The following is a 201,482-nucleotide window of genomic DNA, read 5'->3' on the forward strand; positions in this document are numbered from 1 at the left end:
TCTCGAGAGCCGTTTGTTCGGGAGCGGGTTTCTTCAACATGTCCCAGTGAATCACAAACCCCTGGATGTGGCCAGGGGTTTGTCAGCAGTCTGACCTCCACCTTTGGTGGAGGTCATGACTTTTGTCACGTCAGATTGTCTGTCGCCCTATTTTCAACGTCGCCGGTCGGGCCACCAGCCGCGGGCGTGAAAAAAGCAGGCGATGGCGAAAGCGAACCAGGCGCCGAGCAGAAATCCCGCCGTTGAATCCGAGGGGTAGTGCGCGCCGACGAAAACCCGCGTCGAGGCGAGCCCAACACCCAGGCAAATCCAGATCAGCCAATAGCGCGGATAGAGAATGGCGAGCGCGGTGAAGAAGGCGCCGGCGGTGGTTCCATGGCCGGAGGGAAAGCCCTGATAGAAGAACTGCATCTCGAACGGCCTAAAGGCGAAGGGGCCGCCTTCGGAAAAAAGCGCGGGTCTCGCCCGGCCGATGGCGTTCTTGAGAAGCGTGGCGGTAAGGCCGGAGGTTGCGACGCTGACGAAAACGAACGCCGCAGCCGAGGTGAGGCGACGGGTGAAATCCCTCACCGCGCCGCCATCCATGTCGCGATAGCTGACATAGACGGTCACGATCAACGCCGCGCTCGACCAGAGTATCCAGCCGGATTTGGCGTAATCGGTCATCATCCGGCTCGGATGGCTGAGCCAGACCGGCCAGCGGCCCATCTGGCCGCCGGCCCAGGCGTCGAGCTGCAGCCCCATGATGACAGCGGCCGCAAAAATAAGCGGCAGCGCGACATGGGGCCGCAACAGCCCCGTCGCCCTGAGTTCCGCCAGTGAAAAGCCTATCCGGGGCGTCGTCGTCATGGTCATGCAGCAGTAAACTCCCTCGGGGTCTTACGCCGCGAGGGTGAGATACTCCTCGAGGATCGCGTCGCCCATTTCCACGGTGCCGACCTTCTTGCAGCCCTCGGCCATGATGTCGCCGGTGCGGATACCCTTCTCCAGCACATTGGCGATGGCCTTTTCGAGCGCGTCGGCTTCCTTGATCATAGCGAAGGAATATCTCAGGCACATGGCGAAGGAGGCGATCATGGCGATCGGATTGGCGATGCCCTGGCCGGCGATATCGGGCGCGGAGCCGTGCACGGGCTCATACATCGCCTTGCGCTTGCCGGTCTTCGGATCCGGCGCGCCGAGCGATGCGGACGGCAGCATGCCCAGCGAACCTGTGAGCATCGAGGCGATATCCGAGAGCATGTCGCCGAACAGGTTGTCGGTGACGATGACGTCGAACTGCTTCGGCCAACGGACGAGTTGCATGCCGCCGGCGTCGGCCAGCATATGCTCGAGCGTCACGTCGGAGTATTTCGCCTTATGCGTGGCGGTCACGACTTCGTTCCAGAGCACGCCCGACTTCATGACGTTGCGCTTTTCCATCGAGCAGACCTTGTTGCCGCGGGTGCGGGCGAGCTCGAAGGCGACAGACGAAATGCGTTCGATTTCGAACGTGTCATAGACCTGGGTGTCGATGCCGCGCTTCTGGCCATTGCCGAGATCGATGATTTCCTTGGGGCTGCCGAAATAGACGCCGCCGGTCAATTCGCGGACGATCAGGATGTCGAGGCCTTCGACGATCTCCGGCTTCAGCGAAGAGGCGTTGGCGAGCGCCGGATAGCAGATCGCCGGACGCAGATTGGCAAATAGCGCGAGATCCTTGCGCAGGCGCAGCAGGCCGGCTTCCGGGCGCACGTCATAGGGAACGGAATCCCACTTGGGGCCGCCGACCGCGCCGAACAGCACAGCGTCCGCAGCCTGGGCCTTTTCCATGTCTTCTTCGGAAATCGCCGCGCCATGGGCGTCATAGGCCGATCCGCCGACCAGGCCTTCGTCTGTGACGAAACCGGCATTGAACTTTTCGTTCATCGCCGTGATGAACTTGCGGACTTCCGCCATGGTTTCCTGGCCGATGCCATCGCCGGGGAGAAGGAAAAGCTTGCGTTCGGACATGTGCCGCCACTTTCGGTTCTGAGTTGAAACTGCGGCCTGCATATCCCCGCATTTGCGGCTTTTCAAGCCGTTCCAGCAGCCTTGCGGTTCGCCCGCCAAACCCATATAGTTGCGCCATGCAACTAAATGGGTTTCTGATGAGCAATGAGATAGAGGCAATTCGGCGCGCGTCGCGTCGGCTGGTCCGGGAACTTGGTTTTCTTGGTCACGGACTGGCGGGCACGACGCTGGCGCCGTCTGCGGTGCATGCGCTGGTGGAGATGGCCCGCGCCGAGCTTTCCGGCAAAGAGATCGCCCAGCTTCTGCTGCTCGACAAATCGAGCGTCAGCCGTCTCCTGGCCAAACTGTCGGAGGATGGCTTGCTGCGGGAGGAAAGCGACGCGACGGACGGACGCAAGAAGAAGTTGGCGTTGACCCGAAAGGGCACTGATCTCGCCGCTTCAATCGACAGCTATGCTGATGGCCAGGTGGCGCGGGCGCTGGCCAAACTCGACGCTCAGAACCGGACGCTGGTTCGGCGGGGATTGGAAGCCTATTCTGCGGGGCTCGAAAGCGCACGGCTTGATAGCCCCGCCGCTCGCCCAGAACTGGAAATCGTCTCGGGATACCGGCCCGGCGCGATTGCGGCGATTGTCGGCCTTCATGCGCGCTACTATGCCCGCCAATGGCGTTTCGGCGCTGTGTTCGAGGCGAAAGTCGCTGCGGGACTGGCTGACTTCGTCGAACGCCTTGGCAGGCAGAGCAATGAAATATGGCTGGCGGTGATGGGCGAGGATATTGTCGGATCAGTCGCTGTCGATGGTGAGGATCTCGGGGACGGACGCGCCCATCTTCGCTGGGTCATCGTCGACGAGGCCATGCAGGGACGGGGTCTCGGACGCCAACTGCTGAAAAAGGCCCTTGCCTTCGCGGATGAGCGTGCATTCGGTGAGACTCACCTCTGGACCTTTGCCGGGCTCGACGCCGCGCGCGCTCTTTATGAAAGATCGGGGTTTTCGCTCAGGGAGGAATGGCGAGGAAATCAATGGGGAACAGATGTCTTGGAGCAGCGTTTTGTCCGGTCTCGTCCGGATTCTGCAATATGACGCTGCAAGCTTGTCAGTCGGTCAAACTCGAATTACATAGGTAACCGCTCTAACGGGGTGCTGCGATCGGCAACGATCGTCGGCTGAGAGGTCTTGTGACCAACCCGAAGAACCTGATCCGGTTAGCACCGGCGGAGGGATTAGACGGCACGATATCTCAGCGCCCTATTCCCGTTTGTTGAAACATGAAGGAGGCGCTGATGCGCAACGTGACCCTGTATCCTCTGGCGGCCCTCGCCGCTCTTTCCCTCGCTTATCCCGTTCTTTCGGCTGAGAAGACGCTGACGATCTACACCTATGAGAGCTTCACGTCGGAATGGGGTCCCGGCCCCAAGGTGAAGGCGGCGTTCGAGAAGACCTGCGCCTGCAAGGTGGATTATGTCAGCCTCGGCGACGGCGTGGCGCTCCTGACGCGCCTGAAGACCGAAGGCGAGGCGACCAAGGCCGATATCGTGCTCGGCCTCGACAACAATCTTGTGCAGGAAGCGCGCGACACCGGCTTGTTTTCCGAACATGGCGTCGACACTTCTGGCGTCTCGATCCCCGGCGGCTTCAGCGATGCTGTTTTCGTGCCCTATGACTACGGCCATTTCGCCGTGATCTACGACACTGAAATGATGAAGACCCCGCCCAAGAGCCTGAAGGAACTGGTCGAGGGCAATCCCGAGGACAAGATCGTCATCGAGGATCCCCGCACCTCCACGCCCGGTCTTGGCCTCCTGGTGTGGATAAAGGCCGTCTATGGCGACAAGGCCGGCGAAGCTTGGAGTAAGTTCAAGGGCCGTGTGCTGACCGTGACGCCCGGCTGGTCTGAAGCCTATGGCCTGTTCACCAAGGGTGAAGCGCCGATGGTGCTGTCCTACACCACCTCGCCCGCCTATCACATGATCGCCGAAAGCCAGAGCCGCTATCAGGCTGCCGCCTTTTCCGAAGGTCACCCGATCCAGGTCGAGGTTGCCGGCATGGTCAAGACCACCAAGGACAAGGATCTCGCCCAGTCCTTCCTGCGCTTCATGATCTCCCCCGCCTTCCAGGACATCATTCCGGAAAACAACTGGATGATGCCGGCGGCCAAGACGTCCGCCCCGCTCAACCCGGTGTTCGGGAAACTCGTCAATCCCGAGAAGACGCTGGTGATCGCGCCGGAAGAGGTCGCTGCCGAGCGCAAGGCTTGGATCGACGAATGGCTGGCTGCCATGAGCATGAAGTAAGCCGGCTCATGATCCGGTCGCGTGAGGACAGAGTGTGGATTTCGGCCGGCTTTCTCAGCCTGGCCGGCATCCTGCTGTTCGTTGCGCTGGCGGTGGCCGCTCTGCTGGCCGCCGCGCCCGAGGCGTCCTATCCTCCCCTGCCCTATCTCGCGCATCTCACGGCGTTCACGCTCTGGCAGGCATTTCTGTCGACGCTATTGTCTGTGGCGGTCGCTGTTCCGGTTGCGCTAGCGCTGGCGCGCCGAGGCGCCTTTCCTGGTCGTGGCATCGTTGCGGCCCTGCTCGTGCTACCGCTCGGGCTGCCGGTGCTGCCGGCGGTCTTCGGGCTGATCGAGATCTGGGGGCGGCAGGGGCTGGCCAATGACATTCTTGTCTGGTTCGGAGCGCCCCGCCTGTCGATCTACGGTCTCGCGGGCATTCTCATCGCGCATGTGTTTTTCAACCTGCCGCTCGCCGTGCGCTTTTTGTTGACCGGTCTCGACGCCGTGCCGAGGGATGAATGGCGGCTGGCCGCCAGCCTTGGCTTTTCGCGCCTCTCCCTTTTCCGCTTCGTCGAGGGGCCGGCGCTTCTTCGCGCCCTGCCGGGGGCGGCCGGATTGATCTTCATGCTGTGCATGACGAGTTTCACCATCATTCTGACGCTCGGCGGCGGGCCGGCGACCTCGACGCTGGAAGTGGCGATCTATCAGGCGCTGAAATTCGATTTCGATCCCGCGCGCGCCCTGGCGCTCACTCTGTTGCAGATCGCGCTGACGGGATTGGTGTTCCAGGCGCTTCGCCTTGCGCCTGATGTCGAGGAAGCAGGATCGACGCTTTCCTCCCGGCCGTTTCGGCCAGACGCCGTAGGATTGATTGCGACGTTAAGCGATGGCGCGATCATCCTCCTGTTCACGATTTTTGTGGCAGCGCCGCTTGCCGCCGCCACATTCGCAGGTCTGAATGCGGATCTCTTGCATTTGATCTCTGATCCTCTCTTTCACCGCGCGCTGGCGATCAGCCTCGGCATCGCCATTGCCGCCGGACTTTTCTCCACACTGCTCGGCTATACGCTGCTTGAGGCGCGGCGGCGGTTTGCCTCGGGGTCGCTGGCGCGACGGAGCCTGGGTCTTACCGATTTCATTCTGCTTCTGCCGCCGCTGGCGCTCGGGGCCGGCTGGTTCGTGCTGCAGTTGCGGCTGGTATGGCTGGGCGCCGGCGCCCCCTTTGCGGTGATCGTCATCAACGCGCTGATGGCGATGCCGTTCGTTGCCCGCGCGCTGGGGCCCGCCCTCGACAGCCACGCCCTGCGCACGGAGCGGCTGGCGCTCAGCCTTGGCGTAACCGGCTGGAACCGGCTGCGGTTGATCGACTGGCCAGCGCTCAAGACGCCATTTCTCACCGCGCTCGCTTTCGCCATGGCGCTGTCGCTCGGCGATCTCGGCGCCATCGCTTTGTTCGGCGATCAGAATTTCATCACCCTGCCGGCGCTGCTTTACGCCAAGCTCGGCAGCTATCGCGGCACGGACGCAGCCGGCCTTTCCCTCATTCTCGGCCTGGTCTGCCTGGCCCTGATGGCTCCGGCGCTCCGGGCCTATTCTTCGGGAGGCACCAGCCGTGCCTGACCTTGACGCCAAACCGCTCGATCTCGTGGTCGACGATCTCGCCATTTCATTCGGTCAACGGGATTTCCGCTATCGACTGCATCTCGACGGACCCGGACTGATCGCGGTCACGGGTCCGTCGGGGGCGGGTAAGTCGACGCTGTTTCACCTGCTGGCGGGCTTCGAAACGCCGAAAAATGGCAGGATCCTGCTTAGCGGACGCGATATCACCCAGGAACCGCCGGGGCGGCGATCCCTGACCTATGTGTTTCAGGAGCACAATCTCTTCGCCCATCTCAGCCTGTTCGACAATGTCGCGCTCGGGATCAGCCCCGCATTGCGTCTGGACGCGGAGGAGCGTCGTCGGGTGTCGAAGGCGCTCGAGAATGTCGGTCTCGGCGGGTTCGACCAGCGCAAGCCCGCCGATCTCTCCGGTGGGGAAAAGCAACGTGTCGCCTTTGCCCGCGCGCTTCTCAGACGGCGGCCGCTGCTGCTTCTTGACGAGCCCTTTGCGAGCCTCGATGAAGCGCTTCGCCGGGACATGGGTGAACTCGTGCGGTCTATGCAACGATCCGCTTCAGCAATCGTTATGATGATCACACATGACCGGAGCGAGATCATGCGCATCGCGGATCGGGTGGTGGAGGTGAAGAGCGGCATGGTGAATTTCGCAGGGCCGACAGCGGAGTGGCCATAGACCGCCGAAATCGCGGTCAAAGCGGCTTTCAGCCTCAAAATCGACTGAATTCGTTAAGAATTTGACGGCGCCGGCATATCAGTTTGTGCTATGCAACACGCCGTGAAATCGGCTAAAGGTGCCCCGTCCGGTTGAATACGGGCAAGATGAGGACAGCGCTCTGACAGTCGGAAGAAGGAGATTGAGCGGCGATCTGGAGCCTGGCGGACGCATTTGGCGTTGTCGCCGGGACAAGCTGTTGCGCGCTATCGCCTTGACCGGCGCGTGCCTTCTCGCGTCTGGCTGCCAATCCATTCTGGAACAGAGTTACGAGCCCAATATCGCGCCGTCGACATCGCCGCAGATCGTCGATGAAGTCCAGAAAAACGATCCGAGGGCTGAACTCGGGGCTCGCGAACATCCCCGTATCGTCGCCTCCTATGGCGGCGAATATCATGATCTGAAGACCGAACAGTTGGTCGCGCGCATCACCGGCGCGCTGACGGTGGTGTCGGAAAATCCGGCCCAGTCCTATCGCATCACCATTCTCAATTCTCCGGCGATCAATGCCTTCGCTCTGCCCGGCGGCTATGTCTATGTGACGCGCGGGCTTCTGGCGCTGGCGACCGACGCGTCGGAAGTCGCAGCCGTACTCAGCCATGAGATGGCGCATGTGACCGCCAATCACGGCATCGAGCGCCAGCAGCGCGAAGAGGCGGCCGTGATTGCCAGCCGGGTGGTCAGCGAAGTCCTGTCATCGGAGATCGCCGGCAAGCAGGCGCTGGCGCGCTCAAAACTCAGGCTCGCCGCCTTTTCGCGCAATCAGGAGCTTCAGGCGGATGTCATAGGCGTGCGCATGCTCGGCGAAGCGGGTTATGACCCTTACGCCGCCGCACGGTTCCTTGATGCGATGGGTGCGTTTCAGAAATTCAACGCCGGCGCGGATGGCGCGGGCTCCGGCCTCGACTTCCTGTCGAGCCATCCCTCGACGCCGCAGCGCGTGGAACTGGCGCGGATGCATGCCCGTCAGTTCGGCATGGAGGGCAAAGCCGGCGATCGTGGTCGCGACTATTTCCTCGCTGGCATCGACGGACTTCTTTATGGCGACAGCCCGCAGGAAGGCTATGTCCGCGGCCAGTCCTTCCTGCATGGCAATCTCGGCATCCGTTTCGACACGCCGCCGGGCTTCCGCATCGACAACAAGGTTGACGCCGTCATGGCGACCGGGCCGGGCGATGTGGCGATCCGGTTCGATCTGGTGGATGACAGTTCCGGCGGTAGCCTCGCGGCCTATATCTCAAGCGGTTGGGTGACCGGTCTGCTGCCTGAGACTGTGCGCGCTGCGACCGTCAACGGCATGCCGGCTGCGGTGGCCAGGGCCTCGGCGGAGCGCTGGGATTTCGACGTGACCGTGGTGCGCAACGGTCCGAAGATCTATCGCTTCCTGACCGCCGTGCCCAAGGGCCAGGACGCGCTGCTGAAGTCGACAGCCGAAAAGCTGCGCGCGACATTCCGCCGCATGAGCCCGTCGGAGATCGCGTCGCTGAAGCCTCTGCGCATTCGGGTGATCGAAGCGAAGGTCGGCGACACGGCTGCGTCGATCTCCCAGCGGATGCTGGGGACGGATCGTAAGCTGGATTTGTTCCTGCTTCTGAACGGCCTGACACCGCAGGCGCGGGTCGCGCCCGGCGACAAGTTGAAAATCGTCGCTGAATAGCCGACGCGACGATACTTCTGGTTCTGCAAAGCCCAAAAATGCAAAACCCGGAGTTTGCGGCTCCGGGTTTGGCAAAAATCGACGATGTGATGGAATCAGGCTGCTTCTTCCTGCTCGTCTTCTTCAGTGATCTTGCCGGACCGGCGCGGGCTCTTGGCGAGATTGGTCTCGACCAGGCGAACGGCTTCGGTTTCGGACATCTTGTTGACAGCGGCGATTTCGCGGGCCATGCGGTCCAGCGCCTGCTCATAGAGCTGCCGCTCGGAATAGGACTGTTCCGGCTGGTTTTCGGCGCGATAGAGGTCGCGCACCACTTCGGCGATGGAAATAAGGTCGCCCGAATTGATCTTGGCGTCATATTCCTGAGCACGGCGCGACCACATGGTCCGCTTCACCCGCGCCTTACCCTGCACGACCTTGAGCGCGCGATCAACGAAATCGGTCTCCGACAGCTTGCGCATGCCGATGCTCACAGCCTTGGCGACCGGAACTTTCAGACGCATCTTGTCTTTTTCGAAATCGATCACAAAGAGCTCGAGCTTCATGCCGGCGACTTCTTGCTCTTCGATCGTGACAATCTGACCGACGCCATGCGCGGGATAAACGATCGACTCGCCCGTCTTGAAACCGTGGCGGGCTGAAGTCTTCTTGATCTGGGTTGTCATGCTTTTCACAAACTCCCTAAAATGCTTCCGGTTGCCCGGGTGCGGCCCAGGGGCCGGGGGAGGCGACGCTTCGCCTGATAGTCTGACCGCCACATGTAAATTGCAGGCAAGCCCTTTTTGCGGAGCAAATGAAATCATTTCACCAGATGGTGCAGGATTCAAGAGCGCCGCATTAAGGGATCGTAGCTTTCGTGATGTTGGGCAAGTTACGCCCTTCGGGATCAGTGGAAGAGTGTCTATCACAAAAAACGGTGGAAATCAATAATTTGCTTTGACCTGCCGCAAGGACGCTCCACGGTGCTTCGCATCGTGGTTAAATAGGGAATCAACGTCTGGAGGCGGAACCCGATGAACGCCTTCCGTGAAAGCGGGCCGCCCTGATATTGACGACCGCCGCCGGGCAAGTCCCGGCCAGCGGTCGCGCCTTCCATTCGTCAGTCGCCCGAGCCGGGCTTCTCCGAGAAGTACTTTTCGAGCTTACCTTCGACGCCGTCCATTTCCTTCGCTTCGGGAAGAGGATCGCGCTTCTGGGTGATGTTCGGCCAGACGGTGGCAAAATCGGCGTTCAATTTCAACCACTTATCCAAACCGCTTTCGGTATCGGGCTTGATTGCCTCGGCAGGACATTCCGGTTCGCAGACGCCGCAGTCGATGCATTCGTCGGGATGGATGACCAGGAAATTTTCACCCTCGTAGAAACAGTCGACCGGACACACTTCCACGCAATCCGTGTACTTGCACTTGATGCAGTTGTCGGTCACGACATAGGTCATTCCAAGGCTCCAGAAAAGGACTCGTCAAGGGGCACGGCGGATCCCGCAAATCGCTTGTCACCTAGCGGCTTTGCCCCTCCTTTGCAAGGAGAAGGCTAGGCAAACGAGGCCTGCGGGAAACGCATATCTGCCTTGCGCGCCGTATCCGAAACCGGCGTCACTCGGTGAAATCGTAGCGCGCCTTCAGACGTTCCATCTGGCGACGCTCTTTCTTTTCGGGCCGGCCGGTTCCGGCTTCGCGCGTCGCCTGCTCATAACGCGATGTTTTTTCGCGAGGCGGCGTTTCATCGGAGTAGAGAAGCCTGGCTTCCTCAAACGGACCGCGACGATCGCCCGGAGCTTTGACCACGACGATCACATGTTTGTCATGCGTCGCCACTTCCAGCCGGTCGCCGATCTTCACATCGGCGCTCGGGCGGCGGACCTTGTCGCCGTTGACAGCGACATGGCCGGCCTCGATCCAGCCTTGCGCCAGCGTGCGCGACTTGGCGATCCTGGTGAAGAAAAGCCATTTGTCGATGCGCTGGCGTTGGCTGGCCGAGGCGTCGCTCATACCTTACTTCTTCAGTTGTTCCTTCAGCGCAGCGAGCTTGGCGAAAGGAGAATCCGGATCGATCGGCTTTTCCTTGCGGGGCTTCGCTTCAAAGCGCTGCGGCTGGCCGCGATTGCCCTTGTCCTGACGCGGAGCCGCGTCCTGACGCTCGCCCCGATCCTGCCGGTCCTGACGCGGACGATCATTGCGTGGCGGCCGATCGCCCTGCTGGTCCTTGCGGTCCCGGCGGCCTTCGCCGCGGTTCTGGGTGTTTTGCGGGCGGCGATCGTCGCCCTGGCGTTCGGGCCTACGAGCCCCTTCGCGCGGCGCCTGGTCACGGCGAGGCCCCGAGGCGCGTTGCGGCGCGTCGTTGCGACCGCCTGGCCGCCAAAGCAGGACGCGCTTTTCTTCCTGCGGTTCTTCGGGCGCCGGCTCCTGGGCTGCAGTCGGGTCGGCCTGGACTTCTTCGGTCGCGGCGGCGGGGGCTTCTTCGGTCTCGGCGGTTTCAACCGTCTCAGCCGACGCCTCGGCGTTTTCAGCCTTCGGCTCCTCGGCGGCGTCTTCCCCGGCAACAACGACCGGCTTGGCCGGAGCAGACGAGGCGAGATAGCCGGTGGCTTCTTCCGATGTCACGCTATCGGCGCGATAGCCAAGACCCTTCAGGATTTCTTCGATATCGTCGGTGGTGGCTCCGAGGATCGACAACATGGCCGGCGTTGTCAGGAACCGACGGCCGTCATAGGCGCCGTCCGGACGGGTCGGAGAACCTGGCTTCCATTGCAGAAGCGGACGGATGAGATCGGCCAGACGCTCAAGAATATCGATGCGCACGGCGCGCTTGCCGAGGAACCGGAAGCCCGCGAGGCGGTAGAAATTGCGCTCGAAACTATGATCGGTAACGATCGAGGTGCGGCCGGCCGCCAGCGCCGGAATTAAATCGCCATAGCCCGGCAGGCCGAGCGCGTCGTTCTTCAGCGCCCAGAGCAAAGTGATGAGTTCGGCGGGCGCCGGCTTCAACAGCGCCGGCATGAACACGTGATAGGCGCCGAAGCGGATGCCGTATTTCCGAAGCGAGGCGCGACCATCCTGGTCGAGAGCCTTGACGTCGTCCGCGACATCGCGGCGGAACAGCACGCCGAGGCTCTCGGCCAATTGATAGGCGATGCCCTTGGCGATGCCCTGCAGATCCTCGGCGCGGATCAAATCGTCCAGCGGCTTCAGAACCGTGGCGATGTGGTGGTTGACGAAACGCTCGATACGAGCCTGGACGTGGTCGCGGGCATGGCCCTGCAGCAGTTCGTCGGCGAGCAGCACGACACGTGGGCGCAGGACGTGGTCCGATGCCGTCAGCCGCGCCACGGGCTCGCCGAGCCAGCGCAAGAGGCCGTCATTGGCGATCGCCAGATCGTTGTTGCCGGCGGCGTGGAGCCGGGCGGCCCGCGCCTCGAATTCCAATCCGAGCGCCTTGCCGACCGCACTCTCGACAGCCTTTAGGTCCTGGCCATCCGTTCCGCTCGCAAGCGTAAAGCGGAAACCCGACAACTGCCCCACATGATGCCCTTCCACGAAGACATCGCCATTCACACTGATTTCCGCTTCGAGCATAGCATTCTCTCTTAACCGCTTCATGAGCACAGATGTCCTGCGGTCTACGAAGCGTTTGGTCAACCTTTCATGCAGCGCGTCCGAGAGACGATCTTCGATTTCGCGCGTTTTTTCCTGCCAGTGCGCCGGATCGGCCAGCCAGCCGGGTCGATTGGACACATAGGTCCAAGTCCTGATTTGCGCAATACGGGCGGAGAGCGTGTCAATCTCGCCATCCGTCCTGTCCGCCCGGCGCACCTGTTCCGCTATGAAATCTTCCTTCACCGCGCCGAGCCGGACGATGTCCTTGTAGATGGCGGCGACGAGATCGGAATGTTGCAGCGAGGTGATCCGCCTGTAGTCAGGCAGGGCGCAAATCTCCCAGAGCTTTTCCACCCTTTCCCGCGATGTGGCAAGCTCCAAAATATCAGGATATCGCGCCAGATGTTCGAGCGCCTGCATGTCGACGGATGGCAACGCCTTGGTCAGGCCCTGCAAGCGAGGCGCCGTGTCCAGGCTTTTGCGCAGATGATCGACGGAGGAGAAATCGAAGCCCTTGGTGCGCCATTGCATGACCTTGACGGGGTCGAATTCGTGGCTCTCGATCCGTTGCACCATCTCGTCGTCAAGCGGGCGGGTCTGGCCGGTGACGCCAAATGTCCCGTCGCGCATGTGCCGTCCGGCGCGCCCGGCAATCTGGCCCATCTCGCCGGGCGTCAGGTTGCGATATTGAAAACCGTCATATTTGCGGTCCTGGGCGAAAGCGACATGGTCGACATCGAGATTGAGGCCCATGCCGATGGCGTCGGTCGCGACGATATATTCGACATCGCCTTCCTGGTAGAGCGCCACTTGCGCATTACGAGTGCGGGGGCTGAGCGCTCCGATCACCACCGCCGCGCCGCCGCGTTGCCGCTTGACCAGTTCGGCGATCGCATAGACTTCGTCGGCCGAGAAGGCGACGATGGCGGATCGGCGCGGCAGGCGGGTGATCTTTTTCTGGCCGGCGTAGAACAATTGCGACAGGCGCGGCCGCTCGACCACGGTTAGGCCCGGCAGGATCTGGGTCAGAATCGGCTTCATGGTAGCTGCGCCCAGCAGCAGCGTTTCCTCCCTGCCGCGCAAATGCAGAATTCGGTCGGTGAAGACATGGCCGCGTTCGAGATCGGCGGCGAGCTGAACTTCATCGATGGCCACGAAGGACGCCCTGGTTTCGCTGGGCATGGCCTCGACGGTGCAGACGGAATAACGCGCGCCGGGTGGCGAGATCTTTTCCTCGCCCGTTATCAGCGCCACATTGGCGACACCCACCTTTTCGGCGACGCGCCCATAGACTTCACGGGCAAGCAAGCGGAGCGGCAGCCCGATCACGCCTGAGGCATGCGCCACCATTCGCTCGATCGCGTAATGGGTCTTGCCGGTGTTTGTGGGGCCGAGAACCGCGGTGACGCCGCGGCCGCTCAAAGTCAGGGGATCGGAAGTCAATGTGTCCAGTCCAGATGAAGGAGTCGGCATGCAGCCGGCGGCATTCCTTGCCCGCTAAAAGCGGCAAATGCAAGAACTAGGGCGCATAAAGCAAATTTCGACGCTCAGGCGCGGCGATGCGCAAGCTTCGGAACAGCTTGGGAACGAATCGGAGACGAATCGCAGACTCGGCGCCGTGCATGTTATGTTCTCTACTAGATATTGAAGATTCTCGCTTGTGGTCTCGATAGATTGAATCCAACGGGGAATCGCGAGAGTTGCAGTCGTTGCCGATGATATTTGCGGCATCGATCCGTCAATGAGTTGATAAAAATATGGTTAATCAAATGCTTCCCGATAGGCGTCCGCCGTCTTGGAATAACACAGGAAAACACCTGAACTAACCCGGTACGAATCGCTGACGAATCAGGCGTTGCAATTTGTTGCCACAGTGTTCTCTACCACATTTTGTAGGTTAACCCCATCGAAACCATGCCTGGAAGGTGTCCTTCGGCGACCGTTTTCTCGGCGACTTTCGTCCGCGACGTCCGGAACAAACTGGCTCATCGTCCGTTCAATCCGTCAGTTCGATTGCGCAAAAGGGGTTGCGACATGCTTGGAACCATTCTTCTCATAATTCTAGTCCTGCTTCTCATCGGGTCAGTGCCCAACTGGGCTCACAGCAGGGGATGGGGATACGGGCCTTCCGGCGGAATCGGGCTGGTTCTCATCATAGTCCTCATACTCGTCCTGATGGGACGGGTGTGACCACACGGAGAAGGAGCGTAGCGATGAAGAAGGTTATTCTGTCCATAGCGATGATCGGCGCCTTGGCGTCTTGCACAGCCACTGAACGCGGCGCTGGCATCGGCGCGGCGACCGGCGCCGTCGTCGGTGGCGTCGCCACCGGAGATGTCGGCGGCGCAGCTGTCGGAGCGGTGGTTGGCGGCGCGGCTGGCGCATTGATTGGTCATGCGAGCCGCGACGGCTACTGTATCTATCGCGACCGCCACGGCCGTCGCTACGAAGCGCGTTGCTAACGCGCCTGCGGCGCCTGAACGGGTTCGGAACGAATCACCGACGAATCACGTTTGCCTGGACGTTCCTGGTACGTTCGCCGCAATATGTTGTATTTTATGATTTATTTAACCATGGAGGCCGCCGCTATGCGGCCTCCAATCTTTTCATCGTCAGATCATATATTGGCCGCCATTGGCGGTAATGGTGGAGCCGGTGATGAAGCCTGCATCGTCGGAGGCAAGGAACACCACGCAGCGGGCGATTTCCTCCGGTTCGCCGAGGCGACCGACCGGGATCTGTGGGATGATCCGCTCGTTCAGCACCTTTTCCGGCACAGCGCGCACCATTTCCGTGCCGATATAGCCGGGGCAGATCACATTGACGGTGATTCCCTTGGCCGCGCCTTCCTGGGCCAGCGCCTTGGTGAAGCCGATATCGCCGGCCTTGGCGGCGGAGTAATTGGCTTGACCCATCTGGCCCTTCTGGCCGTTGATCGAGGAAATGCTGACGATGCGGCCGAAGGAACGGTCGCGCATACCCGACCAGACCGGATGGGTCATGTTGAACAGGCCGGAGAGATTGGTGGAGATCACTGCATTCCACTGTTCCGGCGTCATCTTGTGGAACATGGCGTCGCGGGTGATGCCGGCATTGTTCACCAGGATTTCGACTGGCCCCAGTTCCGCTTCGACCTGGGCGATGCCTGCTGCGCAGGCTTCGTAGCTCGACACGTCCCATTTGAAGGCGGGGATGCCGGTCTCGGCGGTGAAGGCCTTGGCGGCCTCGTCATTGCCGGCATAATTGGCGGCGACTTTGTAGCCGGCGTTTTTCAGCGCTACGGAAATGGCGGCCCCGATGCCGCGTGTTCCACCGGTAACGAGTGCGACTCTGCTCATCAATATCCCTCCCTGGATAACAGTCTTCTGGATTATTTTGGAGGAAAGCCGCCGGATCCGCAGCGGCTTTCCGACCGAGATCACATGGCTTCGAAGCACATGGCGATGCCCATGCCGCCGCCGATGCAAAGCGTGGCAAGGCCCTTCTTGGCCGAGCGGCGCTTCATTTCGAACAACAGCGTGTTGAGCACGCGCGCGCCGGAAGCGCCGATCGGATGACCGATGGCGATCGCGCCGCCATTGACGTTGACGATCGAGGGATCCCAGCCGAGATCTTTGTTGACCGCGCAGGCTTGCGCCGCGAAGGCTTCGTTGGCTTCGACCAGATCGAGATCGCCGACCGACCAGCCGGCCTTTTCGAGCGCCTTGCGAGAGGCCGGGATCGGGCCGGTGCCCATGATCTTGGGATCGACGCCGGCGGTGGCCCAGGACACGATGCGGGCGAGGGGCGTGATGCCGCGACGCACAGCTTCTTCTTCGGTCATCAGCAGGGCGGCGGCAGCGCCGTCATTCAGACCGGAGGCGTTGCCGGCGGTCACGGTGCCTTCCTTGTCGAAAGCCGGGCGGAGCTTGGCGAGCGCGTCCATCGTCGCGCCGGCGCGGATATATTCGTCGGCGTCGACGATCGTGTCGCCCTTGCGGCCCTTGATAACGAAGGGCACGATTTCATCCTTGAACTTGCCAGCCGTCTGGGCGGCTTCCGCCTTGTTCTGCGATGCGACGGCGAAAGCGTCCTGCTCGTCGCGGGAGAGTTGCCATTGGCGCGCCACGTTTTCTGCAGTGATGCCCATGTGATAGCCATGGAAGGCGTCCGTCAGCCCGTCCTTGATCATCGTGTCGATCAGCTTGACGTCCCCCATCTTCACGCCCGCGCGAAGATATTGGCAATGCGGCGCCATGGACATCGATTCCATGCCGCCCGCAACGATGATCGAGGCGTCGCCCGCAGCGATCTGTTGCATGCCAAGGGCGACGGCGCGAAGGCCAGAGCCGCAGAGCTGGTTGACGCCGAGCGCCGTGGCTTCGATGGGGACGCCGGCCTTGATCGCCGCCTGGCGGGCCGGGTTCTGGCCTTCGCCGGCCGGAAGGACCTGGCCCAGAATCACTTCATTGACGTCCGAAGCCTCGACGCCGGCGCGTTCGAGCACGCTCTTGATGACAGTCAAGCCCAATTCATGGGCCGGGACATTGGCGAAACTGCCGTTGAAAGAGCCGACAGCGGTGCGCGCTGCGCTTGCGATGACGATCGAAGGGCTGCTCATGATTGTTTCCTCCTTGATAGGTTGTCCCGACACTCGCAAACACACAGGAGGCTGTCAATGACGCTAAAGACCAACATGCCGCAACGCGGCGTATTGTTTTCATTCCCGTCCTGGTTGCTTCCGAGGCGCTTCGACGTTCCCGCTGTTTCCAGTCTCTGCGGTATAGGCCTCCGCTCACGCCGCAACGCACAAAACCATTGTGCCCACAGGGCTTTTCAGCTTAGACTGATCGAAAGCGCCCGAGAAATCGAGTGGAGGAGGCGTTTTTTGCGAAAGAAAAGACGGTCAGGAGGAACGAATGGCCAAAAATGATGGGCAGATCGTCATCAAGAAATACGCGAACCGGCGGCTCTACAATACCGGCACCAGCACCTATGTGACGCTCGACGATCTGGCGCAGATGGTCAAGAAGGGGGAGGACTTCAACGTCCAGGACGCCAAGAGCGGCGATGACATCACGCATTCGGTGCTGACGCAGATCATCTTCGAGCAGGAATCCAAGAACGGCAACACGTTGCTGCCGATTTCATTCCTTCGACAGCTTATCTCCTATTATGGCGACCAGATGCAGATGTTCGTGCCGTCCTATCTCGAACAGTCCATGCATGCCTTCAGCAGCCAGCAGAGCCAGATCCGCGAACATCTTTCGAAGTCGCTGGGCGATACGCCCCTCGCCAAGAATCTGCAGATTCCGATTCAGTTGATGGAAGAGCAGGTGAAGCGCAATACCGAAATTTTCCGCCAGGCGATGGAGGTGTTCACTCCCTTTGCCCCGCAAGCCCAGGCCAAGGCCGAGCCCAAGGGCAAGGCCGACGTCAAGGATATCGAAGATCTCAAGGAGCAGCTTCGCGCTCTTCAGACCAAGATCGAGAATATGTGAGCTCAGCCTGCCGGGCGGCGTGTTTTACCGCCCGGCAGCGGTCTTTAAAGACCGATCGACACATCCCGGCCCGCCGATGTGATCGAAATCGTGAAACCTGCCGCCACATCGATGAAGCAGATCGCCATCAGCAGGAAAAACACATGGGTTGCGGCGGCTGGCGCCAGCAGAAACTCCACCAGGAACACCACGAACAGCAGCATGGACAGAAGATGATCCATGACAGCGGATCTGCGCCGCGTCGCCTTGATGATCTCGAAGAACAGCACGAACAGCGCCACGAGCAGCAGGAGATCGCCCAGGCTCATGCTCCAGGTCGCGCCCGACATCATGTCCAGGCTGAAGATCGAGGTGTCCAGCGCGCCCACGCCACCCGAACCCAAGGCGCCGAACATGGCGAGATTGTAGAGAATAAATGGAATGATCATCAGGGGGATGACGGCCATATCGCGCTCCTCTTGTTTGTCGGCGCGACACTAGAGGCTTTTCGGGCGAAACGGAATCCGGGAAAAGCGTCAGGTCTCCGATTTCGACCGACCATGTCGACCGCCGCTGGAAAATCGGGCGGACGCGATCACAAAAGCAAAGGGCCAGCTTTCGCCGGCCCCTGGAAATTTTAGCGGAAGAGCGCCTGAAATCAGGCGTTTTCCTTCGGCGTCAGAACCTGGCGACCGCGATACATGCCGGTCTTCAGGTCGATGTGGTGCGGGCGGCGAAGCTCGCCGGAGTTCTTGTCTTCCACATAGGTGGACGCCTTCAGGCCGTCAGCTGAACGGCGCATACCGCGGCGGGACGGGCTGGTTTTTCTCTTAGGAACTGCCATTTTCTTAACTCCAATCTCACCCGGACATCGTTTCGTTCAGCCAGGAAGGCTGCGCGCATCAGCGATCTTTTCCGGAAAATTTGGCGGGCTTATACATGCGCGAAGGGCCTTTGACCAGTCCCCCCAGTTATTTTTTCTCAACCTGGCCGATTCTTTCGGTCAGGCTTCGTCCTCGGCCACGATCCATGTTTCAACCGCTGCGCCCGCCGCCCATTCCTGAAAAGCGGGATGATCGGCGACAGATTGCATATAGGCGCGCGATTGCGGTTTTTCGGTGAGCATATAGGCGTCGAAGCGATTGACGACGGGCGCATACATCGCGTCTGCGGCGCTGAATTCGCCAAACAAGAAGGGACCGCCGCTCCTGCCGAGCGCGTCCGACCATATCCGTTCGATGCGCGCGACATCGGCGCGCACATCGTCACCGACCGGCAGCGCCTTGCGGGGCCGACGGAGATTCATCGGACAGGCGTTGCGCAGCGCCCTGAAGCCGGTCGCCATTTCGAGACTATAGGCGCGGGCGAGGGCGCGGTCGCGCATGTCGTCGGGCCAGACGCGTTTGTCGGGGAAGAGTTCGGCCACATAGTCGATGATCGCCAGCGATTCCCAAAGCCGGAAATCGCCATGAACAAGAAGCGGCACCCGCCCCACCTCCGACACGGCCTTGATGGCAGGGTTGCCTCCAGCAAAATCGAAGGGGATCACCTCGTCTTCGAAGTCAATGCCGGCAGCCTTCATGGCGAGCCAGGGCCGCAGCGACCAGGATGAATAATTCTTGTTGCCGACATAGAGTTTGAGCTGAGCCATTATGGTCCTCCAATGAAGCGAGATTAGCGGTTTGGCGCTAAGGCAACCAATGAATTCAAGACGGATCAGTCATAAAGGCATTTGATATAATCACCCGAGCCCTTGGCGCGTCTTTCGATGAGAGAGGCGAGGCGCTTCATGCCTCGACCGGGCTTTGAGGCGTTGCGTGTGATGGGATTGGGCAGCGCCACGGCAAGCAGCGCCGCCTGCCGGCGCGACAGTTTGCTGGCGGAGGTCTTGAAATGGTGCTGGGCCGCCGCCTCGACGCCGTAGATGCCGGGACCCCATTCGGCGATGTTGAGATAGATCTCCATCAGCCGGCGCTTCGACCAGACGAAATCCGCACCCAGCGCGAGAGGCAATTCCAGGCCCTTGCGGATGAAGGAGCGTCCGTTCCACAGAAACAGGTTCTTGGCGGTCTGCATGGGTATGGTCGAGGCGCCGCGGGTCTGCTGACCGGCGAGCGCGTCATCGATGACGCCGTTCATCTGCACCCAATCGACGCCAGCATGGCTGCAATACTGGCCATCCTCGGACATCATCACCGATTGCACCAGCACCGGCGCGATGTCTTCGAATTCGATCCAGCGACGGTCATATCCCTGAAAGCTCGCAAGATCCCACAGCATCAGCGTCGACACCGGTCTGACCAGATCAATCTTGTAGAAAAGGATCAGCAGATAGGGAAAAAGCAGGAGGCCGAGAAGCGCAAGTCCAGCCTTTCGAAGATGAGTTCGCATCGGCCTTTCTTTCCCATCGCCCAGAAGGGCCGGCGTCACTGGCGGCGCCAGCTCCGCGTCCACAGCCGCATTCGCCTCCGTCATGGCGTCCAAGATCGTTCGCGTCCTTCTTGCCCATCGCCAAGCCTACATAAACCGGGCAGCGGCGGCTGACCAGACCAATGGCGCCGCTTTGTCGCGCCATCCCCGGCAACTGCGCGGTTGCAAGCCTCGCGCCGGCATGCGAAAGAGCCGGCATGCAGGACGATCATTTCTTGACCACTCTTCAAGATCACGCACGCGACGTCGAGACGTTGCTGGGCGCGCTTCTGTCTTCGGAGGCGTTGCCGGGAGAAGTCGCCCGGCCGGAGCGGCTGTTCGCCGCCATGCGCCATGGCGTTCTTGCCGGCGGCAAGCGCATGCGTCCGGCGCTGGTGATCGAGAGCGCGCGACTATTTGACGGCGACCGACTTGCGGCGCTGCGGGTGGCCGCTGCGCTGGAATGCGTCCACTGTTATTCACTGATCCATGACGATCTGCCCGCCATGGACGACGACGATCTTCGCCGCGGCCAACCGACGGTGCACAAGGCTTTTGATGAAGCCGCAGCGATCCTGGCGGGCGACAGTCTGCTGACCTACGCTTTCGACGTCCTTGCTGCGCCCGAGACTGTTCTTTCCGCCACCATCAAGATGGATCTGGTGCTGCGTCTGGCGCGTGCGGCGGGCCCGGGCGGCATGGCTGGCGGCCAGGCGCTCGATCTCGAAGCCGAGACCAAAACGCTGAATGGGGATGAGATTCGCCAGTTGCAGGCGATGAAGACGGGCGCGCTCATTCGTTTTGCCTGCGAGGCCGGCGCGGTCCTGTCTGGCGCGCCCACTGAGGATATCGACAGGCTGGCGCATTTCGGCCGCGTAATCGGCCTGGCTTTTCAGCTTCGGGACGACGTGCTGGATCTGGTGTCCGACAGCGCTACGCTCGGCAAGGCCGCCGGCAAGGACGCCGCGCGCGGCAAGGGCACGCTGCCGGCGCTTCACGGCGTCGACTGGACGGAAACCACGCTGAAAACACTCGTCGAAGAGGCGCATGCCGCGCTTTCGCCCTATGGCGCGCGGGCAGATATGCTGAAGCGCCTCGCCACCTATGTCGCCACGCGGGAAAAGTAAGTCATGAGCAAATTCTGGTCGCCTCTGGTCGCCGGTCTCAAGCCCTATGTCGCAGGCGAGCAGCCGCGCATCGCCAATCTCATCAAGCTCAACACCAATGAAAATCCCTATGGTCCTTCGCCCAAGGCTCTCGCCGCCATAAAGGCAGCCGCCGACGACCGCATGCGGCTGTACCCCGATCCGTCCTCGCTCATGCTTCGCCAGGCGATCGCGGCTCGGCATGGCGTCGAGGTCGACGAAGTGTTTGTCGGCAACGGTTCGGATGAAGTGCTGGCGCATGTGTTTCAGGCGTTGCTCAAGCATGACGCGCCGCTGCTTTTCCCCGATATCAGCTACAGCTTTTATCCGGTCTATGCGGGATTGTTCGGCATTGATACGGTTCAGGTTCCGCTCGACGAGGCGTTTCGCATTCGCGTCGCCGATTACGACCGGGTCTGTGGCGCGATTATCATTCCCAATCCCAACGCTCCGACGGGCATTGCTCTGTCGCTCGAGGAGATCGAGGCTCTTGCCCGGTCGCATCCCGACCAGCCGGTGGTGATCGATGAGGCGTATGTGGATTTCGGCGCCGACAGCGCCATTGGTCTGACCCGCCGCTATCCCAATCTCCTCGTCGTGCACACGCTGTCCAAGTCGCGCTCGCTGGCCGGCCTTCGCGTCGGCTTCGCCATCGGCCAGCGGCCGCTGATCGAAGCGCTGGAGCGCGTGAAGGACTCGTTCAACTCCTATCCGATCGACCGGTTGGCGGAAGTCGGCGCGACAGCCGCGATCGAGGACGAGGCCTGGTTCAATGAAACCCGGCTGAAGGTGATCGCGTCGCGCGAAAGAGTGACGGAAGCGCTCGCCGCTCGCGGCTTTGATATTCTGCCTTCCGCCGCCAATTTCGTCTTCGCCCGTCATCCCGATCATGATGGCGCTGGTCTGGCTGCGGGCCTGCGGTCAAAAGCCGTGCTCGTGCGTCATTTCGCCAAGCCGCGTATTTCCGATTTCCTGCGTATCAGCATTGGCGCGGATGCGGAATGCGACAGGCTGATCGAGGCGATAGATAGCCTGCTGGCAACCTGACGACGCTTGCGTCGGGCGGCCTCAGGGCCGGATGACGCAGACGCCGTTTTCCATCGAGCATTCATTGCCGCCGGGCAGCAGGTCCACATCGATCATCAGCGGTTCAGGCCGAACATCCGTGGCGTCGATATAGCGCACGGATCCGACAGAACCGCGCGACCAGGATCCGACGCCCGGAATGGAGAGGATGTCGACGTCGCCCGAATAACGGTTGAATTCGCCCCATTCGCGGCTGTGATGATGCACATCTCCGCGATGGCGCAACTCCGAGCGGTTGCCGGCGAAACTCGGGATGGAGATGGCGGCCAAGGCCGCGGCGAGAAAGATTGGACGCAACACGAGAGCAAACCTTTCGGAAGACGGCGCGAAACGCGCCGGTTAACGAAAGGTTAACATTGTCGCCTTGCTGAAATCAACGCTGAGGCGGGTGAATCTTCGTCCGCAGAGACAAAGGCTTAATATTAATCCGGCAGTGTTCGATCCGCGTAAAAAGCAATAATCGATTAAAACGGAAATTGGCCTTTGGCAGGGCTTGCGGCGTTGTCATGACGGGACTAAACACGATTTTGACGCATTGCACACAGGCCTATGTGCAACACAAACCCTTGTGCGCCCCGGCTCCGGCGCATTTCGATTGCCCTCCCAGGAGGTTTCCATGGCGAATACGGTGAAAAACCGTCCCCTCTCCCCGCATTTGCAGGTCTACAAACTAATTCCAACGATGATGGCGTCGATCTCGCACCGAATCACCGGCGGCGCGCTGTTCTTCGGAACATTGCTGGTCGCCTGGTGGCTGGTGGCCGCAGCGTCCGGTGAAGAATATTTCAACCAGGTGTCGTGGGTCTTCGGCTCGATCATCGGCCAGTTGGTGCTGTTCGGCTATACCTTGGCGCTGGTTCATCACCTGCTCGGCGGCCTCAAGCACATCATGTGGGATCTCGGACACGGTTTCGAGAAGCATTTCTCCACCCGTCTCGCCATCGCACACTTCATCGCCTCGCCGGTTATCACGGTCCTGCTGTGGATCGTCGGCTATGCGGTTCGCTGAAAGGAGTTGACATCATGGATATGCGCACCCCTCTCGGCAAGGTCCGCGGTCTTGGTTCCGCCAAGGAAGGAACCGAACATTTCTGGACGCAGCGCCTGACGGCCGTGGCCAATGTGCCGCTGGTCTTGTTCTTCGTCGGTTTCGTCATCACCCATTCTGCGTCGTCCTATGCGGAATTGCGGGCTTCACTCGCTCATCCCGTCGTTGCGGTGCTGATGGGCCTGTTCATCATCTCCTCGCTCTCCCACATGCGCTTGGGCATGCAGGTGGTCATTGAGGATTATGTGCATGGCGAAGTGGCCAAGATGGCGCTTCTGATGCTCAACACCTTTTTCACGGTCCTGGTCGGCGGTCTCTGTCTTTTCGCCGTGCTCAAGATCGGATTTGCAGGATAAAAACAATGGCTGCATCTTCCTCTCCCGCACTCGGCGGCAAGGCCTATGAATATGTTGACCACGCCTATGACGTCGTGGTCGTCGGCGCCGGCGGCGCGGGCCTCCGCGCGACGCTTGGCATGGCCGAACAGGGCTTCAAGACCGCCTGCATCACCAAGGTCTTTCCGACCCGTTCGCATACGGTCGCAGCGCAGGGCGGCATCGCCGCTTCGCTGCAGAACATGACGCCGGACAGTTGGCAGTGGCACCTATTCGACACCGTCAAGGGTTCGGACTGGCTCGGCGACGTCGACGCCATGCAGTATCTCGCCATGGAAGCCCCCAAGGCGGTCTATGAGCTCGAGCATTACGGCGTGCCGTTCTCGCGCACCGAAGATGGCCGCATCTATCAGCGTCCGTTCGGCGGCCATATGCAGAATTACGGCGAAGGCCCGCCGGTGCAGCGCACTTGCGCCGCCGCCGACCGCACCGGCCACGCCATCCTGCATACGCTCTATGGTCAGTCGCTCAAGCACAACGCCGAATTCTTCGTCGAATATTTCGCGCTCGACCTGATCATGGAAGCTGACGGCCGCTGCACCGGCGTCGTCGCCTGGAACCTCGACGACGGCACGATCCATCGCTTCGCCGCCAAGATGGTGGTGCTGGCGACCGGCGGTTATGGCCGCGCCTATTTCTCGGCCACCTCGGCGCATACCTGCACCGGCGACGGCGGCGGCATGATCGCCCGCGCCGGCCTGCCGCTGCAGGACATGGAATTCGTGCAGTTCCATCCCACCGGCATCTACGGCGCTGGCTGCCTCATCACCGAAGGCGCGCGCGGCGAAGGCGGTTATCTCGTCAATTCCGAAGGCGAGCGCTTCATGGAGCGTTATGCCCCGACCGCCAAGGATCTAGCGTCGCGCGACGTCGTCTCGCGCTGCATGACGATGGAAATCCGTGAAGGCCGCGGCGTCGGCAAGGGCAAGGATCACATCTTCCTGCATCTGGATCACCTCGATCCAGCCGTTCTCGGCGAACGCCTGCCGGGCATCTCCGAATCGGCCAAAATCTTCGCTGGCGTCGACGTGACGCGCGAACCGATCCCGGTGCTGCCGACCGTCCACTACAATATGGGCGGCGTGCCGACCAATTACTGGGGCGAAGTGCTGAACGCCGACAGCGACAATCCGGAACGCATCGCGCCAGGCCTGATGGCCGTGGGCGAAGCGGGTTGCGCCTCGGTGCATGGCGCCAATCGTCTCGGCTCAAACTCGCTGATCGACCTCGTGGTGTTCGGCCGCGCCGCCGCCATCCGCGCCGGCCAGGTCATCGATCGCGCCTCGCCGATCCCGGCGGTCAACAAGGCGGCCTGCGACAAGATCATGGCCCGCTTTGACAAGACGCGCTATGCGTCCGGCTCGACGCCGACCGCCGTGTTGCGCGAAAAGATGCAGCGCGCCATGCAGGAAGACGCCGCCGTGTTCCGCACCCAGGAATCGCTCGAAAGCGGCTGCCGCCGCATGAGCGAAATCTGGAAGGAACTGCCAGACGTCAAGGTCACCGACCGTTCGCTGATCTGGAACTCGGATCTCGTCGAAACGCTCGAACTCGACAACCTCATGGCCAACGCCATTGTAACCGTCTATGGCGCGGAAGCCCGCAAGGAAAGCCGCGGCGCCCATGCCCGCGAGGATTTCTCGAGCCGCGACGACGTCAACTGGCGCAAGCACACGCTGGCCTGGCTCAGCGAGGCTGGCGATGTCAAGCTCGACTACCGGCCGGTGCATACCGACCTGATCGCCGAGGGCATCGATCTCGCCAAGATCGCGCCCAAGGCGCGCGTGTACTAATCGATGAAGATCACAGGCGAACAGTATTTTGAACTCGCCGTCGAAACGGAAACCGCTCGACAAGGCAAGAACGGTCTGTTCGCCTGCCCCTGTTGTGAACGCTACTCGTTTGCGGAGGCAGGAGGCTATGAAATTTGCGGCGCTTGCGGTTGGGAAGACGATCCGGTGCAGGAAGCGAAACCCGATCTCGCAGGCGGCGCCAATAAAGTAAGCCTTCTTCAAGCCCGAGCGAATTATCGTACGCATGGTTTTTCAGATCCGGCGCGGATAGCCCGGCTGCGAAAGTTGCCATAGGAACGGACAAGAAAAATGGTTGAACTCGCTCTCCCCAAGAATTCGCAGATGACGGAAGGCAAGGTCTGGCCGAAGCCGGCTGGAGCCAAGAATGTTCGTGAATATCGCGTCTATCGTTGGTCTCCCGATGACGGCAAGAATCCGTCGGTCGACACTTATTATGTCGATATCGACGATTGCGGCCCGATGGTCCTCGATGCGCTGCTCTACATCAAGAACAAGATCGACCCGACGCTGACCTTCCGCCGCTCCTGTCGCGAAGGGATTTGCGGCTCCTGTGCGATGAATATCGACGGAACCAACACGCTGGCCTGCACCAAGGGCACGGACGACATCAAGGGGACGGTGAAGATCTATCCGCTGCCGCATATGCCGGTGGTGAAGGATCTGGTGCCGGATCTGAGCAACTTCTACGCTCAGCACCGCTCCATCGAGCCCTGGCTGAAGACGGTGTCGCCGACGCCGGCCAAGGAATGGAAGCAGAGCCATGACGACCGTCAGAAGCTCGACGGTCTCTACGAGTGCATTCTCTGCGCCTGCTGCTCGACGTCCTGTCCGAGCTACTGGTGGAACGGCGACCGCTATCTTGGTCCGGCTGTTCTGCTGCAGGCCTATCGCTGGTTGATCGACTCTCGCGACGAGGCCAAGGGCGAGCGGCTTGACGATCTTGAGGATCCGTTCCGTCTCTATCGCTGCCACACGATCATGAATTGCGCCCAGGCCTGCCCGAAGGGGCTGAACCCGGCCAAGGCGATCGCCGAAATCAAGAAGATGATGGTTGAGCGTCGCAGCTGACGGCGCTCAGAAACGCCGGGCTTCGCCCGGCGCTTTTTACAGGTCATGAATGGAACTTCCGGTGTTTTCGGCAGTTTGGCGGCAAAGGCGCGCAAGCAGGGAAAAATTTTCGCCCCACGACCTTAGCGCTTGATTAACCATGACGTCCTACGGTAATTCCGCCACATTTCACGCATGGTCATACAAGACGGTTTCTAGGAGTCTGGGATGCGAATTACACCCGTCGTCGGCATGATGGTTTCCATGGCGCTGCTTGCCGGTTGCGCAAGCGACAGGATGGACGACATCGACACCGGCGTCCGCCCGCAACCTCTGGAGGCCCAGCCGATTGGCCAGGTCCAGTCCGGACAGTTGCCGGACCCGACGACAGACACGTCGCAATTCCCGGAGAAGCCGACGGTTGATCCCGCTTTGCAGGGACAGCAGATGGCGTCCGCCAACCCCGCCGGCGCCGCTGCGCCCGCCACCGCGATGGATATCAAGAAGGACGCCATGGTCGGCGGCTGGAAGGTCAACGCCGCCGGGGCTGGTTGCGACATGTTCCTGACTTTGACCAATCTCGGCTCTGGATCGCGCGGCGGCACACGCGGCTGCGTCGGCCCGCTCGCCGCAATGGGATCCTGGGAAGTCTCCGGCAAGCAGGTCATGCTGCGCGATCGCACCGGAAACACGATCGCCACCCTCTATAAGTCGGCTGAAAACCGCTATGACGGATCGCTGAGTTCTGGCCAGCCGGTCAGCCTGAGCCGCTGAGGTTTCTTGATCGATGAAAGCGCCTCCGGATTACACCGCCAGCGTCGCCGAACGTCTGGAGGCGATGGCTGCCGCCGGTGAGATCACCCGTGACGCGCAGCAGCTCGTTATCGCCCGCCGCATGGACGGCATTCTCGAAGCGCTGAAATCGCAGAAGCCGGCCGCCAAGAGTTCGGCGCTCGGCTGGCTGTTTGCGTCCAAGCGCCGCTCTCAGGACCCCGTGCGGGGTCTCTATGTGCATGGCAGCGTCGGCCGCGGCAAAACCATGATGATGGACCTGATGTTTTCGCTTGCGCCGATCGAGCGGAAGCGCCGCGCCCATTTCCATGAATTCATGGCGGATGCGCATGCACGTATTCACGAGCACCGGCAAAAGCTGAAGCGGGGCGAAACCAAGCAGGCGGACCCGGTGCCGCCGGTCGCTGAAGCGATCGCCAAGGAAGCAATCCTGTTCTGCTTTGACGAATTCACCGTCACCGATATCGCCGACGCGATGATCCTTTCACGGCTGTTCACCGAACTTTTCGCCCGCGGTTGCGTGCTGGTGGCGACCTCGAATGTCGAGCCGGACAATCTCTACAAGGACGGGCTGAACCGTCAACTCTTCATGCCCTTCGTCGAGCTTCTCAAGCGCTATGTTGATATCGTTTCGCTGGATACGCCGACTGATTACCGTATGGAGAAGAATCGCAGCATGCCAGTCTGGCTGACGCCGTTTGGCGACGAGACCGACGCCCGCATCGAATCCGCATGGCGGACGATGACGGATGGCGCCAGGTGCAGGCCGGAGGCCATCGAGCGGCCGGGTCGGGAGATCCACGTGCCGCAAGCGGCGGGCGAGGCCGCGCGGTTCAGTTTCGCCAATCTCTGCGAGGCGCCGCTCGGCGCGGCCGATTATCTGGCGATCGTCGAGCGCTACAAGACGGTGTTCGTCGAACGGATTCCTGTGCTTACCGTCGAAAAACAGAATGAGGCCAAGCGCTTCATCAATCTGGTCGATACGCTCTACGACAACCATGTTCGGCTTGTCGCTTCAGCCGCAGTCATGCCTGAAGAGCTTCTGCCAGTCAGACGTGGTACGGTCGGATTCGAATTCGACCGCACCGTGTCCCGTCTGTTTGAGATGCGCAGCCGCGATTATTTAGACGCGTGCGAACACTAAGCGCTTTTTGATTTCAGACATAAGACAAACTTTGACGTTTACGTAAGAAAATATAGTTCTAACCGATTGAATTTGCTTGTGTCAAAATAATGTGTTGATATTTTAACCTTTTGGGTTTACTCCGATGCGCCATCCAGGGCCCTGATTGCGAAGCGCCCTGCGTCCAACAACCTGAAGGAAAGATTTCCCATGGCGCGTAAGAAAATCGCACTCATCGGTTCTGGCATGATCGGCGGCACGCTGGCGCATCTCGCGGGCATGAAAGAGCTCGGCGACGTCGTGCTGTTTGACATTGCCGACGGCATTCCGCAGGGCAAGGGTCTCGACATTGCCGAGTCCTCGCCGGTGGACGGCTTCGACGCGCATTACTCCGGCGCGAGCGACTATTCCGCCATCGAAGGCGCCGATGTCTGCATCGTCACCGCCGGCGTGCCGCGCAAGCCGGGCATGAGCCGCGACGATCTTCTCGGCATCAACCTCAAGGTCATGGAACAGGTCGGCGCCGGCATCAAGAAGTATGCCCCGAACGCTTTCGTGATCTGCATCACCAATCCGCTCGACGCCATGGTTTGGGCGCTGCAGAAGTTCTCCGGCCTGCCGAAGAACATGGTGGTCGGCATGGCTGGCGTGCTCGATTCCGCCCGCTTCCGCTACTTCCTGGCTCAGGAATTCAACGTCTCGGTCGAAGACGTGACCGGCTTCGTGCTTGGCGGCCATGGCGACACGATGGTGCCGCTCGCCCGTTACTCCACTGTCGGCGGCATTCCGCTTCCCGACCTCGTCAGCATGGGCTGGGTCTCCAAGGAACGCCTCGAAGAAATCATCCAGCGCACCCGTGACGGCGGCGCCGAGATCGTCGGCCTGCTCAAGACCGGTTCGGCCTTCTACGCTCCGGCTGCTTCGGCCATCATGATGGCGGAGTCCTACCTCAAGGACAAGAAGCGCGTCCTGCCCTGCGCCGCCTATCTCAACGGCCAGTATGGCGTGAAGGACATGTATGTCGGCGTCCCCACCATCATCGGCCAGGGCGGCATCGAGCGCATCATCGAGATCGAGTTGAACGGCGCCGAACAGGCCGCCTTCGACAAGTCGGTCAGCGCCGTCGCCAGCCTCTGCGAAGCCTGCGTCAACATCGCTCCGTCGCTGAAATAATCCGTTTCCTGACAGGATTTCCCAATGAACATTCATGAATATCAGGCAAAAGCCCTACTGAAGGGTTTTGGCGCGCCGGTCGCTCAGGGCGTGGCGATCCATTCGGCCGACGAGGCCGAAGCCGCCGCCAAGCAGCTTCCCGGCCCGCTTTACGTGGTCAAGAGCCAGATCCATGCTGGCGGCCGCGGCAAGGGCAAGTTCAAGGAACTCGGCCCCGACGCCAAGGGCGGCGTTCGCCTCGCCAAATCGATCGAGGAAGCCGTTTCCCACGCCAAGGACATGCTCGGCAACACGCTGGTGACCGCCCAGACGGGCGAAGCCGGCAAGCAGGTCAACCGTCTCTATATCGAAGACGGCGCCGACATCGCCCGCGAACTCTATTGCTCACTGCTCGTCGACCGTTCGGTCGGCCGCGTGGCCTTCGTCGTCTCCACCGAAGGCGGCATGGATATCGAGGCGGTCGCCCATGACACGCCCGAGAAGATCCACACGATCGCTATCGATCCGGAAACCGGCGTCACCGCCGACGACATCGCCAAGATCGTTTCCGCGCTCGAACTCGACGGCGCAGCCGCCGAAGACGCCAAGTCGCTGTTGCCGATCCTCTACAAGGCCTTCAGTGAGAAGGACATGTCGCTGCTCGAGATCAACCCGCTGATCGTCATGACCGATGGCCATCTACGCGTTCTCGACGCCAAGGTGTCCTTCGACGGCAATGCGCTGTTCCGCCATGATGACGTCAAGGCGCTGCGCGACGAGACCGAGGAAGACGCCAAGGAAATCGAAGCGTCGAAGTGGGATCTCGCTTACGTCGCTCTCGACGGCAATATCGGCTGCATGGTCAACGGCGCTGGTCTCGCCATGGCGACCATGGACATCATCAAGCTCTACGGCAAGGAGCCGGCGAACTTCTGCGACGTCGGCGGCGGCGCCGGCAAGGAGAAGGTGGCGGCGGCCTTCAAGATCATTACCGCTGACCCCAAGGTCGAGGGCATCCTCGTCAACATCTTCGGCGGCATCATGAAGTGCGACGTCATCGCCGAAGGCGTCGTCGCGGCCGTGCAGGAAGTGGGCCTCAAGGTTCCGCTCGTTGTGCGTCTCGAAGGCACCAATGTCGAGCTTGGCAAGAAGATCCTGAACGAATCGGGCCTGGCGATCACCGCTGCCGACGATCTGGACGACGCCGCCAAGAAGATCGTCGCGGCGATCAACGGCTAATCGGAAGGACCGGAACACTATGTCGATTCTCGTCAACAAGAACACCAAGGTCCTGGTTCAGGGCCTGACCGGCAAGACCGGCACCTTCCACACCGAACAGGCGCTTGCCTATTACGGCACGCAGATGGTCGGCGGCATTCATCCCAAGAAGGGCGGCGAAACCTGGACCGGCTCCAAGGGCGAAAGCTTGCCGATCTTCGCCTCCGTCGCCGAAGGCCGCGACAAGACCGGCGCCGATGCGACCGTGATCTATGTCCCCCCGGCTGGCGCCGCGGACGCGATCATCGAAGCGATCGACGCCGAAATCCCGTTCATCACCTGCATCACCGAGGGCATCCCGGTCATGGACATGGTGCGGGTCAAGGCCAAGCTCGACAAATCCAAGTCGCGTCTGCTCGGCCCCAACTGCCCGGGCATCCTGACGCCGGAAGAATGCAAGATCGGCATCATGCCGGGCTCGATCTTCCGCAAGGGTTCGGTCGGCATCGTGTCGCGCTCGGGAACGCTGACCTATGAAGCGGTGTTCCAGACCTCGAACGAAGGTCTCGGCCAGACGACCGCCGTCGGCATCGGCGGCGACCCGGTCAAGGGCACCGAATTCATCGACGTGCTGGAAATGTTCCTCGCCGACGACGCGACGACCTCGATCATCATGATCGGCGAAATCGGCGGCTCCGCCGAAGAAGACGCCGCGCAGTTCCTGATCGACGAAGCCAAGAAGGGCCGCAAGAAGCCGATGGCCGGCTTCATCGCGGGCCGCACTGCGCCGAAGGGCCGCACCATGGGCCATGCCGGCGCCGTGGTTTCCGGCGGCAAGGGCGACGCAGAATCCAAGATCGCCGCGATGGAAGCGGCCGGCATCAAGGTGTCGCCTTCGCCGGCGCGCCTTGGAAAAACCTTGGTCGAAGTGCTCAAGGGCTGATGACAAGAAGGCGGAGGTCAATCCTCCGCCTTTGCAAACCGGGCCGGTGAGCCGGCCCCGACGAAATATCAGGAGGCGGAGTCCGCTCCGCATTGGAAACATGGCAAGGCAAGAGGCCAATCAGAATTTCCTGGCGACATCCTTTCTGGACGGCGCCAACGCCCACTATATCGAGCAGCTCTACGCCCGCTACCAGGAAAACCCTGATTCGGTGACGCCCGAATGGCAGGAATTCTTCCGCGCGCTTCAGGATAATCCGGGCGATGTTTCCAAGGCCGCCAAGGGCGCGTCCTGGCAGAAGAAAAACTGGCCGCTGAGCGCCAATGGCGACCTGGTCAACGCGCTCGACGGCGACTGGCCGGCGGTCGAGAAGGCCGTGACCAAGAAGATCGAGGCGAAGGCCGCCGCGACCCCGGGCGCAGCTCCGGCGAACCCCATCGATATCGAGCGCGCCGCCCGTGATTCGGTCCGCGCCATCATGATGATTCGCGCCTATCGCATGCGCGGCCATCTGCACGCCAAGCTTGATCCGCTCGGCATCGCCGCCCCTGTCGAAGACTTCAACGAGTTGTCGCCGTCCAATTACGGCTTCGGCCCCGAGGATATGGATCGCAAGATCTTTATCGACAATGTGCTCGGCCTCGAATACGCGACCGTGCGCCAGATGATCGATATCCTTGAGCGCACCTATTGCTCGACGCTCGGCGTTGAATTCATGCATATCTCCGATCCCGAGGCCAAGTCCTGGATCCAGGAGCGCATCGAAGGGCCCGACAAGGGCTTCGACTTCACGCCAACAGGCAAAAAGGCCATCCTGTCCAAGCTGATCGAAGCCGAGGGTTTCGAGCAGTTCATCGACGTCAAGTACAAGGGCACCAAGCGCTTCGGACTTGATGGCGGCGAATCGCTGATCCCGGCGCTTGAGCAGATCATCAAGCGTGGCGGCCAGATCGGCCTCAAGGAAGTCGTGCTCGGAATGGCTCATCGCGGCCGTCTGAACGTGCTGACCAATGTGATGCACAAGCCGCATCGCGCCGTGTTCCACGAATTCAAGGGCGGCTCCTATGCGCCTGACGACGTGGAAGGCTCGGGCGACGTCAAATACCATCTCGGCGCCTCCTCCGATCGCGAATTCGACGGCAACAAGGTCCACCTTTCGTTGACCGCCAATCCGTCGCATCTGGAAATCGTCGACCCTGTAGTGATGGGCAAGGCCCGCGCCAAGCAGGACCAGCTGGCCCAGACCTGGGATGGCGACATCATACCGCTCAAGGAGCGCGCGCAGGTTCTGCCGCTGCTGCTGCATGGCGACGCGGCTTTCGCCGGCCAGGGCGTCATCGCCGAAATCCTCGGCCTCTCCGGTCTGCGCGGCCACCGCGTCGCCGGCACCATGCATTTCATCATCAACAACCAGATCGGGTTTACCACCAATCCGGCCTTTTCGCGCTCGTCGCCCTATCCGTCCGACGTCGCCAAGATGATTGAAGCGCCGATCTTCCACGTCAATGGCGACGATCCGGAAGCCGTGGTTTATGCCGCCAAGGTGGCGACCGAATTCCGGATGAAGTTCCACAAGCCTGTTGTCATCGACATGTTCTGCTATCGTCGCTTCGGCCATAACGAAGGCGACGAGCCGTCCTTCACCCAGCCGAAGATGTACAAGGTCATTCGCGGCCACAAGACTGTCGTGCAGGTCTATGCCGATCGTCTGATCGCTGAGGGACTGATCACCCAGGGCGAACTTGAGAAGATGCGGGCCGACTGGCGCGCCCATCTTGAGCAGGAATTTGAAGCCGGCCAGGCCTACAAGCCGAACAAGGCCGATTGGCTCGATGGTCTCTGGTCCGGTTTGCGCACCGCCGACAATGCGGATGAGCAGCGTCGCGGCAAGACCGCCGTGCCGATGAAGTCGCTCAAGGAAATCGGCAAGAAGCTGTCGACCGTTCCGGACGGTTTCAAGGCGCACAAGACCATCCAGCGCTTCATGGACAATCGCGCGACGATGATCGAGACGGGCGAGGGGATCGACTGGGCGATGGGCGAAGCGCTGGCCTTCGGTTCGCTTTGCCTCGACGGTCACAAAATCCGGCTTTCCGGTCAAGATTGCGAGCGCGGCACCTTCTCGCAGCGCCATACCGTGCTCTACGATCAGGAGTCGGAAGAGCGCTATATTCCGCTCGCTAACCTGTCGCCGAGCCAGGCCAAGTATGAAGTGATCAACTCTATGCTGTCGGAAGAGGCTGTTCTCGGCTTCGAATACGGCTATTCACTGGCCCGTCCGAATGCGCTGACCTTGTGGGAAGCGCAGTTCGGCGACTTCGCCAATGGCGCCCAGGTGGTGTTCGACCAGTTCATCTCCTCAGGCGAACGCAAGTGGCTGCGCATGTCCGGTCTGGTCTGCCTTCTGCCGCATGGCTATGAAGGTCAGGGTCCGGAGCATTCGTCGGCCCGTCTCGAGCGCTTCCTCCAGCTCTGCGCCGAAGACAATATGCAGGTCGCCAACGTTACCACGCCGGCTAACTATTTCCACATCCTGCGCCGTCAGATGAAGCGCGACTTCCGCAAGCCGCTGATTCTGATGACGCCGAAGTCACTGCTGCGCCACAAGCGCGCCGTGTCGTCGCTGTCGGAAATGGCGGGTGAAAGCTCCTTCCATCGCCTTCTCTGGGACGACGCCGAGGTCATCAAGGACGGCCCGATCAAGCTGCAGAAGGACGCCAAGATCCGCCGCGTGGTGATGTGCACCGGCAAGGTCTATTTCGACCTTCTGGAAGAGCGCGAAAAGCGCGGCATCGACGACATCTATCTCCTGCGCGTCGAGCAGCTCTATCCGTTCCCGGCCAAGGCGCTGATCAACGAACTTTCGCGCTTCCGTCACGCCGAAATGGTCTGGTGCCAGGAAGAGCCGAAGAATATGGGCGCCTGGGCGTTCATCGACCCCTATCTGGAATGGGTGCTGGCCCATATCGACGCCAAGTATCAGCGCGTGCGCTATACCGGTCGTCCGGCCGCAGCCTCTCCGGCGACGGGCCTGATGTCCAAGCATCTCGCCCAGCTTGCCGCCTTCCTCGAAGACGCGCTCGGAAGCTGATATCAAGCTTCCGCCTCGCGCCCACACGACATTCGATCCTTGACGATCACATAAACGGAAAAACGACATGGCCACTGAAATCCGCGTCCCGACACTCGGCGAATCCGTCAGCGAAGCCACAATCGGCACCTGGTTCAAGAAGGTCGGCGACGCCGTCGCCGCCGATGAAATCCTCTGTGAGCTCGAAACCGACAAGGTGACGGTGGAAGTGCCGGCCCCGGCTGCCGGCGTTCTGTCGGAAATCACGGCGCAGGCGGGTGAAACTGTCGCCCCGGGTGGATTGCTCGGCCAGATCGCGGCTGGCGCCGGCGCAGCGGCGCCCGTCGCGACCGCTGCTCCGGCCGCTGCTCCTGTTCCGGCCGCAACACCGGTCGTCGCAGCGCCCGCCTCCAGCATGCCGCCAGCTCCGGCCGCCGCCAAGCTGATGGCCGACAACAATGTCGCCGCAGGCTCCGTCGATGGCTCCGGCAAGCGCGGTCAGGTGCTGAAGGAAGACGTGCTGGCGGCGATCGCCAAGCCCGCCGCCGCCGCGCCGACTCCGGTTCCGGTCGCCGCCCGCGCGCCGTCCTCGGCCAATGACCAGGTTCGCGAAGAGCGCGTCAAGATGACCCGTCTTCGCCAGACCATCGCCAAGCGCCTCAAGGACGCCCAGAACAACGCCGCCATGCTGACCACCTATAACGAGGTGGACATGACTGCGGTGATGAGTCTGCGCAACAAATACAAGGACATCTTCGAGAAGAAGCATGGCGTGAAGCTGGGCTTCATGGGCTTCTTCACCAAGGCCGTGACGCATGCGCTCAAGGAAATCCCGGCCGTCAACGCCGAGATCGACGGGACCGACATCGTCTATAAGAACTACTGCCATGTCGGCGTCGCCGTCGGCACGGACAAGGGCTTGGTTGTGCCGGTGGTGCGCGACGCCGACCAGATGTCGATCGCCGAGATCGAGAAGGATATCGGCCGGCTTGGCAAGGCGGCCCGCGATGGCCAGTTGTCGATGGCCGATATGCAGGGCGGCACCTTCACCATCTCGAACGGCGGCGTTTACGGTTCGCTGATGTCCTCGCCGATCCTGAACGCGCCGCAGTCGGGCATTCTCGGCATGCACAAGATCCAGGAGCGTCCGATGGCGATCGGCGGCCAGGTCGTCATCCGCCCGATGATGTATCTCGCGCTGTCCTACGACCACCGCATTGTCGACGGCAAGGAAGCCGTCACCTTCCTGGTGCGCGTCAAGGAAAGCCTGGAAGATCCGGAACGTCTGGTTCTCGACCTTTAATCTGATGTCGCCGGGCGCGGGTTTACCGCGCGCCCGGCCGCTCTTCGGAGACAGCCCGCATGGAAAACCTGACTTTCGTGTCCTTCCCGGCGCTCGTCGCGTTCAGCGTCGTGCTTCTGGTTTTCCATATCATGCTCCAGGGAAATCTCGCCACGCGGGAACTCGGATCGCAATGGAACGCCAGCCCGCGCGATGACAACAAATCTCCGAAGGGCGTATTCGCAGGCCGCGCCGAACGCGCATCGCGCAATTTCCAGGAAACCTTTCCGGCCTTTCTTGGTCTTGCTCTGGCGCTAGCCGTCGCAGAGCCGCAATCGGGGCTCGGCCAGATCGGGGCTCTTGTCTGGTTTGCCGGGCGCCTGGTCTATATCCCGCTCTATCTATTCGGCGTATCCTATATTCGCTCGATGGCCTGGGTTGTGTCCATGGCCGGGCTCGGCTGCATGGCGATCGCGCTGCTGTTCTAATCGGAGACGCCTGAGAATGTCGCATTATCTCATCGAACTCCTGTCGCTGATGGCGATTTTCTCCTTCGCGATCGTTTCGCCGGGCGCCGATCTCGCCATGGTCATCCGTCAGTCGGTCATGCATGGGCGCAGCGCCGCAATCGTCACCAGTTTCGGCATCGGCGTGTCGCTGATGTTTCACGTGACCTATACGATCCTCGGCCTCGGGTTGGTGATTTCCCAGTCGATCCTGCTGTTCAACATTATCAAATGGTGCGGCGTCGCTTATCTCATCTATATCGGCGTGCAGTCGCTGAGAGCGGGCGCAAGCGAGATTGGTCCGGGTCCGTCCGCCGCTGGCGGCGAGGTTCGCGGGCAATCCGCTGTCAAAGCCTTCGGCCTTGGTTTCATGGCCAATGCGCTTAATCCCAAGCCGGTGTTTTTCTTCCTGTCAGTGTTCTCTGCCGTCGTTCATCATGACACGCCGTCCTTGGTGAAGTTCGGCTACGGATTGGTCATGGCCTCCTGCCTGATCGCCTGGTTCGTTGGCGTCTCCTATTTCATGACGACGCCAGCGATGCGCGCCGCCTTCGGTCGGATGAGCAAATGGATCAACCGCGCGAGCGGCGTCGTCTTCATCGGCTTTGGGGTGAAGCTCGCCACCGAGAAGGCAGGGTGAGATGCGCGGGGCGCTCGCCGTAGTTTCCGCTTTCCTGTGCGCTGGGCCTGCGCTGGCGTCTTCAGGCGCATGTTCTCAGGAGAACGCCATCTATTCCGACGCCGACAAGATTTATGAGCTCCGGTTTCTTCCCGTCGACAGTCAGGCGGCGTCGGCCACGCATCGTTTCGAAATCACCCGCCCTGGCAAGCGCCCCGCGCTCAATGGCTATGTGATGGCCACAGAGCCGGTGATGCGCTCAAGCGGCATGGTGTTCAACCAATGCCCCGAGGGCGACGTGACCGGTGAAGACTTGGCCAAATGCACCGTCTGGGAAGGCGTGATCTATGGCGAAGCGGCTGGCCGTCTGAACCTCTTGCCAACGCCGGGCCAGCCGGCGGCAGGAGAAATCTTGCTGTCCGGTTTCGGGCCGGCGCTTGTGCAATCTTCCGCCTGGGACAATGACAAGGACAGGGTTGCGCCCTGGGACGTCTTCACCCTCAAGGGATGCGGCGCATGAGCGAAAAACCCGTTCTCCTCGTTACCGGCGGTAGCCGCGGCATCGGCGCCGCCATCTGCCGCAAGGCTGCAGCCCAGGGCTGGGCGGTGATGATCAATTACGCCAGCAATGAAACGGCGGCGCGCTCACTCGCCGACGAGATCGAGGCGCAAGGCGGCGAGGCGCGGATCGTGAAGGGCGACACTTCAACGGAAGAGGGCGTCGTCGCGATCTTTTCGGCGGTGGATCGCGACTTCGGCCGGCTCGACGGTCTGGTCAACAATGCCGGCGTCGTGGATATCCCGCAGAACGTGGTCGATTACAGCCGCGCCCGGCTCGACCGAATGTTTGCGATCAATGTCATCGGCAAGATCCGCTGCGCAAGCGAAGCGGTCAAGCGGATGTCGACGGCGCATGGCGGTCGCGGAGGCTCGATCGTCAACATATCCTCCATGGCGGCCATTCTCGGCAGCGCCGGTCAATATGTCGATTACGCCGCCTCCAAGGCCGCGATCGACACGTTCACGCTCGGACTCGCGCGCGAAGTCGCGACCGAGGGCATCCGCGTCAACGCCATCCGGCCCGGCGTCATCGACACGGACATCCACGCCTCTGGCGGGTTGCCCGATCGCGCCGCGCAGATGGCCTCTGTTATTCCCATGCAGCGCGCCGGCACCGCCGATGAAGTGGCGGACGCCGCGCTCTATCTTTTGTCCGAACAGGCGTCCTATGTCACGGGCGCCATGCTGAATGTCAGCGGCGGCCGCTGACCGCCCCATAGAAGGAAAAGACCATGTCCTATGATGTCATCGTGATCGGCACCGGCCCCGGCGGCTATGTCTGCGCGGTCAAGGCCGCCCAGCTCGGCCTGAAGACGGCCGTCATCGAAAAGCGCGCCACCTATGGCGGCACCTGCCTCAATATCGGCTGCATCCCTTCCAAGGCGTTGCTGCACGCGTCCGAACAGTTCGCCCATGTCTCGCATGGCATGGACAGCTTGGGCATCGAAATCGCCGGCGCCTCGCTCAACCTGCCGAAGATGATGGGCCACAAGGACGGTGTGGTGAAGGCCAATGTCGATGGCGTCGCTTACCTGTTCAAGAAGAACAAGATCGACGCTTTCCAGGGAACCGGCAAGATCGTCGGCGCCGGCAAGGTCTCGGTCACCAATGACGCCGGCGAGACGCAGGTGTTGGACGCCAAGAACATCGTCATCGCCACCGGCTCTGATGTCGCGGGCATTCCGGGCGTCGCCGTCGAGATCGACGAAACAGTGATCGTCTCTTCGACCGGCGCGATCGCGCTCGAAAAAGTGCCGGAAAAGCTCGTGGTGGTCGGCGGCGGCGTGATCGGCCTCGAACTCGGCTCGGTCTGGGGTCGCCTCGGCGCCAAGGTGACCGTCGTCGAATATCTCGACACGATCCTCGGCGGCATGGATGGCGAAGTCTCCAAGCAGTTCCAGCGCATTCTGGCCAAGCAGGGCTTCGACTTCAAGCTCGGCGCCAAGGTCACCGGGGTTTCCCGCACCGAGACCGGCGCCCAGGTGACCTTCTCCCCGGTCAAAGGCGGCGACGCTGAAACCATTGACGCCGACGTGGTGTTGATCGCCACAGGCCGCAAGCCCTACACCGCCGGTCTCGGCCTTGAAGACGCCGGCGTGGCGCTCGACAATCGCGGACGCATCGAGATCGATGGCCATTACCGCACCAATGTCGCCGGCATCTACGCCATCGGCGACGTGGTCAAGGGCCCGATGCTCGCCCATAAGGCGGAAGACGAGGGCGTGGCGCTTGCCGAAATTCTTGCCGGCCAGCATGGTCATGTAAATTACGACGTCATCCCTGGCGTCGTCTACACCCAGCCGGAAGTCGCCTCCGTCGGCAAGACCGAGGAAGAGTTGAAGGCCCAGGGCGTCGCTTACAAGGTCGGCAAGTTCCCCTTCACGGCAAACGGCCGCGCCCGCGCCATGGAAGCCACGGAAGGTTTCGTGAAGTTCCTGGCCGATGCGCAGACCGATCGCGTGCTTGGCTGCCACATTGTCGGCTTCGGCGCCGGCGAAATGATCCACGAGGCGGCTGTGCTGATGGAATTCGGCGGCTCGTCGGAAGATCTCGGCCGCACCTGCCATGCGCATCCGACGATGTCGGAAGCCGTCAAAGAAGCCGCGTTGGCCACATTCTTCAAGCCGATCCATATGTAAGCCGGCCATCGAAGTAAAGTTTCGTTAACTTTGCGATTGCGCCTTGCGAAAGCGGGCGCAATCTGCGTTTTTAGGGCGCATCTACCCATTATCTAATTGATAAAAGGCAAGAAAATGAAGCCCTTGAGCTATAGCGTTCCCCAGCGCGCCCTTCACTGGCTAACCGTGCTGTTGATCTTCTTCAATCTTCTTCTGCCAGGCCAGATCGAAAGAGTGACTGACCTGCTCGGCGGCGGCAAGACCCCGACGCCGGAGGAATGGACCTCCGCCAACCTCCATATCTATAGCGGCTTCGCCATCCTCGCGTTCACCGCCCTTCGCCTCATCCTGCGCTTCGTTCAAGGTGTTCCGGCAGCGCCGGCCGAGGAACCCGCCTTTTTCCAGTTGGTCGCCAAACTGGCGCATGCCGTGCTTTATGTGCTGCTGATCGCCATGCCCCTCGCCGGCATCGCCAAATTCTACGGCCATATCGGCATTGCCGGCTTCATCCATGGCGGCCCCATGAAGCTTGCGATGTGGATCCTCGTCATCGGCCATATCGGCGCGGTGTTCGTGCATAAATTCTACTGGAAGACCAATATACTCGACCGCATGACCAAGGGCGTCTAAGGACCTCGCATCCGCGTCGATCCGTCCCATGGCGGCAAACCCGCAGCCATGGGATATCTACTCCCAATTGAGGGAGTGTGTTATGGAGCAACTCACGCAAACAGATCCCTTGCCGGGCGCAGATTGGCGGGACCGGTTTGAAGCGGCCATTCCTAGCGCCGACATTCGCCCGCTTGAGGCGGCGCGACAGATGCTCGACCATCCGCCGCTTTGGGTGAGTAGGCTGATGGGACTCCGCAATCAAATTGTGAAGCGTCTGGGCCTCCGGCCAGTCTCGATGGTCGCTGGAGCGCGCGCCGGCGGTTTTCCGGTAATCGAAGACGGACCGAATCGCGCCGTGCTAGGCTTTGATGATCGTCATCTCGATTTCAGGATTGTCGTCGATATCGCTCGGTCTGATCATGGCGGGGTGCTCGGGGTCACCACGTTGGTCAAGCGAAACAATCTCCTCGGTTACGTCTATCTTGCCGCCGTCTCGCCGTTTCATCGGCGCATTGTGCCTGTCACGATGGCGGCCATCGGACGCGATCCAAAGCGCGTAGTGTGAGAGGCGGTTTCGGTAGAAATCAGAAGATCGGCGTCGCCGTATAGCCCTTCTCGCGCAGCAGTTCGACCAGTCCTTCGTCGCCGATCAGGTGCAGGGCGCCGACCGCCATGAACACATTGCCCTTGTCGAGGATCGGCGCGCCGCGATCGGCCATGTGGTGATTGCGGATGGTGATCAGCTTTTCCTCGAAGGCAGCCATGTCGCGGGCGTCGGATGGGTTCTTTTCTGGCGCAAAATAGATCGACACCCGCAAGACCAAACCCATGCGGCCGGTCAGATAGAGATTGATGGTCGTCTCCATGACATCGGCGGTGTATTCGGGATAGCGCGCCGTCGACACCAGCGAGCGGACATGAAAGTCGTTGGGCAGGCTGGCCATGGCCTCGATCTGCTCGGCGAGCGTTTCGACACCCTTTACCGCCTTGCCGGCGGCCTTGGCCTCCTGGGCGAGTTTCATGTCGAGAAACGGCTTGCCCGATGATTTGCGCGCCAGTTCGCAAGGCGACAGCGCCACCATCGAGGTGAGGATATAGGGCTTCATCTTGACGACGGCGGCGAGAGGAATGCCGCGGGTCTTCAGCCCGGCCTCCAGCACCTTCTCGTCCTCGGGCGTCAGATAATCCTTGATGCTCTGTTTGCCGGAATACATCATCAGGTCGGGCTTGGCCATCAGGGCCGCCGCAGCGCGTTGCTGATCGAGTATTTCGTCGGATTCGACGATCAGCGTGGCGGCGTTGTCGAAAGCGCTGCGCGCCTGATCGGGAAGCTCCGTCACCCGGGGGTCTGTCAAATGCATGGTGCCCAGCAGCCAGTTGGGCTGCTGGCCCGCCTTTTCGAGCTTCCAGAAGCGCGACGAGCCGTTCTTTACCTTCTCGCCCTGCATGAGCAGTTGGGCATAGGCGGCGGGATTGCTGCTCTCAAGGCCTGCAAGCAGATCCTTGCCTCCGCAGGCCTCGTCCCCAGCATGGGCGGGCAGGGCCGTCAGCAACGCAACAATCAGGCTTGCCAGTAGCAGGAAAGGAAAGAGGGCCAGGCCGACTGCAATACGGCGCGTGAGGCGATCCTCCGCCGGAGATGGCGCATCGGTTTCGAGCAAAGGGGCGTTCAGCATGGCAATCCTTGGGTCCAAGATCGAACGGAGATTAGGCGCAGCCGCTCACCATGGACTTAATTGATATGGTTAACCGGCGCGGGGATGAGCGCGATCGAAGACATCGAGCAGACGGGCTGCGTCGACGCCGGTATAGATCTGCGTGGTCGACAGGCTCGCATGCCCCAGCAATTCCTGGATAGCCCTGAGATCGCCGCCGGCGGATAAAAGATGGGTGGCGAAGGAGTGGCGCAGCTTGTGCGGTGTGGCCGTCTCCGGCAGGCCGAGCGCCGAGCGCATCTTGCGCACTTCCTTCTGGATAATGCCTTGCTGCAGCGGCCCGCCGCGCGCGCCGAGAAAGATCAGGCTCTCTGCGCCGATCGCATAGGGGCAAAGCTTCAGATAGGCCTCCACGGCCTCGCGCGTGGCTGAGAGCAGCGGTGTGATGCGCGTCTTGCCGCCTTTGCCGTTGATGCGCAGCGTCTGTACGCCGCTCGCGAAATCACCGCGCTTCAGCGACAGCGCTTCCGAGATGCGCAAACCCGAGCCGTAGAGGAGACTCAGCACGGCGGCGTTGCGCGCCGCGATCCAGGGCTCGTCGGCCAGCTGTCCGTCGTCCGAGCTGACCAGCAGCGCCTGTTCGGCCGACAAGGGCTTGGGAAGGCTCTTGCCCTGCTTCGGCGCGCGGACGGCGCGGGCGCCGGCGGCGTTGACCAGACCCTTCTTTTCGAGATGACGCAGCAGCGAGCGAAGGCCTGCGAGATTGCGGCCGAGCGAACGGGCGCCGGTCCCATCCTTGCGGCGGGCGGCGAGAAAGGCGCGGAAATCGGTGGGCCGGAGATCGGCGATGTCCTTGAGACGTGCGGGGCCGCCGCGATGACGGGCGAGAAACAGCAGGAACTGCCTGGTGTCGCGCTCATAGGCTTCCACCGTCAGTGCAGACAGCCGCCGTTCCTCCGCAAGTGCGGAAAGCCAGGCCGCGCGCTCGGCCAGCAATGTCTCGTCCGCCATGATCAGGATGTCGTTCACCTGAGCCTCCTTGAAGAGGTCAGTTGTGCGGCGAAATGGTTAGCGGATCATGAAAATCGCCAGACCGTGGTCTTCTTCACTTCGGAATCTTCCAAAGCTCGCGTCACTGGCACCTCATAGGTGGCTAAAGCCTGCATTCTCTCGCGCGGGCAATAGGCGCGGCCGGGATCTCCGACGATCACCTCTGTTCCCTGTTGTCGCAGTGTTTCGAACCAGGGGATGAGCGCCTCGGCGAAACTCTTGTCATAGAAGACGTCGCCGGCGAGCAGGACATCGGCGTCGACAGGCTGGCCGATGATATTGTTGCCGGAAAATTCGATTTCGACCGCGTTGAGATCGCAGTTGAGCGCGATCGCGGTCTGCGTCCAGGGGTCGATATCGACAGCCGTGACGACGCTCGCGCCCGCTTTCGCAGCGGCAATGGCCACGAGGCCGGAGCCTGAGGCGAAATCGACCACGCGTTTACCCGCCACGCAATCGGGGTGATCGAACACATAACGCGCCAGGCCCTGGCCGCCAGCCCAGGCGAAAGCCCAGAAAGGCGGCGGCAGGCCGATTGCTTCCAGTTCTTCCTCGGTCTTCAGCCAGAGATCATGCGCCTCATCGGCCAGCCGCAGCCGGATTTCAGGCGTATGCGGCGGCGACATCACGCCGGTATTGGCGAGAATGAAGGCGCGCGGCTCGGTTTTCATGGCGAGAGCGGCGGATTGTCCAGGCCGCCCATGCGGCAGACCAGCCGATATTCCTCTTCGGTGACCGGCTGAACCGACAGGCGCGACAGTTTCACCAGCGCCATATTGGCGAGCTCCGGCGTGTTCTTGACCTTTTCCAGCGTCACCGGAATGGGCATGTCGCAGACGGAGCGCACGTCGACGCATTCCCAAGTCGGCACGTCGGCGGTGGAATCGGGATGCGCCAAGGCCGAAACCTCGCAAATGCCGACCACGGCAAGGCCTTCATTGGAATGATAGAAGAAGCCTTTGTCGCCCAGTTTCATCGCCCGCATATTGTTGCGGGCGGCGTAATTGCGCACGCCGTCCCATTCCTGCCCCTTGTCGCCGATGGCTTTCAGATTGTCCCAGGAAAACTTGAACGGCTCGGACTTGAACAGCCAATAGGCCATGATCAGGCCTCCGGATTGTTGAAGACCCAGTTCCACGGCCGGATGTCGACCGAAGCGAAGAGGCCCGCCTTGGCATAGGGGTCGGCGGCGGAAATCGCTTGCGCTTCTTCCAGAGTTTCAGCCTTGACCACGACCAGGCTTCCATTCGGCTTGTTGTCACCGTCCAGGAAAGGGCCGGCGAAGGTCAGCACGCCGGCGGCGTTGATCTCGTTCAGCCAGGCGACATGTTCCGGACGGGTATCCATGCGCAGTTGCAGCGCGCCGGGCTTGTCCTGGCAGAGAAAGGCGAAGAGCATGGGTTTATCCTTTCATTCGGTGGTGATCGGGCGCGTCATCAGCGCATTCATGGCCGATGCGACGTCGAGATTGCCTTCTATGATCGAAGCGACTGCATTTGTCACCGGCATATCGACACCGCGCTCAGTGGCGAGCCGGGCGGCCACGGCTGCCGCGGCGGCGCCTTCCACCAGTTCGCCCGAGGGAAGCACGGCGCGGCCGCTGCGACCCGTCTCGATGCCGAAGCGCAGATTGCGCGATTGATGCGAGGTGGCGGTCAGCACGAGGTCGCCCAGGCCGGACAGGCCGCGCACCGTGTGAGCGTCGCCGCCGAAGGCCGCCGCAAAGCGCGACATTTCAGCAAGCCCGCGCGAGATCAGCGCGGCCCGCGCCGAATCGCCGAGGCCGGCGCCCTCGATGATCCCGCAGGCGATGGCCAGCACATTTTTGAGCGCGCCGCCCAGTTGCACGCCAATGCGATCCGCCGAAGCATAGAGCCGGAATGTCGGGCCTGAAATCAGTCGCGCATGCGCGTCCGCCTCTTCGAGCGTCGCAGACGCCAAGACCATGGCGGTCGGCAGACCCCTGGCGATGTCGGCAGCGAAACCCGGGCCGGAAAGCACCGAAATCCGCCGGCCCGGCAATTCCCGTTCAAGCAAGTTGGTCAGTAATTCGCCCGTCTCGCGATCGATGCCCTTGGCGCAGGTGATCACCGCCATGTTGGGACGCAAATGATCCCCCAGCGCACGCGCCGCCGCCCGCTGCGCCTGGCTCGGCATCACGAAGAGCGCAACGTCCGCCAACTCAAGGCATGAGGCGTCGGAAGAGAAGGAGAGGTCGTCTGGCAGACGCAGCCCGGGCAGATTGCGGGAGTTGACGCCTGTTTTGCGCATGTCTTCACATTGCGCTTCGTCGCGGCAGAGCAGGATGACGTCGGCATTGCCCGAATGGGTCGAGGCCGCGGCGAGCGCTGTGCCGAATGCGCCGGAGCCGACGACGACGAGCCGCTTGCTCATGCCTTGGCGCCTCGTTTGCCGGAGCCGAGCTTGCTTGCCGCATTCTCATCAAGCGGCCAGCGGGAGCGGGGTGAAACGGTGACGGAATCAGCGGGTAGATCGAGCGCCATGCGCTCCAGACCCGCCCAGGCGATCATGGCGGCATTGTCGGTGCACAGGCTGAGCGGCGGCGCGATGAAGCGGAAGCCGTTCTGGTCGGAAATCTCGGTCAGCACGGATCGCAGCGCTTTGTTGGCCGCCACGCCGCCGGCCACCACCAGCGCCGGCGCAATTGCTTCGCCGGCGAAACGTTCCCTGAAGCGCTTCAGGCCTCGACCGATGCGATCGCGCATGGTGCGGCACACGGCGTTCTGGAACGACGCGCAAATATCGGCGACATCCTGGTCGGTGACTGGCTGGGCGGCCTGCGCGGCCTGGCGCACGGCCGTCTTGAGGCCCGAAAAGGAAAAGTCCAGCCGCGCCTCGCCAACCAGCGGACGCGGGAAGGCGAAGCGTTGCGCGTCGCCGGTCTGCGCAGCCTTTTCGACCGCCGGGCCGCCAGGATAGGGCAGGCCGAGCAGTTTTGCGGTCTTGTCGAAGGCTTCGCCCAGCGCATCGTCGATCGTCGTGCCCCAGCGCTCGTAGTCGCCGACGCCCTTGACCAGAATGAGTTGGGTGTGGCCGCCAGACACCAGTAACAGCAGATAGGGAAAAGCGAGCCCGTCGGTCAACCGCGCCGTCAGCGCGTGGCCTTCCAGATGATTGACGGCGTAAAGCGGCTTGCCGGTCGCCATCGATATCGCCTTGCCGGTCATCAGCCCGACAATCAGCCCGCCGATCAACCCGGGGCCAGCCGTGGCCGCCACGGCGTCGATGTCGGACAGCGACATATTGCTGCGGGCGAGCGCTTCGAGGATCAGGCTGTCGAGCGCCTCGACATGGGCGCGGGCGGCGATCTCGGGCACGACGCCGCCATAGGCTGCGTGTTCGTCGAGCTGGGACAGCACCACATCAGCGAGAATCCGACCCGAACCGTCTTGCCCGCGCTCGACCACGGAGGCTGCGGTTTCATCGCAGCTTGTCTCGATGCCGAGAACGCGGAGCACAGCCATCATGGACCCTAAGAATGATTGCGGATGCGGTGAAAGATGATTACTTGGGAGCCGATTACAAGGAAATGCCGCAAATGCAAACAAAAGCTTTCAGGATCGGCACCCGCGGCAGCCCATTGGCGCTTGCCCAGGCGCATGAAACCCGCGACCGGCTGATGTCAGCCCATGGACTGGCGGAAAGCGATTTCGAGATCGTCGTGCTCTCCACCAAAGGCGACCGCGTCACCGACCGGCCGCTGTCGGAAATCGGCGGCAAGGGTCTGTTCACCGCCGAGCTCGAGGAGCAGTTGTCGCGCGGCGAGCTGGATTTCGCGGTGCATTCCTCCAAGGACATGGCGACAAAACTGCCCGAAGGCCTGGCAATCGCCGCCTATCTGCCGCGCGAAGACGTGCGCGATGCTTTTGTGGGGCGCGCAGCGGCCAAGCTGATGGATCTTCCCGAAGGCGCGATGGTCGGCACGGCGTCGCTGCGTCGCCAAGCGCTGGTGCGCATGCTCAGGCCCGACCTCCAGGTCAAGATTTTCCGAGGCCTCGTCGACACGCGGCTCAGAAAACTCGCAGAGGGCGACGCCGACGCCACGCTTTTGGCTTATGCCGGCCTCAAGCGGCTTGGCAAACCCGAGGTCGTCACCGAGCTTCTCGATCCCTCCCTGTTTCCGCCGGCCCCGGCCCAGGGGGCGATCTGTATCGAAGCGCGCGCCGGCGACCGGCGGATTTCCGAATTGTTGGCGCCGATCAATGATCGCGCCACATTCGCCGCGGTCACCTGCGAGCGCGCCTTTCTCGAAGTGCTCGATGGTTCCTGTCGCACTCCGATCGCGGGATTGGCGAGTGTGGATGACGAAAGATTGTCCTTTTCTGGCATGATTCTCACGCCGGATGGCGGGCGTCACCATCGCATTGAGGTCAAAGGTTCTGTCGAAGACTTCGCGGAACTCGGTCGCAAGGCGGGCGTGGAGATTGTCGCCGAAGCCGGTCCAGATTTCTTCGCTTCGTGGAGCTGAGCCATGCGCGTTCTCGTTATCCGTCCAAGGGAACAGGGAGCGGCGACCGCCGAGAAGATCGCCGAGCTCGGACATGAGGCCGTTGTCTTGCCCTTGTTCGAGCCGTTTCACGATCTTGACGCCGCTGTCCAGGCGCTGACCGAGCCGCATGACGTGATCGCGATCACGTCAGCAGAAGCTCTGCGTTGTCTCGCCAAGCTGGGACAGGCGATCGAACATCATTTGGACACGCCTTTGTTCGCCGTCGGCAAGACCACGGCGCGGCATGCGCGAGAACTCGGTTTTACCAAGGTCACCGCGACCCAGGGCGGCGGGGCGGCGCTGGCGGCGGAAATTGCCGGTCGTTTCGTCACTCAGGACGCGTCGGTGCTCTATCTCAGCGCCATCAAGCGCTCTCCGGATTTCGAGGCGACGCTTCAAGAGCACGGTTTCGCCTGCCGCACGGCGGAAGTCTACGGTATGAGCCCAATCGACTATTCGCTGACCGATCAGCAGAAATTGCTGGTGAACAATCCGGTCGACGCGGCATTCCTGTTTTCGAAAGACAATGCCCGCGCTTTTTTCGATCTGGAGGTTTTTCGGCAGAGCAAGGAATCGTTAAGAAAAACGCTGTTCTTCTGCCTCAGCCGCAATATCGCCGCGGCGGTGCCGGAGGAATTCGTAAACAGCGTCGTGGTCAGTCTCAGCCCTGACGAGGACGAATTAATCGATCTTCTCTAGCGTCTTGCCGCGCTGTCTATCGCTTAGGGGCTTGCGGCGCCCGCCTCCGCCGCTAAGGTCAGGAAAAAGGATTGAAGGAAAACGCCATGGAAACGGACAAGCCTCGCCATTCCAGGACCACTGTCGATCCCAAGACGATCGATCTGACCGCCGAATCCGTTCAAGAGGCCGACGGCGCGCCGAAAGCCGAACATGCCGGTGAACCGGCCGGCGCCGCCGCCGCCGTGACCCCGGAAGAGTCCAAGCCCGTCGAGGAAATCTCTACACCCAAGGATGAGCCCCATGCTGCCGCGGCCTCCCGGCCGGCGCCCGGCGGCGCGAGCGGAATTTCCTTGATTGCGGCGAGCCTGATCGGCGGCGTCGTGGCGCTGGCCGGCGCAGCGGGCCTGCAATATTGGGGCGTGCTCGCAGCCTTGGGCGGCAATGAAAAGATCGAGCAGTCGGTCAATCTGGTGTCGTCCGATGTCGAGGCGCTTAAATCCTCCGTGGCTGCCCTGGCGAGCGCCAAGCCGGAGGTCGATCTCACCCCCGTCACCGACAAGATCGCCGCGATCGAGACGCGGCTTCAGGACGTGCCCAAAGCCAACGGCCTGTCGGTGGACGCGGATCAGCGCATTTCTGCACTGTCCCAGCAGATCGCCGCGTTGAAGACCGGTTTTGACGAGGCCCGGAAAGCCGATGACGTGGCCCGCGCGGAGTTGGTCATGCGCCTTGAGGCGTTGGAGAAGAAAGCAGCCGAACCGGGCGACGATGTGGCCGTCGCCGTGGCTATCGCTTCTGCTGGTCTGAAGGCGGCGATCGACCGTGGCGGGCCGTTTTCGACCGAACTCGACACGCTGGCCGCGGTGGCGCCCGACATGCCGGCGCTTGCCGCGCTGCGTCCTTTCGCCGACACCGGCGCCCCGGCGCGCTCCAAGCTGATCGCGTCCTTCCCGGCGACCGCCGATCTGGTGATGGAGGCCTTGAAACCCGAAGATCCCAATCAGAGCATTACCGACCGGCTGCTGGAAAGCGCGTTTTCGGCCATCAAGGTGCGGCCTGTCGGCGATGTCCAGGGCGACCAGCCCGCCGATATTCTGGCGCGAATCGAGGATCGCCTGACCAATGGCGATCTCAAGGCCGCCGCCGCCGAATGGGACAAGCTGCCCGAAGAGGGCCAGAAGGCCGGGGCCTCCTTCCGTCAGGCGCTCGACGCCCGCGTCAAGGTCGAAGACTTGGTGGCGCAGACGCTGACCAATGCGGTGCGCAACACCGATATCAAGGGCTGAAGGAAGGTTTTGAGATGATTCGTATCCTTGTCTTCATCGCTTTTGTCCTCGCTGTCGGTTACGGCTTCTCCTGGCTTGCTGATCGTCCCGGAGATCTGTTCATCATCTGGCAGGGCCAGCGCATCGAGATGACGCTGATGACGGCGGCCGTGCTGGTGTCGGTTCTGATCGCGTCGGTGATGCTGGTGTGGTGGGTGATCCGGGCAATCTGGACCTCACCGCATTCCGTGACGCGCTATTTTCGCGCCCGCAAGCGCGACCGCGGCTATCAGGCGCTGTCGACGGGTCTGATCGCGGTTGGCTCGGGCGACGCGCCGCTGGCGCGCCGCATGCTCGACCGCACCAAGGGTCTTATCCGCGCCGACAGCGAACCGCTCATTCATCTTCTCGAAGCGCAGGCCCTGCTGATCGAAGGCAAGACGGAGGACGCGCGCAAGAAATTCGAGGCCATGGCTGAAGATCCCGAGACGCGCGAACTTGGACTGCGCGGCCTCTATCTCGAAGCCCAGCGTCTCGGCGCGCATGAGGCGGCGCGTCATTACGCCGAAAAGGCGGTCGAAAAGGCGCCGCATCTGCCGTGGGCGGCGGAGGCGACGCTGGAATATCGCACTCAGGCCGGCCGCTTCGACGACGCCATCCGGCTGCTGGAAACGCAGCGGGTGCTGAACGGCATGGACCGCAAGACCCATGACCGGAAGAAAGCCGTGCTGCTTGCCGGCCGGGCGCTATCGCGTCTCGACGGCGATCCCAAGGGCGCGCGGGAAGATGCGGTGCATGCACTGAAACTGTCGCCGGATCTCGTGGCGGCGAGCCTCGTCGCCGCAAAAGCCTATCTGCGCGAAGACAACCAGCGCAAGGCGCTCAGTGTGCTCGAACAGGCCTGGAAGCTCACGCCGCATGCGCAGGTGGCCAGCGCCTATGTGGACGCCGGCGGAGGGTCTGCCGCCGACAAGCTCCGCCGGGCGCAACGCCTGGAAGGCATGCAGTCACATGCTTACGAATCGCTCTACGCCGTCGCCTCTGCCGCGCTCGGCGCGCGTGAATTTGCGTTGGCCCGGGCCAAGGCGGAAGCAGCGGCGCGGATCGACGACCGCGAAAGCGCCTTCCTGCTGATGGCTGACATCGAGGAAGCTGAAACCGGCGATCAGGGCCGTGTACGGCATTGGCTGGCCCAAGCTCTCCGGGCCCCGCGCGATCCGGAATGGGTGGCGGATGGCCAGGCGTCCGATGTCTGGCTGCCATTGTCGCCGGTCAGCGGCAAGCTTGACGCCTATGAGTGGAAAAGCCTTCAACGCGCCCGGCCTGGCGCCATCGAAGACGGCAACCGCGCCGCCGAAGCCTTCAGCCGCCTGCCGGATCGCAGCGAGTCCGTAGTCCGGACGCCTGAGCCTGCACCGGTTGCTCCGCCTGAGCCAGTCGTCGTCGCGGCGGCAGAGCCGGCAGCCGCTTCCGTTGCGCCTGTTTCCCCGCCTCCCGCGCCGGCGCCAGCACAGTCCGCGCCGCGCAAGGCTTCTCAGCCAGCCGAGGAGCCGGTTCAGCCATTCTTCGGGCGTCCGCCTGACGATCCCGGCGTGAAGCAACCGAAAGCCGCTGACGGCGCGCGGCTGTTCTGACCACCCTGGAGTATGCTGGATGTTCGAGAAACTGATGGGGTTCCTCAATGCGCTGGGCGGCGAGACGCCGAAGGTGGAGCCTGACAGTCCCGCCGTGGCGGTGATCGCGCTGGCGCTTAGCGTCATCCATGCCGATGGCGTGGTCAAAACCGCCGAAGAGCAGATGCTCGAAAAAGTGATCCGCGATTATTTCAATCTCAGTGGTCCGGAATTTCGCGACCTGCTTGCCGCCGCCCGCCAGCAGGAAGAGGAAGCGGTGGACTTCTTCCGCTTCACCTCAAGGATCAACAAGGCGCTGGACGAGCGCCAGAAGCTGGAATTCATCGGCATGCTCTGGCAGATTGTCCATGCCGATCACGAGCGTAATGAACTTGAGGATCACCTGATCTGGCGGATCGCCGAATTGATCGGCGTGTCCGGCCGCGACAGGGTCACCAAGCGCATGGAGGTCGAGCGTGGTCTCGACGATCACGAGGAGATGTCCTGAAGGCATGTTGCGTCAGCCAACCCAGACCAAGAAGGTCGATGACCGCCCGGTTCTGATCGTTTTGCATCAAGAGCGTTCGACGCCCGGACGCGCCGGACAGATGCTGGAAGCGAAAGGCTACCGGCTCGATATTCGCCGCCCGGCGCTCGGCCAGAAGTTACCCGACACGTTGCGCAATCACGCCGGGGCCGTGGTGTTCGGCGGTCCTCAAAGCGCCAATGACGATCTCGATTACGTGAAGGCCGAGATCGACTGGATCAAGGTGCCGCTATCGGAAAACAAGCCCTATCTCGGCATCTGCCTGGGCGCGCAAATGCTGGTCAAGCATCTCGGCGGCAGGGTGGAAAGTCACACGGAGGGCAAGACGGAGATCGGCTGGTATCCGATTTCCGCCACCGGCGACGGCGCAAAACTGATGGACTGGCCGTCGATGGTTTATCACTTCCATCGCGAAGGTTTCGACCTGCCGTCTGGAGCGGTGCGGCTGGCGCAAGGCGACACCTATGAAAACCAGGCCATCCGTTATGGTGAAAACGCCTGGGGTGTGCAGTTTCACGGCGAGTTGACGCGCATGATGATGCATCGCTGGGTGGTGCATGGCGCGCATCGCTTCGAATTGCCAAACGCCCAGACGGGTGACAAGCATCTCGAAGGCCGCTTCCTGCATGATCAAGCGCTGAAGATGTGGATGTCGAACATGCTCGATCTGGTCTTCGGTCATCGCCTGATCGGCTCGCAGAGCGCGGGCGGCTGATCAGTCCCGAACCGGCGCGTCCAGCGTGTCGATCTTGCGCAATTGCGGAAACAGCCAGGCCCAGCCGACCGACACCATAAGTGCGCCGACGCCGCCGATCACCACGGCCGGCACGGCGCCGAAGCCCCAGGCCATGACGCCGGCGCGGGCTTCGCCCAATTCGTTGGAAGCGCCGATGAACACCGAATTGACGGCGTTGACGCGGCCGCGCACCTCGTCCGGGGTCCACAGCGCCAGAAGCGTTTCGCGCACATAGACCGAGATCATGTCGCCCGCGCCCATGACCACCAGCGCCGCAATCGACAGCCATGCGGTCTGAGACAGGCCGAACACCAGCGTTCCCAGGCCAAACACCGCAACCCCGATGAACATGGTGACCCCGGCGCTCTTCTTGATGGGGAAGCTCGCGAGATAGATCGCCATGACGATCGCGCCGATGCCCGGGGCTGCGCGCAGGAGGCCGAGGCCGAACGGGCCGAGAACGAGAATGTCGGAGGCGAAGACCGGCATCAGCGCCACCGCGCCGCCGAGCAGTACGACGAAGAGATCGAGCGAGATCGCGCCCAGAACCACCTTTTCATGGCGGATGAAGCCGAAGCCGGCGACGATATAGGCCCAGCTCTTGTCCTCAGAAACCGTCTTCTGGCTGGGCTTGGGCACGAGAAAGATCATGATCGCGCCGGCCGCCATGAAGACGAAGGCGACGCTGTAGGCGATGACGGGGCCTATGCCGTAGAGCAGGCCGCCTGCCATCGGGCCGACGATCGACGCGGTCTGCCAGGACGAGGCGTTCCAGGCAAATGAGTTGGCCAGATCCTTTTCCGGAACCAGGTTCGGGGCGAGCGATTGCACCGCCGGGCCCATGAAGGCGCGTTCGATGCCGAAGATGGTGAGGATGGCGAAGACCAGAGCCGGCGCGAAGGCGTCGGCGACCGTGAGCGCGAGCAACGCTGCGGCGCAGGCGGCGCTGATCGCCAGGCAGATCGCCACGATGGCGCGTCGGTTGTAGCGGTCGGCGACCGAGCCGGTGACCAGGATCAGCAGAAGCGAGGGTAGAAACTGCACCAGCCCGATCAGTCCGAGAAACAGCGTGCTCTTGGTGACCTCATACATCTGCCAGCCAACGGCCACGGAAATGATCTGGATGGCGAAGGCGGCGAGGAAACGGGCGAAAAAGAACAGGGTGTAGGACCGATGCCGGAAGGCGGCAAAGCGGTCTTCCGCTGCGGCAAGTGACATTGGGAATATTTCCTCGATTGATCCGGCCTCTGAAATGCGGGCCATTAAGCATGAAAGAGGCGGCGCGCAAGCTCGCCCTTGCCCGATAAAGACCGGTTCATTACATGTCTGTCAACGTTTAATCGGAGCAGACCATGCTGGCCATTCTCAATACGATCCTGTTCGCGCTGAACCTCTATATCTGGATCCTCATCGCCTCGGCGATCTTCTCCTGGCTCTATGCCTTCAACGTCATCAATTCGCGCAACCAGTTCGTCGGCATGATTGGGCAGGCGCTGTCCGCCTTGACCGAGCCGGTGCTGCGACCCATCCGCCGCTTCATGCCCAATCTCGGCGGCGTCGACATTTCGCCGATCGTGGTCTTCATCCTGATCTACTTCCTGCAGCAGGTCATCATCCTCTATCTCTATCCGATGGCGGCCGGTTACTAAGTGGCGCCTGCGCCTTTTCTGCGTCTCGCCGTGCGGCTGACGCCAAACGGCGGGCGCGACGTTGTCGAAGGCTTCGAGACAGATGCGGCTGGCGAACGCTGGCTCAAGGCGCGCGTGCGCGCCGTCCCCGAAGACGGCAAGGCCAACAAGGCGCTGATCGAGCTTCTGGCCAAGACTCTCAAACTGCCGAAATCGGCGATATCCTTCATATCAGGCGAAACATCGCGCAAAAAAATCCTCCGGATCGACGCCGACCCGGAGGATGTGATGACGAAACTCGGCAGCTCCTGAGGCTTACTTGGCCTTTTCGGCCTTGGCGCGCTCGATGGCTTCAACGATCAGTTCCTTGGCGCGGGCAGCGCCTTCCCAACCGAACAGCTTGACCCATTTGCCGGGCTCGAGATCCTTGTAGTGCTGGAAGAAGTGCTCGATCTGCTTGACGGAGATTTCCGGCAGGTCAGTGTATTCGTGCACCTTTTCATAGCGCAGCGTCAGCTTGGGCGAGGGGACGGCGATGATCTTCTCGTCCTTGCCGGAATTGTCTTCCATCATCAGCACGCCGATCGGGCGGACATTGATGACACAACCCGGCACCAGCGGACGGGTCGAGGCGATAAGCACGTCGATCGGGTCGCCGTCTTCCGACAGCGTGTGCGGCACGAAGCCGTAATTGCCCGGATAGGTCATCGGCGTGTAGAGGAAGCGGTCGACCACCAGCGTTCCGGCCTCCTTATCCATCTCATACTTGATCGGATGACCGCCGACTGGCACTTCCACGATCACATTGATGTCTTCGGGGGGATTGTTGCCGATGGATACTGCGTCGATGCGCATAAGTGCCTCCGCTGTGTGAAAAATTCCGCATTGCGATAGACGAAAAACCGGGGGAAGACAACAAGACCATTGGACAAAAGCGTCTATGCTTTTCGCTCTGGCGCCGCCTGTTGCATGATGTACCATGGGCGGGCGCCGATTGCTCAACGGGGAATGACTGCAAACGGGAGAAGATGATGAGGATGGGTTCCACAGGCAAGATGTATCGGCTCATCTGTGCGTTCCTGATCGGGCTTCTGGCAGGGCCGGCGCTTGGGCAGGAAAGCGTCTATACCGATCTCGACCTCGACGCCTGCACATCCATCAATCCGTCGTCCGAGGACGAACCTGGCGGCTTCGCCTCGCTGCGTTGCAAGGGATTGGGAGGTCTTCCGGTCTATTTCAAGGAGTTCGACCTGCGTCAGAGCGCCTATTTCGGATCTGTCTCGCCACGGATAATCGACGAGGCGGGGGAGACGTTCTCAACCTTCAACCATATCGGCAACAAGGTCGAATGGCGGCTCGGCGCTGACGGACGTCCCTATGCCGCCATCCTACGCTGGTTCATCGAAAACAGCGATCCCGGCACGGGCATGCCCGACAAGGCCTTCTGGGGTCAGGTTCTGGTCGTGTCGAAAGTCGCCGCCGATCAGGACGGCATGGGCTGTGTGGCGGGCTATGTCGATGCGCTCGCCAATCCGGAGCCAAATCTTCTGGCGCGCCAGGTGGCCGATGACGTTGCTCGCGGTTTTAGCTGCGGCGTCGATCGAGCGACCTATCACGGAGAGCGTGGCGAAAAGGCCGGTGAGCCGTCCTACAGCTTTCCAACGCCCTGATTGTTCACGGCGAGTGAATTCAATTCGGCCAGATGAAGCCCAGCTTCCTGAGCGCGGCGTCGCCAAAATCTTCCATGCCCTCGGCGACGTCGAGGCCGCCGCTGGCGCGGAAGAAGGTGACCGCGTGCTCGCTGTCCTCAAGGCACCAGGCGGCAAGTCCGCGCATGCCCAGACCCTTCAGTATCGCCCTGGCCTCGCGGAACATATAACTGCCCAGGCCCGTTCCCTGGAATTCCGGCAGGATGTAGAGTTCATAGATCTCGCCGTCCTGCTTCAGCGCGGGCGCCCTGTTGACGCCAATCGTCGTATAGCCGGCGATGGTTCCGCCGATGTCGAGCAAAAGCAGCGTCGACGGGCCTTGCGCGGCGCGGCGCCACCAGTCTTCCTTACGGCGTTCGAGCATCTGCAGCAGCGCCCGGTGAGGAATGAGACCGCTATAGGCGTGCATCCAGGATTGCCGATGGGTCTCGGCCACGGCGCGCGCATCGGAAGCATCCGCCCGCCGCAATTCGATCGACAACGTCTTCATAACGCTACACCCATATGCCGGCCCCGGATCATCCGGACCTACTCCAAATACCACCCGCGCGCCCAGCGACGCAGAGCGTGAAAGTTAACGCGGAATTAAGCTGCGCCGCAAGTCGTGTTTGGTCGTTGCCCATAGAAAAGCCCGGCCGCTTGGAAGCGGCCGGGCCAAATGGTTAATGCGGAACGCCCGTATATCAGGCAGCGCCGATGCTTTTCGCCATGCGCTTGCGGTCATTGGCGTCGAGATACATCTTGCGAAGGCGGATCGACTTCGGAGTGACTTCCATCAGTTCGTCGTCCTGGATCCAGGACAGAGCGCGGTCGAGCGTCATGCGGATCGGCGGGGTCAGCTTGACGGCCTCATCCTTGCCGGCGGCGCGGATGTTGGTCAGCTGCTTGCCCTTGAGGACGTTGACTTCGAGATCGTTGTCACGGGTGTGGATGCCGATGATCATACCGGCATAGACCTTTTCACCCGGCTCGATGATCATCGGGCCGCGATCTTCGAGGTTGAACATGGCGTAGGCCACGGCTTCGCCGGAACCATTCGACAACAGGACGCCGTTGATGCGGCCGGCGATCTGGCCCTTATAGGGCTGATAGTCGTGGAACAGCCGGTTCATGATCGCGGTGCCGCGTGTGTCGGTCAGCAGTTCCGACTGGTAGCCGATCAGGCCGCGGGTCGGGGCCAGGAACTTCAGACGAATACGATTGCCGCCCGAAGGACGCAGTTCGGTCATTTCGGCCTTGCGCTCGGACATTTTCTGCACAACGACGCCGGAATGTTCTTCATCGACGTCGATGACGACTTCTTCGATCGGCTCGAGAAGCGCGCCGCTCTCATCCTTGTGCATGACGACGCGCGGACGCGACACGGCAAGTTCGAAGCCTTCGCGGCGCATGGTTTCGATGAGCACGGCCAGCTGAAGTTCGCCGCGGCCGGACACGAAGAACGAATCCTTGCCTTCGGCTTCTTCGATCTTCAGCGCGACATTGCCTTCCGCTTCCTTGAACAGGCGGTCGCGGATGACGCGGCTGGTGACCTTGTCGCCTTCGGTGCCGGCGAGCGGGCTGTCATTGACGATGAAGGACATGGTGACGGTCGGCGGATCGATCGGCTGGGCGGTCAGCGCTTCGGTGACCGAGGGGTCGCAGAAGGTGTCGGCGACGGTGCCCTTGGAGAGGCCGGCGATGGCGACGATGTCGCCCGCATGGGCTTCGTCCAGCGTCGTGCGCTCAATGCCGCGGAAGGCCAGGATCTTGGTGATGCGGCCGGTTTCGATGGTCTTGCCGTCCTGGCCGAGAACCTTCACCGCCTGGTTCGGCTTGATCGAGCCGGAATGGATGCGGCCGGTGATGATGCGGCCCAAGAAGGGGTTGGCTTCGAGAATGGTGCCGATCATGCGGAAGGCGCCATCTTCATCGCCGACGCTGGGCTCGGGGACGTGCTTGAGCACGAGATCGAGCAGCGGCGCCAGACCGTCTTCCTTCGGGCCTTCCGGATTGACGTTCATCCAGCCATCGCGGCCGGAACCGTAAAGGATCGGGAAGTCGAGCTGTTCGTCGGTGGCGTCGAGATTGGCGAACAGGTCGAAGACTTCGTTGATGACTTCCTCATGGCGGCCATCGGGACGGTCGATCTTGTTGATCGCCACGATCGGGCGAAGGCCGACCTTCAGCGCCTTGGAGACCACGAATTTGGTCTGCGGCATCGGACCTTCCGAGGAGTCGACCAGAACGATGGCGCCGTCCACCATCGACAGGATGCGTTCGACTTCGCCGCCGAAGTCGGCGTGGCCTGGGGTGTCGACGATGTTGATGCGCACGCCCTTCCACTCGATCGACGTGGCCTTGGCGAGAATGGTGATGCCGCGCTCTTTTTCGAGATCGTTGGAGTCCATCATGCGCTCGACCGTGCGCTGGTTGTCGCGGAACGAGCCGGACTGCTTCAGAAGTTCGTCGACAAGCGTCGTCTTCCCATGGTCAACGTGTGCGATAATCGCGATATTACGCATTTTCATGATGTGGATCTCTGAGTTCGGGGGCGCGGCAAAGGAAGCGGCGCCAATTGTTTGGCGGCCTCATACCCTTTTTTTTGCAAATGCGAAAGGGGGAGGCTTGATAAAGTCTAAACGCGGTGAATCCCGCCGCTTCCTCAACAACAACGAGGCTCCCCGCGCGGGACGCGGAGAGCCGGCGATATCCAGGCGCAGATCTCAGGCGAAGCGCGTGGGATCGAGCGTGATCTTCCAGAGTTCCTTGTCGGCGCGGTCCATCAGCCGCACAGTCAGCTGTTCCGTCTGGCCGTCGATGTCGACCAGGCCGAAGAACTGCATGCCTGCTGACGGCGGCAGATTCTGGCCTTGCTCCGCCGTCGGCGCGGAGACGAATTTCACTTCAGGACCGAAGGTCATGTCGAGATCGTTCGGACCGAAAGTGCCGGCATGAAGCGGACCCGAGACGAATTCCCAGAAGGGGTCGAATTCCTTGAAGGCGGCGCGCGACGGGTCGTAGTGATGGGCGGCGGTGTAATGGACATCCGCGGTCAGCCAGACGGTGTTGGTCACGCCGGCGCTCTTGATGAAGCGCAGCAGTTCGGCGAATTCCAGTTCGCGGCCGAGAGGAGCGCCGTTGTCGGCGTTGGCAACGGCTTCCTGGCCCTTCTTTTCCTTGAAGTTATCCCAGACGACGAGGCCGATCGGCATGTCGCAGGCAAGAACCTTCCAGGTGGCGTTGGAGGCGGCGAGTTCCCGCTTCAGCCATGCCATCTGCTCGGCGCCGATGATGCGCGCTTTGTCCGACAGCGTGGTTTCCTTGTCGTCGCCATTCGGGCCGCGATAGGAGCGCAGGTCGATGAAGAACACGTCGAGCAGCGGACCATAGGCGATCTTGCGATAGACGCGGCCGGGCTCCGCCGGCGTATAGCGGATCGGCGTCATTTCATGGAAAGCGCGTGCGGCGCGGGCGGCCAGCACATGCACCGATTTTTCGGTGTAGCGGTCGTCGCCCATGAGATTTTTGGAATCCGACCAGTTGTTGACCACTTCATGGTCGTCCCACTGGAAGAAGGTCGGACAGACGGCGTTCAATGTCCGGACATGCTCGTCCATCATATTGTATTTCCACTGACCACGATATTCGGCCAGCGTTTCGGCGACCTTGCGCTTTTCGTCGATGACGATTTTGTTAACCCATTTCGGCGCGCCCTTCACCTCGACATCATCCTTCAACGGGCCATCGGCATAGATCGTGTCGCCGGAATGGATGAAGAAGTCGGGCGTGTGCTTGGCCATGGCGGCGTAGGTCAGCATGCCCGTTTCATCGATGCCCCAACCCTGACCCACAGTATCGCCCGACCAGGCGAAGCGGATATTGCGGCGGGAGGTGGGAGCGGTGCGGAAGCGGCCGATGAGCGGCTCAGACGTCAGGTTGATGTCCTGCAGGTCGGCGGCGACGAAGCGGTAGAAAATGTCCTGATCGGACGGCAGGTTCTCGATCAGGCGCTTGGCGGTGAAATCGCCTTCGGGGCCGACATCGAGCGGAGCCAGACGACGCGCGTCCTTGAAGCTCTCGACGGTCGAGACGTCCATCTGGATGCGGCTCGGACGATCCGTGCGGGTCCAGATCATGCCGGAATTTGTGTCGACATCGCCGGACTGGACGCCATGGGTGAAGACGGGGCGCTGGGCGGCGCGGACATAGGCGGGCAAAGCAAGGCCGGAAGCCGCGACCAGACCGGTCGCGCCGACGCCGCGCATCAGCGTGCGGCGGGTGACGGATTTCAAAATGCCTGACATTGATCTCTCCTGTTTGAAATTTGGCGCGGGACGCCGGGCGTCCAGCGCGCAACACAAACAGGTTTTGATGTCAGCGGGGCAAAGCCCCGATGACGTTTCTCTGACAGTGCGCCATGCGCCGCCGGATCAGGCGGCGAGACCCTTCTTGCGCAGCATCGCCTCCGGGCTCGGCAGCTTGCCGCGGAACTCGATATAGGCGACCTCGGGATCAACAGAGCCGCCCGAGGCGTAGATGTGATCGCGAAGCTTGGCCGCTGTCTTGGGATCGAAGGCGTCGCCGGTTTCCTCGAAAGCCTCGAACGCGTCGGCGTCGAGCACTTCCGACCACATGTAGGAATAGTAGCCGGCCGAATAGCCGTCACCGGAGAAGACATGCTGGAAATGCGGCGTGCGGTGGCGCATGACGATGGAGGAGGGCATGCCGATCTCCGCCAGCACTTCCCGTTCCACCGCCATGGGATCCTCCGCGGGCGGGCGGGTGTGGAACGCCATGTCCACCAGCGCCGAGGAGGTGAATTCGACGGTGGCGAAGCCGGCGTTGAAGGTGCGGGCGGCCAAGACCTTGTCGAGCAGCGTCTGCGGCATCGGCTCGCCTGTCTCGTAATGCACCGCATAGGTCTTGAGGATGTCGGGAACGATCAGCCAATGCTCATAGAGTTGCGAGGGCAATTCGACGAAATCGCGCGACACGCCGGTGCCTGAGACGGAGGGGTAGGTCACATTGGACAGCATGCCATGCAAAGCGTGCCCGAATTCGTGGAACAGCGTGCGGGCGTCGTCGAGCGAGAGCAACGCCGGCTTGCCTTCGGCGGGCTTGGCGAAATTGCAGACATTGTAGATGATCGGCAGTTCGCCCTGGGCGCCGTTCTTCAGGGTCAGACGGTGCTGGCTCTGGAAGGAACTCATCCAGGCGCCGGAGCGCTTGGAGGGGCGGGCGAAATAATCGCCGAGGAACAGGGCCTTCAGCGAGCCGTCGGCGTTGCGGATCTCATAGACCCGGACATCGGGATGATAGCCGGCGACATCGGCCCTGCGGACCGCCTTGATCGCGAACAGGCGCTCGGCGACGGCGAAGCAGGCGTCGATGATCTTTTCGAGCTGCAGATAGGGCTTCAACTCGCCTTCGGAGAAATTGAAGGTGCGGGCGCGCAGCTTTTCGGCATAGTGGCGCCAGTCCCAGGGCTCGACGGCGTGGTTCTTGCCGTCTTCCGCGATGAGGCGGGCGAGGTCGCCCTCTTCCTCCAGCGCTTTCGCACGGGCCTTTTCCCAGACCTGCATCAGCAGGCCGTTCACATGATCGGCCGTCTTCGCCATGGTGTTGTCGAGCTTCAGCGCGGCGTAGTGGGGATAGCCGAGCAGGCCGGCCTTCTCCGAGCGGAGCGCCAGCGTTTCGGCGATGATCTGGCGGTTGTCGGTCGAGCCGCCATTTTCGCCGCGGGCGATCCAGGCGCGGAAGGCGGTTTCACGCAGATCGCGATTGTCTGAAAAGGTCAGGAAGGGTTCGATGATCGAACGCGACAGGGTGACGGCGTATTTGCCCTTTTCACCGCGGCCTTCGGCGGCGGCGGCCATGGCGTCGCGCAGGAAGTCCGGCAGGCCCGCCAGATCCTCCTCGCTCTCTAGCGGCAGAAACCAGTCCTTTTCATCGGCCAGCACGTTCTGGCCGAAATTCGTGCCGAGCGTGGAGAGACGCTCGTTGATTTCGGCAAGGCGCTTCTGCTGTTCCTTGGGGAGTTTCGCGCCCGATTTCACGAAGCCCTTCCAGTGGCGCTCCAGCACGCGGATTTCCTCAAGCGTCAGGCCGAGTTCGTCCTTCTTCGACCAGAGCGTATCGATACGACCGAACAACGCCTCGTTCTGGCCGATCTTGGAATAATGCCGCGACATGACCGGCGAGATCTCGCGCTCGAGCGCCTGGATCACGTCATTGGTGTCCGCGCCGGCCTTGTTCCAGAACAGAGCCGAGACGCGGGAGAGTTCATCGCCGGCGGTTTCCAGAGCGATCACGGTGTTGGCGAAACTCGGCGCTTCCGGATTGTTGGCGATGGTGTCGATCTCCGCCTCATGCGCGCTGAGCGCTCTTGTGAAGGCGGCGGCGAAATCCTCATCCTTCACGGCCTCGAAGCGCGGCAGGCCGTGGGCGCCGCTCCAGGTGAAAATGGCTGGGTTTACTGTCTCGCTCATGCCGTCCAATCCTCGCAAATCACAGGCGTCTTTTCCCACATATAGGCGCATTCGCGGCTAAATGGCGATGGCCGGAAAACAGCAGCGACAAAATCGCCGCGCTTGAAAGCGTCAGGTTTAGATAATAAGTGAAGCTTACTAATTGGCGGAGCAGGCATGACCCAAAGCAGTAGTCTCGGATATCTCATGGCGGAAGCGGCCCGCCTGTTGCGCTCGGCCATCGAACTTGAACTTACTGACGCCGGACTTGGCCTCACCTCGTCCGAGGCGCGGGCGCTCGCCCATGTCGCCGAACTGGGCGGGGCGCGCCAGGCCGAGATTGCGGACGCGATGGGCGTCGAGCCGATGACTGTGTGCGCCTATCTCGATCGGCTGGAAAAGGCCGGCCTTGTCGAGCGGACCCCGGATCCGCGCGATCGGCGCGCCAAGAATGTGCGCGCGACGGCGGAAGCCGAGGCGGTGCTGGCCGCAGTCCGGTCGCGCGCGGGTGATCTCTATGATCAGCTGTTTTCGCAATTCGACGCGACGGAGAGGGCGCGTTTCCTCGAAAGTCTCACTCTCCTCCGCGACACTCTCCGGCGGCGGCTCGATACGCCGCAGGCGGGTTGCGCAAAGGTGGACAGAGCGTGAGCCCGGCGCGTATGTCGAGCCTGAGGACCAGTCTGATCGGCGCGCTGCTGATCGCGCTCGGGCCGGTGTCCATGGCGCTTTATACGCCCGCCATGCCTGAACTGGTCAAGGCTTTCGGCACGACCGAGTCGATGATCAAGCTGTCGCTATCGGTCTATTTCATCGGATTCGCCTGTGCGCAATTGCTGTCGGGGCCTGCGTCCGACGCCTTTGGCCGGCGCAAGGCGAGCCTGTTCTTCCTCGCCATTTATCTGGCGGGCAGCATCGCTGCGGCCATCGCACCCTCGGTCGAGGCGCTGCTGGTTGCGCGTCTCGTGCAGGGCGTGGGCGCCTCCGTCGGCGTCACCGTGTCGCGCGCCATCGTGCGCGATCAGTTTACCGGCGCCGAGGCGAGCCGCCTGCTCAACATGATCGGCATCATGCTGGCGGTGGGACCGGCCTTGGGCCCGACGCTCGGAGGTCTGGCGCTTGCTATCTTCGATTGGCGGGCGGTGTTCCTGCTGATGGTGATTTTCGGCGTGGTCAGCGCCGCTGTCGTCTTTTTCCTGATGCCCGAAACGACTGAGCCTGATCCGGCGCTCATCCGACCCATGCGTCTGGTCAAAGCCTATGGAACGCTGGCCGGCGATCTCAGGGTGCTGTCCTCGGCGCTGGTGCTGGCAGGCATTCTGGGCGCGCTCTACGCCCAGTCGACCATGCTGCCTTTTATCCTGATCAACAAAGTCGGGCTGACGCCGGTCGCCTTCGGTCTGGGTATGCTGATGCAGACGGGCTCCTATTTCGCCGGCAGCGTTGCTCTGCGGCTTGTCTCACCGCGATTGCCGCAGGGTTGGGCGGTCCGTCTTGGTCTGGCCCTGACCGTTACGGGCGGGGCGGCGATCTTCCTGTCGACCCGTCTCGTCGAGCCGACTTTCCTGTCGATCATGCTGCCGGTGGCGTTCTGCTCTTTCGGCATGGCTTTCGTGATCCCTGACATCACCACGGCTGGGCTGACGCCCTATCCGCATTTCGCCGGCACGGCCGCCGCTCTCATGGGTTTCATCCAGATGGGTTCGGGCTTTCTGGGCGGGGCGACGGCGGCCTTGATCGGCGATCCGCTGACTGCCTTTGGCTGGATCATTCCGGCCATGGAAGGGATGGCGCTTCTCGCCTATGTCGTCTTCATTGCCGCCTGGACCAGGCCGAGACAATAGAAAATGCCCGCCGCTCGGGGGAGCGGGGGGCGTTTATGACTCACGTGAAACAGGGCTTAGCCCTTGAGGTTGCGCTTGCCGAGCGTGCGCAGGCGCAGCGCGTTGAGCTTGATGAAGCCGGCGGCGTCCTTCTGGTCGTAAGCGCCCTGGTCGTCTTCGAAGGTGACGAGCTGGTCGGAATAGAGCGACTTGTCGCTTTCGCGGCCGATGACCATCACATTGCCCTTGTAGAGCTTGAGCGTCACTTCGCCTTCGACATGCTCCTGGCTCTTGTCGATCAGCGCCTGCAGCATTTCGCGCTCGGGCGAGAACCAGAAGCCGTAATAGATCAGTTCGGCGTAACGCGGCATGATCTCGTCCTTGAGATGGGCCGCGCCGCGGTCGAGCGTGATCGATTCGATGGCGCGATGCGCCGCGAGCAAGATCGTGCCGCCTGGCGTTTCATAGACGCCGCGGCTCTTCATGCCGACGAAGCGGTTTTCGACCAGATCAAGACGGCCGATGCCGTTGTCGCGGCCGTAGCTGTTCAGCTCGGCCAGCAGCGTCGCCGGGCTCATTTCCACGCCGTTGATCGAGCAGGCGTCACCCTTGCGGAAGCCGATCTTGATGATCGTGGCCTTGTCGGGCGCGGCTTCCGGCGAAATGGTGCGCATATGCACATATTCGGGAGCTTCCTGGCTCGGATCTTCGAGAACCTTGCCTTCGGAGGAGGAGTGCAGCAGGTTGGCGTCGACGGAGAAAGGGGCTTCGCCCTTCTTGTCCTTGGCCACCGGGATCTGATGTTCCTCGGCAAATTGCAGCAGATCCGTGCGGCTCTTGAACGACCAGTCGCGCCAGGGCGCGATGATCTTGATGTCGGGGTTCAGCGCATAGGCGGAGAGTTCGAAGCGGACCTGGTCGTTGCCCTTGCCGGTCGCGCCATGGGCGATGGCGTCGGCGCCGGTCTTCTTGGCGATGTCGATCAGATGCTTGGAGATCAGCGGGCGGGCGATCGAGGTGCCGAGCAGATAGACGCCTTCATAGACGGCATTGGCGCGGAACATCGGGAAGACGAAGTCGCGGACGAATTCTTCGCGCACATCCTCGATGAAGATTTCCTTGATGCCCAGCATCTCGGCCTTCTTGCGGGCCGGCTCCAGCTCTTCGCCCTGGCCGAGATCGGCGGTGAAGGTCACGACTTCGGCGCCGAGTTCGGTCTGCAGCCATTTCAGGATGATCGAGGTGTCGAGGCCGCCGGAATAGGCGAGAACGACTTTCTTCACGTCTTTGGGAAGCGCCATGGCAAAAATCCATCAGGGGTTCGAGATATCGGGGGTCTTTTAGCCCTATTGGCGGCAGTTTCAAGCCCGGGGGCGGCGGCGAGTGGGCTCAGACGCGGCGAAAATCGAACAAAACCGCCGGGATGGAAGGACGGGTGGCGGCTGGCGCCGCTTTGCGTTACGAAAAAGGGAACAGGCGCGAGCCCCAGTCATTATCCGGGTTCTGCGCAAGGACAAGCCAAGGGAGGCCCTTCATGAGCGACATCGCGCTTCACCCCGTCTTCAAATCCGGCGCCACCGCCGTCGTCACCGGCGCCGCTTCGGGCATCGGGCTTGCAGCCGCCAAGCGTTTCGCCGAGCTCGACATGAATGTCGTGCTGGCCGATCTCGGCGGCGACCGTTTGGTCGAGGCGGAAAAGGCGGTGATCGCCGTCTCGCCGCGCGGCCAGGACGCGGTGGCGGCGATCCCCACCGATGTGTCGAGTCTGCCCGAGATCGAGATCCTGTCGGAAGATGCGGAAGCCCGCTTCGGCAAGGTGCATGTGGTCATGAACAATGCCGGCATCCAGCCTGGCAGCGCGCTGTTCGGCCCGATAGAGAATTGGGAAAAAGTGTTCCACGTGAATCTCTGGGGCGTGATCCATGGCAGCCGCGTCTTCGTCCGGAAAATGCTGGCGCATGGCGAAGCCGGGCTGATCATCAACACCGGCTCCAAGCAGGGCATCACCACGCCGCCGGGCGATCCCGCCTACAACACCGCCAAAGCCGGGGTGAAGGCTTTCACCGAGGCGCTCGCGCATGAACTCCGCAATGTCGAGGGCGGCGCGCTTTCAGCCCATCTTCTCATTCCGGGCTTCGTCTTCACCAGCCTGACGGCCAATGGCCGCAGCGAAAAACCCGCCGCCGCCTGGACGCCCGAACAGACCGTCGATTTCATGATGGACAGCTTGACGCGCGGCGATTTCTATATTCTCTGCCCCGACAATGATGTGCCGCGCGAACTTGATGAAAAGCGCATCTTCTGGGCCGCGCATGACATCATCGACAACCGCCCGCCGCTCAGCCGCTGGCATCCCGATTATGCCGACAAGTTCAAGGCGTTTCTCGCCGGAGAGTGATCCCTGCCATGATGGAGTTCCTGCCCAGCCTCGCCACGCTCCTGACCTTCACCGGCATGTGCTGGGTGCTGGCGATTACGCCAGGGCCCGACATGACGATCTCGATCAGCCGGGCGCTGTCGGACGGCAAGGCGGGCGGGATCATGGTGGTGCTGGGCACTTCGAGCGGCATCGTCATTCATACGCTGCTGGTGGCCTTCGGCGTCTCGGCGCTGATCGTTGCGTCGCCGACCGCCTTCCTGATCCTGAAGACGGGCGGGGCCGGTTATCTGGTGTGGCTGGCCTTCCAGGCGATCCGGCATGGCTCCAGCCTGTCGGTCAAGAAGGCCGAGGGGCCCGCCAAATCGGGTCTCGCCAATTTCCTGTCGGGCTTCATGGTCAACCTCATGAATCCCAAGGTCATCATCTTCTTCATGACCTTCCTGCCGCAATTCGTCACCGCAAACGATCCGCATGTCACCGGCAAGCTGATCTTTCTCGGCTTTTGGTTCATCCTGGTCGGCATGCCTGTGAACCTGATCATCGTGCTGACGGCTGAAAAGCTGGCCGGCTGGCTGGCCGCCAATCGCAAGGTCTTGCGCGGCATCGATTACACCTTCGCCGGCGTCTTTTCACTGTTCGCCGTCAAGATCTTCATGACCCAGGCGCGCTGAGACGAGGGTTCAGACCCGTTTCCGGCAGTCCTGGAGTCGGCCTTCGAGAAAGTCGCGTTCAGCGGCGTTCTGCGATAGATCGCGGGCGATGGAAAAGGCGAGCGCCGATTCCGATAGTTTACCCGTCCGCATTAGGAGATCCGCATGGGCGGCGTGAAACGGCTGATAGCCGCCGAGCAGCCGCCCCAACGGCTCCAGAGCCGCGAGCGCCTGTTCGGGGCTTTTTGCGAAGGAAAGCGCGACAATGCGATTGAGTTCGAAGATCGGATTGCTGAAGCGGCCTGCCAAAATGTCGTAGAGCGCCAGAATTTGCGGCCAGTCGGTCTCGGCGAAGCTCGGCGCTTCCGCATGCAAGGCCGCGATCGCCGCCTGCAACTGGTAAGGCCCCGGTGTTCCCCGCTTCAGCGCCTCTTCGATCACGCGCTGGCCCTCGGTGATTTCGTCCAGGCGCCAGAGCCGCCGATCCTGATGTTCCAGCGTGGCAAGCGATCCATCCGCAGACAGCCGGGCGTCGCGGCGGGCGTGATGCAGCAGCATCAGAGCGAGGAGGCCCTCGACCTCGCTTTCATCCGGCGCCAGCGTCGTCAGAAGCCGGGCGATCCGGATCGCCTCCGCGCAGAGATCGGCGCGCAGCAGATGCTCGCCGGAAGAGGCGTAGCCCTCGTTGAACATCAGATAGACGACGGCCAGCACATTCTCCAGCCGTTCACGCCAGTCCTCAGGTCCGGGAACCTGATAGGCGATGCCGGCCTTGGCGATCTTGTGGCGGGCGCGGACCAGTCTTTGCGCCATGGCGTCGGTTGTGTCGAGAAAGGCGTCGGCCACTTCCTCCGTCTTCAGGCCGCAGATCGATCTGAGGGTCAGCGCCACGCTGGTTTTCCGGTCGAGGGCGGGATGGCAGCAGGTGAAGATCAGCGCCAGCCTTTCGTCGCGGAAGAAATCTCGCTCCTCTTCCTCCTCGGTACGGGGTTCGGCGAGCATGTCGTAGAGCCGCCCGATGTCGGGCGATTTGCGGTTGAAATTCTGGGCGCGACGCAGGCGGTCAAGCGCCTTTCGCCGCGCAGCGCGCATCAGCCAGCCGGTGGGCGAATGGGGAAGGCCGACCCGTCGCCAATGCAGGAGCGCGGCTTCGACCGCGTCCTGCAGGCTGTCTTCGGCCAGCTGGAAGTTTCGCAAGACGCTGACGAGGCCCGACAGAAGGCGACCGCCATCCCGACGCATCACCGCGTCGAGCGCGGAAGCGACGTCGTCCTTATCAGCGTCTTGCGCCCCGGCCGTCATCCCGCGTCGAAAATCATCAGTGGTCGGACTTCAACCGCGCCGCTCGCGGCATGCGGGATCATCGCGGCGAATTTCACCGCTTCGTCGAGATCCTTGCAGTCGAGAATGTAGAAGCCGCCGAGCTGTTCCTTGGTTTCGGCAAAGGGGCCGTCCATGGTTTCGGTCTTGCCGCCACGCACGCGCACCGTCGTCGCCGTCATCGGCGGCTGCAGGGCGTCGCCGCTGACATAGACACCCGCCTCGGCATAGGCCTTGTTGCAGGCGTCGTATCCGGCCATAATCTTTCCAAATTCAGGCGTGTTGGGACGCTCGTCGGTTTCCGGATTGGTGTAGATCAGCGCGATATATTTCATGTGGATCTCCTGTTTTCCGTCGCGGCCGCGGCGCGATCATCATGCGGCGAGACAAGGACGAACAGACTTTTGCGGATCGACATGGTCCCGGAAAATTTTTTGACTATTTGCGGGCGCCGGCCTGAACGCCGAAGAAGGGTCTCGTTTCGCAGATCCAGCATCGTAAAATCACGGAAAAAAGAAAAGGGCGCATGCCAAAATAAGAAACGCGACCCGTTTCCGGATCGCGTCGAATTTTTCGGCTGACTGTAGATCTTGTCAGTCGTCTTCGCCGTGATTGGCGATCATCATCGCTTCGAAGGCGAGGCGCTCGGTCTTGCGCATGCGCTCGGATTCCGACTTCAGCTGGCCGCAGGCGGCGAGGATGTCGCGGCCGCGCGGGGTGCGGATCGGGCTTGCATAGCCTGCCTGGTTGATGAAATCGGCGAAAGCCTCGATCGTCTCCCAGTCGGAACATTCATATTTCGAACCCGGCCAGGGATTGAAGGGTATGAGATTGATCTTGGCCGGCACGCCCTTAAGCAGCTTGATCAGGTTCTTGGCGTCGGCAAGGCTGTCGTTGACGCCCTTCAGCATCACATATTCGAAGGTGATGCGCCGCGCGTTGGAGAGACCCGGATAGGCGCGGCAGGCTTCCATCAGTTCTTTCAGCGGATATTTCTTGTTGATCGGCACCAGCCTGTCGCGTAGTTCGTCATTGGTGGCGTGCAGCGAAATCGCCAGCATGACGCCGGTCTCGGAGCCGGTGCGATAGATTTCCGGCACGACGCCGGAGGTCGACAGCGTGATGCGGCGCTTGGAGAGAGACAGGCCGTCGCCGTCCGACGCGATCAGCAGCGCGCGTTTCACATTTTCAAAGTTGTATAGCGGTTCGCCCATGCCCATCATCACGACATTGGTGACTTTGCGGCCTTCGGCGGGGACCATGGCGCCCTGCAGCGCTTCGCGGTCGGGGAAATCACCCAGCCGGTCGCGGGCGAGCAGAAGCTGGGAGATGATTTCCTCGGAGGTGAGGTTGCGCACCAGGCGTTGCGTGCCGGTGTGACAGAAATCGCAAGTCAGCGAACAGCCGACCTGCGAGGAGACGCAGAGCGTCCCGCGGCCTTCTTCGGGAATATAGACGGTCTCCACCTCGACCGGGCGTCCCGCGCCGCGCGGCGGGAACCGCAACAGCCATTTGCGCGTGCCGTCATTAGAGATCTGCTCTTCGACGATCTCGGGTCGGGCAATGGTGAAATGCGTCTTCAGAAGCTGGCGTAGATCCTTCGACACATTGAGCATATGATCGAAGTCGGAAATGCCGCGGATGTAAAGCCAGTGCCAGACCTGTTGCACGCGCATTTTGACCTGGCGCTCGGTGACGCCTTTCGCCACCAGCGCCTCGGCCATCTCCTCGCGCGACAAGCCGATCAATGACGGACGGTTTTCGAACGACAGCGCGTCCGGCAATACAGTGGTCGGAGCCGAGGGGCTCACGGTGGTCATCATATCCATGGCAGAATTCCCTGAGCGGCCCGCCTGGCGCCGTCAATGACGGGATCGCGGCGTGGCCATGCCCTGATATAGGGCCTTTTGCGAGCGCCATATCACGGAATGCCGGCCAAGTCACCCCATCCAGCGCTCTGGGACAGCGAACGCGCTGAAATGGTAAAGGCCGGACGCATGGCGACCGGCCTTTACCTAACCTTGTCGAACCGCCTTACTGGCAGTTTTCAATCTTTTTCAGCGCCGCCGAGATGCCGGCGAGCGAGAAGACATATCCCGTTTTGGTGCCCTTGCGGGAGACGGCGCCCATGGTCATGGACTTGCCGGAGCGCATGGCCTGAACGAGCGCCGGTTCTTCGGCGGCGTTCTCCAGCCAGGCGGATTTGCCCTTGGTGAACATGGTGAAGGACTTGTCGTCGATCTGCACATTGACCTTGGAGCCGGCCTGCAATTCATAGCCGAGCATCGCCTGCGGCTCATAGGAGATATTCTGCCCAGGTCGCTGCGTGACCAGGAAGAAAATATCGCCGTGATCGACATTGGCGGGCGTCAGTTGCTTGGGATCGGGCACGGTCAGCACGTAGCAAACCTTGCCGCTGCCGCCCTGATAAAAATAGGCCCCCCACGCCTTGAATTGCTCAATGCGCGTCGGCGCCTGGGCGTAAGCGGACGTGGCGATGGCCGTGACGGCCAGAAGGGCGGCAGTCAGTGTTTTCGCAAACATGATTTCCTTCCGATAGACTCAGGGACCGGCGCGACGGAACGCACCTTCTTTGCGGTCATTATGCCTTTATTCAGGTTACCAAACTCTCAACGATCGTCGCGAACCGGAACAGAAGGCGCCAAGGGCGCGATGTCGTGCTCAGAGTTTCAATGCGAGCCGAACTGCGACCCGCCTCTCGCGACTGAGAGCAGGAATTGGGCAAGAATGGGGCGCCTCAGGCGCTACGCTCATGCTTTATGTTCGGAAGGCGCGAGATTTTCCTGGCTGAGTGCGGCGTCCGCCTGCACAAAATGGTCTGGCTTCAGGGAACTGCGCACTGCGGCGATTGCTGCGGCGAGGACCGCAATGTCGTCACTGAAGCCGACGACCGCCAACAGATCGGGAATAGCGTCGAATGGCAGGATGAAATAGGCCAGCGCCGCCAGCAGGATAGCCTTGACGCGCTTGGGCGTGGTTGGATCGATGGCGCAATAATAGCCCGCGACGACGTCGCGCGCGAAAGGCAGTCGTGAAAACGCCTTTTTGAGCACGGGCCAAAAGCGCCTGCGCACATTGGCTTCACGCTTCTTGGTGTCCACCTCTTCTCCAGGCAGCAAGATTTCACCGATTTTGATGTCGTCCATGGCAGATCCTCGACCCTTTCAACCGTTGATATGGGGGAGAAGTTCCACGGTTCAATGCCGTCCCTGAACCTTGTTCATGTAGCGCGCCAAATTGACGTCGAGTTCGGTCAGCCCCTTGGCGGAATGGGTCGTGAGGCTGACATCGACATTGCGATAGACATTGCTCCATTCCGGGTGATGATCAATTTTTTCGGCGTAAATGGCGCATTCGGCCATGAAACCGAAGGCGGAGGCGAAGTCGGCGAAGCGGAACCGCCTTGATATCGCATCCCCGGATTCCGACAGCGTCCAGCCGTCAAGTCCTTGTAGAGCTTGTTCGATCTCGCTAGGTGTAAGTCTATCACGAGCCATCTGTTGTCTCCTCAGCGCATCCAGAGATCATGGACCATCGCAAGATCCTCTTTGTCTGTCTCGGCAATATTTGCCGTTCCCCGCTTGCGGAAGGCATTCTCCGGCATCAAGCCAATCTACGCGGCTTGTCCCGTCTTGTTGCAACCGATTCTGCCGGAACCGGCGGCTGGCATCAAGGCGAGGGCCCGGATAACCGCTCGATCGCCGTCGGGCGTAGGCATGGCGTCGACATTGCCAAACTCCGGGCGCGAAAGCTCAAGCCCGATGATTTCAACGGTTTCGACATGATCTTTGCCATGGACCGCGCCAATCTGCGCGACATCGTCAGCGCCGCGCCGCATGATTCGAGCGCCGACATCCATCTGTTCATGGATTTCGTCAGCGGTGAACAACGAGACGTTCCCGATCCCTATTACGGCGATGATCGCGACTTCCAAAACGTCTTCGACATGCTGGACGCAGGATGCGGCAAGCTACTCGATTTTCTCTATCCCGCGAGCAAGACCCGCGGGACCACTTGACCCTGCCTTAGGGTCTGATCTCCAGCGTAGCCCCTGGCGCTTTCTGCCGGGGAATGTCGAGCGGGTAGGCCTCTTCGACCACATAAGGCCCGCCGCCGACCGAATCGCGCGAGGACATCACGACGAAACGGGTGACGGTGAACGGCCCGGCGGAGAAATTGCCGCGCCCGTTCATGTAGTGGACGACATCGTCGACCCGTGCGTTCTTCAGCCGCGCCAGCGTGACATGCGGCGTGAATTTACGCGGTTCGGGCGCAAGCCCGATCCTTTGGCACACGCGCTCGATATCGGCCTGCAAGGCGTTCAGCGCGGCGCACGGCTGCACGCCGGCCCAGATGCTATGAGGTTTTTTGGAGCCGAACAGTCCGGCGCCGACCAGCGACAAATCGAACTGGGTGCGTTGAACACGATCCAGACCGTTGACGAGTTCGTCGGCGGTTCTGTGATCGACATCGCCGATGAAGCGCAGGGTGATATGAAAATTCTCCCTGTCGATCCAGCGTGCTCCTGGAAGTCCACCCCGCAATAGCGACAGACTCAACGCTGCGCTTTGCGGGATTTCGAGGGCGGTGAACAATCTCGGCATGACGAGCTCCTCGATTCGCTTCTCTGACACCAGCGAATCATTAATTGGCCGCCAGCGCAATTAATGTTTTTCCGCTTATCCCGCAGCGCATAAAAATTTCACGATCCGAGGCTTTTGAGAAACGCTTCTCCAATGGCAAGAAACTTGTCCGCCATCACTTCGGTTCCCTTGGCGTTGGGATGCATCCGATCTTCGAGCTGCAACGCGGAATTGAGCGCGACGCCATCGAGCACGAAGGGGTAAAGGGCCACGTTATATTTTTTGGCCAGCTCCGGAAAAATGGGATTGAAGGCGGCGGCGAATTCCTGGCCGAGATTAGGCGGCGCCAGCATGCCCATCATCACAACAGGAATGTCGCGCTCCTTGAGGCGCGCAAGAATAGCGTCGAGATTCTTGCGGGTTTCCGCAGGCGGCAAACCGCGCAGCGCGTCGTTTGCGCCGAGTTCGAGGATCACCCCGTCGGTCCCGTCCGGTATGGACCAATCCAGCCTGGCGAGGCCGTCGGCCGTGGTGTCGCCCGAGACGCCGGCATTGGCGATCGTAACGTCAAACCCTTTCTCCCGCAGTCTTTTTTCCAGTCGAGCCGGAAAAGCCTCATCGGGCGGCAACTGGTAGCCCGCCATCAGAGAATCCCCCAAGCCGACCAGATTGATCGGTTCAGCTCGCGCTGTCGTAGTTATTCCCAAGGATATGGCGGAGAGCGCGACGAGAGATAACAAAGTCTTGAACGCGGCTTTAAATATCATCACTCGTCTCCTACCTTGCAATGCGGAAAAAGAGGCGGTTCACGCCTCGTGAAAAAGATATAGGACCGGCGCCCCGTGGTTGAAACCATCATCGAGCTGAAAAACGCGGATTTGACCTTAGGGGAGGGAGCGAGCGCGGTGCATGTGCTGAAGGATCTCAGCATCAGGATCGAAGCGGGCACGTCGAATGGCGTTACCGGTCCTTCCGGCTCCGGCAAGTCGACGCTGCTGATGGTGCTGGCCGGGCTCGAAAGCCTCGACGCCGGCGAGTTGATCATCGCCGGGGAAACGCTGCACAAGGCCAGCGAAGATCGCCTGGCCGCTTTTCGCGGCCGCAATATCGGCATCGTTTTCCAGTCCTTCCATCTCATTCCCAATATGACCGCGATCGAGAATGTCGCAGTGCCTCTCGAACTCGCCGGCAGCCGCGACGCTTTCGCGATCGCCCAGCGCGAACTGGAAGCGGTTGGGCTTGGCGCGCGTCTTCACCATTATCCGGGTCAGCTGTCGGGCGGCGAGCAGCAGCGCGTGGCCATAGCGCGAGCGCTCGCCCCTTCGCCGAAACTGCTGATCGCTGATGAGCCGACCGGCAATCTCGACGTGGAGACCGGGCGGCAGATCGCCGACCTGCTGTTCGCCAAGCAAGCGGAGCGCGGCATGACGCTCTTGTTGGTCACGCATGACCCGTCGCTGGCGGCCCGATGCCAGCGGCAGATTCGCATCCGCTCCGGCCAGATCCTGGATCAGGCCGCATGAGGGGCATGGGATCGCTTCTTAAGGACTGGGCGCTCGCCTGGCGTTTCGCCATTCGTGAAATGCGCGGCGGGCTCCAGGGCTTCCGGATCTTCATCCTCTGCATTCTCCTGGGCACAGCTGCCATCGCCGGCGTCAATTCCGTCGCTGCCTCGATGTCGGAGGCGCTTGAGGGACGCGGACGCGAAATTCTCGCCGGCGACATCCGCTTCGAGCTCAAGCAACGCGAGGCCAACACGGCGGAACGCGCCTATCTCGATGGCCTTGGCCAGGTCGCCGTCGCCTCCAATATGCGCTCAATGGTGCGCAGCGAGGACAAGGCGCGGCAGACGCTATCAGAACTCAAGGCCATCGACGGGCTCTATCCGCTCTATGGCAAATTCGTCGCCGATCCCGACCGGCCGCTCAGTGATTTGCTCGCGCAGCGCGACGGCGTTTATGGCGCGCTGGCCCAACCGATGCTGCTCGATCGGCTCGGCGGCAAGATCGGCGACAGGGTATTGATCGGCGACATGACCGTGGAGATCCGCGGGCGAATCGTATCCGAGCCGGATCAGTTGTCGGATGGATTCGCGCTGGCGCCGCGGCTGCTCATTGCCCGAGAGGCGCTGGCGAAAAGCGGTCTGATGCAGACCGGCAGCCTTGTTGACAACAATTACCGCGTAAAACTGCTGGACGGCGCGCGGCGGGTCGGTGAAATCCGGCGCGAGGCGCAGGCGAAGTTTCCCGAGGCCGGCTGGGCGATCCGCGGCGCAGGCAATGCCGCGCCCGCTCTGTCCAACAATATCGAGCGCTTTTCCGAATTCCTGACGCTGGTTGGCCTTGCGGCGCTCGCCGCCGGCGGTGTCGGCGTCGCCAACGCCGTCACCGCCTATCTCGACGCCAAGCGCGGCGTGATCGCCTGTTTCAAGAGCCTGGGCGCGCCGGGGCGGTTGATCGTGATGGTCTATCTGATCCAGATCCTGGTGATCGCGACACTCGCCATTGTCGGCGGGTTGGCGGTCGGGGCAGCGATCACGCCCGTGGCCGGATATTTTCTCAGGGACTATATGCCCGTTCCCGAGGGGGTGACGTTCTATCCCCGCGCGCTGGGCCTCGCCGGTTTGTTCGGTCTGTTGATCACGCTGGCCTTCTCCGTGCTGCCGCTCGGCCGTAGCCGTCTGGTGCGGGCGACGGAACTGTTTCGCAGCCAGAGCGATACCGGCTGGCGGCGCGTGCCTGCGCGCTATTACATCTCCACGGGCCTTGTGTTTCTCGCGGTCGCGGCGCTTGCGGTGTTTTCCGCGGAGCAGCGATTCCTTGCTTTCGTCTTCGTGGCCTCAACTGCCGGCGCATTTCTCGTGTTGCGGCTCGTTGCCTACGGTGTTGCTGCCCTCGCCCGCCGTGTGCGCAAGGTTCATTCGCCGGCGCTCCGGCTGGCGATCGGCAATATTCACCGCCCCGGAGCATTGACGGGCTCGGTGATCCTGTCGCTCGGGCTCGGCCTGACGTTGCTGTCGGCGCTCGCGCTGATCGAAGGCAATCTGCGCGGCAGCATGGCCGGCGCGATGGCGGAGAAAGCGCCGAATTTCTTCTTCATCGACATCCAGAACCGCGATATCGACGGCTTCAAGAGCGTGGTGAAAACGGCCGCCCCGGGTGGCGACGTGCGGAGCGTGCCGATGTTGCGCGGCCGCATTCTCGCCTTCAACGGCGAAGACGTGCAGAAGCGCAATGTGCCCCAAGAGGCGCGCTGGGTGCTGCAGGGCGACCGCGGCATCACCTATGCCGAAACTGTGCCGGAAAATTCCCGGGTCGAAGAGGGAGCCTGGTGGGGCAAGGACTATAGCGGCGAACCGCTGGTGTCCTTCGCCAGCGAAGAGGGTCATCAACTCGGCCTGAAGATCGGCGACACCGTCACCGTCAATGTGCTGGGCCGCAACATCACCGCCAGGATCGCCAATTTCCGGGCGGTGGAATGGCGCTCCATGTCGATCAATTTCGTCATGGTCTTTTCGCCCAACACCTTCAAGGGCGCGCCGCATGCCTGGCTGGCGACCTTGACCGACCATGCCGCCACGCCCGCTCTTGAGCAGGCGGTGATGCGCTCGGTGACCAACGCCTATCCCGGCATCACCTCGATCCGCGTCAAGGATGCGCTGGATATCGCCTCCGATCTCGTCGGCCAGTTGGCCACCGCCGTGCGCGCGGCCGCCTCCATCGCACTGGTCGTCTCCGTGCTGGTGCTGTCCGGCGCGATCGCCGCCGGCAATCGGGCGCGCATCCATGACGCGGTGGTGCTGAAGACGCTCGGCGCCAGGCGCTCGATGCTGATGCGCGCCTATTTCTACGAATATGCGCTGCTCGGCCTGTCGGCGTCAGTGTTTGCGCTTGCTGCGGCCTCCGCGGCATCCTGGTATGTGGTGACGGAGATCATGGAATTGCCGTTCCGCTTCCTGCCAGGTGCGGCGCTCTGGACACTGGCGGTGGCGCTTGTGGTGACGGCGGGAACCGGATTTCTCGGCACCTGGCGTGTTCTCGGACAAAAGGCTGCGCCGGTTCTGCGCGAGCTCTGATGGGTTTTCCGCCGCGTCTTCGGCCCGGTCTTTACCATGGGTTGAAGAAGCTTGCGCATTTGTCATGCATTCGGGCTTGCCAGCGGAAGCGGGGGGTCCCATATTCAGGCCATGCTTGCTGGAGCTCCGCGAGCTGCGCCGTCGATCCTTCTCACGGGGGTTCCGATCAGGCGGATCAACATCGGAGCTTTGTTAGAGGAAACCATGGCTGACTTGAGAGACTTTCAAACCCGAATGAGCAATCCCGCCGCCGCGCGCGCGGATGCCGATATCGACCAGGGTCTGCGCTCTTACATGCTCCGCGTCTATAATCTGATGGCGCTGGGCGTGGCGCTGACGGCGGTCGTGGCCTACGCCTTCTCCGCAATGGCGGTGTCGGGCGGACAGCTGACCGCTTTCGGTCAGGCGATTTACATGAGCCCGCTGAAATATGTGGTGATGTTCGCACCGCTGGCTCTGGTGTTCTTCCTGTCCTTCAGGATTGACCGGATGAGCCTGGCGTCGGCGCAGATGACTTTCTGGGCCTATGCCGCGCTGGTCGGCGCCTCGCTGTCGTCGATCTTCCTCGTCTATACAGACGCCTCGATCGTGCAGACTTTCGCGGTGACCGCCGCCACGTTCGGCGCGCTCTCGCTTTACGGCTACACCACCAAGCGCAGCCTGTCGGGCATGGGCTCGTTCCTGATGATGGGCCTGTTCGGCCTGATCATCGCCTCGCTGGTCAATCTTTTCCTGCAGTCATCGGCGCTTGATTTCGCCGTCTCGGTGATCGGCGTGCTGGTGTTCGCCGGCCTGACCGCCTGGGACACGCAGCGGATCAAGGAAATGTACTGGGAGGCCGATGGCGTCGAAGTGGCTGGCAAGAAGGCCGTCATGGGCGCGCTCAGCCTCTACATGGACTTCATCAATCTCTTCCTTTTCATGTTGCGCTTCCTGGGCAACCGCGAGTAAGACCTCGGGACGTCATGACCATCGAAGGGCGGCAGTCATGCCGCCCTTTTTTAATGCGAGGCAGCCATGAAAATCAGCCTGCGCGACGCCACCGTCGCCGATATTCCCGCCATCACCGCGATTTATCGCGAATCGGTGCTCAACGGCATCGGCACCTATGAACTTGAGCCGCCCAGCGAAGCCGAAATGCTGACGCGCTTCGAAACGGTCATCGGCCAGAATTTCCCCTATATCGTCGCGGTCAATGAGGCTGGCAATGTCGTGGGCTACGCCTATGGTTCGGCTTTCCGCACCCGGCCTGCCTATCGCTATCTCGTCGAGGATTCGATCTATGTCGCTGCCGATGGCCGCGGCCTCGGCGTTGGCTCCACACTGCTCGACGCGCTGATGAGCCGCTGCGCCGAGCTTGGCCTGCGTCAGATGATCGCCGTGATCGGCGGCGGCAATCCCGCTTCGGTGGCGCTGCATGAAAAAGCCGGCTTCAAGCATATCGGTCGCATGCCGGCGTCCGGCTTCAAGTTCGGCCAATGGGTCGATACGGTGCTGATGCAACTGGAACTCGGCGAAGGCGCGATCACGCTTCCCTCGACCGAGCCTGACCTGCGCCGGCCCTGATCCTGGCTTACTGTTCCGAAAGCTTGATGTCCGGGTGATAGTCCTTGCCCGGAACATCCTTCACCACCGCCTGTCCGGCCATCATCTGGCCGGTCGCGCTGTTGAAAGTGAGCGACGGCGCGCCGTGCAGGTCCCAGCCCTTGTTGAGCGCGTCGGTGACGCGGTGGCAGAAGGAAGAGTCGTCGGGACCGGTGAGGAAACGATAGACTTTCAAGGATCTCTCCGTGCGATGAGGTCTGCCCGCGCCTTCAGCGCCAGGGCCTGTTCGTAGTGAAGCCGTTCGACCATGCGGCCGCCGATGTCAAGCGCATTGAGCTGATCGGCGCCCGGCGCGCTGAACCCGGCGATGATCTCTTCCGCTTCAGCGATTTCCACAGGCGAGGGGCGATAGCGGCTATTGGCGGCCGGGATCTGTGCCGGGTGGATCAGCATCTTGCCGTCAAAGCCCATGGCCCGTCCCGTCGCGCATTCCCTGTCGAAACGTTCGAGGTCGCGGAACTCGTTGCACACAGCGTCGATCACCCTCAAGCCATAGGCGCGGCCCGCCAGCACCACCTGCATCAGCCAGGGTGTGACGAAGGTCCGGTCGAGATCGGGCAGCACGCCGGTGTCCTTGCGCAGATCGTTAAGGCCGACCACAAGCGCATCCAGCCTGCCGCCTGCGGTGCGGCCCGTCTCTGCGATTGCGCCGGCGTTGAGGATCGACAACGGCGTCTCCATCATCGCCCAGATGCGGATCGTCTCGGCAGCGTCATTGTCGGAGAGATGGGCCACGACGTCGAGGATGTCGGATGGCGAGCGCACTTTCGGGATCAGAACTGCGTCAGGGCTGGTCTCCAGCACAAGCGCGAGATCCTTCTCCGCATGGCGCGAAGCGACGTCGTTAATGCGGATAATCCGTTCGACCCCGTCGATCGGCGGGGCCTCGAAGAAGGCGCGGATCTTGTCGCGCGCAGCGTCCTTCTCGCTATCGGCCACCGCGTCTTCGAGGTCGAGAATCACCCCGTCCATGGCGAGCGACGGCAATTTGGCGATGGCGCGCTCGTTGGAGCCGGGTAGGCAGAGAAGCGAGCGGGAGGGCCGTGGGGGGCGAAAAACCTGTGTCATCTGACGGTTATGGCCAATCGATCATCTCCGATCAAGAATAACTGGAAACCATGCGACGCTCTGACCCTTGCAAAAGGCGGCTTTCTCGCCCACATTAAATCGCGAAGGAGTGGTGATGACCATGAAAAGCGTTCGTTCTTTCTTCCTGACCCTGGCCGGCCTGACGATGGTCGCCGTTGCCGCCGTGTTTACCGCCTCGATCGGTCTTGCCGTGATTGGCGCTCTGGCAGTTCTGGCGTTCGGTCACTGGCTCTCCGCAATGATCGATTCCGGCGCCACACAGCAGCCGGCGCGCGCTTATGCGCGCTATCGCACGCGTCAGCGCGAAGAGCGCATGCGCGTCTGGAATGACGGCAAGGGCACCATTATCGACATGTAACGGCGCGGCCGGGTGACAAACCCAGGCCGGTTTAAGGCGGACATGCGTTCCGCCTTTTTTGTATCCTCCATCCGCCGTACAAAATCCTCTTCAGACGCCCGAGCCTGACATGCAATTCACTGGAACCGACAGCTATATCGCCGATAAGGACCTGATGGTCGCGGTCAACGCAGCCATCAGGCTTGAGCGGCCTTTGCTGGTCAAGGGCGAGCCGGGAACCGGCAAGACCGAGCTGGCGCGGCAGATCGCGGAGAGCCTCGGTCTTCGCTTCATCGAATGGAACGTCAAATCGACCACCAAGGCGCAGCAGGGCCTCTACGATTATGACGCCGTCTCGCGCCTGCGCGACAGCCAACTCGGCGATGTCAGGGTGCAGGACATCCGCAATTATATTCGCAAGGGCAAGCTTTGGGAGGCGTTCGAGGCGTCTGAGCGCGTGGTGCTGCTGATCGACGAGATCGACAAGGCCGATATCGAATTCCCCAACGATCTCCTCCAGGAGCTCGACCGGATGGAATTCCATGTCTACGAGACCAATGAAACGATCAGGGCGAAACACCGCCCCATCGTCATCATCACGTCCAACAATGAGAAGGAACTGCCGGACGCTTTCCTGCGTCGTTGTTTCTTCCATTTCATCCGCTTTCCCGACGCCGAGACGCTGGCGCGGATCGTGGAGGTTCACTATCCCGGCATCAAGCAGCGCCTGTTGCATCAGGCGCTGACGCGCTTCTTCGAGATCCGCGAAACACCGGGGCTGAAGAAGAAGCCGTCGACATCCGAGGCGCTCGACTGGATCCGGCTGCTGGTGTCGGAGGATGTGGAGCCCGAAACTCTGGCGTCCAATCCCGCCAATGCCCTGCCGCGCCTGCATGGCGCGCTGCTCAAGAACGAACAGGATGTGCATCTCTTTGAACGGCTAGCCTTCATGGCGCGGCGCGAGATGCGTTAGGGCGATAGGCCCTGAGCAAGCCTTTCGCCCGTCAAACGACTTGCTTTCGCCAGATTGAAAATTGGCGTCGCCCGGTATATGACAGATAAAACCGTGGTGATTTGCCGGCCGGCTTGCAGCCACGTTAAACAATTTGCTAAATAGGGCCACCGCGCGAAGGGGCGAGGGGACCGGCGAATTGTATTTCGGCGCCGGCGTTAAGGAGTGCCCCGATGCCCATCAAGATTCCCGACCAACTGCCCGCGTTCCAGACACTTGTCGAGGAAGGCGTTCCCGTGATGACCGATTCGGTCGCCATCCGGCAGGACATCCGTCCGTTGCAGATCGGCCTTCTCAACCTGATGCCCAACAAGATCAAGACGGAGATCCAGATCGCCCGTCTGGTCGGCGCGTCTCCCTTGCAGGTGGAACTGTCGCTGGTCCGCGTCGGCGGCCACAAGTCCAAGAACACGTCCGAGGATCATCTCCTGTCCTTCTACAAGACCTGGGACGAGGTGAAGGACCGCAAGTTCGACGGCTTCATCATCACCGGCGCGCCGGTGGAATTGCTCGATTACGAAGACGTTACCTATTGGGACGAGATGAAGGCGATCTTCGACTGGACCGAGACCAATGTTCATTCGACGCTGAACATCTGCTGGGGCGCGATGGCGGCCATCTACCACTTCCACAAAGTGCCGAAATACACGCTGTCGGAAAAGGCTTTCGGCGTCTATCGCCACCGCAACCTCAACCCGGCCTCGCCCTATCTGCTCGGCTTTTCCGATGACTTCGCCGTGCCGGTGTCGCGCTGGACGGAAGTGCTGCGCAAGGACATCGATCCGAAAACCGGGCTCGACGTGCTGATGACCTCGCATGAGACCGGCGTCTGCATGGTGGCCGAAAAACGTGGTAACCGGCTCTATATGTTCAATCACGTCGAATATGACTCGACCTCGCTGGCCGACGAATATTTCCGCGATCAGGCGGCGGGCGTGCCAGTCAAGCCGCCAGAGAACTATTTCCCGGACAATGATCCCGCCAAACAGCCGCTCAACCGCTGGCGGAGCCATGCGCATCTCCTGTTCGGCAACTGGATCAATCAGGTCTATCAGACGACGGAATATAATCTCGCCGATATTGGTCAGCGCGCGCATGGCCGCGAGACAGAAACGGCCTGAGCCCATGTTCCTGCCCTTCTTCCTCGAACTCAAATCGGCTCAGGTCCCGGTCACGCTCCGGGAATATCTGACGCTGATGGAGGCGATGAAGGAGGGCGTGGCCGATTTCGACGTCGAGGCGTTCTATTATCTCGCCCGCGCCGCGCTGGTGAAGGACGAACGCTTCATCGACCGCTTTGATCGCGTGTTTGGTCAGGTCTTTCGCGGCGTCATCGGTCAGGGAGACGCCTCAGGCGAGGCGAGCGGCCCTGTCGATCTGCCGGAGGAATGGCTGCGGCGGCTCGCCGACCGGCATCTGTCGGAAGAGGAGAAGGCGCTGGTTGAAAGCCTCGGCGGCTTCGACACGCTCATGGAGACGTTGAGGCAGCGGCTTGCCGAGCAGAAGGAGCGGCATCAGGGCGGCAACAAATGGATCGGAACCGGCGGAACCTCGCCTTTCGGCGCCGGCGGCTATAATCCCGAAGGCGTGCGCATCGGCCAAAACGAAAGCCGGCATCGCAAGGCGGTGAAGGTCTGGGACGAGCGGCATTTCCGCAATCTCGACGACGAGGTCGAGCTTGGCACGCGCAATATCAAGGTGGCGCTGAAGCGGCTGCGGCGCTGGGTGCGCGATGGCGCGGCCGAAGAGCTCGATCTCGACGGCACGATCCGCGCAACCGCCGAACATGGCTGGCTCGACATCCAAACCCGGCCGGAGCGGCGCAACCGGGTGAAGCTTCTGATGTTCTTCGATATCGGCGGCTCCATGGATGATCATGTGAAAGTCGCCGAAGAGCTGTTTTCGGCGGCGCGTTCGGAATTCCGACAGCTGGAATATTTCTACTTCCACAACTGCCTCTATGAGGGCGTGTGGAAGGACAATCTGCGGCGACGGGCCTCGGTCATCCCCACTGACGAGGTGCTGCGCACCTATGGTCCCGATTACAAAGTGGTGTTCGTGGGCGACGCGGCGATGAGCCCCTACGAGATCAGCATGGCCGGCGGATCGGTCGAACATTGGAACCGGGAGCCCGGCGCTGTCTGGCTCGACCGGGTGACGGGCCATTTCCGCAAATGGGCCTGGCTCAATCCGTTGCCGGAAAGTCAGTGGGGCTATACGCAGTCCATCGCCATGATCCGACAATTGTTCGCCGGCAAAATGTATCCTCTCACATTGGGCGGGCTTGAGGCTGCGGCAAAAGAACTGTCGCGCTGAGCGCCTGTCGATCTTGACTTCGGGCCTTACAAGGCCGAACTGACAATCCAGCGTATAAGGGCGAAAGCCTGTTGCGTCGGAAAGAGACCGGCGCCGGAACGAAGGAGCGTCGCGATGACCGAAGCCGCCAAGACCACCATCGACCAGTCCGAAGTTGATCGCTTCTCCGCCATGGCGGCGGAATGGTGGAGCCCGACCGGCAAGTTCCGCCCGCTGCACAAGTTCAATCCCGTGCGCATTGAGTATATTCGCGACAGAGTGTCGGCCCATTTCGGCCGTGACCCCAAGGCGCATTTGCCGCTGAGCGGCCTTCGCGTGCTCGATATCGGCTGCGGCGGCGGACTGCTGTCCGAACCCGTGGCGCGAATGGGCGCTAGTGTCGTCGGCGCGGATGCGTCTGAAAAGAATATCGGCATCGCCCGCATCCATGCCGAACAATCCGGCGTCACCGTCGATTATCGCGCCGTCACCGCCGAACAATTGGCGGCCGATGGCGAGCAATTCGACGTCATTCTCAACATGGAAGTGGTCGAACATGTCGCCGACGTCGCGTTTTTTATGGAAACCTGCGCGTCACTGGTGAAGCCCGGCGGACTGATGTTCGTCGCGACCATCAATCGTACGCTGAAAGCCGCGGCCTTTGCCATCGTCGGCGCCGAATATGTGCTGCGCTGGCTGCCGCGCGGCACGCATCAATATGAGAAACTGGTGCGTCCCGAGGAAATCGAAGCGCCACTCGGCGTGGGCCAGATGACGGTGACCGAGCGCACCGGCGTCTTCTTCAATCCGCTCCAGAACCAGTGGAACCTGTCCAAGGACATGGATGTGAATTACATGCTGGTGGCGGAAAAGAAGCCGGTCTGAGCAGACCTCAGGCCGTGTAGCCGAAGCGCTCGATGATCAGCCAGTCGCGCCGTGCGACGAGTTCGATGGTCTCAGTGTCGTAGTAGTGACCATATTTCGCGTGCGATCTGGCATTGGTCTTGCCGATCGCGTCCAGAGTTTCCATTGAAATCGGCTTGCCGATCTCGGCGAGCAGGTCATGAAGATCCTGGTTCAGTTGCTCCATGCGCAGAATTCGTCTGGCGATGCCGTGTTTGGTAACGAAATCGCGGATCTGTTGGCGAGTCTCTGTCTGGCGGCCCAGACTGTTCCAGGCGTTGAACTCCGTCGTCAGCGCCAGAAACCGGAAAGTCATGAAGCCGACCTCGTTGCGGATGGCGCTTGAGGCATAGGCTTCCTTGGCGATGAACAGGCCTTCCGCTCCCAGAAGCAGCTTCAGCCATTCGCGGAAATGGTCCTGGTTTTCGGCATCCGAATAGAGCTTTCGCCATCGGGGATGCCTGCCGATGCGGGTGAAGGCGCGCGCCGTTGCGGAAAGGCCAGCTTTCCAGCCGGAATGCCGCGCCGCATGCCTGATCTCGCTGAAGGGCGCGTGGGTCAGATAGCGCGCAAACCCACCGGAGCCGGAACAGCCGAAAGACCATAGCGAGACATACCAGTCCCAAGGATTGCGCACGGATGAGACGATGAGTCGATCCTTGACGCTCTCGAAGTCGGTGAGTTGCTCATGCCGCTCGCCGGTCTTGCCGCCGACATACCGCTTGAGCACCTGGCGCACATGCGTGCTGCCGGTCTTCTGCATTTCCAGATAGACAACCTTCTTGGAGATGAACATGCCTGAGGGGTCCGATCACGAGTATCCGTCGCGTCTTCTTGGCGCGGGCGGAGGCTGATGTAAATAAAAAAGCCGCGCTGCCCTTACGGCTGCGCGGCTTCGTCAAACCGTTCGAGGCGCCCTCAGACTGTCTCGTAGGACCCGTGGCAGTGCTTGTATTTCTTGCCGGAGCCGCAGGGGCAGGGCTCGTTGCGTCCGACTTCGCCCCAGCTCGAAGGGTCGTTGGGATCGCGGCGGATTTCGGTCGCCTGGAAGCCGCCTTCGCCGAAGTCGTCTTCGCCAGTCGAGGCGTCGATATGATGGCCTTCCATCGGCGGCAGACCGGGCTCGGGCGCGCTCTGGGCGAGTTCGACGCGCATCAGCTGGCTCACCACCGTATTGCGCATATTGGCCAGCAGCGCCTGGAACAGCTCGAAGGCTTCCTGTTTGTATTCCTGCAGCGGGTCGCGTTGGGCATAGCCGCGGAAGCCGATGACCGAGCGCAGATGTTCGAGATTGACGATATGCTCGCGCCAGAGATGATCCATGGTCTGCAGCACGATCGACCGTTCGATATAGGTCATGAGATCAGCGCCGAAACGTTCGGCTTTGTCCTTCATGACCGCATCGGCGGCTTCCTTGACGCGCTGCACGATGTCGTCTTCGGCGATGCCTTCCTCGGCCGCCCAGGCGTCGACAGGCAGGTCGAGGCCGAGCGTGTCGCGGATTTCCTGGCGCAGCGCTGCGACATCCCATTGTTCGGCATAGGCGCGCTCGGGAATGTGCTTCTTGGTGATCACCTCGATGACCTCGTCGCGCATGTCGTCGATCGTCTCGGTGACGCTTGCGGCTTCCATCAATTCGAGGCGCTGCTCATAGACCACCTTGCGCTGGTCGTTGAGCACGTCGTCATATTTGAGAAGATTCTTGCGGATGTCGAAGTTGCGGGCTTCGACCTTCTTCTGCGCGCGCTCCAACGCCTTGTTGATCCACGGATGGATGATCGCTTCGCCTTCTTTGAGGCCAAGCTTGACCAGCATCGTGTCCATGCGCTCGGAACCGAAGATGCGCATCAGATCGTCCTGTAGCGACAGGAAGAATTTCGAACGGCCGGGGTCGCCCTGACGGCCGGAGCGGCCACGAAGCTGGTTGTCGATGCGCCGGCTTTCATGACGCTCGGTGGCGAGCACGTAAAGGCCGCCGGCGGCCAGCGCCTTTTCCTTGAGCACCTTGATCTCGTCACAGATCGCCTGTTCGCGCGCGTCGCGTTCCGGCCCTGGCGCAACTTCTCCCAGTTCGCGGTCGATGCGCATGTCGACATTGCCGCCGAGCTGGATATCGGTTCCGCGGCCCGCCATGTTGGTGGCGATGGTCACCGCGCCCGGCACGCCGGCCTGCGCGACGATGAACGCTTCCTGCTCGTGATAGCGCGCATTGAGAACCTGGAAGTCCTTCACGTCTTCGCGGCGCAGGAGTTCGGCGAGCAGTTCCGACTTCTCGATCGAGGTCGTGCCGACAAGAACAGGCTGGCCCTTGGCCTGTGATTCCTTGATGTCGGCGATGATCGCCTTATACTTCTCCTCAACGGTCCGGTAGACTTCGTCGTCCTCGTCGATGCGCCGGATCGGCACATTGGTCGGCACTTCGACCACTTCGAGATTGTAGATATTGCCGAATTCCTCGGCTTCCGTATTGGCCGTGCCGGTCATGCCGGCGAGCTTGGCATACATGCGGAAATAGTTCTGGAAGGTGATCGAGGCCAGCGTCTGGTTTTCAGGCTGGATCTGCACCCGTTCCTTGGCTTCTAGCGCCTGGTGCAGGCCTTCCGAATAGCGGCGACCCGGCATCATGCGGCCGGTGAATTCGTCGATGATCACCACTTCGCCGTTGCGGACAATATAGTCCTTGTCGCGCTGGAACAGCTTGTGGGCCTTCAGCGCATTGTTGATATGGTGGACGATGGCGACATTCTCGACGTCATAGAGCGATTCGCCCTTGAGATGCCCGGCGACGCGCAACAGGCCTTCCAGCTTTTCGGTGCCGCCTTCGGAGAAGTTCACCGAACGCTGCTTCTCGTCGATCTCGTAATCTTCATCCGACAGCTGCGGAATGAAGGCGTCGATCGTGTTGTAGAGTTCGGAACGGTCGTCAAGCGGGCCGGAAATGATCAGCGGCGTGCGCGCCTCGTCGATCAGGATCGAATCCACTTCGTCGACGATGGCGAAATTGTGCCCGCGCTGCACCATCTGGCCCTTCTCGAACTTCATGTTGTCGCGCAGATAGTCAAAGCCGAGTTCGTTGTTGGTGGCGTAGGTCACGTCGCAGCCATAGGCGACGCGACGCTGGTCGTCGTCCAGGCCATGTACGATGACGCCGGTGGTCAGGCCGAGAAAGTTGTAAACGCGGCCCATCTGGGCGGCGTCGCGTTGCGCGAGGTAATCGTTCACCGTCACCACATGCACGCCCTTGCCGGAGAGCGCGTTGAGATAGACCGGAAGCGTCGCCACCAGCGTCTTGCCTTCGCCGGTCTTCATTTCGGCGATGCCGCGTTCATGCAGGATCATGCCGCCGGTCAGCTGCACGTCGAACGGTCGCATGCCCAGAACGCGCCGCGCCGCTTCGCGCGCCACGGCGAAAGCGGGCGCGAGAATGTCGTCCAGCGTCTTGCCGTCCGCCAGTTGCTGGCGGAATTCCGTGGTCTTCGCCTTCAGCGCCTCATCGGACAACGCCTTGATTTCAGCTTCCAGAGCGTTGACTGCGGCGACGCGAACTTTGTAGGAGCGGATGCGGCGTTCGTTGGAAGAGCCAAACAATTTACGGGCGAGCCCGCCGAGACTGACCATGCCTATGGTCCTTTCTGAACTGTCTTTTGTATGCGGAAGTTTCGGCGCCTCAAGAATCAAGCCGTAAAAACGTTCCGCCGCGCCGCATTCGTCTTCAGCGCAAACCCGCGAGACAGATAAGAGGGGCCTTGTAGTCTGTCAACGGCAAGCGCTGGCGCGCCCGCTTTTCCGATTGCCTTTTGGCTTGAAAAATGCAAATCCCGGACCCTGTTTTTCCTTTGTGCCAGAATGGTGAGAAGATGTTTCGCAAAGGCCTGCTAGCCGCCACCGCTTTGACCGCCCTGCTGATCGCCTCCAATGGAGCGCTCGCCGAGGACGCGGCGAACCCGGTCATCGCCACCGTTAACGGCGTTGACATCACCAAGGCGGATCTCGATCTCGCCGAAAGCAATATCGATCCGCAGCTGTCGCAATTGCCCGCCGAGCAGAAGCGGCTCGCCGCTCTCTCCTCGCTGATCGACGCCAAGCTCGTCGCCGCCAAGGCCAAGGGCGAAAAGCTCGATGAGACGCCGGAATTCAAGGAGCGCGTCGCCTTCATCGTCGATCGCGAACTCCATAACGCGTATTTCAAGAAGCATGTCGTCGATGCGGTGACCGACGCTGACGTCAAGGCGCGCTACGAGACAGAAATCAAGGCGATGCCGAAGCAGGAAGAAGTTCGTGCGCGCCATATCCTGGTCAAGACCGAGGATGAGGCCAAGGCGGTTCTCAAGGCGCTCGGCGAAGGCAAGGATTTCGCCGAACTCGCCAAGGAAAAGTCGACAGATCCGAACAAGTCTGACGGCGGCGATCTCGGCTATTTCCGCAAGGGCCAGATGGTTCCGGAATTCGAAACCGCCGCTTTCGCCATGCAGAAGGGCGAAGTGTCCAAGGCGCCGATCAAGACCCAGTTCGGCTGGCATGTGATTCAGGTCGAAGACAAGCGCATCGCCCCGCCGCCGCCCTTTGAACAGGTCAAGGATCAGGTTCGCCAGATCATCATGCGCGACAAGTATCTTGAGCTGATCAAGACGTCCAAGGACGCCGCCAAGATCGAGGTCAAGGACCCGACCCTCGCCAAGGGTTACGCCGAAGCTTCCAAGCCGGCCAATTGATTTAAAAAAGGCGCCCTTCGAGGCGCCTTTCGCCATCCGGCCTTCAACTCCAGACCCTAGACTGGGAAAAGTCCCCTAGAAGAGAGGTCCCCATGTCGCACGCCGTATCTCCCCTCGCGCCCAAGTCCTATGCCGATATGCCTGTGATCGAAGGCGTTCGCATGGCCACTGCTGAAGCAGGCATCAAATACAAGAACCGCACTGACGTGCTGCTGATGGCGTTCGACGAGCCCGCTACCGTCGCGGGTGTTTTCACCCGTTCGAAATGCCCGTCGGCGCCGGTGGATTTCTGCCGCGCCAATCTGCCGCATGGCAAGGCCAAGGCGCTGATCGTCAATTCCGGAAACGCCAACGCTTTTACCGGCAAGAAGGGCAAGGCCGCCACGGCGCTCACCGCGCAATCCGCCGCCTCCACCCTGGGCGCTGCGGACAACGAGATTTATCTCGCCTCGACCGGCGTGATCGGCGAACCTTTGAACGCCGACAAGATCGCCGCGGTTCTGCCGGACCTCGCTACGCGCCTGACCGGCGATTTCTGGTTCGAGGCCGCCAAGGCGATTATGACCACCGACACCTATCCGAAGGTCGCCACCCGCAGCGCGAACATCGGCGACGTCACGGTCACCATCAACGGCATCGCCAAGGGCGCCGGCATGATTGCCCCTGATATGGCGACGATGCTGTCCTTCGTCGTGACCGACGCCGCTCTTCCGGCGGATGTCTTGCAGGCGCTGTTGTCGAAAGGCGTCGGCCCGAGCTTCAACTCGGTGACCGTCGACAGCGACACCTCCACCTCCGACACGTTGATGCTGTTCGCCACCGGCGCCGCCGGCAAGCGCGGCCAGTCCGCTGTTGCCGAGGCCGGCGATCCGGCTCTCGCCGATTTTGCCTCCGCTCTCGATAACCTGCTTCTCGACCTCGCTCATCAGGTGGTGTGCGACGGCGAAGGCGCGCGCAAGATGGTCGAAGTCGAAGTCTCCGGCGCGGTCAGCGACGAAAGCGCCAAGAGGGTCGCTTTGTCGATCGCCAATTCGCCGCTCGTCAAGACGGCGGTGGCGGGTGAAGACGCCAACTGGGGCCGCGTCGTCATGGCGGTCGGTAAATCCGGCGAGCCCGCCGATCGCGATCTGCTGGAAATCAGCTTCGGTGATGTCCGCGTCGCCGTCGAAGGCGAGCGGGATCCCGCCTATTCTGAAGACGCCGCGTCCGCCGTCATGAAGAAGGACAAGATCCCGGTGCGGGTGAAGCTCGGCCTCGGCGCGGGAAAAGCCACCGTCTGGACCTGCGACCTGACCAAGGAATATGTTGAGATCAATGGCGACTATCGCAGCTGACGGGAAAACCCTGCCTCTGGTGCGTCGGCTGGAGGCTGTAGGCTTTCGCGCATGGCCGGCCAAGACCGTGTCCTTCGACGGCAGCTGGCAGCTCCGCATCACGCCTGGCCATCCGTCCAAGCGGCTGAACAGTCTGGTGCCGCTCGATCCGTTCGACAGCCGCGACATGACGGAGCGGCTGCGGCAGGCGGAAGCACGCTTCCTGGCCGAGGGTGTGACGCCGACGGTGCGGCAATCGCCGCTCTGCCCGCCTGCGCTTCCCGAGGCGCTGACCGCCGAAGGCTGGCTGCGAGGATCGGAGACCCATGTGATGGGGGCCGATCTGGATGCTATCGATCTCACCCATGGCATGGATCACCTGCCGAGCCACGATATCCGCCGCTTCTCCGAAGCCTGCGTGTCGGTTGATGACGGTCGTGAAGCGGACGCCGAGGTGATCGGCTCCATCATCGCGGCGATCGAGCCGACGGCTGGATTGTTCTTGCTCGAAGACGCCCAGGGGCCGAGCGCGGTGGCGATTTGCGTGCAGGACAATGATCTTGCCGGGCTGCAGCAGGTAGTGGTGCGCAAGGATCTGCGCCGTCAAGGCCTGGGCCGCGAACTCGTGGCCGGCGCCCTGCGCTGGGCGCGCCTGCGCGGCGCGCGAAAGGCGTGGCTGCAGGTGATCGCCGCCAATCATGGCGCGGTTGCTCTCTATAGGGATATGGGCTTCAGCGTGATTTACGATTACGCCTATTGGCGCAAGGGCGAGGACACATGAGCGGGCCTGGCAAACGTATTCTTCTCGTGGCGGCCTGCGCGCTGATCGACGCCGACGGACGGGTGCTGCTCGCACAGCGTCCGGAAGGCAAATCGCTTGCCGGCCTCTGGGAGTTTCCCGGCGGCAAGGTCGAGCAGGGCGAAACGCCTGAGGAGACTCTGGTGCGCGAACTGCGCGAGGAGTTAGGCGTCGAGACCAAGATCCCGTGTTTGGCGCCACTGACCTTCGCCAGCCACAGCTATGACGATTTCCATCTCCTGATGCCGCTCTATGTCTGCCGGCGCTACGAAGGCATCGCCCGCGGGCTCGAAGGTCAGGCGGTCAAATGGGTGCGCGCCAAGGATCTGCGCGACTATCCCATGCCGCCGGCGGATGACCCGCTTGTGCCATTTCTAGTCGATCTTCTGCCGTAACGACCTGTGGAATAACCATCTGTTAAGACTCTGTTTAGCAAGCGCTGGCATTATCGATCCGGTAACCAAACCGGACTGACGACAGGCTTGAGCGAACATGGACGACGATTTCCGGAATGAGTCCCGAGACGGGGAATTTGTCGACGCCCGACGCAACCGCATCGGCGCCGTCAATGTCGCGTTGTTGTTCGGCACAGCGGCGATCGCGCTGTCACTGATCCTGACGCCGATCGTGTCGCAAAAGAGCGATGAGATGCAGGCGGGCGCGACGCTCGGCTATGACGACATCAAGACAGGCTCTATCCCGACCGGCGACGGCAAGATCAAGCGCTACACCATCCGCCGATCCGTGTTGCAGGACCATCCCGGCGATGTCTGCATTATCGACCAGAACGGCGTTCGCAACGGCTGCTGAAATTTCCCTCGCGGATATGAGACGAAGCGGCCCGGCTCAACGCCGGGTTTTTTGTTTATGGCTTTTCGTCATCTGCGGCTGCCGCCGCCTGGCGGATCGCATCTTCGAGCCGCATCTTGGCGGAACCAGGACGCAGCGGCTTCTGCTGGCTGTCATGCGGCGCCCATCCCGACAGGAAAATTAGCGAGAATGTCGCACGGATGCGGCCGTCGGGATCGGCGTATTTCTCCTGATAGCGGCGCGCCGCCTCCAGGAAATAGCGCCGCGACACAGGCCTGCGGGAGCGGGCGGCGAGACTGTTGGTCATGCCCATCGCCCTGAGATCCGCCATCAATGCAAAGAGAGAGTCATAGCGGACCGTATAGGTTTCGACATCGGCCACCGGCAGGCTGAAGCCGGCCCGCTGCAGCAGCGCGCCCATCGCCCGAACTTCGCCGAACGGCACGACCCTCGGGCTCGCGCCGCCGTGAAGCGCGATATCGGTTTCGAGCAGCACATCGTTGAGTTCCGCAAGCGTTCCGACCCCTGGGGTCGCCGCCATGAAAAAACCATCGGGTTTCAGCGCTCGGCGGATACGGATCAGGCTGCCTGGCAGATCGTTGACGAGATGCAGACAGAGCGGCGCGATCACCAGATTGACGCTTTCGGCCTCCAGCGGCACGTCTTCGAAACTCTCCGCCAGCAGGGTCGGACGCGCATCTGGCGCGACCTCGACCGACTTGAACGCGTCGATTTTTCCCGTCGCCAGGCAGGCGCTTGCCGCGGCGCCCGTCGCGCCGAACAATTCCACGGCGTCGTCGAAGCGGCGCTCGATCGCTGACAGCCGAAGCGAAAGTTCTTCCGCCGCGATATCCAACAGAAAGGCGGCCTTGGGATCGAAGGCGCGGGCGGCGCGGCGACGGCGCTTTACAGCAAGATCGGGATCAATCAGGATTTCCATCGTCAGCTACTCTCGTGGATCGGCGGCACAGTCACCAAACGACAGGCGAAGTCAAGCGATGTGGAAGCATGCCAGCCCAAGACGCGGCCTTGCTCGCGCCGCAATGGAAACCGGCCAATGGCTGCGCCGTTCCGCCGCCGATCTGTTCTTTCCACCGACTTGCCCGGCTTGCGGGCGGCTGGTCATGAATGGCGGCGCCCTTTGCGCCGGCTGCTGGGCGCAAGTCCGCTTCATCGAAAAACCCTATTGCGACATTCTCGGCAGTCCGTTCAGCCACGATCTCGGCATGGGCGTTGTCTCGGCCGAAGCCATCGCCCATCCGCCCGATTTCGACCGATTGCGCTCCGCCTGTCTGTTCGATGGCCCCGCCCGCGATCTCGTGCATGGATTCAAATATCGCGATCAATCCGAACTCGCCGCGATGATGGCGCTGTGGATGGCGCGCGCCGGCGCGGAACTGATCGCCTCCTCGGACGTGTTGCTGCCTGTCCCCTTGCATCGCCGTCGCCTGCTGGAGCGGCGCTTCAATCAGGCGGCGGAACTGGCGCGCGCGCTTTCCGGGCAAACGGGACTGCCGATGCTGCCGGACGCTGTCAGACGCATCCGCAACACCGCCCATCAGGTCGGACTGACGCGCCTTGGTCGGGACGCCAATGTGCGCGGGGCGTTTCGACTGACGGAAGCTGGCGGGAGCCAGGTCTTCGGCCGGCGGATCATGATCGTCGACGATGTCTATACGACCGGCGCCACCGTGTCGGCGATCGCCCGGCTCCTCAAGCGCAGCGGAGCGGCAGGGGTCGATGTTTTGACCTTTGCAAGGGCGCTGCCGGACATTATATGACGGAAAGAAAAGTTTTCTGCGGTGAACGGAGACAGGCATGGCGTCCGTGGTAATCTATACGAGACAGGGTTGCGGCTATTGCAGCGCGGCCAAGGCGCTGCTCGGCGGCAAGGGCGTTGACTTTCAGGAGCATGACGCCACCGGCAAGCCTGACATTCGCGAGGAAATGATGGCGAAATCCGGCCGCAACACCTTTCCGCAGATCTTCATCGACGGCCAGCATGTCGGCGGTTGCGACGATTTGCATGCGCTGGACCGGGCTGGCAAGCTCGATCCCTTGCTGGCGGCCTGATCCATGGCGAAAATCGCGGCGATCCAGATGTGTTCCGGCGTCGACCCGGAAAAGAATGCGCTGCAGATGGAGGCTCTCGTTCGCGAGGCTCATGCCGGCGGCGCTGTCTATATTCAGACGCCCGAGATGACCGGGGCGTTGCAACGTGATCGCAAGGGTCTCGCCGATATTCTCAGGCCGGAAGAGACGGATCTGATCGTTGCCCGCGCCAAGGCGCTTTCGGCGGAACTCGGCGTCTTCCTGCATATCGGATCGACCGCGATCGCGCTCGAAGATGGCAAGACCGCAAATCGGGGCCTGCTGTTTGGTCCCGATGGCCTGCTCGTCTGTCGTTACGACAAGATCCATATGTTCGACGTCGATCTCGACAATGGCGAGAGCTGGCGCGAAAGCGCCGTCTATCGCCCGGGGTCTGAGGCGCGCGTGGCGCGTCTTCCCTTCGGCGCGCTGGGCTTCGCCATCTGCTACGATGTCCGTTTTCCGCAGTTGTTCCGCGCCGAGGCGGTTGCCGGTGCCGAGATCATCAGCCTGCCGGCGGCGTTTACCCGCCAAACCGGGGAAGCGCATTGGGAAGTGCTGATCCGCGCCCGCGCCATCGAGAACGGCGTGTTCATGATTGCCGCCGCCCAGGCCGGCCTGCATGAAGACGGCCGCGAAACCTATGGCAATTCGATGATCGTCGATCCCTGGGGGCGTATTCTCGCCCGCGCGCCATCGGTCGGCGAGGCGGTGATCGTGGCCGATATCGACATCACGGAAACCGCCGCCGCCCGCGCCAAGATCCCCAATCTCAAGAATGCGCGCGATTTCGAACTGACCGATGTCAGGGCCTGATCAACATCATGGATAAGTGAGATCGTGATCCGCTATTCCCTCCATTGCGACAAGGCGCATGAATTCGAAGGCTGGTTCGCCTCGAGCGCCGATTTCGATCGCCAGGCCGAGGCGGGGCTCGTGTCCTGCCCGGTCTGCGGCTCCCTGTCGGTGGCCAAGACGCTGATGGCGCCGAGCGTCTCGACGAGTCGCCGCAAGGACGAAACGACGGCGCTGGCGCTTGATGTTACGCGCCGCGAAGCTATGCAGAAGTTGCGGGAGATCGTCAGCGAAGTCCGCAGCAACGCCGAGGATGTCGGCGAGCGCTTCCCCGAGGAAGCGCGCAAGATTCATTACGGCGAGACGGAAGCGCGCGGCATCATCGGCCAGGCCTCGCCTGTCGAGGTCAAGGCGCTTCTCGATGAAGGCGTCGAGATCGCCCCGCTTCCCGTTTTGCCCGACGATGTGAACTGATATTCTTGCGTCCTGGCGGGCTCGCGCGCCACGATGGTCAGCGATAGGCAAGCCTTCCCAACCCTTTCTTAACCAAGACCCATGTACAAGCGGAGACTGTTCCTTTCCGCGCGTATGAGTTCGGGTATTGCGTATCATGGCCCTTTTGCAGGCCCCAGCCAAGGACGTTCCGTCGGGTCGCGTGAGCCAGTTCAAGGCGCTCGCGGTCAAGATCTGGACACGGCTGCGCGCTTCCGACGCCGAAAGTCGCGCTGGACGCATGGCGCTGATCGCCTTCCTCATCCGCATCCTGTCGGCCGGCATCGCCTTCGTGTCGCAGATCATTCTCGCCCGCATCATGGGCGAGCATGAATACGGCCTGTTCGTCTTCGTCTGGGTGCTGGTGATCCTGATCGGCAACCTGTCCTGTTTCGGCTTTCATTCCGCGCAGATCCGTTTCCTGCCGCAGTTCGAGGCAGAACGGGATCACGACCGCGTCCGGGGTCTGACCAGCACCGCCCGGATCTTCGCGCTCGTCTCCTCAAGTCTGGTGGCGCTGATCGGCTATATCGCGCTCTCCCTGTTCGGAGACCGGCTTGAGCCCTATTACGTCGCGCCGCTGTTCATCGCTCTGTTCATTCTGCCGATGATTGCGCTGGGCGACACGATGGAAGGCACGGCGCGCGCCAATTCCTGGGCCGTGGTGGCGCTCAGCCCCACCTATCTCATCCGTCCGACGCTAATCCTCGTCTTCATGTTGGCCGCTGTCTGGGCCGGCGAGCCGCGCACGGCTGAAACCGCGCTGGTGGCCAGTCTCGCCGCCACTTACGCCACCACCATCGGGCAGTTCTTCAACATCAACTGGCGGCTTAACAGGCGCTATGAGCGCGGCGGCTCGGTGGTCGAATTCGGCTCCTGGCTGCGGGTGGCGCTGCCGATCTTCCTGATCGAGGGCTTCAGCTTCCTGCTCACCAATTCGGACACGGTGGTGACGGGACTGTTTCTCGATCCCGCCGAGGTCGGCGTTTATTTCGCCGCGTCCAAGACCATCGTTCTCGTCCAGTTCGTATTCTTCTCGGTGAAGGCGGCGAGCGCGCCGCAGTTTTCGGCGCTGCATGCCCGCGGCGCGGCGCAGGAATTGGCGGAGTTCGCTGGCCGCACGGTGCGCTGGGCCTTTTGGCCGTCGCTCGCCGTCGGCCTGGCGATGCTGGCCTGTGGCAAACTGCTGCTGGCGATGTTCGGGCCAGGCTTTGTTGCCGGCTACAGCGTGATGGTCATCCTGTTTTTCGGCATCATGACCAAAGCGCTGGTGGGGCCGGGCGAAGTGCTGCTCACCATGTCTGGGCACCAGACGCTGTGCGTCAAGCTCTATGTCGCGGCGCTCGCCGTCAATATCGGGCTCAATGTCGTGCTGCTGCCGCTGTTCGGCATCGAAGGCGCGGCCTTTGCAGCAGCTGGCGCCATGGCTGTCGAGGCCATCCTCCTGCACGTGACTGTGCGGCGCAAACTCGGAATCATATTGTTCGCTTTCGCCCGGCCGACTGCCGGAACCAAGACTTTGGGAGAAGCCTGACCATGGCGCTGACGCCCGCTCATCAGGACGATGGATTGCAAAATTCACTGCAGCTCGCAGAGGGCCGGCTCGCCGGCGACCTCGATCGCCCTGCCGCGCTGATTACGCTTGAGACCGGCAAGCCTGGTCGGACGCTGTCGATCTATCACACCCAGTCGGGTTATGACCTTCAGAACGAGCTCGATTTCCTCTCCAACCGTGCGCTTGAACCGAATGTCTTTTTCTCCAGCCGCTTTCTTGCGCCGGCTATGCCGCGTCTGGAGGATCGCGAAGTTCGTCTGGCCTTGATCCGTGACGATCTGGCCGGTCGCAGCCGTCTGCGCTATCTCATGCCGTTTTCGATCGAAAAGCCCGGCTTCTCGCTGGGTGCGCCGATCCTGCGTGTCTGGGCTAATAATTTCGGTCCCCTCGGCACGCCGCTGGTGGATTCCGAAGGGGCGGCCGAAACGCTCGATCATCTGCTGACCGCGCTTGCAGATCCCAAGGCCAAGCTTCCCCAGGTGCTGGTGATCCCGGATATTCGCGTGCGCGGTCCTTTCACCCAGCTGATGAAAGCCATCGCCATGTCGCGCAACCTTCCGGTCGATGTGGTCGGCCTGAGTGAGCGGCCGATGCTCGAAAGCCCTGAAGATGGCGAAACCTATCTGCGCGCCTCGATCAAGTCTTCGCATTTACGCGAAATGCGCCGGCAATGGGGATTGCTCGAACAGGCCGGCGCCGGCGCCGCCAGCTACAATGTCGCCCGTCAGCCGCGTGACATCCGCATGCGCATGGAAGAGTTCCTGCTGCTCGAAGCCTCGGGTTGGAAGGGCCGCAAGCGCACCGCCATGCTGTCGGACCGCTATCGCGCCGCCATGGCGCGTGAGGCGGTCTACAACCTCGCAGAAATCGACCAGGCCCGCATTCACACCATTGATCTCGACGGCAAGGCGATCGCGTCTCTGATCGTGCTGATGATGAATGGCGAAGCCTATGCCTGGAAAACGGCTTTCGACGAGGCTTACGCGCGTTTCTCGCCCGGCAAATTGTTGATGGCGCAGGTGACCGAATGGCATCTCGACGACGCCAATATCACGCGTACGGATTCGCTCGCGGCGCCGGATCATCCCATCATGAGCCGCTTCTGGCGCGAACGCGAGACGATGGGCACGTTGATCGTGGGCCTGACCCCGCATGCCGACCGAGACGTGCGTCAGGCCGGCTCGCAGTTGCATCTCTATCAGAACACCAAGAGTGTGGCGAAGATGATCCGCGAAAAGATCCGCGCTTTCGCAGGACGGAGTTGATCAGGGCGTCGGCTTGATGTGGCGGCCGAAATCCGGCGCCGCCGTATCCTGTCCCGCATCGATGATCGAGCGGCGAACGGCGCGAGTGCGGGTGAAGAGATCGAACAGCTTGTCGCCTTCGCCCCAACGGATCGCCCGCTGCAGATAAGCGAGATCCTCGGAGAATCGCGCCAGCATTTCCAGGATCGCGTCTTTGTTGTGCAGGCAGACATCGCGCCACATGGTGGGATCGGAGGAGGCGAGGCGTGTGAAGTCGCGGAAACCGGACGCCGAATATTTGATGACTTCCGATTCGGTCACCGTCTCCAGATCCGCCGCCGTGCCGACGATATTGTAGGCGATGATATGCGGCAGATGCGAGACGATCGCCAGCACCTTGTCGTGATGGGCCGGGTCCATCTCCTCGACCTTTGACCCCAGCGTTTCCCAGAAATGACGAAGTCTGACGATCGGTTCGGCTTGGCTGCCTTCCACCGGCGTCAGGATGCACCAGCGCCCTTCGAAGAGATCGGCAAAGCCCGCATCGGGACCGGAATGTTCGGTGCCGGCGATCGGATGGCCGGGAATGAGATGGACGCCCTCCGGCACATACGGCAGCATCTGGCTGATCACCGAGGCTTTGGTGGAGCCGACATCGGTCAGGATTGCGCCAGGCTTGAGGGATGCGGCGATCTCCTCCGCCACGGCGCCGGATGCGCCGACCGGAACGGAGACGATGACAAGGTCGGCGTCGCGCACGCAGTCGCGGGCTTGTTCGCAATAGAGTGTGCCCAGACCGAGTTCCTCGGCCCGCGCCAGCGTCTGGCGCGAGCGGGTCGATATCGCCACCTCGCGCGCGAGGCCCTTTTCCTTGACGGCGCGAGCGATGGAGGAGCCGATCAGGCCGATGCCGATCAGCGCGATCTTGTCGAATTGAAGTGTGTTCATGGTCAGAAGACGCGCCCCGAAAGATTTCGCTCACGCCATAGACCGCGCGCCGGCGTTTGTCGAGATTGGCGATTAATCCGCTTTGCGCGCCGTGGGCACGCCTTGCGGCGACAGAACCGGCGCGAAGACGCGCCGTGAGGCGCGCGCAAACACGGGCAGGCCCTGATAGAGCCGTTTCTGCGCTTCATAGAGGATCACGCCAGAGAATACCGGCAACAGACGCCGCCCGAGCGGTTCGAGCCCGGACAATAGCTTGAGCATTGCCCGGCTGCGATAGGGCGGAAAGAACAGCGCTCCGGCTGAGGCGCCGGGGGTAAAATTGGCTTCGCGCAGCAGCGTCACCAACTGCCCGCCCGAATAGGGTCGGCCGGCGCCGAAAGGCGTGTGTTCCAGCCGCGCCCAGACGCCGCGGCGATTGGGCGCCACCACCACCAGTCGTCCGCCAGGCGCCAGAACACGCCAGACTTCCTTTAGCATCTCGCGCGGATTTTCGGCGAATTCCAGCGAATGCACCAGCAGAACCCGATCGATCGAGGCGTCAGGCAGCGGCAATTCTTCATCGAACACCAGCGCGGTGGCGGAAAATCCGTCCGACGGCCAGTTCACCGCCCCCTGGCCCGCCGGCATGAAGGCGAAGGCGCGTTCGGCGTCCTGCTTGAGGTGATCGAGGTAGGGCGGCGCATAACCCAGGCCGAGCAGGCGCTCGTCGGGCAGCCGAGGCCAGAGGCCTCTGAGGCCTGCGGTGATCGAGGCCTCCGCCAGCCGGCCGAGTGGCGAGTGATAAAATTGCCGGAGGTCCACGATATCAGTGTTCATGGCGCAAATGTAACGAGGGCGGGTTGGACTTCAAGCCTCGAACCACTAAATCTTGCCAACGACCGCAGAGGAGAGACCCATGGCGACGCTCGAGATCGAATTGTTCACCTGCCGCAGCGATAATTTCGGCGTCCTGCTCCATGATCCCGTGAGCAGGCGGACGGCCTCGATCGATGCGCCCGAAGAGCCCGCGATCCTCGCGGCGCTCGAGAGGCGGGGCTGGACGCTGACCGATATCTTCACCACACATCATCATCCGGATCACGTCGAGGCCAATCTGGCGCTCAAGGCGCGGTTCGGTGTCAGGATTGTCGGACCGAAAAACGAGGCGGACCGGATTCCCGGCATCGACGCGACGGTTGGCGATGGCGACAGTTTCGATTTTGCCGGTCATCCAGTCGAGGTGATCGAGACGCCCGGCCATACCGCGGGCCATATCTGCTATCATCTGCCGCAAGACAAATTGCTGTTTTCGGCCGACACGCTGTTTGCGCTTGGCTGCGGGCGATTGTTCGAGCGGCCGGCCGAAGTCATGTGGCCGTCGCTTCTCAAACTCCGCGCTCTGCCTTCCGACACTATCGTTTATTTCGGCCATGAATACACGCTGTCCAACGCGCGTTTCGCGCTGACCATCGATCCGGATAATGCGGCGCTGAAAGTGCGTGTCGAGGCGATCGAGACGCTGCGCGCCGAAGGCCGCCCCACCGCGCCGACTTTGTTAGCCGACGAAATCGCCACCAATCCTTTCCTGCGCGCCGACGATCCCACCCTTCGCGCCCATCTCGGCATGGAGGATGCCGAGGACTGGCAGGTCTTTGCCGAAATCCGCGCCCGAAAGGACCGGTTCTGACCATGCGTCGGCTGACGAGCGAGGCGGAAATCGCCGAGGCCGTGGCTGAACTCGTCGCGCTCGATCCGCGCTTTGGCGCGGTCGTTGCGCGGGCGGGGGATATCCCGCTACGGTTCCGGCCGGCGGGTTACGCCGCGCTCGCTTCGATCATTGTCTCGCAAATGGTGTCGCGCGCCTCGGCCGAGGCGATCTGGGCGCGGCTTGAGGCCGCGTCCGGTGTGGTGGAGCCCGCGCGGCTGCTCTCGCTTGCCGAAGCCGACTTGCGCGCTGTCGGCCTGTCTGGCGGCAAAATCATCGCACTTCGCGCCGTCGCCGAAGCCTGCCGTGCGGGCCTTGATCTGGAAGCCATCGCAAGCCTTCCGGCCGAAGAGGCGATCGGCGCGCTCACCGCCATTCGCGGCGTCGGTCCATGGACGGCCGAAGTCTATCTTCTGTTTTCCGGCGGCCACGCCGATATTTTCCCGGCTGGCGACGTCGCCTTGCAGACGGCCGCCGCTCGCGCGTTCGGTCTGGTGGAGCCGCCGCAACAACGGCAATTGCGGCAGATGGCGGAGACGTGGCGGCCCTTGCGCTCGGCGGCGGCGCGGCTCCTCTGGGCGTTTTATGCGACAGAGCGACGCGGCGCGGGCGTGTTGGCCGGTTGATGCGCGCTTTCTTAAAAAAGCGTTTCTTTTCAGGCTTCACAATCCTGTTGCAATGCGCCTAGTATGAAGGAGCAGGGAATTCGAATCGGTCAGGGAGTGCATCTTGACGATTGCAGTATCACCCCAGTCGCTTCCGGCGTTGGTCCTTAATGCGGACTATCGGCCCTTGAGTTATTACCCCTTGTCGCTGTGGTCCTGGCAGGACGCGATCAAGGCCGTATTTCTTGACCGCGTGAACATCATCGCCGAATATGAGCATTCGGTGTCCTCGCCCAGCTATTCGATGAAGCTGCCGAGCGTCGTCTGCTTGAAATCCTATGTTCAGCCGTCGCGCTATCCGGCCTTCACGCGCTTCAATGTCTTCCTGCGCGACAAGTTCGAATGCCAGTATTGCGGATGTGAGGACGATCTCACCTTCGACCATGTGACGCCGCGCGCGCTTGGCGGCCAGACGACCTGGGAAAATGTCGTCACGGCCTGTGCGCCCTGCAATCTGCGCAAGGGCTCCAAACTGCCGCGCCAGGCGGGCATGTTCCCGATGCAGAAGCCTTACCGGCCGACGGTGCAGGACCTGCACAACAATGGCCGGCTGTTTCCGCCGAACTATCTACATGATAGCTGGCTCGATTATCTCTATTGGGACACCGAACTGCAGCCTTGACGGGGCGGCCCTTTGTGGGCCGTTTTTTCACGCCTTGCGCAGCAATCCCCGGATGCCGATCGCCGCGAGCACAAGGCTCGCAATCACGTTCCAGCCCGCAAAAGACAGACCGAGCACGCGCAGCGTGGCGTCCGTGCAGGATGGGCCGTGCTGCTTGTTGATGTCGTCGAGCAGGCTGCCGGCATTCTGCGACACGGCGTTGACCGACGTCGAACACGTTGCCGGGCCTTCCCAGAAGCGCCATTCCACGCCCGAATGATAGACGCCGAGCCCGGCCCCGATCAGCATAGTCAGCACGATGAGCGCGATCAGCATCTTCGTGATCACGGGCGGCAGACGCAGCCATGCAACCAAGATGGCGACCAGTCCGAGTGGCACGCCGATATAATAGGGATCGCGTTGCAACAGGCAGAGCGCGCAGGGCACATAGCCGCCGATATGCTCAAACCCGAGCGCGCTTGCGATCACCACGCTCATGCCGAGCGTGAGGAGAAGGGCGACGCCCAGATTGGGTCGGTCCGCGATCATGGAAGCCTCAATGTTTCAGCGCGAGATAGAGGAAATAGGCGAGAATCAGCGCCACGGCGGCCGAGCCCGCGATCATGTTGAGCCGGCGCTCGATGAAGTCGCGGATCGGGCTGCCATAGCGGGCGAACAGCCAGGACAGCAGCATGAATTTGCCGCCGCGGGCCACCACCGCCGCCAGGAAGAACACCAGCAGATTGACCTGCAGCACGCCGGACAGAATGGTCACCACCTTGAGCGGCGGCAGATGCGCCACGCCGGATGTAAACAGAAACAGCATCACCAGTTCCAGCGACACCGCCGATTTCAGCGTCTCGAAATCGTCGAGCTTGCCATAGAATTCCAGGATCGGCTTGGCGATGGCCTCGAAGGCGTAATAGCCGATCATCCAGCCGGCGACGCCGCCCAGGATGGAGCCGAGCGCGGCGATCAGGCCGTAGCGCCAGACCTTGCGCGGATTGGCGATCGCCATGGGCAGGAACAGTACTTCGGCCGGCACCAGAAAGATCGAGCTTTCGACGAAGGAAATCACGAACAGCCAGAGTTCGGCTGAAGGACGTTCGGCGAGCCGCATGGTCCAGTCGTAAAGTCGTCTCAGCATCATCAGCCCCGTTCACGCAATCGCATCGTCTTTAGGCCCGCCGCCGGAAATTTGCAAATTTCCTTGCAGGCTTGCGCGCACACTTCGGCGTGAAAGCATGGCCCAGCCTGGAGAGCGAAATCACAATCAAATGTACAAAAAACCGGTTGACCAGGGCCTTCGCCTTCGTATAGTCCCGCGCAGTCTCCCAGTGATTTTCCTCACTGACGTGCCCCATTGGCGGAATTGGTAGACGCGCTCGACTCAAAATCGAGTTCCGAAAGGAGTGCTGGTTCGAGTCCGGCATGGGGCACCACCTTCCAGAAAGATTGCAGTTTTTTGTCGCGACTGATCAAGCGGATGCTTCCGCACGCGCCTCCCGTCCCAACAGCGCAATCAATCCTCCCCCGATGATCAGCAATGCGCCCACAAGCGTCGTCAGATACGGAATCTCGCCGAAGAACAGGAAGCCCCAGAGCGGGGCCCAGAGCATGCCGGTATACTCAAAAGAGCCGACGATGCTGGCTTTGGCGACGCGATAGGCCTGGGTGAGCAGCGTCACGCCGATCGCCGCAATGACGCCGCAGGAGGCGATGGCGAGGAAATCGGCGAGCGTCGGCCAGGACCAGGACCGCACCAGGAAATCGAGCGAGGGATGGCCGAGTTCTTCGACGCCGATCAGATGGGTGATCGCGGCGATGATCAGCGCGCCGATCAGATAGACGCCGTTCTGGTAGCTCGCCATCACCGAGGCCGTTTCCTTGTCGCCCAGGCGGCGCGCCATCAGCATGGACAGCGCATAGGTTGCGGCTGAGAACAGCGACAAAAGCGCGGCCGGCTCGAACACGCCGAGGCCCGGCCTGAGCATCACCAGCACGCCGGCGAAGCCGATCAGGGCGGCGAGGATCTTGCGCGGCGTGATGATTTCGCCGAGCAGGGGCGCCGCAAGCGCCAGCATGAACAGCGGCACGGTGAAATAGAGCGCCACGGCGTCGGCCAGCGGCAGGGCGGGAAAGGCCATGTAATAGCTGGTGTAAGCCAGCAGCATGATGGCCGAGCGCACGGCGAGCGAGCGCGCATTGGGGGAGAAAAGCGGCTTGAGACTGCGATGCTCCCACCAGACAAAGGCGATGAGGATCGGCGCCGAGATCAGGCAGCGGATCGACACGACTTCGGTCAGCGCATAAGAGCCGGACACGGATTTGATCACTGCGTCCTGCAGCGAGAAGACAAGCACGCCAAGGCACAGCATGGCGACCCCGAAGGCGGTTCTGTTCTGCATGGCGAATCCCGGATTTCGATGCCAGATTAACGTCCGCAAAATCAGCGCCAAGTCCGGATCGCGACATCCTCGAAAAATACCGTGCGACGCCTGCGGACACGCCGCTCGAGCCTCTATTTCCACGCAGTGCGAAATATGCTATTGCAGCGCACCAACACGCGGGGTTTGTGTACATGTTCCTGCCAGATTGCGGCGGTTATGACGAGCTGATGGCCCGTTTCCGCTGGGATATTCCGGAAAAATTCAATATGGGCCGCGCGGTCGCTGATATCTGGGCGGCGCGGGAGCCTTCACGGCTGGCGCTCGAACATTACGAACTCGACGGCCGGCATCGCCGCATGAGCTATGGCGAACTCGCCGATCTCTCCAACCGGTTCGCCGCCTCTCTCGTTCGACTTGGCGTGAAGCCCGGCGATCGTGTCGCGATCCTCCTGCCGCAATGTTTCGAAACCGTCATCGCCCATCTCGGCATCTACAAGATGGGCGGCGTGGCGCTGCCGCTCGCTCTGTTGTTCGGCGCCGATGCGCTGGACTACCGGCTGAAGGATTCGGGCGCTCAGGCCATCGTCACCAACGCCTATGGCTACAGCAAGCTTGAACCGCTGCTCTCCGGTCTGCCGTCGCTTCGCCATGTCGTGGTCACCGAGCCGGCAGGCGCCTCTGCTCTGGCGTTTCAGGCGCTGATCGAGGCCGAGGCGGATGATTTCGTCGCGCTCGACACCAGCAAGGACGATCCGGCGCTGATGATCTACACCTCGGGGACGACGGGACCGCCCAAGGGCGCGCTGCACGCCCATCGGGTGCTGGCTGGCCATGTGCCCGGGGTGCAGGCGGCGCAGGAGATGATGCCGCAGCCTGGCGACAAATTCTGGACCCCATCGGACTGGGCCTGGGCGGGCGGACTTCTCAATTGTCTGCTGCCGGGTTTGATGCTTGGCGTGCCGGTGGTGTCCTCGCCGGCGCAGAAATTCGATCCGGATCTCGCTTATCGAATCATGGCCGATCTCGGCGTCACCAATGCCTTTATTCCGCCGACCGCGCTTCGCTTGATGGCGGCGATCGACAAGCCCCTTGAGCGTTATGCGCTGAAGCTGCGCGCCATTGGCTCTGCGGGTGAAACACTGGGCCGTGAGACCTATGACTGGGCGAAGCGGACCCTTGGGATCACAGTGAACGAATTCTACGGCCAGACCGAATGCAATATCGTGTTGGGCTCGATCGTCGGTTTCGGGGTCAGCCGGGCCGGCGCGATCGGCAAGACCATGCCGGGCCATACGGTCGCCGTGATCGACGAATTGGGGCGCGTGCTGCCTTCAGGCAAAGCGGGGCAGATCGCGGTTCGGCGGCCCGATCCGGTGATGTTTCTTGGCTACTGGAACAATCCGGAGGCGACGCAGAAGAAATTCATCGGCGACTGGATGCTCACCGGCGACCAGGGCGTGATGGATGCGGACGGCTATGTCGATTTCTTCGGCCGCGACGACGATGTCATCACCTCGTCGGGCTACCGCATCGGCCCGGCGGAAATCGAGGATTGCCTGATCTCGCATCCCGCCATCCGCCTTGCAGCGGTGGTTGGCAAGCCGGATGCGTTGCGCACGGAAATCGTCAAGGCCTATGTGGTGCTTGCCGATGGCGTTACCGGCGACGAGGCCCTGAAACAGGATATTTCCGACTGGGTGCGCCATCGCCTGTCGATGCATGAATATCCGCGCGAAGTCGACTTCATCGACGCGCTGCCCTTGACCACCACAGGCAAGGTGATCCGCCGCGAGTTGCGCGACCGCGCCGCCCGGGAGGCGGCGGGCGATATCCGGCGCCGCAACAGCGCCTGACGCCAACGATCCCTGGGGTGAGATCAGAGCGGCGGAATGCGTCCGAGCGGGATCATGCTGAGCGAGATGCGGCCATGGTCAACGCGGATCGTCACCTTCACATCGTCCTTGCCCTTGGCGAGGCCCTTGAGGAGTGCTGAGACGGCCGAGATAGAATCGCGGGCGTCCGGAAAAATCTCGCTCAATCTCTTTTTCCAGGCGTCGATATCGTCGAGCTTGGCGCCAAATTTTCCGTTCAGATAACCTTCTTCATCAATATCGAAATCGCCCGAGAGTTCGCCGAACAGGCCGTCAGTGGTCTCGATCTTGAAGCTGGTGATCGTGCCGCTTGACGCGCGCAGCCGAAGCGGCCCGCCGGACATAACCTCCGCCTGATCATCGATCCGCGCTTCCAGGCTGGTTGAGATTTCCGGCAGCAGCACCTCGCCGGTTTCGGAGGAAATCGTCAGTTTGCGGGCGAGAAAGGCGAGTTCGAGATTGCGATCGACGCGGCGCAGATGCGCCTGTCCTTCTTCAGCGCCGACATCGAGATCAACAGGCAATAGCGCCAGCCGAAGCCCGGTCTTGATGTCCGTGCCGGTCAAAGACAGCGATGTGAGACCATCGAGGCCGGCGCTCGCGCCAGCGCGCAATAACTTCCAGGTTGCCTCTACCGTCGAACCATCCGGCGCGGTCACAGCGCCCGGACTGTCGATCTCGGCGATGGTGCTGGTCGGGGCATAGATGCGGGCGGCGATGCGCGCGGCGCCGGCGCTCGCCGACAGCCCGTCCTTCGTTGTCAGACCAGATCGTGCGCAGGTCGCGCCGATGAGAAAGGGAAAGCCGTCGACCTCAGGGGCGTCGCAGATGAGTTCGGACAGGCCCAAAGTCGCGGGATTGGCGATGCGCGCATCGAGTTCCGTTTCGATTTTGCTTGCAACAAAGAACCAGCCGGCGGAATAAAGGGCGACGACGAGCGCCACTGCGACGCCAAGCCGCCTGATCTTGCGGGAGGCGGATGAGGGCGCGCTGGTCTTGTCTTGCATGAACTCACTCTCGGATCAGTCTGTCGCGAATGTCTACGAAGCCCTTGCCTGCCGATATGGACGAATTTTGGGTGTTTGGCTACGGTTCGCTGATGTGGAATCCGGGCTTCGACCACGAGGAGCGGCGGTTGGCGGTGATTCGCGGTTATCATCGCGCTCTCTGCATCCATTCCTGGGTCCATCGCGGCACCGAGGAAAATCCTGGCCTGGTGCTGGGTCTCGATCGCGGCGGCGCCTGCAAAGGGGCTGCTTTCCGTGTGCGCGCCGATCGCCGCGACGAGGTGCTCGCCTATCTCCGGGCTCGCGAGTTGGTCACCAATGTCTATCTGGAGCGCGTCGCGCCGGTGACGCTGGATTGCGGCGCCCGGCGGCTGGCCGTCACCTATGTCGTTGATCGCCGCCATCGCCAATATGCGGCGGGGCTCAGCGTCGAGCGGGCCGCCGAGATCGTGGCGGGCGCCAGAGGCGTGTCCGGCGCCAATGTCGATTATGTTCTCAACACGCTGGCGCATCTGCGCGAACTCGGCATTCGCGATCACTGGATGGAGGCGGTGGCGAAGGGGCTCAACTGCGCTCAGCCCGCAGCCTGAGCCTCCTTGATCGCCTTTAGCCGCGAGCGGGTGATCGCCGAAAGCTCCAGATGCGGATTGGCCTCGACGGTTTCCACCAGCAGACGATCGCTCTCGGCTTCCATTTCGGTGACGAGATGCTGGAAGAAAGTCTGCGATGGCATGCCCGGCTCGATCGGCTTCATGATGCGGATCTTGATATGGCCCGGCTGTCGCAGGAAGCCATGGCGCGGCCAGAACAGGCCGGCATGCACGACCATCGGCACGACCGGAACCCGCAGGTCGCTATAGAGGCGGGCGACACCATATTTGTAGTCCGGCTCCGCGCCCGGCGCCTTGCGAGTGCCTTCGGGATAGATGATCAACTGCCGCTTCTTGGCGAGTTCTTCGCGGGCGCGGGCAATCATGTTGGGAATCGCCCGGCTTTTGTCGGAGCGCTTGATCGGGATCATGTCCTGCTTGGCGGCGTACCAGCCAAACAGGGGAATCCATAGCAATTCGCGCTTCAGGATATAGACCGGGTCGTCGACCATCGGCACGATGGCGATCACGTCCCAGAAGGACTGGTGCTTCGCCGCGATGATGCAGCCGCCTTCGGGAATGTTCTCGCGGCCCTCGACCTCATAGGTCAAGGGGATGATGGTCTTGGCGAGCCAGAGATTGAGTCGCGCCCAGTTTTTCGGGATCACATAGGCGGTCTTGCGCGGCAGGAAGAAATAGACCGGCGAGAAGATGATCATCTGAACGATGAAGCTCACATAAAAGGCGAGCTGAAACAGGGCCGAACGCAGATAAATCATGGAAAAGTCCCGAACACCGATATGTGCTCTCCTTAGCCGATGCAGGCAAGGATGCATAGCCGCATATGCTCAGGGGACAATGCCGGTGTAATCGCGGCTGACGACCAGCAGATATTTTACATATTCCGACATCAGCGTTCGCAGAAGCAGCGGATTGGCGGCGATGTCGGCGAGTGTCAGCCGCTTTTCCACAGGGTAGGCCAGGAAATCGGTGTCGCGGTCGAGACGGCGGATTTCGGCGAGGCTGCGCGGCATATGATAGTTGTTGGTGACGAGGATCACGGTCGTGTAGCCATGGGCGCGGATCCATTGCACGGTCTCGGCGGCATTGCCTTCGGTGTTGCGCGCGTCATGACCGAGGTCGACGCAGCATTGGAAAAGGTCCTTGCGGCTCCTGGTGAAGGAGCGGATATGGCCGACAGAGGTGGCCGGATTGACCCCCGAGATCAGCAGCCGCTTTCCAGCCCCTTGGGCCAGCAATTGCACCGCCTGATCGATGCGTTGATAGCCGCCGGTCAGCGCGACGATGGCGTCCGCCTTGGGATTGTCGATCGGTGCGAGCGCCGCAACCTGGGTATAGAAAACCACAAAGCCGATGCCGAAGGCCGCGATGGAGGCGAGCACGATGAACCCAACCGTTCTCAGGAACAGGCGTATGGCGAGCGAGGCCAGTCCGCGCTTTGGCGGCTGGCCGAGCGCGTCCTGCTCGGGCTCTTCGTTATGAGTCATCGGGCAAGAGGAATAGCCAAATTTTGAGGCCCAATATAGGCATTTCAGGTTGTATTGCTCATTCCTGATGTATATCGAGGCGACCAGGATCGGAGCGGATATGGTCGATTTCGTCGATCGTTCGCATCACCGTGAACCGCGCCGTGAGCGTCGTCAACGCCGCGATCACTAGCATGGTCAGGAAGATGCCGACATAGCCAGTCCAGTCGATGGTGAAGGCGCCGAACAGAGCGGTCGCCTGATCGCTTTCCGGCGTGGCGATGCTGCTGGACTGCCACCAGCCGGCCGCCGCAAAGGAGCCGGCCGCGAGAAAGGCCCCGGCCAGCGAACCTTTCAATGAAATCAGCAGGAAATGCTTTTGGAATTCCTGCGCCACGAAGGTCGATTCCGCGCCCACGAAGTGCAGAACCTCGACAATATGCCGGTTGCCTGCCAGCGCGCCCCGGGTCGCGAAAATTACCGTCAGCACCATGGCGAAGAACACCAGGCCCAGCACGGCCGAGCCTATCACCACTGTTGTCCGCGCCATGGACACCAGCCGGTCGACCCAGGTGCGGTGATCGTCGAGATAGGCCTGCGGGATCTTCTTTTGCAGCGCCTCGCGCATCGCCGCGAAATCGGGCGGATTGCGCTCGTCGATGGTGATCACCACCAGCCGCGGCACCGGCAGTTCGTCAATATCGAGGCCAGCGCCCAGCCAGGGCTCGAGAAGCCGCGACGTGGCGGCCTTGTCGAGCACCGAACCCGTCTTGGTGCCGACAAAGGACATCGCGAGATCGCGCGCGTCCATGAGCGCCTTCTCCATGTCGAGCGTTTCGTCCGGCTTTATCTGTATGGTGATTTCGCGGGAAATCTCGCTCGCCCAGGAATCGGCGGTCGCGCGGATCATGCCGACGGCGCCGATGGTCAGGCAGGCCAGGAACGACATGATCACGATGACCGCGAGCAGGGCCTTGCTCTGGACGCTGCGTTGCGGAACGATGGCGGCGGTCGGGCGAAGCGCGATTTCGCGGCGGGGTTTCTGGGCGGCGTCATTCATAGAGATCGAGCCGCCCTGAGGTGAGGATCATGCGACGCGCCTCGACCTGGTCCATCAAAGCGAGGTCATGGGTGGCGATCACCACCGCGGTGCCGAAGCGGTTCAGCTCCATGAACAGTTTGAGAATGCGCTTTGCCATGGGAGGATCGACATTGCCGGTCGGCTCATCCGCGAGCAGCAGTTCCGGCTGGTCGATCAAGGCGCGCGCGATGGCCGCGCGCTGCTTTTCGCCGCCAGAAAGCACGGGAGGCAGAACATTTATGCGGTCGCCGAGCCCCACCCATTTCAGGAGCTCGACCACGTCGGAACGATAGCCGGCTTCGTCCTTACCGCGAACACGCAAGGGAAGCGCTACATTTTCATAGGTGGTCAGATGGTCGAGCAGGCGAAAATCCTGAAACACGATGCCGATGCGCCGACGTAGGAGCGGCAGTTCGCTTTGCGGGATCGTCGACGTTTCGCGCCCGAAAACACGGATCAATCCGCGCGTCGGCTTGAGCGACATGAACAGCAGCCTGAGCAGACTGGTCTTGCCGGCGCCGGAGGGGCCAGTGAGGAACTGAAACGAGCGTTTGGGAATATCGAAGGTGAGATCCTTCAGGATCTCCGGCCCCATACCATAGCGCAGGCCAACATTTTCGAAATGAATCAACGTTTTGTCCAGTTGGTCCGAGGAGAAGGGCTCACGCGCCGTTAGCGAAGCATTAACCACGACAGTTTACTTCTCATAAAGGTGAAGTTCAATGCCGGCGACGCGTCGGCTGGCAAACCGATGAGGAAGGCCATGCAGGCGAACAACAACAAAGCCTGGCGAACCGTCGCCGACATCGACGTTCTTCCGCCTGATCGCGCGTCCAGGCCGCATGGATCGAAACGCGCCGCAAAGCTCGATGTCGAAGACGCGGTCTTCGAAGTGCTCGGCGGCCCTGCCCGCCCGCGCAGCAATGACAACAGGCGCGCTTCCATCACAACGGCCGAACCCTCAGTCCTGGCGCTTGTTCTCGCCGCCATCTTCCGGTGGGGCTATAGTTTCGCAGACGCAGTGGAGCGCCGGCTGCTAAAGCTTTCGCCGCAAGCCTTCACTTGCCTGCTGTCAGCCGCCGTTATCGCCATGTTCTGGCTATTGGGCGGTTTCAACGCCGTAAACGGCGGCGCGGAGCTGCGCGCCGGTCCCTATCTCGTGTCCAATCTGAAAATTTCCACTCGTGAACTTGACGGAATGCGCGTGGCCGAGGTCGAGGGTGAACTCGTCAATGACGGCGCGGCTGTGCTCGTGACCCCCGTGCTCGAACTCGTCAGCGGCGCAAGCCGCGCGCGACTCGGCAAAATCGACATTGCCGCTGACCGGATCGCGCCATCCATACGCTTTCCTTTCTCCGGGCGGTTCCAGATCGGCGGTGCGAAGGCCGAGGATCTCACGATTATGATCGCCCTGCGTTGAACCGGGGCGCACGGTCGTGGTAACGGACGCTATTGGAACCAGTATCGGAGCTTCACCATGCATGTCATTCGCGGCAAGACGATCGAGCCGCTCTTCACGGCGGAAATGATCGCCGAGCGCAACACCGCGCTCGCCAAGCAGATTGCCGCCGGCCCCACCAATGATCTTCTGGTGATCTCGGTGCTTAAAGGCTCCTTCATCTTCGCGGCCGATCTGATCCGCGCGCTGCATACTGTTGGTTTGGCGCCGGAAGTGGAGTTCATCACGCTGTCGAGCTATGGCGCCGGCACCGTGTCGCAGGGCGTCCGCATCATTAAGGACATCGACAGCGACGTGAAGGACCGCGATATCCTGCTGATCGACGACATTCTCGAATCCGGGCGCACGCTGACTTTCGCCAAGGAACTGATGTATGAGCGCGGCGCGCGCACGGTGACGATCGCCGTGTTGCTTGACAAGCATGACAAGCGGCAGACCGCGCTCGAAGCCGACTATGTCGGCTTTTCCTGTCCGGACCATTTCGTCGTCGGCTATGGCATGGATGTGGCCTACGCCTTCCGCGAACTGCCTTTCGTCGGCGTCGTGACCGGCGAAGCCTGAAATCGTTTGCCCGAAGGCGGCCTTTCGCAGCGTAAACCTTTGGGCAAGCATAAGCGGCATTAGCGGGCGGCAGCGCTGCCCGCGTTTACCTTTCCCAAAGGGGCGGTGGTGTTCACTGGTCCTCGCGTTAAAACGAGGTAAACATCATGGCCCGCATTCTCATTACCGAAGACGAAGATTCACTCCGCCATTTTGTGGCGCGGGCGCTTCGGCTTGATGGTCATGAGACCGTCGAGGCGGCGGACGGCGCCGAAGGACTGGAAGCCCTGGGCGATGGTTCCTTCGACCTGCTTTTATCGGATATCCGCATGCCGGTGATGGACGGCATCGAACTGGCCCACAAGGCGTCGGCCAATCATCCCGATCTCAAGATCCTGCTGATGACCGGTTACGCCGAACAGCGCGAGCGCGCCGACGACCTCATGGAAAAGATCGTCGACGTGGTCTCCAAACCGTTTTCGCTGCCCGATATCCGCACTGCCGTGGCGCGTGCGCTGACCACGCAGAAAGCGGCCTGAACCAATATGCTGAGCGCTCAGCGCTCATGCAGAGCCGCTTCTACCCAGAATATCTCCGATCATTTGAGATCGAGCAGCCTTTCGAGATAATCGCGCTCGATGATGCTCGCCGGCCCTTCTCCGAGACGCTTTCTGATTTCCTCGAGGATCTCACGCGCCCGCTGAATGTCGATCTGGTCGGGCACCTTGACCTGTTCGTCCATGTCGCTGCCCATCTGGCCGGGGCGGCGGCCCAAAGGATCAGCGCCGTCGGCCTGCTGGCCGGGCATGCCCATGCCCTGTCCCTGACCTTCGCCCGCCTGGCGCAATTGCTGCATCATTTCGCCCGCGCCCTTGCGCAGCGCCTCGAGCGCCCGTCCTTGCGCGTCGGCGGAGCGCTGTCCCTGAGACTTTCCGAGCGCTTCGGCCGAATCACCCATTTCCTTTCCGGCCTCGCCAAAGCCCGGCATGGGCTTCATGCCGAGTTCGGAGAGTTTTTTCTCCATGCCCTTGAGATCTTTCTGCAGCTGGGACTGGCGCTCTCGAAGCGCCTTTAGCGCGTCGCGCAGCTGGCCGGCGGTCATCTTGTCTTCAGGCGATTGTTCCTTGTCCTTCTGGTCGCCCGCCTGCGGCTGACCGTCCTCGCCTGGCGGCGCCATGTCCTGGAAAGGATCTTCGTTGTTGTTGAGGCCCTGATCGTCAAGCGGATCGCCGCGCTGCATGCGGTCGCGCAAAGACTGTTCGAGACGGTGGGTCTCCTCCATCAGCTTCTGCTGCTTCTGCATCAGTTCGCCCAGACGATCGATCTGGTCGCGCATCGGATTGTCGCCCTGCTGGCGATTGTTCTGCGGCCGTGCGGTCTGCAGATTGTTCAGCATGCGCTGCATTTCCGACAGCAGCTTCTGGGCCTCTTCGCGCGAGCCTGAGCGGGCGAGATTTTCCAATTGGTTCAGCATCTTGTCGATGTCTTGCGCCCGCAGCATCTTCTGTGGCTGGCTGGCCATCTGATTGTTTTCGGGATTGCCCATGCGCTTGGCGAGTTCGGTGAGGTAGGACTTCATCGCCTCGCGCAATTCCTTCATCAACGCCTCGATCTCCTTGTCGGAGGCGTTGCGCGACAGGGCTTCCGAAAGCTTCTGTTGCGCGTCGCGAAGGCGCTTTTCTGCATTCGACAGATCGCCGTCCTCGATATAGCGGGCCACATCCCAGAAATATGCCGCCGTCTCCTCAAGCCCCGGCACGGCATTGGCGAGTCTCAGACGGTTCCGGGTCGATTCGAGCATCAGGTAGTGTGAGAGATTGGGGATTGTCTCGTCGGCGCGGAAACCGGCGATTTCGGAGAGCAGCAAGGCTTTGGGGACCTGGTTGACGTCGAGCGCGAAGACCTGCCTTTGCTCAGCGATCGAACCCGCCAGCGGCTGCGTGAAGATGCGCTGCGGCATCATAATCGTCTTGGTTTCGCTGCGGCTTTCATGTCCTGCGGCGTCGCGGGCGATCAGCGTGACCGCGACCTTCTTGCCTGACAGCGGATGTTCGGTCAGGTCCCGGCTCGCCGTCGCTTTCACTGTTTTGGAATTGCCGGGAACATCCAGCCGGAAAACCGGCAGCTCGAACAGGGCGATCGCCTTTGCGTCCTGATCAACAGGCTTGATCTCGGCGCGGGCTTCGGCAATGCCGTAATCATCTTCGGCGGCGAAGGAGATTTCCAGCGCGCCGTTCACAGCGCGATCAGGTTCCTTGTCGAAGCGGATCTTCGGGGCTGCGTCTGCGGTGATCTTGAACGCAAATTGGGTCGCGCCCAGCGCAAAGGCGCCGTCGCGCGCCAGTTTGACCGTATAGCTCACGCTTTCGGGGGCGCTGTTTGGCGCCTTGACGGCGGTGTTTGCGGCGGTCGGCTTGTCGGGCGTCAACAATACGTTCTTGTCTGACCTCGCAGGCGTGAAGCTCGCCTCTTCTTCGGCGGCGGGACCGCTGACGCGGACCGTCAGGACGGAAAATTGCGGCGCGACGACGGGTTCTTCCCGCTTGGAAGCCGGCGCTTTGGCGCCGTGCTGCGCGGTCAGATAAATCGGCGCGGCCCCGGTATAGGCCGGCGGGGTCAGCCAGGCGTCTATGCGGCTCGCCGCCGCGATCGCTTCAGGCGACGAGAATGTGAAGGCGTCGGAAACCCGTCCGCCGAGATTCGACAACGAAAAGCTCCAGGCAACCACCAGACCGAGCACGGCAAGCGCGCGCAGCGCGTAAGGGTCGCGTCGGGCGATGTCAGGGGAGGGGCCGCCGCTGTCGATGGCGCCGATCTTGTGCGCCATGCGCTGCTGATGGGCTTTCCAAAGCGCGAGCCCGAAAGGATCCGAGGTCGCCGGCGCCTCGTCCTGCACCCGGATCGCTTGATGACGGAGGCTGCTCTTCTGTTCGAGCCGCCCGTCTATCTCATCCGGCGTCGGCCAGCGGAAACGGCCGAGCGGAAGAAGCGACGCGGAAAATCCCAGCGCGAAAGCCACGAGCGCGGCGATTTTTACGCCGGCGGGCAGCGGTCGCCAAAGGCCGAACCAACTCGCGATGAGAAACAGGCTGATGACGCCGAGCACCGGCAGCAGCAGGACAATCCCCCGCTCCGCGACGATCACCGAGGCGGCAAGCCTCCGCATCCAGCCGATCCGCCGTCTCAGGCGGCTCAAATCTGGCGGCGTCGCGTTGTTGTCCGTCGCTGTCATCCGGAGCCCTTGATGCGTTGAGACCGAAGCAGAACAATAACATTCTTTTCGGCAAAGGCGAGGCAAGCCCCGCCTTTTGCGCGATCACAATGACTTTAGGTCTCGCTGATTGACCGTCAGACGTCCAGCCAATCCGGCATACTGTCCGCGCCAATCATCTCGTCATAGCTCGGACGCGGCCGAATCACGTGGAAGGCGTCATCCTTGACCAGCACTTCGGGAATGAGAGGACGCGAATTATACATGCCGGCCTGCACCGCGCCATAAGCGCCAGCGGAGCCGACCGCGAGGAGGTCGCCCGGTTTCGGTTCGGCCATTTCGCGATCGAGCGCCAGATAATCGCCCGTTTCGCAGACGGGGCCGACGACATCGGCGCGGATGCGCGGCGCGCTGGCCGCCGTGATCTGCACCGGCATGATTTCGTGCCAGGCCTCGTAGAGCGTGGGGCGGATGAGGTCGTTCATGGCCGCGTCGACGATGACGAAGGTCTTGTCGCCGCCATCCTTCACATAGACGACTTCGGTCACCAGAATGCCGGCGTTGCCGACGATCAGACGACCCGGTTCGGTGACGATCTTGCAGCCCAGACCACGCAGCTGGTTCTTGACCACCTTGGAATAGGCTTCGGGATTGGGCGGCGGATTGTTGTCGAGCTTGTAGGGAATGCCGAGGCCGCCGCCGATGTCGACATGCTCGATATGGTGGCCGTCGGCGCGCAGCATCTCGACCAGTTCGGCGAGCAGCCGGAAGGCGTCGTCGAAGGGCTGGAGATCGGTGATCTGGCTGCCGATATGCATGTCGATGCCGGTTGCCTCGATGCCTTTGAGCGTCGCCGCATGAGCATAGACGGCGCGGGCGCGGTCATAGGAAATGCCGAACTTGTTCTCCTTCTTGCCGGTCGAGATCTTCGAATGCGTCTTGGCGTCGACATCGGGGTTGATGCGGAAGGAGACGGGCGCGCGCTTGCCCTTGGCGATGGCGCAGGCGTTCAGCGCTTCGAGTTCCGGCTCGCTTTCGACGTTGAAGCAGTAGATGCCGGCGTCCAGGGCGAAATCCATCTCGCGCTTCTTCTTGCCGACGCCGGAGAACATGATGCGATCGGCGGGAATGCCGGCGGCGAGCGCCCGGCGCAATTCGCCTTCAGACACCACATCGATGCCAGCGCCCATACGGCCGATCGTCTTCAACACCGCTTGGTTGGAGTTGGCCTTCATCGCGTAGCAGACGAGGGAATCCACATCCGCAAAGGCTTCCTTGAACACTCGCACATGGCGCTCGAGTGTGGCGGTGGAATAGAGATAGAACGGCGTGCCGACGGCGGCGGCGATCTCGGGAACGGAGACATTCTCGGCGTAGAGAACGCCGTCCTTGTAGTCGAAATGGTTCACGGCGGAGAATCCGATCAGAGCAGGGGGTCGAGGATGAAGGGTCGATCTTCAATTTTGGCTTTTTCGCCAGCCTTGGGCTTCTGCACAGGCTCGGTCTGACCGGGCGTTTCGAGATCGCCCTTGCGGCCGCAGCCGGACAGCGCCAGCCCGGCTGAAATCAAGAGGGCAATCGAAAGAAAGCGGACTGAAAGGGTCTTCGACATCGCGGATCCTTGAAACTGACTGCCGTCCTGATTAGCGAAAAAACCAGCGGCGCGCATCTCTATAATCTTGATGCGCGCGCACGCTGGCGTGATGGTTCAGACCCGCTCGCGCCATACGGCGATCTGGTGGCGCACCTGGTCGGGCGCGGTGCCGCCATAGCTCTTGCGCGCGGCGACCGAGGCTTCGACGGTGACGACCTTGTAGACGTCATCCGTCACGCCGGGATGGATAGCCTGCAATTCATCAAGCGAGAGATCGGATAGATCGCAGGCTTTGCTTTCCGCCAGCGCCACGGCGCGGCCGGTGACGTGATGGGCTTCACGGAAGGGCAGGCCGACGGCGCGCACCAGCCAGTCGGCGAGATCGGTGGCGGTGGAGAAGCCGGCGCCGGCGGCGGCCTTCATCTTGGTCACGTTCACCGTCATGTCGGCGACCATGCCGGTCATGGCGGCCAGCGCCAGCTCCAGGCTTTCGGCGGCGTCGAACACCTGTTCCTTGTCTTCCTGCATGTCCTTGGAATAAGCGAGCGGCAGGCCCTTCATCACCGTGAGCAGCGCGATCAGCGAGCCGTTGATGCGGCCGGTCTTGGCCCGCACCAGTTCGGCGGCGTCGGGATTCTTCTTTTGCGGCATGATCGACGACCCGGTCGAAAACGCGTCCGAAAGCTTGATGAAGCCGAATTGCGGCGTCGTCCAGATGACGATTTCCTCGGCGAAACGCGACAGATGCGTGGCCGAGATGGCGGCAAGCGACAGGAATTCCAGCGCGAAATCGCGATCCGAGACGGTGTCGATCGAATTGCGGGTCGGCTCCCGGAAACCAAGCGCTTGCGCCGTCATGTGACGGTCGATCGGATAGGGCGTGCCGGCCAGCGCCGCGGCGCCCAACGGGGATTCGTCGAGCCGGGCGATGGCGTCGCGGACGCGCGAGCGATCGCGGCCGATCATTTCCACATAGGCCATGCAGTGATGGCCGAACGTCACCGGCTGGGCGGTCTGCAGATGCGTGAAGCCCGGCATCACGGTATCGGCATGCGCCTCGGCCTTGTCGAGAAAGGCCTTGATCAGGCCGGTCATCAGCGCGTCCGTCTTGATCAGTTCGGCCTTGACCCAGAGGCGGAAATCCACCGCGACCTGGTCGTTGCGCGAGCGGCCGGTATGCAGGCGGCCGGCGGCGGGGCCGATCAATTCGGCCAGCCGCGACTCCACATTCATGTGGATGTCTTCAAGTTTGCGTGAGAAGACAAATTGTCCGCTTTCAATCTCGCCCTTGATCTGATTAAGCCCGGCGATGATCTGGTCGCGATCGGCGTCCGTGATGATCTTTTGCGCCGCCAGCATGGTCGCATGGGCAATCGAGCCGGCGATGTCCTGGGCGTAGAGTTTCTTGTCGAAGCCGATCGAGGCGTTGATTTCCTCCATGATGGACGCCGGGCCCGCCGCGAAGCGGCCGCCCCACATCTGGTTGGAGGAAGAATTCGAATTGCCCTCGGACATGACGCGCCTTGCCGTTTTTCAAGAGATGGACCCGATGAAGGACAAGAAGCCGACCCTCTTTCCCTCCACCAAACTCGTGGCGATCGCCGCCCTTGCGGGGCTCGTCGCCGGTGGTATCGCCGTTTACATGAAGGAAGCCGGCGATGGCAATGCCGCATCGGCAATCGCCGCCAGCCAATGCGCAGCGGCCAAGGCTGTCGCGGCGCGCCTTCAACCCCTCGCCAAGGGGCAGGTGGCGGCCTTCATTCCGGCCAACGATCCCGCGCCGCTGTCACTTCCCGTGCTGAAAGACGAGGCCGGCAAGGACGTGTCGATCGACGGCTACCGTCCCAAGGTCCAGCTCGTCAATCTCTGGGCGACATGGTGTTTCCCCTGCCGCGAGGAAATGCCGGCCCTCAATGGCCTGCAGAAATCCATGGGCGGCGATCGCTTCCAGGTCACCGCCATCAATCTCGACAATGGCGATGCGGCGAAGCCACTCGCCTTCCTCAAGGACAACAAGATAGACGCTCTGCCGCTGCATCACGACGCCAGCCTGTCGAGCTTCAACGCGCTCAAGAAGCTCGGCGTCGCCATGGGCCTGCCGGCCACCGTGCTGATCGACGGCCAGGGCTGCATGCTCGGCGCCATGAACGGCCCCGCCGCCTGGGATAGCGACGACGCCAAGGCCCTGATCAAAGGCGCCCTCGGCGAGGGCGCCTGAGGCGAAACACTTAGCTCCAGATGAAGTCGGCAGTGGTTAGGTCGTCATAGTCGATGCCGGTCAGTTGGATCACCATGTCGGTGGTCGCATCTCCGTTGACATCGACATAGAGTTTGTCGCCGGTCTCAGAGAAATAGGCCTGGGAATTGCTCGTCGCGCTGAACGATGTCGCGTTGCTGAGATAGTTGAATGTGCCGGTTAGTAGGCCCGTGAAGACCAGATCGTCCGTAGCCGCAGTGAAGTCCGCGATCACGTCGGTTTTCGTTGATGTCGACTGGTTGATGCTGGTGTAGATAAACTGATCGGTGCCGGTGCCGCCATAGACCGTGTTGAGGCCAAGGCCCATGTTGATTTTGTCGTCGCCTGTGCCGAGTTCGATCTTGGAGTAATCCGATGTGTCCTCGTCCAGCACGATGATGTTTACACCAGCGCCAGCGATGATGTTTTCGACGTTGGCCAGCGTCGCAGTGCCTGTCGATGCAAAAGTGATGTAATCTGTGCCGCCGCCGAGATCGATATAGGCGCCAGTATAACTCGCGCTCAGCGTGATCGAATCGTCTTCCGAGGCGCCAGTTAGGGTCTCCACCGCCGTGGCGGTTGCGGTCACGCCATCTATGAACGTCACCGAATCCTCGCCGCTGCCCAAGCTGATCGCACCGCCTGTCATGTCTCCTTCCAGCTGCACCGTATCGTTGAAGTTGCCGCCAGTGATGGTTTCAGCAAATTCGATCGTCAGCGTATTCACCGCATTGTCGAGCGTGACGGAGTCGTTGCCGCTGCCGAGTTCAAGCATGATCCCCTGGGCTGATCCGGAAAAGACGATTTTGTCGTCGCCCGCGCCGGACGTAACCGTTTCGACGCTGGTCAGCGTGATCGTGTTACTGCCCGAACCCAGTTCAAGCGTATCAATGCCGGAACCGAGGCTGAAATAGCCGAGATAGCTGGACGATCCCAAATAGATGCTGTCGCGGTCGCTTCCACCGATCACGGTTTCCGCGCCAGTTACGGTTACGGTGTTGCCGTCGCCGCTGTAGAGAGTCAGGCGATCGCTGCCTTCGCCGAGGCTGATCGCGGCTCCAGATAGCGCTGAATCAAACACGATGATATCGGCCTGCGAGCCGCCGTTGAGCGACTCGATGTTGGCGAGCGTCGCGGTCACCGCCACGCTCGACCACGTCAGAATGTCGTTGCTGTCTCCGAGGTCGATCATGGCAATGGCGCTTGCGGCGGTAATCGTGAGATTGTCCGCGTCGATCGAACCATAGACGCTTTCGATAAGGCCGACCGACAGCGTGCCGCCGTCATCGAAATACAAAATATCTTGGCCGCTTCCGAGGTTGAAGGTTCCGCCCGTCCATGCGTCTGACAAGTAGATCGTATCGCTCTGACTGCCGCCGGTCACGGTTTCGATGTTTTGAATGGTGCCTGTATTATTGTAGTTAGCAAATGTGAGCTGGTCTGTGCCTGCCCCCAGGTCCAGAACGGCGCCGGTCACCTGTTCCACAAATGTCACAACGTCGGATCCGGTTCCCCCGGTGACCGATTCGACCCCGATGAGGGTCATTGTCGTGCCGGTGGCGTCGATTTTCACCGTGTCTGTTCCCGAACCGAGATTGAGCGTTCCACCAGCATAGGAACTTGTCAGCACGACCAGATCGTCCGCCGATCCGCCTGACACCGATTCCACGTTCTGGATGCTGACAGTGCTGCCCCCAGAATAGAGATAGACGGCGTCATCCGAGCCGCCGGCGAGATCAATCTGGACGGAACCGTTGGCGCCGAGATAGATCTTGTCCGCGCCCGAACCCCCGGTGATAGTTTCGGCGTTCAGCACGGTGACGGTGGAGCCCGATCCAAAGAGGGTCAGTTGGTCCGATCCCCCCGCCAAGTCATAATAACCGCCCGTCACGGCGTTTCCGAGCGTCACTTTATCACTACCGCTGCCGCCAGTGACTGTTTCGACCTGGGAGAGGGTGACGGTGGTGTTTGCGCTTCCAAACGTGATCGTGTCGTATCCCGACCCCAGATCAATGTAGAAGCCGGTGACGTTCCCTTCAAGCGTCAATACGTCAGTGGTGGTGCCGCCTATGATCGTTTCCGTATCCGTCACGGTGAGTGTGTTGATGAAATTCCCGAGCGTCACTGTATCGCTACCGCTGCCGCCGGTGAGCGATTCGGCCCCTATGATCGTGATTGTCGAGCCGCTGGCGTCGATTTTTACCGTGTCTGTTCCAGACCCGAGATCGAGCGTGCCCCCGGTATAGGATGCGGCCAGAACGACCAGATCATCCGCCGATCCGCCTGACACGGATTCCACGTTCTGAATGCTGATCGTGCTGCCGCCGGAATAGAGATAGACGGTGTCCAAGCCACCGGCGAGATCAGCGAGGACAGACCCGTTTGCGCCAAGATAGATCTTGTCTGCTCCCGAACCGCCCGTAATGGTTTCGGCGTTCAATACCGTGAGCGTGGAGCCCGAGTCGTTGACGATCAGCTGATCCGATTCCCCTCCAAGGTCATAATAACCGCCAGTCACGGCGTTTCCCAGCGTCACCATATCGCTGCCGCTGCCGCCATTGACCGTTTCCACCCGGGTGAGCGTGACGGTGGTGTGCGAAGTTCCGAAATTGACCGTGTCATTTCCGGCGCCCAGATCTATGTTGAAGCCGGTGACGTCTCCGTCGAGTGTCAAGACGTCGTTGGTGTTGCCTCCAGTAATCGTTTCCGTATCTGTCACGGTGAGCGTGTTGAAGAAGTTGGCCAGGGACAGCGTGTCGGTCGAATCGCCGAGGTCGACCTCCGCACCGGTGACCTGCTTGGAGAATATGACGCTGTCGGAGGCGGTGCTCCCGGTGACGGTCTCCACCGACATCAGCGAGACGGTGCCGCCCGAGGAATCGAAGATGACCTGATCCAGGCCGTCGCCGAGATCCAGTTGCATCGCGGAAACGCCTGCGCCCAGGGTCAGAACGTCGGAAACGCTCGAGCCGACGACCGACTCGATATTGCTGATGGTCACGGTGTTCGCGTCCGACGCCGAGGTCGCGCCGAGAAGCAGCACGTCTTTGTCGCTGCTGCCGCTGATCGTCTCGCCGGTTGTGCTGTCAACCGTGTCCTCTGGGTTGCCCAGATCGATTTCCCCGACAAAAGCCGACAGAAGCACGATCTTCTGGGTGTTTTCGTCGCCGATGATCGTTTCGGCGTTGCTGACGGAGGCAGTCGCGCGGTCTAAGATAATCAGCGCGTCGCTGCCGGCGCCGAGGTCGACCTCCATGCCGTTCTGTGTGTTGGTGACTGTAATAATGTCGGATTCGGCTGAACCGACGATCACTTCGGCGTTGCCAATGGTCAGGGTCGTGTCAGACGTCACCTGAGACAGGTCGAGACGATCCGATATGTTGCTGCCGCTGCCGAGGTCGATCATTCCTGTAGTGTAATCGCCGGAGACATAGACCTTGTCGGCAGACTTGCCGCCGACGATGGTCTCGACATTCACGACCGTTACCGTGTTGGCGAAACTGGCGAGCGTAACGATGTCGAGACCCGAACCCAAGGTGACCAAGCCCCCGGTGATCTGGGTCTCGAACGTCACGCTGTTGTTGACGCTCGAATCATCCGCATTGACGTTTTCGACGTTTGAAAGCTTGATTGTGGCGCCCGTCTCCGAGAAGTCCACGGTGTCTTCGCCGTCGCCTAGGTCGATCGACAGGCTGCTGACAGCCGAGACGAGGTAGATCGTGTCGTTGCCGGCGTTGCCGATAATCGATTCGACATTCTCGACCGTCACCGTATTGCCGGCAGACGAAGTCTCCAATGTGTCGACGCCCGCGCCGAGGTCGACGGAGAACTCGCCATCGGTAGGTTGCGCGCCCAAAAATATGTAGTCGACCTGACCGCCTCCGAGAATGGTTTCAGCGCCGCCAATGGTCAGCGAATTCTCTGCGCTGGCGAGCGTGATCTGGTCATCGCCGTCGCCGAGATCTATGGTGGCGCGCGTGAGCTTGCCGGAGACGGTGATCAGATCGTCTTCGGTACCGCCGATCACCGTTTCGATGGCGACGATAGTGATCGTATTGTCGAAATTTCCAAGCGTCAGGCGGTCATTGCCTGTGTAGAGATCGTATTTGCCGCCGGTCAGCTGGTCCAGCACCGTCACGTCGTCCGACTTGGTGTGCGTGGTGCCGCCAATCGTTTCGACACCCTCGACAGACACCGTGTTGTTGAATTTGCCGAGCTTGAGCGTATCGTTGTCGCCGCGCAGATCGATGGTCAGACCCTTCGCCTGCGTTCCAAGCGTGACGACGTCCTTGCCGTCTTTGGCGCCGATGATGGTTTCGATGTTGCGAAGCGAGATCGTCGATCCGTCCTCGAACAGGGTGATCTTGTCGTCGCCCGCCTTGAGGTCGACCGTCGTCGCCGTCTTGTCCATCATGAAAATGATGTCGACGCTCGTTCCGCCATAGATGGTCTCGATGCTGAACAGCGACGCCGTGTTGCGATAATCGTCGAGCGTGAGAACATCCTTGCCGCTGTCCAGATCGATTTCGACGCCTTTCGCCGCCTCGCTCCAGACAACGCTGTCGACGCCGCTTCCGCCGAGAACCGTCTCGGCATTGGCGATGGTGATGGTGTTCGTGCCGCCCTTGAGGATCAGTTCGTCCGAAGAGCCGGCCCCGAGGTCATAAAACAAGCGAGTGGCCGACGTGTTCAAGACGATATAGTCGTTGGAACTGCTGGAGGTCAGCGTTTCGACCCCTGCGATCGTGACCGTGGCGGCTTCCTCGAAAAACAGCTTGTCCTTGCCGGAGCCCAGATCAATGCGGCCACCGTCCAATTCTGTCGCGACATAGACGATGTCGTCGTTGGTGCCGCCCAGCACGGTCTCCGTGTTGGAAACCGTCACGAGGTTGGTCCGGAAATTGTCGAGGTCGATCGAATCCTTCTCGCCGTCGCCGAGATTGATGACGACGCCGCTGGCTAGCTGATCGAAGACGATTTTCTGCACGCCATCGCCACCGGTCACCGTCTCGATATTGTAGATGGTGACCGTCGCGCCATTGTCCTGCAGCAGCAGCTTGTCGTCGCCGCCGCCGAGATTGATCGAGGCCTGCGTCAGGTCGGACTCATATCGGATCGTATCGTCGCCGCTTGCGCCCAGAATGGATTCGATATTGCTCGCTTTTACCGTATTGCCGGCTGTGGCTTTCAGGATCAGGGTGTCGCGACCGCCTTCGAGGTCGAGGCTCTCATTGGCGACCGAACTCGTAACCACGATCGTCTCGGCTGCGGACGTTCCCGTCACGGTGCTGAGATCGGAAACGGTTTTCGTCGTGTTGCTCGCCATGGTCTGACTCCTTGTCACGCTCTTGGAGGCTGGCTCAAAAGCCGATGGCCCACCCAAAATTGCCGGCAGGTGAGAATGCCTACCGATTTAGTGACCGAAGCTTTAGTGGGGCTGGCTCGTCCAGTTTCACTTTTCGCAACGCAATCCTCCCATTGAAACAGCCGGGTTCTTCCGATATGAGACCCGCAATTTCGCCGGACAAAGGCGAAAATCGGACAGTTTGGCGCAGCCGGTTCGGCGCGCGGGATATGGAAAAGACTGGCATGGCGCGCATCGTGATGAAATTCGGCGGAACCTCCGTCGCGGATCTGGACCGCATTCACAACGTGGCGCGGCACGTCAAACGCGAGGTTGACGCCGGCCACGAAGTGGCCGTGGTCGTCTCCGCCATGTCGGGAAAAACCAATGAACTCGTCGGCTGGGTGCAGAACACGCCGAAAGTCGCCAAGGCGGATTCGCCTTTCTACGACGCGCGCGAATATGACGCCGTCGTCGCCTCGGGCGAGCAGGTGACCTCGGGTCTTCTCGCGATCGCTTTGCAGTCTCTCGGCGTCAACGCCCGGTCATGGCAGGGTTGGCAGATCCCGATCCGCACCGACAACGCCCATGGCGCCGCCCGAATCATGGAGATCGACGGCGCGGAGATCATCCGCCGCATGCAGGACGGTCAGGTCGCTGTCGTCGCCGGCTTTCAGGGTCTCGGCCCTGACAACCGCATCGCCACGCTGGGCCGCGGGGGGTCGGACACCTCCGCCGTCGCCATCGCCGCCGCCGTCAAGGCGGACCGTTGCGACATCTATACCGATGTCGACGGCGTCTACACGACCGATCCGCGCATCGAGCCCAAGGCTAGGCGCCTGAAGAAGGTGGTGTTCGAGGAGATGCTGGAAATGGCCTCGCTGGGCTCCAAGGTCCTGCAGGTGCGCTCGGTCGAGCTCGCCATGGTGCATAAGGTCCGCACATTCGTGCGCTCGTCTTTCGAAGACCCCGATGCGCCGGGCATGGGCGATCTTCTCAACCCGCCCGGAACGCTGATTTGTGATGAGGAAGAAATCGTGGAACAGGAAGTCGTAACCGGCATCGCTTTCGCCAAGGATGAAGCGCAGATTTCGCTCCGCCGTCTCGCCGACCGGCCGGGCGTATCGGCCGCGATTTTCGGGCCGCTCGCCGAAGCCCATATCAATGTCGACATGATCGTGCAGAACATTTCGGAAGACGGTTCGCGCACCGACATGACCTTCACCGTGCCAACCGGCGATCTCGACAAGGCGCTGAAAGTGCTCGACGAGCAGAAGGACACTGTCGGCTTCGACGTGATCCAGAGCGAATCGGGTCTGGTGAAAGTGTCGGTGATCGGCATCGGCATGCGCAGTCATGCCGGCGTCGCCGCACAGGCTTTCTCCGCGCTCGCCGCCAAGGGCATCAATATCAAGGCGATCACGACGTCTGAAATCAAGATTTCAATCTTGATCGACGGCGCCTATGGAGAACTCGCGGTTCGCACTTTGCATTCGGCCTACGGACTGGATAAGAAGTAAGACGAGCGGGGGAGCCGCGTCAGCGCGATGATTTGACAATCTGCGGCGGCTCCTTTTCCTGGTAGAGCAGTTCGGAAGGGCGCCTTCGTGATCAGAGACATGGCAGCTGGACCGCGTATCCTGCTCAGGCGCCTCAGGGAGCTTTCGGCGGAGCCGCTGGAGCCTCAGGATCGCCTCGACCGGATCGTCATGCAGATCGCCCGCAACATGGTTGCGGAGGTCTGCTCGGTCTATGTGCTGCGCGCCGATGGCGTGCTCGAACTCTACGCCACCGAAGGCCTCAACAAGGAATCGGTCCACCTTGCCCAATTGAAGATGGGCGAGGGCCTGGTCGGCACGATCGCCGCCTCCGCCCAGCCGCTCAATCTGTCCGATGCGCAAAGCCATCCGGCTTACGCCTATCTGCCGGAAACCGGCGAAGAATTGTTCCATTCCTTCCTCGGCGTGCCGATCCTGCGCGCCGGCCGCGCATTGGGCGTTCTGGTCGTTCAGAACCGGGCGCAGCGCCATTATTCCGACGACGAGGTCGAGGCGCTCGAAACCGTCGCCATGGTGATGGCCGAAATGGTGGCGTCGGGCGAGCTCAAGAAGCTCACCAAGCCGGGCCAGGAACTCGATCTGTCCCGCCCTGTGACGATCGAAGGCGACGCCTATGGCGATGGTATCGGCCTCGGCTATGTCGTGCTGCACGATCCGCGCGTGGTGGTGACCAATCTTCTCAATGAAGATGTCGAACTGGAGCTGAACCGGCTGGGCGAAGCTTTGGGCTCGCTGCGAATCAGCATCGACGACATGCTGTCGCGCCGCGAAGTGTCGATGGAGGGCGAGCATCGCGCCGTGCTCGAAGCCTATCGCATGTTCGCCCATGACCGCGGCTGGGTGCGCAAGCTCGAAGAGGCGATCCGTAACGGCCTGACGGCTGAAGCTGCGGTCGAGCGCGTTCAGAGCGAGACGCGCGCCCGGATGATGCGTCTGACCGATCCCTATCTGCGCGAGCGGATGCATGATTTCGACGATCTCGCCAATCGTCTGCTGCGCCAGTTGGCCGGTTACGGCGCGCATGCCGCCGCCGCCGCTTTCCCGAACGACGCCATCATTGTGGCGCGCGCCATGGGCGCGGCGGAACTTCTCGATTATCCCCGCGCCAATGTCCGGGGCCTGGTGCTCGAAGAGGGCGCCGTCACCAGCCATGTCGTCATCGTCGCCAAGGCCATGGGTATCCCGGTTGTGGGGCAGGCTGAGGGCGCGGTGTCGCTGGCGGAAAAGGGCGACGCCATCATCATCGACGGCGAAGACGGCAAGGTCCATCTGCGTCCCGCCCAGGATGTGCAGAAGGCCTATGAAGAAAAGGTGCGCTTCCGCGCTCGCCGTCAGGAGCAGTTCCGCGCATTGCGCGCGGTCGAATCCGCCACCCGTGACGGTCGCCGCATCAGCCTCAACATGAATGCCGGCCTGTTGGTCGACTTACCGCAGCTCTCGGAAGCTGGCGCCGAAGGCATTGGCCTGTTCCGGACCGAACTGCAATTCATGATCGCCTCCACCATGCCCAAGGGCGAGGAGCAGGAGGCTTTCTACCGCAATGTCATCAAGCAGGCGGCCGGCCGGCCTGTGACTTTCCGCACGCTCGATATTGGCTCGGACAAGGTGGTTCCCTATTTCCAGGCGATCAAGGAAGAGAATCCGGCGCTCGGCTGGCGGGCCGTGCGTCTGGCGCTGGATCGCCCAGGCCTTCTGCGCACCCAGTTGCGTGCGCTTCTGAAGGCGGCGGGCGGCGTCGAACTGAAGATCATGATCCCCATGGTGACCGAGGTTCAGGAATTGCGCGCCGTCCGCGCGCTGCTGCAGAAAGAGGTTCAGCATCTGTCGAAATTCGGCCATCTGCTGCCGAAGAAACTTCAGTTCGGCGCGATGCTCGAAGTTCCCTCGCTGTTGTGGCAGCTTGATGAGCTTATGGCGGAGACGGATTTCGTCTCGGTGGGCTCCAACGATCTGTTCCAGTTCGCCATGGCGGTCGACCGTGGCAATGCGCGTGTGTCTGATCGCTTCGACATTCTGGAACGACCGTTCCTGCGTATCCTACGCGATATCGTCAGAGCTGGCGCGCGCAACAATACGCCGGTGACGCTGTGTGGTGAAATGGCGGGCAAGCCGCTGTCCGCCATGGCGCTTCTCGGATTGGGCTTCCGGTCGATCTCGATGTCGCCTGCATCCATCGGTCCGGTCAAGGCGATGCTGCTCGGACTCGACGCCGGTGCGTTGGAGAGCATGATGAGCGACGCGATCGACGAAAAAGCGCCGAAAGCGCCGATGCGCGAATTGCTGAAGCGCTTCGCCGAAGAACACAATATTCCGCTTTGACGGTATAAATCATTGGCCACGCTTCCCCTCGACAAGATGAAGGAACTCGAACGCCGTTTTGCGGAGGTCGAGGCGCGCATGGGCGAAGGCCCGGCGGCGGATATCTATATCAAGCTTGCGGCCGAATATTCCGAGCTGCAGCCGGTCGTGGCGAAGATCTCCGCTTACATGAAGGCGGAAGAGGAACTGGTCGGCCTGCGCGCCCTGCTCGCCGACAGCGGAATGGATCGCGACATGCGCGATCTCGCCGAGATCGAATTGCCTGATCTGCAAGACAGGATCGAGCAGTTGGAGAAGGATCTCCTGATCGCCCTGTTGCCCAAGGACGCCGCGGACGAAAAGAACGCCATTCTCGAAATCCGGGCCGGAACAGGCGGCAATGAAGCGGCGCTGTTCGCGGGCGATCTGTTTCGCATGTATGAGCGCTATGCCTCGGTGCAAGGGTGGAAGGTCGAAGTTCTCTCCGAAAGCGAAGGCGAGGCGGGAGGATACAAGGAAATCATCGCCGAAATCTCAGGGCGAGGGGTGTTCTCAAAATTGAAGTTCGAATCCGGCGTGCACCGCGTGCAGCGCGTGCCGGCGACTGAATCGCAAGGACGCATTCACACATCGGCGGCCACCGTCGCAGTCCTGCCGGAAGCCGAGGACATCGATGTCGAGGTGCGCCAGGAGGACATTCGGATCGATACGATGCGCGCCTCGGGCGCTGGCGGCCAGCATGTCAACACCACCGATTCCGCCGTGCGCATCACCCATATTCCCACCGGCATCGTCGTAACGAGTTCAGAAAAATCGCAACATCAGAACCGTGCGAAAGCCATGCAGGTGTTGCGCTCCAAGCTGTTCGACATGGAGCGTCAACGCGCCGACAGCGCCCGTTCGGCCGACCGCCGCAGCCAGGTGGGCTCTGGTGATCGCTCCGAACGCATCCGCACCTATAATTTCCCACAAGGCCGGTTGACCGACCACCGCATCAATCTCACCCTCTATTCGCTCGACCGGGTGATGCAGGGAGAACTCGGCGATGTCGTCGATGCGCTGATCGCGGATTTCCAGGCCTCTGAACTCGCGCGGTTGGGCGAAAGCGGGGCTTTGTGACTGTCACGCTCGGCGAGATGATGGCGCAGTTTCGCCAGGCCCTTCATGACGGCGGCGTAGAGGACGCCGCAGCCGAAACCCGCATCCTTGTCGGTGGAGCTTTGGGCCTCGATCGCGCGGCGATGCTGACGCGATCGGAGCTCGTTGTCGGCATTGATGACGAGGCGCGCCTGCGCGCCATGCTCGATCGCAGGCTCCTGGGGGAGCCGCCGCACCGAATTCTCGGTCGGCGTGGCTTTTTCGGTCTCGAATTCCGTCTGAGCGAGGCGACGTTGGAGCCGCGGCCCGATACCGAAATTCTCGTCGAGGCGGTGCTGGAGCGTTTGAGGCCAAGGCGCGGCGAGCCGCTGTCCATCGTGGATCTCGGCACCGGCACGGGCGCTATTTTATTGTCTTTGCTGTCGGAATTGCCAATCGCCCGTGGGGTCGCCGTCGATCTCTCGACGAAGGCGCTGGCGACTGCCCAGGAAAATGCGAATGCCTTGGGGATGGCGTCCCGCTTCGAAGGCTGCAGCGGCTCCTGGTTTGAGCCGCTAACTGGCCGTGTTTTCGACGTGATCGTCTCCAACCCGCCTTATATTCCCTCTTCGGTCATTCCTGCGCTCGATGTGGAGGTGCGCGAACACGATCCGATCCTGGCGCTGGATGGCGGCGAGGATGGCCTCGACGCTTATCGTGCGATCGCGGCCGGCGCCGGCGCGCATCTCGCCCGGGATGGTTTTGTGGCCGTGGAAACTGGCTTTGATCAAAGACAGACCGTCGAACACATCTTCCGCGCCCAAGGTTTCATTTTGCTGGAAGCGCGGCGCGACTATGGCGGCAATGACAGGGTGCAGATTTTTTCCAAGCCTTGACCGGTCTTGGCTGCAATAGCCCAGGGAATATTGGGTTACACCCTAAGAAAGTGCTTGGAATCCTTCGGAAAGCGGTCTAGGGTCGCTTCATGCACCGGGCGGCATCCGCTGGATCAGCGATTCGAAAATAGATTGCCGGGCTTTGGGGTTTCTCAAAACAAACGTCCTGACATATCGTGTCCGGTGCTGGGCTCTGGATTTTTGGAATAGTTTCCGGGATCAGCGGCGTCCGTGGACGTGATCTCGACAGCGAGGCGCGAAGGCTGCGCTCTCAACGCCGATGCGGCGCGTCAGAGCGCAATGGAAACAGACATTTCGGGTGAATGATTTATGAGGCCTGGACAGCAGAAGCAGCGCAGCCGCGGCCGCAGCAGCGGCGGCAACAACAACAATAGCAACAACAATAACAACAATAACAACAACAATGGCCGCAAGGGCCAGAACCCGCTCACCAGAACCTATGACAGTTCCGGACCCGATGTGAAGGTTCGCGGCACAGCTCAGACGATCGCCGAAAAATACATGACATTGGCGCGGGATGCGTCGAGCTCCGGCGATCGGGTCATGGCGGAAAACTATCTTCAGCATGCCGAGCACTATAACCGCATCATCGCGGCGGCGCAGGCCATGTATCAGGAGCGTTTTCAGCGCGACGATCGCCTTGATCAGAATCAGGATCGTCAGGATTATTCCGACCGCGACGAGGATGACGGCGAAAACGGGGGCGAACAGTCTTCCGCCGAGGCTGCTTACCAGCCGCAACCGCAACCGCAGGTCCAGCCCCAGCAGCAGGTCCAGCCGTCGCCGCCACAGGTCCAGCCAAAGCCGCAGCACAAGCCGGCTCCTCGGCATGTTCAGCCTCAGGTTCAGCCGCAACCGATCATCGACGAAAGCACGCCGCAGCCAGTGATTGAGGGTGTGCCGGCCGAAGTGCAGATCGAAACCGAATCTGCTCAACAGGACGCTAAACCGGCCGGCGAAAAGTCGCCGCGTCGCCGCAGCGCAGGTCGTCCGCGCCGCACGCCGCGCGCCGCGACGGCGGACGCCGAAGGCGGCGAGACCGCGCCCGAGCCAGCGACGGCCGAATAGGTCCAATCGGTAGACATGAAAAAGCCGCGTCCGATCCTGTCGGGCGCGGCTTTTTCGTCAATGCATATCGTCGATCAGGCGGCGATGGCTTCCTGGTCGTGGAACATCTTGGCGAGATTCAGGAAGCAGATCATGCCGTTTTCGCGGGCAATGATGCCGTCGGTATAGGCCTTGTCGAAAGACGTGGTGATTTCGGGCGCCGGCTGGACTTCGGAACTCTTGATGGTGAGAATGTCAGAGACCCGGTCAACCAGCATGCCGATGATCATGTTGCGAACTTCGGTCACCACGATGGCGCTGCGTTCGTTGGCGGCGGTGCTCGGCAAGCCCAGTTTACGAGCGAGATCGATAATCGGGATCACGGTGCCGCGAAGGTTCATCACGCCGATCACGTCCTTGGGCGAATGCGGGATCGGCGTCGACGGCGCCCAGCCGCGAATTTCGCGGATGGTCGTGGTCTTCACGCAGAATTCCTGATCGTGCAGGCGGAAAGCGATGATTTCGATCGTGTCGGATTCGAAGATCGTGGTGGACTGCGGTGTCGCCATGCTCAAAACTCCTCCCAGTTGTCAGCGGACTGGGCAATAGCGGCATTGCCTTGCGAGGCGAATGCCCGGTTGATTCTCTGCGGCTTTGCCCGCTGCGTCGACCTTGACGGCGTCGCCGCAGCGGCGGCCACTGGCGTGGAAGTCGTCCGGTGTCGCGGAGCGCCGGTTTTGAAAGTCGCGAGCAGCGTGTTCAATGCGCTCACTTCCCTGGCAAGACCGTGGCTCGCTGCGGTGGATTCCTCGACCATGGCGGCGTTTTTCTGAGTGCCTTGATCCATGGTTATCACGGCTTCGTTAATTTCCTTTAAACCAGTCGCCTGTTCCCGCGCCGATTCCACAATGGCGCGAATATTGCGATCGATATCCTGCACCTGGCCGACGATTTCGGTGAGGACCTCGCCGGTTTGCCCCACCAGGCCGACGCCGCCCTTGACCTGTTCGGACGAGGTATTGATCAATGTCTTGATCTCTTTTGCGGCATTCGCCGAGCGTTGCGCCAGTTCGCGAACTTCCTGGGCCACGACTGCGAAGCCCTTGCCGGCCTCGCCCGCTCGCGCTGCTTCGACGCCTGCGTTGAGAGCCAGGAGATTGGTCTGGAAGGCGATGTCGTCGATCACGCCGATAATGTTGGAGATTTCGCGTGAGGAATTCTCGATGGCGCCCATGGCCTTGATCGCCTGTTGCACGACCGATCCGGATTTTTCGGCGTTTTCCTTGGTGCGGCTGACGAGGCGGCTTGCTTCTTCGGCGCGTTTGCTTGAATCGGCCACGGTGGTCGTGATCTGTTCGAGAGCGGCGGCGGTTTCTTCGACCGATGCGGCCTGTTGCTCCGTGCGGCGGGCGAGATCGTCCGCAGCGGTGCGGATCTCATTGGCGCCGGCGCCAATGGCGTATGCATTGTTGCTGATTTCGTTCATGGCGCTTTTGAGGCGGCCGATCGAGCCTATGAAATCCTGTTGGATTCTCTGGAGATTTTCCGGAAATTGAACCGTCAGCGTCTGGTCGAGATTGCCCTCGGCGAGTTCCCGAAGCCCATGCGCCAGGGCATCCACGGCGTTGACGCGCAATGTCACGTCGGTGGCGAATTTCACCACCTTCACCACCCGACCGGACGGGTCGAGGATCGGATTGTAGCTCGCCTGGATATAGGCCGCGCGTCCGCCCTTGCCGATGCGCTTGAATTCGTCGGCCTTGAATTTTCCGGCGGCGAGGTCGGTCCAGAAATGTTTGTAATTGTCCGAGCGCACATAGTCGGCGTCGCAGAACATCGAATGGTGTTTGCCGATGATTTCCGACAGCGTGTAGCCGAGGGTGGAGAGAAAATTTTCATTGGCGGTAATGATCTCACCCGATGGGGTGAATTCGATCACCGCCTGAATGCGGGAGATGCTCTCAAGTTTGCCAGCGTCTTCGATCGCTTTCAACTTGCGCTCCGTGATGTCGGTCGCGATCTTGACGACCTTGCGCACTTTGCCGCCTGAGATCACAGGATTGTAGGATGCCGCGATCCAGACCTCCCGCCTGTCTTTTCCAAACCGAAGATATTCACGGGCGTCGAATTCGCCGCGTCTGAGCTTGCTCCAGAATTCGCCATAGGCCGCGCTCGCCGCCTCAACGGGATCGACGAACATGCGGTGATGCTTGCCTTTGATGTCTTCGAGTCTGTAGCCCATGACCCGACAGAAGTTTTCATTGGCGGTCAGGATCTCGCCGTCTATCGAGAATTCAATGATAGCCTGTGATTTGTGGAATGCAGTCAACACACTGGCCGCGTCGCTGCCAAGATTGAACCCTATCATTGTTTGCTCGCCTTTTTCCGCCGAGGATACTCGACTGTCCTCCATGAGGTGGAGAGGTGCTGGGGCTTTCGGGTCAAAACCGAAAAAACAGCAATGCGATAATCGTTGCTTCAAGCCTCGATTCGAACGAAATATCGACTCGCTCGATTACCGCGTGAATTCATCCACCCTGTAGGGTTAGATTTCACAAGAAAATTTAAGAAATGATTATGAGCTGCTAATACAAGCGTCTTTTTGAACTGAATTGATCAAAATAGCTTCAAATGCCGCAAATATTTGCAATACAAAATTGAAAAATCCCGGAGAACGTCTCCGGGATTGAAATCGTCTGTCGAAAGGGTCAGTAACGCACGACCACCTTTGTCCGGTGGCGGTAGCGGCGCGGGCAATCGTCGATATAGCGGCGGCCCCACTGGTCGCGATAGTAGCACTGGCCCGGCTGGGCGGCTACCGCGCCGAGAACGCCGCCGATCGCCGCGCCCACGGCTGCGCCGCGCACGTCGTTGGAGACGATGCCGCCAATCACGGCGCCGGACGCCGCGCCGACAGCCGCGCCTTTTTCCGTCTGGGTGCAGCCGGCCACCGTCAGCCCGGCCACAACAATTGCGATTACTTTATACATGAGTGCCTCCGAAAGTTTGCCGGCCATCCGGCAAAATCAAGCTATGGAGCCGGAACGAACGCCCGTTTCGCGAATCCGGCTCGATATCGCTAGAAGCTAAAAAAGCTTAAAATGTGAAATCGTTCCAGCCACCCGGGGAATAATTTCACGAAAAATCTCGCCATTGCGGCGGTTTGAAAACCACTGTCTCACCAATGCGTCACTTTGTTTCCACGGCTCGGCATTTCTCGATCATCCCGCTTGATGAATGACAGGATGGTGGCACACTCGCCCATGGGTCAAACCCTTGGGAGGAAGAGGATGACAAAGCTAACCTTGACGGTGAACGGTCGCCGCATGTCCGCGGACTGCGACGACCGAACCCTTCTCGTGAATTTCCTACGCGACAAGCTCGCCCTCACCGGCACGCATGTCGGCTGCGACACCACGCAATGCGGCGCTTGCGTCGTGCATATGGACGGCAAGTCGGTCAAGAGCTGTTCCATCCTGGCTGTTCAGGCCAGCGGTTCCGACATCACCACAATCGAAGGCGTAGCCTCGGACGGCGAAATGCACCCGGTGCAGGCGGCGTTCAAGGAAAACCACGGTCTACAATGCGGCTTCTGTACGCCCGGAATGGTGATGACCTCGATCGACATGATCCGCCGTCACGGCGGCCAGCTCGACGAGGCCACCGTGCGCCATGAGCTCGAAGGCAATATCTGTCGGTGCACCGGCTATCACAACATCGTCAAATCGGTGTTGTCGGCCGCAACCGACATGAACGCCAAGCAAGCCGCCGAATAAGAGTCAGTCTCTCGGGAGGAGAAACCGATGGGTATCGAAGGAATTGGCGCGCGTGTAACGCGCAAGGAAGACAAGCGCTTCCTGACAGGCAAGGGCCGCTACACGGACGATATGAGCGTGCCGGGCATGAAATACGCGGTGTTCGTGCGCAGCCCGCATGCGCATGCCAAGATCACCGGCATCGACATTTCCGCCGCCGTCGACATGCCCGGCGTGATTGGCGTGTTGACCGGCAAGCAGTTGCAGGAAGATGGCATCGGCAGTCTCATCTGCGGCTGGATGATCCATTCCAAGGATGGATCACCGATGAAGATGGGCGCCTGGCGGCCCATCGCCTATGACACGGTCCGCTATGTCGGCGACGCCGTGGCCGTGGTGGTGGCCGACAGCGTGGGCGAAGCCCGCGACGCCGCCGAACAGGTGGTGGTCGATTACGACGTGCTCGACGCCGTCGTCTCGTCGCTCGCCGCGCTTGAAGCTGGCGCGCCGCAGATCCATCCGGAAGCGCCCGGCAATCTGATCTTCGACTGGGAGATCGGCGACAGTTCCGCAGCCGACGCGGCGATCGCCCGCGCCGCCCATGTCACCGAAATCGAGCTTCACAACAACCGGCTTTCACCCAATCCGATGGAGCCGCGCGCAGCGCTCGGCATCTATGACGAGGCCGAAGAACACTACACCTGCTACACGACCTCGCAGAATCCGCATGTGGCGCGGCTGGTGATGAGCGCCTTCTACAATGTCGCCCCAGAAAACAAGTTGCGCGTCATCGCCCCGGATGTCGGCGGCGGCTTCGGCTCGAAAATCTATATCTATCCGGAGGAAATCGTCTGTCTCTGGGCGTCCAAGAAGACCGGCGTGCCGGTGAAATGGACGTCGGATCGCACCGAAGCCTTCCTGACCGACGCGCATGGCCGCGACCATGTCTCCAAGGTCAAGATGGCCTTTGACGCCGACAACAATGTCATCGGACTTAAGGTCGACACGGTCGCCAATCTCGGCGCCTATATGTCGCTATTCTCGTCGGCGGTGCCGACCTATCTCTATGCCACCTTGCTGTCGGGCCAATACGCCATTCCGGCGATCCACTGCAATGTGCGGACGGTCTATACCAACACCGCCCCCGTCGACGCCTATCGCGGCGCGGGACGTCCCGAAGCCACTTATCTTCTCGAACGAACGATGGAAACGGCGGCGCGCGAACTCGGCGTCTCTCCGGCCGAGTTGCGCAAGCAGAATTTCATCCGCAGCTTCCCCTATCAGACGCCCGTGATCATGAATTACGACGCCGGCGATTATGAGGCCTCGCTGAACGCCGCCATGGAGGCCGCTGATTGGAACGGCTTCCCAGCCCGCAAGGCCGAGGCAAAGGGTCGTGGCAAGCTGCGCGGCATCGGCATGAGCTGTTATATCGAGGCCTGCGGAATCGCGCCGTCCCAGGCGGTGGGTTCGCTCGGCGCCGGCGTCGGCCTGTGGGAATCGGCCGAAGTGCGGGTGAATGCGGTGGGCACGATCGAAGTGCTGACCGGTTCGCACAGCCATGGCCAGGGCCATGAAACCACTTTCGCCCAGTTGGTCGCCGATCGTCTCGGCGTGCCGATCGCCAATGTCAACATCGTGCATGGCGACACCGACAAGGTGCAGATGGGCATGGGCACCTATGGCTCGCGCTCCGGCGCCGTCGGCATGTCGGCGATCGTCAAAGCGCTCGACAAGGTCGAGGCCAAGGCCAAGAAAATCGCCGCGCATCTGATGGAGGCCGACGAGGCCGATATCCAGATCGAGAACGGCGAACTTGTGGTCGCCGGCACCGACAAGAAGCTGCCCTGGTTCCAGGTGGCGCTCGCGGCCTATACCGCGCATAACCTGCCGTCCGGCATGGAGCCGGGCCTGAAGGAAAGCGCCTTTTACGATCCGTCCAACTTCACCTTCCCGGCCGGCTGCTACATCGCCGAGGTCGAGGTCGATCCGGAAACCGGCAAGACCGAGATCTGCCAGTTCGTCGCCGCCGACGATTTCGGCAACATCATCAATCCGATGATCGTCGAGGGACAGGTGCATGGCGGTATCGCCCAGGGCGTGGGCCAGGCGCTGCTTGAAGGCGTCATCTATGATGAGACCGGCCAGTTGCTGACGGCGAGTTACATGGATTACGCCATGCCGCGCGCCGATGATCTGCCGTCCTTCAAAGTGTCGCATCAGAACACGCCCTGCCCGGGCAATCCCTTGGGCATCAAGGGCTGCGGCGAAGCCGGCGCGATCGGCTCGCCGCCGGCGCTGATCAACGCCATCACCGACGCCATCGGCAATAACGCACTCCACATGCCCGCCACGCCTGAAAAGGTGTGGTCGCTTGCCAACGCCTGACCCGGGGAGGAACCACGATGTACAACACGTCCTATCACCGCGCCTCTTCCGTCGATGACGCTGCGGCCAAATTCGGCGGCGGAGAAGACGCCAAATATCTCGCCGGCGGCATGACGCTGATCGCCACGATGAAGCAGCGGCTGGCGTCCCCGTCCGATCTCGTCGATCTCCGGCATGCGCCGGAGCTCAAGGGTATTTCGGTCAATGGCGCGTCGGTGCGCATCGGCGCCGGCGTCACCCATTTCGAGGTGGCGACGTCGTCGGCGCTGCGCGCCGTCTGCCCCGCCATCACGCAGCTCGCCGGCATGATCGGCGATCCGCATGTCCGTCACATGGGCACGATGGGCGGTTCGGTCGCCAACAACGATCCGGCGGCGGATTATCCCTCCGCCGTATTGGCGCTCGACGCTGCCGTCGTCACCAACAAGCGTCGCATCGCAGCAGACGACTATTTCCGCGGCATGTTCGAGACGGCGCTGTCGGATGGAGAGCTCATTGTTGCCTTCGAATTCGAAGCGCCGGCCAAGGCGGGATATTCGAAATTCGCCAACCCCGCCTCGCGCTACGCCATGGCTGGCGTCTTCGTGGCGAAATCCGCCTCGGGCGCCGTGCGCGTGGCGGTGACGGGCGCGGGCTCCAATGGCGTCTTCCGCCACGCCGGCATGGAGGCGGCGCTTGCGGCCAACTGGTCGCCTGACGCGGTCGGGAACGCCGACGTCGACGAAGGCCTGATGATGGCCGATATTCACGGCTCGTCCGCCTATCGCGCCAATCTGGTGCGCGTGATGGCCAAGCGGGCGGTCATCGCCGCCGGTTGATCGTACTGGATCAAAATAGGACGCCGCAGCACTGGTATTTTGGGGCTGCGGTGTCTTGGCATTTAACAAGTGTTTATTCTTTTATTCGTAAGAATTTGAGGACGCCGGGTTCGACAATGAAGTCGACCATGAGCCCGCTCGGCTGCATGATGCGCGCCGGGTTCGGGAATGCTTTCAGGAAATTTCGATGACCTCGTCTCTCCAAGGGAATGCCGCAGTCAACATCGACCGCCGTCTGGAATTCATGCAACTCGGACAGGCGGAAAAGGCGCGGCTCGGCGCCCTTCGCGAAGTCATCGAGCAGGAGTTGCCCAAAGCGCTCGACACATTTTACGCGACTGTGAAACGCACGCCCGAGACCAGCCGTCATTTTTCTTCCGATCAGCATATGGCCGCCGCCAAGGGCGCTCAGGTCGGGCATTGGACCAGTATTATCAAGGGCGACTTCACCGAAAAATACGCCGCCAATGTCCGCGCGATCGGCATGGCGCATGCCCGGATCGGACTTGAGCCGCAATGGTATATCGGCGGCTATGCGATGATTCTCGATCACCTGCTCAAGGAAGCGGTCAAGGCGCATGCGCCGAAGAACGGCCTGTTCGGCAAGAAGGGGCTGGACGCCGATGAACTCGGTTCTATGCTCGGCAGCCTCGCCAAGGCGGTGTTCCTCGACATGGATCTGGCGATCTCGGTCTATGTTGAAGAAAAAGAAGCCGCGCTCAAAGCGTCGCAGCAGCAGGCGCTGAACGAAGCCGAACGGGTCTCCGAAGTCCTCGGCCAGGCCATCGCAGCGCTCGGCGAAAAGAGACTTGATCATCGCATCGGCTCGGAACTGCCGCCGGCCTATGCCGCCATGGGCAAGGCCTTCAACGCCGCCATGGAAGAGCTCGGAGGCACTATCCATCGCATCGAGACCTCGGCCTCTCATATCCAGACCGAGGCCAGCGACATTCATGCCTCCGCCGATCATCTCGCCAAGCGCACTGAACAGCAGGCGGCTTCTGTCGAGGAGACGGCCGCCGCTCTCCAGCAGATCACCGCCACCGTGTCCGATTCGGCCAAGCGCGCCGGTTTGGCCAATGATCTCGCCGGCCGCGCCAAGGCCGGCGCGCAGCAATCCGGTCAGATCGTCGACCAGGCGGTCGCCGCGATGAGCGGCATCGAGAATTCCTCCAAGGAGATCTCCAACATCATCGGCGTGATCGACGAGATCGCTTTCCAGACCAATCTGCTCGCGCTGAACGCGGGCGTCGAAGCGGCGCGCGCCGGCGATGCGGGCAAGGGTTTTGCGGTCGTGGCGCAGGAAGTGCGCGAGCTTGCGCAGCGCTCCGCCAAGGCGGCCAAGGAAATCAAGAGCCTGATCACCAATTCTGGCGAGCAGGTGAAAAACGGCGTCGCGCTTGTTGCCGAAACCGGCGAAGCGCTGAGCCGAATCGTCCATGAAGTCACCGAAATCAGCCAGCACATTCACGCCATCCACGAGGCGGCGCGCGATCAGACCAATGCGCTGTCGGACATCAATTCCTCGGTGACCGTCATTGATCAGGGCACGCAGCAGAATGCGGCGATGGTGGAGCAGGCGAATGCCGCCAGCAATCATCTCGCCGACGAGGCGGTGCGAATCAACGACATGCTCGGTGAGTTCCGCACCGGCCGCGCCAAGGAAACGGTCAGCGCCCGGTCGGCGGCGAAGCCTGCCTTGCAGTCCAAACCGGCTCCACGCGCATCCCAGCCAGCCGCCGTCAAACATGTTCCCCCCAGGCCGCAGCGCAGCGCGCCCGTGTCCATCGGCGCCACAGCGCTCGCTCGGGACAATTGGGAGGAGTTCTAAAAATCATCTCCGGATGCCGCTCACAGGCCGTCTTGACGTAAGTCAAGGCGGCTTCGCTTTTATGGCTTTAAGGCGTATTTTAGCGAATATGAATGACGATGCGTTCTAACGACGCGGAGCTCATGATTCGCGGGGGCAGGGGTTGACGTTTGGAATGATTCCAAACACAAAAGACCTTAAGAGTCTGGAGATGATTATGGAATTCGAAGCCTTCTTCACGGAAGCGCTGGATGGGCTGCACCAGGAAGGCCGCTACCGCGTTTTCGCCGATCTCGAACGTCGCGCGGGACAATTCCCCAAGGCGATTCGGCACACGGAAAACGGCCCGCAGGAAGTGACGGTCTGGTGTTCGAACGATTATCTCGGCATGGGCCAGCATCCCAAGGTCATCGCCGCGATGAAGGAAGCGATCGATTCCTGCGGCGCCGGCGCTGGCGGAACGCGCAATATTTCCGGCACGAATCACTACCATGTCCTGCTTGAGCAAGAGCTCGCGGATCTGCATGGCAAGGACGCGGCGCTGCTGTTCAATTCCGGCTATATGTCCAATTGGACCACGCTCTCGACGCTCTGTTCGAAGATCCCGGGAATGATCGTATTCTCGGACGCCGGCAACCACGCCTCCATGATCGAAGGCATCCGCCACGCCAAGTGTCAGCGGGTGATTTTCAAGCACAATGATCTTGCCGATCTCCGCGCCCATCTCGAAGCCGCCGATCCCAAGGCGCCGAAGATGATCGCGTTTGAATCGGTCTATTCGATGGATGGCGATATCGCGCCCATCAAACAGATCTGCGATCTCGCCGAAGAATTCGGCGCCATGACCTATCTCGATGAAGTGCATGCTGTTGGTCTCTATGGACCGCGCGGCGGCGGCATCGCCGAGCGCGACGGCCAGATGCATCGCCTGACGGTGATCGAAGGCACGCTCGGCAAGGCGTTCGGCGTCATGGGCGGCTATATCACCGGCTCGCATGCGCTGTGCGATTTCGTTCGCTCCTTCGCTTCCGGCTTCATCTTCACCACCTCGCTGCCTCCGGCCATCGCCGCTGGCGCGCTCGCCTCCATCCAGCATCTGAAGGCGAGCCCGTTCGAGCGCGCCCGCCATCAGGACCGGGTGCGCAAGCTGCGCGCTGCGCTCGACGCCAACGGCATTCCGCATCTCTCCAATCCCAGCCATATCGTGCCGGTGATGGTGAAGGATGCGGCCAAGTGCAAATGGTTGTCGGACCTGCTGCTCGATCATTTCGGCATCTATGTCCAGCCGATCAACTATCCGACGGTGCCGAAAAAGACCGAGCGCCTGCGCATCACGCCGGCGCCTTATCACACCGACGGCGATATCGAGCATCTGGTCGGTTCGCTGCATTCGCTGTGGGCGCGCTGCGCTCTGGCCCGCGCCGTCGCCTGATTAAATCCATCGCTTGAATTTGACATGCGGATCATCGACAGATGGTCCGCATGTTTCGTTTCGGGGGTATTTGCATGTCGATGGATCACAGACTCGATCAGGCGATCGACCGCGCTATCAGTGAAGGACGCATCACGGGAAGCGTGGTGCTGGTCAGTCGCGATGGCGAACGCGTCTATAGCCGCGCTGCCGGTTTTGCCGATCGCGAGGCTGGGCGGCTGGTTGAGATGGACACGATCTTCCGGCTGGCGTCAGTCACCAAGCCCTTCGTCGCCGCGACCGCGCTCGCCATGGCGGAGCGCGGTCTGATCTCGGTCGGGGATCTTGTCCGGGATCATCTGCCCTGGTTCCAACCGAAGCTGGCGGATGGGCGCCTGGCTGACATCACGCTTCATCACCTGCTCACCCATACCGCAGGCCTCGCCTATGATCCCGCGCTGGAACGTCTGCCAGCCGATCTCGCCGTCAATTGCGGCCTTGCCGACACCGATCTTGGTTACGAGGCCAACTTCTCGCGGTTGAACGCCATTCCCCTGCATTTCGAGCCGGGGAGCCAGTGGCTCTATTCCTACGCCACCGATATTCTCGGGGCGGTGATCGCGACGGTCCACGGATCGACGCTAGAAGAGGCGGTCTGCGCTTATGTAGCAGATCCACTCGGGCTATCAGACTGCCGTTTTCACGTCACCGATCCCGCGCGCCTGGCGGTCGCCTATGCGGATGGGCATCCCCAGGCTATTCGCATGCCCGATCCCTATAGTCCGCCTGAGACCGAAGGCTGGACGCTGACCTTCTCGCCCGGCCGGATCTTCAATCCCAAGGCGTTTCAGTCCGGCGGGGCGGGCATGGCGGGAACAGCGCCGGATGTCATGACCTTCCTCGAGACCTTGGCGCGGGGCGGCGGCGACATTCTGTCGCCGGAGACCGCGCGAGCGGCGCTGTCGAACCAGATCGGCGGCATCGAGGCGGAATCTGGCCGCAAATTCACCTATGTCGGGGCGCTGGTGACGGATCGTCGGCTGGCGATGACGCCGCAGGCGGAGGGCACGGTGCGCTGGGGCGGCGTCTACGGGCTCAACTGGTTCATCGACCCGGTCAATCGCATCACCGGTCTGTCGGTGACCAACACGGCGCTCGAAGGCTGTACGGGCCGCTATCCCGACGAGATCGTTCAGGCGATCTATGGCTGAGATCAGCCCGTCTTGCGGGCGATGAGATCGCCGGCGCGCCGGCGCGCCTCGTTGTCGGCCGCAAACACATCCTCGATCGTCGCGGCGGCCTGCCAGTCGACCATCGCCTCCATCGTCGCCTCGGCAATGTCGGCCATGTCGAGAAAGCCGATGCCGCCGTCGCAATAGGCGTGGAAGGCGGTTTCCTCGGCGGCGTTCATCGCCAACGCCTGAATCCCGCCGCGCATAAGCGCCAGGCGGGCGAGCCGGAGCGCGGGAAAGCGAACCTCGTCCGGCGCTTCGAAATCCAGTCGCGCCAGTTTGGCGAAATCGAGCCGCTCCACATTGAGGGCAGGGCGGTCGGGATAGGCCAGCGCATAGCCGATCGCCGCGCGCATGTCGGGCGCGCCGAGCTGGGCGATAATCGAGCCGTCGCGATAGCCGACCATTGAATGAATGATCGATTGCGGATGCACGATCACCTCGATCTCATGCGGCTCTAGATCGAAGAGATGTTTGGCCTCGATCACTTCCAACGCCTTGTTGAACATGCTGGCGCTGCCGATGGAGATCTTTAAGCCCATCGACCAGTTGGGATGGGCGCGGGCGACGTCGGCGCTCACGCCAGCCATCTGCTCGCGGCTCCATGTGCGGAAGGGGCCGCCCGACGCGGTCAGGATCACCCGCTCCACCGCATGGCGGCGTTCGGGATCAAGCGACTGGAAAATGGCGCTGTGTTCACTGTCGACGGGTAGCAGACGCCCGCCGCCGGCCTTGACGGCGCCGACGAACAATTCACCCGCTGACACCAGGCATTCCTTGTTGGCGAGCGCGATATCGGCGCCGCGCCGCGCCGCAGCCAGGGTAGGGGCCAACCCGGCGGTGCCGACGATCGCGGCCATCACCGTTGAGGCGGGCATCTCGGCGGCTTCGATCAAGCCGCTCTTGCCGGCCGCGACCGCGATGTCCGTCCCTGCCAGGGCGTCCTTGAGATCCTGATAGCGGGCCTCATCGGCGGTGACGGCCAGCTTGGCTTTGTGCGCCCGGGCCTGCTCGGCGAGAAGCGCGATATTGCCCGCTCCGGTGAGCGCCGCCACCTCGAATTCGTCCTGAGCCCCCATTTGCGTCAGCACATCGAGCGTGTTGACGCCGATGGAGCCCGTGGCTCCGAGGATAGTGATGCTTCTCGTCATGCCGGCCGCTTCGCCTGATAAATTGAATAGTCGTATCTATCCCGGTCGCCTGAGCGCGGCAAGGACAAGCGGCTGCTGATGCGGGAATACACAGTCTCAGCCGTTTCTGAGCGCTGCGATCATCCGCGGCGTAAATCGGCCGTCACGTCGGAGGGCAACGAAATCAGACGCCTGCAGACTATTTGACGCCAAGGCCTTCAAAATGCGGCGGCAAGCCGTCTTGGGCAAATCGGCCTTGCTTGTTCGCATATAAATTGCCGCGTTCGTCTTGGTGTCCAAATCCCAGTAAGTAAGGTTACGCACACAGTCTTTTTGCGCGGCGGCCACTGCGTCTGGGTATTTTTTCATATCGGCCCGCAGTTGCTTCAGGTCCTTGTCACTTTGAACGCAGGCAGCCAGTGACACGCAAATCGCCAAATAGCCCAAGATATTGAAGATACGCATTGAAACTCCACAGGTTAATTCCTGTGATGTAACCTTGGATTGAAAGGGCTGCAAGACCGAATACCGGGCTCGACTATGCAATTTGTCCACAATTGGCGCTTCGGAAAATGGCGCCGACAAACAAAAACGGCGCCCCGAAGGACGCCGCTCAAATCGTCTGAACAGACAGGCTTATTCGCTGGCGGCTTCCGCAGCGGCCTTTTCAGCGGCTGCAGCTTCAGCAGCGGCGGCTGCAGCAGCTTCGGCGGCGGCCTTCTCGGCGGCCAGAGCCTGGGCGGCGGCGATCTTTTCAGCTTCAACGCGAGCCTTTTCAGCCTGCTGGGCCTGACGGACGCCGTCGTTGAGCTTGCGGGCGCGAACGCTGGTGTTTTCGATGATGCGAGCCTTTTTGCCGCGCAGATCGCGCAGGTAGTAAAGCTTGGCGCGACGAACCTTGCCGCGACGCACCACTTCGACGCCTTCAACCATCGGCGAGTAGACCGGGAATACGCGTTCCACGCCTTCGCCATAGGAGATCTTGCGGACGGTGAAGCTTTCGTTCAGGCCGGCGCCCGAGCGAGCGATGCAGACGCCTTCATAGGCCTGCACGCGGGTGCGCGTGCCTTCGACGACGCGGACGTCGACGCGAACGGTGTCGCCCGGAGAAAAGTCGGGAAGCGTGCGCTTGGCGGCGATCTTGGCGGCCTGTTCGGCTTCCAGCTGCTGGATAATGTTCATAGTCAACCTCGTTTGTGTTTTGACAGCCAGAGCGCTCTCAATCCGCCTTTGGTCGAAACCTCCAGCGCTTGCCCTTTCGGGCGGGAGCGGATACGTCTGCCTTTCATTGCTGGTTGATGGGTTTAACCCATTCCGGTCGCGCACATACTGCATAACCGGGCGTTTGTCACCCCTTGAACGTGAAAAAGTCGAGGCCCGGCTGTGACGCCCGCGCCATAAGATCCGGAACGCCACGATGTCCCTCGCCACGCTCGTCCTTATGTTCGCCGCAGGTTTTCTCTCCGCCGCCGTCAATGCTGTGGCAGGCGGCGGCACATTTCTGACTTTTGGCGTGCTGACCCTGGTTGGCCTGCCGCCGGTGATGGCGAACGCGACCTCTTCGATCATCCAATTTCCGGGCTACATCACCTCGACGCTCGCTTATTTCAAGGATATCAGGCGCTTCTGGCGCAGCGCGCTCGCGCTGGGGATCGTGTCGCTGGTCGGCAGCCTGTTCGGCGCGCTGTTCCTGATGTCGCTGAGCGATGCGGATTTTCGCGGTGTGGTGCCGTGGTTGCTGCTCGCGGCGACCATCGTCTTCGCAGCCGGACCCTGGCTGCGCCCCAAGCATCTCGGCGACCGGCATGCGCCCAGCGTGGTCGGCCTTGCGGTGCAGGCGGCCACATCCTTTTATGGCGGGTTCTTCGGGGCCGGCATGGGTATTATGATGCTGGCGTCGCTGGGGCTCGCCATGGGCGGCGATTATCACCGGCTGAATGCGATCAAGAATTTCCTGGCCATCGTCATTGCGCTGGTCGCCATCATCGTCTTTTCGGCGGCTGACGCGGTCGCCTGGACGCATGCCGCCATCATGCTGCCGGCGGCTGCTTTGGGCGGCTATGCCGGCGTGCATTTCGCCAAGCGCGCGCCGCAGGCGCTGTTGCGCTGGCTGGTGGTGGCCTGCGGCTTCGGATTGTCGATCTATTACTTTTTCACGGGCTGAGCGGGCAGGAGATCGGGTCGCCGCTCGGTGGTGAGTGTCAGCGCCTGTTCGCGCCGCCATGCTTCGATCCTGGCGTGATTGCCGGAGGTGAGGATGTCGGGAATGTCGACGCCTTCGAAGGTCTGCGGCCTGGTGTAATGCGGATGTTCGAGAAGCCCGTTTTCGAAACTTTCATGCGTTCCCGACAGCGGATTGCCCATCACACCTGGCAGGACGCGGATCACCGCATCGAGCAGGATCATCGCCGCCGGTTCGCCGCCCGAGAGGATGTAGTCGCCGATCGACACTTCCTCGAGCCTGCGGCTGTCGATCACCCGCTGGTCCACGCCTTCGAAGCGACCGCAGACGATGACGACGCCGTCGCCGCTTGCGAGTTCGCGCACTTTCGCTTGCGTCAGCGGACGCCCGCGCGGGCTCATCAGCAGGCGGGGCCTGGTATCGGCGGCGACCGAGTCGATCGCCCTGGCGAGAATATCGGCCCTCAGCACCATGCCGGCGCCGCCGCCGGCGGGCGTGTCATCGACGCTGCGATGCTTGTCGGTCGCAAAGTCGCGGATCTGGATCGTCTCCAGCGACCAGTCGCCGCGCGCCAGCGCCTTGCCGGACAGGGATTCGCCGAGATAGCCGGGAAACATCTCCGGATAGAGCGTCAGGATCGAGGCGTTGAACGTCATCCGCGGTCCTCGCCGCGGGGCTCGTCATCGCCATCCGGATTGACGAGACCGGCGGCGATCGGGTCGATCAGCAGCACCCCGGCCTCCAAATCGATTTCGAGCACGGCTGCCTCGGAGAAGGGAATCAACTGGGCGCGTTTGCCTTCCTGCGACAATTCGAGAATGTCGCCAGCGCCGAAATCGAAGATACCGCTGACCACGCCATAGGCGTTGCCTTCGGCGTCGCGCGCTTCCAGTCCTTCGAGATCGGCATAGAAGAATTCGTCGTCGTCGAGATCCTCGTCATCGAGCGCGTCCCGTTCGACGAACAGTTCGATCCCGCGCAGCTCTTCGGCCTGATTGCGATCATTGACGCCGCGGAAGCGGATGACCACCATCTCCTTATGCGGCCGGATATCCAGGATCTCGTAGGGCTTGCCGTCCTCGCCATAGAGCGTGCCATATTCGCCGATGGCGACGGGTTCCTCGGTGAAGGATTTGACCCGCACCTCGCCGCGCAGGCCCTGCGCAGCGCCGATGACGCCCATCAGCAAGGGATTTTCGAGTTTCTTGTTGCCCAAGGCCATGGTCACCTCGCTGGAGATCGTGGTTGTCGCCGGGGCGGCTATGCGCCCGAAGCTTTTCAATAACGCCTAAGCGCCGGCAAAGAAAAGCCCCCGCGCGGGTTCGCGCGAGGGCTTTCGAATGTCGGCGAAGCCGAATTATTCTGCGACGGCCGCTTCGGCCTTGGCAGCACGTTCCTTGGCGCGCTCGACGGCCTTCTTGCCCGGCTGAGCCTTTTCCGGATTGTTGCGGGCGTCGCGCTTGCCGAGGCCGGCGTCAGCGATGAAGCGCAGCACGCGGTCGGTCGGCTGGGCGCCGTTGTCGAGCCAATGCTTGACGCGGTCGGTGTCGAGAACGATGCGGTTGGCGTCGTCCTTGCCGAGCATCGGGTTCCAGGAGCCGAGCTTCTCGATGAAGCGGCCATCGCGGGGCGAGCGGGCGTCGGCGACGACGACGTGGTAGTAAGGACGCTTCTTGGAGCCGCCGCGGGCCAGACGAATTTTCAGGGACATGTTTTTCTCCTTGGATGTCTCTAGATGGTGGTTCCGCTTCCCTCAGGAGGCGGCAGTCTCTTTGCCGCCGAGATCGGCGGCGATTGCCTCATGATGCCGGATCACTTCCTTGATGATGAAATTCAGGAATTTCTCGGCAAAATCAGGGTCCAGATCGGCGTCCTTGGCAAGCTGCCGGAGACGGTTGATCTGGTATTCCTCGCGCGACGGGTCGGCCGGCGGCAGATTGTAGGTCGCCTTGAGCACGCCAACCGCCTTGGTGCAGCGGAAGCGCTCGGCGAGCATGTGAACGAGCGCGGCGTCGACATTGTCGATCGACTGGCGATATTGGGCGAGTTGGGCTTTCACATCGGCTTCTGTCACGGCTCAAACCTCACTTTTTCTTCGGCAGGCCTGGAAGGCCGGGGAAACCGCCGCCCAGACCGGGAAGCTTAGGTCCGCCGAGACCCGGTACGCCGCCGGGCTTGAGGCCTGCTGCTTCCGCCTGCTTGGCCAGCGCTTCCAGTTGCTTGGGATCGAGCTTGGAGAGGTCGGGCATGCCGCCCATTCCCCCCATGCCGCCAAGACCCATCTTGTTGGCCAGTCCGCCCATCATCTGTTTCATCATGCCGCCGCCCTTGCCGCCGCCCATCGCCTTCATCATGTCGGCCATGCCGCGATGCATCTTGAGCAACTTGTTGATTTCGGCGGCGTCGGTGCCGGAGCCAGCGGCGATGCGCTTCTTGCGCGAATGCTTGAGAATGTCGGGATTGGCGCGTTCGGCCTTGGTCATCGAGGAGATGATGGCGATCTGGCGCTTGATCGACTTGTCGTCGAAGCCCGCCACCGCCAGCTTGTCCTTCATGCCGCCCATGCCCGGCATCATGCTCATGATGCCGCCCATGCCGCCCATTTTCTGCATCTGCTTGAGCTGTTCGGCGAGATCGTTGAGATCGAATTTGCCCTTGGCCATCTTGGCGGCCATGGCCGCCGCCTTTTCGGCGTCGATGGTTTCGGCGGCGCGCTCGACGAGCGAGACGATGTCGCCCATGCCGAGAATGCGGTCGGCGATGCGGCGGGGATGAAATTCATCCAGTTCCGTCATCTTTTCGCCCGAGCCGATCAGCTTGACCGGCTTGCCGGTGACGGCGCGCATCGACAGCGCTGCGCCGCCGCGCCCGTCGCCATCCATACGGGTCAGAACAAGGCCGGTGATGCCGACGCGTTCATCGAAATTGCGGGCGAGATTGACGGCGTCCTGACCGGTCAGCGCATCGGCGACCAGCAGGATTTCATGCGGGTTCGACTTCCGCTTGATCTCGGCCATCTCGACCATCAGCGGTTCGTCGATATGGGTGCGGCCGGCGGTGTCGAGGATGACGACGTCATGACCGCCGAGCTTGGCGGCCTGGACGGCGCGCGCGGCGATGTCGACGGGCGACTGGCCGGCGATCACGGGCAGCGTATCGACGCCGGTCTGGACGCCCAATTGGCGCAACTGCTCCTGCGCGGCCGGCCGGCGCGTGTCGAGCGAGGCCATCAGGACCTTCTTGCGCTCGCGATTGGTCAGGCGCAGCGCAATCTTGCCGGTGGTGGTGGTCTTGCCCGAGCCCTGCAGGCCGACCATCATGATGACGACGGGCGCCGCCGCATTGAGATCGACCGATGAGCTTTCCGTGCCCAGCATTTCCACGAGTTCGTCATGGACGATCTTAACGACCATCTGGCCGGGTTTGATCGCCTTGAGCACCGTGGCGCCGACCGCCTTTTCGCGCACGCGGTCCACGAAGGAGCGGACGACGTCCAGCGCCACATCGGCTTCCAGAAGCGCGCGGCGCACTTCACGGAGCGCAGCATTGACGTCGGTCTCTGACAAAGCGCCGCGCCCTGTCAGTCCGTTCAATATGCCGCCTAGGCGTTCCTGAAGGCTCTCAAACATCCAACCATCCTTTTGTCCGAACTCTGTTGTCCGGAACATCGGCATCCCCAGGCTCTCTGACAAGAGATCAAGCAAAAAAGCACCCGAGGGCGCATCGCGCTGTCGGGTGTTGACCTCCGAAATCGATCGTTGGACGATGTTCCGGTCGGCTGCTCAGATCAGCAAAGACCTGTGAGATGCGGCGGTTTAAACATCAGCGCGCCGAAAAAGTCAAGCCTTGCGGCGATTGATCAGAATTCGTAGCCGAACAGGTCGATCATCAAGCGGTCGCGTCTGGCCACAAGGTCGCGCAATTCGTCGTCATAATAGTCGCGATAGGTGGTGAGCGTGCGCGTCGACGTGTTCTTTGGCTGCGGCGCGTGTTTCCGGAGGATCGCTTCGGCGTTTTTCTTGAAACCGCAACGGTCGATGTTTTCGAGCACGAAAGTCGAAAAATCCTGCGTCAGCGTTTCGCTCTTGAACACATGGTCATAGATCGCCCAGCGCTTCTGATGGGCGATGGCCCGATCCATGTTCCACAAATAGGCGCGGTTCAGCGCAAGCGCCGGATGCGGCGTGGTCACGCGCAGGAAGCGGTAGGAGTAGAAGCCGAGAAACGGATTGACCGACGAATGCGCATAGGGGTTTTCCGTCTCGATCGTTTTGAAGAAGCTGGGATCATTGACCGAACGCAGCCATAGCCGGAAGGATTCCTTCGGATTGGACCGGTCAAACAGCCTGTTGACGCCGTCTTCGCCGAGAGATTTCCGTACGTCGCGGAAAAAGACCACATTGGGCTGTTCGATAGAGTAGGACCACATCGACACATACCAGTCCCAGGGATTGCGGACGGTGGCGAAGGCGTATTTCCCCTGTTTCCAGAAGAAGGGCCTGCCCTTGGTCAGCGGCGCATGACGGAAGGCGCGCACCGGCTTTCCGGCAACCAGGCGGTTCAGCAAGGCCACAACATAGCTGCTGCCGGTCTTGTACATGTCCAGATAGATGAACTTCTCGTACTCGATCATGGCTTCCTCGTCGTCGTGGCCGGTCATGCTCGTTTAGTGATGCCGCGCGCAAAGGTCAAACGGGGTCGCAGGCGAGATCGAGCGGCATCGTTGCGGAAGACCATGCCTTGCAAGACGGGGGCGAGCCTCTATCTCTTTAGAACCTGCAAAGCGAGGCGAGCCCATGACGAGTGACGGACGGCGTGAGAAGAACCCTTATTACGATGGGCCGCGAAGCGATCATTTCGACGGCGTCAGGTTCTTCAATCCCCATGGCGTCGAACCGCTTGGCCTTGCAGCCCTGCTGCGATGGCAATGGTGGGAGAAGCGCGCCCGCTGGCCCGACGCCTATCCCAGTCCCTCAGCCGGAGCCAAACCCGCCGCGCGCGTCGAAGGCGGGGATCTCAGGGTGACGATGATCGGGCACGCCAGCCTGCTGATCCAGGCCCATGGACTGAACATTCTCACCGACCCGGTCTTTTCGACCCGGGCGAGTCCACTCTCGTTTGCAGGACCGAAGCGGCATAATCCGCCGGGCGTTCGTCTGGATGACCTGCCGAAGATCGATCTGGCGCTGGTGACGCACAATCACTACGACCATCTGGATATCGCCAGTCTCAAGGCGATCGTGGCTGCGCATCATCCTCAAATCATTACGCCGCTCGGGAATGACGTCATCATCCGCAAGGCAATCCCGAACGCCCGAATTATAACGACGGATTGGGGTGACGAAACCGATTTCGGACCGTTCACTATCCACACCGAACCCTGTCACCACTGGTCGGCGCGGGGAACGCGCGACCGGCGCATGGCGCTCTGGGCGGCCTTTGTCATTTCCACGCCATCAGGTTCGATCTACCATATCGGCGACACAGGCTTCCACGACGGGATTAATTATCGCGCCGCAGCCGATAAGCATGGCGGCTTTCGTCTCGCGATTCTGCCGATCGGCGCCTATGAGCCGCGCTGGTTCATGAAGGGCCAGCATCAGAATCCAGCCGAAGCGGTCGACGGCATGCGTCTCGCACGCGCTCAATACGCCGTCGGCCATCACTGGGGCACGTTCCAGTTGACCAATGAAGCGGTGGAGGCGCCGCTCGAGGCGCTATCGGAAGCGCTCGACGCCGCCGGCGTCGAACGGGAGCGTTTCCGGCCTTTGCGACCCGGCGAAAGCGTCGACATTCCCCTGAAATAGGCGAAAAGTCTGGCCTTTTGGCCGCGCTTCCGCCATATAGAGCCAAATTGTTGAGGATGCGGCTTTCGCCATGACCATAGATGCGCCTTTCGCCAAGATGAACGGACTGGGAAACAAGATCCTGGTGGCGGACATGCGCGGCCGCAAGGATCGCGTCACGCCCGAAGCGGCCATCGCGCTCGCGACCGATCCCGCCACCTCCTTCGACCAGATCATGGCGATCCATGATCCCAAGGCCGAGGGCACATTCGCCTGGGTCAGCATCATCAATTGCGATGGCACCGAAGCGCAGGCCTGCGGCAACGGCATGCGCTGCGTCGTGCAGGCGCTGGCCGCCGAAACCGGGCTGAAGAGCTTCACCTTCCACACCCGCGCCGGCGTGCTGACCGGCGAGGAGCGCGAGGATGGGCTCCTGTCCGTCGATATGGGCAAGCCGGAATTCGACTGGAACAAGATCCCGCTGTCAGAAGAATTTCATGACACGAGTCGGATCGAATTGCAGATTGGGCCGATCGATGCGCCGGTGCTGCATTCGCCGTCGGTCGCCTCCATGGGCAACCCGCATTCTGTGTTCTGGGTGGACCGTGACGTCTGGGACTATGATCTCGCAAGATTCGGTCCGCTGCTTGAGCATCATCCGATGTTTCCGGAACGCGCCAATATTTCCATCGCCCGCGTGACCTCACGCCATTGTCTGGATCTGCGCACCTGGGAGCGCGGCGCCGGCCTGACGCTGGCCTGCGGTTCCGCCGCCTGCGCTGCGGCTGTATCCGGCGCCCGCACGGGCCGCACCGATCGACAGGTCGATGTAACCATGCCGAGCGGCGGTGTGCTGTCGATCGACTGGCGCGCCAACGATCACGTCGTCATGACCGGTCCCGCCGAATGGGAATGGTCTGGCATGCTCGACCCCGCCACCGGCGCTTTTTCGCGCGATCAGGAGGCTGCAGCCCAGTGACCGGCGTCGACGTCATCACTTTCGGCTGTCGCCTGAACACCTATGAGTCGGAAGTCATCAAGGCCGAGGCTTCCAAGGCCGGTCTCGACAATGCGCTGATCTTCAACACCTGCGCGGTGACGGGCGAGGCCGTGCGTCAGGCCCGTCAGGCGATCCGCCGCGCCCGCCGCGACAATCCTCAAGCCCGCATCATCGTCACCGGTTGCGGCGCGCAGACCGAAGGCGCGACATTCGCCGCCATGCCCGAGGTCGACGCCGTGCTCGGCAATGAGGAAAAGCTGAAGGCGGACAGCTTTGCCCGTCTGCCCGATTTCGGCGTTTCGGCGTCAGAGAAATTGCAGGTCAACGATATCATGAGCGTGCGCGCCACCGCGCCGCAAATGGTGGATGTGATCGACGGCCATGTCAGGGCCTTCATCCAGGTGCAGAACGGCTGCGACCATCGCTGCACCTTCTGCATCATTCCCTATGGTCGCGGCAATTCGCGCTCGGTGCCGATGGGCGCGGTGGTGGAGCAGGCGAGACGACTGGCCGAGAACGGCTATCGCGAGATCGTGCTGACCGGCGTCGACGCCACGAGCTATGGCGCAGACTTGCCCGGCGCGCCGACGCTCGGACAACTGGCGAAATCGATCCTAAGAAACGTGCCCGAGATCCTGCGCCTGCGGCTGTCCTCGATCGACAGCGTTGAGGCCGACGAGCATCTCTGGGATCTGATCGCCGAAGAGCCGCGCTTCATGCCGCATCTGCATCTGTCGCTGCAGCATGGCGACAATCTCATTCTCAAGCGCATGAAGCGGCGTCACAGCCGCGAAGATGCGATCGCTTTCGTGACCCGCGCCCGTGATCTGCGACCCGAGATGAGCTTCGGCGCCGATATCATCGCCGGCTTCCCGACCGAGACCGAGGAGATGTTTGCGAATTCCATGCGTCTTGCGGAAGAGTGCGGCATCGCCAAATTGCACGTGTTTCCCTATTCGCCGCGCGAGGGAACGCCCGCCGCCCGCATGCCGGCGCTCGATCGCCGGCTGGTCAAGGAACGGGCAGCGCGTCTTCGCGAGGCCGGCGAGCGGCTGCATCAGGCTCATCTCGATGGCATGGTCGGCAGCCGCCAGACCATTCTCGTCGAGAATACCGGTCTCGCGCATACCGAAAATTTCACGCTGTGCGACGGCTTGAGCCTGTCGCCCCGCAGCCTTGCCACGGTCACGGTCACGGGCCATAACGGCAAGCATCTCGTCGCAGACAGAATTCAGGAGGCGGCCGCCTGAAAAGGCGAGCCGGATCAGCCATGGCGCTCGGTTTCATCAAGAAGATGTTCAGCTTCGGCAAGGACGGGGCCGAGGACAAGGCCAAGCCGGCTGAGTTTGAGGTTGAGACCCCAGTCGCCGAAGCCGCCCCTGCGTCAGAACCGACGCCCGTGGAAGAAACCATTGTCGAGCCGGTCGAATCTGCGGTCATTATGGACGCAACGCCCGAACTCGAACCGTATATCGAGCCGGGCGAGCCAGCCGACCAAATCTCGGAAGAGCTGGCGCCAAGCCAGCCCATCTTGCCGGAAGGGTTCGCTGTCGTAGGCGCGGACGATCCTGAGGTTGACGCGCCCGAGCCGGCCAAGAAGCTCAGCTGGATCGAGCGTCTGCGTCAGGGCCTCGCCCGCACATCTGCCCAGTTGGGCGCGCAGATTTCGGCGCTGTTCACCAAGCGCAAGCTGGACGAAGACACGCTCGAAGAGCTGGAAGACCTGTTGATCCGCGCCGATCTCGGCGTCGAAACCGCGCTGCGCATCACCGATACGTTGTCATCAGAACGCTATGGCAAGGATGTGTCGGGCGAGGATGTGTCGCGCATCATGGCCGGTGAAATCGTCAAGGTCCTGAAGCCGGTGGCGAAACCGCTGGAACTCGACCTCAGCCACAAGCCGCATGTGATCCTGGTCGTCGGCGTTAACGGCACCGGCAAGACCACCACGATCGGCAAGCTTGCCGCCAAACTCAGCCGCGCCGGTTTGAAAGTCATGCTGGCCGCTGGCGACACGTTCCGCGCTGCGGCCATCGAGCAGCTGCATATCTGGGCGAGCCGCACCGGCTGCGAAATCGTCTCGACCAAGCTCGGCGCCGATGCGGCCGGTCTCGCCTATGACGCCTATGAAAAGGCCAGGGCCTCCGGCCAGGATGTGCTGATCATCGACACCGCCGGCCGGCTGCAGAACAAGACCGAGCTGATGGCGGAACTCGAAAAGATCGTCCGCGTGCTCGGCAAGCTCGATCCGGACGCGCCGCACACCGTGCTGCAGACGCTCGACGCCACCACCGGTCAGAACGCCCTCAACCAGGTTGAGATCTTCCGCAATGTCGCGGGCGTCTCAGGCCTGATCATGACCAAGCTCGACGGCACGGCGCGCGGCGGCATTTTGGTCGCCATCGCCGCCAAGCATAAACTGCCGGTTTACTTCATCGGCGTCGGTGAAGGCGTCGACGATCTCGAACCGTTTGACGCCGAAGACTTCGCCGAGGCCATTGCCGGCCTGCAGACGCAGAAACAATAAGCAGGCGTTCAGCCGCAACAGGAGACGGGCGCATGACCGCCGAAACCCATGGCAAGACCGCCGCGCACAAAGAAAATCCGGTGATCAAGCTCGCACTCGAGCTCGGGCCGCTCCTGGTGTTCTTCTTCGCCAATTCCTATGGCGAGCGGCTGGCGAAAGCCTATCCGCCGCTCGCGAGCCTGGGCGGGCCGATCTTCATCGCCACCGGCCTGTTCATGGCGGCGACGGTGCTCTCGCTGGTCGTCTCCAAGATTGTCATGGGCAAGCTGCCGATCATGCCGCTGGTCTCTGGCGTGGTGGTGCTGGCCTTTGGCGGCCTATCGATCTGGCTGCAGAACGAGACATTCATCAAGATGAAGCCGACTATCATCAACACGCTGTTTGGCGTGGTGCTGCTGGGCGGCCTGTTGTTCGGCCGGTCGCTGCTGGGTTACGTCTTCAATTCCGCTTTCCAGCTTGATGACGAAGGCTGGACCAAGCTCACCTGGCGCTGGGGCTTCTTTTTCCTGTTTCTGGCGGTGCTCAATGAGGTCGTCTGGCGCGGCGCCGACGCTCATTTTCTGCCCGACGCCAAGGCGGCCGATGACTTCTGGGTGACATTCAAGGTCTGGGGCACCATGCCAATCACTTTCCTGTTCACGCTCAGCCAGATGCCGCTGATCATGAAACATCAGGTGGAAGCGAAAGATGACTGAGTCCGGCAGCACACGACGTCACCTTTTTCCCGGTCTTGCTCTCATCGCGCTGATCATCCTCGTCCAGGTCGTTATCGAGCGGCTGATGGGGCGGGTCTGGCTGTGCGAATGCGGGGTGGTGAAATTGTGGGAAAGCGAGGTTCACTCCTCCGGCAATTCTCAGCAGATTTCGGACTGGTACACCCCGAGCCATATCATCCATGGCTTCCTGTTCTACGGCCTGGGCTTTCTCATCCTGCGTCGCGCACCGATCTCGATCAGGCTGGGTCTTGCCGGTTTGATCGAAGCGGGATGGGAACTCCTGGAAAACTCGCCCCTGATCATTGAGCGGTATCGCTCTGCGACCATGGCCTATGATTACATGGGTGATTCCATTCTCAATTCCGGAATGGACACGGTGTGGATGACGCTGGGCTTTCTCGCCGCCTGGAAACTACCTGTGCGGGTCACGATTGCCCTTGCCATTGCGGCGGAAATCGCCACGGCCATCATCATCCGCGACAATCTCACCCTCAATGTGATCATGCTGATCTATCCGATCGAGGCGATCAAGGTCTGGCAGGGCGGCGTCTGAGCATTCGCCGCCGCGTTATCCGGGCGCCGGCGCGCCAGGATGAACGACCATGATATAAAGTATGGCCAGCATGGCCGCGAAGATCGCCAGCGTCACGACGAAGGCGATCATGCGCCGCGAGGCGCGTCGTTCGGTCTTTTGGGGAGGTTCGATCTTGGTCATGAGGGACAAATGCCGCATCGTGGCAAATGTTCCCGGTTGGTCCTTGCTGACTTCGGAGCCCGTCCCAGATAGATTGGGAGCGGTCGCAACAGGATAGGCGCGTCATGAAGAGATTAGTCGTCGCAATCGCCATCATCGTTGCATTCGGCGGCATTTCGCGCGCTGAAGACGCCGTGACTGCCGATCCCTCCGCGTCATCAGCGCCACAGGACAATCCTTGTTCCACCTATGGCGATGGCTATATCGCGGTTGACGGCGGCAAGACCTGCATTCGCGTCGGCGGACGCATCCGCTATGACCTGGGTGTTGGCGCTGACCAGAAGCCTACAAACAACTGAGCCGATCAGACGGTTTCACTTCTGCGTCGAGCCAGAATACGCTCTTCCAGCATCTTTTTGTGCGCGCGATAGGCTTCGGCCATGGCGACATGCCGCTTCTGCTGCTGCTCGGCGGTGTCCACAGCCTGGCCATGCGCCTTCAGATGGGCGATCGTGGCCGATAGCCGAGACGCGAGCCGATCGCTCTCGGCGATATTGTGGGACACTTGTTCATAGGCGTCGTCTTGGTTGGCCATCATGGCGCTCCCTGGTTGCCTTCAATTAGAAGACTCGCAGAGGTTAAGAGTCAATCCGTTTATTAGGGATTGGTTAACTTTTGCGGCTTGAGTTTCCGATGCGGAGCGCGTCCGCCTCGATCAGTCTGAGAGAGACGACCATAGCGGCGGTCGCAGCCTTGTAAGCGAGAAAATGCTCGGTTTTCAGATGGGCCTGATAGGCCTCCGGGCTGGCGTACACCTCAAGCAATCGGAACAGATGCGGCGCATCGCGCAGGCTTGCCGCCTCAAGCTGCAAGACGCCAGGCTCCCGTTCGAGCGACAGATCGATTTCCTCGGCCAGCAAGCGCTTGTAATCGTCGAGAGCGCGCGGATCGATCTCGATCTCCGCCATGCGGATGACACGCGAGTCGGTCATAAAACAAGTGTCTCCGTCGATAAGCAGTGCATGGAGCCAAGGGTGCGAGCACAATGTTAGCGAAAATGGTGATTCCGACGCGATTCGAACGCGTGACCCTCAGATTAGGAATCTGATGCTCTATCCTGCTGAGCTACGGAACCACTGAACCTTCCATACAAAAAGAGGAGGGCTTCGCCAAGAAAATCTTTTGTGGAATCTATCAGGACGCGGAACAAGAAATCCGCACGTTGCCGTTTTCCTCCACCGAAATCGAGAGGTCGCGATAATGGGGTATGGCGGGGCCATTGCCTTGCGGATGCGCATGCGTCGCCGTCACCACCAGCAGATCGGCGCCCGAAGCCTTTGCGGCTTGAATGCCTGCGGGCGCATCTTCGAAGATCAGGCAATCCTTGATGTCGACGCCGAGGCGCTCGGCCCCGAGCAGAAAGCAATCGGGGGCGGGCTTGCCGCGCGTGACATCCTCGGCCGTCACCCAGATTTTCGGCCGCTTGATACCCGCCGCATCCAGTCTCGCGGTCGCGAGTTCGACGGTGGCCGAAGTGACGATCGCCCAGCGGTCTTCGGGAAGGGCGTTGAGAAAATCAACGACGCCGTCGATCGCCACGACGCCGTCGACATCCTCGATCTCGGCTCTCTCGACCCAGGCGACTTCGGCCTCAAGATCTATGTCGGTGAGCCCTTGCCTGCGAATCGTGTCGGCGGCGCGGACGCCATGAATGGTGGGCAGAAAGGCGTCCACGTCGATGCCACGCCGCTGCGCCCAGGTCGACCAGACGCGTTCGGCCGCGGCGATCGAACTCAGAAGCGTGCCGTCCATGTCGAACAGCAGAGCGGCATAGGTCTTTTCGCGATGGGGCATGACGGTTCCGGACGGTGGGAGAAAATCATTCGTCTCGCCTAACGCCGGAGCGACAATTGTCAAGTCCGGCGCCGAGTGATCCGGTTCTCTTCAGGCGCTGCGCAGGATATTCGCCTCGGTCGCGGCGGCTATGAAGGCTTCGCGGGCGTAATAGGCGGGAATATGCCCTTCGAGCGCATTCAGGCATGCCGTGCGCGCCTTGGAATACGCCTTGCCGGTCTTTGACGGCCATCTGTGCAAAAGGCATTGGGCGGCGTCATGCAAATTGGAGATCACCCGGATTTCCCGGGCGGGATTGAACACGATTTCCACGCTATTCGACCAATTGATCATTAACCCCGCTCTCCACGCTGCTGCGACACAAAATGCCGATAGCGGGTTGTTCGTTCCGCTTGCCGACGGGAATTTCATGCGCTGATTCCATGATGCGCTGATGTCGGTCCGCTGGTTTTGAGCGCCTGTCGACCGGGCCAATTCTTTGCTTGCCGAGCGAAACCACGGCCGGGGCGGGGAACATTCGCGATGGACTGCAATTGTCCGGAGAGGATGATCAGACGCCGCGGAGGGATGAGAAATGACCGATACAAAAGCCGCCATGTTGACGGAAACACAGGGGCCGGTGGACGAAGCCGAACGCGGACGCGACGCTGCAGCGCCGCATGACATCCCTCCGCTCGGCCTGAAGGATGTCGTCTGGCGGGTGTTCTACGCGATTTTCGAAGACCGCATCTCTCTGATCGCGGCGGGTGTGACTTTTTTCATGCTTCTCGCCTTTTTTCCGTCCATGGCGCTTCTCGCGACGATTTACGGGTTCTTTTCCGATCCAGTCGCCATCGCTTCGCAGGTGGGCTTCCTCTCTGACTTTTTGCCGCCGGGCGCCATGGCGCTGATCACCGACCAACTCCAGGGCCTGTCCTCCCAGAAGAATTCGACGCTGAGTTTCGCGTTCGCATCGAGTTTCGCGCTGGCGCGCTGGAGCTCGTCGAGCGGCGTCAAAGCGCTGTTTGACGCGATGAACGTCGCCTATGGCGAGGCCGAAAGCCGCAGCATCCTCAAACTCAACGCCGTCGCGCTGGCGTTCACGCTGGTCGCCACGCTTCTGGCGACGCTGTTGATCGTCTCGGTCGGAATCATCCCCGTCGTGCTCGCCTTTCTGCGGCTCGACGGCTGGCTGGAACTGCTTGCGAGGATTCTACGCTGGCCGTTGGCGCTGATCGTGATGTGCGGCATGATCATGCTGGTCTATCGTTTCGGCCCGAGCCGGGAGCCCGCGAAATTGCGATGGATCACCTGGGGGGCTGCGGTCTCGGCCATTCTGTGGACGATCGCCACGCTCGGCTTCTCCTACTACCTCTCGCATTTCGCCGATTACAACGCGACCTATGGCGCTCTCGGCACGCTGATCGGCGTGATGATCTGGGTATGGATCTCGGTGATGATCCTGATCCTTGGCGCCGAAATCAATGCCGAACTCGAACATCAGACCTTGCGCGATTCCACCACTGGCGCGCCGAAGCCCATGGGCGATCGCGGCGCATTCGTCGCCGACACGGTCGGTCGCAAGGCGGAAAATCTCGAGGCGGGAATCCGCTGATTCAACGGGATGCGGGGCTGCAATTGGGAACCTAAAGCATTGTCGCGTGTTCATCACGTGTGATCAACAGGAGGCAAACCATCATGAACAACCTGATCTGGCTCGTCGGCGCCGTCGTTATCGTGCTCGCAATTCTGTCGTTTCTCGGTTTGCGCTGAGGCGACCGCGCGCGCCCGCTGCGGGCTGCAACCCCGGAAATCTATCGTTTCATCTGAAAGCGGCCTTGCCAAGGCCGCTTTTTTAATGGGTTCGGAAGCGCGAAAAAACCCGGCGCGTACGCCGGGTCTAAGTGAGAACGTGCCGGGAATGGCGCGATCAATGGGAGTTCTGACGTTCGCTGGAACTGAAGCTGTCGCGAACGCTGTCTCGGGCCGCATCCTGGACATTGGAAGCGACCTGGGCAGCCTTTTGATAGGTTTCGGCGGCGATGCGTTCGCCCTCGTCCATGGCGTCGGAGGTTTTGCGCGACAGCGTATCGCGCGCCTTGTCGCCGACATCTCCCACCGTTTCGTCCTCGATGCGCGTATGCGGCAGGGCTGTGCCGATCGCCGCGCCGAGGGCGAAAGCCAGCGCGCCTCCCACCAGTGGCTGATCGCGAAACTGCCGCGTCAGCATGTCGCCCATGCGCGCCGTCTGGTCGTGCAGGCTCTGATAGGCGGCGTCCGAGCCGCTTTTGATCGAGGATCCCATATCGGCCATGCGTCGCTGGGTCTGGCGCCAGGCCGCCGCAGTCCAGCCGGAGGCCTCATCCAGCAAACGGTCGGCCTCGTCGCGGATATCCGAGACCTGTTTGCCGGCGGCGTCGGCGAAGCCGCGATAGGTCTCGCCTGATTCATCGATGAAATGACCGGCGCGGCGCCCGGTCGCGTCGGTCAGGGCGCGGAAGCGCTTGCCGGCGTCGTCGGTGAAATGGCTGTAGCTCGAATCGTCTTCGATGGACGGCGGACCTACCCGGCGCAGCGAACCCGTGATGGGCGCCAATGGATAAAACGCTTCATCGACGCTGTCGTCATGGTTTCGCGTCATGGTCCGTTCAGAAGAGGTCGGCATGGCTTGGTTCGCCATCATCCAGGCCAGGCTGACCCCCATCAACGCCACCGGCATGGGGTTGTTCTTGACGGAGCGGCCGAGATTGTTGACGAAATCGGCGCCGCCGCTTGTCTTCACATAGCCGAGCAACTCGTCGACCATCTGGCCCGGCGACAGGCGCTCCTGGATGGCGTCGAGTTTTTCTTCGATGCGACGGCGGTCGCCGTCGATTTCACGTTCGATCTCGGCGGGATTGCGGTCTGTCAGAGCCATTAGAGTCTCTCCTTCACGATATTGGCGTCGCGCTGAAGCGACGATGTGGTCCGGTCAAGCGACAGTTCCGAACCGCGCAACGTGTTGAGGCCGCTCGCCATCAGGCGCCAGGCCACCACGGCCACAACAACGCCGACGATTACGGCGGCCAGAGAATTGGCGTTCGGCTCTGTCATGCCTTGCGCCATGAAAAAGGCGCCCAGGCCGGTCACCAACGCCGATAGCAACACGCCAACGGCGCCGATGGCGAAAACGGCGCCGATCGCCAGCATTTCAACCCCGCCCATGGCGTGGGAGATCTTTTCCGAGGTTTCGGCCTTTGCGAGCGCTATTTCTTTCCTGAACAGGCTGGAAATATCGCTGACAAGGCCAGACACCAGTTCGGTCAGCGGTCGATTATCAGTATTGGACATTGGCGCGATCTCCTGAGAATGGCGTGCTGGCGAGGGTGGTGTCGGCGAGCGTGGCGGAATTGTCGCGGCGGTCGAGGCCCGGGGTCGGTTTCATCGACTGGTTGGCTTGCGTTTCCCGGTCTCGCCGGCGGGCGGAGGCGGTCACGAAGCGGCTGGCGGCAAGGCCTGCGACTGCGGCAAGGCCAAGGAAGGCAAGCGGCTGGCGGCGACCGTAATCTTCGGCCATCGCAGCGATCTCGCCCATGTCGCGGCCATCGATATCGGAGGCGAAGCTGCGAATGCTGGATCCCATGTCGCCGGCATAACGGCCCATGGCGGCGCCGTCGCCGCTCTGCATGTCGCGGCCGGTGCGCTCGAGCGCCTCGCCCAAGTTCGACAATTGCTGGGCCAGGAATGTCTTCTGCTCGTTCGCCATTTCGGCGGCCTTGTCGCTCGCCTCTTCGACCTTGGCGGCTGCTGCTTCGCGAACCGCGCCCAGATCTTCCGTCGCTTGGCGCTTGATGTCGCCCAAGCTGGGGGCCGACGCGGCGTCGGACGGTTTTGCCTGCTCGCCGACCAGGGAGCCCTGGCCGGTTTGCTGCCGCGACGCGGGGTCGCGGGTCAAGTTGTTCTCGCTCATGGATCTCTCCCGGATACAGTCGGCTCGTCCTGATTGACGGGCTCTGGACTGTAACTTGCGGAAGAGGCTGTAAGTTCCTGCCGGGATCTAACCCGCGTTGTTCAACTTGCGTTTCGCTCGCGAAGGCCCTTTTCGATCCGCCTCAGGCCGAGCGACAAGCCGATGGTCAGAACGAGGTAGATATAGGCGACGATCGAATAGGTTTCGAAGAAGCGAAAGGAGCCGGAGGCGTAGACCTTGCCCATCTGCGTGATGTCGGCGACGCCGAGCACGGAGACGAGGGAGGAATCCTTGACCATCGCGACAAAGTCATTGGAAAGCGGCGGAAAGATCACTTTCAGCGCCTGCGGAAAGATCACCAGCCGGAAGCGCTGGCTGCGCGACAGGCCGAGCGCCTTGGCCGCCTCGACTTGGCCCTTGTCCACCGACTGGATTCCGGCGCGGAAGATTTCGGCGATGAAGGCGGAATAGGCGATCATCAGGGCGAAGATGGCCCGCCACATCAAGGACACGTCCCTGACCATCATCGGCTCGATCAGGCCTGCTGTCGCAAGCGGAGCGGTCAGCCAGTTCCAGGCGGCGACGAAGCCGGGCGCGCCAACAAAGGCGATGTAGAACAACAGCACCAGCACCGGCACGCCGCGGATGAGCTCGATGTAAAAGCGGGAGATCTGCCGGAGCGCCTTGGAATCGGACAGGCCGAGAAGCGCCATTCCGAGCCCGAGCAGCGTGGCCAGCGTAAAGCCGGCCAGCGTCACGAAGATCGTGACCCCCAGCCCCTTGGCGATGGTGGTGAAGACCTGGGTGTAAAGGTCGTTGGCGACGATGACGCCGCCAATGCCGAGGCCAATAACGGCGAGCGCGACCAACCACCATGGGAAATCGGTCGCGCCCGCCTGTTCATTCGTGGGGGCTGTCGCCATCGGGGATGACTTACTGGCCCATCTTGTAGTCGAGGAACCACTTCTTGTTGAGCGCGTCCATCGTGCCGTCTGCCTTCATCGCGGCGATCGCGGCGTTGACCGGGGCGACGAGATCGGAGCCTTTGGGGAAGATGAAGCCGAAATCCTCGGTGCCGAGCGGCTCGCCGACGATCTTCAGGGCGCCGTTGGAGGCGTCGACATAGCCCTTGCCTGCGGTGCTGTCGGTGAGCACGAGATCGACGTCGCCGGCTTTCAGGGCCTGAACGGTGGCGCCGAAGGTTTCAAACAGCTTGATGCGCGGGTTCTGTTCATTGCCGTCGAGAACTTCGTAAACGGCGGTGTAGAACGGGCTGGTGCCGGGTTGCGCGCCGACCAGGCCGCTTTCCATCGCCTTGAAGCTCTTGGCGTCGGTGAAGCGGGTCTCATCACCTCGCACCAGCATCAATTGTTGCGACCGCATATAGGGTTCGGAGAAGTCGACCTTCGCCTTGCGGTCTTCCTTGATGGTGATGCCGGTCATGCCGATATTGTACTGACCGTCCGACACGGCCTGGATCATCGCGTCCCAGGAGGTGTTCTGATATTCGACCTTGAAGTTCAGACGCTTGGCGATGTCGTCCATGGCGTCATATTCCCAGCCGATCTGCTTGCCGGTCTTGGGATCGACGAATTGCAGCGGCGGATAGGCGTTTTCAGTGACTACGATCACCTTGCGGCCGCCGAGATCAGGCAGTTCAGCCGCCTGCGCGGCGAACGGGGCGGCGATAAGGGCGGCAAGACCGATTAGGAAACTGCGACGCAGCGTCATGGGAAACTCCGAATTTTGTGGCTGCGAACCCTGTCACAAAAACGCCATTCTTGGCAAGAAGGCGCGAGGCCGTCAGTGGAGCCCATCGGCAAGAAAGTCGTCGAGATAGGCGTCGAGGCTGCGAGGTCCGGAAAGCGCCTGCCGCTTCCAGGCCTTGCGCTCATGCTCGATAACGACAGCCTCCCAGACGCAGGCCGCGAAGGGACCCTCCACGCGGGTGAATTCGAGAGGCCTGGATTTCATCGAGCGCGACATGATCCGGCAGCCGATGCCGCCCTCGATCCACCAGTCGAACAGAAGCCAGTTGTTGGCCGAGGCCTCGCCATCATGCAGGATGACGGAGCCGACGTCGAAATGCGGGGTTGCGTCCATGTCGGACAGCAGCGTTTCGCAATAGGCTTTTGCAGCTTCAACAATGTCGGGACGCGCCGCGTAGGGCGCGTTGGCGACCTCGGCGCTGATCAGCATCAGCTTGAAGCGCTTGTCGCCCTGAGCAAAGACGCCAGCGGACCGGAAACGCCGCTGCGCGTAAACGGGTTCACGCGACAGCGGCAGCGGTTCGGTCATCGCGACGCGGGACCGGTGAGACGGGTGATGTGGCCCATCTTGCGGCCCGGCCGCGGCTCGGTCTTGCCATAGAGATGGATATAGACGTCCTTTTGGCGCGCCCATTCTTCCACGCTATGAATGTCGTCACCGATCAGGTTCTGCATCACGCAGTCGCTGTGACGGGCGGGATCGCCGAGCGGCAGGCCGGCGACGGCGCGGATATGCTGCTCGAATTGCGAGATCACGCAGGCGGCTTCTGTCCAGTGTCCGGAATTGTGCACGCGCGGCGCGATTTCGTTGGCGATCAGCGCGCCGCCCTGGCCGACGAAGAATTCGATGCCGATCACGCCGACATAGTCGAGCCCAGCAAGCAGCCGTTCGGCGGCGTCGCGGGCCTGGGCTGCGACATGGTCGTCAATGGCGGCGGGCAAAGTGGATGTGTGCAGAATGCCGTTGCGATGGACATTTTCGGCCGGGTCGAAGCAAACGACGACGCCTTCAGCATCGCGCGCGGCGATCACCGAGATCTCGCGTTCGAAGGCGATGAAACTTTCGAGGATCAGCGCCGCCCCGCCAAGCGTGTCGAACGCGCCCTCAGGGCTGTCGCCCTCGCGGAACAGGATCTGCCCCTTGCCATCATAGCCCATCCGGCGCGTCTTGAGCACGCCCTTGCCGCCGAATTCCGCCAAGGCGGCTTCGAGATCGGCCTGGCTGTCGACGGCGCGGAAATCGGCTGTGGGGATGCCGACGGAGTTGAGATAGCGCTTTTCCGTCAGACGGTCCTGGGCGACTTCCAGCGCGAAGGCCGGCGGATAGACCGCGACGCTTTCGGCCAGCCGCCGGGCGGCTCCGACCGGCACATTCTCGAATTCGTAGGTGACGACGTCGCAGCGCGCGGCAAGCTCAGTCAGCGCCGCCTCGTCGTCATAGGCGGCGACGATCTGGCCATTGGCGAGCTGGGCGGCTGGGCAATCGGGCGCAGGTTCCAGAATGAGGGTGCGGAAGTTCAGCCGGCTCGCGGCCATGGCGAGCATGCGGCCGAGCTGGCCGCCGCCGATGATGCCGATCGTCTTTGCGTTCATGTCAGAGATCCACTGGATGTTCCGCCACCGAGGCGGTCTGTTCCTCGCGCCAGGTGTCGAGCCGATCGGCCAGTTCGTCGTCATGCAGAGCGAGAACGGCGGCGGCGAGCAGGGCGGCGTTGACCGCGCCGGCGCGGCCGATCGCCAGTGTTCCCACGGGAATGCCGGCCGGCATCTGCACGATCGACAGCAAGCTGTCCTGTCCGGACAACGCCTTGGATTGCACGGGCACGCCAAACACCGGCAGGGGCGTCATGGCGGCGGCCATGCCAGGCAGATGGGCCGCTCCGCCGGCGCCGGCTATGATGATCTTGAAGCCTTCGTCGCGGGCGGTCTTGGCGAAATTCACCAGTCGGTCCGGCGTGCGATGGGCGGAAATGATGCGCGCTTCATAGGGAATTTCGAGCGCATCGAGCGTGTCAGCTGCATTTTTCATGGTCTCCCAGTCGGACTGGCTTCCCATGATGATGGCGACGGGCGGCTTGGAGAGCGTCATGAACAGGCTTTCGTCAGGCGATGATGTCGGGAATGATCTGGTCTTCGACCTGGCTCAGCTTGTCCTTGATCACCAGCTTTTTCTTTTTCATGCGCTGGATCCGGAGCGCGTCGCAGCCGGTCGCGATCATCGCATTGATGGCCACGTCGTAGTCCTCGTGCTCCTGCCGCAGTCTCGCCGCATTCAATCTAAGCTCAGCCTGCTCCTGATCGGCCATTCGGTCACGTCCCCATTCTCTTATCTTCAGCGGCAAGCGCTAGCATTCCCGCCACTTGGCAGATTTCGCTCCTAACACGAATCATCCGGTAACGGGAAGTTTTCCTTTCCGATGAAATGGGCTTCGACAAACAGGGGATTACGTGGCAGACTCCTTGTGTTGCAGCCTGAAACATCCGGCGGAGGATGGCCGGGTGTGGGCCGAACCAAAAGGAAACTGCCCATGACAATAGAAGCTCATATTCAGACGCTCGAAAAAAAGCATGGAGCCCTTGAAGCCGAACTACATTCCGCAATGCTGCATCCCGCCACAGGCGATACGACCATCAGCAAGATCAAAAGAGAAAAGCTGAAAATCAAAGACGAGATCGAACGGCTGCGTAAAAACACGCGCCATTGATTCGACCATCCCCCCACACTTTGAAGGGTCGCCTTCCCGTTTCCGCAAATCCGTATCGCGTCAATTCGGGAGCCGCGCAAGGCGGCCCATTCCAGCACGGGGCGCGCCTGCGCTCTCGTCGCCAGAAGGTCATGTGGACCAGAACTGATCCAGCCAGAATCCGATTTTCTGGAAGCCCTGCGGGTTGATCGCGTAAATCCGTTTCGTTCCCTGGCTCTCGACCGTCACCATGTGGCAATCCAGCAAGGCCTTGAGATGTTGTGACACCGCCGGCCGACTGACCGGCAGAAGCGCTGCCAGTTCATTGACCGTGCGCGGAGCTCTCCGCAGTTCCTCGAGAAGGAAGCGGCGATTGGAATCTGAAATTGCTGCGAATGGATCTGCGCTCATTGGCGAAAAGCTAAGCCAGAGTTTCAGGTCTCACAAGTCTTTTTTGTGCGTTGCATCTAAAATTTCTGCATTGCATTCAAAGACTAGCGAGAGCGGACAACACCGCTGCGCCGCCATCGTAGCAAAGTTTCAGCCCGGCGATCACCAGCATGGCGTACATGAAGGGGTAGAAGACCTCGACGCGCATGCGTCGCACGATGGCCCCGCCAGCAAGCGTCGCCAGCGGCGCGAGTGGAAACAGGCTGGCCGAGATGGCGAGATTGGTGAAATCCAGCTGGCCCAGCGCCTGATAGGGCGCGAGCTTGATGAGGTTGACGATGGCGAAGAAGCGCACTGCGGCGCCTGTATAGTCGCGCGGCGGTAGCTTGAGCGGCAGTCCATAGACCTGGAAAGGCGCGCCGCCGGCATGGGCCACGAAACTGCCATAGCCCGAGAGCGTTCCCCAGAATCCGGCGCGGCGCCAGTCATGTGGTCGCGGCGGCGTCTCCTCATGCCGGCGCGGACCATAGCGGTTGAGGAAGAAACGCGCTGCGAAAGTGACCGCGATCACGCCGATGATCAGCCGCATGACGTAGGAGGGCACAATCGCCCAGGTCGCCCAGCCGATGGCTATTCCCAGCAGCGCGCCTGGCAGCATAATCTTCACGAGGCCGGGGGCATTGTGCTTGCGCCACATCCACAGCGAGGCGATGTCCATCACGATCAGGATCGGCAAGAGGATGGCGGCGGCCTGCGCTGGCGGCACGGCCATGGAGAGGATCGGCACGCCCAGAAGGCCGAGCGCGTCGCCCAGGCCGCCCTTGCTCAGTCCCACCAGGAGAACGGCGGGAATGGCGACGAAATAGAAGCTCGCATCCATGGGCATGTTGATCGTTTTCTTTCGCGGGGTTATGGCAGATGCTGAGGCTCACGGCCGCGTCGCGCCGCAAAAGAGCAGAACGAGAACAGGAAGTCCATGTCGACCGTCGAAAACCGCTGCCGCCTCGTCTTGATCGCCCCCGAAATCGCCGACCCGCAGGAGGCGGCCCGCGTCATGGCCGACGCGCTCAAGGGCGGCGACGTCGCCTCCGTGATCATCCCGCAATATGGCCTCGACGACAGCGCTTTCCAGAAGCTTGCCGAGGCCCTGGTTCCTGTCGTGCAGGAGGCTGGCGCCGCAGCGCTGATCGCCGGCGACAGCCGGGTTGCTGGCCGCGTCCGGGCGGATGGCCTGCATATCGAGGCCAACCCGGAGGCCCTCGCCGAGGCTGTCGAGAAGCACGCGCCCAAGATGATCGTCGGCGGCGGCAATGCCCAGGATCGCCACAAGGCGCTCGAAGTCGGGGAGGCGCAGCCGGATTACATCTTCTTCGGCAAGGCGACCGGCGACATCAAGCCGGAAGCGCATCCCAAGAACGTCGCGCTCGGGGAATGGTGGTCCTCCATGGTCGAGATCCCCTGCATCGTCATGGGCGGAACCGATCCCGCCTCGGTGCTGATGATCGCCGATAGCGGAGCGGAATTCGCAGCCCTCAGGCTCGCCGTGTTCGGTGAGCCTGGCCGGGCCGCGCAGATCGTGCAAGAAGTCAATGCGCTTCTTGACGAAAAAGCGCCACGCTTACAGGGTTGAACGGTTCGCATGACAGCGACGAGATTTTTTCTGGCGGGACTTCTGGGACTGGCGGCGCTTCTGGCGGCCGCGCCGGGTGGGCAGGCGGCGTCGTCCGACGTCATGAAGCGCATGCTGGGCGGCGGCGATGAAAGCCGCGCCATGAAGCATGATCGCCTTTCGCCGACCGGCAACGCCCTTGCGCTGCCGACGCTGGACTCGCCGCAGAAAAGCGACATTGCGCCGTCCGGCGGCTTGAACCTGCTTGCGCGGATGGGCGCCGCGCTTCCCGATCTTCCGCCGGAAAAGACGTTTACCGGCAAGGTCGACGAGGCCTATGGCGCCTATCAGCGCGGCTATTATCTTGAAGCGATGGATCTTGCGCTCCCCAAGGCGCAGAAAGGCGAGGCCGCCGCCCAGACGCTGGTCGCCGAACTGCTCAACAATGGTTTCGGGGTGCGCCGCAACTCCAAGGACGCGGTGTTCTGGTACGAACAGGCCGCGCGCGCCGGCGATCCCAACGCCCAATTCAAATACGCCCTGATGCTGATGGACGGCGACCTCGTTGCGCGCGACAAGAAGAAGGCGGATGAATTGATGTGGAAGGCGGCGCGGGGCGGCAATCCGCAGGCGCAGTTCAACGTCGCCCAGATCCTCGTCGCCGCCAAGCCCGGTCCCGAGGGTCTTGCGGAAGCCTTGCCCTGGTACGAGAAGGCCGCCGCAAAGGGCGTGCCGGACGCCGAATATGCGCTGGCGCAGATCTATGTCGCCCTGCCGGTCGAAGCCGGGAAGAAGGCTGCGGCCCGCGACTGGCTGCTGAAGGCCGCGAAATCGGGCTTCGACACAGCGCTGTTTGATCTCGCCGTCTGGAATATCAACGGCGTGGGCGGCGCGCGCGATTATGAAACCGGCTTTCAATGGATGAAGCGCGCCGCCAATCGCGGCCATGTTCTGGCGCAGAACAAGCTCGCCCATCTCTATGTCAACGCCATCGGCACACGGCCTGATCCGGTCGAGGCGGCCAAATGGTATGTGCTGTCGCGGCGGGCCGGGCTCGCCGATCTCGATCTCGAGGATTTCTTCCTCGGCATCGAGGACGAGCAGCAGAAGCAAGCCATTCACCGGGCCAACCAGTTCCGCGCCCGCTGACCGCGCGGTCCGTCTCTTAACCTTGACGACGGCGCGCGGGAGCCATGCGCGACAAGAGGCTTGAAAAAAGCCGGGTTTTGTGGTCTTGAGGCCGCCAATCTCATCGGCGCGCCCCTGGGCCGCAGCCGATTGCTTCTTGCACGGCCCCGTCTGCGGGGCCGCTTCACTTTGAAGGAACTCCCTTATGGCCCGTTCGGCGCTCTTGAATGTGATGGTCCAGGCCGCCCTGAAGGCCGGCAAGTCCCTGTCCCGCGATTTCGGCGAGGTGCAGAACCTGCAGGTGTCGCTGAAAGGCCCAGGCAACTATGTGAGCCAGGCAGACCGCAAGGCCGAAAAGATCGTCCGTGAAGAGCTTCTCAAGGTGCGTCCCACCTATGGCTTCCTCGGCGAGGAGAGCGATGAGATCAAGGGCACCGACGGCTCGCATCGCTGGATCGTCGATCCGCTCGATGGAACCACCAATTTCCTGCACGGCATTCCGCAATTCGCGGTATCCATCGGCCTCGAACGCAATGGCGAAATGGTCGCCGGCGTGATCTATAATCCTGCCAGCGACGAGCTTTTCACGGCTGAGCGCGGCGGCGGCGCCTATGTCAATGACCGTCGCCTGCGTGTGTCGGCCCGCAAGAGCCTGTCGGATTCCGTCATTGGCTGCGGCATGCCGCATCTCGGCCACGGCATGCATGGCCGCTACCTGATCCAGCTTCGCCATGTCATGGGCGAAGCCGCCGGCCTGCGCAGCCTGGGCGCAGCGTCGCTCGACCTCGCCTTCGTGGCGGCCGGCCGCATGGACGGCTTCTGGGAAGAAGGTCTCTCTCCGTGGGATATGGCGGCGGGCATCGTGTTGATCCGCGAAGCCGGCGGCTTTACCTCCGACTTGAATGGCGGAACGGATATCTTCGGCAGCGGCACGATCGTGGCGGGCAACGAGCATATCCACAAAGCGTTGCGCGACGTGGCGAACCGTCCTGTCCCCAAGGCTTAATCTGATCACCTGTCATAAATGATTGCGCGCGCCGTGATCCCGTCCTAGACTTCTCGTCGAAGTTTGGGAGGATTTCATGGATTGCGATGTTTTGGTGATCGGCGGCGGGCTGGCGGGTCTCGTTTCAGCCGTTGAGGCCGCCGATCGGGGGCTAAAGGTCATCGTTCTCGATCAGGAGGGCGAGCAGAATCTGGGCGGTCAGGCTTTCTGGTCGCTCGGCGGCCTGTTCTTCATCGACAGTCCCGAGCAGCGCCGCATGCGCATCCGCGACACATTCGAGCTGGCGCGACAGGACTGGTTCGGCTCCGCCGCCTTCGACCGCGCCGAGGATCTCTGGCCGCGGCTCTGGGCGGAAGCCTATCTCGATTTCGCCAGCGGAGAAAAGCGCGCCTGGCTGCACCAGCAGGGCATGCGCTGGTTCCCCGTCGTCGGCTGGGCGGAACGCGGCGGCGCGCTCGCTGACGGTCACGGCAATTCCGTGCCGCGCTTTCATGTGACCTGGGGTACAGGCCCCGGTGTGCTCGCTCCCTTCGTCCGCCGCGCCCGCGAGCAGGAAAAACAGGGAGGCTTGTCCTTCCGCTTCCGCCATCAGGTCGATAGTCTTGTCGTCGTCAATGGCGTGGTGACAGGCGCGCGCGGCAGCGTGCTGGCTGCCGATCCCGTGCTCAGGGGCGAGAAGAGCAGCCGCGAGGTGGTCGGCGATTTCGAGATCTCGGCGGGCGCGACCATCGTCGCCTCGGGCGGCATCGGCGGCAATCACGATCTCGTCCGGCGCAATTGGCCGGTGGAGCGTCTGGGAGCGCCGCCGCGCTTCATGGTCGCCGGGGTGCCCGCCCATGTCGATGGCCGGATGATCGACATTGCACAGGGGACTGGAGCAAGCGTCATCAATCCCGATCGGATGTGGCATTACACTGAAGGTCTGCGCAACTGGGATCCGATCTGGCCCAATCATGGCATCCGGATCCTGCCAGGCCCGTCGTCGCTATGGTTCGACGCGCTAGGACGCCGGTTTCCGGCTCCCTATATGCCCGGCTTTGACACGCTCGGGACGCTGAAGGCGATTCTCGCCACCGGGCATGATCATTCCTGGTTCATCCTCACCAAGGCGATAATCAAGAAGGAATTCGCGCTGTCGGGCAGCGAGCAGAATCCCGATCTGACCGGCAAGGATATTCCGCTGCTGCTGAAGCGGCTCGGCAAGGAACCGCCCGGACCGGTGCAGGCCTTCATGGACAAGGGCGCGGATTTTGTGGTGCGCGACACTCTCGAGGATCTCGTCGCCGGCATGAACGCGTTGACGGATGCGCCGCTTCTCGACGCTCAGCGCATCCGCCAGCAGATCGAGGCGCGCGACCGCGAGATCGACAACCGGTTCAACAAGGATGCGCAGGTGACCGCCATCCGCGGCGCCCGCGCCTATCTCGGCGACAAGCTTATGCGCACCGCGAAACCGCATCGCATTCTCGATCCCGCCGCCGGACCACTGATCGCGGTGAAGCTCAACATTCTCACCCGCAAGACGCTGGGCGGGCTGCACACCGATCTCAAGGCCCGGGCGCTTGATGCGGACGGCCATGAAATCCCGGGCCTTTATGCGGTGGGTGAGGCCGCCGGCTTCGGCGGTGGCGGCATGCATGGTTATAACGCGCTCGAAGGCACCTTCCTCGGCGGTTGCCTGTTCTCCGGCCGCGTGGCGGGCCGGAGCGTGGGGGCCTGACGGGAGGCCCCCTCGTCGTTTTATTCGCCTGCCGAGACGGCGAGCAACGGCGCGTCGGTGGGCGAATCCTGCTCCACGCCGAATTGCAGCCGGGCGAGGCGTGCGTAAATGCCGCCCAGCGCGGAGAGCGAAGCATGCGTTCCCTCTTCGACCACTCGGCCCTGATCCATCACCAGAATGCGGTCGGCCTTCAGCACGGTGGCGAGCCGATGGGCGATGACGATGGTGGTGCGCCCGGTCATCAGCCCGTCCAGCGCCGTCTGCACCAATTTTTCGCTTTCGGCGTCGAGCGCCGATGTGGCCTCGTCGAGCAGCAGGATCGGCGCGTCGCGCAGGATGGCGCGGGCGATGGCGATCCGCTGGCGCTGGCCGCCTGAGAGCATGACGCCGCGCTCGCCGACTTCGGTGTCATAGCCGTTTTCGAGCCTCAGAATGAATTCCTCGGCCTGCGCCGCGCGCGCGGCGGCTTCTACCTGTGCGCGGCTCGCTTCGGGCGCGCCAAAAGCGATGTTGTCGAAGATCGAGGCGGCGAAAATCGTCACATCTTGCGGCACGATGGCGATGCGGTCGCGCAGTTCGATCGGATCCACCGAGCGGACGTCAACGCCATCGATCAGGATGCGGCCGGCAGTCGGATCGTAATAGCGCAGGATGAGCGAGAAAAGCGTGCTCTTGCCAGCGCCGGAGGGGCCGACCACGGCAACGCGTTCGCCTGGCGCGACCGTCAGGGTCAAGCCCTTGAGCGTAGCTGCGCCCGGTCGGCTGGGATAGGAAAATTCGACATGGTCGAAAGCGACACCGCCGCGCGCCGGGCTCGGCAGGGCCAGCGGTGCGGCGGGAGCCGCGACGCCGGGCGTTTCGGCCAGGATCTCCATCAGTCGCGAGGCGGCGCCGGAGGCTTGCGACAATTCGCTCCAGACTTCCGACAGCGCGCCGAGCGCGCCGGCCGCCATCACCGAATAGAGCAGGAACTGGCTGAGCGTGCCCGGCGTGATCGCGCCAGCCAGCACGCCCTGCGCGCCATACCATAGCACCGCGACCACGCTGCCGAACACCATGGTGATGGCGAAGCCGGTCAGGAAAGCCCGTTGACGGGTGGAAAGCCGCGCGGCCTCGAAAGCCTGTTCGGCGGCGTCTGCGAACCGGTCCCGCGCGATGCCGCCGGCATTGAAGGCCTGCACGGTGCGGATGGCGCCGATGGCTTCGGAGGCATAGGCGGAGGCGCCGGCCAGCCGGTCCTGCGCCTCGCGCGAGCGCTTGCGCACCGAGCGCCCGAAGCCCACCAGCGGAAAGACGATCAGCGGAATGGCGATCAGCACCAGCGCCGACAGTTTCGGGCTGGTGTAGATCATCATGGCCATCGCGCCGAGACAGAGGATCAGGTTGCGCAGCGCGAGTGACGCCGTGGCCCCCACCGCCGATTTGATCTGCACCGTGTCGGCCGTCAGCCGCGAGACGATCTCGCCGGACTGGTTGGCGTCGAAGAAGGAGGGCGACAGCTTGACGATATGGGCGAAGACGTCGCGCCGGAGGTCGGCCACGATACGCTCGCCGATGGTGATGACGAAATAGTAGCGTAGCGCCGAGGCGAGAGCCAGCACCACGGCCAGCCCCATCAGCATCGAGAAATAGGTATTGATGAAGCGGGAATCGGAATGGGTGAAGCCGTTGTCGATCATCCTGCGCACCGCGAGCGGCAGGAGCAGCGTCGTGGTCGCCGCCAGCACGAGCGCGAACAGCGCGCCGGACGCCAGGCCCTTATAGCGACCGATATAGGGCGCTAGACGCGCCAGCGGCTTCAGGCTCGCGCGCGAATTTGTCTCTGTTTTCGGGGGCACCCGACTACTCCGCTTTGTGAGGCCGGCTGGAGGGGATCCTTGGGAGATTCCCGGGCGCAGGCACTTGTTATCCTCAATCGCTTCATGTATAGGCCTCGCCATCAAGCGAAGCCGTGGTCCACAGGCGACTGCGGCTTCATTTATTCGTTTGGCTCGGCAGCCGCAAGTGATGCGGCAAAAGACCACTCTGACGGCAGGACAGTGTCATGAAAGCTCAAATTCATCCCGACTACCACATGATCAAGGTCGTCATGACCGACGGCACCGAATACGAAACCCGTTCGACCTGGGGTTCGGAAGGTCAGGTCATGAACCTCGAAATCGACTCCAAGTCGCATCCGGCCTGGACCGGCGGCAATCAGCAGCTGATGGACCGCGGCGGTCGCGTGTCCAAGTTCAACAAGCGCTTCTCCGGCCTCGGCATCTGATCGACGCTTGAAAGATTTTGCGAAAGAGCCCGGCCTGCCCGGGCTTTTTTGTTGCGTGGTGTTTGGTCCGATCAGGTGGGACGAAGCCTGTTCATTGGTCACTTCTTCTGGCTCAGCGCGTTTTCGATCGCGGGCAGCAGTTCACCGCGCACCGACGCCTCGTCGAACGGGCCGACATGCTTGTAGAGAATGGTTCCGTCCGCGCCGACCAGGAATGATTCCGGAATGCCATAGACGCCCCAGTCGATCGCGGCCGCGCCCTTGGGATCGACCCCAATCGCCGAAAAGGGATTGCCGAGCTCGCCCAGAAAAGCCAGCGCCGCGTCGTTCTTGTCCTTGTAATTGATGCCCACGACATTCAGCCGGTCATCCGTCGCCAGACCGAGAATGACCGGATGCTCCTGCCGGCAGGGCACGCACCAGGACGCCCAGACATTTACCAATGTCAGCTTGCCCCGCACGGCCTCTGATGTCAGCGCCGGAACCGCATTGCCGTTCTTCACCGCGCCTTCAAGCGGCGGGAGAGAAAGCATGGGCGCCGGCTTGCCGATCAGGGCTGATGGGATGATCGAGGTATTGCGCCCCGAGGTCAGCTGCATCAGGAAGACGCCAGCCAGCGCCACAAACAACAACAGCGGCAGAAAGGCCACCAATGCGCGGCGACTCTTGCCGCTTGGCTGCACAGGCGTCTCTGTCACGACGGGTCGCTCCCGGCGGCGGATCTGCGGCGGATGCCTTGTGCTTCCAGGCGCTTGAGATCGGCCTGAAGCTTGCGGCTGTCGAGCCAGGTCGCCGCGATGATCGCCAGCAGCACCAGCGCTGCGGCGCCCCAGGACGCATAGACATAAAATGCATGCGTCATGATGCGCCTCCCGCCTGAGCGGAGCGCGCGGCGTGGCGGCGCATCACGGAGATGCGCCGGCGCCAGATCTCGTTGCGCATGGCCGTCAGATGCAGGGTGAAGAACAGCAAAGTGAAGCCGATCGCCATCACCAGCAGCGGCCGCAGGAATTCGGGATCGATGGTCGGGCCGTCGAGCCGCATCACGCTGGCCGGCTGATGCAGCGTGTTCCACCATTCCACCGAGAATTTGATGATCGGGATGTTCACGAAGCCGACCAGGATCATCACTGCGCTGACGCGGGCGGCGCGGCCGGGATCGTCCATGGCGCGGTTGAAGGCGATCAGGCCGAGATACATCAGAAACAGGATGAAAACCGAGGTCAGTCGGGCGTCCCACACCCACCAGGCGCCCCACATCGGCTTGCCCCAGAGCGAGCCGGTGACCAGCGCCAGAAAGGTGAAGGCGGCGCCGAGCGGCGCTGCGGTCTTGGCCGAGACGTCTGCGAGCGGATGGCGCCAGACCAGCGTGCCCAACGCCGAGGCCGCCATCACCGTATAGCACATCATCGACAGCCAGGCCGAGGGAACATGGATATACATGATCCGCACGGTGTCGCCCTGCTGGTAGTCGCCCTCGGTGGTGAAGCTCAGATAGACGCCCGCGATCAGACAGAGCGCCGAGCTCGCCGCCAGCCAGGGAATGATCCGCGTGGCCAGCGCGATGAAGCGCGTGGGGTTGGCGAGCGCCGTGAGCTTGGAGAGGGTGAGGCTTGTCTCTGTCATGGGCGGAGTCTTACCGTCAAAGCGGGCGGCCCGCAATTGATCCTCGTCAAACCTGGAGCGGAAATGGCCTCACATCTTGGTCATCATTCGGCCGATGCGCGCAGCGCGAAAGCGGCCGCCAAAGGGCCGATCACCGCGAAGAACAGGCTGAGCGCGATCAGCGCCAGAAAGGGCGGCAGGAAGGGGGCAGGGTCCTCGACCGCCGCATAGACGGCGGAGACGCCGAAGATCAGCACCGGGATGGTCAGCGGCAGAACGAGGATCGAGACGATCAGCCCGCCACGCGGCAAGGCCACCGCCACGGCTGCGCCCGCCGCCCCGATAAAGGTGATGGCGGGAGAACCGGCCAACAGCGTCAGGGCGAGCGCCCCCATCGCCGTCTCGTTCATGTTCATGAAGAGGCTGAGGAGCGGCGAGGCCGCGACCAGCGGCAGCACGGCGGAGACCCAATGCGCCAGGCATTTGATCAGCACGATCAGCGTCAGCGGCGTTTCCTGCATCATCAGCAGATCCAGCGACCCGTCATCGCGGTCGACTTGGAACAGCCGGTCCAGACCAAGAAGCGAGGCGAGCAGCGCGCCCACCCAGAGGATGGCAGGCCCGATGCGCGAAAGAAGATTGAGATCGGGGCCGACGCCGAACGGGATCACGGCGACGACGGTCATGAAGAATAATATGCCGATCATCACGCCGCCGCCGGCGCGAAAGCCCAGTCGGAGATCGCGGAGGAAAAGCGCGGTCATGCCGCTTCACCGAGATAGTCGAAGCCGGTCATGACGAGTTGCTGGGCATTTTCCAGGCCGAGCGGTTGATGGGTGGCGGCGATGATCATTCCTCCCTTGTCGAGATGAGTTTTCATCAGGTCGGCGAAAATCTCCTCTGACTGGCTGTCCAGCGCCGCTGTCGGCTCGTCGAGCAGCCAGACCGGCCGCCAGGCGGTCAGGAGTTTGGCCATAGCCATGCGCCGCTGCTGGCCGGCCGAGAGATAGCCGAAGGGGAGGTGCAAAAGGCCGATGAGGCCGAGCGCGTCGGCCGCCTCATCGATCTCCATGCCGGATCCACCGTGGTAATTTCCGAAGAAGGACTTCCAGAATTGGAGATTTTCCTCAACCGTCAGTTCCTTTTTCATGGCGTTGCGATGGCCAAGATAGTGGCAGGCTTCCGCCACGCGGGGCGCGATTGCTCCGGATTCGAGCGTGAGCGTCACCTCACCCTCTTCTAAGGGGAGAAGCCCCGCGATGGTGCGAATCAGTGTGGACTTGCCGGAGCCGTTCTTCCCTTTCAAAATAAGGCTCTCGCCTGAGGTCAATTCAAAAGAAACAGCTGAAAAAAGTCTTTCACCGCCACGGTTTGCCGCGATTTCGCGGGCTTCCAAACGCATTCTTCACCTCTCCGGCACTTTCTTCTGCGACGCAAAAAAACTTCAGCTTAGACCTTCGTCAGTATGGAACCTTGTTTAGAAATTATCTATAACGTCCGCAATCGCGCCAGCAGCCGGCGTGAAGGTCATCCTTGCGCCGAACCAAGAGTTGAAAAACAATTCTTCGTGCGGACAGCGGAAATGGTTGCACCCGCATCCCATCATGCGCCTTCGGGCGTCGGGCGTTCGCACGTCAGTTCAGCTGATCAGACGAAACGGGTTATTCATGTCGCAATCCCTCGATAGTTTCAATTGTCGTTCGACGCTCACCGTGAACGGCAAGGACTATGTCTATTACAGCCTGCCGAAGGCGGAAGCCAACGGCCTGGCCGGCGTTTCCAAGCTGCCCTATTCCATGAAGGTGCTTCTGGAAAACCTGCTTCGCAACGAAGACGATCGTTCGGTCACCAAGGCTGACATCCAGGCCGTCGCGGCATGGCTCGTCAACAAGGGGCTCAGCGAATATGAGATCGCCTATCGCCCGGCCCGCGTGCTGATGCAGGACTTCACCGGCGTTCCCGCCGTGGTCGACCTCGCGGCGATGCGCGACGGCATCAAGGCGCTCGGCGGCGATCCCGAAAAGATCAACCCGCTCGTTCCCGTCGATCTGGTCATCGACCACTCCGTCATCGTCGACGAATTCGGCACGCCGCAGGCGTTCAACCGCAATGTCGAGCTCGAATATGAGCGCAATGGCGAGCGTTACCGCTTCCTGAAGTGGGGCCAGCAGGCGTTCAAGAATTTCCGCGTCGTTCCCCCGGGCACCGGCATCTGTCACCAGGTCAATCTGGAATATCTCGGTCAGACGGTCTGGACCAAGGATGAAGACGGCGAGACGACCGCCTATCCCGACACCTGCGTCGGCACCGATTCGCACACCACGATGATCAACGGTCTCGGCGTTCTCGGCTGGGGCGTGGGCGGCATCGAAGCCGAAGCGGCCATGCTCGGCCAGCCGGTTTCCATGCTGCTGCCTGAAGTCATCGGCTTCAAGCTCACCGGCAAGGTCAAGGAAGGCGTCACCGCCACTGACCTCGTGCTGACCGTCGTGCAGATGCTGCGCAAGAAGGGCGTCGTTTCCAAATTCGTCGAATTCTTCGGCCCTGGCCTTGATTCGATGTCGCTCGCCGACCGCGCCACCATCGGCAATATGGGTCCGGAATATGGCGCGACCTGCGGCTTCTTCCCGGTTGACGGCGAAACCATCAACTACCTCACCATGTCGGGCCGCACCACGGACCGGATCGCGCTGGTCGAAGCCTATTCCAAGGCGCAAGGCATGTGGCGTGACGGCGATGGCGCCGATCTCGTCTTCACCGACACGCTCGAACTCGATCTCGGCGACGTCGTGCCCTCGATGGCCGGCCCCAAGCGTCCGGAAGGCCGCCTGGCCCTCGAAACCATCGCGCCGAATTTTGCGACCGCGCTTGAAGGCGACTACAAGAAGCCCGGCCAGCTGACCAACCGCTATCAGGTCGAAGGCACGGATTTCGATCTCGGCCATGGCGATGTGGCGATTGCCGCCATCACCTCGTGCACCAACACGTCCAACCCGAGCGTTCTGATCGCCGCTGGCCTGCTGGCCCGCAATGCGGTCGCCAAGGGCCTGAAGTCCGCGCCCTGGGTCAAGACCTCGCTCGCGCCCGGATCGCAGGTGGTTGGCGAATATCTCGCCAAGTCCGGCCTGCAGGACTCGCTCGACAAGCTCGGCTTCAATCTGGTTGGCTTCGGCTGCACCACCTGCATCGGCAATTCCGGCCCGCTGCCGGCGCCGATCTCCAAGACCATCAATGAGAAGGGCCTGATCACCGCTGGCGTTCTCTCGGGCAACCGCAATTTCGAAGGCCGTATCTCGCCCGACGTGCAGGCCAACTACCTGGCCTCGCCGCCGCTGGTCGTCGCCTATGCGCTGGCCGGCACGGTGCAGAAGGACCTGACCAAGGAGCCGCTTGGCCATGACCAGGACGGCAACCCGGTCTTCCTCAAGGATATCTGGCCGACCTCCAAGGAAATCCAGGAATTCATCCTGAAATACGTGACCCGCGAACTCTACGAAAGCAAATATGCCGACGTGTTCAAGGGCGACGTCAACTGGCAGGCCGTGCAGATCCCCGATGGCCAGACCTATGCCTGGGACGACGACTCCACCTATGTGCAGAACCCGCCTTACTTCGTGGGCATGCAGAAGCAGGCTGGCGGCGTGACCGACATCAAGGGCGCCCGCGTCCTCGGTCTGTTCGGCGACAAGATCACCACCGACCATATTTCCCCGGCCGGTTCGATCAAGGCCGCGTCTCCCGCCGGCGCCTATCTGCTGGAGCATGGCGTCTCTGTCGCCGACTTCAACCAGTACGGCACGCGTCGCGGTAATCATGAAGTGATGATGCGCGGCACCTTCGCCAATATCCGCATCCGCAACCACATGCTTGGACCGAATGGCAAGGAAGGCGGTTTCACCATCCACTATCCGTCCAAGGAAGAGATGTCGATCTACGACGCCGCCATGAAGTACAAGGAAGAGGGCGTGCCGCTCGTCATCTTCGCCGGCGTCGAATATGGCAATGGCTCCTCGCGCGACTGGGCTGCCAAGGGCACCAATCTGCTCGGCGTCCGCGCCGTCGTCGCCCAGTCGTTCGAGCGCATCCATCGCTCCAACCTGGTCGGCATGGGCATCGTTCCCTTCGTGTTCGAGGACGGCCAGAGCTGGGCGACCCTCGGCCTCAAGGGCGACGAAGTGGTCACCATCGAAGGCCTCGCCGACATCAAGCCGCGCGACAAGACGGTGGCCAAGGTCACCTATGGCGATGGCACGGTGAAGGAAATCCCGATCATCTGCCGCATCGATACGCTCGACGAGATCGACTACTACCACAATGGCGGCATCCTGCAGACGGTGCTGCGCGACCTCGCCGCCTGATCAAGGCAGTTAGGGTCTGATATCGAGCCGCCGGGAGCGATCCCGGCGGTTTTTTCATGGGGTGAGATCGAAGCAGGCGGGATCCTGATCGACGCCATTGATCCTCAGGCAGATAGAATGTTCGCCGGCGTAATATCGTCTGGTGGTGATCGGGCGAAAGGCGTGGCTGCGGCGAAAGAGCCTGTGTTCGCCGGGCGCGAGCGTCAGCGAGCCGCCCTTGAACACTTTGGGCGTCGTATCGCCCCGCGCCTTGCGGAAATGGATGACATAGTCGACCGTCAGCATCTGTGGCTGATCCGCCAATGATGCGATCTCAGCTTCGAAGACCAAAACGCTTGGCATGACAACGGTTGATGTCGAGAGGCGCAACGGGCTGGTCGAGACGGCAGGCGCGTTGCGGCCGAAAATCTCCAACGCTCCCGGATCGCCCTTCTTGATCAGCGTCCGCAAGCCGTGTTTGAGCAGGGACAGACGCTCAGGGGGCGCATCCTTTGCCCAGTCGCGGGCCAGATCCACCGTCAGGCGCGGGTGATCCTTGGAGATATCGTTGAGATGATTGGCGACGGAGCGGCGCACATAGTCCGACGGGTCGTCGCGAAGCCGGGTCAGGAGGGGCAGCATCGGACTGGGGTCTACGATCAATTCAGGCAGTTGCATCGCCCAGGGCAGGCGCGGACGCGACCCTTCCGACACCAGTCGCCGGACATGCGGGTTGGGATCGTCAACCCAGTCTTCCATGATCCTGAGACCGCGCGCGAGGTCATCCTTGAGGCAATAGCGGATGCCGAATTCGCTGGTCAGGCGTTTGGTCATGTCGCGCATCAGCGCCATCGCGGCGTCGAAATCGCTGAGCCCATGCTGACCCACCAGCAAAGTGAGCGGCATGATCGCCCAACCGCGCAAACCCTCGGCGTCCGATCCCCTGTCGTCGTCCTCGCCTTCATCGGGATGCAGCATGGCGCGGAGCATGGGGAAGCGGCGCGCCGGGTCCTTCGGCAGACGGTCATGCAGGGCGTCGGCAACCAGCTGCGCGCGCGCTTTCAATTCAAGATCCGGCAGTCGCGCCATCACCGTTTCGATAAATGGCGCAGCTTCGGTCTCCGGTGCGGCGCGTTGCAGGTGAAAGGCGGTCCAGGCCACGAGTTCGCGCGAGAACAGGTTCTTGAGCGGCTCCATGCGCTGTCAGAGTCCCTGATAGACGGCGAGAGACTCAAAGTGGCGCATTTCTGCGCCCTGAAGGTCCATCAGCGCGAAATAAGCGGCGCAATCTGGCGATGTCGCCGCCGTCTTCATCATCGCCTCCGCGTCCTCCTTGCTGCGCCAGTGGATGAGATCGAGATAGACGCCGTCGGCCCCGCGCAACAATTCCCGGCTCAGAAAGCCGGGCGCGCCATTCAGGAATTCACGCTGAAAGCGATCGGACGCCGCCACGAAAACCGTCTCTTCGATCTCCGGCTTCAGGCGGAAGCTGGCCATTTCGATATTTGTCGTCGTCATCAAAGGTCTCCTCTGTCGATGAGGATGATCTATGGAATAATACGCCATTTTATGTCATGTTTCTTTGATGCGCGCCACCGACCGCTCCCGTTTTGAAAGGCTCGACGCCATCGCCGCCCGGCTCAAGGACGATGCCGCGCTGACGGCGAAAGACCTGGCGGAGCAATTGGGGGTCAGCCTTAGGACGATCAGCCGCGATCTGGCTCTGTTGCGTGATAGGGGCGTTCCGGTGGAAGCTGACAGGGGCCGCGGCGGCGGGCTGCGCCTGCCGCGTCACTGGGGCGTCGGGCGGCTGAGCCTCACCTATCGCGAAGCGGTGGAATTGCTGGTCTGTCTCGCCATCGCCGAGCAATTGCCGTCGCCCTGGCTGATCGCCAATCTCGCCGCCGTCAGGCGTAAACTGGTCGCCTCTTTCGCGCCCGCGCTCAAGGACAAGATCGCCAGTCTCAGAAGCCGCATTCTGATTGGCGGATCAGCCTCCGCCGCCGTTATCGAGAGTTTCTCGCCGCTTGGCGCCGAGATCAGCGAAGCATTGCTGGCCGGCTTCCTTGAGCATCGCCGGCTGCGCCTTTGCTATCGCGACGTGGCGGGAAAACTGACCGAGCGCGAGATCGAGCCGCAATGGCTGCTCCTCAATGCCCCCGTCTGGTATGTGATGGGATGGGACCACAAGCGGCAGGCGGTGCGCAGTTTCCGCTGCGACCGCATCCTCGAAGCGCATTTGACTGAAAGCCCGTTCACGCTGCGCCCGGCGCGGGAGTTCGACGCGGCGATCGCCGATATCCGCGCCATCCGCCCCTGATCCATCACTTTCAGTGATGCCACCTTCAGCAAATGTCGCTTTCGTCCCTCGAGAGTTCCGCTATGGTCCGGGCAAAAGGACCTCCGCCCATGTCGATCGCTGACACGCTTCCCCATCTCGCCGTCGCCTGGCTTGCTTATTTCATTGCTGTCATTAGCCCCGGCCCCGCGACGCTCGCCTTGATCTCGACGTCGATGACGCGCGGTCGCGCCGCCGGCATGGCCTTTGCGCTGGGGGTGATGACGGGATCGCTCACCTGGGCCTGCGCCTCGGCGATCGGGCTTGCGGCTGTAATGGCGAGTTATGCAGAAGTCTTGATCGTGTTGAAGATCGCCGGCGGGCTCTATCTGCTCTATCTCGCCTGGAAATCGTTCCGTTCGGCGATGACGTCGGGTGATCTGGCCGAGGCGGCGAAAGATGGCGGCAAGGAAAGCCTGCGCCGTCTCTATCTCAAGGGGCTTGGCCTGCATCTCACCAATCCCAAGGCGGTGCTGGCCTGGATCTCGCTCATCTCGCTCGGTCTGCCTATGGGCGCGCCGGCGTCGATGATCGCGTTCTATATCGCCGGATGTTTCCTGATCGGTCTGGTGTCGCTCAACGGCATGGCGGTTCTGTTCTCGCTGCCGCCGGTCGTGGCGCTCTATCGCAGGGGCCGTCGCGGCATCGATGGCGTCATGGGCGCCTTTTTCGCCTTTGCCGGCGTCAAGCTGCTGACGGCGCGGCTCTGAGAAAAAAGGCGCGGATCTCGCCGCGCCTGTTCTCGTCCATCAAATCAGGCGCCTTTGAGCGGCGAGATCGAGATTTCCACGCGACGGTTCTGGGCGCGTCCTTCGGGCGAGGCGTTTGAGGCCACCGGCTGGCTCGGGCCATAGCCCATGGCGGCGATGCGGCGGGTGTCGATGCCCTGGCCGCCAAGGTAATTGGCCACCGAGACGGCGCGGCGCTCGGAGAGTTCCTGATTGTGGCCGAGGCTTCCTGTCGAATCGGTATGGCCGGCAATGTCGATCAGCGTCTTGTTGAACTTGCGCAGCACGATCGCCACGGAATTCAGCGTCGGATAGAATTCCGAGCGCACCGCGTCCTGATCGGTGTCGAAGGTCACGTTGGAGGGCATGTTGAGGATGATGCGGTCGCCGGCGCGGGTCACGGAGATGCCGGTGCCCTGCAGCTGGGCGCGAAGCTCGGCTTCCTGATTGTCCATGTAATTGCCGACAGCGCCGCCGGCCAGCGCGCCGAGGCCCGCGCCGATCAGCGCCGCATTGCGGCGGCCCGCGCCGTCATTGCCAACCGCGAGACCCGCGAGCGCGCCGAGGCTTGCGCCGATGGCTGCGCCGCCAGCGGTGTTGGAGATCTTCTTCTCGCCCGTATAGGGATCTGTCGTCGTGCAGGCGGAGAGATAGGTCGCGCAGAGCGCGAGCAAAATGACTTTTTTCATGCCGGACTGTCCTTTCGTGGCGTCGCTGCCGCTGAATAGAACAAATACGGCAAAATCACGGGCGACGCCACGGGAGGCCGCAGCAAATTGGTTCGGCAGGCGCTTCCTGGCGCAACGCGCGGCTTATTCGGCTGCTTCCGTTTTATGGCCGAAACGCTTCTCGATATAATCGATCACCAGCGCTTCAAAATCCTGGGCGATCTGGGGACCGCGCAGGGTCAGCGCCTTCTGGCCGTCGATGAACACCGGAGCGGCCGGGTTTTCCCCGGTGCCCGGCAGCGAGATGCCGATATCGGCATGCTTGCTTTCGCCGGGACCGTTGACGATGCAGCCCATCACCGCGACGTTGAGCGCCTCGACGCCGGGATATTTCTCGCGCCAGATCGGCATGTTCTTGCGCAGATCGGTCTCGATTTTCTGGGCGAGTTCCTGAAACACGGTCGAGGTGGTGCGGCCGCAGCCGGGACAGGCCGCCACCACCGGAAGGAACTGGCGGAAGCCCATGACCTGCAGCAATTCCTGCGCCACGATGACTTCACGTGTGCGGTCGCCATTCGGCTCTGGCGTCAGCGACACGCGGATCGTGTCGCCGATGCCATGTTGCAGCACATAGCCCATGGCGGCGGACGAAGCGACGATGCCCTTGGAGCCCATGCCGGCTTCCGTCAGGCCGAGATGCAGCGCATGGTCGGAGCGGGCCGCGATCATCTGATAGCAGGCGATGAGATCCTGCACCTGGCTGACCTTGGCGGAGAGAATGATGCGGTTGCGGGCCAGGCCGATCTCCTCGGCCAACTGGGCGGACAGCAGCGCAGATTGCACGATCGCTTCGCGCGTTACCTGACGCGCCGAAAGCGGAAAGCCGTTTGCCTGGTTCTCGTCCATCAGCCGCGTCAATAGTTCCTGGTCGAGCGAGCCCCAGTTGACCCCGATGCGGACGGGTTTGTCATAGCGGATCGCCATCTCGATGATGTCGGCGAACTGCTTGTCCTTCTTGTCCTTGAAGCCGACATTGCCGGGATTGATGCGGTATTTGGCGAGCGCTTCGGCGCAGGCGGGATGATCGGCAAGCAGTTTATGGCCAATATAGTGGAAATCGCCAATCAGCGGCACGTCCATGCCGAGCCGCAGCAGGCGTTCGCGGATTTTCGGCACGGCCGCCGCACTTTCATCGCGGTCAACAGTGATGCGAACGATCTCGGAGCCGGCGCGGAACAGCGCCGCCACCTGCGCCACTGTCGCATCGACATCGGCCGTATCGGTATTGGTCATCGACTGGACGACGACGGGCGCGCCGCCGCCGACGATCACGCCGCCGACATCGACGGCGACGGAGGCGCGGCGCGGTTTCGGATCGAAATCGGAGGGAAGCGACATGGCTTTTTCCAGCAAGTGAGGTCGTTGGCAGTCAGGTGGCAAACAGGCGGGCCAATGTCAAGGAAAGCGCGGCTTCATGGCGAGGTTTTGGCAGGCGCCGCATCCGGATCGAAGCTATATTGAAAATCACAATGGCTGGCCCCTTCCATCACCGTCTGGGTGCGCATGAGCGTGATGCGCGGATCATAGCCGGTGCAGAATGTGCCGTCGCGATTGCAGGACAGGAGATGGCCGATGTCGCCGAGACCCATGGCGCGATAGGTCTCGGCGTAGCGACAGCGATCGACGCGGTAGTGAAATTCGGTGTCGGTGGCGCGGGTCACCTCGATCGTCAGCGCATCGTCCGCGGTCCACAGGCTCTGCAGGTCCTGGAAGGTTCTCAGACTCGTGCCGCCCGGCGTCTTGGCGGCAAAGGCGGCGCCGGCTGATATGGCCGCCTTGCGGATCGCCGAATCAAGAATCGCCTTGGCCTTCTCCTCGCCCAGTTCCGCCTTCATTTCCTCAAAGATCGGCTTGATGATTCCGGCCTCGATCGTGCGGCGGGCGAGAATGCCGATTTCGCCTTGGGTGGCGGGGTTGTTCTGATCGCTCATGGCGGCCTCCGTTTCCGAGGCAAAGATAGTGCGACGCGCCTGAGAAGAAAACCATGCCCCCGCATCAGACTTTTTGCCTGTTGCCATCATGCGCCGTTCGCGCGAACACTGCCGCATCAATCAAGGGAGGTTTGCATGTTCAAGGCTTTGGTGGTCCGCAAGGCGGAAGACGGTGCGGTGTCGCAGGCTGTCGAAGAGTTGGACGACGCGGCTCTTCCCGACGGCGACGTGACGGTGAAAGTCGATTATTCGACGCTGAACTACAAGGACGGGCTCTGCATGCATGGCAAGGGCGGGCTGGTGCGCGTCTATCCGCATGTGCCGGGCGTCGATTTTTCCGGCGTGGTCGAGCAATCGTCTGATCCGCGCTATCAGCCCGGCGATCGGGTGGTGCTGACCGGCTGGCGGGTCGGCGAAGTCCGATGGGGCGGATACGCCACCCGCGCCAGGGTCAAGGCCGACTGGCTGGTGAAATTGCCTGACGCTATCTCGACACGCCAGGCCATGGCCATCGGCACCGCCGGCCTGACCTCCATGCTGGCCGTCATTGCGCTCGAGAAAGCAGGACTTTCGCCTGAAAAAGGCGAGGTGGTGGTCACCGGCGCCGCAGGCGGCGTCGGTTCCGTCGCCGTGGCGATCCTGGCGGGGCTCGGCTATTCCGTAGCCGCAGTCACCGGTCGTCCGGAGACGGAGGCCTATCTGCGCGAATTGGGGGCCAGCGCCATCATCCCCCGCGCGGAACTGGCGGAGGCCAACAGCAAGCCGCTGGAATCGGAACGGTTCGCTGCCGGCGTCGACGCCGTGGGCGGCGACATGCTGATGCGGGTGCTCAAGCAGATGAAATATGATGGCTCGGTGGCGGCGATCGGGCTGGCGGCGAATGCTGCGGTCCCCTCCTTTACAGTCATTCCCTTCCTGCTGCGCGGCGTCAACCTGCTCGGTATCGATTCGGTCATGCGGCCATATGGCCAGCGCGTCGAGGCCTGGTCGAGGCTCGCCACCGACCTGCCAATGGAGCGGCTCGACGCGATGGTCAGCGAGCACGGTCTCTCAGAGATGCCCGCGCTCGGCGCAGCCATCCTGAAGGGCGGCGTCAAGGGCCGCGTTGTCGTCAATCCGCTCTTGTGAAGATCGGCCGCGTCGCCGTTGACGGGCCCAGGGGAGGGAGCCCTTGCCGGCGTTAAACGGCGAGGGTGGAGACTTCCTTGGCGGAAGACAGAACGATCAGCGTTTCCGTGCGCATCAGTCCATCGATCGATTTCAGTTCTTGCGCGAGGAATCGCTCAAGCTCGCGGGTGTTCTTGAGTCGCACCTTTAAGAGGTAATTCCACGCTCCGGTGACGTGGTGGCATTCAAGAACCGCGCCGCTCTCTGCAACCTTCTTTAGAAACCGTTCTTCGACGTCAGGGTCGTTCCAGCCGACGAAAACGAAGGCCAACAGATCCAGCCCCACCTTTTCCGGATTCACGGCAGCATGAAATCCGGAAATTATTTCGTTGCGAATCAATCTCTTGATGCGATCGTTCACTGTCGATGGCGCAAGCTTGAGCTCTTGGCCGATTTCCGCGAGCGACAGCCTGTCGTTTTTCTGGAGCAAGGCCAGCAGGCTACGGTCCGTTTCGTCCAGTATACTCATATGCAACCTCCGGATTTTTTATAGAACCAAAACTTTCTAGTCGGAAATTCAAGGCGCAGGAAGGGCAATTTTTTGCCATTCGTGAATGAACCGGTTTTTCCTGCAACGTAACAGTTTCATTGCGAAATTGTTCCCTCCAACCGTACAAAAAGCTGTCGAGTCTCACGCCTTCCGCTCAAGCGAATTTGATTTAGGTGTGAGGGTCGTTTCGGCTATAGCATCAATCCATCCCTGGGCGCGTCGGGCGCGCCTGATTGAAAGGCAAACCCATTGCGCAGGCTCGCATATGTTCTTGTCGCTGTCGGCGTTTTCGCTGCCGCCGCGCTCGGTTTCCAGTGCAGGGCGGGCGAAGCGCGGACTTCGAGACCGGTTGGCGTCATCGAATTGTTTACGTCGCAAGGCTGCTCGTCCTGCCCCAAGACTGATGCGGCGTTCGCTATGATGGCCGATCGGCGCGACGTGATCGCGATTTCCTATCATGTCGATTATTGGAACTATCTCGGTTGGCAGGATACGCTGTCGGCGCGGGAAAACACTGAACGTCAATATGGTTACAGCCGCAGTTTCGGCTCCAGCAACGTCTTTACCCCACAGGTGGTTCTGAATGGCGTGCGAACCGCCAAGGCAGGCGGCCGCCTGCAGCATGTGATGACCGATCTCGACGCGCTCGCTCGCAGCGGCCATGCGATGGATGTGCCGGTTTCGGCCAGCCTGACCGCCGACGCCATGACGGTCGATATCGGCTCCGGCGCGGGCAAGGCCAATGTGGTGATCGCCTATTTCAAACGCAGCACCACCGTCACAATAGAAAGCGGAGAGAATATCGGCAAGACGATGGAATATCGAAACGCCGTCGCGAAAATGGAGACGGTGGGCGTTTGGGACGGCAAGCCCATGACCATCAAGCTGCCCGCGACGCTCGGCGCCAAGCCGGGTTATGATGGCTGCGCCATTCTGCTGCAGGCGCATGACGCAGACGGCAATCCGGGGCGCATCTACGGCGCCGCCGCCCTTTAGCAACGGCAAGCCGCGTTCCAAGTTTGGCTTGCAATTCCGTCTGCTTCAGGCAAACTGTCGTCAATCCGTCATGATCGCGAGCGTGTGACGGAGGCAGAAGCAAGGCATATCGACGCAAGGGCTTCCATGGCGGATCATACCGAGCAGCAGGGCTCATCCGAGCGCAACGGTCCGGCGGTCGTCGACCTAAAGGAGTATCGCGAATCCCGCGATACCGCGCCCGTCACTTTCCATCGCCTTGAGCTCAATCAGATCCTCCGAATCTATGGCCGCATGGTCGGGGATGGCGAGTGGAAAGATTATGCGATCGACTTCTTTCGCGACAAGGCGGTCTTCTCGATCTACAAACGTTCGGGCGACGCGCCGCTCTACCAGATCGAGAAAATGCCGAAACTCGCGGCCAAGCAAGGCGCTTTCGCGATCGTGAATACACAGGGCCGCATCCTCAAGCGCGGTCATGAGCTGGCCCAGTTGCTGAAATTCTTCGACAAGGTTCAGAAGCTGCGCGACTGAAAATCCTCTGTCGACGCCCTCCCCATGCCGCGTGTTTTCGTCTAAAGCGGTCGCCATGACCACTTTCGCCATTCTGCTCGGCGGTCGTCTCGATGCGACCCCAAGGCTCTATTCGCAACTTCGCGGCGCCCGCTTCATCGCAGCAGATGGCGGTATGTCGCATGCCGAGACGTTGGGCATCCGTCCGGAATTGTGGCTTGGCGATTTCGATTCAGCGTCAGAGACGCTTCTCGCCCGGTTTGCGGAGACACCGCGCGAAACGCATCCGCCCGACAAGGCGTTGACCGATGGCGAATTGGCGGTCGAACGGGCGCTTTCGCTTGGGGCTCGGCGGCTTGTGCTGGTGGGGGCGATGGGCGGGACGCGCACCGATCATGGCGTCGGCCATCTCCTGCATGCCGTGGCGCTCGCCGAACGCGGTGTCGAGGTGATGTTGACCTCCGGCGATGAAGAGGGCTATCCGCTGCTGTCGGGCGAGGTCAGTCTCGACCTTCCCTCTGGCAGCCTGTTTTCGATCATGGGCTTTTCCGACCTGACTGGTTTGTCGATCGAAAACGCCCGTTATCCGCTCAACGATTTCAACCTTCCCTTCGGCTCTTCGCGCACCCTGTCCAATGTTGCGGAAGGACCGATCACCCTGAGGCTCGGCGCTGGCCGGGCCGTGACGCTAGCGCGTCCCTTTGATATGACCGGAGTGTGACCCTTGGCCCCGCCCATTCTCAAGCTTGACGACATTCATCTGAGCTTCGGCGGCGCGCCGCTCTTGAACGGCGTGAGCTTCCAGCTCGAACCCGGCGAGCGCGTCTGCCTTGTCGGCCGCAACGGTTCGGGAAAATCCACGCTGCTCAAGATGGCGGCGGCTCTCGTCGAGCCGCAATCGGGCGAAGTGTTCCGTCATCCGGCGTCGACCGTTCGCTATCTGCACCAGGCGCCGGATTTCGACGGCTACGCCACGGTGGAGGCCTATGCCGCCGCAGGCCTCGGCCCGTCCGACGATCCCTATCGCGTCACTTATCTTCTCGAACATCTCGGGCTGGATGGGGCGAGCAGCCCGGCGAACCTTTCGGGCGGCGAAGCCCGGCGCGCCGCTCTCGCCCGGGTCATGGCGCCCGAGCCTGACATTTTGCTGCTCGACGAGCCCACCAACCATCTCGACCTGCCGACCATCGAATGGCTGGAAGGCGAGTTGATGAAGACCAGAAGCGCGCTCATCCTGATCTCGCATGACCGGCGCTTTCTCGAAAAGGTCTCCACCGCCACCATCTGGCTCGATCGCGGCGTCGCCCGAAGGCTCGATCGCGGCTTCGGCCATTTCGAAGCCTGGCGAGACAAGGTGCTCGAAGAAGAAGAAATGGAGCAACACAAGCTCGGCAAGGCCATAGAGCGCGAGGAGCACTGGCTGCGCTACGGCGTCACCGCCCGGCGCAAGCGCAATATGCGCCGTCTCGGCGAGTTGCAGGACATGCGGCATCGCCATCGAAGCCACAAGGGTGCGGTCGGCTCGGTTCAGGCCACGGTGTCCGATGCGCGCGAAAGCGGCAAGCTGGTCATCGAGGCGGACAAGATCACCAAGGCCTATGGCGACAGGACCATCGTTGCGCCATTTTCGCTTCGCGTTCACCGCGGCGACTGCATCGGTCTCGTCGGCCCCAATGGCGCGGGCAAGACCACGCTGCTCAAGATGCTCACCGGACAGCTGGAGCCGGATTCGGGAATGGTCAAGCTCGGCACCAATCTCGATATCGCCACGCTCGACCAGAAGCGCGAAGATCTCGATCTCACCGATACGCTCGCCAACTACCTGACCGATGGCCGCGGCGACAATCTGCTGGTTAATGGCGTGCAGCGCCATGTCACCGGTTATATGAAGGAGTTCCTGTTCCAGCCGGAACAGGCGCGCACGCCCATCCTCAATCTGTCGGGCGGCGAGCGCGCCAGGTTGATCATGGCGCGCATCCTGGCGCGGCCCTCCAACCTGCTGATCCTCGATGAACCGACCAACGATCTCGATATCGAGACGCTCGATCTCCTGCAGGAAGTCGTCTCGGGTTATCCCGGCACCGTCATCCTCGTGAGCCACGACCGCGACTTCCTCGACCGCACTGTCACTTCGACGATCGCGCCGGCTGATCCCGAACATCCAGACGGCCGCTGGATCGAATATGCCGGCGGCTATTCCGATATGCTGACCCAACGCAAGGGCCAGGCCGAAGAACGCCGCAAGGCGGAGAAGGAAAAGGCCGCCCAGGCCAAGGCGGATGCGCCGGCTTCCTCGTCCGATCCCGGCAAGAACAAGGGCAAACTGTCCTTCAAGCAGAAATTCGCGATCGAGAACCTGCCAAAGCAGATGGCGGCCAAGCAAGCCGAGATCGTCGGTTTCGAAAAAAAGATGGCTGATCCTAATCTCTTCGCCCGCGACCCCGACGGTTTTTCCAAGATCGCCGCCCAGCTGGAAAAAGCCCGGGACGATGTCGCGCGCATGGAGGAAGAGTGGTTGGAGCTCGAGATCCTGCGCGAGGAACTCGAGGGCTGAGAGCAAGGCTCTTCCGCTTCGGCGGAAGGCCGCCTGGCCGATAAATTGCGCCGGGCCTGTTTTCTTTGCCGGTCGGGATGTGCAATTTCACGCCCATGGCAAGAGATTCGCTCAACGACCTGTTCGGAGACAGACCGCGGCCGAAAGTGGCGGCGGTCCTGGCTCCGTTGCCGGCCCCCAAACCCTATTCCTACGCCGTGCCCGAGGGCATGCATGTCGAGCCGGGCTCGATCGTGCAGATCCCGCTCGGGCCGCGACAGGTGTTTGGCGTGGTCTGGGACGACGAATCCGCCGATCAGATCGACCCGAAAAAACTCAAGCCGATCACCGCTGTTTTCGACTGCCCGCCGCTGAAGGCCGACATGCGGCAGTTCATCGATTGGGTTGCGGGCTATACGCTCACGCCGCCGGGGCTGGTGGCGCGCATGGCGCTGCGGGCGCCGGCGGCCTTCGACCCTGAACCCATGGTGGAAGGGTTGCGGGTCACCGAGACGCGGCCGGAGCGCATGACGCCCGCGCGCGGCCGGGTGATCGCGCTTGCGGAGGAGGGGCCTGCCTGGACCCGATCCGGCCTCGCCCATGCGGCGGGCGTTTCCGCGTCCGTCATCGATGGCTTGACCAAGCAGGGCGTGTTCGAGCCGGTTTTTCTGGCGCCGGCGCCTGTGACGGCCGAGCCTGATCCGGATTATGCCGTGGCCCAGTTGGAGGCCGATCAGCGAGACGGCGCAGACCAGCTGATTGCATCGGTCCGCCGCGGAGAATTTAATGTCACGCTGATCGATGGCGTCACCGGGTCGGGAAAGACGGAAGTCTATTTCGAGGCGATCGCCGAGGCGATCCGGCAAGGCAAGCAGGCGCTGATCCTGTTGCCCGAAATCGCGCTGACGCCGGCCTTTCTCGAACGGTTCCAGGATCGCTTCGGCGCCAAACCCGCCGAATGGCATTCGGATCTGCCGCCGCGCATGCGCGAGCGGGTCTGGCGACAGGCCGCCGAGGGCAGGGTGAAGGTCGTGGCCGGCGCCCGCTCCGCGCTCTTTCTTCCGTTTGAGGATCTTGGCCTTGTCATTGTCGATGAAGAGCATGATCCGGCCTATAAGCAGGAAGACCGCGTCTTCTATAACGCCCGCGACATGGCGGTGGTGCGCGGCCGCATCGGCGGATTTCCCGTGGTGCTGGCGTCGGCGACGCCCTCGGTCGAAAGCCGCGTCAACGCCGATCAGGGCCGATATCAGAAAGTGCATCTGCCGGGCCGTTTCGGCGGCGCGGCGCTTCCCGATCTGCATCTCGTCGATATGCGCCGCCATCCGCCGGCGCGCGGCGGCTTCCTGTCGCCGATCATGCTGAAGGGCATGGCCAAGACGCTGGAGCGCGGCGAGCAGTCGCTGCTGTTTCTCAATCGCCGCGGCTATGCGCCGCTGACGCTCTGCCGTGTCTGCGGTCATCGCTTCCAATGCCCCAATTGTTCCTCCTGGCTGGTGGAACACCGGTTTCGCGGCGTGCTTCAGTGTCATCATTGCGGTCACAACGAGAAAAGTCCGGACGCCTGCCCTGAATGCGGCGCGCTCGATCATCTCGCCGCCTGCGGTCCCGGCGTCGAGCGCATCGCCGAGGAGGTGGAGAAGAGTTTCCCCGAAAGCCGCATTATCGTGCTTTCCTCCGATATGGCCGGCGGCGTCAAACGGCTGAGGCTCGAGCTCGAGGCGATCGCCAAGGGCGAGGCCGACATCGTCATCGGCACCCAGCTGGTCGCCAAGGGCCATAACTTTCCCAAAATGACGCTGGTCGGCATCGTCGACGCAGATCTCGGGCTCGCCAATGGCGATCCCCGCGCCGCCGAGCGGACGTTCCAGCTGCTGTCGCAGGTCACCGGACGCGCTGGCCGCAGCGGACTTCAAAGCCGGGGCCTGATCCAGACCTACCAGCCCGGGCATCCCGTCATGCAGGCCATCGTCTCCGGCGACGCCGAAGCCTTTTATGAACGCGAGATCCTGGAGCGGGAAAAAGCGCTGATGCCGCCCTTCGGGCGCCTGGCCTCGATCATCGTGTCGGCGGATGGCCGGGCCGACGCAGAGGCGCATGCGCGCGGTCTCCGTCAGGCGGCGCCGCAGATGTCAGGCCTGAGCGTGCTGGGGCCGGCCGAAGCGCCGCTTGCCCTGATCCGCGGGCGGCATCGCTTTCGCCTGCTGATTCATGGGCGCAGAGGATCTGATATGCAGGCCTTTGTGCGGGCCATGGTGGAGAAGGGGCCGAAGCCGCGCGGGTCTGTGCAGGTGCAGCTCGATATCGATCCGCAGAGCTTCCTCTGATCGAAAGTCACAGCAATCTCATTCGGGCCCGATTCTCAGCGGGGCCGGGCTATGCAATAACGGACGAAGCAGCAGAGAGACGTTCATGGAATTTTCCCTACCCGAATTTCCCGCGACGCCTATGGCGCAGGCGGCCTTCGCGGCGGCGGCGCTCGCAGCCCTGTTCGGCCTGGTCTACCTGTGCTTTCCCCAAACCATCGGTCGCATTTCGGGATTGCAATCCGGTCGAGACGGGGCGATCGGCGAATTGCGTCCCGCAGGCGGGTTCCTGGCCGGCTTCGCCATCGCGACGCTGATGCTCGATCAACCCATTCTCTACGCCGCGCTTGGGCTCGCGCTCGCCGTCGGCGCCTTCGGCAGGGTCCTGTCGCTGATGTCGGATCAGGCGGTGAGCCTCGCCAATGTCGCAATGCTCTTGTTGCAGGCGCTGATGGCCGGCGCACTGGCTACCCGGATTCCCGAGGCCTTCGCGGAAGCCGGGGTCTTCTTGTGGCCGACGGACGCACAGACCCAGCTTTCCGCCTATGCCTATGCGGGCCTTGCGACTGCGGGGCTGGTGATCATGTTCATGCCGCGCGTCAGCGTCCGCATCGCCGGACTCGCCTTTTCCAGGCAGGCGGGGCATGGCCCTGTCCGTTCCGCCGGGGGCGTCCTTTTCGCGCTGGGCCTTCTCGGTGTCTATATCTCGGGATTGACCGAAAGCCTTTATGTCGCCCACTTGTTTCTCGTCATGGCGATGGCGGCGGCGCTGATCGTCTCTATCGCCGGCCGCCTCGCCGCCTTCGTGATCAATAGAGGCAACTACTTATATTCATTCATTATTTTGTTGCTTTTCACGCTCGAGGGCGCCGTTTTTGCGTCGGGCCTCGCGGGGATGATTTGAGAGTGGACGAGGGTTCGTAGGAGAAAAAAATTCCAACCCCGAGGCCAAACGCTCCGCAAATTGGCAAATAAATGCGATTATGCCGCGATTGGCCGCAACATCCTGTGTTGCGAGTCCTGTGGAGCTATGCTAGATGGCTTGCGAGTTTTTGGGGAGATGAGCGATTACGCTCAGGGAAATTCCGAAAATAATGCAACATTTTCAGGAGCTTGAATTTGGCGTGCCGAATTCGAGAGCCTGAGGAGAAATAGGGAAACTCGGCGCGTGGCAGAGTCATCGCAAATCGTGTCTGGCGTGGCAGAACGTTATGCCTCGTCGCTCTTCGAACTGGCGCTGGAACAGAACGCCGCTGGCGACGTCGCTGGCGCGCTTGATCGTTTCCAGGCGCTTCTGGATGAATCCGAAGATCTGCGCCGTCTGGTGACGAGCCCGGTCTTCGGCGCTGATGAGCAGGTCAGGGCGGTGTCCGCCGTGCTCGACAAGGCGGAAATCGGCGGCCTCGCCGCCAATCTGATCAAGGTTGCGGCGTCCAATCGCCGCCTGTTCGCTGTGCCCGGAATGATCCGCGCCTATCGCGCAATTTACGCCCGCCATCGCGGCGAGGTGACTGCCGACGTGACGTCGGCCCATGCTCTCACGAATGAGCAGGAACAGGAATTGAAGGCGGCGCTGAAGAGCGTCACCGGAAAAGATGTGGCGATCAATGTTGCCGTGGACCCTTCTTTGCTCGGCGGCCTGATCGTCAAGCTCGGTTCGCGTCAGATCGACACCTCGCTTCGCACCAAACTTTCTACCCTTAAGCTTTCACTGAAAGAGGTTGGCTGATGGATATCCGCGCCGCGGAAATTTCCGCAATTCTCAAGGACCAGATCAAGAATTTCGGCAAGGAGGCTGAAGTCTCCGAAGTGGGTCAAGTGTTGTCCGTCGGTGACGGCATCGCCCGCGTCTATGGTCTGGACAATGTTCAGGCCGGCGAAATGGTCGAATTCCCCGGTGGAATTCGCGGTATGGCCCTCAACCTCGAATCCGACAATGTCGGCGTGGTTATCTTCGGCTCCGACCGTGACATCAAGGAAGGCGACACCGTCAAGCGCACCGGCGCGATCGTTGACGTGCCGGTTGGTCCGGAACTGCTTGGCCGCGTCGTTGACGCGCTCGGCAATCCGATCGACGGCAAGGGCCCGATCAATTCCTCGCGCCGTCAGCGCGTCGACATCAAGGCTCCCGGCATCATTCCGCGCAAGTCGGTGCATGAGCCGATGTCGACAGGCCTCAAGGCCATCGACGCTCTCATTCCGGTTGGCCGCGGCCAGCGCGAACTCGTGATCGGCGACCGCCAGACCGGCAAGACCGCCATCATCCTCGACGCCTTCCTTAACCAGAAGGCCATTCACGACAACGGCCCAGACAGCGAAAAGCTGTATTGCGTCTATGTCGCCATTGGCCAGAAGCGCTCGACTGTTGCTCAGTTCGTCAAGGTTCTCGAAGAACGCGGCGCGCTTAAGTATTCGATCGTGATCGCCGCCACCGCGTCCGATCCGGCTCCGATGCAGTATCTCGCTCCGTTTGCGGGCTGCACCATGGGCGAATATTTCCGCGACAACGGCCAGCACGCCCTGATCGCTTATGACGACCTGTCCAAGCAGGCTGTCGCTTACCGCCAGATGTCGCTTCTGCTGCGCCGTCCGCCGGGCCGCGAAGCCTATCCGGGCGACGTCTTCTATCTCCACTCGCGCCTGCTGGAGCGCGCCGCCAAGCTCTCCGACGAGCGCGGCGCTGGTTCGCTGACCGCTCTGCCGGTCATTGAGACCCAGGGCAACGACGTGTCCGCCTTTATTCCGACCAACGTGATCTCGATCACCGACGGTCAGATCTTCCTCGAAACCGACCTGTTCTATCAGGGCATCCGCCCGGCCGTGAACGTCGGCCTGTCGGTGTCGCGCGTCGGTTCTTCCGCGCAGATCAAGGCGATGAAGCAGGTTGCCGGCTCGATCAAGGGCGAACTCGCTCAGTATCGCGAAATGGCCGCCTTCGCTCAGTTCGGTTCCGACCTCGACGCCGCCACGCAGCGCCTGCTCAACCGCGGCGCTCGCCTGACGGAACTGTTGAAGCAGCCGCAGTTCTCGCCGCTCAAGACGGAAGAACAGGTGGCGGTGATCTTCGCGGGCGTGAACGGATATCTCGACAAGCTCACCGTCGCTCAGGTCGGAAAGTTCGAGCAGGGTGTGCTCGGCTATCTCCGCACCGAAGGCAAGGCGATCCTCGATGCGATCCGCACCGACAAGCAGATCACCGACGACACCAAGGGCAAGCTGAAGGCCGCTCTCGACAGCTTCTCCAAGTCGTTCGCCTGATCGGACAAGCTGGGACGGAGAACCAATGGCTTCCCTCAAGGACCTGAAAAACCGGATCGCTTCCGTAAAAGCGACGCAGAAGATCACCAAGGCGATGAAGATGGTCGCCGCGGCGAAGCTTCGGCGCGCCCAGGAAGCGGCCGAGGCCGCTCGGCCCTATTCGCAGCGCATGGGCGCCGTCATGGCGAACATCGTGGCTGCGGTGGGCGGGGACGCCGACGCGCCGCGTCTGATGGCGGGCACCGGGTCTGACAAGATCCACCTGCTCCTCGTCTGCACCGCCGAACGCGGCCTGTGCGGCGGCTTCAACTCACAGATCGCGCGTTTCGCGCGCGATCATGCCCGCAAGCTCTTGAACGAGGGCAAGACGGTGAAGATCATCACCGTCGGCAAGAAGGGCAATGACATTCTGCGCCGCGAATTCGCGAGCCTGATCATCGACCGCGTCGAACTTCGCGACGTCAAGAGGGTCAGCTACGAGAACGCCGAGGCTATCAGCCGCAAGGTGATGAGCCTGTTCGACAAGGGCGAATTCGACGTCTGCACGCTGTTCTATTCCGAGTTCAAGTCGGTGATTTCGCAAATCCCGACCGCCCAGCAGCTCATCCCGGCCGTTGCGCCAGCGGTGGCCGCAGGAGAAACGACCTCGGCGTCGGCAGTCTACGATTACGAGCCGGACGCCGGCGCTATCCTGGGCGACCTCATTCCACGCGCCATCGCCGTGCAGATCTTCCGGGCTCTGCTCGAAAATGTCGCCGGTGAAATGGGCGCCAAGATGAGCGCCATGGACAACGCCACGCGCAACGCCGGTGAGATGATCAACAAACTGACGCTCAGCTACAACCGCCAGCGTCAGGCGAAAATCACCACCGAACTGATCGAAATCATCGCAGGCGCGGAAGCGCTCTGATCTACAAGAAAAGAGGGTATGAATATGGCTACGGCAGCTACCCAGTCCGCCGCCGGCAAGGTGACCCAGGTCATCGGCGCCGTCGTTGACGTCTCGTTCGAAGGCGCTCTGCCGCCGATCCTGAACGCGCTGGAAACCGACAATGGCGGCAACCGCCTCATTCTCGAAGTGGCGCAGCATCTCGGCGAAAACACTGTGCGCACGATCGCCATGGACTCGACCGAAGGTCTCGTGCGCGGCCAGCCCGTTTCCGACACCGGCGCGCCGATTTCGGTGCCGGTCGGCGACGAAACGCTCGGCCGCATTCTCAACGTGATCGGCGAGCCGGTCGACGAACTCGGCCCTGTTGGCACGGATGCGCGTCGCGCTATCCACCAGGCGGCGCCTGAATATGTCGAGCAGTCCACCGATGCGCAGATCCTCGTCACCGGCATCAAGGTCGTCGACCTCCTGGCTCCTTACGCCAAGGGCGGCAAGATCGGCCTGTTCGGCGGCGCTGGCGTCGGCAAGACCGTTCTGATCATGGAACTGATCAACAACGTCGCCAAGGCGCATGGCGGTTACTCGGTGTTCGCCGGCGTCGGCGAGCGCACCCGCGAAGGCAACGACCTCTATCACGAAATGATCGAGTCCAAGGTCAATGTCGATCCTCGCGAACATGGCGGTTCGGCTGCCGGCTCCAAATGCGCCCTGGTTTATGGCCAGATGAACGAGCCGCCGGGCGCCCGCGCCCGCGTCGCTCTGACCGGCCTGACCATCGCGGAAGACTTCCGCGACAAGGGCCAGGACGTGCTGTTCTTCGTTGACAACATCTTCCGCTTCACCCAGGCGGGTTCGGAAGTGTCGGCTCTGCTCGGCCGTATCCCGTCGGCAGTGGGCTATCAGCCGACGCTCGCCACCGACATGGGCGCGCTGCAGGAACGCATCACCACCACCAACAAGGGTTCGATCACGTCCGTGCAGGCCATCTACGTGCCCGCCGACGACTTGACCGACCCGGCGCCGGCCACCTCGTTCGCCCACTTGGACGCGACGACCGTTCTCAGCCGCTCGATCGCCGAAAAGGGCATCTACCCGGCTGTGGACCCGCTCGACTCGACCTCGCGCATGCTCGACCCGATGATCGTCGGCGAAGAGCATTACGAGATTGCCCGTAAGGTGCAGTCGACACTGCAGCGCTACAAGTCGCTTCAGGACATCATCGCCATCCTCGGCATGGACGAACTGTCTGAAGACGACAAGCTGACGGTTGCCCGCGCCCGTAAGATCGAGCGCTTCCTGTCGCAGCCGTTCCACGTCGCCGAAGTGTTCACCGGTTCGCCGGGCAAGCTCGTCGCGCTCGAGGACACGATCAAGGGCTTCAAGGGCTTGGTCAACGGCGAATACGATCACCTCCCGGAAGCTGCCTTCTACATGGTCGGCTCGATGGAAGAAGCGATCGAAAAGGCCAAGAAGCTGGCTGCTGAAGCCGCCTGATAACTTTTGGCGCGGCTCTCGGGCCGCGCCGTCTCCGAGAAGAAAGAGTGAGTGATCATGGCTGATAGCTTCAGTTTCGAACTTGTCTCTCCGGAGCGCCTGCTCATGTCGGCCAGCGCCACCGAAGTGGTTCTTCCGGCGACGGAAGGCGAAATGGCGGTGATGGCCAATCACGCGCCCTTCATGACGACGATCCGCCCTGGCGTGATCACCGTCAAGGAAGCCTCCGGCCAGACGCAGAAATTCGTCGTGTTCGGCGGTTTCGCCGATATCGTGCCGTCGGGCTGCACCCTGCTTGCTGAATCCGCCCTGCCGGTCAGCGAGTTCCGCAAGGACCAATTGGCCAAGCGGGTCGATCTTGCAAAGGCGGATCTCGCCAGCGCCGTCGATGATGAGGCGCGGGCGCGGATTTCGCAGCTGATCGCCGACCTCGAAACATTGTCGACGGTCGCGGCGTAAGTTTCGAACATTCTGGATAATGACTTCGAACCCGGCGTTAGCGCCGGGTTCTTTGTTTGTGGACATGGGGGAGGCTGGTGGGCGGACGTGGACGGGCTTGATGCGGCGCTGCCCGACACGCTGTCCCTTGAACTCGCCAAGAGCGATTTCGGCCAAGATCGCAAGCGCGCGCCTTTACGTGCAGGGCGCCGGATACTGAAACGGGCGGCTTTTCAGCCGCCCGTCAGACTGCTGACAAACCCCTGGCCACATCCAGGGGTTTGTGATTCACTGGGACATGTTGAAGAAACCCGCTCCCGAACAAACGGCTCTCGAGA

210 protein-coding genes, 2 tRNA genes and 2 riboswitches are annotated in these 201,482 nt (G+C 61.8%); of the genes, 115 read left to right on the forward strand and 97 right to left on the reverse strand.

What is annotated here, in order from left to right:
• Positions 1-153: 153 nt before the first annotated feature.
• Both M2360_RS14635 and leuB read right to left on the reverse strand, forming a co-directional pair.
• On the reverse strand, positions 154-855 hold the full coding sequence (locus M2360_RS14635; protein WP_280775963.1) for a phosphatase PAP2 family protein: 702 nt from the start codon (positions 853-855) through the stop codon (positions 154-156).
• Positions 856-879: 24 nt separating this feature from the next.
• Positions 880-1,992 carry a 3-isopropylmalate dehydrogenase gene (gene leuB, locus M2360_RS14640; RefSeq protein ID WP_137157048.1) on the reverse strand — a complete coding sequence of 371 codons (1,113 nt, stop codon included), beginning with the start codon at positions 1,990-1,992 and terminating at the stop codon, positions 880-882.
• 137 nt (positions 1,993-2,129) lie between these two features.
• On the opposite strand from leuB, the gene M2360_RS14645 reads away from it, so the two are divergent.
• From M2360_RS14645 to M2360_RS14665, 5 genes are all read left to right on the forward strand, one after another.
• Positions 2,130-3,077, forward strand: a complete 948-nt coding sequence (locus tag M2360_RS14645; RefSeq protein ID WP_280775973.1) for a bifunctional helix-turn-helix transcriptional regulator/GNAT family N-acetyltransferase — start codon at positions 2,130-2,132, stop codon at positions 3,075-3,077.
• A 43-nt stretch (positions 3,078-3,120) separates the two neighbouring features.
• A riboswitch (TPP riboswitch) is annotated at positions 3,121-3,234 on the forward strand.
• 28 nt (positions 3,235-3,262) lie between these two features.
• A complete protein-coding gene (gene thiB, locus M2360_RS14650; RefSeq protein ID WP_280775975.1) occupies positions 3,263-4,288 on the forward strand; it encodes a thiamine ABC transporter substrate binding subunit in 1,026 nt (341 codons plus the stop codon).
• Positions 4,289-4,296: 8 nt separating this feature from the next.
• Positions 4,297-5,889, forward strand: coding sequence for an ABC transporter permease subunit (locus M2360_RS14655; RefSeq protein ID WP_280775977.1), 1,593 nt, complete (start codon positions 4,297-4,299; stop codon positions 5,887-5,889).
• A complete protein-coding gene (locus tag M2360_RS14660) occupies positions 5,882-6,565 on the forward strand; it encodes an ATP-binding cassette domain-containing protein (RefSeq protein WP_280775979.1) in 684 nt (227 codons plus the stop codon). Before M2360_RS14655 ends, M2360_RS14660 begins: the two co-directional genes overlap by 8 nt.
• A gap of 235 nt (positions 6,566-6,800) precedes the next feature.
• Positions 6,801-8,261 carry a M48 family metalloprotease gene (locus tag M2360_RS14665; RefSeq protein ID WP_280776200.1) on the forward strand — a complete coding sequence of 487 codons (1,461 nt, stop codon included), beginning with the start codon at positions 6,801-6,803 and terminating at the stop codon, positions 8,259-8,261.
• 95 nt (positions 8,262-8,356) lie between these two features.
• Here the strand turns inward: M2360_RS14665 and M2360_RS14670 are convergent, their stop codons facing one another.
• From M2360_RS14670 to M2360_RS14690, 5 genes are all read right to left on the reverse strand, one after another.
• A complete protein-coding gene (locus M2360_RS14670) occupies positions 8,357-8,926 on the reverse strand; it encodes a CarD family transcriptional regulator (protein ID WP_280775980.1) in 570 nt (189 codons plus the stop codon).
• A gap of 239 nt (positions 8,927-9,165) precedes the next feature.
• On the reverse strand, positions 9,166-9,357 hold the full coding sequence (locus M2360_RS14675; protein WP_280775981.1) for a hypothetical protein: 192 nt from the start codon (positions 9,355-9,357) through the stop codon (positions 9,166-9,168).
• A 3-nt stretch (positions 9,358-9,360) separates the two neighbouring features.
• Complete coding sequence (fdxA, locus tag M2360_RS14680) at positions 9,361-9,699, reverse strand: ferredoxin FdxA (protein ID WP_280775982.1); 339 nt, start codon at positions 9,697-9,699, stop codon at positions 9,361-9,363.
• Between the two features lie 157 nt (positions 9,700-9,856).
• On the reverse strand, positions 9,857-10,252 hold the full coding sequence (locus M2360_RS14685; protein WP_280775983.1) for an RNA-binding S4 domain-containing protein: 396 nt from the start codon (positions 10,250-10,252) through the stop codon (positions 9,857-9,859).
• A 3-nt stretch (positions 10,253-10,255) separates the two neighbouring features.
• On the reverse strand, positions 10,256-13,330 hold the full coding sequence (locus M2360_RS14690; RefSeq protein ID WP_280775985.1) for a helicase-related protein: 3,075 nt from the start codon (positions 13,328-13,330) through the stop codon (positions 10,256-10,258).
• A gap of 561 nt (positions 13,331-13,891) precedes the next feature.
• Between M2360_RS14690 and M2360_RS14695 the strand changes: the two genes are divergently transcribed.
• Together M2360_RS14695 and M2360_RS14700 are read left to right on the forward strand one after the other, a co-directional pair.
• On the forward strand, positions 13,892-14,047 hold the full coding sequence (locus M2360_RS14695; protein ID WP_280775986.1) for a DUF3309 family protein: 156 nt from the start codon (positions 13,892-13,894) through the stop codon (positions 14,045-14,047).
• A gap of 23 nt (positions 14,048-14,070) precedes the next feature.
• The gene (locus M2360_RS14700; protein ID WP_280775988.1) at positions 14,071-14,319 is read left to right on the forward strand and encodes a glycine zipper domain-containing protein; all 249 of its coding nucleotides are present in this window, start codon (positions 14,071-14,073) and stop codon (positions 14,317-14,319) included.
• A gap of 150 nt (positions 14,320-14,469) precedes the next feature.
• Here the strand turns inward: M2360_RS14700 and M2360_RS14705 are convergent, their stop codons facing one another.
• Both M2360_RS14705 and M2360_RS14710 read right to left on the reverse strand, forming a co-directional pair.
• The gene (locus tag M2360_RS14705) at positions 14,470-15,195 is read right to left on the reverse strand and encodes a beta-ketoacyl-ACP reductase (RefSeq protein WP_280775989.1); all 726 of its coding nucleotides are present in this window, start codon (positions 15,193-15,195) and stop codon (positions 14,470-14,472) included.
• An 80-nt stretch (positions 15,196-15,275) separates the two neighbouring features.
• Entirely contained in the window at positions 15,276-16,457 is a 1,182-nt protein-coding gene (locus tag M2360_RS14710) for an acetyl-CoA C-acetyltransferase (RefSeq protein ID WP_280775990.1), read from the reverse strand.
• 298 nt (positions 16,458-16,755) lie between these two features.
• On the opposite strand from M2360_RS14710, the gene phaR reads away from it, so the two are divergent.
• Complete coding sequence (gene phaR / locus M2360_RS14715) at positions 16,756-17,337, forward strand: polyhydroxyalkanoate synthesis repressor PhaR (protein WP_280775991.1); 582 nt, start codon at positions 16,756-16,758, stop codon at positions 17,335-17,337.
• Between the two features lie 44 nt (positions 17,338-17,381).
• On the opposite strand, the gene M2360_RS14720 is transcribed toward phaR, so the two are convergent.
• The 4 genes from M2360_RS14720 to mtgA form a co-directional block, all read right to left on the reverse strand.
• Positions 17,382-17,783, reverse strand: a complete 402-nt coding sequence (locus tag M2360_RS14720; protein ID WP_280775992.1) for a hypothetical protein — start codon at positions 17,781-17,783, stop codon at positions 17,382-17,384.
• Positions 17,784-17,974: 191 nt separating this feature from the next.
• Positions 17,975-18,160 carry a 50S ribosomal protein L32 gene (gene rpmF, locus M2360_RS14725; RefSeq protein WP_137157063.1) on the reverse strand — a complete coding sequence of 62 codons (186 nt, stop codon included), beginning with the start codon at positions 18,158-18,160 and terminating at the stop codon, positions 17,975-17,977.
• 159 nt (positions 18,161-18,319) lie between these two features.
• On the reverse strand, positions 18,320-18,967 hold the full coding sequence (locus tag M2360_RS14730) for a glutathione S-transferase family protein (RefSeq protein ID WP_280775994.1): 648 nt from the start codon (positions 18,965-18,967) through the stop codon (positions 18,320-18,322).
• 65 nt (positions 18,968-19,032) lie between these two features.
• A complete protein-coding gene (gene mtgA, locus M2360_RS14735; protein WP_280775995.1) occupies positions 19,033-19,707 on the reverse strand; it encodes a monofunctional biosynthetic peptidoglycan transglycosylase in 675 nt (224 codons plus the stop codon).
• Positions 19,708-19,943: 236 nt separating this feature from the next.
• On the opposite strand from mtgA, the gene M2360_RS14740 reads away from it, so the two are divergent.
• On the forward strand, positions 19,944-20,852 hold the full coding sequence (locus M2360_RS14740; protein WP_280775996.1) for a farnesyl diphosphate synthase: 909 nt from the start codon (positions 19,944-19,946) through the stop codon (positions 20,850-20,852).
• A gap of 3 nt (positions 20,853-20,855) precedes the next feature.
• Positions 20,856-21,917, forward strand: a complete 1,062-nt coding sequence (hisC, locus tag M2360_RS14745) for a histidinol-phosphate transaminase (RefSeq protein WP_280775998.1) — start codon at positions 20,856-20,858, stop codon at positions 21,915-21,917.
• 21 nt (positions 21,918-21,938) lie between these two features.
• Here hisC and M2360_RS14750 read toward each other — a convergent pair whose 3' ends face one another.
• Positions 21,939-22,256: a hypothetical protein gene (locus M2360_RS14750; protein WP_280775999.1), complete on the reverse strand. Its 318-nt coding sequence runs from the start codon at positions 22,254-22,256 to the stop codon at positions 21,939-21,941.
• 316 nt (positions 22,257-22,572) lie between these two features.
• Here M2360_RS14750 and sdhC point away from each other — a divergent pair, with 316 nt between their 5' ends.
• The 19 genes from sdhC (at position 22,573) to M2360_RS14845 (ending at position 40,820) form a co-directional block, all read left to right on the forward strand.
• Entirely contained in the window at positions 22,573-22,965 is a 393-nt protein-coding gene (sdhC, locus tag M2360_RS14755) for a succinate dehydrogenase, cytochrome b556 subunit (protein WP_280776000.1), read from the forward strand.
• 14 nt (positions 22,966-22,979) lie between these two features.
• Positions 22,980-23,360, forward strand: coding sequence for a succinate dehydrogenase, hydrophobic membrane anchor protein (gene sdhD, locus M2360_RS14760; protein WP_280776002.1), 381 nt, complete (start codon positions 22,980-22,982; stop codon positions 23,358-23,360).
• 5 nt (positions 23,361-23,365) lie between these two features.
• Positions 23,366-25,192, forward strand: coding sequence for a succinate dehydrogenase flavoprotein subunit (gene sdhA, locus M2360_RS14765; protein ID WP_280776005.1), 1,827 nt, complete (start codon positions 23,366-23,368; stop codon positions 25,190-25,192).
• A gap of 3 nt (positions 25,193-25,195) precedes the next feature.
• Entirely contained in the window at positions 25,196-25,486 is a 291-nt protein-coding gene (locus M2360_RS14770) for a CPCC family cysteine-rich protein (protein WP_280776007.1), read from the forward strand.
• 15 nt (positions 25,487-25,501) lie between these two features.
• A complete protein-coding gene (locus M2360_RS14775; RefSeq protein WP_280776008.1) occupies positions 25,502-26,281 on the forward strand; it encodes a succinate dehydrogenase iron-sulfur subunit in 780 nt (259 codons plus the stop codon).
• Between the two features lie 243 nt (positions 26,282-26,524).
• Positions 26,525-27,034, forward strand: a complete 510-nt coding sequence (locus M2360_RS14780; RefSeq protein WP_280776201.1) for a protease inhibitor Inh/omp19 family protein — start codon at positions 26,525-26,527, stop codon at positions 27,032-27,034.
• Positions 27,035-27,047: 13 nt separating this feature from the next.
• A complete protein-coding gene (zapE, locus tag M2360_RS14785) occupies positions 27,048-28,196 on the forward strand; it encodes a cell division protein ZapE (RefSeq protein ID WP_280776009.1) in 1,149 nt (382 codons plus the stop codon).
• 189 nt (positions 28,197-28,385) lie between these two features.
• Positions 28,386-29,348: a malate dehydrogenase gene (gene mdh / locus M2360_RS14790; protein WP_280776010.1), complete on the forward strand. Its 963-nt coding sequence runs from the start codon at positions 28,386-28,388 to the stop codon at positions 29,346-29,348.
• Positions 29,349-29,372: 24 nt separating this feature from the next.
• Positions 29,373-30,566: an ADP-forming succinate--CoA ligase subunit beta gene (sucC, locus tag M2360_RS14795; protein WP_280776011.1), complete on the forward strand. Its 1,194-nt coding sequence runs from the start codon at positions 29,373-29,375 to the stop codon at positions 30,564-30,566.
• 19 nt (positions 30,567-30,585) lie between these two features.
• A complete protein-coding gene (gene sucD, locus M2360_RS14800; RefSeq protein WP_137157076.1) occupies positions 30,586-31,488 on the forward strand; it encodes a succinate--CoA ligase subunit alpha in 903 nt (300 codons plus the stop codon).
• Between the two features lie 100 nt (positions 31,489-31,588).
• Positions 31,589-34,579, forward strand: a complete 2,991-nt coding sequence (locus M2360_RS14805) for a 2-oxoglutarate dehydrogenase E1 component (protein WP_280776013.1) — start codon at positions 31,589-31,591, stop codon at positions 34,577-34,579.
• A gap of 67 nt (positions 34,580-34,646) precedes the next feature.
• Complete coding sequence (gene odhB / locus M2360_RS14810) at positions 34,647-35,861, forward strand: 2-oxoglutarate dehydrogenase complex dihydrolipoyllysine-residue succinyltransferase (protein WP_280776014.1); 1,215 nt, start codon at positions 34,647-34,649, stop codon at positions 35,859-35,861.
• Between the two features lie 59 nt (positions 35,862-35,920).
• Positions 35,921-36,328 carry an MAPEG family protein gene (locus M2360_RS14815; protein ID WP_280776015.1) on the forward strand — a complete coding sequence of 136 codons (408 nt, stop codon included), beginning with the start codon at positions 35,921-35,923 and terminating at the stop codon, positions 36,326-36,328.
• A gap of 16 nt (positions 36,329-36,344) precedes the next feature.
• Positions 36,345-36,986 (forward strand): LysE family transporter, encoded by a 642-nt coding sequence (locus M2360_RS14820; RefSeq protein ID WP_280776016.1) that lies wholly within the window; start codon positions 36,345-36,347, stop codon positions 36,984-36,986.
• Position 36,987: 1 nt separating this feature from the next.
• Positions 36,988-37,485 (forward strand): hypothetical protein, encoded by a 498-nt coding sequence (locus M2360_RS14825; protein ID WP_280776018.1) that lies wholly within the window; start codon positions 36,988-36,990, stop codon positions 37,483-37,485.
• Complete coding sequence (locus tag M2360_RS14830) at positions 37,482-38,234, forward strand: SDR family oxidoreductase (protein WP_280776019.1); 753 nt, start codon at positions 37,482-37,484, stop codon at positions 38,232-38,234. Before M2360_RS14825 ends, M2360_RS14830 begins: the two co-directional genes overlap by 4 nt.
• A gap of 23 nt (positions 38,235-38,257) precedes the next feature.
• Positions 38,258-39,664, forward strand: coding sequence for a dihydrolipoyl dehydrogenase (gene lpdA, locus M2360_RS14835; RefSeq protein ID WP_280776020.1), 1,407 nt, complete (start codon positions 38,258-38,260; stop codon positions 39,662-39,664).
• A 114-nt stretch (positions 39,665-39,778) separates the two neighbouring features.
• Positions 39,779-40,273 (forward strand): cytochrome b/b6 domain-containing protein, encoded by a 495-nt coding sequence (locus M2360_RS14840; RefSeq protein WP_280776022.1) that lies wholly within the window; start codon positions 39,779-39,781, stop codon positions 40,271-40,273.
• Between the two features lie 82 nt (positions 40,274-40,355).
• A complete protein-coding gene (locus tag M2360_RS14845; protein ID WP_280776024.1) occupies positions 40,356-40,820 on the forward strand; it encodes a DUF2867 domain-containing protein in 465 nt (154 codons plus the stop codon).
• 19 nt (positions 40,821-40,839) lie between these two features.
• Here M2360_RS14845 and M2360_RS14850 read toward each other — a convergent pair whose 3' ends face one another.
• The 7 genes from M2360_RS14850 to tsaD all read right to left on the reverse strand — a co-directional run bounded on the left by M2360_RS14850 (position 40,840) and on the right by tsaD (position 46,448).
• The gene (locus M2360_RS14850) at positions 40,840-41,931 is read right to left on the reverse strand and encodes a TraB/GumN family protein (RefSeq protein ID WP_280776026.1); all 1,092 of its coding nucleotides are present in this window, start codon (positions 41,929-41,931) and stop codon (positions 40,840-40,842) included.
• 69 nt (positions 41,932-42,000) lie between these two features.
• On the reverse strand, positions 42,001-42,939 hold the full coding sequence (locus M2360_RS14855) for a tyrosine recombinase XerC (protein WP_280776027.1): 939 nt from the start codon (positions 42,937-42,939) through the stop codon (positions 42,001-42,003).
• Between the two features lie 47 nt (positions 42,940-42,986).
• Positions 42,987-43,631, reverse strand: coding sequence for a methyltransferase (locus tag M2360_RS14860; RefSeq protein ID WP_280776028.1), 645 nt, complete (start codon positions 43,629-43,631; stop codon positions 42,987-42,989).
• Complete coding sequence (locus tag M2360_RS14865) at positions 43,628-44,062, reverse strand: EVE domain-containing protein (protein ID WP_280776030.1); 435 nt, start codon at positions 44,060-44,062, stop codon at positions 43,628-43,630. The genes M2360_RS14860 and M2360_RS14865 overlap by 4 nt, the downstream gene beginning before the upstream one ends.
• A 2-nt stretch (positions 44,063-44,064) precedes the next feature.
• Positions 44,065-44,358 carry a YciI-like protein gene (locus tag M2360_RS14870; RefSeq protein WP_280776031.1) on the reverse strand — a complete coding sequence of 98 codons (294 nt, stop codon included), beginning with the start codon at positions 44,356-44,358 and terminating at the stop codon, positions 44,065-44,067.
• A 12-nt stretch (positions 44,359-44,370) separates the two neighbouring features.
• Entirely contained in the window at positions 44,371-45,354 is a 984-nt protein-coding gene (locus tag M2360_RS14875) for an NAD(P)H-dependent glycerol-3-phosphate dehydrogenase (RefSeq protein WP_280776033.1), read from the reverse strand.
• Complete coding sequence (gene tsaD, locus M2360_RS14880; protein WP_280776034.1) at positions 45,351-46,448, reverse strand: tRNA (adenosine(37)-N6)-threonylcarbamoyltransferase complex transferase subunit TsaD; 1,098 nt, start codon at positions 46,446-46,448, stop codon at positions 45,351-45,353. The genes M2360_RS14875 and tsaD overlap by 4 nt, the downstream gene beginning before the upstream one ends.
• A 71-nt stretch (positions 46,449-46,519) precedes the next feature.
• Between tsaD and hemC the strand changes: the two genes are divergently transcribed.
• The 6 genes from hemC to M2360_RS14910 all read left to right on the forward strand — a co-directional run bounded on the left by hemC (position 46,520) and on the right by M2360_RS14910 (position 52,291).
• Complete coding sequence (gene hemC, locus M2360_RS14885; protein ID WP_280776035.1) at positions 46,520-47,449, forward strand: hydroxymethylbilane synthase; 930 nt, start codon at positions 46,520-46,522, stop codon at positions 47,447-47,449.
• Between the two features lie 3 nt (positions 47,450-47,452).
• On the forward strand, positions 47,453-48,169 hold the full coding sequence (locus M2360_RS14890) for a uroporphyrinogen-III synthase (RefSeq protein ID WP_280776036.1): 717 nt from the start codon (positions 47,453-47,455) through the stop codon (positions 48,167-48,169).
• A gap of 86 nt (positions 48,170-48,255) precedes the next feature.
• Positions 48,256-49,437: a hypothetical protein gene (locus M2360_RS14895; RefSeq protein WP_280776037.1), complete on the forward strand. Its 1,182-nt coding sequence runs from the start codon at positions 48,256-48,258 to the stop codon at positions 49,435-49,437.
• Positions 49,438-49,451: 14 nt separating this feature from the next.
• The gene (locus M2360_RS14900) at positions 49,452-51,050 is read left to right on the forward strand and encodes a heme biosynthesis protein HemY (RefSeq protein ID WP_280776038.1); all 1,599 of its coding nucleotides are present in this window, start codon (positions 49,452-49,454) and stop codon (positions 51,048-51,050) included.
• A 19-nt stretch (positions 51,051-51,069) separates the two neighbouring features.
• Positions 51,070-51,537 (forward strand): TerB family tellurite resistance protein, encoded by a 468-nt coding sequence (locus M2360_RS14905; protein WP_280776040.1) that lies wholly within the window; start codon positions 51,070-51,072, stop codon positions 51,535-51,537.
• Between the two features lie 4 nt (positions 51,538-51,541).
• Positions 51,542-52,291 (forward strand): glutamine amidotransferase, encoded by a 750-nt coding sequence (locus M2360_RS14910; RefSeq protein ID WP_280776041.1) that lies wholly within the window; start codon positions 51,542-51,544, stop codon positions 52,289-52,291.
• On the opposite strand, the gene M2360_RS14915 is transcribed toward M2360_RS14910, so the two are convergent.
• A complete protein-coding gene (locus M2360_RS14915) occupies positions 52,292-53,530 on the reverse strand; it encodes an MFS transporter (RefSeq protein ID WP_280776042.1) in 1,239 nt (412 codons plus the stop codon).
• Positions 53,531-53,664: 134 nt separating this feature from the next.
• On the opposite strand from M2360_RS14915, the gene M2360_RS14920 reads away from it, so the two are divergent.
• Together M2360_RS14920 and M2360_RS14925 are read left to right on the forward strand one after the other, a co-directional pair.
• On the forward strand, positions 53,665-53,961 hold the full coding sequence (locus M2360_RS14920) for a YggT family protein (protein WP_280776043.1): 297 nt from the start codon (positions 53,665-53,667) through the stop codon (positions 53,959-53,961).
• The gene (locus tag M2360_RS14925) at positions 53,962-54,252 is read left to right on the forward strand and encodes a DUF167 family protein (protein ID WP_280776045.1); all 291 of its coding nucleotides are present in this window, start codon (positions 53,962-53,964) and stop codon (positions 54,250-54,252) included.
• Positions 54,253-54,255: 3 nt separating this feature from the next.
• On the opposite strand, the gene ppa is transcribed toward M2360_RS14925, so the two are convergent.
• The gene (gene ppa / locus M2360_RS14930; RefSeq protein ID WP_280776047.1) at positions 54,256-54,795 is read right to left on the reverse strand and encodes an inorganic diphosphatase; all 540 of its coding nucleotides are present in this window, start codon (positions 54,793-54,795) and stop codon (positions 54,256-54,258) included.
• 176 nt (positions 54,796-54,971) lie between these two features.
• Between ppa and M2360_RS14935 the strand changes: the two genes are divergently transcribed.
• On the forward strand, positions 54,972-55,610 hold the full coding sequence (locus M2360_RS14935; protein WP_280776048.1) for a hypothetical protein: 639 nt from the start codon (positions 54,972-54,974) through the stop codon (positions 55,608-55,610).
• A 19-nt stretch (positions 55,611-55,629) separates the two neighbouring features.
• Here the strand turns inward: M2360_RS14935 and M2360_RS14940 are convergent, their stop codons facing one another.
• The 4 genes from M2360_RS14940 to M2360_RS14955 all read right to left on the reverse strand — a co-directional run bounded on the left by M2360_RS14940 (position 55,630) and on the right by M2360_RS14955 (position 62,119).
• A complete protein-coding gene (locus M2360_RS14940; protein ID WP_280776050.1) occupies positions 55,630-56,139 on the reverse strand; it encodes a GNAT family N-acetyltransferase in 510 nt (169 codons plus the stop codon).
• A 193-nt stretch (positions 56,140-56,332) separates the two neighbouring features.
• Complete coding sequence (gene typA, locus M2360_RS14945) at positions 56,333-58,159, reverse strand: translational GTPase TypA (RefSeq protein WP_280776051.1); 1,827 nt, start codon at positions 58,157-58,159, stop codon at positions 56,333-56,335.
• A 195-nt stretch (positions 58,160-58,354) separates the two neighbouring features.
• Positions 58,355-59,935 (reverse strand): alkaline phosphatase, encoded by a 1,581-nt coding sequence (locus tag M2360_RS14950; protein WP_280776052.1) that lies wholly within the window; start codon positions 59,933-59,935, stop codon positions 58,355-58,357.
• A 126-nt stretch (positions 59,936-60,061) separates the two neighbouring features.
• A complete protein-coding gene (locus M2360_RS14955) occupies positions 60,062-62,119 on the reverse strand; it encodes a M3 family metallopeptidase (protein WP_280776053.1) in 2,058 nt (685 codons plus the stop codon).
• Positions 62,120-62,275: 156 nt separating this feature from the next.
• On the opposite strand from M2360_RS14955, the gene M2360_RS14960 reads away from it, so the two are divergent.
• Positions 62,276-62,749, forward strand: a complete 474-nt coding sequence (locus tag M2360_RS14960) for a MarR family transcriptional regulator (RefSeq protein ID WP_280776054.1) — start codon at positions 62,276-62,278, stop codon at positions 62,747-62,749.
• Complete coding sequence (locus M2360_RS14965; RefSeq protein ID WP_280776055.1) at positions 62,746-63,942, forward strand: multidrug effflux MFS transporter; 1,197 nt, start codon at positions 62,746-62,748, stop codon at positions 63,940-63,942. The genes M2360_RS14960 and M2360_RS14965 overlap by 4 nt, the downstream gene beginning before the upstream one ends.
• Before the next feature lie 56 nt (positions 63,943-63,998).
• On the opposite strand, the gene M2360_RS14970 is transcribed toward M2360_RS14965, so the two are convergent.
• Positions 63,999-65,222 (reverse strand): argininosuccinate synthase, encoded by a 1,224-nt coding sequence (locus tag M2360_RS14970; protein ID WP_280776056.1) that lies wholly within the window; start codon positions 65,220-65,222, stop codon positions 63,999-64,001.
• A gap of 233 nt (positions 65,223-65,455) precedes the next feature.
• On the opposite strand from M2360_RS14970, the gene M2360_RS14975 reads away from it, so the two are divergent.
• Together M2360_RS14975 and M2360_RS14980 are read left to right on the forward strand one after the other, a co-directional pair.
• A complete protein-coding gene (locus M2360_RS14975; protein ID WP_280776058.1) occupies positions 65,456-66,319 on the forward strand; it encodes an SDR family NAD(P)-dependent oxidoreductase in 864 nt (287 codons plus the stop codon).
• 11 nt (positions 66,320-66,330) lie between these two features.
• Positions 66,331-66,972, forward strand: coding sequence for a LysE family translocator (locus M2360_RS14980; protein WP_280776202.1), 642 nt, complete (start codon positions 66,331-66,333; stop codon positions 66,970-66,972).
• A gap of 9 nt (positions 66,973-66,981) precedes the next feature.
• On the opposite strand, the gene M2360_RS14985 is transcribed toward M2360_RS14980, so the two are convergent.
• The 6 genes from M2360_RS14985 to M2360_RS15010 form a co-directional block, all read right to left on the reverse strand.
• On the reverse strand, positions 66,982-68,253 hold the full coding sequence (locus tag M2360_RS14985; RefSeq protein WP_280776060.1) for a DUF6596 domain-containing protein: 1,272 nt from the start codon (positions 68,251-68,253) through the stop codon (positions 66,982-66,984).
• A complete protein-coding gene (locus tag M2360_RS14990) occupies positions 68,250-68,606 on the reverse strand; it encodes a YciI family protein (protein ID WP_280776062.1) in 357 nt (118 codons plus the stop codon). The genes M2360_RS14985 and M2360_RS14990 overlap by 4 nt, the downstream gene beginning before the upstream one ends.
• Before the next feature lie 258 nt (positions 68,607-68,864).
• The gene (rlmN, locus tag M2360_RS14995; protein WP_280776203.1) at positions 68,865-70,094 is read right to left on the reverse strand and encodes a 23S rRNA (adenine(2503)-C(2))-methyltransferase RlmN; all 1,230 of its coding nucleotides are present in this window, start codon (positions 70,092-70,094) and stop codon (positions 68,865-68,867) included.
• A 211-nt stretch (positions 70,095-70,305) separates the two neighbouring features.
• The gene (locus M2360_RS15000) at positions 70,306-70,815 is read right to left on the reverse strand and encodes an invasion associated locus B family protein (RefSeq protein WP_280776063.1); all 510 of its coding nucleotides are present in this window, start codon (positions 70,813-70,815) and stop codon (positions 70,306-70,308) included.
• A gap of 227 nt (positions 70,816-71,042) precedes the next feature.
• On the reverse strand, positions 71,043-71,438 hold the full coding sequence (locus M2360_RS15005; protein WP_280776065.1) for a YkvA family protein: 396 nt from the start codon (positions 71,436-71,438) through the stop codon (positions 71,043-71,045).
• Positions 71,439-71,489: 51 nt separating this feature from the next.
• Positions 71,490-71,789 (reverse strand): 4a-hydroxytetrahydrobiopterin dehydratase, encoded by a 300-nt coding sequence (locus M2360_RS15010; protein WP_280776067.1) that lies wholly within the window; start codon positions 71,787-71,789, stop codon positions 71,490-71,492.
• Between the two features lie 29 nt (positions 71,790-71,818).
• Here M2360_RS15010 and M2360_RS15015 point away from each other — a divergent pair, with 29 nt between their 5' ends.
• The gene (locus tag M2360_RS15015; RefSeq protein WP_280776069.1) at positions 71,819-72,310 is read left to right on the forward strand and encodes a low molecular weight protein-tyrosine-phosphatase; all 492 of its coding nucleotides are present in this window, start codon (positions 71,819-71,821) and stop codon (positions 72,308-72,310) included.
• Positions 72,311-72,317: 7 nt separating this feature from the next.
• On the opposite strand, the gene thpR is transcribed toward M2360_RS15015, so the two are convergent.
• Both thpR and M2360_RS15025 read right to left on the reverse strand, forming a co-directional pair.
• Positions 72,318-72,896 (reverse strand): RNA 2',3'-cyclic phosphodiesterase, encoded by a 579-nt coding sequence (gene thpR, locus M2360_RS15020; RefSeq protein ID WP_280776071.1) that lies wholly within the window; start codon positions 72,894-72,896, stop codon positions 72,318-72,320.
• A gap of 98 nt (positions 72,897-72,994) precedes the next feature.
• A complete protein-coding gene (locus M2360_RS15025; RefSeq protein ID WP_280776072.1) occupies positions 72,995-73,642 on the reverse strand; it encodes an arylesterase in 648 nt (215 codons plus the stop codon).
• A gap of 75 nt (positions 73,643-73,717) precedes the next feature.
• On the opposite strand from M2360_RS15025, the gene M2360_RS15030 reads away from it, so the two are divergent.
• The 4 genes from M2360_RS15030 (at position 73,718) to M2360_RS15045 (ending at position 78,516) form a co-directional block, all read left to right on the forward strand.
• The gene (locus M2360_RS15030) at positions 73,718-74,398 is read left to right on the forward strand and encodes an ABC transporter ATP-binding protein (protein WP_280776073.1); all 681 of its coding nucleotides are present in this window, start codon (positions 73,718-73,720) and stop codon (positions 74,396-74,398) included.
• A 5-nt stretch (positions 74,399-74,403) separates the two neighbouring features.
• The gene (locus M2360_RS15035; RefSeq protein ID WP_280776074.1) at positions 74,404-76,950 is read left to right on the forward strand and encodes an ABC transporter permease; all 2,547 of its coding nucleotides are present in this window, start codon (positions 74,404-74,406) and stop codon (positions 76,948-76,950) included.
• A gap of 204 nt (positions 76,951-77,154) precedes the next feature.
• On the forward strand, positions 77,155-77,901 hold the full coding sequence (locus M2360_RS15040) for a Bax inhibitor-1/YccA family protein (RefSeq protein ID WP_280776075.1): 747 nt from the start codon (positions 77,155-77,157) through the stop codon (positions 77,899-77,901).
• 66 nt (positions 77,902-77,967) lie between these two features.
• Positions 77,968-78,516, forward strand: coding sequence for an N-acetyltransferase family protein (locus M2360_RS15045; RefSeq protein WP_280776076.1), 549 nt, complete (start codon positions 77,968-77,970; stop codon positions 78,514-78,516).
• A 7-nt stretch (positions 78,517-78,523) separates the two neighbouring features.
• On the opposite strand, the gene M2360_RS15050 is transcribed toward M2360_RS15045, so the two are convergent.
• Entirely contained in the window at positions 78,524-78,730 is a 207-nt protein-coding gene (locus tag M2360_RS15050) for a DUF1737 domain-containing protein (protein ID WP_280776077.1), read from the reverse strand.
• On the reverse strand, positions 78,727-79,623 hold the full coding sequence (locus M2360_RS15055) for a CoA ester lyase (RefSeq protein WP_280776078.1): 897 nt from the start codon (positions 79,621-79,623) through the stop codon (positions 78,727-78,729). The genes M2360_RS15050 and M2360_RS15055 overlap by 4 nt, the downstream gene beginning before the upstream one ends.
• 115 nt (positions 79,624-79,738) lie before the next feature.
• Here M2360_RS15055 and M2360_RS15060 point away from each other — a divergent pair, with 115 nt between their 5' ends.
• The 5 genes from M2360_RS15060 (at position 79,739) to ubiG (ending at position 84,173) form a co-directional block, all read left to right on the forward strand.
• Positions 79,739-80,002: a hypothetical protein gene (locus M2360_RS15060; RefSeq protein ID WP_280776079.1), complete on the forward strand. Its 264-nt coding sequence runs from the start codon at positions 79,739-79,741 to the stop codon at positions 80,000-80,002.
• Between the two features lie 109 nt (positions 80,003-80,111).
• A complete protein-coding gene (locus tag M2360_RS15065; protein ID WP_280776080.1) occupies positions 80,112-80,954 on the forward strand; it encodes a MoxR family ATPase in 843 nt (280 codons plus the stop codon).
• 83 nt (positions 80,955-81,037) lie between these two features.
• A riboswitch (SAM riboswitch) is annotated at positions 81,038-81,115 on the forward strand.
• Positions 81,116-81,166: 51 nt separating this feature from the next.
• On the forward strand, positions 81,167-82,114 hold the full coding sequence (gene metA / locus M2360_RS15070) for a homoserine O-succinyltransferase (protein WP_280776081.1): 948 nt from the start codon (positions 81,167-81,169) through the stop codon (positions 82,112-82,114).
• Positions 82,115-82,118: 4 nt separating this feature from the next.
• Positions 82,119-83,309, forward strand: coding sequence for a VWA domain-containing protein (locus M2360_RS15075; protein WP_280776204.1), 1,191 nt, complete (start codon positions 82,119-82,121; stop codon positions 83,307-83,309).
• Between the two features lie 114 nt (positions 83,310-83,423).
• A complete protein-coding gene (gene ubiG, locus M2360_RS15080; RefSeq protein WP_280776082.1) occupies positions 83,424-84,173 on the forward strand; it encodes a bifunctional 2-polyprenyl-6-hydroxyphenol methylase/3-demethylubiquinol 3-O-methyltransferase UbiG in 750 nt (249 codons plus the stop codon).
• A gap of 7 nt (positions 84,174-84,180) precedes the next feature.
• Here ubiG and M2360_RS15085 read toward each other — a convergent pair whose 3' ends face one another.
• Both M2360_RS15085 and secA read right to left on the reverse strand, forming a co-directional pair.
• Entirely contained in the window at positions 84,181-84,987 is an 807-nt protein-coding gene (locus M2360_RS15085; RefSeq protein WP_280776083.1) for a hypothetical protein, read from the reverse strand.
• A 122-nt stretch (positions 84,988-85,109) separates the two neighbouring features.
• Entirely contained in the window at positions 85,110-87,809 is a 2,700-nt protein-coding gene (gene secA, locus M2360_RS15090) for a preprotein translocase subunit SecA (protein WP_280776084.1), read from the reverse strand.
• A 239-nt stretch (positions 87,810-88,048) separates the two neighbouring features.
• On the opposite strand from secA, the gene M2360_RS15095 reads away from it, so the two are divergent.
• The 5 genes from M2360_RS15095 (at position 88,049) to M2360_RS15115 (ending at position 91,825) form a co-directional block, all read left to right on the forward strand.
• Positions 88,049-88,903, forward strand: coding sequence for a peptidylprolyl isomerase (locus M2360_RS15095; RefSeq protein ID WP_280776085.1), 855 nt, complete (start codon positions 88,049-88,051; stop codon positions 88,901-88,903).
• A 92-nt stretch (positions 88,904-88,995) separates the two neighbouring features.
• Positions 88,996-90,237 carry a bifunctional glutamate N-acetyltransferase/amino-acid acetyltransferase ArgJ gene (gene argJ / locus M2360_RS15100; protein WP_280776086.1) on the forward strand — a complete coding sequence of 414 codons (1,242 nt, stop codon included), beginning with the start codon at positions 88,996-88,998 and terminating at the stop codon, positions 90,235-90,237.
• A complete protein-coding gene (locus tag M2360_RS15105) occupies positions 90,218-90,997 on the forward strand; it encodes a GNAT family N-acetyltransferase (protein ID WP_280776087.1) in 780 nt (259 codons plus the stop codon). Before argJ ends, M2360_RS15105 begins: the two co-directional genes overlap by 20 nt.
• Entirely contained in the window at positions 90,994-91,410 is a 417-nt protein-coding gene (locus tag M2360_RS15110; protein WP_280776088.1) for a (deoxy)nucleoside triphosphate pyrophosphohydrolase, read from the forward strand. Before M2360_RS15105 ends, M2360_RS15110 begins: the two co-directional genes overlap by 4 nt.
• Positions 91,411-91,507: 97 nt before the next feature.
• Positions 91,508-91,825, forward strand: a complete 318-nt coding sequence (locus tag M2360_RS15115; protein WP_280776089.1) for a hypothetical protein — start codon at positions 91,508-91,510, stop codon at positions 91,823-91,825.
• A 55-nt stretch (positions 91,826-91,880) separates the two neighbouring features.
• On the opposite strand, the gene M2360_RS15120 is transcribed toward M2360_RS15115, so the two are convergent.
• Positions 91,881-92,765 (reverse strand): methyltransferase domain-containing protein, encoded by an 885-nt coding sequence (locus M2360_RS15120; RefSeq protein ID WP_280776090.1) that lies wholly within the window; start codon positions 92,763-92,765, stop codon positions 91,881-91,883.
• A gap of 58 nt (positions 92,766-92,823) precedes the next feature.
• Here M2360_RS15120 and M2360_RS15125 point away from each other — a divergent pair, with 58 nt between their 5' ends.
• From M2360_RS15125 to M2360_RS15150, 6 genes are all read left to right on the forward strand, one after another.
• Positions 92,824-93,606 carry a ComF family protein gene (locus M2360_RS15125; RefSeq protein ID WP_280776091.1) on the forward strand — a complete coding sequence of 261 codons (783 nt, stop codon included), beginning with the start codon at positions 92,824-92,826 and terminating at the stop codon, positions 93,604-93,606.
• A 37-nt stretch (positions 93,607-93,643) separates the two neighbouring features.
• On the forward strand, positions 93,644-93,898 hold the full coding sequence (gene grxC / locus M2360_RS15130) for a glutaredoxin 3 (protein WP_280776092.1): 255 nt from the start codon (positions 93,644-93,646) through the stop codon (positions 93,896-93,898).
• A gap of 3 nt (positions 93,899-93,901) precedes the next feature.
• Complete coding sequence (locus M2360_RS15135; protein ID WP_280776093.1) at positions 93,902-94,732, forward strand: carbon-nitrogen hydrolase family protein; 831 nt, start codon at positions 93,902-93,904, stop codon at positions 94,730-94,732.
• A 24-nt stretch (positions 94,733-94,756) separates the two neighbouring features.
• Positions 94,757-95,185: a DUF1178 family protein gene (locus tag M2360_RS15140; protein WP_280776094.1), complete on the forward strand. Its 429-nt coding sequence runs from the start codon at positions 94,757-94,759 to the stop codon at positions 95,183-95,185.
• Positions 95,186-95,321: 136 nt separating this feature from the next.
• Positions 95,322-96,737 (forward strand): lipopolysaccharide biosynthesis protein, encoded by a 1,416-nt coding sequence (locus M2360_RS15145; protein WP_280776095.1) that lies wholly within the window; start codon positions 95,322-95,324, stop codon positions 96,735-96,737.
• A gap of 2 nt (positions 96,738-96,739) precedes the next feature.
• Entirely contained in the window at positions 96,740-98,023 is a 1,284-nt protein-coding gene (locus M2360_RS15150) for a GNAT family N-acetyltransferase (RefSeq protein ID WP_280776096.1), read from the forward strand.
• Here M2360_RS15150 and M2360_RS15155 read toward each other — a convergent pair whose 3' ends face one another.
• Entirely contained in the window at positions 98,024-98,950 is a 927-nt protein-coding gene (locus tag M2360_RS15155) for a prephenate/arogenate dehydrogenase family protein (RefSeq protein ID WP_280776097.1), read from the reverse strand.
• A 72-nt stretch (positions 98,951-99,022) separates the two neighbouring features.
• Positions 99,023-99,766, reverse strand: a complete 744-nt coding sequence (locus M2360_RS15160; protein ID WP_280776098.1) for a class I SAM-dependent methyltransferase — start codon at positions 99,764-99,766, stop codon at positions 99,023-99,025.
• A gap of 79 nt (positions 99,767-99,845) precedes the next feature.
• Here M2360_RS15160 and gloB point away from each other — a divergent pair, with 79 nt between their 5' ends.
• From gloB to M2360_RS15175, 3 genes are all read left to right on the forward strand, one after another.
• Complete coding sequence (gene gloB / locus M2360_RS15165; protein WP_280776099.1) at positions 99,846-100,616, forward strand: hydroxyacylglutathione hydrolase; 771 nt, start codon at positions 99,846-99,848, stop codon at positions 100,614-100,616.
• Between the two features lie 2 nt (positions 100,617-100,618).
• Positions 100,619-101,260 carry a DNA-3-methyladenine glycosylase 2 family protein gene (locus tag M2360_RS15170; RefSeq protein ID WP_280776100.1) on the forward strand — a complete coding sequence of 214 codons (642 nt, stop codon included), beginning with the start codon at positions 100,619-100,621 and terminating at the stop codon, positions 101,258-101,260.
• 103 nt (positions 101,261-101,363) lie between these two features.
• Positions 101,364-101,921, forward strand: coding sequence for an HNH endonuclease (locus M2360_RS15175; protein ID WP_280776101.1), 558 nt, complete (start codon positions 101,364-101,366; stop codon positions 101,919-101,921).
• Between the two features lie 27 nt (positions 101,922-101,948).
• Here M2360_RS15175 and M2360_RS15180 read toward each other — a convergent pair whose 3' ends face one another.
• Together M2360_RS15180 and M2360_RS15185 are read right to left on the reverse strand one after the other, a co-directional pair.
• Positions 101,949-102,449, reverse strand: a complete 501-nt coding sequence (locus M2360_RS15180; protein ID WP_280776102.1) for a disulfide bond formation protein B — start codon at positions 102,447-102,449, stop codon at positions 101,949-101,951.
• Positions 102,450-102,456: 7 nt separating this feature from the next.
• Entirely contained in the window at positions 102,457-103,047 is a 591-nt protein-coding gene (locus M2360_RS15185) for a YqaA family protein (protein WP_280776103.1), read from the reverse strand.
• A gap of 210 nt (positions 103,048-103,257) precedes the next feature.
• On the opposite strand from M2360_RS15185, the gene M2360_RS15190 reads away from it, so the two are divergent.
• Positions 103,258-103,342, forward strand: a tRNA-Leu gene (locus M2360_RS15190).
• Positions 103,343-103,378: 36 nt separating this feature from the next.
• Here the strand turns inward: M2360_RS15190 and M2360_RS15195 are convergent.
• Complete coding sequence (locus M2360_RS15195) at positions 103,379-104,308, reverse strand: DMT family transporter (RefSeq protein WP_280776104.1); 930 nt, start codon at positions 104,306-104,308, stop codon at positions 103,379-103,381.
• Positions 104,309-104,481: 173 nt separating this feature from the next.
• Between M2360_RS15195 and M2360_RS15200 the strand changes: the two genes are divergently transcribed.
• On the forward strand, positions 104,482-106,143 hold the full coding sequence (locus M2360_RS15200; RefSeq protein WP_280776105.1) for an AMP-binding protein: 1,662 nt from the start codon (positions 104,482-104,484) through the stop codon (positions 106,141-106,143).
• A 23-nt stretch (positions 106,144-106,166) separates the two neighbouring features.
• Here M2360_RS15200 and M2360_RS15205 read toward each other — a convergent pair whose 3' ends face one another.
• The gene (locus M2360_RS15205) at positions 106,167-107,168 is read right to left on the reverse strand and encodes a DUF2125 domain-containing protein (protein ID WP_280776106.1); all 1,002 of its coding nucleotides are present in this window, start codon (positions 107,166-107,168) and stop codon (positions 106,167-106,169) included.
• A gap of 29 nt (positions 107,169-107,197) precedes the next feature.
• Between M2360_RS15205 and M2360_RS15210 the strand changes: the two genes are divergently transcribed.
• A complete protein-coding gene (locus M2360_RS15210; protein WP_280776107.1) occupies positions 107,198-107,758 on the forward strand; it encodes a gamma-glutamylcyclotransferase in 561 nt (186 codons plus the stop codon).
• Here M2360_RS15210 and M2360_RS15215 read toward each other — a convergent pair.
• The 4 genes from M2360_RS15215 to ftsE form a co-directional block, all read right to left on the reverse strand.
• Positions 107,743-108,537 carry a lysophospholipid acyltransferase family protein gene (locus tag M2360_RS15215; protein WP_280776108.1) on the reverse strand — a complete coding sequence of 265 codons (795 nt, stop codon included), beginning with the start codon at positions 108,535-108,537 and terminating at the stop codon, positions 107,743-107,745. The genes M2360_RS15210 and M2360_RS15215 overlap by 16 nt on opposite strands.
• A gap of 69 nt (positions 108,538-108,606) precedes the next feature.
• A complete protein-coding gene (locus M2360_RS15220) occupies positions 108,607-109,266 on the reverse strand; it encodes a YdcF family protein (RefSeq protein WP_280776109.1) in 660 nt (219 codons plus the stop codon).
• A gap of 58 nt (positions 109,267-109,324) precedes the next feature.
• Entirely contained in the window at positions 109,325-110,305 is a 981-nt protein-coding gene (locus tag M2360_RS15225) for an ABC transporter permease (protein WP_280776110.1), read from the reverse strand.
• Positions 110,298-110,957, reverse strand: a complete 660-nt coding sequence (gene ftsE / locus M2360_RS15230; protein ID WP_280776111.1) for a cell division ATP-binding protein FtsE — start codon at positions 110,955-110,957, stop codon at positions 110,298-110,300. Before ftsE ends, M2360_RS15225 begins: the two co-directional genes overlap by 8 nt.
• A gap of 132 nt (positions 110,958-111,089) precedes the next feature.
• Between ftsE and M2360_RS15235 the strand changes: the two genes are divergently transcribed.
• From M2360_RS15235 to M2360_RS15245, 3 genes are all read left to right on the forward strand, one after another.
• Positions 111,090-111,746 carry a hypothetical protein gene (locus M2360_RS15235; RefSeq protein WP_280776112.1) on the forward strand — a complete coding sequence of 219 codons (657 nt, stop codon included), beginning with the start codon at positions 111,090-111,092 and terminating at the stop codon, positions 111,744-111,746.
• A 57-nt stretch (positions 111,747-111,803) separates the two neighbouring features.
• On the forward strand, positions 111,804-112,346 hold the full coding sequence (gene hpt / locus M2360_RS15240) for a hypoxanthine phosphoribosyltransferase (protein ID WP_280776113.1): 543 nt from the start codon (positions 111,804-111,806) through the stop codon (positions 112,344-112,346).
• A gap of 146 nt (positions 112,347-112,492) precedes the next feature.
• The gene (locus M2360_RS15245; protein WP_280776114.1) at positions 112,493-112,864 is read left to right on the forward strand and encodes a response regulator; all 372 of its coding nucleotides are present in this window, start codon (positions 112,493-112,495) and stop codon (positions 112,862-112,864) included.
• A 59-nt stretch (positions 112,865-112,923) separates the two neighbouring features.
• Here M2360_RS15245 and M2360_RS15250 read toward each other — a convergent pair whose 3' ends face one another.
• The 4 genes from M2360_RS15250 to argH form a co-directional block, all read right to left on the reverse strand.
• Positions 112,924-115,557, reverse strand: coding sequence for a TIGR02302 family protein (locus tag M2360_RS15250; protein ID WP_280776115.1), 2,634 nt, complete (start codon positions 115,555-115,557; stop codon positions 112,924-112,926).
• Between the two features lie 116 nt (positions 115,558-115,673).
• Positions 115,674-116,945, reverse strand: a complete 1,272-nt coding sequence (lysA, locus tag M2360_RS15255; RefSeq protein ID WP_280776116.1) for a diaminopimelate decarboxylase — start codon at positions 116,943-116,945, stop codon at positions 115,674-115,676.
• Between the two features lie 14 nt (positions 116,946-116,959).
• On the reverse strand, positions 116,960-117,205 hold the full coding sequence (locus tag M2360_RS15260) for a lipoprotein (RefSeq protein WP_280776117.1): 246 nt from the start codon (positions 117,203-117,205) through the stop codon (positions 116,960-116,962).
• Between the two features lie 39 nt (positions 117,206-117,244).
• Positions 117,245-118,645 (reverse strand): argininosuccinate lyase, encoded by a 1,401-nt coding sequence (gene argH / locus M2360_RS15265; RefSeq protein ID WP_280776118.1) that lies wholly within the window; start codon positions 118,643-118,645, stop codon positions 117,245-117,247.
• Positions 118,646-118,679: 34 nt separating this feature from the next.
• Here argH and M2360_RS15270 point away from each other — a divergent pair, with 34 nt between their 5' ends.
• Positions 118,680-119,348: a TlpA disulfide reductase family protein gene (locus M2360_RS15270; RefSeq protein WP_280776119.1), complete on the forward strand. Its 669-nt coding sequence runs from the start codon at positions 118,680-118,682 to the stop codon at positions 119,346-119,348.
• A 10-nt stretch (positions 119,349-119,358) separates the two neighbouring features.
• On the opposite strand, the gene M2360_RS15275 is transcribed toward M2360_RS15270, so the two are convergent.
• Positions 119,359-124,692, reverse strand: a complete 5,334-nt coding sequence (locus M2360_RS15275; protein ID WP_280776120.1) for a calcium-binding protein — start codon at positions 124,690-124,692, stop codon at positions 119,359-119,361.
• A gap of 263 nt (positions 124,693-124,955) precedes the next feature.
• Between M2360_RS15275 and M2360_RS15280 the strand changes: the two genes are divergently transcribed.
• The 5 genes from M2360_RS15280 to M2360_RS15300 all read left to right on the forward strand — a co-directional run bounded on the left by M2360_RS15280 (position 124,956) and on the right by M2360_RS15300 (position 131,629).
• Entirely contained in the window at positions 124,956-126,230 is a 1,275-nt protein-coding gene (locus tag M2360_RS15280; RefSeq protein WP_280776121.1) for an aspartate kinase, read from the forward strand.
• 90 nt (positions 126,231-126,320) lie between these two features.
• Entirely contained in the window at positions 126,321-128,588 is a 2,268-nt protein-coding gene (gene ptsP / locus M2360_RS15285) for a phosphoenolpyruvate--protein phosphotransferase (protein WP_280776205.1), read from the forward strand.
• Between the two features lie 12 nt (positions 128,589-128,600).
• The gene (gene prfA / locus M2360_RS15290) at positions 128,601-129,686 is read left to right on the forward strand and encodes a peptide chain release factor 1 (protein WP_280776122.1); all 1,086 of its coding nucleotides are present in this window, start codon (positions 128,601-128,603) and stop codon (positions 129,684-129,686) included.
• Complete coding sequence (gene prmC / locus M2360_RS15295) at positions 129,683-130,540, forward strand: peptide chain release factor N(5)-glutamine methyltransferase (RefSeq protein WP_280776123.1); 858 nt, start codon at positions 129,683-129,685, stop codon at positions 130,538-130,540. The genes prfA and prmC overlap by 4 nt, the downstream gene beginning before the upstream one ends.
• 330 nt (positions 130,541-130,870) lie before the next feature.
• Positions 130,871-131,629, forward strand: coding sequence for a DUF4167 domain-containing protein (locus M2360_RS15300; protein ID WP_280776124.1), 759 nt, complete (start codon positions 130,871-130,873; stop codon positions 131,627-131,629).
• Between the two features lie 74 nt (positions 131,630-131,703).
• On the opposite strand, the gene M2360_RS15305 is transcribed toward M2360_RS15300, so the two are convergent.
• The 3 genes from M2360_RS15305 to M2360_RS15315 form a co-directional block, all read right to left on the reverse strand.
• Positions 131,704-132,177, reverse strand: coding sequence for a chemotaxis protein CheW (locus M2360_RS15305; protein WP_280776125.1), 474 nt, complete (start codon positions 132,175-132,177; stop codon positions 131,704-131,706).
• Positions 132,178-132,179: 2 nt separating this feature from the next.
• Positions 132,180-133,976: a PAS domain-containing methyl-accepting chemotaxis protein gene (locus tag M2360_RS15310; RefSeq protein ID WP_280776126.1), complete on the reverse strand. Its 1,797-nt coding sequence runs from the start codon at positions 133,974-133,976 to the stop codon at positions 132,180-132,182.
• Positions 133,977-134,316: 340 nt separating this feature from the next.
• On the reverse strand, positions 134,317-134,598 hold the full coding sequence (locus M2360_RS15315; protein WP_280776127.1) for a YMGG-like glycine zipper-containing protein: 282 nt from the start codon (positions 134,596-134,598) through the stop codon (positions 134,317-134,319).
• A 300-nt stretch (positions 134,599-134,898) separates the two neighbouring features.
• Between M2360_RS15315 and M2360_RS15320 the strand changes: the two genes are divergently transcribed.
• The 6 genes from M2360_RS15320 to M2360_RS15345 all read left to right on the forward strand — a co-directional run bounded on the left by M2360_RS15320 (position 134,899) and on the right by M2360_RS15345 (position 143,001).
• Positions 134,899-135,384, forward strand: a complete 486-nt coding sequence (locus tag M2360_RS15320; RefSeq protein WP_280776128.1) for a 2Fe-2S iron-sulfur cluster-binding protein — start codon at positions 134,899-134,901, stop codon at positions 135,382-135,384.
• A 27-nt stretch (positions 135,385-135,411) separates the two neighbouring features.
• Positions 135,412-137,751 carry a xanthine dehydrogenase family protein molybdopterin-binding subunit gene (locus tag M2360_RS15325; protein ID WP_280776129.1) on the forward strand — a complete coding sequence of 780 codons (2,340 nt, stop codon included), beginning with the start codon at positions 135,412-135,414 and terminating at the stop codon, positions 137,749-137,751.
• A gap of 17 nt (positions 137,752-137,768) precedes the next feature.
• Complete coding sequence (locus M2360_RS15330) at positions 137,769-138,569, forward strand: xanthine dehydrogenase family protein subunit M (protein ID WP_280776130.1); 801 nt, start codon at positions 137,769-137,771, stop codon at positions 138,567-138,569.
• A 187-nt stretch (positions 138,570-138,756) separates the two neighbouring features.
• Positions 138,757-140,400, forward strand: a complete 1,644-nt coding sequence (locus tag M2360_RS15335; protein WP_280776131.1) for a globin-coupled sensor protein — start codon at positions 138,757-138,759, stop codon at positions 140,398-140,400.
• A 196-nt stretch (positions 140,401-140,596) separates the two neighbouring features.
• Positions 140,597-141,811, forward strand: a complete 1,215-nt coding sequence (gene hemA / locus M2360_RS15340; protein ID WP_280776132.1) for a 5-aminolevulinate synthase — start codon at positions 140,597-140,599, stop codon at positions 141,809-141,811.
• Positions 141,812-141,885: 74 nt separating this feature from the next.
• On the forward strand, positions 141,886-143,001 hold the full coding sequence (locus M2360_RS15345) for a serine hydrolase domain-containing protein (protein WP_280776133.1): 1,116 nt from the start codon (positions 141,886-141,888) through the stop codon (positions 142,999-143,001).
• A gap of 2 nt (positions 143,002-143,003) precedes the next feature.
• On the opposite strand, the gene dxr is transcribed toward M2360_RS15345, so the two are convergent.
• From dxr to rplS, 3 genes are all read right to left on the reverse strand, one after another.
• Complete coding sequence (gene dxr, locus M2360_RS15350; protein ID WP_280776134.1) at positions 143,004-144,173, reverse strand: 1-deoxy-D-xylulose-5-phosphate reductoisomerase; 1,170 nt, start codon at positions 144,171-144,173, stop codon at positions 143,004-143,006.
• A 96-nt stretch (positions 144,174-144,269) separates the two neighbouring features.
• On the reverse strand, positions 144,270-144,617 hold the full coding sequence (locus M2360_RS15355; protein ID WP_280776135.1) for a hypothetical protein: 348 nt from the start codon (positions 144,615-144,617) through the stop codon (positions 144,270-144,272).
• Between the two features lie 171 nt (positions 144,618-144,788).
• Positions 144,789-145,334, reverse strand: a complete 546-nt coding sequence (rplS, locus tag M2360_RS15360) for a 50S ribosomal protein L19 (protein WP_280776136.1) — start codon at positions 145,332-145,334, stop codon at positions 144,789-144,791.
• Between the two features lie 235 nt (positions 145,335-145,569).
• Here rplS and M2360_RS15365 point away from each other — a divergent pair, with 235 nt between their 5' ends.
• Positions 145,570-146,316, forward strand: coding sequence for a sulfite exporter TauE/SafE family protein (locus M2360_RS15365; RefSeq protein ID WP_280776137.1), 747 nt, complete (start codon positions 145,570-145,572; stop codon positions 146,314-146,316).
• On the opposite strand, the gene trmD is transcribed toward M2360_RS15365, so the two are convergent.
• The 6 genes from trmD to M2360_RS15395 all read right to left on the reverse strand — a co-directional run bounded on the left by trmD (position 146,298) and on the right by M2360_RS15395 (position 150,994).
• Positions 146,298-146,990 carry a tRNA (guanosine(37)-N1)-methyltransferase TrmD gene (gene trmD / locus M2360_RS15370; RefSeq protein ID WP_280776138.1) on the reverse strand — a complete coding sequence of 231 codons (693 nt, stop codon included), beginning with the start codon at positions 146,988-146,990 and terminating at the stop codon, positions 146,298-146,300. The genes M2360_RS15365 and trmD overlap by 19 nt on opposite strands.
• Positions 146,987-147,556: a ribosome maturation factor RimM gene (gene rimM / locus M2360_RS15375; protein WP_280776139.1), complete on the reverse strand. Its 570-nt coding sequence runs from the start codon at positions 147,554-147,556 to the stop codon at positions 146,987-146,989. The genes trmD and rimM overlap by 4 nt, the downstream gene beginning before the upstream one ends.
• 135 nt (positions 147,557-147,691) lie before the next feature.
• Positions 147,692-148,045, reverse strand: a complete 354-nt coding sequence (rpsP, locus tag M2360_RS15380; protein WP_280776140.1) for a 30S ribosomal protein S16 — start codon at positions 148,043-148,045, stop codon at positions 147,692-147,694.
• 42 nt (positions 148,046-148,087) lie between these two features.
• Entirely contained in the window at positions 148,088-148,408 is a 321-nt protein-coding gene (locus M2360_RS15385) for a chorismate mutase (protein WP_280776141.1), read from the reverse strand.
• Between the two features lie 10 nt (positions 148,409-148,418).
• Complete coding sequence (gene ffh / locus M2360_RS15390) at positions 148,419-149,963, reverse strand: signal recognition particle protein (RefSeq protein ID WP_280776142.1); 1,545 nt, start codon at positions 149,961-149,963, stop codon at positions 148,419-148,421.
• 230 nt (positions 149,964-150,193) lie between these two features.
• Positions 150,194-150,994 carry a sulfotransferase family 2 domain-containing protein gene (locus M2360_RS15395; protein ID WP_280776143.1) on the reverse strand — a complete coding sequence of 267 codons (801 nt, stop codon included), beginning with the start codon at positions 150,992-150,994 and terminating at the stop codon, positions 150,194-150,196.
• Between the two features lie 136 nt (positions 150,995-151,130).
• Between M2360_RS15395 and M2360_RS15400 the strand changes: the two genes are divergently transcribed.
• The 6 genes from M2360_RS15400 (at position 151,131) to M2360_RS15425 (ending at position 156,916) form a co-directional block, all read left to right on the forward strand.
• Positions 151,131-152,141, forward strand: coding sequence for an MBL fold metallo-hydrolase (locus M2360_RS15400; protein WP_280776144.1), 1,011 nt, complete (start codon positions 151,131-151,133; stop codon positions 152,139-152,141).
• 70 nt (positions 152,142-152,211) lie between these two features.
• Positions 152,212-153,099 carry a diaminopimelate epimerase gene (dapF, locus tag M2360_RS15405; RefSeq protein ID WP_280776145.1) on the forward strand — a complete coding sequence of 296 codons (888 nt, stop codon included), beginning with the start codon at positions 152,212-152,214 and terminating at the stop codon, positions 153,097-153,099.
• Positions 153,096-154,370, forward strand: a complete 1,275-nt coding sequence (gene mtaB, locus M2360_RS15410) for a tRNA (N(6)-L-threonylcarbamoyladenosine(37)-C(2))-methylthiotransferase MtaB (protein ID WP_280776146.1) — start codon at positions 153,096-153,098, stop codon at positions 154,368-154,370. Before dapF ends, mtaB begins: the two co-directional genes overlap by 4 nt.
• Before the next feature lie 20 nt (positions 154,371-154,390).
• Complete coding sequence (gene ftsY / locus M2360_RS15415) at positions 154,391-155,647, forward strand: signal recognition particle-docking protein FtsY (RefSeq protein WP_280776147.1); 1,257 nt, start codon at positions 154,391-154,393, stop codon at positions 155,645-155,647.
• Positions 155,648-155,679: 32 nt separating this feature from the next.
• Complete coding sequence (locus tag M2360_RS15420) at positions 155,680-156,342, forward strand: septation protein A (protein ID WP_280776148.1); 663 nt, start codon at positions 155,680-155,682, stop codon at positions 156,340-156,342.
• On the forward strand, positions 156,335-156,916 hold the full coding sequence (locus tag M2360_RS15425) for a DUF2585 domain-containing protein (protein WP_280776149.1): 582 nt from the start codon (positions 156,335-156,337) through the stop codon (positions 156,914-156,916). The genes M2360_RS15420 and M2360_RS15425 overlap by 8 nt, the downstream gene beginning before the upstream one ends.
• Positions 156,917-156,931: 15 nt before the next feature.
• On the opposite strand, the gene M2360_RS15430 is transcribed toward M2360_RS15425, so the two are convergent.
• Complete coding sequence (locus tag M2360_RS15430; RefSeq protein ID WP_280776150.1) at positions 156,932-157,078, reverse strand: hypothetical protein; 147 nt, start codon at positions 157,076-157,078, stop codon at positions 156,932-156,934.
• 104 nt (positions 157,079-157,182) lie between these two features.
• On the opposite strand from M2360_RS15430, the gene M2360_RS15435 reads away from it, so the two are divergent.
• Entirely contained in the window at positions 157,183-157,416 is a 234-nt protein-coding gene (locus tag M2360_RS15435) for a porin (protein WP_280776151.1), read from the forward strand.
• Positions 157,417-157,421: 5 nt separating this feature from the next.
• Here M2360_RS15435 and M2360_RS15440 read toward each other — a convergent pair whose 3' ends face one another.
• The 5 genes from M2360_RS15440 to M2360_RS15460 all read right to left on the reverse strand — a co-directional run bounded on the left by M2360_RS15440 (position 157,422) and on the right by M2360_RS15460 (position 159,244).
• The gene (locus tag M2360_RS15440; protein WP_280776152.1) at positions 157,422-157,652 is read right to left on the reverse strand and encodes a hypothetical protein; all 231 of its coding nucleotides are present in this window, start codon (positions 157,650-157,652) and stop codon (positions 157,422-157,424) included.
• Positions 157,653-157,725: 73 nt separating this feature from the next.
• Complete coding sequence (locus M2360_RS15445) at positions 157,726-158,049, reverse strand: putative quinol monooxygenase (protein WP_280776153.1); 324 nt, start codon at positions 158,047-158,049, stop codon at positions 157,726-157,728.
• A gap of 66 nt (positions 158,050-158,115) precedes the next feature.
• Positions 158,116-158,192 (reverse strand) — tRNA-Arg (locus M2360_RS15450).
• A 59-nt stretch (positions 158,193-158,251) separates the two neighbouring features.
• The gene (locus tag M2360_RS15455) at positions 158,252-158,911 is read right to left on the reverse strand and encodes an HAD family hydrolase (protein WP_280776154.1); all 660 of its coding nucleotides are present in this window, start codon (positions 158,909-158,911) and stop codon (positions 158,252-158,254) included.
• A 90-nt stretch (positions 158,912-159,001) separates the two neighbouring features.
• Positions 159,002-159,244 (reverse strand): DUF982 domain-containing protein, encoded by a 243-nt coding sequence (locus M2360_RS15460; RefSeq protein WP_280776155.1) that lies wholly within the window; start codon positions 159,242-159,244, stop codon positions 159,002-159,004.
• A gap of 241 nt (positions 159,245-159,485) precedes the next feature.
• Here M2360_RS15460 and M2360_RS15465 point away from each other — a divergent pair, with 241 nt between their 5' ends.
• Complete coding sequence (locus M2360_RS15465) at positions 159,486-160,505, forward strand: YihY/virulence factor BrkB family protein (RefSeq protein WP_280776156.1); 1,020 nt, start codon at positions 159,486-159,488, stop codon at positions 160,503-160,505.
• A gap of 315 nt (positions 160,506-160,820) precedes the next feature.
• On the opposite strand, the gene M2360_RS15470 is transcribed toward M2360_RS15465, so the two are convergent.
• The 9 genes from M2360_RS15470 to M2360_RS15510 form a co-directional block, all read right to left on the reverse strand.
• Complete coding sequence (locus M2360_RS15470) at positions 160,821-161,807, reverse strand: DUF3618 domain-containing protein (RefSeq protein ID WP_280776157.1); 987 nt, start codon at positions 161,805-161,807, stop codon at positions 160,821-160,823.
• The gene (locus M2360_RS15475) at positions 161,807-162,220 is read right to left on the reverse strand and encodes a phage holin family protein (RefSeq protein ID WP_280776158.1); all 414 of its coding nucleotides are present in this window, start codon (positions 162,218-162,220) and stop codon (positions 161,807-161,809) included. The genes M2360_RS15470 and M2360_RS15475 overlap by 1 nt, the downstream gene beginning before the upstream one ends.
• Positions 162,207-162,839, reverse strand: a complete 633-nt coding sequence (locus tag M2360_RS15480; protein ID WP_280776159.1) for a nutrient deprivation-induced protein — start codon at positions 162,837-162,839, stop codon at positions 162,207-162,209. Before M2360_RS15480 ends, M2360_RS15475 begins: the two co-directional genes overlap by 14 nt.
• A 101-nt stretch (positions 162,840-162,940) precedes the next feature.
• On the reverse strand, positions 162,941-163,762 hold the full coding sequence (locus M2360_RS15485) for an amino acid ABC transporter permease (protein WP_280776160.1): 822 nt from the start codon (positions 163,760-163,762) through the stop codon (positions 162,941-162,943).
• Positions 163,763-163,772: 10 nt separating this feature from the next.
• Positions 163,773-164,570 carry a transporter substrate-binding domain-containing protein gene (locus M2360_RS15490; protein ID WP_280776161.1) on the reverse strand — a complete coding sequence of 266 codons (798 nt, stop codon included), beginning with the start codon at positions 164,568-164,570 and terminating at the stop codon, positions 163,773-163,775.
• A 72-nt stretch (positions 164,571-164,642) separates the two neighbouring features.
• Positions 164,643-165,137 carry a hypothetical protein gene (locus M2360_RS15495; protein ID WP_280776162.1) on the reverse strand — a complete coding sequence of 165 codons (495 nt, stop codon included), beginning with the start codon at positions 165,135-165,137 and terminating at the stop codon, positions 164,643-164,645.
• Positions 165,134-166,201: a 5-(carboxyamino)imidazole ribonucleotide synthase gene (locus tag M2360_RS15500; protein WP_280776163.1), complete on the reverse strand. Its 1,068-nt coding sequence runs from the start codon at positions 166,199-166,201 to the stop codon at positions 165,134-165,136. Before M2360_RS15500 ends, M2360_RS15495 begins: the two co-directional genes overlap by 4 nt.
• A gap of 1 nt (position 166,202) precedes the next feature.
• The gene (purE, locus tag M2360_RS15505) at positions 166,203-166,697 is read right to left on the reverse strand and encodes a 5-(carboxyamino)imidazole ribonucleotide mutase (protein ID WP_280776164.1); all 495 of its coding nucleotides are present in this window, start codon (positions 166,695-166,697) and stop codon (positions 166,203-166,205) included.
• A gap of 13 nt (positions 166,698-166,710) precedes the next feature.
• Complete coding sequence (locus tag M2360_RS15510; protein WP_182828100.1) at positions 166,711-166,914, reverse strand: DUF465 domain-containing protein; 204 nt, start codon at positions 166,912-166,914, stop codon at positions 166,711-166,713.
• Positions 166,915-167,136: 222 nt separating this feature from the next.
• Here M2360_RS15510 and M2360_RS15515 point away from each other — a divergent pair, with 222 nt between their 5' ends.
• A complete protein-coding gene (locus M2360_RS15515; protein WP_280776165.1) occupies positions 167,137-167,313 on the forward strand; it encodes a DUF465 domain-containing protein in 177 nt (58 codons plus the stop codon).
• Between the two features lie 129 nt (positions 167,314-167,442).
• Here M2360_RS15515 and M2360_RS15520 read toward each other — a convergent pair whose 3' ends face one another.
• Positions 167,443-167,703 carry a metalloregulator ArsR/SmtB family transcription factor gene (locus M2360_RS15520; protein ID WP_137157211.1) on the reverse strand — a complete coding sequence of 87 codons (261 nt, stop codon included), beginning with the start codon at positions 167,701-167,703 and terminating at the stop codon, positions 167,443-167,445.
• 76 nt (positions 167,704-167,779) lie between these two features.
• Positions 167,780-168,568: a sulfite exporter TauE/SafE family protein gene (locus M2360_RS15525; protein WP_280776166.1), complete on the reverse strand. Its 789-nt coding sequence runs from the start codon at positions 168,566-168,568 to the stop codon at positions 167,780-167,782.
• 90 nt (positions 168,569-168,658) lie between these two features.
• Between M2360_RS15525 and M2360_RS15530 the strand changes: the two genes are divergently transcribed.
• The 4 genes from M2360_RS15530 (at position 168,659) to M2360_RS15545 (ending at position 173,145) form a co-directional block, all read left to right on the forward strand.
• Positions 168,659-169,312, forward strand: a complete 654-nt coding sequence (locus M2360_RS15530; RefSeq protein ID WP_280776167.1) for a thiamine phosphate synthase — start codon at positions 168,659-168,661, stop codon at positions 169,310-169,312.
• 9 nt (positions 169,313-169,321) lie between these two features.
• Positions 169,322-170,440 (forward strand): tetratricopeptide repeat protein, encoded by a 1,119-nt coding sequence (locus M2360_RS15535; protein ID WP_280776168.1) that lies wholly within the window; start codon positions 169,322-169,324, stop codon positions 170,438-170,440.
• A 184-nt stretch (positions 170,441-170,624) separates the two neighbouring features.
• Complete coding sequence (locus tag M2360_RS15540; protein WP_280776169.1) at positions 170,625-171,425, forward strand: inositol monophosphatase family protein; 801 nt, start codon at positions 170,625-170,627, stop codon at positions 171,423-171,425.
• Between the two features lie 76 nt (positions 171,426-171,501).
• A complete protein-coding gene (locus M2360_RS15545; RefSeq protein ID WP_280776170.1) occupies positions 171,502-173,145 on the forward strand; it encodes an FAD-binding dehydrogenase in 1,644 nt (547 codons plus the stop codon).
• A gap of 20 nt (positions 173,146-173,165) precedes the next feature.
• Here the strand turns inward: M2360_RS15545 and M2360_RS15550 are convergent, their stop codons facing one another.
• The gene (locus M2360_RS15550; protein WP_280776171.1) at positions 173,166-174,983 is read right to left on the reverse strand and encodes an ABC transporter transmembrane domain-containing protein; all 1,818 of its coding nucleotides are present in this window, start codon (positions 174,981-174,983) and stop codon (positions 173,166-173,168) included.
• A 206-nt stretch (positions 174,984-175,189) separates the two neighbouring features.
• On the opposite strand from M2360_RS15550, the gene rpmE reads away from it, so the two are divergent.
• On the forward strand, positions 175,190-175,411 hold the full coding sequence (gene rpmE, locus M2360_RS15555) for a 50S ribosomal protein L31 (RefSeq protein WP_280776172.1): 222 nt from the start codon (positions 175,190-175,192) through the stop codon (positions 175,409-175,411).
• A 98-nt stretch (positions 175,412-175,509) separates the two neighbouring features.
• On the opposite strand, the gene M2360_RS15560 is transcribed toward rpmE, so the two are convergent.
• From M2360_RS15560 to ccmA, 5 genes are all read right to left on the reverse strand, one after another.
• Positions 175,510-176,109, reverse strand: a complete 600-nt coding sequence (locus M2360_RS15560) for a DsbE family thiol:disulfide interchange protein (RefSeq protein WP_280776173.1) — start codon at positions 176,107-176,109, stop codon at positions 175,510-175,512.
• A complete protein-coding gene (gene ccmD, locus M2360_RS15565) occupies positions 176,106-176,273 on the reverse strand; it encodes a heme exporter protein CcmD (RefSeq protein ID WP_280776174.1) in 168 nt (55 codons plus the stop codon). The genes M2360_RS15560 and ccmD overlap by 4 nt, the downstream gene beginning before the upstream one ends.
• Complete coding sequence (locus M2360_RS15570) at positions 176,270-177,037, reverse strand: heme ABC transporter permease (RefSeq protein ID WP_280776175.1); 768 nt, start codon at positions 177,035-177,037, stop codon at positions 176,270-176,272. The genes ccmD and M2360_RS15570 overlap by 4 nt, the downstream gene beginning before the upstream one ends.
• 83 nt (positions 177,038-177,120) lie before the next feature.
• A complete protein-coding gene (gene ccmB, locus M2360_RS15575) occupies positions 177,121-177,780 on the reverse strand; it encodes a heme exporter protein CcmB (protein ID WP_280776176.1) in 660 nt (219 codons plus the stop codon).
• Positions 177,777-178,418, reverse strand: coding sequence for a heme ABC exporter ATP-binding protein CcmA (ccmA, locus tag M2360_RS15580; protein WP_280776177.1), 642 nt, complete (start codon positions 178,416-178,418; stop codon positions 177,777-177,779). Before ccmA ends, ccmB begins: the two co-directional genes overlap by 4 nt.
• Positions 178,419-178,683: 265 nt before the next feature.
• On the opposite strand from ccmA, the gene acnA reads away from it, so the two are divergent.
• Positions 178,684-181,374, forward strand: coding sequence for an aconitate hydratase AcnA (gene acnA, locus M2360_RS15585; protein WP_280776178.1), 2,691 nt, complete (start codon positions 178,684-178,686; stop codon positions 181,372-181,374).
• 54 nt (positions 181,375-181,428) lie between these two features.
• Here the strand turns inward: acnA and M2360_RS15590 are convergent, their stop codons facing one another.
• Together M2360_RS15590 and M2360_RS15595 are read right to left on the reverse strand one after the other, a co-directional pair.
• Complete coding sequence (locus tag M2360_RS15590) at positions 181,429-182,550, reverse strand: DNA alkylation repair protein (RefSeq protein ID WP_280776179.1); 1,122 nt, start codon at positions 182,548-182,550, stop codon at positions 181,429-181,431.
• A gap of 6 nt (positions 182,551-182,556) precedes the next feature.
• Entirely contained in the window at positions 182,557-182,871 is a 315-nt protein-coding gene (locus tag M2360_RS15595) for an antibiotic biosynthesis monooxygenase (protein ID WP_280776180.1), read from the reverse strand.
• A gap of 67 nt (positions 182,872-182,938) precedes the next feature.
• Here M2360_RS15595 and M2360_RS15600 point away from each other — a divergent pair, with 67 nt between their 5' ends.
• Both M2360_RS15600 and M2360_RS15605 read left to right on the forward strand, forming a co-directional pair.
• A complete protein-coding gene (locus M2360_RS15600; RefSeq protein ID WP_280776181.1) occupies positions 182,939-183,673 on the forward strand; it encodes a WYL domain-containing protein in 735 nt (244 codons plus the stop codon).
• Between the two features lie 89 nt (positions 183,674-183,762).
• Positions 183,763-184,401 (forward strand): LysE family translocator, encoded by a 639-nt coding sequence (locus M2360_RS15605; RefSeq protein ID WP_280776182.1) that lies wholly within the window; start codon positions 183,763-183,765, stop codon positions 184,399-184,401.
• Positions 184,402-184,445: 44 nt separating this feature from the next.
• Here the strand turns inward: M2360_RS15605 and M2360_RS15610 are convergent, their stop codons facing one another.
• From M2360_RS15610 to M2360_RS15620, 3 genes are all read right to left on the reverse strand, one after another.
• Positions 184,446-185,108: an OmpA family protein gene (locus M2360_RS15610; RefSeq protein ID WP_280776183.1), complete on the reverse strand. Its 663-nt coding sequence runs from the start codon at positions 185,106-185,108 to the stop codon at positions 184,446-184,448.
• Positions 185,109-185,231: 123 nt separating this feature from the next.
• Complete coding sequence (gene ispG / locus M2360_RS15615) at positions 185,232-186,485, reverse strand: flavodoxin-dependent (E)-4-hydroxy-3-methylbut-2-enyl-diphosphate synthase (protein WP_280776184.1); 1,254 nt, start codon at positions 186,483-186,485, stop codon at positions 185,232-185,234.
• Between the two features lie 74 nt (positions 186,486-186,559).
• Positions 186,560-187,078: an L-2-amino-thiazoline-4-carboxylic acid hydrolase gene (locus M2360_RS15620; RefSeq protein WP_280776185.1), complete on the reverse strand. Its 519-nt coding sequence runs from the start codon at positions 187,076-187,078 to the stop codon at positions 186,560-186,562.
• A 135-nt stretch (positions 187,079-187,213) separates the two neighbouring features.
• On the opposite strand from M2360_RS15620, the gene M2360_RS15625 reads away from it, so the two are divergent.
• Positions 187,214-188,206 carry an MDR family oxidoreductase gene (locus M2360_RS15625; RefSeq protein ID WP_280776186.1) on the forward strand — a complete coding sequence of 331 codons (993 nt, stop codon included), beginning with the start codon at positions 187,214-187,216 and terminating at the stop codon, positions 188,204-188,206.
• A 52-nt stretch (positions 188,207-188,258) separates the two neighbouring features.
• On the opposite strand, the gene M2360_RS15630 is transcribed toward M2360_RS15625, so the two are convergent.
• Positions 188,259-188,714 (reverse strand): Lrp/AsnC family transcriptional regulator, encoded by a 456-nt coding sequence (locus M2360_RS15630; RefSeq protein ID WP_280776187.1) that lies wholly within the window; start codon positions 188,712-188,714, stop codon positions 188,259-188,261.
• 270 nt (positions 188,715-188,984) lie between these two features.
• On the opposite strand from M2360_RS15630, the gene M2360_RS15635 reads away from it, so the two are divergent.
• The 12 genes from M2360_RS15635 to M2360_RS15690 form a co-directional block, all read left to right on the forward strand.
• Entirely contained in the window at positions 188,985-189,731 is a 747-nt protein-coding gene (locus tag M2360_RS15635) for a DUF1223 domain-containing protein (protein ID WP_280776188.1), read from the forward strand.
• Positions 189,732-189,857: 126 nt separating this feature from the next.
• Complete coding sequence (locus tag M2360_RS15640) at positions 189,858-190,244, forward strand: DUF2794 domain-containing protein (RefSeq protein ID WP_280776189.1); 387 nt, start codon at positions 189,858-189,860, stop codon at positions 190,242-190,244.
• A gap of 55 nt (positions 190,245-190,299) precedes the next feature.
• A complete protein-coding gene (locus M2360_RS15645) occupies positions 190,300-190,944 on the forward strand; it encodes a thiamine diphosphokinase (RefSeq protein ID WP_280776190.1) in 645 nt (214 codons plus the stop codon).
• A 3-nt stretch (positions 190,945-190,947) separates the two neighbouring features.
• Positions 190,948-192,777 carry an ABC-F family ATP-binding cassette domain-containing protein gene (locus tag M2360_RS15650; protein ID WP_280776191.1) on the forward strand — a complete coding sequence of 610 codons (1,830 nt, stop codon included), beginning with the start codon at positions 190,948-190,950 and terminating at the stop codon, positions 192,775-192,777.
• Between the two features lie 95 nt (positions 192,778-192,872).
• Complete coding sequence (locus M2360_RS15655) at positions 192,873-195,083, forward strand: primosomal protein N' (protein WP_280776192.1); 2,211 nt, start codon at positions 192,873-192,875, stop codon at positions 195,081-195,083.
• An 85-nt stretch (positions 195,084-195,168) separates the two neighbouring features.
• Positions 195,169-195,966, forward strand: a complete 798-nt coding sequence (locus M2360_RS15660) for a hypothetical protein (protein WP_280776193.1) — start codon at positions 195,169-195,171, stop codon at positions 195,964-195,966.
• A 264-nt stretch (positions 195,967-196,230) separates the two neighbouring features.
• Positions 196,231-196,791 carry a F0F1 ATP synthase subunit delta gene (locus M2360_RS15665; protein ID WP_280776194.1) on the forward strand — a complete coding sequence of 187 codons (561 nt, stop codon included), beginning with the start codon at positions 196,231-196,233 and terminating at the stop codon, positions 196,789-196,791.
• On the forward strand, positions 196,791-198,320 hold the full coding sequence (atpA, locus tag M2360_RS15670; RefSeq protein ID WP_280776195.1) for a F0F1 ATP synthase subunit alpha: 1,530 nt from the start codon (positions 196,791-196,793) through the stop codon (positions 198,318-198,320). The genes M2360_RS15665 and atpA overlap by 1 nt, the downstream gene beginning before the upstream one ends.
• 25 nt (positions 198,321-198,345) lie before the next feature.
• The gene (locus M2360_RS15675; protein ID WP_280776196.1) at positions 198,346-199,230 is read left to right on the forward strand and encodes a F0F1 ATP synthase subunit gamma; all 885 of its coding nucleotides are present in this window, start codon (positions 198,346-198,348) and stop codon (positions 199,228-199,230) included.
• A 24-nt stretch (positions 199,231-199,254) separates the two neighbouring features.
• Complete coding sequence (gene atpD / locus M2360_RS15680; RefSeq protein ID WP_280776197.1) at positions 199,255-200,706, forward strand: F0F1 ATP synthase subunit beta; 1,452 nt, start codon at positions 199,255-199,257, stop codon at positions 200,704-200,706.
• A gap of 57 nt (positions 200,707-200,763) precedes the next feature.
• Positions 200,764-201,165, forward strand: a complete 402-nt coding sequence (locus tag M2360_RS15685) for a F0F1 ATP synthase subunit epsilon (RefSeq protein WP_280776198.1) — start codon at positions 200,764-200,766, stop codon at positions 201,163-201,165.
• Between the two features lie 87 nt (positions 201,166-201,252).
• Positions 201,253-201,482: hypothetical protein (locus tag M2360_RS15690; protein WP_280776199.1), on the forward strand; the 230-nt coding region annotated here is incomplete at its 3' end.

This window comes from Rhizobium sp. SG_E_25_P2 (assembly GCF_029892285.1).
Taxonomy (GTDB): Bacteria; Pseudomonadota; Alphaproteobacteria; order Rhizobiales; family Rhizobiaceae; genus Rhizobium_E.

What these genes read in the sequence shown, in the direction of transcription:
- M2360_RS15535 (WP_280776168.1), top strand. Translation starts at nt 169,322, where the DNA reads ATGACAGCGACGAGATTTTTTCTGGCGGGACTTCTGGGACTGGCGGCG.
- M2360_RS15260 (WP_280776117.1), bottom strand. Translation starts at nt 117,205, where the DNA reads ATGCGCGCCGCTGGTTTTTTCGCTAATCAGGACGGCAGTCAGTTTCAA.
- M2360_RS14990 (WP_280776062.1), bottom strand. Translation starts at nt 68,606, where the DNA reads ATGAAATATATCGCGCTGATCTACACCAATCCGGAAACCGACGAGCGT.
- M2360_RS15520 (WP_137157211.1), bottom strand. Translation starts at nt 167,703, where the DNA reads ATGAGCGCAGATCCATTCGCAGCAATTTCAGATTCCAATCGCCGCTTC.
- M2360_RS15355 (WP_280776135.1), bottom strand. Translation starts at nt 144,617, where the DNA reads ATGCGTATCTTCAATATCTTGGGCTATTTGGCGATTTGCGTGTCACTG.
- gloB (WP_280776099.1), top strand. Translation starts at nt 99,846, where the DNA reads ATGGCGACGCTCGAGATCGAATTGTTCACCTGCCGCAGCGATAATTTC.
- mtgA (WP_280775995.1), bottom strand. Translation starts at nt 19,707, where the DNA reads ATGCGAACTCATCTTCGAAAGGCTGGACTTGCGCTTCTCGGCCTCCTG.
- phaR (WP_280775991.1), top strand. Translation starts at nt 16,756, where the DNA reads ATGGCCAAAAATGATGGGCAGATCGTCATCAAGAAATACGCGAACCGG.
- M2360_RS15500 (WP_280776163.1), bottom strand. Translation starts at nt 166,201, where the DNA reads ATGAACGCAAAGACGATCGGCATCATCGGCGGCGGCCAGCTCGGCCGC.
- M2360_RS15225 (WP_280776110.1), bottom strand. Translation starts at nt 110,305, where the DNA reads ATGAATGACGCCGCCCAGAAACCCCGCCGCGAAATCGCGCTTCGCCCG.
- M2360_RS15310 (WP_280776126.1), bottom strand. Translation starts at nt 133,976, where the DNA reads ATGATAGGGTTCAATCTTGGCAGCGACGCGGCCAGTGTGTTGACTGCA.
- M2360_RS15150 (WP_280776096.1), top strand. Translation starts at nt 96,740, where the DNA reads ATGGCGCTGACGCCCGCTCATCAGGACGATGGATTGCAAAATTCACTG.
- mdh (WP_280776010.1), top strand. Translation starts at nt 28,386, where the DNA reads ATGGCGCGTAAGAAAATCGCACTCATCGGTTCTGGCATGATCGGCGGC.
- M2360_RS15685 (WP_280776198.1), top strand. Translation starts at nt 200,764, where the DNA reads ATGGCTGATAGCTTCAGTTTCGAACTTGTCTCTCCGGAGCGCCTGCTC.
- M2360_RS15185 (WP_280776103.1), bottom strand. Translation starts at nt 103,047, where the DNA reads ATGCTGAGACGACTTTACGACTGGACCATGCGGCTCGCCGAACGTCCT.
- M2360_RS14940 (WP_280776050.1), bottom strand. Translation starts at nt 56,139, where the DNA reads ATGAAGACGTTGTCGATCGAATTGCGGCGGGCGGATGCTTCCGATGCG.
- M2360_RS15600 (WP_280776181.1), top strand. Translation starts at nt 182,939, where the DNA reads ATGCGCGCCACCGACCGCTCCCGTTTTGAAAGGCTCGACGCCATCGCC.
- M2360_RS15300 (WP_280776124.1), top strand. Translation starts at nt 130,871, where the DNA reads ATGAGGCCTGGACAGCAGAAGCAGCGCAGCCGCGGCCGCAGCAGCGGC.
- hemA (WP_280776132.1), top strand. Translation starts at nt 140,597, where the DNA reads ATGGAATTCGAAGCCTTCTTCACGGAAGCGCTGGATGGGCTGCACCAG.
- typA (WP_280776051.1), bottom strand. Translation starts at nt 58,159, where the DNA reads ATGAAAATGCGTAATATCGCGATTATCGCACACGTTGACCATGGGAAG.
- sucD (WP_137157076.1), top strand. Translation starts at nt 30,586, where the DNA reads ATGTCGATTCTCGTCAACAAGAACACCAAGGTCCTGGTTCAGGGCCTG.
- M2360_RS15040 (WP_280776075.1), top strand. Translation starts at nt 77,155, where the DNA reads ATGGCTGACTTGAGAGACTTTCAAACCCGAATGAGCAATCCCGCCGCC.
- M2360_RS15430 (WP_280776150.1), bottom strand. Translation starts at nt 157,078, where the DNA reads ATGACCAAGATCGAACCTCCCCAAAAGACCGAACGACGCGCCTCGCGG.
- M2360_RS15455 (WP_280776154.1), bottom strand. Translation starts at nt 158,911, where the DNA reads ATGCCCCATCGCGAAAAGACCTATGCCGCTCTGCTGTTCGACATGGAC.
- M2360_RS15545 (WP_280776170.1), top strand. Translation starts at nt 171,502, where the DNA reads ATGGATTGCGATGTTTTGGTGATCGGCGGCGGGCTGGCGGGTCTCGTT.
- acnA (WP_280776178.1), top strand. Translation starts at nt 178,684, where the DNA reads ATGTCGCAATCCCTCGATAGTTTCAATTGTCGTTCGACGCTCACCGTG.
- odhB (WP_280776014.1), top strand. Translation starts at nt 34,647, where the DNA reads ATGGCCACTGAAATCCGCGTCCCGACACTCGGCGAATCCGTCAGCGAA.
- M2360_RS15105 (WP_280776087.1), top strand. Translation starts at nt 90,218, where the DNA reads ATGGCGACTATCGCAGCTGACGGGAAAACCCTGCCTCTGGTGCGTCGG.
- thiB (WP_280775975.1), top strand. Translation starts at nt 3,263, where the DNA reads ATGAAGGAGGCGCTGATGCGCAACGTGACCCTGTATCCTCTGGCGGCC.
- M2360_RS15155 (WP_280776097.1), bottom strand. Translation starts at nt 98,950, where the DNA reads ATGAACACACTTCAATTCGACAAGATCGCGCTGATCGGCATCGGCCTG.
- M2360_RS14920 (WP_280776043.1), top strand. Translation starts at nt 53,665, where the DNA reads ATGCTGGCCATTCTCAATACGATCCTGTTCGCGCTGAACCTCTATATC.
- M2360_RS15120 (WP_280776090.1), bottom strand. Translation starts at nt 92,765, where the DNA reads ATGGAAATCCTGATTGATCCCGATCTTGCTGTAAAGCGCCGTCGCCGC.
- M2360_RS15510 (WP_182828100.1), bottom strand. Translation starts at nt 166,914, where the DNA reads ATGGCCGATCAGGAGCAGGCTGAGCTTAGATTGAATGCGGCGAGACTG.
- ccmD (WP_280776174.1), bottom strand. Translation starts at nt 176,273, where the DNA reads ATGACGCATGCATTTTATGTCTATGCGTCCTGGGGCGCCGCAGCGCTG.
- M2360_RS14670 (WP_280775980.1), bottom strand. Translation starts at nt 8,926, where the DNA reads ATGACAACCCAGATCAAGAAGACTTCAGCCCGCCACGGTTTCAAGACG.
- M2360_RS15525 (WP_280776166.1), bottom strand. Translation starts at nt 168,568, where the DNA reads ATGCCCATGGATGCGAGCTTCTATTTCGTCGCCATTCCCGCCGTTCTC.
- M2360_RS14935 (WP_280776048.1), top strand. Translation starts at nt 54,972, where the DNA reads ATGAGGATGGGTTCCACAGGCAAGATGTATCGGCTCATCTGTGCGTTC.
- M2360_RS15145 (WP_280776095.1), top strand. Translation starts at nt 95,322, where the DNA reads ATGGCCCTTTTGCAGGCCCCAGCCAAGGACGTTCCGTCGGGTCGCGTG.
- M2360_RS14780 (WP_280776201.1), top strand. Translation starts at nt 26,525, where the DNA reads ATGGCGCTGCTTGCCGGTTGCGCAAGCGACAGGATGGACGACATCGAC.
- M2360_RS14830 (WP_280776019.1), top strand. Translation starts at nt 37,482, where the DNA reads ATGAGCGAAAAACCCGTTCTCCTCGTTACCGGCGGTAGCCGCGGCATC.
- M2360_RS14815 (WP_280776015.1), top strand. Translation starts at nt 35,921, where the DNA reads ATGGAAAACCTGACTTTCGTGTCCTTCCCGGCGCTCGTCGCGTTCAGC.
- M2360_RS15160 (WP_280776098.1), bottom strand. Translation starts at nt 99,766, where the DNA reads ATGAACACTGATATCGTGGACCTCCGGCAATTTTATCACTCGCCACTC.
- M2360_RS15005 (WP_280776065.1), bottom strand. Translation starts at nt 71,438, where the DNA reads ATGGACGACATCAAAATCGGTGAAATCTTGCTGCCTGGAGAAGAGGTG.
- M2360_RS15595 (WP_280776180.1), bottom strand. Translation starts at nt 182,871, where the DNA reads ATGACGACGACAAATATCGAAATGGCCAGCTTCCGCCTGAAGCCGGAG.
- thpR (WP_280776071.1), bottom strand. Translation starts at nt 72,896, where the DNA reads ATGCCGAGATTGTTCACCGCCCTCGAAATCCCGCAAAGCGCAGCGTTG.
- M2360_RS15485 (WP_280776160.1), bottom strand. Translation starts at nt 163,762, where the DNA reads ATGGCGACAGCCCCCACGAATGAACAGGCGGGCGCGACCGATTTCCCA.
- M2360_RS14955 (WP_280776053.1), bottom strand. Translation starts at nt 62,119, where the DNA reads ATGAGCGAGACAGTAAACCCAGCCATTTTCACCTGGAGCGGCGCCCAC.
- hisC (WP_280775998.1), top strand. Translation starts at nt 20,856, where the DNA reads ATGAGCAAATTCTGGTCGCCTCTGGTCGCCGGTCTCAAGCCCTATGTC.
- M2360_RS14775 (WP_280776008.1), top strand. Translation starts at nt 25,502, where the DNA reads ATGGTTGAACTCGCTCTCCCCAAGAATTCGCAGATGACGGAAGGCAAG.
- M2360_RS14860 (WP_280776028.1), bottom strand. Translation starts at nt 43,631, where the DNA reads ATGAAAACCGAGCCGCGCGCCTTCATTCTCGCCAATACCGGCGTGATG.
- M2360_RS15205 (WP_280776106.1), bottom strand. Translation starts at nt 107,168, where the DNA reads ATGCAAGACAAGACCAGCGCGCCCTCATCCGCCTCCCGCAAGATCAGG.
- M2360_RS15000 (WP_280776063.1), bottom strand. Translation starts at nt 70,815, where the DNA reads ATGTTTGCGAAAACACTGACTGCCGCCCTTCTGGCCGTCACGGCCATC.
- M2360_RS14655 (WP_280775977.1), top strand. Translation starts at nt 4,297, where the DNA reads ATGATCCGGTCGCGTGAGGACAGAGTGTGGATTTCGGCCGGCTTTCTC.
- M2360_RS14770 (WP_280776007.1), top strand. Translation starts at nt 25,196, where the DNA reads ATGAAGATCACAGGCGAACAGTATTTTGAACTCGCCGTCGAAACGGAA.
- sdhC (WP_280776000.1), top strand. Translation starts at nt 22,573, where the DNA reads ATGGCGAATACGGTGAAAAACCGTCCCCTCTCCCCGCATTTGCAGGTC.
- M2360_RS15220 (WP_280776109.1), bottom strand. Translation starts at nt 109,266, where the DNA reads ATGACTCATAACGAAGAGCCCGAGCAGGACGCGCTCGGCCAGCCGCCA.
- M2360_RS15460 (WP_280776155.1), bottom strand. Translation starts at nt 159,244, where the DNA reads ATGATCAATTGGTCGAATAGCGTGGAAATCGTGTTCAATCCCGCCCGG.
- M2360_RS15015 (WP_280776069.1), top strand. Translation starts at nt 71,819, where the DNA reads ATGGACCATCGCAAGATCCTCTTTGTCTGTCTCGGCAATATTTGCCGT.
- M2360_RS15630 (WP_280776187.1), bottom strand. Translation starts at nt 188,714, where the DNA reads ATGAGTATACTGGACGAAACGGACCGTAGCCTGCTGGCCTTGCTCCAG.
- M2360_RS15200 (WP_280776105.1), top strand. Translation starts at nt 104,482, where the DNA reads ATGTTCCTGCCAGATTGCGGCGGTTATGACGAGCTGATGGCCCGTTTC.
- M2360_RS15440 (WP_280776152.1), bottom strand. Translation starts at nt 157,652, where the DNA reads ATGGCCAACCAAGACGACGCCTATGAACAAGTGTCCCACAATATCGCC.
- M2360_RS14975 (WP_280776058.1), top strand. Translation starts at nt 65,456, where the DNA reads ATGAGCGACATCGCGCTTCACCCCGTCTTCAAATCCGGCGCCACCGCC.
- M2360_RS14895 (WP_280776037.1), top strand. Translation starts at nt 48,256, where the DNA reads ATGGAAACGGACAAGCCTCGCCATTCCAGGACCACTGTCGATCCCAAG.
- M2360_RS15280 (WP_280776121.1), top strand. Translation starts at nt 124,956, where the DNA reads ATGGCGCGCATCGTGATGAAATTCGGCGGAACCTCCGTCGCGGATCTG.
- M2360_RS15445 (WP_280776153.1), bottom strand. Translation starts at nt 158,049, where the DNA reads ATGACCGACTCGCGTGTCATCCGCATGGCGGAGATCGAGATCGATCCG.
- M2360_RS14635 (WP_280775963.1), bottom strand. Translation starts at nt 855, where the DNA reads ATGACCATGACGACGACGCCCCGGATAGGCTTTTCACTGGCGGAACTC.
- argJ (WP_280776086.1), top strand. Translation starts at nt 88,996, where the DNA reads ATGTCGCACGCCGTATCTCCCCTCGCGCCCAAGTCCTATGCCGATATG.
- M2360_RS15400 (WP_280776144.1), top strand. Translation starts at nt 151,131, where the DNA reads ATGACGAGTGACGGACGGCGTGAGAAGAACCCTTATTACGATGGGCCG.
- rpmF (WP_137157063.1), bottom strand. Translation starts at nt 18,160, where the DNA reads ATGGCAGTTCCTAAGAGAAAAACCAGCCCGTCCCGCCGCGGTATGCGC.
- M2360_RS15215 (WP_280776108.1), bottom strand. Translation starts at nt 108,537, where the DNA reads ATGATTTATCTGCGTTCGGCCCTGTTTCAGCTCGCCTTTTATGTGAGC.
- M2360_RS15195 (WP_280776104.1), bottom strand. Translation starts at nt 104,308, where the DNA reads ATGCAGAACAGAACCGCCTTCGGGGTCGCCATGCTGTGCCTTGGCGTG.
- M2360_RS15420 (WP_280776148.1), top strand. Translation starts at nt 155,680, where the DNA reads ATGACCGCCGAAACCCATGGCAAGACCGCCGCGCACAAAGAAAATCCG.
- M2360_RS15330 (WP_280776130.1), top strand. Translation starts at nt 137,769, where the DNA reads ATGTACAACACGTCCTATCACCGCGCCTCTTCCGTCGATGACGCTGCG.
- M2360_RS15570 (WP_280776175.1), bottom strand. Translation starts at nt 177,037, where the DNA reads ATGACAGAGACAAGCCTCACCCTCTCCAAGCTCACGGCGCTCGCCAAC.
- M2360_RS14645 (WP_280775973.1), top strand. Translation starts at nt 2,130, where the DNA reads ATGAGCAATGAGATAGAGGCAATTCGGCGCGCGTCGCGTCGGCTGGTC.
- ispG (WP_280776184.1), bottom strand. Translation starts at nt 186,485, where the DNA reads ATGTCGCTTCCCTCCGATTTCGATCCGAAACCGCGCCGCGCCTCCGTC.
- metA (WP_280776081.1), top strand. Translation starts at nt 81,167, where the DNA reads ATGCCCATCAAGATTCCCGACCAACTGCCCGCGTTCCAGACACTTGTC.
- M2360_RS15610 (WP_280776183.1), bottom strand. Translation starts at nt 185,108, where the DNA reads ATGAAAAAAGTCATTTTGCTCGCGCTCTGCGCGACCTATCTCTCCGCC.
- M2360_RS15655 (WP_280776192.1), top strand. Translation starts at nt 192,873, where the DNA reads ATGGCAAGAGATTCGCTCAACGACCTGTTCGGAGACAGACCGCGGCCG.
- M2360_RS15010 (WP_280776067.1), bottom strand. Translation starts at nt 71,789, where the DNA reads ATGGCTCGTGATAGACTTACACCTAGCGAGATCGAACAAGCTCTACAA.
- M2360_RS15245 (WP_280776114.1), top strand. Translation starts at nt 112,493, where the DNA reads ATGGCCCGCATTCTCATTACCGAAGACGAAGATTCACTCCGCCATTTT.
- M2360_RS14985 (WP_280776060.1), bottom strand. Translation starts at nt 68,253, where the DNA reads ATGACGGCCGGGGCGCAAGACGCTGATAAGGACGACGTCGCTTCCGCG.
- M2360_RS15540 (WP_280776169.1), top strand. Translation starts at nt 170,625, where the DNA reads ATGGCCCGTTCGGCGCTCTTGAATGTGATGGTCCAGGCCGCCCTGAAG.
- M2360_RS15325 (WP_280776129.1), top strand. Translation starts at nt 135,412, where the DNA reads ATGGGTATCGAAGGAATTGGCGCGCGTGTAACGCGCAAGGAAGACAAG.
- M2360_RS15270 (WP_280776119.1), top strand. Translation starts at nt 118,680, where the DNA reads ATGAAGGACAAGAAGCCGACCCTCTTTCCCTCCACCAAACTCGTGGCG.
- ccmB (WP_280776176.1), bottom strand. Translation starts at nt 177,780, where the DNA reads ATGACCGCGCTTTTCCTCCGCGATCTCCGACTGGGCTTTCGCGCCGGC.
- ppa (WP_280776047.1), bottom strand. Translation starts at nt 54,795, where the DNA reads ATGCGCATCGACGCAGTATCCATCGGCAACAATCCCCCCGAAGACATC.
- M2360_RS14915 (WP_280776042.1), bottom strand. Translation starts at nt 53,530, where the DNA reads ATGTCACTTGCCGCAGCGGAAGACCGCTTTGCCGCCTTCCGGCATCGG.
- hemC (WP_280776035.1), top strand. Translation starts at nt 46,520, where the DNA reads ATGCAAACAAAAGCTTTCAGGATCGGCACCCGCGGCAGCCCATTGGCG.
- secA (WP_280776084.1), bottom strand. Translation starts at nt 87,809, where the DNA reads ATGGTCAGTCTCGGCGGGCTCGCCCGTAAATTGTTTGGCTCTTCCAAC.
- sdhA (WP_280776005.1), top strand. Translation starts at nt 23,366, where the DNA reads ATGGCTGCATCTTCCTCTCCCGCACTCGGCGGCAAGGCCTATGAATAT.
- M2360_RS15465 (WP_280776156.1), top strand. Translation starts at nt 159,486, where the DNA reads ATGACCGATACAAAAGCCGCCATGTTGACGGAAACACAGGGGCCGGTG.
- M2360_RS14695 (WP_280775986.1), top strand. Translation starts at nt 13,892, where the DNA reads ATGCTTGGAACCATTCTTCTCATAATTCTAGTCCTGCTTCTCATCGGG.
- M2360_RS15515 (WP_280776165.1), top strand. Translation starts at nt 167,137, where the DNA reads ATGACAATAGAAGCTCATATTCAGACGCTCGAAAAAAAGCATGGAGCC.
- M2360_RS15640 (WP_280776189.1), top strand. Translation starts at nt 189,858, where the DNA reads ATGGCGGATCATACCGAGCAGCAGGGCTCATCCGAGCGCAACGGTCCG.
- M2360_RS15530 (WP_280776167.1), top strand. Translation starts at nt 168,659, where the DNA reads ATGTCGACCGTCGAAAACCGCTGCCGCCTCGTCTTGATCGCCCCCGAA.
- M2360_RS14820 (WP_280776016.1), top strand. Translation starts at nt 36,345, where the DNA reads ATGTCGCATTATCTCATCGAACTCCTGTCGCTGATGGCGATTTTCTCC.
- M2360_RS15085 (WP_280776083.1), bottom strand. Translation starts at nt 84,987, where the DNA reads ATGTTCATCTCCAAGAAGGTTGTCTATCTGGAAATGCAGAAGACCGGC.
- M2360_RS14845 (WP_280776024.1), top strand. Translation starts at nt 40,356, where the DNA reads ATGGAGCAACTCACGCAAACAGATCCCTTGCCGGGCGCAGATTGGCGG.
- M2360_RS14890 (WP_280776036.1), top strand. Translation starts at nt 47,453, where the DNA reads ATGCGCGTTCTCGTTATCCGTCCAAGGGAACAGGGAGCGGCGACCGCC.
- M2360_RS14960 (WP_280776054.1), top strand. Translation starts at nt 62,276, where the DNA reads ATGACCCAAAGCAGTAGTCTCGGATATCTCATGGCGGAAGCGGCCCGC.
- M2360_RS15065 (WP_280776080.1), top strand. Translation starts at nt 80,112, where the DNA reads ATGCAATTCACTGGAACCGACAGCTATATCGCCGATAAGGACCTGATG.
- M2360_RS15170 (WP_280776100.1), top strand. Translation starts at nt 100,619, where the DNA reads ATGCGTCGGCTGACGAGCGAGGCGGAAATCGCCGAGGCCGTGGCTGAA.
- M2360_RS15025 (WP_280776072.1), bottom strand. Translation starts at nt 73,642, where the DNA reads ATGATATTTAAAGCCGCGTTCAAGACTTTGTTATCTCTCGTCGCGCTC.
- M2360_RS15320 (WP_280776128.1), top strand. Translation starts at nt 134,899, where the DNA reads ATGACAAAGCTAACCTTGACGGTGAACGGTCGCCGCATGTCCGCGGAC.
- M2360_RS15110 (WP_280776088.1), top strand. Translation starts at nt 90,994, where the DNA reads ATGAGCGGGCCTGGCAAACGTATTCTTCTCGTGGCGGCCTGCGCGCTG.
- M2360_RS15425 (WP_280776149.1), top strand. Translation starts at nt 156,335, where the DNA reads ATGACTGAGTCCGGCAGCACACGACGTCACCTTTTTCCCGGTCTTGCT.
- M2360_RS15210 (WP_280776107.1), top strand. Translation starts at nt 107,198, where the DNA reads ATGTCTACGAAGCCCTTGCCTGCCGATATGGACGAATTTTGGGTGTTT.
- atpA (WP_280776195.1), top strand. Translation starts at nt 196,791, where the DNA reads ATGGATATCCGCGCCGCGGAAATTTCCGCAATTCTCAAGGACCAGATC.
- rplS (WP_280776136.1), bottom strand. Translation starts at nt 145,334, where the DNA reads ATGAACATTATCCAGCAGCTGGAAGCCGAACAGGCCGCCAAGATCGCC.
- M2360_RS15620 (WP_280776185.1), bottom strand. Translation starts at nt 187,078, where the DNA reads ATGAGCGATCAGAACAACCCCGCCACCCAAGGCGAAATCGGCATTCTC.
- dxr (WP_280776134.1), bottom strand. Translation starts at nt 144,173, where the DNA reads ATGACGAGAAGCATCACTATCCTCGGAGCCACGGGCTCCATCGGCGTC.
- M2360_RS14850 (WP_280776026.1), bottom strand. Translation starts at nt 41,931, where the DNA reads ATGCTGAACGCCCCTTTGCTCGAAACCGATGCGCCATCTCCGGCGGAG.
- M2360_RS15490 (WP_280776161.1), bottom strand. Translation starts at nt 164,570, where the DNA reads ATGACGCTGCGTCGCAGTTTCCTAATCGGTCTTGCCGCCCTTATCGCC.
- M2360_RS15475 (WP_280776158.1), bottom strand. Translation starts at nt 162,220, where the DNA reads ATGTCCAATACTGATAATCGACCGCTGACCGAACTGGTGTCTGGCCTT.
- argH (WP_280776118.1), bottom strand. Translation starts at nt 118,645, where the DNA reads ATGTCCGAGGGCAATTCGAATTCTTCCTCCAACCAGATGTGGGGCGGC.
- M2360_RS15250 (WP_280776115.1), bottom strand. Translation starts at nt 115,557, where the DNA reads ATGACAGCGACGGACAACAACGCGACGCCGCCAGATTTGAGCCGCCTG.
- M2360_RS14970 (WP_280776056.1), bottom strand. Translation starts at nt 65,222, where the DNA reads ATGGCGCTTCCCAAAGACGTGAAGAAAGTCGTTCTCGCCTATTCCGGC.
- M2360_RS15075 (WP_280776204.1), top strand. Translation starts at nt 82,119, where the DNA reads ATGTTCCTGCCCTTCTTCCTCGAACTCAAATCGGCTCAGGTCCCGGTC.
- M2360_RS14840 (WP_280776022.1), top strand. Translation starts at nt 39,779, where the DNA reads ATGAAGCCCTTGAGCTATAGCGTTCCCCAGCGCGCCCTTCACTGGCTA.
- ubiG (WP_280776082.1), top strand. Translation starts at nt 83,424, where the DNA reads ATGACCGAAGCCGCCAAGACCACCATCGACCAGTCCGAAGTTGATCGC.
- ftsY (WP_280776147.1), top strand. Translation starts at nt 154,391, where the DNA reads ATGGCGCTCGGTTTCATCAAGAAGATGTTCAGCTTCGGCAAGGACGGG.
- M2360_RS15045 (WP_280776076.1), top strand. Translation starts at nt 77,968, where the DNA reads ATGAAAATCAGCCTGCGCGACGCCACCGTCGCCGATATTCCCGCCATC.
- M2360_RS14705 (WP_280775989.1), bottom strand. Translation starts at nt 15,195, where the DNA reads ATGAGCAGAGTCGCACTCGTTACCGGTGGAACACGCGGCATCGGGGCC.
- fdxA (WP_280775982.1), bottom strand. Translation starts at nt 9,699, where the DNA reads ATGACCTATGTCGTGACCGACAACTGCATCAAGTGCAAGTACACGGAT.
- M2360_RS15180 (WP_280776102.1), bottom strand. Translation starts at nt 102,449, where the DNA reads ATGATCGCGGACCGACCCAATCTGGGCGTCGCCCTTCTCCTCACGCTC.
- M2360_RS15115 (WP_280776089.1), top strand. Translation starts at nt 91,508, where the DNA reads ATGGACGACGATTTCCGGAATGAGTCCCGAGACGGGGAATTTGTCGAC.
- M2360_RS15480 (WP_280776159.1), bottom strand. Translation starts at nt 162,839, where the DNA reads ATGAGCGAGAACAACTTGACCCGCGACCCCGCGTCGCGGCAGCAAACC.
- M2360_RS15435 (WP_280776151.1), top strand. Translation starts at nt 157,183, where the DNA reads ATGAAGAGATTAGTCGTCGCAATCGCCATCATCGTTGCATTCGGCGGC.
- rpmE (WP_280776172.1), top strand. Translation starts at nt 175,190, where the DNA reads ATGAAAGCTCAAATTCATCCCGACTACCACATGATCAAGGTCGTCATG.
- M2360_RS15125 (WP_280776091.1), top strand. Translation starts at nt 92,824, where the DNA reads ATGTGGAAGCATGCCAGCCCAAGACGCGGCCTTGCTCGCGCCGCAATG.
- M2360_RS15305 (WP_280776125.1), bottom strand. Translation starts at nt 132,177, where the DNA reads ATGGCGACACCGCAGTCCACCACGATCTTCGAATCCGACACGATCGAA.
- M2360_RS14710 (WP_280775990.1), bottom strand. Translation starts at nt 16,457, where the DNA reads ATGAGCAGCCCTTCGATCGTCATCGCAAGCGCAGCGCGCACCGCTGTC.
- trmD (WP_280776138.1), bottom strand. Translation starts at nt 146,990, where the DNA reads ATGACGTTCAACGCCTCGATCCTGACGCTCTATCCGGAGATGTTTCCC.
- M2360_RS15235 (WP_280776112.1), top strand. Translation starts at nt 111,090, where the DNA reads ATGCAGGCGAACAACAACAAAGCCTGGCGAACCGTCGCCGACATCGAC.
- M2360_RS15055 (WP_280776078.1), bottom strand. Translation starts at nt 79,623, where the DNA reads ATGACACAGGTTTTTCGCCCCCCACGGCCCTCCCGCTCGCTTCTCTGC.
- ccmA (WP_280776177.1), bottom strand. Translation starts at nt 178,418, where the DNA reads ATGCGTTTGGAAGCCCGCGAAATCGCGGCAAACCGTGGCGGTGAAAGA.
- M2360_RS15605 (WP_280776182.1), top strand. Translation starts at nt 183,763, where the DNA reads ATGTCGATCGCTGACACGCTTCCCCATCTCGCCGTCGCCTGGCTTGCT.
- hpt (WP_280776113.1), top strand. Translation starts at nt 111,804, where the DNA reads ATGCATGTCATTCGCGGCAAGACGATCGAGCCGCTCTTCACGGCGGAA.
- M2360_RS15645 (WP_280776190.1), top strand. Translation starts at nt 190,300, where the DNA reads ATGACCACTTTCGCCATTCTGCTCGGCGGTCGTCTCGATGCGACCCCA.
- lpdA (WP_280776020.1), top strand. Translation starts at nt 38,258, where the DNA reads ATGTCCTATGATGTCATCGTGATCGGCACCGGCCCCGGCGGCTATGTC.
- grxC (WP_280776092.1), top strand. Translation starts at nt 93,644, where the DNA reads ATGGCGTCCGTGGTAATCTATACGAGACAGGGTTGCGGCTATTGCAGC.
- M2360_RS15470 (WP_280776157.1), bottom strand. Translation starts at nt 161,807, where the DNA reads ATGGCTCTGACAGACCGCAATCCCGCCGAGATCGAACGTGAAATCGAC.
- M2360_RS15060 (WP_280776079.1), top strand. Translation starts at nt 79,739, where the DNA reads ATGACCATGAAAAGCGTTCGTTCTTTCTTCCTGACCCTGGCCGGCCTG.
- zapE (WP_280776009.1), top strand. Translation starts at nt 27,048, where the DNA reads ATGAAAGCGCCTCCGGATTACACCGCCAGCGTCGCCGAACGTCTGGAG.
- M2360_RS14720 (WP_280775992.1), bottom strand. Translation starts at nt 17,783, where the DNA reads ATGGCCGTCATCCCCCTGATGATCATTCCATTTATTCTCTACAATCTC.
- M2360_RS14700 (WP_280775988.1), top strand. Translation starts at nt 14,071, where the DNA reads ATGAAGAAGGTTATTCTGTCCATAGCGATGATCGGCGCCTTGGCGTCT.
- M2360_RS15135 (WP_280776093.1), top strand. Translation starts at nt 93,902, where the DNA reads ATGGCGAAAATCGCGGCGATCCAGATGTGTTCCGGCGTCGACCCGGAA.
- sdhD (WP_280776002.1), top strand. Translation starts at nt 22,980, where the DNA reads ATGGATATGCGCACCCCTCTCGGCAAGGTCCGCGGTCTTGGTTCCGCC.
- M2360_RS15625 (WP_280776186.1), top strand. Translation starts at nt 187,214, where the DNA reads ATGTTCAAGGCTTTGGTGGTCCGCAAGGCGGAAGACGGTGCGGTGTCG.
- rimM (WP_280776139.1), bottom strand. Translation starts at nt 147,556, where the DNA reads ATGGCCTTGGGCAACAAGAAACTCGAAAATCCCTTGCTGATGGGCGTC.
- rlmN (WP_280776203.1), bottom strand. Translation starts at nt 70,094, where the DNA reads ATGATGACCACCGTGAGCCCCTCGGCTCCGACCACTGTATTGCCGGAC.
- M2360_RS15345 (WP_280776133.1), top strand. Translation starts at nt 141,886, where the DNA reads ATGTCGATGGATCACAGACTCGATCAGGCGATCGACCGCGCTATCAGT.
- M2360_RS14685 (WP_280775983.1), bottom strand. Translation starts at nt 10,252, where the DNA reads ATGAGCGACGCCTCGGCCAGCCAACGCCAGCGCATCGACAAATGGCTT.
- M2360_RS15365 (WP_280776137.1), top strand. Translation starts at nt 145,570, where the DNA reads ATGTCCCTCGCCACGCTCGTCCTTATGTTCGCCGCAGGTTTTCTCTCC.
- M2360_RS15095 (WP_280776085.1), top strand. Translation starts at nt 88,049, where the DNA reads ATGTTTCGCAAAGGCCTGCTAGCCGCCACCGCTTTGACCGCCCTGCTG.
- M2360_RS14875 (WP_280776033.1), bottom strand. Translation starts at nt 45,354, where the DNA reads ATGAGCAAGCGGCTCGTCGTCGTCGGCTCCGGCGCATTCGGCACAGCG.
- M2360_RS14740 (WP_280775996.1), top strand. Translation starts at nt 19,944, where the DNA reads ATGCAGGACGATCATTTCTTGACCACTCTTCAAGATCACGCACGCGAC.
- M2360_RS15335 (WP_280776131.1), top strand. Translation starts at nt 138,757, where the DNA reads ATGACCTCGTCTCTCCAAGGGAATGCCGCAGTCAACATCGACCGCCGT.
- M2360_RS14865 (WP_280776030.1), bottom strand. Translation starts at nt 44,062, where the DNA reads ATGGCCTATTGGCTGTTCAAGTCCGAGCCGTTCAAGTTTTCCTGGGAC.
- M2360_RS14675 (WP_280775981.1), bottom strand. Translation starts at nt 9,357, where the DNA reads ATGGAAGGCGCGACCGCTGGCCGGGACTTGCCCGGCGGCGGTCGTCAA.
- M2360_RS14980 (WP_280776202.1), top strand. Translation starts at nt 66,331, where the DNA reads ATGGAGTTCCTGCCCAGCCTCGCCACGCTCCTGACCTTCACCGGCATG.
- atpD (WP_280776197.1), top strand. Translation starts at nt 199,255, where the DNA reads ATGGCTACGGCAGCTACCCAGTCCGCCGCCGGCAAGGTGACCCAGGTC.
- tsaD (WP_280776034.1), bottom strand. Translation starts at nt 46,448, where the DNA reads ATGATGGCTGTGCTCCGCGTTCTCGGCATCGAGACAAGCTGCGATGAA.
- M2360_RS15495 (WP_280776162.1), bottom strand. Translation starts at nt 165,137, where the DNA reads ATGACCGAACCGCTGCCGCTGTCGCGTGAACCCGTTTACGCGCAGCGG.
- M2360_RS14805 (WP_280776013.1), top strand. Translation starts at nt 31,589, where the DNA reads ATGGCAAGGCAAGAGGCCAATCAGAATTTCCTGGCGACATCCTTTCTG.
- M2360_RS15315 (WP_280776127.1), bottom strand. Translation starts at nt 134,598, where the DNA reads ATGTATAAAGTAATCGCAATTGTTGTGGCCGGGCTGACGGTGGCCGGC.
- sucC (WP_280776011.1), top strand. Translation starts at nt 29,373, where the DNA reads ATGAACATTCATGAATATCAGGCAAAAGCCCTACTGAAGGGTTTTGGC.
- M2360_RS15590 (WP_280776179.1), bottom strand. Translation starts at nt 182,550, where the DNA reads ATGGAGCCGCTCAAGAACCTGTTCTCGCGCGAACTCGTGGCCTGGACC.
- leuB (WP_137157048.1), bottom strand. Translation starts at nt 1,992, where the DNA reads ATGTCCGAACGCAAGCTTTTCCTTCTCCCCGGCGATGGCATCGGCCAG.
- rpsP (WP_280776140.1), bottom strand. Translation starts at nt 148,045, where the DNA reads ATGTCCCTGAAAATTCGTCTGGCCCGCGGCGGCTCCAAGAAGCGTCCT.
- M2360_RS15275 (WP_280776120.1), bottom strand. Translation starts at nt 124,692, where the DNA reads ATGGCGAGCAACACGACGAAAACCGTTTCCGATCTCAGCACCGTGACG.
- M2360_RS14950 (WP_280776052.1), bottom strand. Translation starts at nt 59,935, where the DNA reads ATGTCAGGCATTTTGAAATCCGTCACCCGCCGCACGCTGATGCGCGGC.
- M2360_RS15675 (WP_280776196.1), top strand. Translation starts at nt 198,346, where the DNA reads ATGGCTTCCCTCAAGGACCTGAAAAACCGGATCGCTTCCGTAAAAGCG.
- M2360_RS15395 (WP_280776143.1), bottom strand. Translation starts at nt 150,994, where the DNA reads ATGACCGGCCACGACGACGAGGAAGCCATGATCGAGTACGAGAAGTTC.
- M2360_RS15660 (WP_280776193.1), top strand. Translation starts at nt 195,169, where the DNA reads ATGGAATTTTCCCTACCCGAATTTCCCGCGACGCCTATGGCGCAGGCG.
- M2360_RS14870 (WP_280776031.1), bottom strand. Translation starts at nt 44,358, where the DNA reads ATGCTCTTCGCCTTTCTCTGCCAGGACAAGCCCGGCGCGCTGCAACTG.
- M2360_RS14690 (WP_280775985.1), bottom strand. Translation starts at nt 13,330, where the DNA reads ATGCCGACTCCTTCATCTGGACTGGACACATTGACTTCCGATCCCCTG.
- dapF (WP_280776145.1), top strand. Translation starts at nt 152,212, where the DNA reads ATGACCATAGATGCGCCTTTCGCCAAGATGAACGGACTGGGAAACAAG.
- M2360_RS15035 (WP_280776074.1), top strand. Translation starts at nt 74,404, where the DNA reads ATGGGATCGCTTCTTAAGGACTGGGCGCTCGCCTGGCGTTTCGCCATT.
- purE (WP_280776164.1), bottom strand. Translation starts at nt 166,697, where the DNA reads ATGACGCTCTCCAAGCCGCCCGTCGCCATCATCATGGGAAGCCAGTCC.
- M2360_RS14730 (WP_280775994.1), bottom strand. Translation starts at nt 18,967, where the DNA reads ATGGCTCAGCTCAAACTCTATGTCGGCAACAAGAATTATTCATCCTGG.
- ffh (WP_280776142.1), bottom strand. Translation starts at nt 149,963, where the DNA reads ATGTTTGAGAGCCTTCAGGAACGCCTAGGCGGCATATTGAACGGACTG.
- M2360_RS14905 (WP_280776040.1), top strand. Translation starts at nt 51,070, where the DNA reads ATGTTCGAGAAACTGATGGGGTTCCTCAATGCGCTGGGCGGCGAGACG.
- M2360_RS14825 (WP_280776018.1), top strand. Translation starts at nt 36,988, where the DNA reads ATGCGCGGGGCGCTCGCCGTAGTTTCCGCTTTCCTGTGCGCTGGGCCT.
- M2360_RS14910 (WP_280776041.1), top strand. Translation starts at nt 51,542, where the DNA reads ATGTTGCGTCAGCCAACCCAGACCAAGAAGGTCGATGACCGCCCGGTT.
- M2360_RS14900 (WP_280776038.1), top strand. Translation starts at nt 49,452, where the DNA reads ATGATTCGTATCCTTGTCTTCATCGCTTTTGTCCTCGCTGTCGGTTAC.